At 67.4% G+C, this 203,569-nt stretch carries 186 protein-coding genes, 2 tRNA genes, 1 pseudogene and 1 riboswitch (1 of these 190 running past the window's edge); of the genes and pseudogenes, 84 read left to right on the top strand and 105 right to left on the bottom strand.

Annotated features, from left to right (window positions below; all coding sequences use genetic code 11):
- Positions 1 to 255 precede the first annotated feature (255 nt).
- The 5 genes from cas7c to lysS form a co-directional block, all read right to left on the bottom strand.
- Positions 256 to 1,254 (bottom strand): type I-C CRISPR-associated protein Cas7/Csd2, encoded by a 999-nt coding sequence (gene cas7c / locus DV704_RS05990; protein WP_114798654.1) that lies wholly within the window; start codon positions 1,252 to 1,254, stop codon positions 256 to 258.
- 12 nt (positions 1,255 to 1,266) lie between these two features.
- The gene (gene cas8c, locus DV704_RS05985) at positions 1,267 to 3,111 is read right to left on the bottom strand and encodes a type I-C CRISPR-associated protein Cas8c/Csd1 (protein WP_114798653.1); all 1,845 of its coding nucleotides are present in this window, start codon (positions 3,109 to 3,111) and stop codon (positions 1,267 to 1,269) included.
- On the bottom strand, positions 3,111 to 3,857 hold the full coding sequence (gene cas5c / locus DV704_RS05980; RefSeq protein WP_114798652.1) for a type I-C CRISPR-associated protein Cas5c: 747 nt from the start codon (positions 3,855 to 3,857) through the stop codon (positions 3,111 to 3,113). Before cas5c ends, cas8c begins: the two co-directional genes overlap by 1 nt.
- A 20-nt stretch (positions 3,858 to 3,877) precedes the next feature.
- Positions 3,878 to 6,427: a CRISPR-associated helicase Cas3' gene (gene cas3, locus DV704_RS05975; protein ID WP_114798651.1), complete on the bottom strand. Its 2,550-nt coding sequence runs from the start codon at positions 6,425 to 6,427 to the stop codon at positions 3,878 to 3,880.
- Positions 6,428 to 6,568: 141 nt separating this feature from the next.
- Positions 6,569 to 8,071 carry a lysine--tRNA ligase gene (lysS, locus tag DV704_RS05970; RefSeq protein WP_114798650.1) on the bottom strand — a complete coding sequence of 501 codons (1,503 nt, stop codon included), beginning with the start codon at positions 8,069 to 8,071 and terminating at the stop codon, positions 6,569 to 6,571.
- A 77-nt stretch (positions 8,072 to 8,148) separates the two neighbouring features.
- On the opposite strand from lysS, the gene DV704_RS05965 reads away from it, so the two are divergent.
- Positions 8,149 to 8,574 carry a hypothetical protein gene (locus tag DV704_RS05965; protein ID WP_114798649.1) on the top strand — a complete coding sequence of 142 codons (426 nt, stop codon included), beginning with the start codon at positions 8,149 to 8,151 and terminating at the stop codon, positions 8,572 to 8,574.
- On the opposite strand, the gene DV704_RS05960 is transcribed toward DV704_RS05965, so the two are convergent.
- A complete protein-coding gene (locus DV704_RS05960) occupies positions 8,571 to 9,044 on the bottom strand; it encodes a GreA/GreB family elongation factor (protein WP_114798648.1) in 474 nt (157 codons plus the stop codon). The two genes, DV704_RS05965 and DV704_RS05960, sit on opposite strands and share 4 nt — an antisense overlap.
- Before the next feature lie 126 nt (positions 9,045 to 9,170).
- Entirely contained in the window at positions 9,171 to 9,536 is a 366-nt protein-coding gene (locus DV704_RS05955; RefSeq protein ID WP_114798647.1) for a hypothetical protein, read from the bottom strand.
- 101 nt (positions 9,537 to 9,637) lie between these two features.
- On the opposite strand from DV704_RS05955, the gene DV704_RS05950 reads away from it, so the two are divergent.
- From DV704_RS05950 to DV704_RS05900, 11 genes are read left to right on the top strand one after another with little or no spacing between them, the layout of a single operon-like run.
- Complete coding sequence (locus DV704_RS05950; RefSeq protein WP_233498264.1) at positions 9,638 to 10,084, top strand: MarR family winged helix-turn-helix transcriptional regulator; 447 nt, start codon at positions 9,638 to 9,640, stop codon at positions 10,082 to 10,084.
- Positions 10,081 to 11,382 carry a TolC family protein gene (locus tag DV704_RS12440; RefSeq protein ID WP_114798645.1) on the top strand — a complete coding sequence of 434 codons (1,302 nt, stop codon included), beginning with the start codon at positions 10,081 to 10,083 and terminating at the stop codon, positions 11,380 to 11,382. The genes DV704_RS05950 and DV704_RS12440 overlap by 4 nt, the downstream gene beginning before the upstream one ends.
- A complete protein-coding gene (locus tag DV704_RS05940) occupies positions 11,379 to 12,362 on the top strand; it encodes a TolC family protein (protein ID WP_114798644.1) in 984 nt (327 codons plus the stop codon). The genes DV704_RS12440 and DV704_RS05940 overlap by 4 nt, the downstream gene beginning before the upstream one ends.
- The gene (locus DV704_RS05935) at positions 12,362 to 13,567 is read left to right on the top strand and encodes an efflux RND transporter periplasmic adaptor subunit (protein WP_233498263.1); all 1,206 of its coding nucleotides are present in this window, start codon (positions 12,362 to 12,364) and stop codon (positions 13,565 to 13,567) included. Before DV704_RS05940 ends, DV704_RS05935 begins: the two co-directional genes overlap by 1 nt.
- The gene (locus DV704_RS05930; RefSeq protein ID WP_114798642.1) at positions 13,564 to 16,857 is read left to right on the top strand and encodes an efflux RND transporter permease subunit; all 3,294 of its coding nucleotides are present in this window, start codon (positions 13,564 to 13,566) and stop codon (positions 16,855 to 16,857) included. Before DV704_RS05935 ends, DV704_RS05930 begins: the two co-directional genes overlap by 4 nt.
- Positions 16,858 to 16,871: 14 nt before the next feature.
- Positions 16,872 to 17,618 (top strand): alpha/beta hydrolase, encoded by a 747-nt coding sequence (locus DV704_RS05925; RefSeq protein ID WP_233498262.1) that lies wholly within the window; start codon positions 16,872 to 16,874, stop codon positions 17,616 to 17,618.
- Between the two features lie 6 nt (positions 17,619 to 17,624).
- Complete coding sequence (locus DV704_RS05920; protein ID WP_114798641.1) at positions 17,625 to 18,065, top strand: hypothetical protein; 441 nt, start codon at positions 17,625 to 17,627, stop codon at positions 18,063 to 18,065.
- A gap of 44 nt (positions 18,066 to 18,109) precedes the next feature.
- Entirely contained in the window at positions 18,110 to 19,942 is a 1,833-nt protein-coding gene (locus DV704_RS05915) for an ABC transporter permease (RefSeq protein WP_114798640.1), read from the top strand.
- Between the two features lie 4 nt (positions 19,943 to 19,946).
- Positions 19,947 to 20,858, top strand: a complete 912-nt coding sequence (locus DV704_RS05910; RefSeq protein WP_114798639.1) for an ABC transporter permease — start codon at positions 19,947 to 19,949, stop codon at positions 20,856 to 20,858.
- 40 nt (positions 20,859 to 20,898) lie between these two features.
- Complete coding sequence (locus DV704_RS05905; RefSeq protein WP_114798638.1) at positions 20,899 to 21,189, top strand: hypothetical protein; 291 nt, start codon at positions 20,899 to 20,901, stop codon at positions 21,187 to 21,189.
- Positions 21,189 to 21,611 (top strand): hypothetical protein, encoded by a 423-nt coding sequence (locus tag DV704_RS05900; RefSeq protein ID WP_114798637.1) that lies wholly within the window; start codon positions 21,189 to 21,191, stop codon positions 21,609 to 21,611. Before DV704_RS05905 ends, DV704_RS05900 begins: the two co-directional genes overlap by 1 nt.
- Here the strand turns inward: DV704_RS05900 and DV704_RS05895 are convergent.
- From DV704_RS05895 to miaA, 4 genes are all read right to left on the bottom strand, one after another.
- On the bottom strand, positions 21,608 to 22,708 hold the full coding sequence (locus DV704_RS05895) for a hypothetical protein (protein ID WP_114798636.1): 1,101 nt from the start codon (positions 22,706 to 22,708) through the stop codon (positions 21,608 to 21,610). The genes DV704_RS05900 and DV704_RS05895 overlap by 4 nt on opposite strands.
- Complete coding sequence (locus DV704_RS05890; protein ID WP_114798635.1) at positions 22,705 to 23,475, bottom strand: PolC-type DNA polymerase III; 771 nt, start codon at positions 23,473 to 23,475, stop codon at positions 22,705 to 22,707. The genes DV704_RS05895 and DV704_RS05890 overlap by 4 nt, the downstream gene beginning before the upstream one ends.
- Positions 23,476 to 23,547: 72 nt before the next feature.
- Positions 23,548 to 24,993 carry an Asp-tRNA(Asn)/Glu-tRNA(Gln) amidotransferase subunit GatA gene (gene gatA, locus DV704_RS05885; protein ID WP_114798634.1) on the bottom strand — a complete coding sequence of 482 codons (1,446 nt, stop codon included), beginning with the start codon at positions 24,991 to 24,993 and terminating at the stop codon, positions 23,548 to 23,550.
- Positions 24,994 to 25,000: 7 nt separating this feature from the next.
- Positions 25,001 to 25,918 carry a tRNA (adenosine(37)-N6)-dimethylallyltransferase MiaA gene (miaA, locus tag DV704_RS05880; protein WP_114798633.1) on the bottom strand — a complete coding sequence of 306 codons (918 nt, stop codon included), beginning with the start codon at positions 25,916 to 25,918 and terminating at the stop codon, positions 25,001 to 25,003.
- Positions 25,919 to 25,952: 34 nt separating this feature from the next.
- Here miaA and DV704_RS05875 point away from each other — a divergent pair, with 34 nt between their 5' ends.
- Entirely contained in the window at positions 25,953 to 26,375 is a 423-nt protein-coding gene (locus tag DV704_RS05875) for an Hsp20/alpha crystallin family protein (RefSeq protein WP_114798632.1), read from the top strand.
- Between the two features lie 3 nt (positions 26,376 to 26,378).
- On the opposite strand, the gene DV704_RS05870 is transcribed toward DV704_RS05875, so the two are convergent.
- The 4 genes from DV704_RS05870 to DV704_RS05855 are packed head-to-tail and all read right to left on the bottom strand — an operon-like array spanning position 26,379 to position 29,642.
- On the bottom strand, positions 26,379 to 27,029 hold the full coding sequence (locus DV704_RS05870) for a DUF502 domain-containing protein (RefSeq protein ID WP_114798631.1): 651 nt from the start codon (positions 27,027 to 27,029) through the stop codon (positions 26,379 to 26,381).
- 58 nt (positions 27,030 to 27,087) lie between these two features.
- On the bottom strand, positions 27,088 to 28,002 hold the full coding sequence (locus DV704_RS05865) for an LptA/OstA family protein (protein WP_114798630.1): 915 nt from the start codon (positions 28,000 to 28,002) through the stop codon (positions 27,088 to 27,090).
- The gene (locus tag DV704_RS05860) at positions 27,999 to 28,565 is read right to left on the bottom strand and encodes a hypothetical protein (protein ID WP_114798629.1); all 567 of its coding nucleotides are present in this window, start codon (positions 28,563 to 28,565) and stop codon (positions 27,999 to 28,001) included. Before DV704_RS05860 ends, DV704_RS05865 begins: the two co-directional genes overlap by 4 nt.
- A 54-nt stretch (positions 28,566 to 28,619) precedes the next feature.
- Complete coding sequence (locus DV704_RS05855) at positions 28,620 to 29,642, bottom strand: peptidoglycan bridge formation glycyltransferase FemA/FemB family protein (RefSeq protein WP_114798628.1); 1,023 nt, start codon at positions 29,640 to 29,642, stop codon at positions 28,620 to 28,622.
- Between the two features lie 65 nt (positions 29,643 to 29,707).
- Between DV704_RS05855 and pheA the strand changes: the two genes are divergently transcribed.
- Positions 29,708 to 30,556, top strand: coding sequence for a prephenate dehydratase (gene pheA / locus DV704_RS05850; protein ID WP_199489946.1), 849 nt, complete (start codon positions 29,708 to 29,710; stop codon positions 30,554 to 30,556).
- Positions 30,557 to 30,585: 29 nt separating this feature from the next.
- On the top strand, positions 30,586 to 31,509 hold the full coding sequence (locus DV704_RS05845; RefSeq protein ID WP_114798626.1) for a GTP-binding protein: 924 nt from the start codon (positions 30,586 to 30,588) through the stop codon (positions 31,507 to 31,509).
- On the opposite strand, the gene galE is transcribed toward DV704_RS05845, so the two are convergent.
- Positions 31,500 to 32,504, bottom strand: coding sequence for a UDP-glucose 4-epimerase GalE (galE, locus tag DV704_RS05840; protein ID WP_114798625.1), 1,005 nt, complete (start codon positions 32,502 to 32,504; stop codon positions 31,500 to 31,502). The two genes, DV704_RS05845 and galE, sit on opposite strands and share 10 nt — an antisense overlap.
- Positions 32,505 to 32,536: 32 nt before the next feature.
- Here galE and DV704_RS05835 point away from each other — a divergent pair, with 32 nt between their 5' ends.
- The 6 genes from DV704_RS05835 to DV704_RS05810 all read left to right on the top strand — a co-directional run bounded on the left by DV704_RS05835 (position 32,537) and on the right by DV704_RS05810 (position 40,806).
- Positions 32,537 to 33,748, top strand: coding sequence for a CaiB/BaiF CoA-transferase family protein (locus DV704_RS05835; protein ID WP_114798624.1), 1,212 nt, complete (start codon positions 32,537 to 32,539; stop codon positions 33,746 to 33,748).
- 38 nt (positions 33,749 to 33,786) lie between these two features.
- Positions 33,787 to 36,102, top strand: coding sequence for a penicillin acylase family protein (locus DV704_RS05830; protein ID WP_114798623.1), 2,316 nt, complete (start codon positions 33,787 to 33,789; stop codon positions 36,100 to 36,102).
- The gene (locus DV704_RS05825; protein WP_114798622.1) at positions 36,099 to 37,238 is read left to right on the top strand and encodes an FAD-binding oxidoreductase; all 1,140 of its coding nucleotides are present in this window, start codon (positions 36,099 to 36,101) and stop codon (positions 37,236 to 37,238) included. The genes DV704_RS05830 and DV704_RS05825 overlap by 4 nt, the downstream gene beginning before the upstream one ends.
- A 376-nt stretch (positions 37,239 to 37,614) precedes the next feature.
- Positions 37,615 to 38,355 carry an ABC transporter ATP-binding protein gene (locus DV704_RS05820; protein ID WP_114798621.1) on the top strand — a complete coding sequence of 247 codons (741 nt, stop codon included), beginning with the start codon at positions 37,615 to 37,617 and terminating at the stop codon, positions 38,353 to 38,355.
- Entirely contained in the window at positions 38,352 to 39,527 is a 1,176-nt protein-coding gene (locus DV704_RS05815) for an ABC transporter permease (protein WP_114798620.1), read from the top strand. The genes DV704_RS05820 and DV704_RS05815 overlap by 4 nt, the downstream gene beginning before the upstream one ends.
- Positions 39,528 to 39,630: 103 nt before the next feature.
- A complete protein-coding gene (locus tag DV704_RS05810; RefSeq protein ID WP_114798619.1) occupies positions 39,631 to 40,806 on the top strand; it encodes an ABC transporter permease in 1,176 nt (391 codons plus the stop codon).
- Between the two features lie 82 nt (positions 40,807 to 40,888).
- Here DV704_RS05810 and mqnC read toward each other — a convergent pair whose 3' ends face one another.
- The 10 genes from mqnC to rpsB form a co-directional block, all read right to left on the bottom strand.
- Positions 40,889 to 42,022, bottom strand: a complete 1,134-nt coding sequence (mqnC, locus tag DV704_RS05805) for a cyclic dehypoxanthinyl futalosine synthase (protein WP_114798618.1) — start codon at positions 42,020 to 42,022, stop codon at positions 40,889 to 40,891.
- Positions 42,023 to 42,066: 44 nt separating this feature from the next.
- The gene (locus DV704_RS05800) at positions 42,067 to 42,264 is read right to left on the bottom strand and encodes a hypothetical protein (RefSeq protein WP_114798617.1); all 198 of its coding nucleotides are present in this window, start codon (positions 42,262 to 42,264) and stop codon (positions 42,067 to 42,069) included.
- Positions 42,265 to 42,306: 42 nt separating this feature from the next.
- Positions 42,307 to 42,939, bottom strand: a complete 633-nt coding sequence (locus DV704_RS05795; protein WP_114798616.1) for a glycosyltransferase family 2 protein — start codon at positions 42,937 to 42,939, stop codon at positions 42,307 to 42,309.
- Positions 42,940 to 42,950: 11 nt separating this feature from the next.
- On the bottom strand, positions 42,951 to 43,964 hold the full coding sequence (locus DV704_RS05790; RefSeq protein ID WP_114798615.1) for an RIP metalloprotease: 1,014 nt from the start codon (positions 43,962 to 43,964) through the stop codon (positions 42,951 to 42,953).
- Entirely contained in the window at positions 43,961 to 45,088 is a 1,128-nt protein-coding gene (gene dxr, locus DV704_RS05785) for a 1-deoxy-D-xylulose-5-phosphate reductoisomerase (protein ID WP_114798614.1), read from the bottom strand. Before dxr ends, DV704_RS05790 begins: the two co-directional genes overlap by 4 nt.
- 46 nt (positions 45,089 to 45,134) lie before the next feature.
- Positions 45,135 to 45,995: a phosphatidate cytidylyltransferase gene (locus DV704_RS05780; protein ID WP_199489942.1), complete on the bottom strand. Its 861-nt coding sequence runs from the start codon at positions 45,993 to 45,995 to the stop codon at positions 45,135 to 45,137.
- 11 nt (positions 45,996 to 46,006) lie between these two features.
- A complete protein-coding gene (gene frr, locus DV704_RS05775) occupies positions 46,007 to 46,564 on the bottom strand; it encodes a ribosome recycling factor (protein ID WP_114798613.1) in 558 nt (185 codons plus the stop codon).
- 59 nt (positions 46,565 to 46,623) lie between these two features.
- Positions 46,624 to 47,352, bottom strand: coding sequence for a UMP kinase (gene pyrH / locus DV704_RS05770; RefSeq protein WP_114798612.1), 729 nt, complete (start codon positions 47,350 to 47,352; stop codon positions 46,624 to 46,626).
- A gap of 68 nt (positions 47,353 to 47,420) precedes the next feature.
- Positions 47,421 to 48,011 carry a translation elongation factor Ts gene (gene tsf / locus DV704_RS05765; RefSeq protein WP_114798611.1) on the bottom strand — a complete coding sequence of 197 codons (591 nt, stop codon included), beginning with the start codon at positions 48,009 to 48,011 and terminating at the stop codon, positions 47,421 to 47,423.
- Between the two features lie 17 nt (positions 48,012 to 48,028).
- Positions 48,029 to 48,757 carry a 30S ribosomal protein S2 gene (rpsB, locus tag DV704_RS05760; RefSeq protein WP_114798610.1) on the bottom strand — a complete coding sequence of 243 codons (729 nt, stop codon included), beginning with the start codon at positions 48,755 to 48,757 and terminating at the stop codon, positions 48,029 to 48,031.
- Between the two features lie 165 nt (positions 48,758 to 48,922).
- On the opposite strand from rpsB, the gene DV704_RS05755 reads away from it, so the two are divergent.
- Positions 48,923 to 48,997 (top strand) — tRNA-Ala (locus DV704_RS05755).
- Position 48,998: 1 nt separating this feature from the next.
- Here DV704_RS05755 and DV704_RS05750 read toward each other — a convergent pair.
- On the bottom strand, positions 48,999 to 50,849 hold the full coding sequence (locus DV704_RS05750; RefSeq protein WP_114798609.1) for a S9 family peptidase: 1,851 nt from the start codon (positions 50,847 to 50,849) through the stop codon (positions 48,999 to 49,001).
- A gap of 114 nt (positions 50,850 to 50,963) precedes the next feature.
- Here DV704_RS05750 and DV704_RS05745 point away from each other — a divergent pair, with 114 nt between their 5' ends.
- Positions 50,964 to 52,511: a S8 family serine peptidase gene (locus DV704_RS05745; protein WP_114798608.1), complete on the top strand. Its 1,548-nt coding sequence runs from the start codon at positions 50,964 to 50,966 to the stop codon at positions 52,509 to 52,511.
- Here the strand turns inward: DV704_RS05745 and gcvP are convergent.
- The 13 genes from gcvP to DV704_RS05680 all read right to left on the bottom strand — a co-directional run bounded on the left by gcvP (position 52,508) and on the right by DV704_RS05680 (position 70,273).
- Positions 52,508 to 55,363 carry an aminomethyl-transferring glycine dehydrogenase gene (gcvP, locus tag DV704_RS05740; RefSeq protein WP_114798607.1) on the bottom strand — a complete coding sequence of 952 codons (2,856 nt, stop codon included), beginning with the start codon at positions 55,361 to 55,363 and terminating at the stop codon, positions 52,508 to 52,510. The two genes, DV704_RS05745 and gcvP, sit on opposite strands and share 4 nt — an antisense overlap.
- 77 nt (positions 55,364 to 55,440) lie before the next feature.
- Positions 55,441 to 55,527: riboswitch (glycine riboswitch) on the bottom strand.
- A gap of 34 nt (positions 55,528 to 55,561) precedes the next feature.
- Entirely contained in the window at positions 55,562 to 55,846 is a 285-nt protein-coding gene (locus DV704_RS05735) for a zf-TFIIB domain-containing protein (RefSeq protein ID WP_114798606.1), read from the bottom strand.
- 39 nt (positions 55,847 to 55,885) lie between these two features.
- Complete coding sequence (locus DV704_RS05730) at positions 55,886 to 56,620, bottom strand: PucR family transcriptional regulator (protein WP_233498261.1); 735 nt, start codon at positions 56,618 to 56,620, stop codon at positions 55,886 to 55,888.
- Positions 56,605 to 57,840 (bottom strand): Zn-dependent hydrolase, encoded by a 1,236-nt coding sequence (locus tag DV704_RS05725; protein WP_114798604.1) that lies wholly within the window; start codon positions 57,838 to 57,840, stop codon positions 56,605 to 56,607. The genes DV704_RS05730 and DV704_RS05725 overlap by 16 nt, the downstream gene beginning before the upstream one ends.
- A 63-nt stretch (positions 57,841 to 57,903) precedes the next feature.
- A complete protein-coding gene (locus tag DV704_RS05720; RefSeq protein WP_114798603.1) occupies positions 57,904 to 58,989 on the bottom strand; it encodes an ABC transporter substrate-binding protein in 1,086 nt (361 codons plus the stop codon).
- Positions 58,990 to 59,071: 82 nt separating this feature from the next.
- On the bottom strand, positions 59,072 to 60,022 hold the full coding sequence (locus tag DV704_RS05715; protein ID WP_114798602.1) for an ABC transporter permease: 951 nt from the start codon (positions 60,020 to 60,022) through the stop codon (positions 59,072 to 59,074).
- Entirely contained in the window at positions 60,019 to 60,933 is a 915-nt protein-coding gene (locus tag DV704_RS05710) for an ABC transporter permease (RefSeq protein ID WP_233498260.1), read from the bottom strand. Before DV704_RS05710 ends, DV704_RS05715 begins: the two co-directional genes overlap by 4 nt.
- Positions 60,930 to 61,673 (bottom strand): ABC transporter ATP-binding protein, encoded by a 744-nt coding sequence (locus DV704_RS05705; RefSeq protein ID WP_233498259.1) that lies wholly within the window; start codon positions 61,671 to 61,673, stop codon positions 60,930 to 60,932. Before DV704_RS05705 ends, DV704_RS05710 begins: the two co-directional genes overlap by 4 nt.
- Positions 61,674 to 61,826: 153 nt before the next feature.
- A complete protein-coding gene (hydA, locus tag DV704_RS05700) occupies positions 61,827 to 63,206 on the bottom strand; it encodes a dihydropyrimidinase (protein WP_114798600.1) in 1,380 nt (459 codons plus the stop codon).
- A gap of 47 nt (positions 63,207 to 63,253) precedes the next feature.
- Entirely contained in the window at positions 63,254 to 64,639 is a 1,386-nt protein-coding gene (preA, locus tag DV704_RS05695) for an NAD-dependent dihydropyrimidine dehydrogenase subunit PreA (protein WP_114798599.1), read from the bottom strand.
- Positions 64,640 to 64,653: 14 nt separating this feature from the next.
- Positions 64,654 to 65,982: an NAD(P)-dependent oxidoreductase gene (locus DV704_RS05690; protein ID WP_199489941.1), complete on the bottom strand. Its 1,329-nt coding sequence runs from the start codon at positions 65,980 to 65,982 to the stop codon at positions 64,654 to 64,656.
- Positions 65,983 to 66,185: 203 nt separating this feature from the next.
- Entirely contained in the window at positions 66,186 to 68,618 is a 2,433-nt protein-coding gene (locus DV704_RS05685) for a bifunctional diguanylate cyclase/phosphodiesterase (protein ID WP_233498258.1), read from the bottom strand.
- 158 nt (positions 68,619 to 68,776) lie between these two features.
- Positions 68,777 to 70,273, bottom strand: a complete 1,497-nt coding sequence (locus DV704_RS05680) for a cryptochrome/photolyase family protein (RefSeq protein WP_114798597.1) — start codon at positions 70,271 to 70,273, stop codon at positions 68,777 to 68,779.
- Positions 70,274 to 70,385: 112 nt separating this feature from the next.
- Here DV704_RS05680 and DV704_RS05675 point away from each other — a divergent pair, with 112 nt between their 5' ends.
- The 3 genes and pseudogenes from DV704_RS05675 (at position 70,386) to DV704_RS05665 (ending at position 73,798) form a co-directional block, all read left to right on the top strand.
- Positions 70,386 to 71,408, top strand: a complete 1,023-nt coding sequence (locus DV704_RS05675; protein WP_114798596.1) for a LacI family DNA-binding transcriptional regulator — start codon at positions 70,386 to 70,388, stop codon at positions 71,406 to 71,408.
- A gap of 87 nt (positions 71,409 to 71,495) precedes the next feature.
- Positions 71,496 to 72,833 (top strand): annotated as a pseudogene (locus DV704_RS05670) (phosphoglucomutase/phosphomannomutase family protein).
- Complete coding sequence (locus DV704_RS05665) at positions 72,830 to 73,798, top strand: mannose-1-phosphate guanylyltransferase (protein WP_114798595.1); 969 nt, start codon at positions 72,830 to 72,832, stop codon at positions 73,796 to 73,798. Before DV704_RS05670 ends, DV704_RS05665 begins: the two are co-directional and overlap by 4 nt.
- A gap of 15 nt (positions 73,799 to 73,813) precedes the next feature.
- On the opposite strand, the gene DV704_RS05660 is transcribed toward DV704_RS05665, so the two are convergent.
- The 5 genes from DV704_RS05660 to DV704_RS05640 are packed head-to-tail and all read right to left on the bottom strand — an operon-like array spanning position 73,814 to position 80,489.
- The gene (locus DV704_RS05660; RefSeq protein ID WP_114798594.1) at positions 73,814 to 76,132 is read right to left on the bottom strand and encodes an ATP-dependent helicase; all 2,319 of its coding nucleotides are present in this window, start codon (positions 76,130 to 76,132) and stop codon (positions 73,814 to 73,816) included.
- 36 nt (positions 76,133 to 76,168) lie between these two features.
- On the bottom strand, positions 76,169 to 78,004 hold the full coding sequence (locus DV704_RS05655) for a PQQ-binding-like beta-propeller repeat protein (protein ID WP_114798593.1): 1,836 nt from the start codon (positions 78,002 to 78,004) through the stop codon (positions 76,169 to 76,171).
- A gap of 22 nt (positions 78,005 to 78,026) precedes the next feature.
- The gene (gene fmt / locus DV704_RS05650) at positions 78,027 to 78,947 is read right to left on the bottom strand and encodes a methionyl-tRNA formyltransferase (protein ID WP_114798592.1); all 921 of its coding nucleotides are present in this window, start codon (positions 78,945 to 78,947) and stop codon (positions 78,027 to 78,029) included.
- A gap of 2 nt (positions 78,948 to 78,949) precedes the next feature.
- Positions 78,950 to 79,537, bottom strand: a complete 588-nt coding sequence (gene def, locus DV704_RS05645) for a peptide deformylase (RefSeq protein ID WP_114798591.1) — start codon at positions 79,535 to 79,537, stop codon at positions 78,950 to 78,952.
- Between the two features lie 43 nt (positions 79,538 to 79,580).
- A complete protein-coding gene (locus tag DV704_RS05640; RefSeq protein WP_233498257.1) occupies positions 79,581 to 80,489 on the bottom strand; it encodes a CAP domain-containing protein in 909 nt (302 codons plus the stop codon).
- 65 nt (positions 80,490 to 80,554) lie between these two features.
- Here DV704_RS05640 and DV704_RS05635 point away from each other — a divergent pair, with 65 nt between their 5' ends.
- Positions 80,555 to 81,097: a CAP domain-containing protein gene (locus DV704_RS05635; protein ID WP_114798589.1), complete on the top strand. Its 543-nt coding sequence runs from the start codon at positions 80,555 to 80,557 to the stop codon at positions 81,095 to 81,097.
- A gap of 2 nt (positions 81,098 to 81,099) precedes the next feature.
- On the opposite strand, the gene DV704_RS05630 is transcribed toward DV704_RS05635, so the two are convergent.
- On the bottom strand, positions 81,100 to 82,341 hold the full coding sequence (locus tag DV704_RS05630; protein WP_114798588.1) for a pitrilysin family protein: 1,242 nt from the start codon (positions 82,339 to 82,341) through the stop codon (positions 81,100 to 81,102).
- Positions 82,338 to 83,567, bottom strand: coding sequence for a pitrilysin family protein (locus DV704_RS05625; RefSeq protein WP_114798587.1), 1,230 nt, complete (start codon positions 83,565 to 83,567; stop codon positions 82,338 to 82,340). The genes DV704_RS05630 and DV704_RS05625 overlap by 4 nt, the downstream gene beginning before the upstream one ends.
- A gap of 80 nt (positions 83,568 to 83,647) precedes the next feature.
- Here DV704_RS05625 and recG point away from each other — a divergent pair, with 80 nt between their 5' ends.
- From recG to DV704_RS05565, 12 genes are all read left to right on the top strand, one after another.
- Positions 83,648 to 85,933: an ATP-dependent DNA helicase RecG gene (gene recG, locus DV704_RS05620; protein ID WP_114798586.1), complete on the top strand. Its 2,286-nt coding sequence runs from the start codon at positions 83,648 to 83,650 to the stop codon at positions 85,931 to 85,933.
- 177 nt (positions 85,934 to 86,110) lie between these two features.
- Positions 86,111 to 86,674: a glycerol-3-phosphate acyltransferase gene (locus DV704_RS05615; protein ID WP_114798585.1), complete on the top strand. Its 564-nt coding sequence runs from the start codon at positions 86,111 to 86,113 to the stop codon at positions 86,672 to 86,674.
- Between the two features lie 85 nt (positions 86,675 to 86,759).
- Positions 86,760 to 88,205 (top strand): PLP-dependent aminotransferase family protein, encoded by a 1,446-nt coding sequence (locus tag DV704_RS05610; RefSeq protein ID WP_114798584.1) that lies wholly within the window; start codon positions 86,760 to 86,762, stop codon positions 88,203 to 88,205.
- A 24-nt stretch (positions 88,206 to 88,229) separates the two neighbouring features.
- Complete coding sequence (gene eat, locus DV704_RS05605) at positions 88,230 to 89,687, top strand: ethanolamine permease (RefSeq protein ID WP_114798583.1); 1,458 nt, start codon at positions 88,230 to 88,232, stop codon at positions 89,685 to 89,687.
- A gap of 56 nt (positions 89,688 to 89,743) precedes the next feature.
- The gene (locus DV704_RS05600; protein ID WP_114798582.1) at positions 89,744 to 91,105 is read left to right on the top strand and encodes a glutamine synthetase family protein; all 1,362 of its coding nucleotides are present in this window, start codon (positions 89,744 to 89,746) and stop codon (positions 91,103 to 91,105) included.
- 9 nt (positions 91,106 to 91,114) lie between these two features.
- The gene (locus DV704_RS05595) at positions 91,115 to 91,885 is read left to right on the top strand and encodes a glucose 1-dehydrogenase (protein ID WP_114798581.1); all 771 of its coding nucleotides are present in this window, start codon (positions 91,115 to 91,117) and stop codon (positions 91,883 to 91,885) included.
- Between the two features lie 10 nt (positions 91,886 to 91,895).
- Positions 91,896 to 93,290 (top strand): aldehyde dehydrogenase family protein, encoded by a 1,395-nt coding sequence (locus DV704_RS05590; protein ID WP_233498256.1) that lies wholly within the window; start codon positions 91,896 to 91,898, stop codon positions 93,288 to 93,290.
- Positions 93,287 to 93,973 carry a gamma-glutamyl-gamma-aminobutyrate hydrolase gene (locus DV704_RS05585; protein WP_114798580.1) on the top strand — a complete coding sequence of 229 codons (687 nt, stop codon included), beginning with the start codon at positions 93,287 to 93,289 and terminating at the stop codon, positions 93,971 to 93,973. Before DV704_RS05590 ends, DV704_RS05585 begins: the two co-directional genes overlap by 4 nt.
- Before the next feature lie 65 nt (positions 93,974 to 94,038).
- Positions 94,039 to 95,763 (top strand): DUF294 nucleotidyltransferase-like domain-containing protein, encoded by a 1,725-nt coding sequence (locus DV704_RS05580; RefSeq protein WP_233498255.1) that lies wholly within the window; start codon positions 94,039 to 94,041, stop codon positions 95,761 to 95,763.
- Between the two features lie 42 nt (positions 95,764 to 95,805).
- The gene (locus tag DV704_RS05575; protein WP_114798578.1) at positions 95,806 to 96,021 is read left to right on the top strand and encodes a hypothetical protein; all 216 of its coding nucleotides are present in this window, start codon (positions 95,806 to 95,808) and stop codon (positions 96,019 to 96,021) included.
- Positions 96,002 to 96,532, top strand: coding sequence for a hypothetical protein (locus DV704_RS05570; RefSeq protein WP_147279587.1), 531 nt, complete (start codon positions 96,002 to 96,004; stop codon positions 96,530 to 96,532). The genes DV704_RS05575 and DV704_RS05570 overlap by 20 nt, the downstream gene beginning before the upstream one ends.
- Positions 96,533 to 96,761: 229 nt before the next feature.
- On the top strand, positions 96,762 to 98,000 hold the full coding sequence (locus DV704_RS05565) for an AAA domain-containing protein (protein WP_158539608.1): 1,239 nt from the start codon (positions 96,762 to 96,764) through the stop codon (positions 97,998 to 98,000).
- An 18-nt stretch (positions 98,001 to 98,018) separates the two neighbouring features.
- Here DV704_RS05565 and hemC read toward each other — a convergent pair whose 3' ends face one another.
- The 3 genes from hemC to DV704_RS05550 all read right to left on the bottom strand — a co-directional run bounded on the left by hemC (position 98,019) and on the right by DV704_RS05550 (position 101,709).
- A complete protein-coding gene (gene hemC / locus DV704_RS05560) occupies positions 98,019 to 98,909 on the bottom strand; it encodes a hydroxymethylbilane synthase (protein ID WP_114798575.1) in 891 nt (296 codons plus the stop codon).
- 78 nt (positions 98,910 to 98,987) lie between these two features.
- Positions 98,988 to 99,410: a hypothetical protein gene (locus DV704_RS05555; protein WP_114798574.1), complete on the bottom strand. Its 423-nt coding sequence runs from the start codon at positions 99,408 to 99,410 to the stop codon at positions 98,988 to 98,990.
- Positions 99,411 to 99,447: 37 nt separating this feature from the next.
- Positions 99,448 to 101,709, bottom strand: coding sequence for a xanthine dehydrogenase family protein molybdopterin-binding subunit (locus DV704_RS05550; protein WP_114798573.1), 2,262 nt, complete (start codon positions 101,707 to 101,709; stop codon positions 99,448 to 99,450).
- A 189-nt stretch (positions 101,710 to 101,898) separates the two neighbouring features.
- On the opposite strand from DV704_RS05550, the gene DV704_RS05545 reads away from it, so the two are divergent.
- The gene (locus DV704_RS05545) at positions 101,899 to 103,536 is read left to right on the top strand and encodes a 30S ribosomal protein S1 (RefSeq protein ID WP_114798572.1); all 1,638 of its coding nucleotides are present in this window, start codon (positions 101,899 to 101,901) and stop codon (positions 103,534 to 103,536) included.
- 40 nt (positions 103,537 to 103,576) lie between these two features.
- Here DV704_RS05545 and DV704_RS05540 read toward each other — a convergent pair whose 3' ends face one another.
- The gene (locus tag DV704_RS05540) at positions 103,577 to 104,647 is read right to left on the bottom strand and encodes an aminopeptidase (RefSeq protein WP_114798571.1); all 1,071 of its coding nucleotides are present in this window, start codon (positions 104,645 to 104,647) and stop codon (positions 103,577 to 103,579) included.
- A 76-nt stretch (positions 104,648 to 104,723) separates the two neighbouring features.
- On the opposite strand from DV704_RS05540, the gene DV704_RS05535 reads away from it, so the two are divergent.
- From DV704_RS05535 to DV704_RS05520, 4 genes are all read left to right on the top strand, one after another.
- Positions 104,724 to 105,800 carry an E3 binding domain-containing protein gene (locus DV704_RS05535; protein ID WP_114798570.1) on the top strand — a complete coding sequence of 359 codons (1,077 nt, stop codon included), beginning with the start codon at positions 104,724 to 104,726 and terminating at the stop codon, positions 105,798 to 105,800.
- A gap of 75 nt (positions 105,801 to 105,875) precedes the next feature.
- Complete coding sequence (locus tag DV704_RS05530; RefSeq protein ID WP_114798569.1) at positions 105,876 to 106,373, top strand: hypothetical protein; 498 nt, start codon at positions 105,876 to 105,878, stop codon at positions 106,371 to 106,373.
- Between the two features lie 15 nt (positions 106,374 to 106,388).
- Positions 106,389 to 106,742 (top strand): hypothetical protein, encoded by a 354-nt coding sequence (locus DV704_RS05525; protein WP_114798568.1) that lies wholly within the window; start codon positions 106,389 to 106,391, stop codon positions 106,740 to 106,742.
- An 8-nt stretch (positions 106,743 to 106,750) separates the two neighbouring features.
- Positions 106,751 to 108,004 (top strand): PEGA domain-containing protein, encoded by a 1,254-nt coding sequence (locus DV704_RS05520; RefSeq protein WP_114798567.1) that lies wholly within the window; start codon positions 106,751 to 106,753, stop codon positions 108,002 to 108,004.
- On the opposite strand, the gene DV704_RS05515 is transcribed toward DV704_RS05520, so the two are convergent.
- The 3 genes from DV704_RS05515 to DV704_RS05505 form a co-directional block, all read right to left on the bottom strand.
- Positions 108,001 to 108,936 carry an electron transfer flavoprotein subunit alpha/FixB family protein gene (locus tag DV704_RS05515; RefSeq protein ID WP_114798566.1) on the bottom strand — a complete coding sequence of 312 codons (936 nt, stop codon included), beginning with the start codon at positions 108,934 to 108,936 and terminating at the stop codon, positions 108,001 to 108,003. The genes DV704_RS05520 and DV704_RS05515 overlap by 4 nt on opposite strands.
- Before the next feature lie 10 nt (positions 108,937 to 108,946).
- Complete coding sequence (locus DV704_RS05510; RefSeq protein WP_114798565.1) at positions 108,947 to 109,693, bottom strand: electron transfer flavoprotein subunit beta/FixA family protein; 747 nt, start codon at positions 109,691 to 109,693, stop codon at positions 108,947 to 108,949.
- A 63-nt stretch (positions 109,694 to 109,756) separates the two neighbouring features.
- The gene (locus tag DV704_RS05505; protein WP_114798564.1) at positions 109,757 to 110,899 is read right to left on the bottom strand and encodes an acyl-CoA dehydrogenase family protein; all 1,143 of its coding nucleotides are present in this window, start codon (positions 110,897 to 110,899) and stop codon (positions 109,757 to 109,759) included.
- Positions 110,900 to 111,086: 187 nt separating this feature from the next.
- On the opposite strand from DV704_RS05505, the gene DV704_RS05500 reads away from it, so the two are divergent.
- From DV704_RS05500 to DV704_RS05480, 5 genes are all read left to right on the top strand, one after another.
- Positions 111,087 to 112,133, top strand: a complete 1,047-nt coding sequence (locus tag DV704_RS05500) for an NADH:flavin oxidoreductase/NADH oxidase (RefSeq protein WP_114798563.1) — start codon at positions 111,087 to 111,089, stop codon at positions 112,131 to 112,133.
- A gap of 9 nt (positions 112,134 to 112,142) precedes the next feature.
- The gene (locus DV704_RS05495; RefSeq protein ID WP_114798562.1) at positions 112,143 to 112,547 is read left to right on the top strand and encodes a cupin domain-containing protein; all 405 of its coding nucleotides are present in this window, start codon (positions 112,143 to 112,145) and stop codon (positions 112,545 to 112,547) included.
- A gap of 42 nt (positions 112,548 to 112,589) precedes the next feature.
- Positions 112,590 to 112,895 carry a DNA-directed RNA polymerase subunit omega gene (gene rpoZ, locus DV704_RS05490; protein ID WP_114798561.1) on the top strand — a complete coding sequence of 102 codons (306 nt, stop codon included), beginning with the start codon at positions 112,590 to 112,592 and terminating at the stop codon, positions 112,893 to 112,895.
- Between the two features lie 72 nt (positions 112,896 to 112,967).
- Complete coding sequence (gene argR / locus DV704_RS05485; RefSeq protein WP_114798560.1) at positions 112,968 to 113,432, top strand: arginine repressor; 465 nt, start codon at positions 112,968 to 112,970, stop codon at positions 113,430 to 113,432.
- 2 nt (positions 113,433 to 113,434) lie between these two features.
- Positions 113,435 to 114,055: a MarC family protein gene (locus tag DV704_RS05480; protein WP_114798559.1), complete on the top strand. Its 621-nt coding sequence runs from the start codon at positions 113,435 to 113,437 to the stop codon at positions 114,053 to 114,055.
- Here DV704_RS05480 and DV704_RS05475 read toward each other — a convergent pair.
- Together DV704_RS05475 and DV704_RS05470 are read right to left on the bottom strand one after the other, a co-directional pair.
- Entirely contained in the window at positions 114,041 to 115,354 is a 1,314-nt protein-coding gene (locus tag DV704_RS05475) for a diguanylate cyclase (protein ID WP_114798558.1), read from the bottom strand. The genes DV704_RS05480 and DV704_RS05475 overlap by 15 nt on opposite strands.
- Before the next feature lie 44 nt (positions 115,355 to 115,398).
- The gene (locus tag DV704_RS05470) at positions 115,399 to 116,958 is read right to left on the bottom strand and encodes a DNA repair protein RecN (protein ID WP_114798557.1); all 1,560 of its coding nucleotides are present in this window, start codon (positions 116,956 to 116,958) and stop codon (positions 115,399 to 115,401) included.
- Positions 116,959 to 117,037: 79 nt separating this feature from the next.
- Between DV704_RS05470 and DV704_RS05465 the strand changes: the two genes are divergently transcribed.
- Entirely contained in the window at positions 117,038 to 117,664 is a 627-nt protein-coding gene (locus DV704_RS05465) for a metallophosphoesterase (protein WP_114798556.1), read from the top strand.
- On the opposite strand, the gene DV704_RS05460 is transcribed toward DV704_RS05465, so the two are convergent.
- From DV704_RS05460 to DV704_RS05445, 4 genes are read right to left on the bottom strand one after another with little or no spacing between them, the layout of a single operon-like run.
- Complete coding sequence (locus DV704_RS05460) at positions 117,661 to 118,293, bottom strand: flavin reductase family protein (RefSeq protein ID WP_114798555.1); 633 nt, start codon at positions 118,291 to 118,293, stop codon at positions 117,661 to 117,663. The genes DV704_RS05465 and DV704_RS05460 overlap by 4 nt on opposite strands.
- A 16-nt stretch (positions 118,294 to 118,309) precedes the next feature.
- Positions 118,310 to 118,924, bottom strand: a complete 615-nt coding sequence (locus DV704_RS05455; RefSeq protein ID WP_114798554.1) for an alpha/beta hydrolase — start codon at positions 118,922 to 118,924, stop codon at positions 118,310 to 118,312.
- Positions 118,921 to 119,856, bottom strand: coding sequence for a ring-cleaving dioxygenase (locus DV704_RS05450; protein WP_114798553.1), 936 nt, complete (start codon positions 119,854 to 119,856; stop codon positions 118,921 to 118,923). Before DV704_RS05450 ends, DV704_RS05455 begins: the two co-directional genes overlap by 4 nt.
- Positions 119,853 to 120,386: a YceI family protein gene (locus DV704_RS05445; RefSeq protein ID WP_114798552.1), complete on the bottom strand. Its 534-nt coding sequence runs from the start codon at positions 120,384 to 120,386 to the stop codon at positions 119,853 to 119,855. The genes DV704_RS05450 and DV704_RS05445 overlap by 4 nt, the downstream gene beginning before the upstream one ends.
- Positions 120,387 to 120,506: 120 nt before the next feature.
- On the opposite strand from DV704_RS05445, the gene DV704_RS05440 reads away from it, so the two are divergent.
- Positions 120,507 to 120,851: a helix-turn-helix domain-containing protein gene (locus DV704_RS05440; protein WP_114798551.1), complete on the top strand. Its 345-nt coding sequence runs from the start codon at positions 120,507 to 120,509 to the stop codon at positions 120,849 to 120,851.
- Here DV704_RS05440 and queG read toward each other — a convergent pair.
- Positions 120,831 to 121,931: a tRNA epoxyqueuosine(34) reductase QueG gene (queG, locus tag DV704_RS05435; protein ID WP_114798550.1), complete on the bottom strand. Its 1,101-nt coding sequence runs from the start codon at positions 121,929 to 121,931 to the stop codon at positions 120,831 to 120,833. The two genes, DV704_RS05440 and queG, sit on opposite strands and share 21 nt — an antisense overlap.
- 48 nt (positions 121,932 to 121,979) lie before the next feature.
- Here queG and DV704_RS05430 point away from each other — a divergent pair, with 48 nt between their 5' ends.
- Positions 121,980 to 122,996: a homoserine dehydrogenase gene (locus DV704_RS05430; protein ID WP_114798549.1), complete on the top strand. Its 1,017-nt coding sequence runs from the start codon at positions 121,980 to 121,982 to the stop codon at positions 122,994 to 122,996.
- On the opposite strand, the gene DV704_RS05425 is transcribed toward DV704_RS05430, so the two are convergent.
- From DV704_RS05425 to DV704_RS05415, 3 genes are read right to left on the bottom strand one after another with little or no spacing between them, the layout of a single operon-like run.
- A complete protein-coding gene (locus tag DV704_RS05425; RefSeq protein ID WP_114798548.1) occupies positions 122,993 to 123,307 on the bottom strand; it encodes an FUN14 domain-containing protein in 315 nt (104 codons plus the stop codon). The two genes, DV704_RS05430 and DV704_RS05425, sit on opposite strands and share 4 nt — an antisense overlap.
- Positions 123,308 to 123,325: 18 nt before the next feature.
- Positions 123,326 to 124,189 (bottom strand): SDR family oxidoreductase, encoded by an 864-nt coding sequence (locus DV704_RS05420; protein WP_233498254.1) that lies wholly within the window; start codon positions 124,187 to 124,189, stop codon positions 123,326 to 123,328.
- Positions 124,190 to 124,221: 32 nt separating this feature from the next.
- Positions 124,222 to 124,782, bottom strand: a complete 561-nt coding sequence (locus tag DV704_RS05415) for an HD domain-containing protein (RefSeq protein WP_114798547.1) — start codon at positions 124,780 to 124,782, stop codon at positions 124,222 to 124,224.
- Between the two features lie 40 nt (positions 124,783 to 124,822).
- Between DV704_RS05415 and ispF the strand changes: the two genes are divergently transcribed.
- The 3 genes from ispF to DV704_RS05400 all read left to right on the top strand — a co-directional run bounded on the left by ispF (position 124,823) and on the right by DV704_RS05400 (position 126,909).
- Positions 124,823 to 125,314 (top strand): 2-C-methyl-D-erythritol 2,4-cyclodiphosphate synthase, encoded by a 492-nt coding sequence (gene ispF / locus DV704_RS05410; protein WP_233498253.1) that lies wholly within the window; start codon positions 124,823 to 124,825, stop codon positions 125,312 to 125,314.
- Positions 125,315 to 125,439: 125 nt separating this feature from the next.
- The gene (locus tag DV704_RS05405; RefSeq protein WP_114798546.1) at positions 125,440 to 126,438 is read left to right on the top strand and encodes an aspartate-semialdehyde dehydrogenase; all 999 of its coding nucleotides are present in this window, start codon (positions 125,440 to 125,442) and stop codon (positions 126,436 to 126,438) included.
- Between the two features lie 30 nt (positions 126,439 to 126,468).
- Entirely contained in the window at positions 126,469 to 126,909 is a 441-nt protein-coding gene (locus DV704_RS05400) for a hypothetical protein (RefSeq protein ID WP_114798545.1), read from the top strand.
- Here the strand turns inward: DV704_RS05400 and glpX are convergent.
- The 4 genes from glpX to DV704_RS05380 all read right to left on the bottom strand — a co-directional run bounded on the left by glpX (position 126,906) and on the right by DV704_RS05380 (position 130,612).
- A complete protein-coding gene (gene glpX / locus DV704_RS05395; RefSeq protein WP_114798667.1) occupies positions 126,906 to 127,874 on the bottom strand; it encodes a class II fructose-bisphosphatase in 969 nt (322 codons plus the stop codon). The two genes, DV704_RS05400 and glpX, sit on opposite strands and share 4 nt — an antisense overlap.
- A gap of 73 nt (positions 127,875 to 127,947) precedes the next feature.
- The gene (gene hisIE / locus DV704_RS05390; protein ID WP_114798544.1) at positions 127,948 to 128,568 is read right to left on the bottom strand and encodes a bifunctional phosphoribosyl-AMP cyclohydrolase/phosphoribosyl-ATP diphosphatase HisIE; all 621 of its coding nucleotides are present in this window, start codon (positions 128,566 to 128,568) and stop codon (positions 127,948 to 127,950) included.
- A 5-nt stretch (positions 128,569 to 128,573) separates the two neighbouring features.
- Positions 128,574 to 129,335, bottom strand: coding sequence for an imidazole glycerol phosphate synthase subunit HisF (hisF, locus tag DV704_RS05385; RefSeq protein ID WP_114798543.1), 762 nt, complete (start codon positions 129,333 to 129,335; stop codon positions 128,574 to 128,576).
- A 32-nt stretch (positions 129,336 to 129,367) separates the two neighbouring features.
- Positions 129,368 to 130,612 carry a class I SAM-dependent RNA methyltransferase gene (locus DV704_RS05380; RefSeq protein ID WP_114798542.1) on the bottom strand — a complete coding sequence of 415 codons (1,245 nt, stop codon included), beginning with the start codon at positions 130,610 to 130,612 and terminating at the stop codon, positions 129,368 to 129,370.
- Positions 130,613 to 130,705: 93 nt separating this feature from the next.
- Between DV704_RS05380 and DV704_RS05375 the strand changes: the two genes are divergently transcribed.
- From DV704_RS05375 to DV704_RS05365, 3 genes are all read left to right on the top strand, one after another.
- Positions 130,706 to 131,653 carry a TAXI family TRAP transporter solute-binding subunit gene (locus tag DV704_RS05375; RefSeq protein WP_114798541.1) on the top strand — a complete coding sequence of 316 codons (948 nt, stop codon included), beginning with the start codon at positions 130,706 to 130,708 and terminating at the stop codon, positions 131,651 to 131,653.
- Positions 131,654 to 131,767: 114 nt separating this feature from the next.
- Positions 131,768 to 133,798, top strand: coding sequence for a TRAP transporter permease (locus DV704_RS05370; protein WP_114798540.1), 2,031 nt, complete (start codon positions 131,768 to 131,770; stop codon positions 133,796 to 133,798).
- Positions 133,795 to 134,235, top strand: coding sequence for a hypothetical protein (locus DV704_RS05365; RefSeq protein WP_114798539.1), 441 nt, complete (start codon positions 133,795 to 133,797; stop codon positions 134,233 to 134,235). The genes DV704_RS05370 and DV704_RS05365 overlap by 4 nt, the downstream gene beginning before the upstream one ends.
- Here DV704_RS05365 and DV704_RS05360 read toward each other — a convergent pair.
- Positions 134,146 to 135,027 carry a patatin-like phospholipase family protein gene (locus DV704_RS05360; RefSeq protein WP_114798538.1) on the bottom strand — a complete coding sequence of 294 codons (882 nt, stop codon included), beginning with the start codon at positions 135,025 to 135,027 and terminating at the stop codon, positions 134,146 to 134,148. The genes DV704_RS05365 and DV704_RS05360 overlap by 90 nt on opposite strands.
- A gap of 56 nt (positions 135,028 to 135,083) precedes the next feature.
- Here DV704_RS05360 and trpC point away from each other — a divergent pair, with 56 nt between their 5' ends.
- Entirely contained in the window at positions 135,084 to 135,881 is a 798-nt protein-coding gene (gene trpC / locus DV704_RS05355) for an indole-3-glycerol phosphate synthase TrpC (RefSeq protein ID WP_114798537.1), read from the top strand.
- On the opposite strand, the gene DV704_RS05350 is transcribed toward trpC, so the two are convergent.
- Complete coding sequence (locus DV704_RS05350; protein WP_114798666.1) at positions 135,878 to 136,483, bottom strand: superoxide dismutase; 606 nt, start codon at positions 136,481 to 136,483, stop codon at positions 135,878 to 135,880. The two genes, trpC and DV704_RS05350, sit on opposite strands and share 4 nt — an antisense overlap.
- 109 nt (positions 136,484 to 136,592) lie before the next feature.
- On the opposite strand from DV704_RS05350, the gene DV704_RS05345 reads away from it, so the two are divergent.
- From DV704_RS05345 to DV704_RS05315, 7 genes are all read left to right on the top strand, one after another.
- Positions 136,593 to 136,669: transfer RNA gene (locus DV704_RS05345), tRNA-Pro, on the top strand.
- A gap of 89 nt (positions 136,670 to 136,758) precedes the next feature.
- Complete coding sequence (locus DV704_RS05340; protein ID WP_114798536.1) at positions 136,759 to 137,133, top strand: hypothetical protein; 375 nt, start codon at positions 136,759 to 136,761, stop codon at positions 137,131 to 137,133.
- Between the two features lie 23 nt (positions 137,134 to 137,156).
- Positions 137,157 to 138,065 (top strand): DUF1385 domain-containing protein, encoded by a 909-nt coding sequence (locus DV704_RS05335; protein WP_369910977.1) that lies wholly within the window; start codon positions 137,157 to 137,159, stop codon positions 138,063 to 138,065.
- 116 nt (positions 138,066 to 138,181) lie between these two features.
- A complete protein-coding gene (locus tag DV704_RS05330; RefSeq protein WP_114798534.1) occupies positions 138,182 to 139,333 on the top strand; it encodes an exonuclease SbcCD subunit D in 1,152 nt (383 codons plus the stop codon).
- 2 nt (positions 139,334 to 139,335) lie between these two features.
- On the top strand, positions 139,336 to 142,059 hold the full coding sequence (locus tag DV704_RS05325; protein ID WP_114798533.1) for an AAA family ATPase: 2,724 nt from the start codon (positions 139,336 to 139,338) through the stop codon (positions 142,057 to 142,059).
- A gap of 7 nt (positions 142,060 to 142,066) precedes the next feature.
- Positions 142,067 to 143,593, top strand: coding sequence for a murein biosynthesis integral membrane protein MurJ (murJ, locus tag DV704_RS05320; protein WP_114798532.1), 1,527 nt, complete (start codon positions 142,067 to 142,069; stop codon positions 143,591 to 143,593).
- Positions 143,559 to 143,816, top strand: a complete 258-nt coding sequence (locus DV704_RS05315) for a hypothetical protein (RefSeq protein WP_114798531.1) — start codon at positions 143,559 to 143,561, stop codon at positions 143,814 to 143,816. The genes murJ and DV704_RS05315 overlap by 35 nt, the downstream gene beginning before the upstream one ends.
- Here DV704_RS05315 and aspS read toward each other — a convergent pair.
- Together aspS and DV704_RS05305 are read right to left on the bottom strand one after the other, a co-directional pair.
- On the bottom strand, positions 143,813 to 145,084 hold the full coding sequence (aspS, locus tag DV704_RS05310; protein ID WP_114798530.1) for an aspartate--tRNA(Asn) ligase: 1,272 nt from the start codon (positions 145,082 to 145,084) through the stop codon (positions 143,813 to 143,815). The two genes, DV704_RS05315 and aspS, sit on opposite strands and share 4 nt — an antisense overlap.
- A 121-nt stretch (positions 145,085 to 145,205) precedes the next feature.
- Positions 145,206 to 145,985 (bottom strand): TatD family hydrolase, encoded by a 780-nt coding sequence (locus DV704_RS05305; RefSeq protein ID WP_114798529.1) that lies wholly within the window; start codon positions 145,983 to 145,985, stop codon positions 145,206 to 145,208.
- Positions 145,986 to 146,046: 61 nt separating this feature from the next.
- Between DV704_RS05305 and DV704_RS05300 the strand changes: the two genes are divergently transcribed.
- Positions 146,047 to 147,090 carry a lipocalin-like domain-containing protein gene (locus tag DV704_RS05300; protein ID WP_114798528.1) on the top strand — a complete coding sequence of 348 codons (1,044 nt, stop codon included), beginning with the start codon at positions 146,047 to 146,049 and terminating at the stop codon, positions 147,088 to 147,090.
- Here DV704_RS05300 and DV704_RS05295 read toward each other — a convergent pair.
- The 3 genes from DV704_RS05295 to scpB are packed head-to-tail and all read right to left on the bottom strand — an operon-like array spanning position 147,054 to position 149,102.
- On the bottom strand, positions 147,054 to 147,800 hold the full coding sequence (locus DV704_RS05295; protein WP_114798665.1) for a WecB/TagA/CpsF family glycosyltransferase: 747 nt from the start codon (positions 147,798 to 147,800) through the stop codon (positions 147,054 to 147,056). The genes DV704_RS05300 and DV704_RS05295 overlap by 37 nt on opposite strands.
- Before the next feature lie 2 nt (positions 147,801 to 147,802).
- Positions 147,803 to 148,534: a 2-phosphosulfolactate phosphatase gene (locus DV704_RS05290; protein ID WP_114798527.1), complete on the bottom strand. Its 732-nt coding sequence runs from the start codon at positions 148,532 to 148,534 to the stop codon at positions 147,803 to 147,805.
- Between the two features lie 43 nt (positions 148,535 to 148,577).
- Positions 148,578 to 149,102, bottom strand: a complete 525-nt coding sequence (gene scpB, locus DV704_RS05285; RefSeq protein ID WP_114798526.1) for an SMC-Scp complex subunit ScpB — start codon at positions 149,100 to 149,102, stop codon at positions 148,578 to 148,580.
- A gap of 44 nt (positions 149,103 to 149,146) precedes the next feature.
- Here scpB and DV704_RS05280 point away from each other — a divergent pair, with 44 nt between their 5' ends.
- Positions 149,147 to 150,367: a type II secretion system F family protein gene (locus DV704_RS05280; RefSeq protein ID WP_114798525.1), complete on the top strand. Its 1,221-nt coding sequence runs from the start codon at positions 149,147 to 149,149 to the stop codon at positions 150,365 to 150,367.
- Positions 150,368 to 150,412: 45 nt separating this feature from the next.
- Positions 150,413 to 151,564 carry an LCP family protein gene (locus tag DV704_RS05275; RefSeq protein ID WP_114798524.1) on the top strand — a complete coding sequence of 384 codons (1,152 nt, stop codon included), beginning with the start codon at positions 150,413 to 150,415 and terminating at the stop codon, positions 151,562 to 151,564.
- Positions 151,565 to 151,841: 277 nt separating this feature from the next.
- Here the strand turns inward: DV704_RS05275 and DV704_RS05270 are convergent, their stop codons facing one another.
- Together DV704_RS05270 and DV704_RS05265 are read right to left on the bottom strand one after the other, a co-directional pair.
- Positions 151,842 to 152,123 carry a hypothetical protein gene (locus DV704_RS05270; RefSeq protein ID WP_114798523.1) on the bottom strand — a complete coding sequence of 94 codons (282 nt, stop codon included), beginning with the start codon at positions 152,121 to 152,123 and terminating at the stop codon, positions 151,842 to 151,844.
- Between the two features lie 18 nt (positions 152,124 to 152,141).
- A complete protein-coding gene (locus tag DV704_RS05265) occupies positions 152,142 to 152,414 on the bottom strand; it encodes a hypothetical protein (RefSeq protein WP_114798522.1) in 273 nt (90 codons plus the stop codon).
- Positions 152,415 to 152,497: 83 nt separating this feature from the next.
- Here DV704_RS05265 and DV704_RS05260 point away from each other — a divergent pair, with 83 nt between their 5' ends.
- The 3 genes from DV704_RS05260 to DV704_RS05250 are packed head-to-tail and all read left to right on the top strand — an operon-like array spanning position 152,498 to position 155,990.
- On the top strand, positions 152,498 to 152,938 hold the full coding sequence (locus DV704_RS05260) for a Fur family transcriptional regulator (protein WP_114798521.1): 441 nt from the start codon (positions 152,498 to 152,500) through the stop codon (positions 152,936 to 152,938).
- Between the two features lie 28 nt (positions 152,939 to 152,966).
- Positions 152,967 to 155,312: a glutamine--tRNA ligase/YqeY domain fusion protein gene (locus DV704_RS05255; protein ID WP_114798520.1), complete on the top strand. Its 2,346-nt coding sequence runs from the start codon at positions 152,967 to 152,969 to the stop codon at positions 155,310 to 155,312.
- A gap of 42 nt (positions 155,313 to 155,354) precedes the next feature.
- On the top strand, positions 155,355 to 155,990 hold the full coding sequence (locus DV704_RS05250; RefSeq protein WP_114798519.1) for a hemolysin III family protein: 636 nt from the start codon (positions 155,355 to 155,357) through the stop codon (positions 155,988 to 155,990).
- Here the strand turns inward: DV704_RS05250 and DV704_RS05245 are convergent.
- The 5 genes from DV704_RS05245 to DV704_RS05225 all read right to left on the bottom strand — a co-directional run bounded on the left by DV704_RS05245 (position 155,971) and on the right by DV704_RS05225 (position 165,555).
- On the bottom strand, positions 155,971 to 158,445 hold the full coding sequence (locus DV704_RS05245) for a hypothetical protein (RefSeq protein ID WP_158539607.1): 2,475 nt from the start codon (positions 158,443 to 158,445) through the stop codon (positions 155,971 to 155,973). The genes DV704_RS05250 and DV704_RS05245 overlap by 20 nt on opposite strands.
- Positions 158,446 to 158,456: 11 nt before the next feature.
- Complete coding sequence (locus DV704_RS12150; RefSeq protein WP_158539606.1) at positions 158,457 to 160,937, bottom strand: hypothetical protein; 2,481 nt, start codon at positions 160,935 to 160,937, stop codon at positions 158,457 to 158,459.
- Positions 160,938 to 161,116: 179 nt separating this feature from the next.
- A complete protein-coding gene (locus DV704_RS05235; RefSeq protein ID WP_114798517.1) occupies positions 161,117 to 163,594 on the bottom strand; it encodes a hypothetical protein in 2,478 nt (825 codons plus the stop codon).
- A 196-nt stretch (positions 163,595 to 163,790) separates the two neighbouring features.
- Positions 163,791 to 165,176, bottom strand: a complete 1,386-nt coding sequence (locus tag DV704_RS05230) for a two-component regulator propeller domain-containing protein (protein ID WP_158539605.1) — start codon at positions 165,174 to 165,176, stop codon at positions 163,791 to 163,793.
- Between the two features lie 169 nt (positions 165,177 to 165,345).
- Positions 165,346 to 165,555 carry a hypothetical protein gene (locus DV704_RS05225; protein WP_114798515.1) on the bottom strand — a complete coding sequence of 70 codons (210 nt, stop codon included), beginning with the start codon at positions 165,553 to 165,555 and terminating at the stop codon, positions 165,346 to 165,348.
- A gap of 98 nt (positions 165,556 to 165,653) precedes the next feature.
- Here DV704_RS05225 and DV704_RS05220 point away from each other — a divergent pair, with 98 nt between their 5' ends.
- Genes DV704_RS05220 through DV704_RS05200 form a run of 5 tightly spaced genes read left to right on the top strand, consistent with a single transcriptional unit; the run spans position 165,654 to position 170,277 of the window.
- Complete coding sequence (locus DV704_RS05220; RefSeq protein ID WP_114798514.1) at positions 165,654 to 167,234, top strand: AMP-binding protein; 1,581 nt, start codon at positions 165,654 to 165,656, stop codon at positions 167,232 to 167,234.
- Between the two features lie 10 nt (positions 167,235 to 167,244).
- The gene (locus tag DV704_RS05215) at positions 167,245 to 167,979 is read left to right on the top strand and encodes a metallophosphoesterase (protein WP_114798513.1); all 735 of its coding nucleotides are present in this window, start codon (positions 167,245 to 167,247) and stop codon (positions 167,977 to 167,979) included.
- A 2-nt stretch (positions 167,980 to 167,981) separates the two neighbouring features.
- Entirely contained in the window at positions 167,982 to 168,863 is an 882-nt protein-coding gene (locus tag DV704_RS05210; protein WP_114798512.1) for a DNA polymerase III subunit delta', read from the top strand.
- 41 nt (positions 168,864 to 168,904) lie between these two features.
- Entirely contained in the window at positions 168,905 to 169,684 is a 780-nt protein-coding gene (locus tag DV704_RS05205) for a regulatory iron-sulfur-containing complex subunit RicT (RefSeq protein WP_114798664.1), read from the top strand.
- Positions 169,684 to 170,277 carry a hypothetical protein gene (locus DV704_RS05200; RefSeq protein ID WP_114798511.1) on the top strand — a complete coding sequence of 198 codons (594 nt, stop codon included), beginning with the start codon at positions 169,684 to 169,686 and terminating at the stop codon, positions 170,275 to 170,277. The genes DV704_RS05205 and DV704_RS05200 overlap by 1 nt, the downstream gene beginning before the upstream one ends.
- On the opposite strand, the gene hflX is transcribed toward DV704_RS05200, so the two are convergent.
- Positions 170,262 to 171,932, bottom strand: a complete 1,671-nt coding sequence (gene hflX, locus DV704_RS05195; protein ID WP_114798510.1) for a GTPase HflX — start codon at positions 171,930 to 171,932, stop codon at positions 170,262 to 170,264. The genes DV704_RS05200 and hflX overlap by 16 nt on opposite strands.
- A gap of 151 nt (positions 171,933 to 172,083) precedes the next feature.
- Here hflX and DV704_RS05190 point away from each other — a divergent pair, with 151 nt between their 5' ends.
- Positions 172,084 to 172,608, top strand: coding sequence for a YdcF family protein (locus tag DV704_RS05190; protein ID WP_114798509.1), 525 nt, complete (start codon positions 172,084 to 172,086; stop codon positions 172,606 to 172,608).
- Here DV704_RS05190 and pgm read toward each other — a convergent pair.
- The 3 genes from pgm to DV704_RS05175 are packed head-to-tail and all read right to left on the bottom strand — an operon-like array spanning position 172,605 to position 176,793.
- Positions 172,605 to 174,248: a phosphoglucomutase (alpha-D-glucose-1,6-bisphosphate-dependent) gene (gene pgm, locus DV704_RS05185; RefSeq protein WP_114798508.1), complete on the bottom strand. Its 1,644-nt coding sequence runs from the start codon at positions 174,246 to 174,248 to the stop codon at positions 172,605 to 172,607. The genes DV704_RS05190 and pgm overlap by 4 nt on opposite strands.
- Before the next feature lie 14 nt (positions 174,249 to 174,262).
- Positions 174,263 to 175,483, bottom strand: coding sequence for an L-2-hydroxyglutarate oxidase (lhgO, locus tag DV704_RS05180; RefSeq protein WP_114798507.1), 1,221 nt, complete (start codon positions 175,481 to 175,483; stop codon positions 174,263 to 174,265).
- Positions 175,484 to 175,542: 59 nt separating this feature from the next.
- Entirely contained in the window at positions 175,543 to 176,793 is a 1,251-nt protein-coding gene (locus DV704_RS05175; RefSeq protein WP_114798506.1) for an esterase-like activity of phytase family protein, read from the bottom strand.
- A 90-nt stretch (positions 176,794 to 176,883) separates the two neighbouring features.
- Here DV704_RS05175 and pyrF point away from each other — a divergent pair, with 90 nt between their 5' ends.
- Positions 176,884 to 177,663: an orotidine-5'-phosphate decarboxylase gene (gene pyrF / locus DV704_RS05170; protein ID WP_114798505.1), complete on the top strand. Its 780-nt coding sequence runs from the start codon at positions 176,884 to 176,886 to the stop codon at positions 177,661 to 177,663.
- Here the strand turns inward: pyrF and DV704_RS05165 are convergent.
- From DV704_RS05165 to era, 10 genes are all read right to left on the bottom strand, one after another.
- Positions 177,653 to 180,421: a hypothetical protein gene (locus tag DV704_RS05165; protein ID WP_114798663.1), complete on the bottom strand. Its 2,769-nt coding sequence runs from the start codon at positions 180,419 to 180,421 to the stop codon at positions 177,653 to 177,655. The genes pyrF and DV704_RS05165 overlap by 11 nt on opposite strands.
- A gap of 78 nt (positions 180,422 to 180,499) precedes the next feature.
- On the bottom strand, positions 180,500 to 181,993 hold the full coding sequence (gene pxpB, locus DV704_RS05160; RefSeq protein ID WP_114798504.1) for a 5-oxoprolinase subunit PxpB: 1,494 nt from the start codon (positions 181,991 to 181,993) through the stop codon (positions 180,500 to 180,502).
- The gene (locus tag DV704_RS05155) at positions 181,994 to 182,746 is read right to left on the bottom strand and encodes a LamB/YcsF family protein (protein WP_114798503.1); all 753 of its coding nucleotides are present in this window, start codon (positions 182,744 to 182,746) and stop codon (positions 181,994 to 181,996) included.
- Positions 182,747 to 182,758: 12 nt separating this feature from the next.
- Positions 182,759 to 184,063 (bottom strand): TRAP transporter large permease, encoded by a 1,305-nt coding sequence (locus DV704_RS05150; protein ID WP_114798502.1) that lies wholly within the window; start codon positions 184,061 to 184,063, stop codon positions 182,759 to 182,761.
- Positions 184,064 to 184,066: 3 nt separating this feature from the next.
- Positions 184,067 to 184,573 carry a TRAP transporter small permease gene (locus DV704_RS05145; RefSeq protein ID WP_114798501.1) on the bottom strand — a complete coding sequence of 169 codons (507 nt, stop codon included), beginning with the start codon at positions 184,571 to 184,573 and terminating at the stop codon, positions 184,067 to 184,069.
- A 57-nt stretch (positions 184,574 to 184,630) separates the two neighbouring features.
- Positions 184,631 to 185,596, bottom strand: a complete 966-nt coding sequence (locus tag DV704_RS05140) for a TRAP transporter substrate-binding protein (protein WP_114798500.1) — start codon at positions 185,594 to 185,596, stop codon at positions 184,631 to 184,633.
- 10 nt (positions 185,597 to 185,606) lie between these two features.
- Complete coding sequence (locus DV704_RS05135) at positions 185,607 to 186,422, bottom strand: IclR family transcriptional regulator (RefSeq protein WP_114798499.1); 816 nt, start codon at positions 186,420 to 186,422, stop codon at positions 185,607 to 185,609.
- Between the two features lie 79 nt (positions 186,423 to 186,501).
- Positions 186,502 to 187,479 (bottom strand): deoxyhypusine synthase family protein, encoded by a 978-nt coding sequence (locus tag DV704_RS05130; RefSeq protein WP_114798498.1) that lies wholly within the window; start codon positions 187,477 to 187,479, stop codon positions 186,502 to 186,504.
- 119 nt (positions 187,480 to 187,598) lie between these two features.
- Positions 187,599 to 187,808: a DUF2905 domain-containing protein gene (locus tag DV704_RS05125; protein ID WP_114798497.1), complete on the bottom strand. Its 210-nt coding sequence runs from the start codon at positions 187,806 to 187,808 to the stop codon at positions 187,599 to 187,601.
- Positions 187,808 to 188,704, bottom strand: a complete 897-nt coding sequence (era, locus tag DV704_RS05120) for a GTPase Era (RefSeq protein ID WP_114798496.1) — start codon at positions 188,702 to 188,704, stop codon at positions 187,808 to 187,810. Before era ends, DV704_RS05125 begins: the two co-directional genes overlap by 1 nt.
- Before the next feature lie 23 nt (positions 188,705 to 188,727).
- Between era and dprA the strand changes: the two genes are divergently transcribed.
- A complete protein-coding gene (dprA, locus tag DV704_RS05115; protein ID WP_233498252.1) occupies positions 188,728 to 189,759 on the top strand; it encodes a DNA-processing protein DprA in 1,032 nt (343 codons plus the stop codon).
- On the opposite strand, the gene dusA is transcribed toward dprA, so the two are convergent.
- The 5 genes from dusA to DV704_RS05090 form a co-directional block, all read right to left on the bottom strand.
- Entirely contained in the window at positions 189,713 to 190,729 is a 1,017-nt protein-coding gene (gene dusA / locus DV704_RS05110) for a tRNA dihydrouridine(20/20a) synthase DusA (RefSeq protein WP_114798494.1), read from the bottom strand. The two genes, dprA and dusA, sit on opposite strands and share 47 nt — an antisense overlap.
- Before the next feature lie 2 nt (positions 190,730 to 190,731).
- Positions 190,732 to 191,181 (bottom strand): PD-(D/E)XK nuclease superfamily protein, encoded by a 450-nt coding sequence (locus DV704_RS05105; protein ID WP_114798493.1) that lies wholly within the window; start codon positions 191,179 to 191,181, stop codon positions 190,732 to 190,734.
- A complete protein-coding gene (locus DV704_RS05100; protein WP_369910966.1) occupies positions 191,182 to 191,982 on the bottom strand; it encodes a DNA adenine methylase in 801 nt (266 codons plus the stop codon).
- A gap of 4 nt (positions 191,983 to 191,986) precedes the next feature.
- Complete coding sequence (gene ispH, locus DV704_RS05095; protein WP_114798492.1) at positions 191,987 to 193,003, bottom strand: 4-hydroxy-3-methylbut-2-enyl diphosphate reductase; 1,017 nt, start codon at positions 193,001 to 193,003, stop codon at positions 191,987 to 191,989.
- A gap of 61 nt (positions 193,004 to 193,064) precedes the next feature.
- The gene (locus DV704_RS05090) at positions 193,065 to 194,426 is read right to left on the bottom strand and encodes a tetratricopeptide repeat protein (RefSeq protein ID WP_114798491.1); all 1,362 of its coding nucleotides are present in this window, start codon (positions 194,424 to 194,426) and stop codon (positions 193,065 to 193,067) included.
- Positions 194,427 to 194,591: 165 nt separating this feature from the next.
- Here DV704_RS05090 and ftsH point away from each other — a divergent pair, with 165 nt between their 5' ends.
- On the top strand, positions 194,592 to 196,457 hold the full coding sequence (ftsH, locus tag DV704_RS05085; protein WP_114798661.1) for an ATP-dependent zinc metalloprotease FtsH: 1,866 nt from the start codon (positions 194,592 to 194,594) through the stop codon (positions 196,455 to 196,457).
- Positions 196,458 to 196,674: 217 nt separating this feature from the next.
- Here the strand turns inward: ftsH and rplL are convergent, their stop codons facing one another.
- Together rplL and rplJ are read right to left on the bottom strand one after the other, a co-directional pair.
- Positions 196,675 to 197,055, bottom strand: coding sequence for a 50S ribosomal protein L7/L12 (gene rplL / locus DV704_RS05080; protein WP_114798490.1), 381 nt, complete (start codon positions 197,053 to 197,055; stop codon positions 196,675 to 196,677).
- 19 nt (positions 197,056 to 197,074) lie between these two features.
- Positions 197,075 to 197,602, bottom strand: a complete 528-nt coding sequence (gene rplJ, locus DV704_RS05075) for a 50S ribosomal protein L10 (RefSeq protein WP_114798489.1) — start codon at positions 197,600 to 197,602, stop codon at positions 197,075 to 197,077.
- A 296-nt stretch (positions 197,603 to 197,898) separates the two neighbouring features.
- On the opposite strand from rplJ, the gene rplS reads away from it, so the two are divergent.
- Both rplS and DV704_RS05065 read left to right on the top strand, forming a co-directional pair.
- On the top strand, positions 197,899 to 198,300 hold the full coding sequence (gene rplS / locus DV704_RS05070; RefSeq protein ID WP_114798660.1) for a 50S ribosomal protein L19: 402 nt from the start codon (positions 197,899 to 197,901) through the stop codon (positions 198,298 to 198,300).
- A gap of 83 nt (positions 198,301 to 198,383) precedes the next feature.
- Positions 198,384 to 198,833 (top strand): CZB domain-containing protein, encoded by a 450-nt coding sequence (locus DV704_RS05065; RefSeq protein WP_114798488.1) that lies wholly within the window; start codon positions 198,384 to 198,386, stop codon positions 198,831 to 198,833.
- Here the strand turns inward: DV704_RS05065 and carB are convergent.
- Both carB and DV704_RS05055 read right to left on the bottom strand, forming a co-directional pair.
- Positions 198,805 to 201,897 (bottom strand): carbamoyl-phosphate synthase large subunit, encoded by a 3,093-nt coding sequence (gene carB, locus DV704_RS05060; RefSeq protein WP_114798487.1) that lies wholly within the window; start codon positions 201,895 to 201,897, stop codon positions 198,805 to 198,807. The genes DV704_RS05065 and carB overlap by 29 nt on opposite strands.
- A gap of 101 nt (positions 201,898 to 201,998) precedes the next feature.
- Positions 201,999 to 203,195, bottom strand: coding sequence for a glycosyltransferase family 4 protein (locus DV704_RS05055; RefSeq protein ID WP_114798486.1), 1,197 nt, complete (start codon positions 203,193 to 203,195; stop codon positions 201,999 to 202,001).
- 77 nt (positions 203,196 to 203,272) lie between these two features.
- Between DV704_RS05055 and gabT the strand changes: the two genes are divergently transcribed.
- Positions 203,273 to 203,569: the beginning of a 4-aminobutyrate--2-oxoglutarate transaminase gene (gene gabT, locus DV704_RS05050; protein WP_114798485.1), read on the top strand. Its footprint extends 1,017 nt past the window's final position; the window shows 297 of its 1,314 coding nt (coding positions 1-297); the start codon lies at positions 203,273 to 203,275; its stop codon lies off the right edge, out of view.

Genomic DNA, 203,569 nt, shown 5'->3' with positions numbered 1-203,569 from the left:
TCATCGAGCAGGTCTCCCGGAATACCGGCATCAACCTTTCCCGCACCGCGCCACGCTCTTCAGGTACATGCACATGGTACCGCAAAACGACCGCCCACCATGCTATGGGCTCCTTCGGAGCACGTGGGGGAGTCCATGTATCCCCGGTTTGAAAACCGGGGGATTATAGCTCCCCCACACCCCCTCTTTTCTCTAAGCGACCAGGCCTCCAGGGCGGGCTCCTTCAGCTCCGGGGGGGGGGGAATGGGCACCCTCCTAGGCATGGACACCTCCCATCCAGGCGTCAAACCGCTCCTCGTCCCACTGGTCCAGCTCCAGCATGCGCACCCCCCTGGGTAGCCTATCGGGGTCCGCCTTCACCGCGTAGTCGGCAAAGCGGCGGGGAGGCCTGGTCTCGTCCAGGAGGCGGGCAAAGACCACCTGGCCCAGGTCCAGCAGGCGGTGGGCCGGGGCGCAGCCCAGCATGGCCTGGCGCTGGTTCTCCGGGTTGTTGGGGTTGGTGCCCACGTGCTGGAAGAGGTAGAACCGCCGCGTGGCCATGTGCCCCTTGCTGGCGCTGCGGTCGTGCTCAAACATGTTGAGGAGGGCCTCCACAAGGAGCTTCAGGTCCTCCTGGCTGAAGCCGGTGCCCTGGGCCAGGTGGGCGCTCACGAAGCCCCTGGCCACGTAAAGCCCGTAGGGGACAAGGCTCTTGCGCCCCATAGTGCGGAGCTCGTCCTCGGGCTGTTCCCTCTCCCAGCGCAGGTAGTCCTCCAGGGTCTTGGCGTTCTTCACGTCCTCGGCCACGGCCCCCCGGGTGACGCTCACCTCCGCAGGGAAGATGGGGTGGAGGCTCCGGGCAAAGGTGATCTGCACCGGCCCCCGCACCTGCCCAGCGTTGGGCCCGGTGCTCATCACCGCGCCGAAGGTGCGCACGTCAAAGAAGTTCTCGCACATCCAGCGGCGGGCGGCCTCCACCTTGTCCTTGGTCTTGGTTCCCGTGTACCCCCCCGGGGTCTTCTCGTGGGCCTCAAAGATGAAGCGGTTCAGGTTAGTGCCGTGCTGGACGAAGATGGCAAAACCCGGCACCCCCTGGCGGGCCACCTGGACGTAGTTGCGGACGCGGCGCTTCAGGGCCACATCGCTCACCAGGCCGTGGCCGTCCTCGGGGTCCACCCGGGGGGCGTTGCCCGAATCGGGGTCACCGTTTGGGTTGCCGTCCTGTACGTCAAAAAACAGAAGGAACTCGTAGCGGTTCTGGATGGGCCGGGACATACCTCACCTCCTCTACTCCAAGGGGGTCTGGGAGCCCTCCCCCTTCATCCGGCTTTGGGCCAGCTGGTGGTAGAAGCCCAGGGCAAAGAGGCTCTGCTCCTCCAGGTTCAGGGTGCGGGGCAGGGTGGGGCCCAGGGCGCTCCAGACCTGGGCCAGCTGGGTGTTGAACCAGTAGGCCAGGCCCGGGGCGTCCTTGGCCAGCTTGGCCAGGTGGTGCTGGGAAAGCCGGGTGAGGCGGCCCAGCACCAGGGCAGGGGTGCTGCTGGCGGCGCCGTAGTAGCGCTGCACCACGCCGGCGTTGACCTCCGCGCCTGCAGAGGCCTCCTGGATCTGGGCCAGGAGGCACATGAGGCGGCCGCAGTGGTAGGCCGGGCTGGGGTGGTTGGGGTCTAAGGCCATTCCTATCCTCCTCCCTTTGCGGATGTGGTACGCCTTCAGAAGCCCCATGCGGGCGTAGATGCGCCCCAGGGCCTCGGCGTCCGGCTTGGGGGTCTTGAGGGCCTCGAGGAAAGCCCCGCTCATCACCTCCGCGGTGTGGGACTCCATGATCCGGGCCAGGGCCCCGTAGGGGATGGGCTGGCTGGGGTTCAGGGCCGCCCGCCAGAGGGGGACCTGGAGGGTTTTGATGGGCTTTATGTAGTCGTCCAAGGCCTGGTCGGGGGACCTGGGCCGCTGCAGGCTCAGGAAGAGGCGCTGGAGGCCTGGCAGCCTGGCGGGCCCGTCCCCGCCCCGGCGCACGATGGAGAGGTGCTCAAACCAGGCCTGCACCGCCTGGATGAAGTCCTCGAGGGCCCCCATCTGCCAGTCCCGCACCATCACTCGTCCCGAGGCGGGGCTCAGGGCCAGGGCAAAAAAGCGGCTCTGGCGCACCTCGGGCGGGGCCTCCCCCGTCTTCAGGGCCTTCAGCACCCTGCGGGCCCGCTCCAGGGCCTGGGCCTCCTGGGCCTCGGCGCCCATGGGGGCAAAGAGGTCGCGGAAGAGGTCGTCCTCCTCGGGGATATCCCGGTCGTACCAGACCACCACCTTCATCTCCCCCAGGGTCTCTGCCCGCTGCAGGAGGTGGTCCAGGCCGTCCCGGTAGGCGGTGGCCAGGGGTTCCTCCACCGCAGCGTTCTCCCCCTGGGAGAGGCCATAGGACTCAAAGGCCTCCTTGTCGTAGGTGACCAGGGCGTGGCCGAAGGCGCTGCCTCCCAGCTTGGTGACCTTGGGGTGGGTGTTGGCAGGCTGGACCAGCTCCCCGCTGGCAAAAGAACGCATCTGGCCCCTGCTGCCCGCGGCAGGAAAGGCCCGGGCCCGGAAACCCCGCCACCAGCCGTGCCAGTCGGGGCGGTCCAGCACGCACTCCCCGCCCACCAGGAAGGAGACCTTGTCCGTGGGCCTGAGCCGCTCCTTCCCCTTCTTCTGGGCCTGGGCCTCGAGGGCCCCCAAGACCCGTCCCATTTCCTCCCGGTCAGAGAGCATCTTCTGGATGGGCACCAGCAGGGGCACCCCCTGGGCGGCCAGCCCGAGGAGGAGCCGGAAGGTCTTCTGCTTCTCCAGGTTCTTGGCGTGCTCCTCGGGCTTTTTGGGATTGCCCTGCTCGTCCTTCTCAGTAAGGCCGAACACCACCGCGCAGGTATCGGCCAGGAAGTGGGCGGCCTGCTCCACCTGGTGCCCCTGGGTCCGCAGATAGCCGGGCAGGGCCATCATCTCGGGCTGGGAGAGGTCGGGGGCGGGCTTCGCCTGGCCCAGGGGGACGAGCCCGGTAAACCTCCCCTCGGGGCTCACCCCCACCAGCCAGCGGACCTCCTTGGTGGTGAAGCCGGTCTCACTGGCCAGGCCCTTGCGCCGGGTGTACTCCACCAACTGGGCCAGCATCAGACCTCCCCCTTTCTCACCCGGTGGCTCCCGTAGGGGGGCACCTCGAGGACCCCATTGACCACCTCCGCTTCAAAGAGGCTGATCCTGGGCCGCTCTCCCCTATCCGGACGCAGGGGCCGGCCGGGGCGGGAGAGGTCAAACACATCGTAGAGCATCCAGCCCATCTTTTCGCTGTAGGGCACGGGGGCCGAGGCCTCCCCCGGCTCCACCAGGCGGAAGTAGGCGGCAAACTCCCGGCAGCCCAGGTAGGGTTGGTAGATGCACTGGCCGGCCCGGGCCCGGCGGAGGAAGCTCTCCTCCACCTTGCGGCGCAGGGCGTGGTCCTCTTGGTAAAGCACCGCATGGGCGGTGAGGCGGTAGCGCACGTCCTTTAGGGCCATGGTCTGGCGCTGGGTGCGCCCCCTGGTGTCCTGGCCCGTGTCCTCCCGGGTGGCGTCGGCATAGAGGGGCTCAAAGGAACTGGGGTCTTTCATCCACTCCTGGACCTTCCTCAGGCTGGCCTTTTCCTTCACCTCGTTGCGCATGAGGGCGATGTAGCGCACGGGGTTCAGCACCTCAATGCGCTCCACCTGCCAGTACATGCGAGGGGTCCTTGTGGCGGGGTCAAACTCCAGGTAGATGGCGTCAAAGATGCCCCGGGCGGCGCTGGGGGTGATGATGGGGTAGCTGAAGCGCTCCACCTTGAGCTCGGGCCGGGTGAAGCAGGCCAGGTCCCCCCAGACTTCCAGGGTAAAACTTTGCATTTGTTTACAACCTCCTTAGTTCAAACCACCAGGCCTAGGCCCTCCTCCGGCATGAAGCCCAGGCGGGGATGGTACTGACCTGGGTCGGGACAGAGGAACCAGTCGGGCACCTGGGCACGGCCCCGACGCAGGAAGAGGGTCTCCAAAAAAGGAGGGGGTCCGCTCCTGGGCAGGAAGTAGGGCACCGCGTAGGTCCGGGCCCGGCGGACCCACTGGGCGTTGATGCCGTGATGGCGAGCTTCCTGCATCAGGGCACGGGCCTCTTCGTTGTAGGGCACCACCACGTTCACCGTGGGGCTCTCGATGATGCGGTAGCGCCGGGCCAGCTCGGCGTAGTTCTGGGTCAAGATGAGGTTTTCTATCTCCTCATCGCTCACGTCCTGCAGCCGGTAGAGGCTTTGGTAGTAGCGCCGGAAGGCGGCGGGGCCCAGGTCCAGCCCCCCTTCGGCCTGCAGGACCCGGGTGAGGGCGGCCGCCCGGGCGTAGGCTGGGTCTGGGTACCCCTCGTCCTCGGGCAGGAAGACCACCAGCCGTCCCTCCTTACGCCGCCCGTGGCGGTTGACCCGGCCGGCGGTCTGGGCAATGGCCTCCAGGGGCCCCAAGGCCCGATACCCGATGGGGAAATCCAGGTCCACCCCCGCCTCCACCACCTGGGTGGAAACCAGGCGGCAGGGCTTTCCTGCTTCCAGGGCAGCCTGAATCTCCTCCAACACCTTCAGGCGGTGGGCCGGGCAAAGGGCGGTGGAGAGGTGGAAAAGCCCTTCCAGGCCCCGCTCTTCCGCCAGCCGAAACAGGGCGTGGGCCTGCCGCTTGAGGTTCAGCACCACCAGCACCTGGGGCTCAGCGGCCAGCAGGGCCACCAGGTGGGAGAGGGGGGTAGGGCTTTTGAGCCACCAGTCCACCTCCACCCGCCGGCTCTGCTGGAACAGCACCTCGGGGGCCGGAGCAATCTCCACGGGCCACCACCCCTGGGGCTCGCCCTGCCGCACCTGTTCGTCCAGCATATCGAAAGCGGGCTGGGTGGCGGTAGCAAAGACCACCACCGAGCCATATTTGTCGCTGGCCAGGCGGGAGAGGGTCTTCAGGGTGGGCACCGCTAGATGGGCGGGAAGGGTCTGCACTTCGTCAAACAGGAGCACGCTCCCCGCCAGGTTGTGGAGCTTGCGACAGGCGCCGGGCCGGTTGCTGTGCAGGCTCTCCAGAAGCTGCACGTGGGTGGTGAGGACGATGGGGGCCTCCCAGTTCTCGGTGAGGAGGCGGCGCTCGCGCTCGTTCCAGTCCTGCTCGTCGGAAAATGCCTCGCCCGAGGAGCGGTAGGCCAGGCTGTGGTCCTCCAGGATGTAGTGGGCACCGAAATCCCGGAAAAGCTCGCGGTAAATCTGGGCAGTCTGGTCGAGGATGGAAAGGTAGGGCAGCACCACCACGATACGCCTTATGCGGGGATCGCGCAGGGCTCGGCGCAAGGCAAAGCGCAGCATGGCGAGGGTTTTGCCCAGACCGGTGGGGGCAGTGAGGGTAAAAAGGCGCCCAGCATCCCGGGCCGCTTCCGCTGCCGCATCGGAGAGGGCCTTGCGTAGGGCGCGGATCTTGGGGGGGATGCGCTCGTCTCGACCCAGTTCGTCCAGATAGCTCTCCAGGCGGGCCAGGGCCTGCCCCACCTGCAAGGGCGGGGGGGTAGGACGGTAGCCCTCACCGCGCAGATGGGCTTCGGTATCCACAAAATCGGCGTCCACCAGGGCTGAGAAGAGCATCCGGGTGTCCAGCATGGCTGCCGCGCTGCTGATCTGCTCCACCAGGGCCGTGCTGGGGGGTGGCAGCTTCAGGCCATCCTCCTCCAAACGGCGCTTGAGCAGCTCCAGGTTCACCTCGCTGAGCTTCAAATTCGGGGGAAAACCCCGCCCATCGGAGCGCAAGCGCATACCCTTAAGGGCCTCTCGGGAACCGCTTTGCAGGCCGATGTGGTGCCCCTGGATGGCCAGGGCCACCGCCGGCTGGCGGTACTCGAAGAGGGCCAGGTGGGCCCCAGCCGACCAATGGTCGAGGCCGCCTATCTTCCCCTCCAACCGAAGCTGGAAGCGGTCGCCATACTTGCCCAAGTCGTGCAGGAGCCCGGCCAACCAACCGTTCTCCTCCTCGCCGAAGGGCTGGGCCTTCGAGGCTGCCAACCGGGCTACGGCCTCCAGGTGGGCCCGCAGGGGCTGCCAGCTAGAGGGATCGGGGTGGGAGTGGCCCCAGAACACGAAGGGACTGGGGAAAGAGCTGGTGTTCCCGTAGCGCTCGAGCACCGCCCGCACCTCGGCCAGCCAGCTTTGGCGCAGACTTGGCGGCTCCAGCACCTCCACCCGGCTCCCCCAGCTCAAGACCCAGGAAAGCAGCTCGAGGGGGAATTCATCGGTGTGGCTGCCGGGGTCGAGCTGAATTTCAACGAGAGTGTAGCCACCCTCGAGCTGCCCTAGGATCTGGAGGTTGGGGTACATCCGCTCGCGAAAGCGCCCCCGTACCTCAGGCGCAAAGCGAAGCCGGACGCGCATGGTTCTGGCCTCCTTGGTGCTGGCAGGTTCCTCGCGCATAGGCTGCAAGCACTTTAGCACCGCCGCGTCTACGGGTCATCCAAATTTGCACATCCTCCTCTCATCTATAAACAAACCTTAGTAAAGACCACTAAAAAGAGAAGGCCGGGCCCACCCGCCCGGCCAACCTCTGCTGGGGCCCTATGCCTCCTCGGCCTCCCGCAACGCCGCCTCCCTGCGCGGCTTGAGCAGGGGAAAGAGGATCACATCGCGGAGGCTTTCCTGGTTGGTAAGCAGCATGGCCAGCCGGTCGATGCCCAGGCCCATACCCGCCGCGGGTGGCATCCCGTACTCCAGCGCCAGCAGGAAGTCCTCGTCGATCTCGGGCTCCTCCTCGTCGCCGGCCTCCCGCCGCCGGGCCTGCTCCTCGAAGCGCGCCCGCTGGTCGAGGGCATCGTTGAGCTCGGAATAGATGGGGGCGAGCTCCAAACCTGCCGCGAACAGATCGGCCCGTTCGGTGAGGTTGGGCTTGGCAGGGTCGCGGTGACGCTTGACCAGGGGGCTTATGACCAGCGGAACGTCCAGCACGAAGGTAGGCTGAATCAGGTGGGGCTCCACGTAGTGACCGAAGAGCTTGTCCAGGAGCTTATAGCTGGGCACGGCCCGCAGCTCAGGGTGCCTCTCGTCGGCCCAGGCCCGAAGCCGCTCGAGGTCGGTGGGGTCGAACTCGAGCCCGGCCTTTTCCTTGAGCACGGTCACATAGTCCAGCCGGTGAAAGGGCCTGGCGAAGTCGAGGGTGTGCTCGCGGTAGCGAATCTGGGTGGTGCCAAAGAGGTGCTGCACCAGCCCCGAAAGCAGGTCCTCTACCAGGGCCATCATGTCCTGGTAGTCGGCATAGGCCCAGTAGGCCTCGAGCATGGTGAACTCGGGGTTGTGCTTGGGTGAGATGCCCTCGTTGCGGTAGTTGCGCCCAATCTCAAAAACCTTCTCAAAACCGCCCACCAGCAGGCGCTTGAGGTGAAGCTCCAGGGCAATCCGCAGGTTGAACTCGTGGCCCAGGGCGTGGTGGTAGGTCTTGAAGGGCCGGGCCTCGGTGCCCCCGGCCACCACCTGGAGGGTGGGCCCCTCCACCTCCAAAAAGCCCCGCGCTTCGAAGAAGTCGCGGATATAGCGCACCATCCGGCTTCGGGTGCGGAAGACCTCCCGCACCTCAGGGTTCTGGATGAGGTCAAGGTAGCGCTGGCGGTAGCGGGTCTCCACGTCGCGCAGGCCATGCCACTTGTCGGGCAGGGGGTGGAGGGCCTTGACCAGCGGGGTGTAGCGGCGCACCTTGACGGTAATCTCCCCGGTCTTGGTGGTGAAAACCGTCCCCTCGACCCCGATGATATCGCCGATGTCCAGCTTCTTTATAAGCTCGTAGCGCTCGGTGACGTCCCGGGCCAAGTAAAGCTGGATCCGGCCGCTTTGGTCCTGCAGGTGGGCAAAGCTGGCCTTGCCCATGTGGCGGAAGGTCATCAGGCGGCCGGCCAGCCGCACCTCCTCGTGGGGCCACTCCTCCTGGGGGGCCGCCCCGGCGTGGGCGCTCAGGATTTCGGCGGCCTCGTGGGTCTTGGGGAAGCGGTAGGGGAAGCGCTCAAAACCGGCCTCGACCAGGGCCTCGAGGTTAGCCAGGCGCTGTCGGGTCTGTTCGCTGTGCTCGGGCATAACCAAAACTGCTCGATTATACGACCTTACCAAAGCCTCCTGGCCTGTAGTAAGCTCAATTCAAGCGGAGGTAACCCATGCGGTGGCTTTTCCTGTTGCTCGCAGGCTGCGCACCCGTCTTTCTCGGAGCCGACACCCTCCCAGTCTCCCAGCGCTACGGTCTGGTGCTACCGGAAGCCAAGCTCATAGCCCGGCTGGAAGAGGGCCCTGTGGAGATCACCGAGTTCTACTTCGAGCCCCAAAGCGGCTACCGGCCCCGGAGCGTAGCGGAAATCAGGCGGCTTGGCGAACTCCTGCAGGGGCAGCTCCAGGCCCGGGGCTTCGTCTTTCGCTGTGAAAGATACAACCTCCTTCTAGGGGAAGCGTACTGGGTACTGCGCATGCAGCGGGGTTCGGAGGGGGTGGGGCTGTACCTGCGAGCGCTAGAAAGGCCGGATGCTTACCGGCTCGAGGTGGCCCTCACCGCACCCCAGCCCCCCCTGTTCCAGTGCCCCCCTCGCTAGTGCTGAATGGAGACAATCTTGAACTCCCGCCTGCCCTTGGGGGTATCGAGCATCACCTTAGCCCCCACCCGCTGGCCCAGGAGGGCCCGGCCCAGGGGGCTCTCGTCGGAGATCTTCATGGGGCGCTCCAGCACGCTGGCCTCGGCCGGCGAGACCACCTGCACCTCCATCTCTTCCCCCTCCTTGGAGCGGAGGTGCACGATGGCCCCCAGGCTCACCACGCTCACCTCCTGCCCTTCTTCTTCTATAATCTCGGCCCGGGACAGGGTGTCGGTGAGGGACTCGATGCGGGCTTCTATCCGGGCTTTTTCCCGCTTGGCATCCTCCAGGCCGGAGTCATCGTAGTCGTCGGAAGACTCCATCAGCTCCTGCAATATGCGGGTGGCCTCCTGCAGGCGGGCGCGCTCCTGCTCGAGCTCGGCCACCAATCGCTCGTACCCCGACTTGGTCAGTTTGACTTCCCGTGCCATCCAGCCTCCTGAGGTCTTCTGGCGATAGATATGCGCTCTGCAACTGAGATTTGCGTGAGAGCCCCCGGGCCCCGAAGGAAAGGCCCGGCCTTCTACCCGCCGAGCCTGGCCTAGCCCACGCAACGCTCAGGGTAGTATACCCCTAAGCAAAATCTCCCTCAAACGTCCGGGCCGGGCCACGCCGGAGCAGCTTTCGGTATCCCGGCAGAGGGCCACGTAGCGGAAGTGCCGCCCGCTTTGCCCCACACCGAAGCGAAAAAACTGGGCGCTGGCGCGGGAGATGTGGCGCAGGCAAGCCTCACAGACGATGGGGGTGGTGCCCTGCAGGGCCTCCAGCGGCTCCAGCACCAGATGATGGGGCTCTTCCCGGATGTGCACCCGCCCTTCCTCGTCGCGGTAATAAAGCATCTCCCCCGGAGGCAGCAGCTCCGGGGAAGTGCCGGGAAAAAGCTCCAGGATCAGCTCCCGCTCCTCGAAGGTTTTCTCCCCCATCTTGGCAGTAGCTTACCACGCCCTGACACGCTCGAGTTCTCGTGAAAACTGTAGCGAAGCCTGCTATTGACCCACCTCGTCCCCCATAACATTTCATGGGTATGAAGTTTACATTGGACGAAATTATGGACGAGATGTGGCACCTCTCCTCCCATCTGGTCTGGCAGATGCGCCTCGACCAGCAGCGGGCCTTCGAGGGCCTGGGGCTCTCCCCCATGCAGGCCTTCGCCCTCATGTGCATCGCGGGAGGAATGGACCAGCCCTCGGCCCTGGCCTTTATCATGGACGCCTCGCCCCCGGGCATCTCCCAGCTCCTGGCCGGCCTGGAGGAACGGGGCCTGCTGCGGCGCGAGCTCGACCCCGAGAACAAGCGCAAGGTGCGGATCCTGCTCACCCAGGAGGGGGAGGAACTCCTGGAAAAGATGCGCCAGCGGTGGAAGGAGGTCTCGCGCGAGCGGTTTGGCCGCCTGAGCGCCGAGGAGCTGGCGCTGCTCTTAGCGAGCTACCGCAAACTGATAGAGCCGCGCAGCGAGAAGGGGATGCCATGAAGAGGGGTCTGCTGCTGGCCATCGCACTACTGGGCCCAACCGGGGGGCTGGCCCAGGACCTCTTTGCCCCGCTGGAAAACCACCCCTCCCTCCTGCAGGCCAAGCTGGCCCTGGAAGCGGCTCGAGCCCAGCTCAGGGCCACCCAGAGCCCCCTGAGCTTCCAAGCCCAGGGGGGCTTCTCCTTCTTCGACGTCGCCCCCCCACCCGGCCCCCCGGTCTGCCCCAACCCCCTGAACCCCCAGTGCGCCAACCTGCCCACCGAGGCCCAGCAGGTGAGCCTGGGGCTCACCCTCACCCCTTTTCCCTTTGGGGACGTGGCCGATGCGGTAAACCAGGCCGCCATAGGGGTGGCCCAGGCCGAGCTGGGCTTGCAGCAGGCCCGTGCCCAGCTCCAGGCCCAGGCGGTGGAGGCTGCCTACCGGGTGCGGCTGGCCGAGGGGGGGCTGGAGGTGGCCCGGCTGGCGGTCCGGCTGGCCCAGGCCGGTCTGGAAGCCACCCGGCTGCGGGCCGAGCGGGGGGGTGCCGCCTCCGGCGAGCTGCGCCAGGCCGAGGCCAGCCTGCGGCAGGCCGTTTTGCAGCAGGCCGAGGCCGAGCGCAACCTGGGCCTGGCCCGAAAAAGCCTGGCCGACCTGATAGGCAGCGAACAGGCCGCCCCACCCCCCCTGGACCCACCCCCCGAGGCCACCCCACCCTCGGTGCGCCAGGCCGAGCTGCAGCTCCAAAACGCCCAGATCGCCTACGACCGGGCCTTGCGCAGCGTGCTGCCCGTGCTGCAGGGCAGCTACACCCGCAACACTTCCAGCAACGAGGCCTGGACGCTTTCGCTCAACTCCCGCACCCTGCAACCCAGCCTGGGCTACACCTACCAGTCCCAGGGGCGCACCCCCCCCCAGGACCGCATCAACGGCGTCCTGCAAATCGGCCTTTCGGCCAACCTCTCCTTCGGGGTCCTAGAGGCCCTGGAGGCGGCACAAAAGCAGGTGGAGGCCGCCCAGCAGGCCCTGGAGGCTGCCCGGCGCAACAGCAGGCTCCAGCTCGAGCTGCTCAAAAGCGGGGTGGAAGCAGCCGAACAGAACCTCTCCAACGCCCAATCCGCCCTAAAAGACGCGGAAAAAGCCCTGACCGAGGCCAAGGAGCGCGAGCGCCTGGGGCTTGCCAGCCCCCTGAGCACCCTGCAGGCCGAGCTCAGCCTGGCCCAGGCCCGGCTGGGGGTGGAGCAAGCCCAGTTCACCCGCATCCAGCGCATCCTGGACCTTTACCGTTTTTACGCCCTGCCCATCCGTGAGGTAAAGCCATGAAGCCAGCCGTTCTAGCCCTCCTTGCCCTGCTGACCCCTCTTGCCCTAGGCCAAAACCTGACCCTGGAAGGGGCCCTGGCCAAGGCCACCGATCAAGCCCCGGTGCGGGCTGCCCAGGTAGAGCTGGACGACGCCCGCGCCAACCTTCAGCGCATCCTGGCCGACCCCCTCCTGACCCGGCCAGCCCGGGTGCAGGCTGAGCAGCGGCTGGCCCTGGCCCAGGCCAGCTACGAGCGGGCCCTGGCCCAGGCCCAAAGCAGCATCGTGGGGGCCTACACCCAGGTGCTGGAGGCCCAGCTCCAGGTGCGCCTGGCCCAGAAGGCGGTGGAAATCGCCAGCCGGGGCCTCGAGGTGGCCCAGATCCGCCAGCGCAACGGCTCCGGCACCGCTTTGGACGTGCGCAACGCCCAAAACCGTCTGGACGAGGCTAAAAGCAACCTGAGCCGGGCCGAGAACGGCCTAGCCCTGGCCCAGAGCAGCCTGCGCAGCCTGGTGGGCAACTTCGCCGGCCTGGCCCCTCTGCCCAACCCCCCGGCCCTGCCCGCAGCCAGCCTGAGCCAAACGCTCCTCAGCAAGAACCCCGACATGCTCCAGGCCCGCCAGCGGGTGGAGCTGGCCCGGCTCCAGGTGGAGCTGCTAGACCCGAGCTACGCGGCCCGGGCCGAGATCGAGGCCGCCCAGGCCCGGGCCGAGCAGGCCGCCGCGGGGGCCCGCGAGGTGGAGCGGGGGCTGGGCCTGCAGTACGACTCGCTATACCAAAACCTGGAGGCCGCCGCGCGGGCCCTGAGCGTGCAGCAGGCCGCTTTGGCCAACGCCCGCGAAACCCTGGCCAACGAGAAGAAGCGGCTGGATGCGGGGCTCATCAGCCAGCTCGCCTACCTGCAGGCCGAGCTCAGCTACCTGCAGGCCGAGCTGGCGGCCCAGCAGGCCCTGGGCAGCTACTGGCGGGCCTACTACAGCCTGCTGGCGGGGGAGCGCTGATGCGAGGGATGGCACCTTTGGTGATGGCGCTGGCCCTGCTGGCCTTTCTGGCGGGTTGCGGCCCTCGCCGCCCGGCCCAGGAAACCTCCGCCCCAAGGGAGAACAACGTGCGGGTACGGGTGGTGGAGGCCCAGGTCGGGCGCCTCTCCATAAGCCGCACCACCGGGGCCACCCTGGCCCCCATCCGCGAGAGCCAGGTGGGGGCCACCGCCAGCGGCAAGGTGCTGGCGGTCCTGGTGCGGGAAGGCAGCCGGGTGGGGGCCGGCCAGGTGGTGCTCCGGCTCGACCCGGTCAACGCCCAGACTGCCCTCACCAACGCCGAGCTGGCGCTGGAGCAGGCCCGGATCAACCTGGCCCGGGCTGAACGCTCCACCGCCGCCTCGCTGGCCCCCCTGCAGGCCAGTCTGGAGTCGGCCCTGGCCAACCTGCGGGCCGCCGAGCGGCGCTACCAGGAGGGGCAGCAGCTCTACCAAGCGGGGGCCCTGGCCCAGGTGGAGCTGGTGGGCCTCGAGGCCGCCTACAACCAGGCCAAGGCCGCGGCCGACAACGCCCGTGAAAACCTGGCCCGCGCCCAGCGGGCCTCCCAGGAAGACCTGGCGCTTTTGCGCCTGCAGGTGCGCCAGGCCGAGAACCAGCTTGCCCAGGCCCGCCGGGCCCTCAGCGACACCGAGGTCAGGGCGCCTTTCGCCGGGGTGGTGGCCGAGGTGTTCGTGAACCCCGGGGAGTTCGTGGCCGCCGGGCAGCGGGTCTTCCGCCTGGCCGACACCAGCCGGCTCGAGGCCAGCTTCCGCCTGCCCCCCGAGGAGGCCGCGGCCCTCCCCATCGGCACCACGCTGAGCCTGGGCTACGGCGGGCAGACCTACCCTGCCAGGGTGAGCAGGAGCAGCAAGGTGCCGGGCACCGACCGGCTGGTGGAGCTCACGGCAGAGGTGGAGGGCAGCCTGCCCCCCGGGGCCAGCGCCCAGGTGCGCTACAACCTGAACCTGGCCGAAGGGGTGCTGCTCCCCGCTGGGGCGCTCCGCACCGAGGGGCGCAGCACCTTCGTCTTCGTGGTGCAGGAAGACCGGGCCGTGCGCACCCCGGTGCGGGTCCTGGGCGACAGCGGGGCCCAGGTGGCCGTAGAAGGGGTGGAACGGGGGGCCAGGGTCATCTTTCCGGTGCCCACCAGCCTGAGCGACGGGGATAGGGTGGAGGTGGTGCGGTGAAGGAGGAAAGGCCTGTCAACCCCCTCATCGAGTTCTTCGTGCGGCGGTTCGTCTTCTCCACCGCGGTCTTCCTGGCCATGGTGCTCTTCGGCCTCATCTCGGGCAGCCGGGTGGGGGTGGACCTGCTGCCCCGCTTTGAAATCCCGGTGGTGGCCGTAACCACCGCCTATCCCGGCGCAGGGCCTGAGGAGGTGGAGCAACAGGTGAGCCGGCCCATTGAGGACGCGGTCTCCACCCTCTCGGGCCTCGACCAGATCGCCTCGCTCTCGGCCGAGGGCTTCTCCCAGGTGATCATCTCCTTCGAGTTCGGCCAGGACATCAACCGGGTGGCCACCGACGTGGCCCAGCGGGTGGCCGCGGTGCGGGGCCAGCTTCCCCGCGAGGCCCAGGCCCCGGTGGTGCAGCGCTTCGACCCCGGGGCGGCCCCCATCCTCTTCGTCGCCCTCTCGGCCGACGGACGCGACCTGCGCGAGGTGGCCAAGTACGCCAACGATGTGCTCAAACCCCGGCTCCAGCTGGTCTCGGGGGTGGCCGACGTGCAGGTGCAGGGGGCCCCTGAGCGGCAGATTCAGGTGCTGCTCGACCCCTACCGGGTGGCGGCCTATGGCCTCTCGCCCCAGCAGGTGGTGGGGGCCATCCAGGCCTCGGCCCTGGCGGTTCCGGCGGGCACCCAGGACCTCCAGGGCCAGCGCCTCCTCTTCACCCTGCGCAACACCCCCACCACCCCGGAGGAGGTGGGGCGCATCCTGGTCGACCCTGCGCGGGGCCTCGAGGTGCGCGACCTGGGGGTGGTGCGCGATACCCAGGCCGAGCCCACCCGCCTCACCCGGCTCAACGGCCAGCCGGTCATCCCCCTGGCCGTGCGCAAGACCCCCGACTCCAACGCGGTCGCGGTGGCCCAGGGGGTCAAGCGCACCCTGAGGGAACTGAACCTGCCAGCAGGCTACAAGGCCCAGATCGTGGGGGACACCACCACCTTCATCGAGAACACCGTGCAGGACACCTTCCGCGAGGTCCTGCTGGTGGCCCTCATCGTCTCCTTCATCACCCTCATCTTCCTGGGCAAGCTCAACTCGGTCTTCAGCGTGGTGCTGGCCATCCCCATCACCATGTCGGGGGCCTTGATCGTCTTCGGGCTGCTGGGCTTTACCTTCAACATCATCAGCCTTCTGGCCCTGATTGTGGCCGTGGGCATCGTGGTGGACGACTCCATCGTGCTTTCGGAGAACATCGAGCGCTACCGCCGGATGGGCTACGACAACCTGCAGGCGGTGCTCAAGGGGTCCACCGAGGTGCTCTCCGCGGTCTCGGCGGCCACCCTCTCGCTGCTGGCGGTCTTTCTGCCCATCAGCTTCCTGCCCGGCATCATCGGGGAGTTCTTCCGCCAGTTCGGCATTGTGCTGGCCGCGGCCATCGCGGTGAGCTGGCTCGAGGCCCTCTTCTTCCTCACCGTGCGGCTGGCCTACTTCCCCGACCCCGACCCCCCAAGCTGGCGGCAGCTCGGTCGGCGCCTGCTGGGGCTTGGGGAGGACCTGCGCTGGGGCCTGCGGCTCCACGTCTACCAAGAACCCCACCTCAGCCCAGGCCGGCGCCTGTTCAACCTGCTCATCACCCCCCTAACCCTTGCGCTGGCCCCCCTGCGCTGGGCCGCCTCGGTGGTGCTCGGCCTGGCCGGGGCCATCGCCGGCAGCCTGCACGGCGGCTCGGAGCGGGTCTTCCTCGCCCTGCGGGAGCTCTACGCCCGCTTTCTGGCCGCCTCGCTCAGGCGCAGCGGCCTGGTGATCCTGGTGGGCCTGGGCTTCTTCCTCAGCATCGGCCTGGTGGCCCCCCGCATCCCCTTTAACTTCACCCCCAAAAACGACAGCGGCCAGATCAACATCGACCTGGCCCTGCCCAAGGGCACGGCCCTGTCCGAGACCGACGCCCTGACCCGGCGGCTGGAGGGCTGGCTGGCCACCCGAAGCGAGGTGCGGGCTGCTTTGAGCACCGTGGGCAGCTCGCAGAACCTCCTGGGCACCGGCAACCCCGAGCGGGCCCGCATCGTGGTGGAGCTGGTGCCGCGCGAAGAGCGGCCCAACGTCTACGACCTGGTGCCCCTCTACCGCGAGGGCCTGGCAGCGCTCCTGGCCGACCGGCCCGAGGCCGAACTGCGGGTGACGGTGCCGGAGGGGGGGCCCGGGGGGGCGGCTGACCTGCAGTTCACCCTGACTGCCCCCAACCCCCGCCTGCTGGAGGAGAAGAACCGGCTTGCGCTGCAGGTGCTCCGCCGGCTGCCCTACCTCTCGGATGTGCGCAGCAGCCTCGAGGAGACCGCCATCGAGCGGGTGCTGGTGCCAGACCCCAACCGGCTCCAGGGCACCGGCCTCACCCCCGGCGACCTGGCCCAGACCCTGCGGATTTACAACGCCGGGACCCAGGCCGGAAGCCTGCGGGCAGGGGGGGACGATATTCCCATCGTGGTGCGGGCTGACCCCCGGCTGGTACCCGACCAAAGCAGCCTGCTCTCGCTCCCGGTGGCGGCCCCGGCCTTGCGCAGCACGCTGCCCATAGGTAACCTGGGCCAGTTTGAGACCCGCCAGACCCCTGCCCAGCTCGCCCGCACCAACCAGGCCTTCTCCGCAGGCATCAACGCCAACCGGGCCCCGGGGGTGGAGATGGGCATTTTGCAAATCTCCAACATGGTACGGGCCGAGCTGGAGAAGGCCGGGGTGCTGGAGGACGGGGTCCAGCTCGAAAGCCAGGGCTCAACCGCCTTCGTGGGCGACCTGGCCCGAAGCGCCCCAATTGCCTTTGGGCTGGCGCTTTTGCTCAACTTTTTGGTGATTTCAAGCCAGTTCAACACCTTCCGCTACCCCCTTTACCTGCTGCTGCCGGTGCCGCTTGCCCTGGTGGGGGCCTTCTGGTTCCTCTACTTCTTTAGAAGCGGCCTGGACGTGGTCTCGGTGCTGGGGGTGGTGATCCTGATCGGGCTGGTCACCAAAAACGCCATCCTGCTCTTGGACTTCGCTGTGCGTGAGGCGCGGGAAAAACCCCTCTACGAGGCCCTGGTGGAGGCAGGGCGGCTCCGCTTGCGGCCCATTCTGATGACCACCCTGACGGTGCTCATGATCTCCATTCCCCTCATCGCCGCGGTGGGGGAAGGCTCGGAGTTCCGCCGGCCCCTGGGCATCATTATCCTGGGCGGGGTCTCGGTCTCTATGCTCCTCACCCTCTTTGTAGTACCCGCGGCCTTCTACTACTTCGAGCGGAAGCGCTACGAGACCCGCACCGCCCCAGCCCTGGCCGACTAGGTAGGATAGGCCCCATGAGGTTGAGCAAGCACCACGTCTTCTGGCTGGTCTTCTTTGGGGGGCTTTTGTTCTTCGCCTCCGCCATGGTCTGGTACACCCAGCGCGTCCTCAAGCCCTACCCCCCCTTCCCCGAGGCCCTGCAGGCCCTGGAGTCCACCCCCGCGCTAGAGGTGCGCCCCACCGCTTACGGCTGGGTCTTCGTCCCAGGGAAGGCCAGAGGGGGGCTGGCCTTCTACCCTGGGGGCCTGGTGGAGCCGGAAGCCTATGCCCCGGTCCTCCGCCGCATCGCCCAGGCCGGCTACCGGGTGGCCCTTTTGCGGGTGCGCTTCAACCTCGCCGTCACCGAACAGGGCAAGGCCCGCCTGGCCATTCAGGAGGCACCGGACCTGCCCTGGGCCGTTGGGGGGCACAGCCTGGGGGGCGTGGTGGCCTCCAACTTCGCCGCCAGCGTCCCGGGGGTCCAGGCCCTGGTGATGTGGGCCGCCTACCCCCAAAACGACCTGTCGAGCCAAAGCCTGCCCACCCTGGCCCTTCTGGGAGAGAAAGACGGGCGCATCAGCCCAGAGCAAATCGAGGAACACCGGGCCAAGTTCCCCAAGAACACTCGCTTCGAGGTGATCCCAGGTCTCAACCACGCCGGGTTCGGCGCCTACGGCCCCCAGCGGGGCGACAACCCGGCCACCCTGTCCCAGGAAGCCGGCTGGGACGAGGTGGCCCGGCGCACCCTGCGCTTCCTGGACCAGACCCTCAAGGCCCCCTAGGCCGGTATGGACAGCGGCCTCGAGCTCCTTCTGCTTTTCCACCTGGCCTGCACCTGGGCCCTGGTGGGGCTCATCTGGACCATACAGGTCGTGCACTACCCTCTTTTCGAGCGGGTAGGACCGGAGCACTTCCCCGCCTACGAAGCTGCCCACGCCCGGCGAATTACCTGGGTGGTGGGACCGCTGATGCTCTTTGAGCTCGCCTCTGGACTAGCCCTTCTGGCCCTTTGGCCGCCCGCTCTACCGGCCTGGGCCGGCTGGATGCTGGTTTTGCTGCTGGGCCTCATCTGGCTGCACACGGCCCTGGTCGCCGTGCCCCTGCACGCCCGCCTGGGCCGGGGCTTCGACCCTAGGGCCCACGCCTGGCTGGTCCGGAGCAACTGGTTGCGCACCCTGGCCTGGAGCGCCAGGGGCTTGCTGCTTTTATGGCTCCAGCAAAACCTCTGACCGGTAGCGCCACCGCGCCCGATATGTAAGAATCCGAGGAAGCTATGAGCCGACTGCTGTTCTTATTGGGGAGCGGCCTGGTGCTCCTGATTATGATTTTTTCCCCCTGGGCCGTCCCCATGCGGGAGTTCGACGGAACCGGCTACCTGCTGAACCCCCTGGGCCCCATCAACCCCCAAGGCCTCGCCCTGCCCGAGGGCCTTTCCTTTCCCTGGCTGGGGCCCCTGTTTGGCCTTTGGGTGCTCCTGATTGCAGCAGCAGGAGGGGTGTATTTCCTGCCTGACCCTGAGGCCCGGGCTCGAGGGCTCTACCTCCTGGGGGCCCTGGGCCTGGCGCTCTTCGCGGCGGGGGCCCTGCTCTTCTACCAGGGCGTGGGGGCCGCCAACGAGGCCGCCCTGGCCGCCGGGGCGCGCCGCCCCCCCCTGCGGCGCTTCGCCCTCTCGCTTGGCCTTTACGCGGGGCTCTTCTACGCCCTGGCCCTCCTGCTGCTGGCCCGCATGCAACGCCCAGGGGGGCTGGCCTTCCTGGTGCGCCTGAGGGGGGTGGTGGTCCCGGTGGTCGCCCTTCTGCTGGCCGTGGTGGTGGGGGGGGTGGTGGTGGCCATCCTGCGGCCGGGCCTCGGCACCGAGGGGGACGGGGGGCTGCGCGAGTTCATCGCCGGGAAACTCGACCTGGTGACCTACACCTTCCAGATCCTGTTCAGCCCCCTTTTGAGCCTGCCCGGCCTCTTCAACAGCCTGGCCTTCGCCACCCCCTTGATCTTCACCGGTCTGGCGGTGGCTTTTGGCTTCCGGGCCGGCCTCTTCAACATCGGGGCCCCTGGCCAGCTCACCCTCGGGGCCCTCTGCGCTATGCTGGTCGGGGTTTACCTGCCCCTCCCCGGCTTTTTGCTGCTGCCCGCCGCCATCCTGGCCGCCGCCCTGGGCGGGGCGCTGTGGGGCGGCATTGTGGGCTGGCTCAAGGCCCGCTTCGGGGCCAACGAGGTCATCAACACCATCATGATGAACTACATCGCGGCCTCGCTTTTGCTCTTCATGCTGGCCGCCAACGAGTACCGCTTCTTCGGTTACACCGTGCGGCTGCCCTTCAAGGCCGAGGGCTTCGAGGGGCGCAGCGAGGAGATGCAGGAAGGGGCCCGCATACCCCTCATGATCCACATCCTGGCCCCCCAGAACACCTTTTCCTGGGCCCTGCCGCTGGCGGTGGTGGCCGGTGTGCTGGCCTACTACGGGCTGCGGCGGCTGGACCTGGGGCGGCGTCTGCTTCTCTCGGGCGGGGCAGCGGGGCTGGGATTCGTGCTGGGCGGGTGGCTGCCGGGCTTCCCGGTGGAAATCAGCTCGGCGCTTGCCTCCCAGCTCCTAAACGGCTCCTTCCTGATAGCGGTCCTGGCCCTCCTGTTCTACAACTTCTACCTCTTCCGCACCACCGGGGGCTACGAGCTGCGGGCCACCGGGCTCGCCCCCAGGGCTGCTGAGTACGCCGGGGTCAACCTGAAGCGCAAGATGGTGCTGGCCATGCTCATCTCCGGCGGGCTGGCCGGTCTGGCGGCCACCCACTATGTGCTGGGGGCGGGGATGGACGGCACCTACCGGCTCAAGACCGCCCTTCCGGCCAGCGTGGGCTTCGACGGCATTGCGGTGGCCCTGATGGGACAGAACACCCCGCTGGGCATCTTCCTCTCGGCCACCCTCTTCGGGGTGCTGCTGGCCGGAGGGGTCTCGCTTAACGCCCAGCTTGGCATCAGCAACCAGATCATCCAGGTGCTTCAGGCCCTGATCATCCTTTTCATCGCCGTGGGCGGCCTCCTGCCGCGCTACTTCACCGACCCTCTACGAGCCGCCCAGGTGGAGACCGAGGCCAAGCAGGCCAGGGGGTAGGCGTATGGAAATTGCTATCGCGCTCTTCTTCTCAACCCTGCGTCAGGCCACCCCGCTTCTGCTCACCGCTTTAGGCGGGCTCTTCTCCGAGCGCAGCGGGGTGGTGAACATCGCCCTGGAGGGCATGATCCTCTTCGGCGCGGCTGCAGCGGCAATCACGGTCAACCGCCTCGAGGTGGCCACCGGCGGCCAGGTGGCCTTCTGGATCCCCTGGGTGGGCCTGCTGGCCGGGGCCCTGATGGGGGGGCTGGTGGGGCTGATCCACGCCGTGGCGGCTATCCGGTACCGCGCCGACCAGATCGTCACCGGCACGGCCATCAACATCGCCGCCCTGGGGGCCCCCTCCATCGTCCTACAGGTGCTTTACAACAACACCTCCACCTCGCAGGAGGTGGTCAACCGGCTGCCCAACGTGAGCCTGGGACCGGGCAGCGTCTCTGTTCTAGTCATCTTCGCCTTCCTGCTGGTGCCGCTGGTCTGGTGGGTGCTCTTCAAGACCCCCTGGGGCCTGCGGCTTCGGGCCGTGGGCGAACACCCCGAGGCCGCCGAGACCATGGGGGTGAACGTAATCCGGATGCGCTACACCGCGGTCATCCTCTCGGGCGTCCTGGCCGGAATCGCCGGGGCCTACCTTTCCATCGGCTTCCTCAACCAGTTCATCCGCGCCATGAGCGCTGGGGCCGGCTTCATCGCCCTGGCCGCCCTCATCTTCGGCAAGTGGCACCCTTTGGGGGTGCTCGGGGCCACCCTGCTCTTCGGCTTTGCCCAGGCCCTGGCCATCCAGCTCCAGGGGGGGGATATCCTGCCGGCCACGCTGGTGCAGGCCATACCCTTCATCCTGACCATGCTGGTGTTGGCCGGCTTCATCGGGCGCAGCCGGCCACCAGCGGCGGTGGGCAAACCCTACGACAAGTAGGCGGTATAATCAGCTCAACGTCAGTGCAGGAGGTGGCCGCATGCTCACAATCACCCTGCTGGCGGGCCTTCTCCTCATGTTCTACAACGTCTACCTGGGCCTCCAGCTCAAAGCCCGCGCACCCGGGGGTGTCATCGGCGAGCGCCTGGGGCAGCTCAACCTGCTCATCGGGTTTTTCGCCCTGGGCTACCTGGCGGTAGGCCTGCTCACCTGGGGGCGTCCAGCCGACACACCCCTGCTCTTGCTGGGCCTGATCCTGCTTTTCGGCGCGGTCTTCGTGCTGCTGGTACTGCGTCTGGTCGCAGCGGTGCTGGACGCCCTCGAGAGCTGATGCGGGTTTACCGGCAAAGCCCCAAACCGCTTAAGATTCTGCTGAGCCGGGAGGAGCGGCTCATCTATACCCTCTGCCGTGAGGAGATCAGCGACGTGCTCCTGGCCGAGCGCACCGGTCTGGCCCTGGACGTGGTGCAGGAAATTCTGCTTCGCCTTTGCCAGCAGGGGCTGCTGGAAGTGGTGGTCCAGGGCCCATCCTCCCCCTCGCCCCTGCAAAGCGCCCAGGAGCGCCTTATGCGGGCCCTGGAGGCTGCCTTAGGCCCCAAGGCGCAGGCGTATGCCGCCGAGATACAGAGCAAAGCGAGCCTTGGCGCGCTGGAAGAATACAGCCGCAAACTGGTGCTGCGGCTTCGGCTGACCATAAGCCGCCGGGCAGCCGAGGCGCTCGAGGCCGAGCTCAAAAAAATCTTTCCCCCCTAGGGCCTGAGCGAGACCCCCTGCAGACGGCCGAGCATCACCCGAGCGTACTCGGCCCAGTCGGAGAGGGCCTGCTCCACCGACTGGCGCATCAAGAACTCCCCGGGTGAGAGGCGCTTGAGGAGGAGGAAAGGGGGACTGCAGAGGTTTTCCAGGATGCTCTGGAGCTGATCGGCCTCAAGGCCCATCTCCCGTGCCATGGGCATCAGGTCGGCCAGCAGGAAGACCTGCTGGGGGGGCTGGTCGGCCAGCAGGGTAAGCACCGCCGAGAAGTGGCCCCGCTCGTGCAGTACCCCGAAAACCTCGTCCTCGAGCCGCTGCACTGCCTCCAGGTCTACCCGCCCTTCCCGCAGCAGACGCTCCAGGTCCAAAGGGCCGACGGGAAACCGTCTTCTGAGCCGCACCAGGCGCTGCAGGGCCTCCGGCGAAAGGTAGACCAGACCGGCCTGGGCCAGCCCCGAGGGGCGCAGCGCGGCAATCTCTGCCAGGGCCTCCTGCCGGGCCGACTCTCCCGCCACCAGCCCCGCGTACTCCGCTCGCCCCTGCTGGCGGTAGGCCAGCAGCTCCCGCGCCGGCAGCTCACCCAGCTTGGCCAGGGCCAGGTAAAAGGTGCGGCGGCCCAAAGAGGCCCGGAAGACCCAGGGGGCCCCGGACGATTCACGCACCAGGCCCAGAGCCTCCAGGTCGGCAGAAAAGGCCGGCACCTCCAGCGGCAGGGGCTGGTGGGGAAAGATCACCTCCTTAGGGTAAGGCGTCACCCGAACCCGCTTCTCGGCGGGGGGCTCGGCCTGGGGTTTGGGCCCCTCTGGCGGGCGCACGCGGATGGGCCGGGCCGAGGGCGCCAGGGCTTCCAGGCCAATCGTCTCGCCCTCCAGGTGGAGCACAATTCGGTCGTTCACCCCCAACCGCCGCTTGGCGTAGTAAGGGCCCAGACCCTCCAGCCGGCCTAGCTGCCAGTTCACCTCTACCTGGTAGGTCTCCCCTTCCTCATCGCGCAGCACCACCCGGTCTTTCCCGCGCAAGTAGACCCGCAGCGGCTGGATGAGGCTCATGGTTCCGCTGTGAAGGCAGGCGCTGGTGAGAACGTAGCGTGCAGTCATAGCTTTTCCTGAAGCCGGCTTAGGCCGCTGGGGGTGCCGGCGGTGAGCATGTAATACATCTCGCGGGCCACCCGCAGGGTCAGCTCCGCATCCCCCATAGCGCGGTGGCGCCCAGGGGCAGGACCCAGGTCGAAGACCCAGGCCAGGGCATCCAGCCCCCGCTTGCCCAGGGCGGGTAGTGCTTTGCGCGCCCAGTGTACCGTGTCCACCACCGGGTTATCCAGCCGATAGCCCAGCCGCGCCAGGCGGGGGCCCAGAAAACCGAGGTCGAAGGGGGCGTTTTGGATGATGAGGGTAGCCCCCTCCAGCATCGGCCAGGCCTCCTGCAAAACCGTGTAGACATCCGGCGCATCGCGCACATCGGCCTCGCCAATCCCGGTGAGCCGGCGGATGAAGGGGGGTATGGGGCGCCCGGGGTTGACCAGCCGCTCTAGGCACGTCTGCTGCCCGTTCTCCAGCCGGATCAGGGCCAGCTCGATGACCTCGCCCTCTGTGGGCGAAAGCCCGGTGGTCTCCAGGTCCAGCACCACCACCGCCTCCCCTACAGGGGGAAAGCCGTAGCGCCACTCCCAAAGCCCCACCCCCTCCGCCAACCGCTCGAAGCGCCCATCCAAAAGGTTTTGCAAAATATCCCGCGCCCACCCCCCCCGGGGCAGGGCCACGGCCGCCAGCAGCCACTCGGCCAGGCAGGACTCGGCCAGGGGATAACCCTTGGCGCGCAGATGGTGGGCTATGCGGCTGGCAAGGCGGTAGTGGGTAGGGCTCATGAAAGAATTGGGCCTCGCGGCGAGTATACTGCAGCTTACGGACCGCTGACAGAGGCCGGGTAGATCGGCGCCTTAATTAACGGACCCCAGGGGGGCCCCCTGGGCGAACGCCCGCCCGGTGGCCTCCTCAAAAACCCGGGCCACGGCGAAAAGCTGCTCGTCCTGCAGGGCCCGACCGATGAGCTGGAGCCCCACCGGCAGATGCCCCTCGAACCCCGCAGGCAGGCTCATGGCCGGCAGGCCCACCAGGTTGACCGCCACGGTGTCCACGTCGGCCAGGTACATGGCCAAAGGATCGGCGGTCTTCTCGCCAAAGCGGAAGGCTGGGGTGGGGCTGGTGGGGGTAAGGAGGAGCTCGACCTGCCCAAAGGCCGCGTCCATGTCGGCCTTCAGCCGGGCCCTGGCGCGCAGGGCCTTGCCGTAGTAGGCCTGGTAGTAGCCTGAGGAAAGCACGAAGGTGCCCAACAAAATGCGTCGCCTGGCCTCCGGGCCAAAGCCCTGCTCACGGGTTCGCATCATGGTGTCCAGGCTCTCCTCCCCCGGCACCCGCAGGCCGTAGAGGCTGCCGTCGTAGCGGGCCAGGTTGGAGCTGATTTCGGCGGTGTTGACGATGTAGTAGGCGGCCAGGGCATAGCGCAGCGAGGGGATGCTCACCTCCACGAAGCGCACCCCCTGGGCCTCCATCACCTCCTGAAATCGGGCCAGGGCTGCCAGAACCCCAGGCGAGTTGCCGAGGGCCAGGGCCTCCTTAACCAGCCCGATTCGAAGCCCCCGCACCGGGGCCTCCAGGGCCGCCTGGAAGCGGGGCAGAACCTCCAGGCTGGTGCTGTCCTTGGGGTCGTGGCCGCTCACCGCATCGGTCAGCAAGGCCAGGTCGGCCACCGTGCGGGCCAGGGTGCCCACCTGGTCCAGGCTGCTGGCCGTGGCCACCACCCCGTAGCGGGAGATACGGCCGTAGGTGGGCTTGAAGCCGTAGACCCCGCAGAAGGCCGCAGGCTGGCGCACGCTGCCGCCGGTGTCGGTGCCCAGGGCCACCGGGGCCAGATCGGCGGCCACCGCCGCCGCCGAGCCCCCAGAGGTCCCTCCCGGCACGCGCTCGGGGTCCCAGGGGTTCTTGGTGGGGCCATAGGCCGAGTACTCCGTGGAGGAGCCCATGGCGAACTCGTCCATGTTGGTCTTGCCCAGCACCACCGCCCCGGCCTGGCGCAGCCGCTCGACCACCGTGGCCTCGTAGGGGGGCACAAAGCGCGCCAGCATGCGGGATGCGCAGGTGGTCTCCAGGCCCCGGGTGCAGATGTTATCCTTGATGGCCACCGGCACCCCCGCCAAAGGGAGGTCCTCACCGGCAACCAGGCGCTCCTCCACCCTCCGGGCCTCGGCCTCGGCTTTGGGGTTGAGGCGGATGAAGGCCCGGAGGCGGGGTTCTATCTCCTCGAGGCGTGCCTGGTAGGCCCTGAGCACCTCGAGGGGGGTAATGCGGCCGGTGCGAACGTTTTCCACGATTTCCTGGGCCAGCATACGGCCCCTATGATAAAGGATGCCCCTCGCCCTCCCGCAGCCAGGCCTCCACCTCGGCCAAGGCCTCCTCCCCCGCCCGGGGCAGGAAGACCACCGGCCCCGGTTCCTTGCGAAACCAGGTGTACTGCCGCTTGGCGTAGGCCCGGGTGGCCCGGAGCATGGCCGCCCGGGCCTCCTCCAGGGTGCAGTCGCCCCGCAGGTAGGCAGCGATCTCCTTGTAGCCGATGGCCTGAAGGGCGGTGGGCATGGAGGGATAGGCCCGCAGCAGCCCCCGCACCTCCTCCACCAGACCCCTCTCCAGCATGCCCTCCACCCGAAAAGCCAGCCGGGGCTCGAGCCAGTCCCACGCCGGCCACAGGATGAGTTTGCGGTAGCGAAAGCGAGGGGGCCGCCTGGGCAGCCGCGAGGGCGGTAGGCCGGTGCGGCGGAGCACCTCCAGGGCCCGCACCAGCCGGCGGGGGTTCTTCCCCACCCGAAGGGCGTCCTCCGGGCTGTGGGCCGCCAGCTCGGCCTGCAGGGGCTCGAGCCCCCTCAGCTCCAGCAAGCCCCAGAGCTCGGCCTGGAGCGCCGGGTCGGGCGGGGGCAACGCGTGAAGCCCCTCGGCGAGGGTCCTTATGTAGTAGCCGGTCCCCCCCACCACCAGCGGGATGCGCCCCCGTTCCAGTACCCCCTGGATGGCCGCCTCGGCCCGCGCCACATAGTCAGCCACGCTAAAGGGCTGGTCAGGGCGCACCACATCGACCAGGTGGTGCGGCACCCGGGCCCGCTCCTCCGGGCTTGGTTTGGCGGTCCCGATGTCCATGCCCACATAGACCATGCTGGCGTCGGCCGAGATGACCTCGAGGGGCCACACCTCCCCTAGCCGGAGGGCCAGCGTGGTCTTTCCGGTGGCGGTAGGCCCAGCGAGCACGGGAATCCAGGTCATATCTCCTTAGCGCAACCATGATATTCTCGGCCATATGACCATAGAACGCTACGACGCCCTGGAGCAGCTCAGGCTCATCCGCCAGCAGCTCGAGGAGTTCTCCCGGCGCTTTTCCTCGCTAGAAGCCCTGGGGGAGTGGGTGCCGGCGGTGGACATCCTCGACGAGGGGGACCACTACCGCATCCTGGTGGACGTGCCTGGGGTCAAAAGCGAGGATCTGGAGCTGAAAGAACAGGGCCAGACCCTCACCTTAGCCGGGGTGCGCCACCCGCTGGGGGGCACCTACATACGTCAGGAGCGCCCCACCGGCCTCTTTCGCCGCACCCTGACCCTACCCGAACCCATCGTGCCCAACAGCGCCCAGGCCTCCCTCAAGGGGGGGGTGCTGGAGCTGGTGCTCAAGAAAGCCCGCAAGGGCCGCAAAAAAACGGCTACCCCTCGCAAGGATCCGGAGTGAGCCCTAGGACCGCTGCGGACCGGCATCGGTCAGAAGCTGAGCAGCCCGGCTTTCCGGCAGGATGAACCCCGCCGAGACCACGTACTTCAGGGCGTCCTCCACGCTGATATCCAGCGGGATCACATCAGCGCTGGGCACGATGATGGCCATGCCCGAGGCCGGAACCGGGCTGGTGGGCACCAGCACCACGGTATAGCCCTCCGGCAAGGGGGAAAGCCGCCGGCCCACCTGGGGGCTGGCGATGAAGCAGAGGGTGTAGAGGCCCTTGCGGGGGTACTCGATCAGGGCCGCCCGCTGGAACTGCACCTCGGGCTGGCCCAGCAGGGTGTGGGCAATCTGCTGCACCGCGTTGTAAACCTCCCGCACCAGCGGGATGGTCTTGATGCTGCGGTCCAGCGCGGCAAAGAGCATCCGGCCCACGTAGTTGTTGGCCAGCAGGCCGGCCAGCACCACCAGCCCCAGGGTGGCCACGATCGCCAGAATCGGCAAAAACGGCATTAACCAGCGGGCCGGCTCGGCGTCCACGGCTTTGAGCACCGCCTCGATAAGGCCGTTCGACCAGTTGTACACCCAGACCAGCACATACAAAGTGACCGCAATCGGCAGGGTGGAGAGCAGCCCGGCTATAAAGTAGCGGCGGAGTCGATTGCGCATAGCCCTAACCCAAGTTTAGCGCCCCGGGGCCAGCCCGGGGCGGCAACACTTCGCACCCCTACTCGCCCAGCTTGCGGAAATCCCCCAGCGGCAGCCTGGGGGCCTGGGCCAGCACCCGCACCTGTGAGCGGTTCACGTTGTGCAAAAGGGCGTTGCCCGAGAGGGCCGCCCTCTCTTTGGCGTTCACACTGCGGGCCGGCACATTCTGGTTGCCCACCCGCCCGGCCAGCACCGTGGCCTCCCCGGTGTTGTCGTTGTAGAGCAGGCTGGCCCCGGTGGTGGTGATATCGCCGTCCACCAAGGTCACCCCGCCCGTGGCCAAAAGGCGCTTCTCCTCGGTCAGACTGCGCACCTCTCTGGCCCGAATCACCAGGTCGCCCTTGCCCTCCCGTCGGCGTATCAGCACCACCTCTTTCTCATCGGTGAAGACCGCCAAGCCCCGGTCCTCCTCGTAGTAGACCTGCTGCGAGCGGCCCTCCTGGCGCCCGTTCTTGAGGGCCACCCCTCCTTCGCTGGTGGAGATGTTGGTGTCCACCTCGAAGGTCATCCGGGGTGCGGTCACCTCCACCGGGTCGCTTTCCTTGTCGCGGGGTTCCTGGCGCATCCGGGCTCCCCCCTCCAGCACCCCCCGGCCGTTGCTCTCGCGGTAGACCAGGCGGGGCCCGGTGGCGGTCATGCGGTCGCGCCTGACGGTAACCCCCCCTTCAAACGAGGCCACCCGCTCCCCCTCGGCCTCCTGCATGGTCTTGCCCTGGGGGGCCTCGAGGGTGGCCCGGGTAGCGCTGATCTCCAGGTCCTTGACCCGGCCGATAACCCCCCCCGGCCGGCCCGCCTCGTACACCCAGGGCCCCATGCGCAGGTTGCCCGAGCGCTGCCCCCCCGGGGCCTCGATGGTGATGATGCGCTCCCTGCTCTGGGCCAGCACGGCCAGGGCCAGCAAAAAGAGAAAGAGGATGAAGCCAATGCGTCTCATGAGCTACCTCCTTGAATCGGACAGGGCTGCTCCCTGCCAGAGAAGAACTTTTCGATGGGATCGCGCCAGCTAGGGTTCTCGATGCCAAAGTCGCTCTTGAAGTCCTTGCCGCGCACCTCGAGGCTGGGGGCGGTGATGTAGACGCTTGGGGCGCGGAAGCCCTCGCGCTGGTCGATGATCACCGGCGGCTCCCCCATCTGGCCCAGGTGCACGGTGTAGCAGCCCTTGAGAATCTCCACCCGGGCATAGGGTAGGCGGAGGTTGTCTGCGCGGTCAATGGTCACCTCGGGGGCGTAAAGCCGCAGGTCGAGCTTCCCCTCCACGAAGCGCTGGCCGGAGCGCAGCCCGCTCACCCGGGCCTCCCGGGTTGCGGGGTCCTGCTCGACCCGCTCCGCCTCGAACTCCCAGCGGGCCTTGGGGTCCTGCTCGGGGTAGAGGGTGAGGGCCACGTTTTCCAACCGGACCCCCTGGCTGGGCGCCTGGGGGGTGGGCAGGGGACGGTGGGTCAGGTAAAGCGAGAGGAGAACGATGGCCGCCAGGGCCGCAACCGCAGCACGAACCACGGCTAGAGGGTAGAAGCAGGCGCGCTAAGAAGCGTGAACCCCGGGCTAAGGCGGCTAGAGCACGTCGCGGAAGGTGCCCCGGGTGCGGTAGTTGACCCAGCTCTTGCGCAGCCGCAAGGCCCGGGTAAGGGGCCCGTACAGGGGCGAAAGGGGCAGGTCGTAGGCAGGGAACCGTACCCGCTGACCCCCGAAACCCTCCTTGAAGGCGTCAATCCCGGCGGCGTGGCTGCCCTCCCGCACCCTCGGCACCCCCCACAGGTCGTAGACCCTGTAGCCGTGCTCCAGGCCCCACAGTATGGCCCGCCAGTGCATCCCATTCGGGGCCTTGGCATGGGTGTTCTCGCGCGAGCTGCCGCCGTAGAGGTAGTCCACCCTACCCGCAAAGGCCACGAAAAGCCCTGCGGCCAGGGCCCGCCCCTCCAACCGGGCGACGGAGATGAAGGCCCGGCCTAAGGGCTGGTTCATCTCGCGCAGCACCGCCTGGTAGTAGGCCTTGGCGTGCTGCAGCAGCCTGGCCCGACGGTTGGTCTCCTCGAAAAGCCGCCAGAACTCCTCAAAGGCCTCCTCCCCCTCGATGCTGCACACCACCCGCTTCTCGGCCAGGCGGGTGTTGCGGCGGTGCATGCTCTCCATCTGGGCTAGAATTCCCTCCCGCCCCAGAGAAAGGTCGAGCCAGATGGAGTACTCCGGCTGGATGCTCTCAGCCGGGCGCAGTCCAGAGAAAACAGGGGGGGGCTCGCCGGCCGGCTGCCCGGTCTCGGGCTCCAGCTTCAGGTAGACTGCCCCCCCAACCCGCCTGCGCAGGGCCTCCGCCACCTGTGGCAGCGCCTCGAGGCTGCGCAGGGCCGGACCCCGGGGGGCATAGAGCAGGCCCAAAGGGCCCGCCAAACGGCGGCGAAAAAGCTGGACCGCCGCCAGAAGCCCGCTGCCGTCGTGGAGGGCCAGCCGCAAGGGTTCCCAACCGGAAAGCCGCTTGACCTCGCCCCAGCCCCAAGACTGCAGGGCGCTGGTGATGGGCAAGGAGGCCACCAGCGCGTTCCACTCCTCGGCCCGGTCCACCGGCTCAATCCGCAGCACGCCTGATTATGCCCAGGCCCGGCGGCCCCCGGTCAAGCCCTATACTGACAGGTGTGACCAAGGTCCTGCGCATCGCCTTCCAGGGCACCGAGGGGGCCTACAGCGAGGAGGCCTCGCTCAGGGCTTTCCCCGAGGCCGAGACCATCGGGCTGCCCACCTTCCACCAGGTCTTCGCCGCCGTCACCGAGGGCGAGGTGGACCTGGGGGTGGTCCCGGTGGAAAACACCACCGCCGGCATCATCAACCAGACCTACGACCTGCTGCTGGAGACCGACCTGCACGTGGTGGGGGAGCTGGTGCTCAAGGTGGACCACTGCCTGCTGGCCCCGCCCGGCACCCGGCTGGAGGACGTCCGCAAGGTCATCAGCCACCCCCAGGGCCTGGCCCAGTGCGACGGGTTCATCGCCCGCTACAAGCTCGAGGCCATCCCGGTCTACGACACCGCCGGGGCGGCCCGGGCCCTGGCCGAAAACCCCGAGCCGGGGCTGGCCGCCATCGCCAGCCGCCGCGCTGCTGAGCGCTACGGGCTGGTGGTCCTGGCTAAAAGCATCCAGGACTTCATCGGCAACTACACCCGCTTCTTCGTGCTCTCGCGGGAGGAGTGGCCCCGCCGGGAGGGCCCCTACAAGACCTCGGTGGTCTTCACCACCCGCCACCGCCCGGGCGAGCTGCTGGCCGCGCTCAAGGCCTTTGCCGACCAGGGCATCAACCTGACCAAGCTCGAGTCCCGCCCCCGCCGCAACCCCGACCGGCCTTTCTCCCCCATCTTCTACGCCGACTTCGAGGGCCACGCCGAGGACCCCGGCCCCTCCCAGGCCCTGCTCACCCTGCTGCGCCGGGCCTCGTTCGTGAAGGTGCTGGGCTCCTACCCTGCGGTCACCAGCTGGGGCCTCCTCAAAGACCCGGAGGAATAAAACCCCCAGGCATGTTAGGCTGAGGCGCTATGCAAGGGCGCATCCCGGTAAGCATCGTGGGTGGCTTCCTGGGGGCAGGCAAGACCACCTTGGTCAACCACCTAATCCAAAAGGGCGGGCGGCGCTTCGGGGTCGTCGTCAACGAGTTCGGGGAAACCGGCATCGACGCCTCCCTCATCGAAAACGTGGACACCGACGGCATCGCCGAGCTCACCAACGGCTGCCTCTGCTGCGTGGGGCGGGAAGACCTGGTCTCGGCCCTCTTCAAGCTCCTGGGGCGCAGACCCGAGCACATCCTGATCGAGCTCTCCGGGCTGGCCGACCCGGTGCCGGTGGCCCAGGCCGTGCTCGACCCCTTCGCCCGCCCTCACTTCGAACTGGACGGCATCATCGGGGTGGCCGACGCCCGCAACCTGGCGCGCACCCTGCAAGACAACCCCGAAGGCGCAGTACAGCTCGCCTACGCGAGCGTGGTGGTGCTCAACAAGACCGACCTCGCCCCCCCCGAGGCCCTAACCGAGGCCGAGGCCCTGCTCCGCCAGACCAACCCCCTGGCCCCCCTCTACCCCGCCGTCCGCGGCCAGGTGCCCCCCGAAAGGCTGCTCGGCCTCAGGGCCTTTGCCCTCGACTGGCAGCCCAAGGCCCACCCCCACCACCACACCCCGGGCCTGCAGACCTTCACCCTCCGGGCCGAGGGGCTTCTGGAGCGGCCCAAGGTCAATGCCTTCATCGACCAGTACCTGATCGCCCGGCCCAACGCGGTCTACCGGGCCAAGGGTTACCTGAGCGTCAGGGGCTTTGCGCAGCAGGTTCTCTTCCAGTCGGTGCGAGAGATATTCAGCCTGGAGATGTCCAAACGCCCCGCCGAGGCCCCTTCTGAGCTGGTGGTCATCGGGCGCAACCTGGACCCGGGCGAGTACGAGGCCGCCTTCCAGGCCCTGCGTCAGGCGTAGCCCAGCACCGCCCTGCGCTTCTCCCCCCAGGCGAGCGCGCTGGCGATGCCCTCCTCGATTGAGCGTTCAGCCCTCCAGCCCAACAATTCCCAGGCCCGCTCGGCGCTGGCATAGGCCCCGGCCACATCGCCGGGGCGGGGGGGGGCCTCCCGCTTGGGGATGGGCCGGCCGTAGACCCGCTCAAAAGCCGCCAGGAGCTCCTTGACCGTCACCCCCCGGCCGGTGCCCAGGTTGATGACCCCGTAGGGCCGGCCCAGCCGGGCCAGCACCTCGTCGAAGCGCTCCACCGCCCGCACGTGGGCCAGGGCCAGGTCCCAGACGTGGATGTAGTCGCGAATACCCGAGCCGTCGCGGGTGGGCCAGTCCACCCCGGTGATTACAAAGGCCTCCCGCTTGCCCAGCGCCACATCCACCAACCGTCCCAGAACATGGCTGGGCTCGCGCACGTGAACCCCACTGCGCAGCTTGGGGTCGGCCCCGATGGGGTTGAAGTAGCGCAGGGCAATCGCGCGAAGGCTGGTGGCCCGGCAGAGGTCCTCCAGCACCAGCTCCATCATGTACTTGGTGCGGGCGTAGGGGGAGCTGGGGCCCAGGGGGGAGTCCTCCGTGACCAAAAAGCCCGGTGCTGGGGCGTAGACCGAGGCCGAGGAGCTGAAGATGACCCGGCGGCAACCAAGGGCCTCCAGGTTTTTGAAGAGCTCGAGGCTCTTGCAGACGTTCTCGCGATAGTAGAGGTAGGGCTCCTCCACCGACTCCGGCACCACCACCCGTGCTGCGCAGTGGATGGTGCTGTGAATATCAGGGTGCTCCGCAAAGATGCGCGCCAGCAGCGCTCCGTCGGCGATATCCCCCTGGTAGAAGACCTTGCCCTGGGTGAAGGCTTTATGCCCGGTCACGAGGGAGTCGAGCAGGATGGGGGTGTGGCCATGGTCGAGGAGGGCATTGGCCACGGTGCTGCCGATGTAGCCCGCTCCTCCGGTGACGAGTACCTTCATACCGCACGATTCTACCCCTTAGGATTGGGGCGATGGGCGCGCTGGATGGCGTCAAGGTCCTTGACCTCTCCCGGGTGCTGGCCGGGCCCTACTGCACCCAGATGCTGGCTGACCTGGGGGCCAGGGTCTGGAAGGTGGAGCCCCTGTGGGGCGATGAGACCCGCGGCTGGGGCCCCCCTTTCGTACCCGCGGGCCCGGAGGGCCGGGGCGAGAGCGCCTACTTTTTGTCCTGCAACCGGGGCAAGCAGAGCCTGGCGATAAACCTCAAAGACCCCAGGGGCCAGCAGATTGTGCGGGCGCTGGCCCAGCGGGCCGACGTGCTGGTGGAGAACTTCAAGACCGGCGACCTGGCCCGCTACGGGCTCGACTACCCCAGCCTGGCCCGGCTCAACCCCGGGCTCATCTATCTCTCCATCACCGGCTATGGCCACACCGGCCCCCGCGCGGCCGAGCCCGGCTACGACGTGGCCATCCAGGGGCTTTGTGGCATCATGTCGGTTACCGGTGAACCCGAGGGGCCCCCCATGCGCGTGCCGGTGGCCTGGATCGACCTGATGACCGGGATGCAGGGGGCCGTGGCTGTGCTGGCGGCCCTTTGGGAGCGGGCGCGAAGCGGCCTGGGGCAGCACATCGACCTGGCCCTCTTCGATGTGGGGCTGGCGGCCATGGTCAACCTGGCCCAGAGCTACCTGGTCACCGGTGCGCTGCCCCCCCGGCTGGGCAACGCCCACCCCCAAATCGTGCCCTACGGGGCCTTCCAGGCGGCGGACGGGTGGTTCATGCTGACCATCGGCAACGACGAGCAGTACCGGCGGGCCTGCATGGCGCTGGAGCGGCCCGAGCTTTGGGAGGACCCGCGCTTCCAGACCAACGCCGGCCGCGTCCAGCACCGCGCGGCGCTGCTACCCGAGCTGGAGGCCCTCTTCCGCACCCGGCCCAGGCAGGCATGGCTCGAGCGCCTGCGAAAAGCCGGCGTCCCGGCCACCCCGGTCCACAACCTGGCCGAGGCCCTGGCCGACCCCCAGGCCCAGGCCCGGGGCATGGTGTGGCACCTCGAGCACCCCACATTGGGCCGGCTTCCCCTGCTGGGCTCTCCTCTGGCCCACCTCTCCCGCACACCTGCCGAGCCCCAGGCCCCCCCGCCCCTCCTGGGCCAGCACACCGAGGCGGTGCTCAAAGAGGTGCTGGGCCTGGAAGCGAAGGAGGTGGAAGCGCTCCGGGCGGCGGGGGTCATAGGGGGCTAGCCAGGCCGGCCGAAATTTGAAAGAATCGCCTCCAGAGCATGCGCAGACTGGGGTGGTTGCTCCTCTTGCTCGCCGCCTGCGCACCGGTGCAGGTGCGGAGCGTACCGGGCCTGGCCGCACCGGTAGAGGTCACCTTCGACCAGTGGGGGGTGCCGCACATCCGGGCCCAGACCGACCTGGACGTGTTCTTCGCCCAAGGCTACCTGCACGCCCGCGACCGGCTTTTCCAGATGGAGCTGGGCCGTCGGGCCGCCCAGGGCCGGCTGTCCGAGGTGCTGGGGGCAGCAACCGTAGAGCAGGACCGCTTCTTCCGCACTCTGGGCCTCCACCGCGCAGCCGTGGCCTCGCTGCCCTACCAAAGCGACTTCGCCCGCCGGGTGCTGGAGGCCTACGCGGCCGGGGTCAACCAGTTCATCCGGGAGGGCGACCTACCCCTGCCCTTCCGCCTCCTGGGCTTTACCCCTGAGCCCTGGACCCCCGCCGACAGCCTGGCCTGGGGCAAGCTCCAGGCCTACGACCTGGGCCAGTGCTGGCAGGACGAGGTGGACAACCTGTACCTTCTGGAGCGGCTGGGTCCATCCGGTTTCGAAGAGCTGCGCAGCTACCCTGCCGAGGGGCCCACCGTGCTCCAGGCCCAGGACCTGCCCAGCCGCGCGGCATCCCCCCCGCCGGCAATCTCGCCCGGCTTGCTGGAGGCGATGCAGCAGGTGGTGGCGCTATCGGAGCGGCTCATCCTGGCCCCGCGCCACCCCGAGCAGGGCTCCAACAACTGGGTCCTGAGCGGGGCCCGCACCACCACCGGCCGACCCCTGCTGGCCAACGACCCCCACCTGCGGCTGCAGAACCCCTCGCTTTGGTATCTTGTGGACCTGCAGGGGCCTGGTTACCGGGCCATCGGGGCCAGCATCCCCGGGCTGCCCGGGGTCATCCTGGGGCACAACCACCGGGTGGCCTGGGGGGCCACCAACGTGCGCCCCGACGTAATGGACCTCTTTGTGCTGGAGCTCGAGGGCGAGGCCTACCGCACCCGGCTGGGGCTGGTGCCCCTGCGAAAGCGCCAGGAGGTCATTCGGGTCCGGGGCGCGCCGGACGTGGTCTTCACCGTGCGGGAAAGCGAGTACGGCCCCCTTATCTCCGACCTGGGGGCCTTCCTGCGCTCGGGCCTTACCCCAGGACGCCCCCTGGGGGAAAACCAGGCCGCGGCGCTGCGCTGGACCGGCCTGGACCCCGACGACACCACCTTTGAGGCCTACCTGGGCATGAACCTCGCCCAAAACGCCCAGGCCTTTCGCGAGGCCCTCAGGGCCTACGTGGCCCCCATGCAGAGCTTTGTTTATGCCGATGTGGAAGGGAAAATCGGCTACTTCGCCCCGGGGCGCGTACCCCTGCGCGACTGGGACGGCCGCTTCCCGGCCAGCGGCTTCCGCCACTACTGGCAGGGCTACCTGCCCTTCGAGCGCCTGCCGCAGGTGGTAAACCCTAAGGAGGGCTTTGTCGCCAGCGCCAACAACCGGGTGCTGCCCCATGGGGGGCCTGACATCTCCACCTACACCACCGAGGTCTTCCGCGCCCAGCGCATCCGCGAGCTCATCCTGGCCCAGCCCAGGGCCAGCCTGGCCGATATGGCGCGCTGGCAGCTCGACACCTACTCCCTGATTGCGCGCGAGCTGGTGCCCGGGCTGCTGGCCCTAGAGCCCCAGAGCGAGGCGGCCAGGCGCCTGCAGGAAGCGGTGCGAGGCTGGGACCTGCGGGCCGAGCTGGACTCGGTGGGGGCCACGGCCTTCGCCTTCTACTACCGCGAGATAGCCCGCATGCTCGAGGACGAGCTGGGCCTGCGCTATCCTCCCGTTCCCTACCTATTCGTCAAAACCCTGCGTGAGGAGGGGCGCTGGTGCCAGAACCCCAAGGCAGGCATCCGAAGCTGCGCCGAGTTCAAGGCCCAGGCCCTGGAACGGGCCGGGGCGGAACTCGAGCAGAGGCTGGGCCCCGACCCCACCCAGTGGGCCTGGGGCCGGCTGCACCGGGCCCAGATTACCTCCCCCCTGGCCTCGGCCCCCCTCATCGGCCCCCTCTACCAGCGCACCCTTCCCACCCCCGGGGCGATTCACACCGTAAACGTGGCCAACTACGACCAGAACACCTTCCTGCACACCTCGGGGGCCTCGCTTAGAACCCTTTTCGACCTTTCGGACCTGGACAACAGCCAGGCCATCTACCCCATGGGGCAGTCCGCCGACCCCTTCAGCCCCCACTACGACGACCTTCTCCCTCTGTGGCGGGACGGTCGGTACATCCCCTTGAGCAGCCGCCCAAGCGACTGGGGGCGCACCTGGAGGCTGGAGCTGCGACCATGAGGCCCGTCTACGAGGCGCTGGTGGTGGGGGCGGGCATCATAGGGGCCGCCTGCGCCTACCGCCTGGCCGAGCGGGGGCTCAGGGTAGGCATCCTCGAGCGGGCCCCGGCCCCCGCCATGGGCTCCACCGGCAGAAGCGCCGCCGGGGTGCGGGTGCAGTTCAGCGAGGAGGTCAACGTGCTGCTGTCCTGGTACTCCATCCGGGAATACCAGGCCATGCCCGAGGCCAGCTACCGGCCCATCGGGTACCTGTTCTTGGTGCCGGAAGGCCGATGGGATGCCCATCTGGAGGCAGTGGAGCGGCAGAAAAGCCTGGGGGTCCCGGTGAGGGTGCTGGGGCTGGAGGAGGTCCGCCGGAGGCTTGAATTCCTACCCCAGGCCCCGGGGCTGGAACCCATCGCCGGGGCCACCTTCGGCCCTGCCGACGGCATCGTCGACCCCCATGGCATCTGCCTGGCGTACCTGCGCCGCGCCCGGGCGCTCGGCGCGGAACTGCACACCCAGACCGAGCTGCGCGCAGCCTGGCGGGAGGGGGATGGGTGGCGGGTGAAGACGGAGCAGGGGGAGCTTTGGACCCGGTTCTTGCTGAACGCTGCGGGGGCCTGGGCCGGGGAGGTGGGGCGCAGGGCTGGGCTTTTAATCCCGGTCGAGCCGGCGCGGCGCATGGTCTTCTGCACCGCTCCCCTGGAGGACCTGCCCCCCTACCCCCTGACCATCGACCTTTCAAGCGGCTTCTGGTTCCGCTCCGAGCACAACCGGCTGATATTTGGCCGCAGCAACCCCGCCGATGTGGGCTTCCGGGAGGGCATGGACTGGGGCTGGCTCGAGCCCACCCTGGAAGCCGGCCTGGCCCGCTTCCCCTGGCTCGAGCAGCTCCAGCTCGACCCAAAAGCCAGTTGGTGGGGCTACTACGAGGTCACCCCCGACCACAACCCCATTCTGGGCCGGATGCCCGGGGTGGAGGGCTGGTTCAACGCCTGCGGCTTCTCCGGCCACGGGGTGCAGCAGGCCGCCATGGTGGGCCGGCTGATGGCCGAGGAAATTGCCGATGGAGAGGCGCACAGCCTGGACATCAACCCACTTCGCTACGAGCGTTTTGCCCGGGCCCAAAAGCTGGGGGAGAAAAACATCGTCTGAAGGTTCCTTGCGCTACCGGCCCCTGCCAACTCACCTTGCGCGCACCCTTGGCTTTGCCAGGTGAGCCGCGCATGACCTGGTTCCCTGAGACGCCGACCCGCATTCATAGCATGAATCGCGCTTTTGGGCCTTCGGGTTGCCGATTCGTTCGAAGGAGCGTGCACTCACGCAAACCATAAGCCCTAAAAACCCGACCAACCAGGCCACCCCAAAACCCAACCAAACCCGCCCCGGTGCCGCCGGTTCTGCTCCTGATAGGGGTGGTGTTGGTTCCTTTGGGTCTGTGGGTCCTTCACACCGCCGAAGCCTGGGCCAAGCGCAACGGACAGGGCAATTCGCACCAACCCTGGGCGGCTTCAGGGGTAGTCTTAGGCGGATGATAGAAGCCATAGAGCTGCAGAAAAGCTACAGGAAATTCCAAGCCGTCTGCGGAGTTTCCTTCACGGTGCAGCCCGGCGAGGTCTATGGCCTGCTGGGGCCCAACGGCGCGGGCAAAACCACCACCTTGCGGATGCTGGCGACGCTCTTGCGGCCCACAGGCGGAAGTGCCCGGGTGGCAGGTTTCGACGTGAAGCGGCAATCGCTGGAAGTGCGGCGCAACCTGGGCATCGTGAACGGCGGCATGAGGGTCTACGACAAACTCACCGGCTATGAGGTACTGGAGTTCTTTGGCGGCTTCTACGACCTGTGGGGCCCCAGGCTAAGAGAGCGAATCGGCTGGGCCGCCGAACTCCTGCAGCTCGACGAGGCGGTGCTCAAAAAGCAGGTGCGGCATATGTCCACCGGCATGCAGCAAAAGCTGGTAATCGCCCGGGCCATTCTGCACCAGCCGCAGGTGTTGCTGCTGGATGAAGCAACCGCAGGTCTGGACGTGTTTGCCCGCAGGGCTTTGCTGGATTTTGTCAAGCAGTACGCCGAGCTGGGGAAAACCCTGCTTTACTCCACCCACGTGATGAGCGAGGCCGAAGAGGTCTGCCACCGGGTGGGGTTCATCAACCGAGGGCGGCTGGTCTACGAGGGGCGCCTTTCGGAGGCCCTCGAGCTGGGCGGAGGAAACCTGGAGCGGGCCTTCATAAATCGGCTCAAGGAGACTGGACTGGCCCCGGAGGCAGCATGAACGAGGCCCTGGCCATTGCCCGCAAGGAACTTCTAAGCGTGGTGCGCGAGCGCCGGGTGCTCTTCACCACCCTGGTTCTGCCCATTCTGGTCATGCCCCTTTTGGTGTTTGGCCCTGTTCTGCTGTTTGGCAATGTAGCCCAACAAACCCAGCAGAGCGTGCAGAAAGTGGGGGTAGTGGGGGTTCCGGCGGAAGTGCTGGAAGAACTCCGGAAGGCCAAGGTGGAGCCCGTGGAGGTTGCCAACCCCCAGGAGGCGGTACAGAACCGCGAGGTCGAGGCAGCGCTGGTCTTCCAGAACGGCACCTATACCCTCTACGGCCGGCTTTCTGGCGGGGCGACCCAGAGTGCCTTGGTGGTGGAGAAAGTCCAGGGTGCCCTTAGGGCCTACAAAGACCGACTCGTGGCCGATCGCCTGCGGGCGAGGGGAATCGGGACGGAGCTGCTCGAGCCCTTCCGGCTCGAGACCAAAGACGCCTCCCGGGCGCAGGAGCAGGCCGCGGGGCTTTTTGCGTTTCTCATTCCCTATTTCCTGGTTCTGTTCATCCAGATGGGCGGCATGCCGGTGGCGGTGGATGCCACGGCAGGCGAGAAGGAAAAGGGCACCCTCGAGGCCCTCCTGGCGGCCCCCGTGCCCCTTGGCCAGATTCTTTTGGGCAAAGGGCTGGCGGTGTTCGTGATGTCGCTCCTCTCCACCCTTGCGGCCATTGCCGGGCTTTTGCTGGGTGGGGGTGTGCTGCGCGACCGTTTTCAGGCGGTGCAGAACGGAGAGAGGCTGGCCCAGCTAGGCGGTGGCCTGGCCCTCGACCCGCTGGGCTATCTGTCCATGATGGTCACCGCGGTTTTGTTTGCCCTGCTGATTATCGCCATCATGATCTCGCTGGGCCTGTATGCCCGCAGTTTTAAGGAAGCCCAAAGCTACATGAGCCCCCTGATGCTGGTAATGATTATTCCCATCTTGTTTCTTCAGTTCTCCGATTTCCTCAAGCTGCAAGACTGGTACTTTACCCTGCCTTTCGTCAACGTCGTGCTGGCCCTGGACGCGATTGTCAAGGGTTCGGCCACCGCCGCCCAGCTTGGCCTCACCTGGGTTTCCACCCTGGTTTTTGCCGCACTGGCCCTGTACCTGGCCTACCGCAATTTCCAGCGTGAGGATGTGGTCTTCCGCAACTAGGGCTAGGTGGGTTGCTTCCGCAGCACGGGCTTGGTCAACCAGCACATCAAGAGGGCGTTTGTTCTGGTAGAACTTTGACGCTGCCTGCTGAGGCCCTAAAGCTATGAAGCATGTCCTAAAAATCGCCTGGAAAGAACTGGTCTGCTACCTGCGCGAGGAGCGCATCCTAGGGTTGCTCTTGCTGCCCCTGTTGATTATGCCCCTGCTCATGTACGCCCCGTACTGGGTTCTGGCGCGTTTGCAACAGCAGTCCGCGGCCAGGGTGCATCTGGTAGCTGTGAAAGAGGTTCCGCCGGAGTTGCTGCGCGAGCTCGAGCAGAAGGGCTTGCGAACGATTCCGGTGCCGGACCCCCGCGAGGCCGTGCGACAGCGCAGGGCCGATGTGGGTTTGGAGTTCGCAAAGGGAACCTTTATCGTCTACGATCGGACCAGCCCTGTCAGCACACAAGAATCCGTGGCGAACCTCCGCCTGAAAGAGGTATTGCAGCAGGTTCGACAACGGCAGGTCGAGCAGCAGCTTGCCGCCAAGGGGCTCAGCCAGGCCAGCCTCGAGCCCTTCCGGCTGGTAACCCAAAAAGCCGCCAGCCAGCAAGAGCAGGCCTTGGGTTTGCTGGCGCTGGTCTTGCCCGTCTTCATACTGCTGGCTGTACTGGGGGCGGGGCAACATGTGGCGCTGGATGCCACCGTAGGCGAGAAGCAAATGGGCACCATAGAAGCTTTGTTATCCGCGCCCATAGAGCCTTGGAAGCTTCTGCTGGGCAAGGGGTTGGCAGTGCTGGGGGCGGCGTTCTTCTCGGCCATTTCGGTATTTGTGGGTACGGCCATCGGAAGTTGGGCGTCCAGCAGAGGTTTACTGGCGCAAGATAATCCTTTTGCCGCACCTACCTTGCCCACGGGCTCACTCGCTTTGTCGCTCCCTACCCTTGGGGGCCTATTTCTTACGGGGGTACTGTTCGCGGTTTTTGCGGTGGGACTGGTCTTATCTGTTGGTATTTTTGCGCGCAGCTACCGCGAGGCCAGCGCGTACCTATCACCGCTGGACTTGCTCGTCATGGCGCCCATGCTGGTATTTGCTTTTGGCGAGTACTTTCAGCCGCAAATCTGGCACTATGCTTTGCCCGGGCTGGGCGTGGTGATGGCCCTCGAGGGTCTGGTAAAGGACAGCATCGGTTTGCCAGCGCTCTTGACCACCTGGCTCACCACCCTGGGCTACACCTTCCTCACGGTATACGCGGCTTACTGGAGCTTCAGACGTGAGGACGCGGTATTCAGAAACTGATGGTGCTTTTCGAGAAAAGCCTTCGGAGCCCCTTTGATTTTCACGGGGCCCCTGGCATCCTTCGGGGAAGAAGGTACGTGAGCTAGGCCAAAGGCAAGGGCACGGCAGGCTTCTCGTTCAGAATAGCCTCCACATCGGGGTACTGCTTGATGTTGTAGTAAGGGTCGCGTTCGGCGGGGATAAAGCCTGCATCCACGATATGGCGCACCATCTGCCGCACCGTGGCGTGGGTGCGGTTGTGTCCGGCTGCCACGCTCACCACGTTTTCTTCCAGCATGGTGGAGCCAAAATCGTTGGCCCCGTAGTAAAGCGCCACCTGGGCCACCTTGAAGCCCAGGGTAGGCCAGCTCGCCTGAAGGTTGGGGATGTTGTCCAGAGCTATGCGAGCAATGGCAAGCTGGCGCAGATACTCGTGGGCGGTGGCCCCGGGGGCCTTGCCCCTTAGGCGGGTGTGCTCGGTTTGCAGGGTCCACATGGCAAAGGCGGCAAAGCCCTGGCCGTACTCGCGCAGGGCTTTGTCCTGCTGGGCCCTTATCTGCAAAAGGTGCTCCACCCGCTGCTCATGGGTCTCACCGAAGCCAATCACCATGGTGGCGATGGTGTACAGGCCAAGCCGCTGGGCGGTGTCCAGGATGCGGAACCAATCCCGGCTCCTGATGCGGGCCGGGGCGGCCTTGGCCCGCACCTCGTCCACCAGAATCTCGCCGCCAGCCCCCGGCAAACCGTCCAACCCCGCTGCTTTGAGCTCGGTCAGAAGAGCCTCGCAATCGCGCCCGGTAAGCCGCTCCAGGCCCAGGATTTCCTCGGGGCTGAAGGCGTCGATGCGCACCTCGGGGTAGTGGGCCTTGAGGTAACGCAGCAGCTCCAGATACCACTCGAAGGGCAGGTCGGGGTTCACCCCCCCCTGCATCAGAATCCGGCGCCCCCCGATTTGCATCAGCTCCTCCACCTTGCGGCCAATCTCCTCGAAGGAGAGCACGTAGGCATCGTGCTGGCGCCGGGTACGGTAGAAGGCGCAGAAATTGCAGGCTACGGTGCAGATGTTGGTGTAGTTGATATTCCGATCGATCAGGTAGGTGACCACCCGGGGGGGGGTGCGCCTGAGCCTGAGCTCGTGGGCCACCGCAGCCACTTCGGGCAGGGGAAGGTGGTAAAGCTCTAGCAGTTCGGAGGCGGATAGGCGTTCACCCGCTGCAGCGCGGCTCAGGACGTCCATGGGCCCATTCTACTCCGGCCATGGGAAGGCGATACCGGACCAAGCTATTCTTCCTCGTCCTCCTCCTCATCCTCGACCTCTACCTCGTCAATGTAGTAGTCCTCAATATCGCCGGCGTTGGCCACGGTCTTCCCGTTGCTTAAGAAGCGGAGGCCGCTTTCGTCAATCTCCAGGCTCAGGTCGTCCAGGTCGGTGTCGTCGGGGACGTTCACCTGCATCATCACCGCCACTTCAATCCGCATAAGCACCTCCGCCCCAAGCTAAGGGGAAATTGTCAGGGGGCCTCAAGCCCGGCTCTTACCCCCCAGGCGGTAGCGGAGGAGCTCGAGGTACATCCCAAGCCGCAAAACAAGCCCTCTCCAAAATCCCCGCTTCTGCTCTTTCATCACCTGGCTGGCCCCCTCGAGCGGCACATAGGCCCAGCGAACCTGGGTGCGGGCCAGATGGTCGGTGATGGCTGGCTCGGGCCAGCGCTGCTTGGTCAGGTTGGGCACGCTCCTGAGCCACTCGGTCCGGCAGGCCCGCTGGCCCGAGAGAAAAGGGGTGGCCCGGTTGCCAAAGTCGGTCATCAACCCCCCAGCCCTGAAAACCCCGATGGCCATCTCGAGCTCCCCCCTGCGCACCGGCTCTAACATTAGCCAAAGGTGCTCCGGTCTAAGCCCCACCAAATCGGCGTCGAGCAGCAGCAAATAGGGCGTCTCCACATGGGCCAGACCATGGGCCAGGGCCGCGCTCTTGCCCTGGTTCTCCGCCAGGCGCAGCACACGGGCTCCGGCTCGCTCAGCCGCCTGGGCGGTCTGGTCGGTGGAGCCGTCGTCCACCACCAGCACCGGCAAGCCCGCCGCCCGCGCCACCTGGACCACCGCTCCGATTCGGTCCGCCTCGTTGTAGGCCGGGATCAGCACCGTGGCGTCCATCCAGGGGCATTCTACCCGCCCATGAGATTGCGGATATCGTTGATGGTCACGAGGACGATCAGGAGAATGAGGAAGACGAACCCCCCGTAGACCAGGCGGGCCTCGAGCTCTGGCCCAATACGCCCCCCCGTGATGGCGTTGAGCAGGAGCACCAAAATCCGTCCCCCATCCAGCCCCGGAATGGGCAGCAGGTTGAAGACTGCAAGCGAGAGGTTGATGACCGCGAGCAGGCTCACCAAAGCGACCAACCCCTGCTGCGCCGCCTGGCCGGTGATGTTCACGATGCCTACCGGTCCCGCCACCCCCTGGGCCTGCTGCCCGGAGAGGATGCGGGCCAGACTACCCACCAGTTCCTGCACAAAGCGCGGCACCGCGCTCACCGTCTCGCTCACCGTGCGGGCAAAGGCGGGGAAGAAGCCAATCCGGGTATACCCCACCACCTCGGCGCGGTAGACGATGCCAAGCCGCGCCTCGCTGCCGTCCCAGGTAAAGCGCACCTCCACCTCCTGCCCATCCCGCATCACCCCGAAGACCTTCTCCCCGGGGCTGGCCCGGAAACGGGTGACCTCCTCGTAGGAGGTAAGCCTCTCACCGTTCAGGCTCAAAAGGCGGTCGCCCACCTGAAAACCGGCCCGCTCGGCCAGGCTCCCCGGCATCACCTCGGTGATAACGGCCTGGGTCTGGGGTACCCCCTGCACCGCGGCCAGCCCGGCCAGCACCCCCCAGGCCAGCAACAGGTTCATGAGCACCCCGGCCACCAGGATGAAGAACTTCCCCAGGTAGGAAAGCCGGGCATAGCCGTGGGTGTCCCCGGGCATCATGCCCTCGATCTCGGCGTAACCGCCCAAGGGAATGGCGTTGAGCCGCCAGGTGGTGCCCCAGCGGTCGAACTTGAGAAGGGTGGGGCCGAAACCCACCCCAAAGTTCCTGACCCCCACCCCCTGCAGCCGGGCCGCCAGGTAGTGCCCCAGCTCATGGACGAAGATGCTGATGGATATGATGATCAGAAACCAGACTAGGCTCATCCTCCCTCTCCATTCAAAAACTCCCGCGCCAGCCTGCGGGCCAAGCGATCGGCCTCTTCGATATTCTCCCAGCTTAGCGGGGCCCTCGGCGTCTTCTGCAACACTTTCTCCAACACCCTGGGAATCTCCAGATACCCGATAGCCCCCCCCAAAAAAGCCTCCACCGCCACTTCATCGGCGGCATTCAGAACCACCGGGGCCACCCCTCCCATCCGGCCGGCCTCGTAGGCCAGGGCCAGCGCGGGAAAGCGGCGGGTATCGGGGGGAAAGAACTCGAGCCGCTCTGCAATGGGGGCCTCGCGCAGGGGCGTGGGGGGCCGGGCGGGATAGGCGAGGGCGTACTGGATGGCCAGGCGCATGTCGGTGGGCCCGAGCTGGGCCTTGAGGTTGCCGTCCTGGAAGCGCACCATCGAGTGCACATAGGCCTGGGGATGGATGAGCACCCGCACCTTCTCGATGGGTACCTGGAAAAGCTGCACCGCCTCCAGCACCTCAAGGCCCTTGTTGAAAAGGGTGGAGGAGTCCACCGTCACCTTGGGCCCCATCTTCCAGCGGGGGTGCCTCAGGGCCATCTCGGGGGTCACCGAGGAAAGGTCGGCCGGCTCATGCAGGAAAGGCCCCCCCGAGGCGGTGAGGATGAGCTCCGCCACGTCCTCCCTGGGCTCGCCCACCAGGCTTTGAAAGAGGGCCGAGTGCTCCGAGTCCACCGGGATGATCTCGGCCCCGCTTCTGGCGGCCTCCTGCCAAAGAAGGGGCCCCGCTGCCACCATGCTCTCCTTGTTGGCCAAGGCCAGCCGGCGCCCTGCCCGCACCGCAGCCCGCACCCCCGGCAGGCCGGCCAGCCCCGGCACCGCGCCCACCACCACCTCCGCCGGCCAGGCGGCCACCTCCTCAGCCTCTGCCAGCCTCAGGCTTGGAAAGCGCTCCTTTAGCGCGGGCAGGATGGAGGCGTCCGCCGCCACCACTTCGGGATTGAACTCAGCAATCTGCTGGGACAAGAGCTCCAGGTTTCGACCGGCCAGAAGCCCCACCACCCGGTAGCCCCGCCAGCGGCAGACATCCAGGGTCTGGGTACCGATTGAGCCGGTGGAACCCAGCACCACCACGCGTTTGGCCTCGCTCATCCTGAAGAGTCTACCGCCCGACCGGCCAGCGGCTGTAGCAGGCCTTTCAGATGAATATGGTGAGCAGGTAGTAGGTGAGGGGCGCGGTGAAGAGGTGGGAGTCCAGCCGGTCCAGAAGCCCCCCGTGGCCGGGCAGGAAATGGCCCGAGTCCTTCACCCCGCAGTAGCGTTTGAGCATGGACTCGGTCAGGTCGCCGAGCTGGGCAGCAAAGGAGAGCACCAGGTTCACCAAAAAAAGCTCCACCGGGCGAAAAAGAGCAAAAGGGCTTTCGGGGTAGGCCGAGCGCACGATGGTGGTGAAGAGGAAGAGCGCCGCAAAACTGGTCAGAATGCCCCCCACCGAGCCCTCCACGGTCTTGCCAGGGCTGATGGTGGGGGCCAGCTTGCGCCGCCCCAGGTACCGCCCCACGAAGTACCCCCCTATGTCGTTGGCAAAGCTGCTGATGAGGGGCAAGGCCAGAATCCAAAGCCCGATGTCGTCGTTGGGGGAGTGGCGCAGCAGCAGAAAAAAGCCCAGCGTCCAGGGAAGGTACAAAAAGGCCATCAGGCTGTAGGCGAAGCGCTCGATGTTGCCCCCCACGATCAGCTCAGCGCTGAAGGCCCCTATGAGCACCAGCCCCAGGGCAATCTCGCGCCAGGGCACCCCCGGGTAGGCCTCGTGGAGCTGGGGCAGGCTGAAGAAGAGCATCACCAGCCCCCCACCCACCAAAAAGGCCATGTTGAGCTCGATGCCCCGGTTGCGCAGCATGTAGCGCAGCTCGAGCGAGCCCAGCACCAGGATGAAGACCAGGACCAAAAAGAGCAGGACGCGCCCCTCCCACAGGACCAAGAAGAGCACCCCCACCCCGATGAGCGAGGAGGCTACACGGGTGGGCAGGCTGGGGTCGGGCCGGTTGGGCTCGGGCACGGCGCAGCAGACTAACCGCCTAAAATCTCCTGTTCCTTCTTGTGCAGGACCTGGTCGATTTTTTGGATGAACTCGTCGGTAATTTTCTGAATCTCGACCTCGGCGCGCTTTATCTCGTCCTCGGAGAGGTGGGCCTCCTTCTCGAGCCTCTTGGCCTTGTCCAGGGCTTCCCGCCGTATGTTGCGCACCGCAATGCGGGCTTCCTCGGCGTAGTGCTTGACGGTCTTCACCAGCTCCTTGCGCCGCTCCTCGGTCAGGGGGGGGATGTTGATGTACAAAGCATCCCCCTTGTTGGTGGGGTTCAGCCCCAGGTCGGCGTCGCGGATGGCCTTCTCGATCTCCTTGAGCAGGTTGGGGTCCCAGGACTGCACCACCAGGGTGCGGGGATCTGGGGAGGAGATGGTGCCCACCTGGTTCAGGGGCATCAAGGAGCCGTAGTACTCCACCTTGACCCCTGAGAGGATGGCCGGGTTGGCCCGGCCGGTGCGCAGGGTCGAGAGGTGGTGCTCCAGGGCCTCCAACGATTTCTGCATGTGTTGACGGGTTTCCTGATAGAGCTCCTTGAGCATATGACCTCCTTCGGTGGGGATAGCTTACCCCACCAGGTGGGGCTCAGCGCCGGACCCACCTAGCTGTGGACCAGGGTGCCCACCGGCTCACCCCGGATGATGCGCTCCAGGTTGCCCTCCGTAAACATGTCGAAGACCACAATAGGTAGGTTCTGCTCCTGGCAGAGGGCCATGGCGGTGGCGTCCATCACCTGCAGCCCCTCGACCAGGGCCTGGTGGTAGGTGAGGACATCGTACTTCTTGGCAGTGGGGTTTTTGCGGGGGTCGGCGTTGTACACCCCATCCACCTTGTTCTTGGCCATCAGCACCGCGTCCACGTTCATCTCCAGGCCCCTGAGGGCTGCCGCGGTATCGGTGGTCACATAGGGGTTGCCGGTGCCTCCGCCAAAGATGACGATGCGCCCCTTCTCCAGGTGCCGGATGGCCCGGCGGCGAATATAGGGTTCGGCCACCTGGGGGATGGTGAGCGCGGTCTGGACCCGGGTGGGAATGCCGATGAACTCCAAAGCGTCCTGCAAGGCCAGGGCGTTCATGATGGTGGCCAGCATCCCGATGTAGTCGGCGCTGGCCCGGTCCATCCCCACCCCCTGCCGGGCCCCCCGCCAGAAGTTGCCCCCCCCCACCACGATGGCCACCTGTACCCCGAGCTGGTGGGCCTTGGCCACCTCCTGGGCCAGGGCCTTGGTGGCCTCGGGCTGGATGCCAAAGCCGTTGCCGCTCAAAAACTCGCCGGACAGCTTGAGCAAGACTCGCCTGTACTTTAGCCCCTGGCCTACTCCCGCTTGCATGCGACCTACCCCCACGGCATGGCAAGGGGTCGAAAGCCTTTCGACTTTCGACCCCCTTTCCCCATCGCCTAAGCCCCCACTTCAAACCGGCAGAAGCGTCTGACCTGGATGTTCTCGCCGATCTTGGCGACGGCAGCCTGGATGAGCTCGCCCACCTTGACCTTTTCGTCCTTCACGAAGGGCTGCTCCAGCAACACCACCTCTTCGTAGAACTTCCGCAGTCGCCCTTCGGCGGCCTTCTCGGCGATGTTCTGGGGCTTGCCCTCGTTCAGAAGCTGCTGGATGTAGATCTGCCGCTCCTTCTCCAGCTCCTCTGGGCTCACCTCTTCCTTGCTTACGTAGCGGGGGTTGGCCATGGCGATGTGCATGGCCAGGTCCCTGGCCAGGCGCTGGAACTCCTCGTTGCGGGCCACGAAGTCGGTCTCGGAGTTGAGCTCCACCAGCACCCCCACCCGCTGGTTGTGGTGGATGTAGTAGCCGATCACCCCTTCCCGGGCCTCGCGGTCGGCCTTCTTGGCCGCCTTAAGCGCCCCACGCTCCCGCAACAGGACGGTGGCCTTCTCCATGTCCCAGCCCGCGTCCTCCAGGGCCTTCTTCACATCGCTCATGCCCGCGCCGGTCTGCTCGCGGAGTTTTTTGACTAGCTCGAGTTGGCTCATACGCTTCCTCTTTCGCTTCAGGCCTCAGCCGCCGGGACCTCGAGGGCAGAGGTCTCCCGCCCACCGCCCCGGGCCTCCACGATGAGGTCGGTCATCCGGCTCACGATGAGCTGGATGGAGCGGATGGCATCGTCGTTGCCGGGGATGATGTAGTCGCAAAGGTCGGGGTCGGAATCGGTGTCGGCCAGGGCGATAACCGGGATATCGAGTTTGCGGGCCTCCCTGACCGCGATGGCCTCCTTGGTGGGGTCTACCACGAAGATGGCGTCGGGCAGGCGGCGCAGCTTGCGGAAGCCCCCCAGGTTCTTCCTGAGCCGCTCGAGCTCGTGTTTGAGCCGCACCTGCTCGGTTTTGACCCGCTCCTTAATCTCTTCCGATTCAAAGAGGGCCTCAAGCTCAGCAAGACGGTTGACCTGGGCGGTGATGGTGCGGAAGTTGGTGAGCATGCCCCCCAGCCAACGCTGGTTGACGTAGGGCATCCCGGCCCGCTCGGCCTCCTGCTGGATAATCTCCTGGGCCTGTTTCTTGGTGCCCACGTAGAGGATGGTGGCCCCCCGCATGGCCAGATCCTGCACGTACTTGAAGGTGCGCTCGAGCTCGAGCATGCTCTTCTGCAGGTCGATGATGAAAATGCCGTTGCGCTCGGCGTAGATATAGCGCTTCATCTTGGGGTTCCACCGCTTGGTCTCGTGCCCGAAGTGCACCCCGGCTTCCAAAAGCTCTTTGATGGATACGTTTACGGCCATGGTTTCTCCTAACGGGGCGGTTGGAGTGGGCGTTTTTCGGTGCTATAGCGAACCCCCCGGGCACCGCGCCCTATCCCCCGGGGCCGCCTACGGCACACCCAAAAGGGGAGTATAGCCCATAGCCACCCTTTACGGAAGCCCCAGGGGTTGCTATACTCCACCCGCGGGGGCGTAGCTCAGCGGGAGAGCAGGTCCTTTGCAAGGACAAGGTCGGGGGTTCAAATCCCCCCGCCTCCACCACTTACAAGTGGGTGCGGAACCACTCGAGGTAGGCCTCCAGCCGCGCCACCCGGCGGTCCGGCCGGCCCGAGCGGCTGAGCTCATGCCCCTCCTCGGGCACCCGGAAGAAACGGGTGGGCACCCCCTGCTGCAAAAGCAGGGTGTACCAGGTCTCGCCCTGGTCGATGGGGCAGCGGTGGTCCTGTTCGGCGTGCACCACCAAAGTGGGGGTCCGGACCCGGTGTACAAGCGAGATGGGGCTTTTCTGCCAGAGAAGCTGGGGGTTCTCCCAAAGCCTGGCCCCAAGCTCCAGGTAGGTAAAGCGGGGGCCGATATCCGAGGCCCCGTAGAAGCTGAGCCAGTTGCAGATGCTGCGGTCGGTGACCGCGGCGCGAAAGCGCTCCGGGTAGCGGGCAGTGAGCCAGTTGGTCATGTAGCCCCCGTACGACCCTCCGGCCACCGCCACCCGGCCCCCATCCAGGGGAAACTGGGCCAGCACGTGGTCCAGGAAGCCCATTATGTCGGCCTCATCCGCCTCGCCCCAGCGCCCTCCCAGAAGGGCATAGGCCTGGCCGTAGCCGGTGGAGCCTCGAGGGTTGCAGTAGGCCACCGCGTAACCCTGGGCCCTGAAGAGCTGGAGCTGCAGCATGAGGGCGTTGCCAAAAGCGGTGTGAGGACCCCCGTGGATGTAGAGCACCAGCGGGTGGGGGCCGGCCCCCTCGGGCAAAAGCACCCAGCCTTCCACCGTATGCCCCTCCGGGGCGGCGTAGCGCACGTTTTGGGGCGTGGGCAAAGCCGGCAGAACCTCGGCGTTGGGATCGTAGACCAGCCCCCCCGGGGTCCAAAGCCTGGGGCCGTGGGTAAAGTCCTCCGAAAGGGCGTAAAGCTGCCCTCCGCAGAACGCGAAACCCAGCACGCTCTCCTCGGGCGGGGTCACAAACTCGCATCCCCCGTCCAGGTCCACCGCCAGGAGGCGGGCTGCGGCCTGGTGGGTAACCACCACATAGACCCGACCGTCAGGGCCCAGCCGGGGGGTCTGGGGGCCCGCCCCCAGCCGCACATCCGAGTTGAGGGAGTTGAGGAAAGAGCCCTCGGCCAGGAGGCGGACCTGGCCTTCCGGGGAGCGGTAGTAGAGCCTGGACTCGGTGCCACCCCCGTGCTCCCAGGCGTGGCCCAGGTAAAAAAGGCCCCCCTCAGGGGTGGGCTCGAGGCCCGAAATGGGGCCCACCCCTCCAAAAAGCTCCCGCACCTCCCCCGAAAGCCCCGCGAAGTAAAGCCGCTGCTTCCAGTTCCAGCGCTCCTCAGGGCTGGCGCAGGCGGTGAAATAAAGCCCATGCCCCTCCGGATGCCAGGCCACCTCCTCGATGTCCTGGGGCCAGCGAACCAGCAAGCGCACCTCTCCCCCCTCCCAAAGCCAAAGCTCCCGCGGCACCCCCGGTAGCAACCCCCGGGCATCGAACTTCACCGGCCAGGTCTCGTAGACCCGAGGCTTGTCGGGCTTGGGGGCCTCATACTCTCCCCGTGTTAGGAGGGCAATCCGGCGGCTATCGGGGCTCACGCGGTAGGCCTCCACCCCGCTTTTGAGGGCGGTCAAAGGTTCGGCCTCTCCTCCTGCTAAGGGCAGGCGGAAAAGCTGGGGAACCCCCTCCACCTTGCGGAGGAAGTAGAGGTGCTCCCCCCGCCAGAAGGGGCTCTTGGCCTCGCCCTGGGTGAGGAAGCGCAGGCCTCCGTCCCAGGCAGCCAGCCTAGAGCGGTAGCGGGGCGGCTCCTTTTCGGGCACCTCGATGTCGGCGTAAATGAAAAGGGGCTGCCCCTTGGGGCCTTCGGTTAGTTCGGAAAGGAAACGGAGCTGGTAAAGGAGCTTGGGTTCCACCCCCCTACTCTACTGACCCACGGGTCAGCAGGTAAAGCCCGGCTCAAGCCCCAGGCCAAGGTTTCTTTAGCCGGAGCTCAAACACCCGCCGCCCAGCCTCCCTAGGGTGGGGTTATGCGGCTTGTGCTGCTCTTGCTCCTCCTTCTGTCAGGGTCCTTGGCCCAGGGCCGGATGGTCGAGGTGATCGTGGAGCTGGAAGGCCCTGCCCTGCCCTCCCACCTCAACAAAGCCGAGCTGGTGGGGCTGCTCAAGGCACACCTGGGCAGGATGAAAGGCCGCCTCAAGGTGCAGCCGGTCAAAGGGTACTGGGCCAGCCAGAGCCTGCTGGTGCGCCTACCGGAAGAGCAGGTAGGGGTCTTGCTCAGAACACCCGGGGTGCGGCGGGTCTACCTCAACCGAGGCGTGCGCCTGGCCCAACCGGCGGCGCTTTCCACCCCGGTTCAAAGCGGCAGCCGCTGGGCCCTGGAGCAGATCGGCGCCCCCACCCTCTGGGCCGCAGGGCTGCGGGGACAGGGGGTGCGGATTGGCCACCTGGACACCGGTGTGGACGCCAACCACCCCGAGCTCAGGGGCAAGGTGGCGGCCTTCGCCGTGATTGAGCCCGGCGGCACACCGCGCCCAAGCCAGCCCTACGACTCCGCGCAACACGGCACCCACACCGCGGGGCTGTTGGTGGGCCAGAGCGTGGGGGTGGCCCCCGAGGCCCGCCTGGTCTCGGCCCTGGTTTTGCCCCAGGGCAGCGGCACCCTAGCCCAGGTCCTGGGGGGGCTGGACTGGGTGCTGGAGCAGGGGGTGCAGGTGGTCTCGATGTCGCTCGGCCTCGAGGGCGCCTGGCCGGAATTCATACCGGTGGTGGAGCGAATGCAGCGAATGGGGGTGCTGCCCGTCTTCGCCATCGGCAACACCCCAGATCGCACCACCTCGCCGGGCAACCTGCCCGGGGTGATCGGGGTGGGAGCCACCGACCCAGCCAAGCGGGTGGCCGCTTTCAGTGGAAGGGGCGAGGTGCGCTGGGAAGGGCCTTCCCCCCAGCGGGTGGCAAAACCCGACCTGGTGGCCCCTGGGGTCGGCGTTCTATCCAGCGTTCCCGGAGGGGGTTACATGGCCATGAGCGGCACCTCGGTCAGCACCGCCCTTACCGCCGGGGGTGCAGCCCTGCTGCTCGCCGGGGGCCACAAGCCTGAGGCTGTGCGGGCCGCCCTGCTCCGCTCCGCCGAGCCCATCGCCAGCCCGGCCAGCGGGCGGGGCCTTCTCCGGCTGGACGAGGCACTGGCCGCCCTGCGCCCGCCCCAAAGGGAGCAAAAGGCCCTGGTGGTGGCGGAAATTCCGGGGGTCGAGGCTTTGCGCCCGGTTCTGGAGGGCCTGGGCTTCCGCCTGGAGGTTGTAAAGAGCCGGCCTGGCCCTGAAAAGCTGCAGGACTACCCTCTGGTGGTCTTTCTGCTGCCTGCAGACTGGAGCCAGGACTGGCCCGACCCCCACCGCAGGGCCCTGCGAAGCTATGTGGAGGCGGGGGGGCGGCTTTTGCTGCTGAGCGAAGCCCCAGGGCGTCCCCTGGTCGAAAGCGGCGCCTTCGGCCAAGGCAGGGCCAGCTTTGTAAGCGGCGAGCTGGAAAGCCTTCCCCTTGAGGCGCTGCGGGGGGTGGTGGAGCAATTGCTGCGCTAGTCCTTGGCGTAGGCCTCCACCGGCGGACAGGTACAGACCACATGCCGGTCGCCGTAGACGTTGTCCACCCGGTTCACGGGGCTCCAGTACTTGTCCAGGGCCGACTGCCCACCAGGAAAGCATCCCTCGGCCCGGGTGTACTTGCGGTCCCAGTGCTCATCGGCCAGGTCGAGCACGGTATGAGGGGCGTGGCGCAGGGGGCTTTCCTCGGCCCTGAGCTCGCCCCGCTCAATGCGGGCAATCTCCTCCCGGATGGCGATCATAGCCTCGATGAAACGGTCGAGCTCGTACTTGGACTCCGACTCGGTGGGCTCTACCATCAGGGTCCCGGCCACCGGGAAGCTCATGGTGGGGGCGTGGAAGCCGTAGTCGATCAGACGCTTGGCTATGTCCTCGACGGTGACATCGCAGCTTTGCTTGAAAGGCCGGGTATCCAGGATGCACTCGTGGGCCACCCGGCCCCTGGCATTCTTGTAGAGCACCCTGAAGTGGGGCTCGAGCCGGGCTGCGAGGTAGTTGGCGTTCAGGATGGCCACCTCGGTGGCCCGGCGCAGCCCCTCGCTCCCCATCAGGGCGATGTAGCTGTAGGAGATGGGCAGGATGGAGGCCGAGCCATAGGGCGCCGCCGAGACCGGCCCCACCGGGGCCGTACCCCCATCCAGCACCGGGTGGCCGGGGAGGAAGGGGGCCAGGTGGGCCTTGACCACGATGGGCCCCATCCCCGGGCCGCCCCCTCCGTGGGGGATGGCGAAGGTCTTGTGCAGGTTGATGTGCGAGACATCGGCCCCGTAGTCGCCGGGCCGGGCCAGGCCCACCTGGGCGTTGAGGTTGGCCCCATCCAGGTAGACCTGCCCCCCATAGCGGTGCACGATCTCGCACAGCTCGCGGATCCCCTCCTCAAAGACCCCATGGGTGGAGGGGTAGGTGACCATGGCCGCAGCCAGGTTGGGGGCGTGGGCCCTGGCCTTGGCCTCGAGGTCGGCCAGATCCACATACCCCTGCTCGTCGCAGGCCACCACCACCACCTCCATCCCGGCCATCTGGGCCGAGGCCGGGTTGGTGCCGTGGGCCGAGGAGGGGATGAGGCAGACCCGGCGGTGCCCCTCGCCGCGCGCGCGGTGGTAGGCCCGGATGGCCAGGAGCCCGGCGTACTCGCCCTGGGCCCCCGAGTTGGGCTGGAAGGAGATGGCATCGAAGCCGGTAATCTGGCAGAGCCAGCGCCCCAGGGTCTCCATCAGCTCGTGGTAACCCTGGGCCTGCTCTGGGGGTGCAAAGGGGTGCAGGTGGGCAAACTCGGGCCAGGTGATGGGCATCAAGGCCGCGGTAGGGTTGAGCTTCATGGTGCAGGAGCCCAGGGGGATCATGGCCCTGTCCAGGGCTAAATCCCGGTCGGCCAGCTTGCGCATGTAGCGCATGAGCTCGGTCTCGGAGTGGTAGCGGTTGAAGACCGGGTGGGTGAGGTAGGAAGAGGTGCGGTGGAGGGCAGGGGGCAGGTGGTTGCGCGGGGTGAAGTCGGCGTAACGGAAAGCCCCGCCAAAGGCCCGCCAGACCGCCTCCACAATCTCGGGGGTGGTGGTCTCATCCAAAGCGATGCCGATGCGGGCCTCATCCACCCGGCGCAGGTTGATGCGCTGGGCCCGGGCCCGGGCTAGAATCTCCTCCACCCGACCGGGGGCCTCGATGGTTAGGGTATCGAAGAAGTAGGGGTTCACCCGCCGGAAGCCCAGGCGCTCCAGGCCCTGGGCCAGCACGCTGGTGCGCTGGTGGATGCGCTCGGCAATGGCCCGCAGGCCCTTTGGGCCGTGGTAGACCGCGTACATCGAGGCCACCACCGCCAAAAGGACCTGGGCAGTGCAGATATTGGAGGTGGCCTTCTCGCGCCGAATGTGCTGCTCCCGGGTCTGCAGGGCCAGCCGCAAAGCCCGGTTCCCCCGGGCGTCCACCGAGACCCCCACCAGCCGCCCTGGCAGGCCCCGCTTGAGGGCGTCCCGCGCCGCGATGTAGCCCGCGTGGGGGCCCCCATAGCCCATGGGCACGCCGAAGCGTTGGGCCGAGCCCACCGCGATGTCGGCCCCGAGCTCCCCTGGGGGGGTAAGAAGGGTCAGGGCCAGCAGGTCGGCGGCCACCACCACCAGCCCGCCTGCTTCCTTGACCCGCCCGATGGGGCCCCTAAGGTCGCGCACCTGGCCCAGGGTGTCCGGATACTGGAAGATGGCCCCAAAAAGGCCCTCGGGCTCCAGGTCCCGCTCAGGGTCGCCCACCACCAGCTCGAGGCCCAGGGGCTCGGCCCGGGTCTGGAGCACCGCCAGGGTCTGGGGGTGCAGGTTCTGGTCTGCGAAGAAGCGGCGATGGCCCCCTTTGTGGCTGCGGTGGGCCAGGGCCATCCCCTCAGCGGCGGCAGTGGCCTCGTCCAGAAGCGAGGCGTTGGCGATGTCCAGACCGGTGAGGTCGGCCACCATGGTCTGGAAGTTAAGCAGGGCCTCGAGCCGCCCCTGGCTGATCTCAGGCTGGTAAGGGGTGTAGGCGGTATACCAGGCGGGGTTCTCCAGGATGTTGCGCTGGATCACAGGGGGCAGAAGGGTGCCGTAGTACCCCTGGCCGATAAGGGAGGTGTAGACCTGGTTCTTCCCCGCCAGCTCCCGCAGGTGGGCCAGCAGCTCAGCCTCGCTCATCCCCTCGCCAACAGAAAGGGGCTCCTTCTGGCGAATGGCCGAGGGGACGGTCTGCTCGATGAGTTCGTCCAGGGAGGAGACCCCTATTGCTTCCAGCATGGCCTGGATCTCCTCAGGGCGGGGGCCGATGTGCCGTTTGGGGAATTCAGCGGTCTTGGGTTGGGGCGGGTTCTGGGTCATGGGGCCTCCGAAAGCCCCATCTGTCCTTTTGCCTGAGAGTGTTATCCCTTCGGCGGGCCGGTGGCCTCTCTCCAGATTAGGCCGCTACGGTCCTTTTGCCTGAGAGTTTCCGGGGCGGTTGCTCCTTCGGCGCTGGCAAGCCAGTCTCTCCCGGTAGCGGCGCTGCCCAATTTTTACCCATGATAGGGTATACCCGGCCTAGTCGAAAAGGTCAAAGAGCCGGGAGAGCCTGCTCCTCTTCTTATGGCGGCGGTAGTACTCGTCATCGTCGGTATCGTAGGGATTGCGATGTGCGCGGCGATGGTGGTCCTCCAAGGCCCGCTCGTACTCGGCCTCGTAGGCCCGCACCTGGCCCAAAAGCTTTTCCAGCTCGCCCCCATCGAGCCAAACCCCCCGGCATTTGGGGCAGACGTCGATGTGCACGCCGCTACGCACCACCTCATTCATGCCATTTTGGCAGTTCGGGCACACCAGGAGTGGCATGCTTCCATTTTGAGCCCAGCGGGTGAGAATAAAAAGGGCCTAGCCGCCCCGCTTGCGCAGCTCCAGGGCCAGCCAAAGCCCCAGCCGCCGCTCAGGGCTCTCCAGCTCGCCCAGCATCCCCCGGAGCTGCTCCAGACGGTAGTAGACGCTCTGCCGTCTTACCCCAAGCCGCCGGGCTGCCTCGGCGATGTTGAACTGGCAGGCCAGCAGCGCTTCCAAAGTAGCCAAAAGGGTGCTCTGGGGGCGGGGCGGCAGGCGCAGCAGGGCCCCCAGGTGCCGTTCCACAAAGCGGTTGGCCCGGCCAGTTTCCGCGAGGGCCTCCAAAAGCCCTTCCAGCAGGGGCTCCTCCTCATCCACCTCTGGCCGCAAGATCCGCGCGTGGGCGGCCCGGGTGAGTTCAGCGAAGCGCACCTCCTGGCGGAAGACCAAAAGGGGAAAGTCCAGCAGGCGGGCGGCCTGGAGCATCTCGGGGGGCACCTCCTTCAGCCACTGCACCAGCTCGAGCCCAAGCCCCCCTACCCCGGCCTCGGCCAGCGAGCGCACATAGGCCACCCGGGTCTCCGGTGCGGCCCGGGCAAGCTCCAGGCCAGTGGAAAGCAAAAGCTCTCCCCCCGAGAGCAGCCGGGCCACATCCAGCACCTCGGCCACGTGCACCCAGGTGATGGGGGCCTCGAGCCGCCCCTGCCCTGAGAGCAGCTCAGCTCCAGCGAATGCGGGCAGCTCTAGAACCTGACGCAGGGTGGGCAGGGCCACGGCTATCAGCGCAGTATCCAAGCCATAACCTTGTCGGCCAGCCGGTCAAAGGCCCGCACCGCAAGCTCCAGGTGGGCCTCCTCGGTGTCCTCGATTTTGTTGTGGCTGATACCGTGCAGGCTCTGCACGAACATCATCACCGTGGGAATACCCGCTCGAGCCACCTCTGCAGCGTCGTGTAGGGGCCCTGAAGGCAGGCGATGCGAGACCCCAGCTACCTCGCGAATAGCCTGGTCGCATAGCTCAATCAGCTCGGGGTGAAATAGGATGGGCTCGATGCGCCAGATGGTCCGCCACTCTGGCTCCGGCAGGCCCCCTTCCTGGGCGAAGCGCTGGCTGGCCTCCCAGGCCTCCTGCTTGAGCCGGGCTAGGGCGGCCGCATCCAAATGACGCTGGTCGAGGGTGATGGTGCACTCCTCCACCACGCTGGTCACAATCCCTGGCTTGGTTACGCAGCTTCCAATGGTGCAGACCCCACCGTTACGCTCGGCGATGCGGTAGACCTCAGGGGCCATCTTGGCCGCAGCCAAAAAGGCATCCTTGCGCCGGTGCATGGGCGTGGAGCCAGAGTGGGCCGCCTGGCCCCAAAAGGTGATGGCGTGCCGCTCTACCCCGAAGGTGCCGAGCACCGCCCCCAAGGGCAGGCCCATGTCCAGAAGCACCGGCCCTTGCTCGATATGGAGCTCAATGTAGGCCGCAGCGTTCTTCTGCTCGGCCTGGGCTTCCAGCATCCGGTCCAGCTCCACCCCGCAACGCTGGAGGGCTTCCTCCAGGCGAACCCCATCCTTGTCGGTGCGGTCCTTTTCCAACTCGGGCTGTAGCGTGCCCGAGAAGGCCGAGGAGCCCAGCAGGCTCCGGCCAAACCGGGCCCCCTCCTCATCGGCCCAGTCCACTAATCTAACTGTGACGGGGGGGTTGCCCTCAAACTCTGCGGCTATGCGGCGCAGCACCTCGAGGCCGGCTAACACATTCAGGCAGCCATCCAGCCAGCCTCCGCCCGGCACCGAGTCCAGGTGGCCCCCGATCAAAAGGGCCTTCTCGCTTTGCCCTTTGAGCGTCACCCAGTTGTTCCCGGCTGCGTCGTAGTGCTGCTCGACAGGTAGGTCCTGGAGCTTGCGGTTGAACCATTCCCGCGCCCTAAGCCAAGTATCCGCCCAGGCCACCCGCCAGGCCCCGTTCTCGTCGGCAGTAAGCTCGCGCAGCTCCTTGAGTTCGGCAATGGTCCTTTGAGGGTTGAGCACACCCACCTCCGACCTCCCAGCAAAACCGGGGGCGCCCCAAGCCGCCCCCAGCCTGCTCACAAACTACCTCCAGTCCCTCGCCCGCTTGCCGGTGGCGGCCTCCCAAGGGCCGTAGTCCACCGTGGCCGCCGGCGGCTCGCGGGTCAGGATGCCCTGCTCGCGCAAAATCCGCACCGAGGCCTGGTAGTCGGCCGGCACCAAAAAGCCGGCGAAGCCCCTGGTGGTGGCCCCCGCATTGTAGAGCTTGGCCACCTCGGCCATCTGCCAGGTCTGGTGCTCCTTGGCATCGGCCCGGGTGCCCGAGCCCTTGCAGGTGGTACCGCAGAAGGGCAGCACGTACTTCTCCACCGTCTCAGCCTGGTTGGCCACCGCCCAGTTCCACCCTTGCAGGGTGGCCCGGATGAGCCTGGCGGCCACCTGGCGACCGGTTAGCCCCGAGCGCTTAAAGTTGCGGTCGTTCAGGACCCGTTCGGTGGTAAAGAGCAGGTCCTCCAGGAGGTTGATGCCCAAATCGGCCAGCTTGAAGATATCCACCTTGGTCTCGTCGTACCCCAGCCCGGCAATCTGGTTCACCTCGTTGTAGATCATGGCCGATACAAGCTGCACCTTGTCGGGGAAAACCAAGGCCGGGTCGAAGGGATAGGTCACCGCGGTCACATCGGGGTTGGTGACCCTAGGGTCAAGCGAGCTGGTCAGGCCGCACTTGCGGAACAGGGCCACCGCAGGGTACTCATTGCCCGAGGGCCAGACCCCCACGCTCTTGCCCTTCATATCCCGGCAGATATCCCTGATGCCGGTGGATTTGAGCGCTACCAGGGTAAAACCCGAGCGCTGGAATATTTGGGCGATGTGTACCACCGGAATGCCCCGCTCGCGAGCGGTAAGCAGGTCAGCAATCCAGGTAGTACCGAAGTCGGCAGCCCCGGACTGCACCACCTGGATGGGCGACTGGTCGCCAATGGGCAAAAGGTTCACGTCCAGACCCTGAGCCCGGTAGAAGCCCCGCTCCTTGGCCACGAAAAACCCGGCGAACTGGGCCTGAGGGAACCACTTGAGCTGCAGGTTGACCCGCACAAGGTTTTGCTGGGCGCCTGCCAGCGAAGTCAACAAAAACGCCGCCAGTACAGCAAAAAACAGCCTCTTCCTCATGGACACCTCCTTGCCAGACGCTGAGCCGGTGGCCGAGAACCGATTGCTTTTTGGCTTCCTCCCACCTCCTCTCGCCAAGGGTCTAACCCCCCCTGAACGAAACATGCCAGCCGGTGAGCCGCCGCTCTAGCCAGACCACCAGCCCGTACCAGGCGATTCCCGCTGCCGAGGCCACAATGATAGCCGACCAGACGATGTCGAAGCCAAATCGCCCTGCCTCAATCTGGATGCGGAAACCCAGCCCCTGGCCGTTGGCCCCGAAGAACTCGCCCACAATGGCCCCAATCATGGCCAGGGTGGTGCCGAGCTTGAGGGCAGTGAAGATAAAGGGCAGGGCGTTGGGCAGCCTGAGCCAGCGGTACTGCTGCACCTCAGCAGCCGCGTAAGAGCGCATCAGGTCCAGCGCCATCGGGCTCACCTCGGTGAGGCCGCGGAAGGTGTTCACTACCACCGGAAAGTAAACCGTAATCGCGCAGATGGCCGCCTTGGACGGCCAGTCGATGCCCATCATCTTGACCAGCACCGGGGCCAAAGCCACAATGGGAATGCTGCTAAAAAGGGTCGCATAGGGCAAAAAGCCCCGTTCCAAAAAGATGTACCGGCTCACCAGCAAAGCGGTGAGGAGCCCTAGGGCGCAGCCGATCAGATAGCCCACCAAAGCCTCTTTGACCACGGTCTGGTAGGCGTCCTGCAGCAGCACGTCCCGCACTTCGTGCAAGGTGATGAGCACCTGGGTGGGGGTGGGAATCAGGCCCGGGGGCACCTGGTAGGCCCGCAGAAGGGCCTCTGTCGTAAGCAGAAAGGCCAGCAAGGTCAGGGCTGCTGGGACAAAGCCCAGCACCGGATTGCGGGTGTGAGCAAACCCAGGGGCCACCCGGGCCAGGCCCCCAATCATCAGCAAGGCCCCCAGGCCAATCAAGAGGCGAAGCCCTCCGGGGGCCACCTCGCTTTCTGACCACCAGCGAGCGATAAACCCAAGCTGCAGGACCAGCCCCACCCCCAAAAGACCCCAGCCTAAGCCAGCCGGCCTCATACCCCCACCTCCGGCTGGGCTCGAGGAACCCTAGGCCGCTCGAGGGAGGACCTAGGCTGCCGCCAGGGGGTAAGGAGACGCTCCAACCCCCCCACCAGCGCCACCAGCAAAATCCCCAAGGCTGCCGAGGCCAGCATAATCACCCACATCCCCACCACGTCGGAGGCCCGGGAGTTCTCGGCGAGCATTTTGCCGATACCCTGAAAGCTGATGGTGGATATCTCGGCTACAATCGCCCCGATCAGGGCCGCTGTCGTGGCTACCTTGAAGGCAGTGAACAGGTAGGGCAGCGAGGCGGGAAAGCGCAGCTTGAGGTAGGTCTGCCAGGGGCTGGCGTGATAGGTCTTCATCAGGTCGAGGGCTAGGGGGTCTGGACTCTTTAGCCCCTTGGCCATCCCTATGGTGATGGGGAAAAAGGCTATGTAGGCTGCGATAATTGCCTTGGGCACCCAGCCTTGCACCCCATACTGGCCCAGCACCACCACCAGCATGGGGGCAATCGCAATGATGGGCACGGTCTGCGAGGCCACAATCCAAGGCAATAGCGAACGCTCGAAGGCCGGGGAAGCCACAATCCCGATGGCAAAAAATAAGCCCACCAGCGCGGCCAAAAACAGGCCCACCAGGGTCTCGAGGGCCGTCACCGCGGCGTTTAGGGGAATGGCGTTGGGGGAATTCAAGGGGAACATCAGGTTCAAAAAGCCGTTCCAGAGCTGCTGCGGCGAGGGCAACACCGGGCTGCGTAGCTGCGTGGCGCATTCAAAAGCAGTCTTGCAGGGCAGCGCCGCCCCCGTGTCCAAAGCCCGCTGGGCCGCCGGTATGTTGGCCAGGTACATGATGGGCCAGTACAGGGCCAGCACCGCCAAGGCCACCACCAGCATGGGCACCAGGTTGGGCGAAAGACGGCTCACGCCTCCACCTCATACCCATGCCCCTTGCGCAAAGCCTCGCGCACCTCGGTGGCAATGCGGAAAAACTCCGGCATTTCTCGGGTCTCGAAGGTACGGGGCTGGGGCAAATCCACAGGAATCACCGTCTCGATCTTGCCGGGACGGGGGGTCATGACCACGATGCGGGTCGAGAGGAAGACCGCTTCGGGGATGGAGTGGGTCACGAAGAGGACGGTCTTACCGGTCTCGCGCCAGAGCCGCAAGAGCTCCAGGTTCAGGTTCTCGCGGGTAATCTCGTCCAGGGCACCAAAGGGCTCGTCCATGAAGAGGAGCTGAGGGTCGAAGGCCAAGGCCCGAGCAATGCTCACCCGCTGCTGCATCCCCCCCGAAAGTTGCCAGGGGTAGTGGCGGGCAAACCTCTCCAATCCCACCAAAGCCAGCATCCGCTCGGCCCTGGCCTTGCGCTCGGCCGGGGGAAAACCCATGATTTCCAGAGGCAGCATCACGTTGGCGATAACCGTGCGCCACTCCATCAGGGTAGGCGCTTGGAAAACGTAGCCGTAGGCCCGGCTTTTGCGGGCCTCCTCGGGGCTTTTGCCACCAATCTGTATGCGCCCGGAGGTGGGTTTTATCAGGTCGGCCAGCAGGCGCAGCAGGGTGGTCTTGCCACAACCAGAGGGGCCGATCAGGCTGATGAATTCGCCCGGCCTGACCTCGAGGCAGGCATCCTTGAGGGCCACCGTCCCGTTGGGAAATACCATCGAGACATTTTCTACCGAAACGAGCGGGGCTTCTAAGGTGCGATCGGACTGGTTGGCGGGGGTTTTCGCCGGCATCATAGTTTTTCCTTGGAGACTCATGGTTGGGGGTCTCATCACTGAATGCATAAATATCCGAAAAGAGACTGGGTTTCTTTAGAAGTACACTGGCTCACGCCGCAGAAACCGCCCCCATCCCTTTTCTCCCACAAACTGCCCGTCCCGCACCATCACCTTACCCCGCACCGTTACCGCCACCGGCCGGCCGTCGATCTCAAAGCCTTCAAAGGCGTTGTAATCGTTGTTGACGTGCTGGGTTTTCACCGAAATGACCCCCCGGTAGCTGGGGTCGTAGACCACCAGGTCGGCGTCGCTGCCCACCGCGATGGTGCCTTTGCGAGGGAAAAGACCAAAGAGCTTGGCAGGCTTGGTGCTGGCGGCGTCCACGAAGCGATGAATGTTTAGATTACCCCGGCTCACCCCGTAGGTGTAAAGCAGATTCACCCGGTCTTCAATGGCCGGAATGCCGTTGGGAATGGCGGTAAAGGCATCCTTGCCCAGCATCTTCTGCTCGGTGTCGAAGGGGCAGTGGTCGGTGCCCACGGTGTCGATGAAGCCCTGCGCCAGCGCATCCCACAGGGCTTTTTGGTTATGCTTGTCGCGCAAGGGCGGCGACATGATGTACTTCATGGCCTCTACCCCGCCCCGCTCGGCGTAGGTCTTGTCCAGCAGAAAATGCGGAATGACCGATTCGATGTAAAGGGGCACCCCCCGGGCCTTGGCTGCCATGGCGGCGTCCAGGGCCGGTTTGCAGGAAAGGTGCACCACGTAGCCGGTGGCCCCGGTGTTTTCCAAAAAGGTGGCGAAACGGGCGGTGCCCTCGGCCTCCACCGACTCCGGACGGCTGGGCTCGTGCCACTCGGGGCCGGTCTTGCCCTCAGAGAGGAGTTTTTGTTGCAGGCGCCCCACCAACTCGGCGTTTTCGCAGTGGGCGGTCACAATCACGCCCAGCTCCTTGGCGAGCCTTAGGGTCTGGTACATCTCGCCGTCGTCGACCCCAAAAAAGCCCTTATAGGAGAGGAAGATCTTAAAGGAGCTGATGCCGTCGGCCACAATCTCTCGCAGCTCGCCCTCGGTCTTCTCGTCGAACTTGGAGACCGCCATGTGGAAGGTGTAGTCGCAGTAGCTGTTGCCCTCGGCCTTGCTCTTCCAGAGTTGGTAGCCCTCGAGGGCATCGTCGTTGCGGCTAGGGCAGCACATCTCGATGTAGGTGGTGGTGCCGCCCATCAGCGCCGCTTTGGAGCCCGTTTCGTGGGTGTCCTTGGCAAAGGTGGCCATAAAGGGCAGGTAGATGTGCACGTGGGGGTCAATGAAGCCCGGAAACACATACTTGCCCGTGGCGTCTATCACTTCGGTGCCGGGTAGAACCTCCAGGTCCTGCCCAATGCGGGTAATGGTCTCGCCTTCGGCGTATATATCGGCCTTATAACGACTATCGGCGGTGACGATTTCGCCGTTCTTGACCAACAACCCCATACCCATCCTCCAGCTTTGGCAAACAGCGACGCCGGACCACCTCGGGGCTAGTGAATTTCGATGCCCACCTCCCGGCGGTAGCGCTCCATCGCGGCCCAGTCCTCGGTTACCTCGCGCCTTTGCTCGGTAAGCTCCCGCCAGGTCACCGGGGCCCGGCCCGAGGGCACCTCGACCATCTCGATGCAGCCCTCCACCGGGCAAACGTTGTGGCAAAGGCGGCAACCCACGCAGTCTTCCTCGCGCACCACCGGCTGCGGGCGGTCGCTGAGGGCCTGGTATTTTCCGTTGGAACGAGGATCGTAGCGGTAAGGCGTTACCACCTGTCCTTGGGCGTCCACCAGGTCGATGCACTGATGGGCACTGTCGTGGCAGGCTACATAGCACAGGTTGCACTTGATGCACTTGTCGGGGTTGATTCGCGCCACAGCGCGGAAGGAAAGGTCGAAGTCGTTGAAATCGGAGATGCGGGGCAGGCTCCTGCCCACCACATCCGCGATGGTCTTGAAGCCCTTGGCATCCATCCAGGCGCTCAGACCGTCCACCAGGTCTTCGATAATACGAAAGCCGTAGTGCATCACCGCTGTGCAAACCTGCAGGCTGGTTGCACCCAGCAGCAAGAACTCAGCGGCATCACGCCAGGTAGTAATGCCCCCCATGCCGGAGATGGGCACCCCGCGCCTTCTCACCTCCTCGTCCACCCCTAGCGAGGAAAGGTGGTGTAGGGCGATGGGTTTGACCGCCGGGCCGGCATACCCCCCGTGCCCTCCCTTGCCGCCGATGTTGGGAACGAGTTCCAGGGTATCCAGGTCCACCCCGATGATGGAGTTGATGGTGTTGATGAGGGAAAGCCCATGGGCCCCCGCGGCCAAAGCCGCCCGCGCCGGCGGCACCACCGAGGCCACGTTGGGGGTGAGCTTGACGATTACCGGGATTCGGGCTACCTCGGTGACCCAAGAGGTTATCATCTGGCAGTACGAGGGCACCTGGCCCACCGCGCTGCCCATCCCCCGCTCGCTCATGCCGTGGGGGCAGCCGTAGTTGAGCTCAATGCCGTCGGCTCCGGTATCTTCGATGCGCATGACGATATCCCGCCAGGCTTCGGGCTTGGACTCGACCATGGCCGAGACAATCAGCGCCCGGTCGGGCCAGTGGCGCTTCACGTCGCGGATCTCCTTGAGGTTGACCTCGAGGGGCCGGTCGGAAATGAGCTCCACGTTGTTGATGGCCAGCATCCTCTGGCCCCCGTAGTGCCAGGCCCCATAGCGGTTGGAGACATTGAGCACCGGGGCCCCGATGGTCTTCCAGACCGCTCCACCCCAGCCCGCCTCAAAGGCCCGGTGTACCTGTGCAGCCGAGTTGGTAGGAGGGGCCGAGGCCAACCAGAAGGGGTTGGGGGACCTGATACCGGCAAAGTTAATCGACAAGTCGGCCATACCTACTCCTCTCCCTAGTCCGCAGCCATGCCTATCTGCTGCACCAGCCTGCGGTGGATGGCAAAGGCCGCCAGCTTGCCATCCTGCACAGCCATCACCGTAGAGGCCGACCCTCTAGCACGGATGCAGTCGCCCCCGGCGTACACCCCGGGCAGGCTGGTCTCGTAGTCCTGGTTCACCTTGATGAACCCTCCCTCGGTCGCCAAGCCCAGCATCTGGGCTATGGCGGGTTTCTCCTGGCCAATAGCCTTCACCACCTGATCGCAGGGGATGACGAACGCCGAGTCTGCCACCGGCTCCGGTGCGGGCCGGCCGGAGGCGTCTGGCGCGCCAAGCTGCATCCGCACGCACCGAAGCCCCACCACCCGCTCCGCCTCGAGCAGCACCTCCACCGGCTGGGTTAGAAAGCGAAACTCGATGCCTTCTTTCTTGGCAAACTCGTACTCGTGGGGGTAAGCGGTCATCTCCCGCTCGGTGCGGCGGTAAACGATGGTCACCCGTTCCGCCCCAAAACGCTTGGCAATGGTAGCACAGTCTATAGCGGTGTTCCCCGCGCCCACCACCACCACCTCCCGGCCCACCTGAAGGGCCCGGGGATTCAGCTTGGAGGCCTCAATGTAGCCAAGGCCATCCACCATCCGCTCTTCGCCGGGAATGCCCAGCTTCGGCACCGCACCCAGCCCCACGGCCAGGAAAACCGCGTCGTGGCTGTTTCGCACCTCATCCCAGGCGAGATTCCGCCCCAGCTCCATCTGGGTCTTGATCTCCACCCCCAGCCGCCGCACCATCTCGGCCTCGGCCAGCGCCACCTCCACCGGCTCGCGCAGCCCGATGATGCCGTAGGTGGAAAGGCCGTTGGGCAGCTCGCGTTTTTCGTAAACGGTAACCCGGTGGCCCAGCTTGGCCAGCTCCCCAGCACAGGTAAGACCGGCGGGCCCAGCCCCGATAACCGCCACCCTTTTACCTGTCGGAGGGCCCGGCTTGAAGACATCGATACCCCGCTCGTAGACGTAGTCCGTGGCGTAGCGCTGGAGGCGGCCAATCATGATGGGACGATGCTCCGCCCCCAGCACACAGGCCCCCTCGCAGAGCTCCTCCACCGGGCAGACCCTGGCGCAGGTGGCCCCCATCAGGTTGGCCTCGAGGATGGTGCGGGCCGAACCCAGAAGGTTGCCGGTTGCAATCTTCTTGATGAACTTAGGGATGTCGATGTGGGTAGGGCAGGCCTGGGTGCACGGTGCGTCGTAGCAGTAAAGGCAGCGGTGGGCCTCTACAAGGGCTTCATGGTCGGTGAGGGGCGGATACTGCTCGCGCAAAGCTTCTTCGGACCTGGTGGGTTGCACGTTCCCTCCTTTCGCTAGCCGTAGCTATTCGCAGCAAAGAAAAAACCTTCTTGCTGCCAAGAAGGTTCGCGCCCTCACCGGAGCGGACTTAACCCTGAAGTAAGTTTCTTGGCCCGGAGTCTACAAGGTTTGTTGGCCGGGTGTCAAGCAGCGCATCCGCTGCTTGTTTGAATATTATTACGAAATGCATAAAAATGCAACAGTCACAGAGCCCTACCCCTGCTCAAGGCCTCCTGCAGGGAAAGCGGTGGGCCAATGTAGTGGCCCTGGGCATAGTTGCAGCCGTGGTGGGCCAGCCACTCGAGCTGCTCGCGCCGCTCCACCCCCTCGGCCAGGGTCTTCAAGCCAAAGGCCTGGGCCAGCTGCAGCGTGGCTTTCAGAATGTTCTCGGCCGCCGAATCGCGCCCTACACCCTTCACGAAGCTCTTGTCTATCTTGACAAGGTCTACTGGCAGCTGTCTGAGGTGGGCCAGAGAGGAGTAACCCATCCCAAAATCGTCCAGCGCCACCCGAACCCCCAAACCCCGCAGCGCAACCAGACCCGCCAACCACCTCTGCCGCTCCGGCAGCAAGGCCGATTCGGTGATCTCTATCCACAAAAACTCCGGGGGCAGATTCTCCTCCACCAGCGCCCGCACCACCTCCCGCACCCAGTGGGGATGGGCAAGGGTGGAAGCAGAGAAGTTAACGGCCAGACCCCTATTGAGCCGCTTTTGCTCGCGCACAGCCTGGCGCAGCACAACCAGATCGAGCTCGCCCACCAGCCCTGACTCCTCGGCCAGGGGAACGAACTCCATAGGGCTCAGCAAACCTCGAACAGGATGCTCCCAGCGCACCAGGGCCTCCCACCTGACCACCCTTTGCTCAGGAAGGGCCAGGATAGGCTGGTACCAGATGAGAAACTGGCCTTCCTGGATGCTTCTGCGCAGCTCCTGGATGGTCTTCAACCGCTCGAGGGAGTTCACGTCCAGGGCCGGGTCGTAAACAGCTATGCCTGTGCGGCTCTGCTTGGCCTGGTACATGGCCACGTCGGCAGCCCGGGCCAGCTCATCCAGCGTCTGACCGTGCTCAGGATAGAGGGCCACCCCCAGGCTGGCCTGGGCGTAGACAACCTGTCCCCCCAGCTTGAAGGGCTGCTGGAAGACCCTGCTGATGCGCTGGGCCGCAGCGAGCGCAGCCTCACGGTTGGCCGAGGGGAGAAGTACCGCCAGCTCGTCCCCTCCCATGCGCACCAGCAGGTCATTCTGGCGCAGCACCTCCCGGATCCGCTGGGCAAGCTGGCACAGGAGCTCGTCCCCTGCCGGGTGGCCAAGGGTATCGTTGACCAGCTTGAAGTTGTCCAGGTCCAGGTAAATGAGGGCCGGGGTGTCGCGGCGACGGCGGTCGGGCAGCAGCATCTTCTCGGCCTCCTCCCAGAGCTTGCGCCGGTTAGGCAGACCGGTCAGGGGATCGTGGTAGGCCAAATACTCGATGCGGGCCTGCTGCCGCTTTCGCTCCCCTACATCCCGAATGGAGATCATGACCTGCTTCTGGTCCCGAAGCTGCACCAGAACCCCATGGACCTCGACCTCGAGAACGCGCCCATCCGCAGCCACCAACCGGACCTCCTCGGCCTGGTCGGGCTCACCGGCCAGAATGCGCTGAAGGCGCTCGGCCACCCGCGGCAGGTCCTCTGGGTGAACGAAGTCGGCCAGCGGCCGCCCCACCACCTCCTCTAGCTGCGCATACCCCAGGCCGCGCAGCCCCGCAGGGTTCAAGTAAAGCAGTCTAGAACCGTCCAGCAGCGCCACCCCATCGGGCAGGGTTTCCAAGAGGGTGCGGTAGAGCGTCTCCTGCTCGTGCAGGGCCTCGTAGGCCCGGGAACGGTCTATGGCCAGGCTGAGCTGCGCCGCCACCCCCTCCAAAAAGCGCAAGTCCCGGGGGCTGATCTCGGCTGCCGGACCCACCGCGAGCAGCACTGCCTCCACCCGCCCCTGCACCGGCAGGGGCACCACCACCAGAAGCCGGTCCTCGCCCAGTGGCACCACCCGCTTCCTAGCTGAACGGGCGGCCTGCAGAACGGCCTCGTGGCTGGCATCAAAGCGGTCCGGCAGAACTGGCCTACCCCCTGCCCAGAGCAGACGAAGCCCACCTCCTTCAGGGCTATACGCGGCCACCCCCTCGAAGCGGGGGTGCTGGCACAGGGTATCCACCACCCCCCGTACCAGGCCCAGGGGCTCGAGGTCGCGGGCCAGCTCATCCCCCACCCGCGAGAACAGGGTGAGTTCGGTGTGCCGCTCCTCCATCGCCAACGGCTCCGCCGGCGGCTTGACCTTGCGCACGAAGCGGTAACGGATGAGGCCTGCCAGCCAGGGAAACAACCCTCCGGCCAGGAAGTAAACCGACTCCAGCGGCTCCTTCCCCCAAGCAGGCAGACGCAAACCCAGCCACCAGGCCTGCAACAGGAGGCCAAGCAAGCCCAAAACCAGCGCGACCCTAAGGCCCAGCCGCCAGCCCAACACCGCCGAAGCGAGCGAGGCCAACAGGAAAGGGTGGGGCCCCAGGCGCTCGGGCTCGAGGAAGACCAGAGCGTAGCCCAACAGCACCCCTATACCCGCTGCAAGCCCCACCCGCTCCTCTGCCAACCAGGTGTTCATCGAAGCCAGCAACGCCCACCCCCTACCAAAGGCCACCCTAGCACAATGCCAGGCCCGGCTGGGTTCATTTACGAGAGCTTACCTCCAAGAGCCCACCGCCCCGCCGTTATTCACGCCTAAAGCCCAGGTAATGCTTTTTCAGAAGGGGAAGTAACGCATTATGCCTCCCCCTGCCCAATCCGTTCCCGCCAAAAAGCGGCCTGCTGGCGCAGGGCCGCCTGAAACGCAGGGCCCCACCGGTCCAGCGTCCCGTAAAGCGCCCCCAGGCGGGGGTGGCCCCCCAGGCGAGAGCGGTGCGCTATCAGGAAGTCCCAGTAGAGGCTATTGAAGGGACAGGCTTGCTCGCCCAGGGTCTCCCCTACCTTGTAGAAGCACTGCGCGCAGTGATTGCCCATGCGGGCGATGTAACGCCCGCTGGCCGCGTAGGGCTTGGAGGAGAGCACCGGTGAGGCAAAGAGCCCCATGCCCAAAACGTTGGGCACCATGACCCAGTCGGCCGAGTCCACAAAAGCCCGCATGAACCAGTCGTTCGCCGCCTGGGGGAGAACCCCGTAGATTAGAGCAAAGTTAGCCAACACCATCAGCCGCTCGATGTGGTGGGCATACCCCCGCTCGCGCACCCGCCCCACCACCACCGCCAAGCAGCGCATCCGCGTGGGGGCCCCCCAGTAGAGGGGAGGCAGAGGGCGCTCAGCCTCAAGCTGGTTGGCCTGGGCTAAGGCGGGCATCTCGCGCCGGTAGACATGGTAGACGAACTCGCGCCAGCCGATGATCTGGCGCACGAAGCCCTCGAGGCTGGCCAGGGGCACACCGCCCTCCGCCCAAGCCGCCACGGCCCGCTCCACCACCTCGGCTGGGTGCAGAAGCCCCAGGTTGAGAGCCGGCGAGAGCAGCGAGTGGTGCAGGCTCCAGCTCTGCTCGAGCAGGGCATCCTGGTAGGGGCCAAACTGGGGCAGCCGGTGGCGCACGAAGTCCTCTAAAGCCGCCAGGGCCTCCTTCCGGGTCACCGGCCAGGCAAAGGGCTCGATTTCGCCCCAGTGTCCCCTAAAGCGCGCCCGCACCATTGCCGCAACCGAGCGGGTCAGGGCGTCGGGGGTAAAAAGCAGGGGCTCGGGCGGACGGTAGCCCGAAGGCGGGGTCTTGCGGTTTTCCCTATCAAAGTTCCACACCCCCCCCAGGGGCCGCCCTTGCTGCATCAGGTAGCCGGTGCGCCGGCGCATATAGCGGTAAAAGTGCTCCAGGCGGTAGACATCGCGCCCCTTCGCCCAGCGGTCGAAGGCCTCTGCGGGCAGAAGCCACAAGGGGTTGGGCAAAAGCTGGTAGTGCCCGCCCCTGGCCTCAACCCATGCCCTCACCCGCTCGGCAAAACCATGGTCGGCCGGCTCTACCTGGCTCAAGGTGGCCCCCGGGTGCTCCTCAAAATAGCGGTCCAAAGCCTCCTCCAGCCGCTCGGCCCGCAGGTAAACCACCGGGTAGCCCTCCTTTCTCAGCTCCTGGGCAAAGTGCCGCATGGCCGAGAAGAAGAGCACCAGCTTCTGGGGGTGCATGGGCGGGGTGCGGCCCAGCTCGTAGGCCTCTACCAGCAGGACCTGTCTAGGGGCAAGCTGCCGCACCAGGGCGTGGTTGAGCTGGTCTCCCAGAAGCCAGAGGTTCATTTTTTGAGTATTCGCGAAACAAAAAATGCCAACATGGAAGCAGCCTACGCACCGGACCAAAGTGCGCTCGCGTATGGTAGAATTTTCGAAAACGCTTCCACCGGAAACGCCTGTGGCCAAACGCAAACCCACCATCCACGAAGTCGCCCACCTCGCCCAGGTGGGCATCGGTACCGTCAGCCGGGTGCTCAACAACCACCCTTCGGTGCGCCCGGAAACCCGCAACCGGGTGCTCTCGGCCATGGCCCACCTGGGCTACAGCCCCAACCCCCACGCCCGCCGCGTGGCGGGGGGCCGGAGCTACACCGTCTCGGTGATTCTCCCGGTCATCTCCACCGAGTTCTACAGCCGACTGCTGGAGGGCATTGAGCAGGTCCTGGCGGATGAACGATACGAAATAGCGCTCTTTCCTATCTTCTCCCCCCAGCGGCTTCGGCGCTACCTGGAAAACCGCTCCTTAGCCTACCAGACCGATGGACTGCTGGTGGCCTCGCAGGGCCTGGCCCACCTGCTGCCCCACCAAAAGTTCCCCACCGAGCGCCCGGTGGTGCTGGTGGACGCCCACAGCCCCCACTACGACTCGGCCTACCTGGACAATCGCCTGGGCGGCCGGATGGCCGCCCAGCACCTGGCCCAGTTCCCCGGCAGCTTCTTTGCCATCGAGATGCAGGAGGAGCTGGATAGGGTGATGGGCAACACGGTGGGCAAGGAGCGGGTGGTGGGTTTCCGGGAGGGCCTACAGGCCCTGGGGTACGACCTTCCCCCTACCCACATCTTCCCCACCCGCTTCTCGGCCGAGGGCGGGCGGCTGGCCCTGCAGCACTTCATGCGGCTGGCTCCTCCCCCCTACAACATCTTTGCCGGGGCCGACCTGCTGGCGCTGGGGGTGCTGGAGGAGGCCGAGCGGCAGGGGCTGAGGGTGGGCTGGGAGGTACGCCTGCTGGGGTTTGATGGCCACCCCTGGACCGAGGCCCGGGGGCTTTCCACCCTAGCCCAGCCCATCGAGGATATGGGCGCAGCCGCCGCCCGGCTCTTGATGGAACGCATCCGCGGCTATTGCGAAGGCCCCCGTACCCTCCGCTTCGAGCCTACCCTGGTGGTACGGGCCTCGACCCAACCCCCGGACAACCCATAGCGTAGCGCGAGGGCTGCTAGAATACCCCGGCGGAGGCTTGCCGTGTACTCCCAGATCAAACTCGGTACAGAAGGCTTCCGGGGAGTCATGGCCCGGGAGTTCACCTTCAGCAACCTGCACCGGCTGGCCGAGGGCTATGGACGCTACCTTCAAGAGCGGGAAGGGCGGAGGGTGGTGTTGGGCACGACACCCGCTTCCAAGCCCACGCCTTTGCCCACGCCCTGGCCGCCCACCTGGCCGGGTTAGGCCTCGAGGTCTACCTGTTGCCAGGAGCAGTCCCCACCCCCCTGCTCTCCTTCGCCGTGCAGCACCTCGGGGCCGACGGGGGGGCCATGGTCACCGCCAGCCACAACCCGCCCGAGTACCTTGGGGTAAAGTTCAAGGACGCTGCCGGAGGACCCATTCCCCAAGAAACAGCCCGCGCCATCAAACGCCTGATCCCTGCCGAGGCCCCTGACCGCCAGGGCGGGTACCAAACGGTGGACCTGAAGGCTGCCTACCTAGAGGCTCTAGCCCGGCAGGTAGACTTGAGCGCGCTGGAGGCCTGGCTCCGGGACAACCCTGGGTTCGCCCTATTCCACGACGCTATGGGCGGGGCTGGGGCTGGAATCCTGCAGGACTTCTTCACCCAGGCGGGGCTTCCCTGCCCGGTGGTGCCCCTGCGGGCCGAGGCCCACCCCCTCTTCCACGGGGTGCACCCCGAGCCAATCCCCAGGAACCTGGCCTTCACCCGCTCTGCCCTCGAGGGCCAGGTTCCCCCCAGCTTCGCCGCGGTCACGGATGGAGATGCCGACCGGGTAGGCGTGGTGCTCGCCGGTGGGACCTACTTTAACCCCCACCAGATCCTGGCCGTTCTGGCCCGCTACCGCTTCCTTCGGGGATACCGGGGCCGGGTGGTGAAAAACTTTGCGGTGAGCTGGCTGATAGACCACCTAGGCCAGCGGCTGGGCTTTGCTGTCACCACCACCCCCATCGGCTTTAAGTGGATCAAGGACGAGTTTGGGCGGGGCCTTTCTCGGAGGAGAGGAGTCGGGAGGGGTGGGCCTGCCTGAACACCTGCCCGAGCGCGATGGTCTTCTAGCCGCCCTCCTCCTACTAGAAAGCCTGGCGGTCACGGGGGAGGACCTGGAGGAGCAGTTCAAGCAAGTGGAATCCCTGGTCGGCCTGCCCCACGCCTACGACCGGCTCGACCTCCCTCTGGAAGCCCCTCTGGACCTGGCCTCCCTGCAGGAGCCGCGCGCGCTGGCGGGGCTTCGGCCGGTAGGGGTGGAGGCGTTGGACGGGGTGAAGTGGCTCTACCCCGAGGCCTGGGTGCTCTTCCGCGCTTCGGGCACCGAGCCGGTGCTGCGGCTTTATGTGGAGGCCACCTCGCCTGGGTTGGTGGGGGCGCTCTTGCAGGAGGCTCGAAGGGTGGTGGGGGCATGAGGCGGCTGGCGGTAATCTTGGCCGGAGGGCGAGGAGAACGGTTCTGGCCCCTTTCCACTCCTGAGCAACCCAAGCCTTTCCTGCGCCTTTTCGGCCCCAAAAGCCTGCTGGAGACCACGGGCGAGCGGCTCAGGGGGATCTTCGGTGAGGCCAGTGTGTTCGTGGCAGCCCCACCGCAGCTTGCACCGCTGGTGCGGGAGCACTTGCCCTGGTTGCCTGAGGACAACCTGCTTCTGGAGCCTGAACCCAAGGACACCGCCTTCGCCGTGGCCCTTGCCCTGAAAAGGCTACCGGAAGGGGTGTTGGCCTTCTTCCCCGCCGACCACCACGTAGGCGACGAACAAGCCTTTGCCCGGGACCTCGAGCAGGCCCTATGCGCCGCAGCAGAACTCCCCGGCCTCTTCACCATAGGGGTCCCAGCCGCATACCCTGCCACCGGGTACGGGTACCTGGAAAAGGGCGCTGAGGTGCGGCCCGGGGTCTACCGCGTGGCCCGCTTTCGAGAGAAGCCCAACCCGGAGCTGGCCGAAGAGTTCGTGGCCAGCGGCCGCTACTACTGGAACGCCGGCATCTACCTGGCCCAAAGAAGGGTGTGGCTCGAGGAGTTCCAGCAGCACGCCCCTTGGGTGCTGGAAGGCCGCGGAGAAAAGATTAGCCTGGACTACGCGGTGAGCGAAAAAAGCCAGCGGGCCTACATGGTGCTCGCCACCTTTCCTTGGGACGACTTGGGCGACTGGACCGCCCTGGAGCGGCACTTTCCCAAGGAGGGGCCCAACCTGGCTTTGGGCCGGCACCTGGGCCTGCACACCGAGGGGGCCATCATCTACGCCCCCGAGGACGAGCTGGTGGTGACGATCGGCCTCCAGGACACCGTGGTGGTGCGGCATGGGAAGGTCACCCTGCTGGTGCGCAAGGACCTGGTGGCCGAGCTTAAGAAGGTGGCCAGGCTGCTGAACAGCACCTGAGCCGGTCCATCCCCATTAACCGAGCACCTCGAGCCGGGCATAGCGCAGAGCCAGCCGCCGCATCCCTTCAGCAAAGGCCACCGTGACCACCCCATCCTCCAACGCCACCACCCGGCCCACGCCAAACTGGAGGTGTCGCACCCACTGCCCGGGCAAAGGCCCGCTCTTTGGCTGGGGTGCAAGGGCGGCCAGGTCGGCAAATTCTCCCGGAGGGCCCTCGCCTGGCTCGCTACCAAGGTCCGCCCAGACCTTTTTGGCCTCCGCCGTAAGCCCCAGCGCAGCCGAAAGCCCCATAGCCTCGGCCCTGGCGAAAAGGCGCAGCACCCGGGCCACAAGCCGGGCCGTAGCGGGCCACCAGTGGGAGAGAAAGCGCTCCAGGCCGAACGCGGCTACCTCCCGGGCCAGGGCCACCAGCGCAGCGGTGGAAAGAGCCTCGGGGGGCTGGGCTAGGGCCTTCTCCAGCCGCTCGGCTGCTTCCAACACCTCCGCCTCCTGCAAAAAGGGCGAGAGGGGCAGGGAGGATAGGGCATAGAGGTAGGTGTGGCTCGAGCTGCGGGTGAGGGCCACGTAGAAAAGCCGCCGCTCCTCCTCCAGGTTTCCGCTGCTATAGGGAAACGTGCCCAGGTTGCAGTCTGGGAGGAAGACTATGGGCCACTCGAGGCCCTTCGACCGATGAATGCTCATCAGGCTGAGCCGCTCGGCGCTAGTACCGTCGTGCCACCGAACCAGCTCGCGCAGGTGGGCAAGGAGGTCGCGCACCTGGCCCTTGTCCCGCGCGTACTCGATGAAGACCCGCACCCCCTCCACCCGACCCGCCCCCACCTCGGGCAAGCCGCGAAGAAGGTGGCGGGAATAGTCCAGGCGCCGCTCCAGGGCTTCCAACACGGCATGGGCGGGCGCACCCGCAGCAGAGCGGAGCCAGAAAAAAAGCTCGGCCAGCTCGAGCAGCGGCCTCTGAGCCGAAACTTCCTGGTGCGCCACCTGCACCAAAGCCTCCTCCAGCCCCACCTCCTGCGCCCTCCGCCAAACCACCTCGGCCACAGCCCGGCTCAGGTAGCGCTTGGGCGTGTTGTAAACGGCAAACCAGTCCTGCGCCTCCCCCTCGCCCAAAGCCAGGCGCAGATAGCTCAACAGCACCCTGATCTCCGGCCGCTGGTAGAAGGGAGGGCTGCCCACCACCTGGTAGGGGATGGAGCGCTCGAGGAGAAGCTGCTCCAGATAGGGGGTCTGGGCGTAGAGCCGGAGGAGCACCACCATCTGGTCAAGCCGGTAGCCCTGCGCCTGCAGGGACTCAACCTCGTCCACCAGGGCCAGGGCCTGGGCCGGCGCGTGGGGCGGCAAACACAGGTGCACCCGCCCCTTTCCCAGCCGAACGGGGCTCAGCCGCTTGGGCTCGCGCTGGGGATTCTGGGCGATGACCTGGTTGGCCAGCAAGGCCTGGGGCAGCGGGCAGCGAAAGGTGTCGCGGATCAGGTATTTTTTCGCCCCGTACCGGCGAGCGAATTCCAGGATGAAGCGTGGACTGGCCCCCCGCCACTCGTAGATGGTCTGGTCGTCGTCGCCCACCGCCATGTAGTTGCGGTGCGGCGCGGTAATCAGGTCGAGCAGCTCCGACTGGGCCAGGTTCACATCCTGGAACTCGTCCACCAGCACTGCCTGAAAGGCCCGTTGCACCGCCTGGAGTAAATCGGGGTGCCGCACCAGCACCTCCCAGCCCTGCATCAGCATGTCGTCGAAGGTAAGAATTCCTTCCTCCCGCCGCACCTGCTCGAAAAGCCGGTACAGGTCCAGGTACCACTCGAGCCCCTCGGGGGCCTTCGCCTGCGCAGCCACCCGCAGGGCCGCTGGAGGCAGCCCGGCCCCCTTCAGGTCGGCGTACTGCAGGTTGCCTTTACAGGCCCCCACGTAGTTCAGGAAGTCCTCGGGCTCGAGGCCGTCCAGCTCGGAAACCCAGGAGCACCTGAGCTCGCGGGCCCGCTGCATCGCGCGTTGCAGCAGAATCCGCTCGGCCTCTTCCCTGAGCTCAGCTCCAGGCCAGAGGCCCTCCCGCTCAGCCTTGCGCAAGATGCGGTAGCAGAGCGCATGCAGGGTGGAAACCTGCACCCCCAGGGTGTGGGGCCAGCGCGAGAGCGCCTGCCTGAGGTCGTCCACCGCCATACGGCTGAAGGAAGTGGCCAGGATTTTGCGCGGCTCGAAGACCTCCTCCCGCACCAGGCGCTCGATGCGGTGCACCAGCGCGGTGGTCTTGCCGGCCCCGGCCACGGCGAAAACCAGCGCAGGCCCCTCGTTGTGGGCCACAATGGCCTGCTGCTCGTCGGTCAGGCGCAAAGACACCGAACAGTCTAACCCAGCGCCACCCCAGGGGCCGCCTCATGCAAACCGGTACAGCTTCCCCGCTAGCGTGGCCACATAAAGCGCCCCCCGGTAGGGCAAAGGCGGCACCTGGATGGGGCCCAGGCCGCTGGCCTCGAAGACCAGGCGCCCACTCTGAGCATCCACCCCCAGCACCCGCCCCTCCTCGGTACCCAGGTAGAGCACCCCGTGGGCGATGGAGAGGGCTGCGGTGACCTTGCCGACCTTGAGCTCCCACACCACATCCCCGGTTCTTTGGTTCAGAGCGTAAAGCTTCCCTGCCCAACTGGCGGCGTACAGGTTCCGTTCGTCCAGAGCCGGTGCACCCCAAAGCTCACCCTCCAGGTCGAAGCTCCACTGCACCTCGCGGGTGAGAGGGTCGAAGGCATGAATCTCCCCGGCCCAGGTAGGGATGAACAGAAGCCCCCCCCGAGCAGGTATGGCGGTGTGCACGGGGCCGGTCTCCACCTTGTAGCGCAGGCGGCCCGTTTCGGGGTCCAGGGCAAAAAGCCAGCCGCTCTCCGCGGCCACGAAGAGGAGCCCCCGGTAAAGCGTGGGCGGGGCCGAAAGCTCACTCCCAGCCTGGAAACCCCAGCGCAGGGTGCCACTGGCGTCGAGGGCGTACAAGAACCCATCCCGCCCTGGAAGATAGATGAGCCCAGCCACCAGCGGGGCGGCGGTAATCTCGGCCCGGGTGGGAAAGCTCAGCACCGGCCGCCCAGAAAGGGTGAGGGCGGTCAGGCGGCCGTCCCAGGCCGCCACATAGACCCGCGACCCGTCCACCACTGGAGGAGCCGAGACCTCATCGCCCAGGCGGTAGCGATGCAGGGCGCCATCGGCCAGATCGAGCCGGGCAAGCCCCTGTCCGGCCCCCACCCAGAGGTTTCCCTCCCGCGCCACCAGCTCACCCGGCCAGGCCACCTGCCCGGCAAGGTCGAAGGTACCGGCGAGCTCGAGCCGCTCTGGCCGGGCCGGACCGCTTGGGTAGTGCCCGCTGCGGCTGGCACCGGCCCTGGGGGTGGCCGAAAGGTGCTCGCGGTAGGTGCGCAAAGCCTCCTCCAGGACCGCGTGGGCCGCCCGGGCGCTGGCCGGGCGCTCGGCCGGGTTTTTCTGCAAAAGGGCCAGCACCAGCTCGGCCACCGCCGGCGGCACAGCCGGATTGCGCGCCTGAGGGGGGGCGGGCACCTCGTAAACGTGTTGGTAGAGCACCGACTGGTCGTTCTCCCCCTCGAAGAGGGGCTTTCCCGTCAGGGTGCGGTAGAGCACCGCCCCAAAGCTGTAGAGGTCGGCCTGGGGGGTGAGGGGGAGGCCCTTGGCCTGCTCGGGGGCCATATACTCTGGGGTGCCCACGGTGATGCCGGTGCGGGTAAGGTGGCGGCTTTCCTGCATCAGGTAGGCCAGGCCCAGGTCCATCAGCTTGGGCTGGCCCTCCAGCGTGACCAGGATGTTGCGCGGGGTGAGGTCGCGGTGGATTACCCCCCGGGCGTGCAGATGGGCCAGCGCCTCCAACACCCGGGCCGAAGCCAAAAGCAGGCGCAGGCCTTCCATCCCATCCTCAAAGGGGCCCAGCCGGTCGTAGCTGCCCCCCTCGACCAGCTCCATCACGAAGTAGGTGCGCCCCGCCTCCTCCCCCAAATCGAAGACCTGCACCACCCCAGGGTGGGAGAGGCGGGAGAGGGCCCTCACCTCCTGGAAAAAGCGCTGGCGCTCGCTCGGGTGCAGATAGGCGTGAAGGATCTTCACCGCCACCGGCCGGTCCATGCGCAAATCGAGCGCCTTCCAGACCTCGGCCATTCCCCCCTCACCCAGGGGGGCCAGAAGCTGGTATCGGTCCGCCAGTTTCACCGGCTCCAGGATACCCGCGCCCCAGCCCAGCTCAAACCAGTTCTGCCCCAGGCAGTAGCCGGACCCCTCGAGCCCAGTCGGCGGCGGGCATGGGCCTCCTTCCCTCGGGCTTGACCTCGAGCAGGGCTATGCCCCCCTCGCCCGCGGCCACCATCACCCCTTCCCCGATCCCCACCACCGTCCCCGGCGAGGCCGGAGGCAGGTCTTCCTTGCGCATCCGCAAGACCTGGACCCGCCTCCCCTGGAAGCTGAACCAGCTCCCGGGCCAGGGCTGCACCCCCCGGTGGCGGTTGTAGATGGCCGCGGCGCTATCCGCCCAGCGTATCCGGCCATCCTCCTTTCGCAGCATGGGGGCATGGGTGCCCTGGGGGGGCTGGGGGGAGGGATTCAGGTGCTCTAGATTCTCCAGCAGGCCGAGCAGGAGCTCAATGCCCTTGGCGCGAAGCCGCTCGGAAAGCTCCACCGCAGTCTCGTCAGGGCCTATAGGGGTGCGCCAGCGGGCCAGGATGGGGCCGGTGTCCATGCCCGCATCGGTCTGCATGATGCAGACTGCGGTCTCGGTCTCGCCGTTGATGAGCGTCCACTGCACCGGCGCGGGGCCCCGGTACTTGGGCAGGTCGGAGGGATGCAGGTTGAGGAAGCCGTATTCGGGCACCTCCAACAGCTCGGCGGGGAGGATTTTGCCATAGGCTGCGGTGACGGCAACCTCGAGGCCCAGGCTTTGAAAAAGCGCCAGGAACTCAGGGTTTTTACGAAGCCGCGCGGGCTTCTCCACCCTAAGGCCCCTCGCCTCCGCCCAGGCCGCCACCGGGCAGGGGGTCAGCCTGAGACCGCGGCCTGCGGGCTTGTCGGGCTGGGTGACCACCAGGGCCACCTCGTGGTGCTGGCAGAGGGCCTCCAGCACCGGCAGGGCCCAGGCCGGCGAGCCAAAGAAGGCCAGTCGGCGCCCCATGGCTACCGCTGGCCGGCCTCCCGCAGGAAGGCCCGGGCCCGCCGCTGGAAAAGGGCCAGGTCCTCGCGGTGTTCCTCCAAAAAGCGCTGCCGGAGGGGCAGGGGCATCCGCTGGAAGAAGAGGATTCCGTCCAGGTGGTCAATCTCGTGCTGGAGCACCACCGCAAAGTAGCCCTCGGCCTCCAGAACCCTGGGCTCTCCCCGTTCGTTCTGGTACTCCACCCGCACCCTCAGGTCGCGCTGGGCCCCCTCGGCGTAAAGCCCGGGCAGGGAGAGGCAGCCCTCGAGGATGGACTGGCTCCCCTCGCGGTGGGTGATGACGGGGTTGGCCATCACGTAGACCTCCTTGACCCGCGTCCGCAAGGGGGCCTCCTCCCCTTCCTCCCCGTCCTCATCCTGGTACAAGGCGGCCACGAAGAGCCGCTGGCTCAGACCCACCTGCGGGGCCGCCAGCCCCACCCCCCGGGCCTCGAACATGGTCTCGAGCATATCCTCGGCCAGCCGCGGTAGGCTGCTAAAATCGCGCACCGGCTGGGCTTTCTTCTTCAAAATAGGGTCGCCGTAGAGGCGGATGGGTAGGATCTCGGCCATTGGGGACCATTCTCCACGTTCCCTGCGCGGATGTCCATTGCCCCTACGACAGGGGAATCCGGTGGGTATAGAGGACCCTTCCCCCCTGCCGCTGCCCCACCCAAAGAGCCCCCAGGGTGGAGGGCAGGGTAAGGGTCAGCCGCGCCGGCCCCTCCACGCTCTGCCACAGCCGCGGCTCGGCCCCCAGGGCCAGCACAAAGGCCCCTCGCGGCAGGCGCAGGTCCACGCGCTGCCCGGGCGCGAAGCGGCGCTCCAGGGCTACCTCCAGCGAAAGGCCCTGCTCACCGTTCCGGACCGCCCACCAGCCCTTTCCGTCGTAGAGGGCATAGCGCACCTGGGCCCCGGGCGGCAGCTCCAGGTGGGCCGAGATGGGCGGCTCGAGGCGGGCGAACAGGTGGTCGCCCAGAAAAACCCCCAGCGTTCCCGGGGCGGTGCCGGAAAGCCGCAGGATGGTCCGCTCGGCCTGGACCGGCGCGCGCTCCACCCCCAGCTCAAAGGGCCGGGCGACAAAGTTCTGCACCACCACCACCCGCCGCCCCTCCCGCACCAGCCCCACCCCCAGGTGAGTGAAACGGGGGTTGAGCAGGTTGGCCCGGTGGCCGGGGCTCTCGAGCCAGCCCTCCAGGGCCCGCCGGGGGACCTCGGCCTCAGGGTAGCCGGCAAACTGCGCCAGGTTCTCCCCGACGGCCACCTCCAGCACCCCTGCCCGCTGCAACCGCTCGGCGGGCCCCTGCCCTTCGGGGCTACGATGGGCGAAGTAGTTGCGCTTGAGCATGTCCTGGGCGTGGTGAAGCGCGGCCCTGTGGGCCAGCGCATCCCAGACCAGGGGCCCGAGCCCCTGCGCCTGCCGGGCCTCGTTGGTCCGCCGCAGCACCTCGAGCTCCAAGGGCGACTGGGCCAAGGCCCCGGCCAGCAGCACCAGGCAAAGCCCCACCGCGCGCATCCCCACCATACTAGCGCCCTTTGGTGCAGGTTCAGGTCAGGGCCAGCCCGGGAGCGTGTAGAGTATGGCCTGGTATGCGCGCATGGCTCTGGTCACTGCTCATGCTTGTCGCCTGCAGCACCCCCGGGACCTCCTCCACCCCGGAGCTTCCCGCCTGCAGCCAGGTGGCCTTCAGCGCTCCCGGCTCGGGCCTCGTTCCCGATGCCTTCACCCAGGCCCTGAACCAGGTGCGCGCCACCCCCTGCCGCTGCGCCGGCCAGGACTTTCCCCAGCCTGCACCCCCGGTGCGGTGGAACGCCCAGCTCGCCCAGGCCGCGCTGGCCCACAGCCAGGACATGCAGCAGCACAACTTCTTTTCCCACACCGGCTCCGACGGCTCCAACCCCGGCCAGCGCATTCAAAGAACCGGCTACCGGGCCGCAAGCTGGGGCGAGAACATCGCCGCCGGCCAACCCGATATGCCCTCGGTCATACGGGCCTGGCTCTCCAGCCAGACCGGCCACTGCCAGGCCATCAAGAGCCAGAGCTTCAGCGAGATAGGGGCGGCGGTGGTTGAAGGGAACTCTGTCAACACCTACCGCACCTACTGGACGCTGGTGCTGGCCAGACCCCACTGAGCTCAGGCGGGGACCAGGCTGTAGAGAAAACCGCGGCTGAAGGGCCTCTCTTCCAGCAGGGCCTCTACCTCGTCCCGCGTCACCGCCGTCACCCTTCGGGCGACCTCATCCAAAGGCGTGTAGGTCTGGTTGTATAGGTAGTCCAGGCCTATGCTCATCAGGCGCTGCATGGGGGTCTCACCGGCAAAGGCCAGGGCCGTGGCCAGCTTGTTTTTGGCCTGTTCCAGCTCCTCCTCCCGCACCCCTTCGCGCTCCAGACGCGCAAGCTCCTGGTACAGCACCTCCCGCACCACCCCCTCGTTTTTGGGGTCGGCCTGGACGTGCACGTAGAACAGCCCGGCCCTGTCGGCCTCGTCTATCCCGGCGCCCACCGATTCCACCAGACCCTTGTCGGCCAGGGCCCAGTGTAGGCGGCTGTTGTCCTCCCCCCCCAGGATGCGGGCCAGCAGGTGGGCCGCGTAGCGGCGCGGGTCCTGGGCCGATACCCCCGGGGCAAAGAAGGCCAGGTAGGCCTGGGTGGCCTTGGGGTAGGGCTCGCGCAGCTCGCCACTGGCCGGCTCGAGCGCCGGGTAGGCCCGGGGGGCCTGGCCCCTGGGCCAGTGGGCGGTGAGGGCCTCCACCTGGGCCAAGGTGCGCTCCCAGTCCACCTTGCCGGCCAGGGCCAGCACCAGGTTGGAGGGCACATAGCGGCGGGCCTGGTAGGCCGCCATCTGCTCGCGGGTGAGGGCGGTGATGCTGGCCTTGGTGCCCAGCACGCTGTTGCCCAGAGGATGGCCGCGGAAGTAGCGGGCGCGCCCCCAGTCAAAGAGCATCGCCTGGGGGCGGTCCTCGTAGAGGGCGATTTCCTCCAAAATCACCTGCTTCTCGGTCTCGAAGTCCTCCGGGCGCAAAGCAGGGCGCATCAAATCGGTCCAGAGCTCCAGAAGCGCGGGGGCGAACTCCGGCAGCACCGCCCCGTAGTAGACGGTGTTCTCCTCCGAGGTAAAGGCGTTGTACTGGGCACCCAGTCGGTCGAACTCGAGGTTCACCTCCAAGGCCCCCCGCCGCTCGCTGCCCTTGAAGAGCATGTGCTCCAGGAAGTGGGAGACCCCGGCTACCTCAGGGGTCTCGTCGCGGCTGCCGGTCTTGCAGAAGTAGCCCAGAGCCACGCTCCGGGCCTCCGGGTTAATCTCGGCTATCACCGTCAGGCCGTTTTCCAGCACGGCCTCCTTGAACTCTACTCTAGAAAGCGTCGGGGTTCTCATCGCATCACCAGCTTGCGCGGCCCCAGGGTGGCCACCCAGGGGTTCCGGTAGGGGTTTTCGGCCAGATAGCGGTTGAGGCGGGCTATGTCCACTGCGGCAATCTGGGCCTCGATCTCGTCCAGCGAGCGCACCCGGCCCAGCACGAAGAGGTCGCGGGCCATGCTGGCGGCCCTGGAGCGGGCCGATTCGTCCTGCATCACCAAGGCTGCGCGGAGGCCGATTTTGGTCCGCGCAAGCTCCTCCTCGCTCACCCCTTCGGCCAACCGGGCAATCTCGGCCTCGAGGACCCGCAGCGTCTCGTCGGCCCGCTCAGGGGTGGTGCCGGCGTAGGCCATGAGGTAGCTGTAGCCGCGCACCCCCCCAGAGGTGGCGTAGACCGAGTAGACCAGCCCCCGCTTCTCCCGCACCTCGGTGAAAAGGCGGCTGCTCATACCCCCCGAAAGCACCTGCACCGCCAGGCGGGCGGTGTAGTACTCGGGGTGGTCGAAGCCCACATCGGGGTAGATGAGGCCAATCTGTACCTGGGCAGTTTCCTGTTCCAGGTGCAAAGCACAGGGTGGGTTGAGCACCACCGGTGGGTGGGGCACCCCCTCGCCCTGCCAGCCCCCTAAGGCCTCCAGCACCGCCGAGCGGGCCGCCTCGTAGCTCACCCCGCCCACCAGGGCCAGAATGGCCCCCCGAGGGGCATACCGGCGGGCAAAGTCCTCGCGCAAATCCGCTGCCCGGGCGGCCTCGAGGTGGGCCCTCACCCCCTCCGGGTTGCGCCCATGGGGGCTTTGGAAGACCGCCCGGCGCAGGGCGACGAACATCTTCTTAGGAGGCTGGTCCTCCAACGCGGCCAGCCCCTGCAGGGCCATCTGGCGGACCGCCTCCAGCCCTTCCTCGGGCAGGTGAGGGCGCTGAAGCACCTCGGCGTAAAGCCTGAGCACCGCAGAAAGCTTGTCGGCGAGGAACTGAGCGGTAAAGGTGGTGTGCTCGAGCCCGCTGGAGCTGGCCCGCCGCACCCCCAATCGGTCGAAGGCATCGGCCAGCGCCCGCGCATCGTAAGGACCGGCCCCCTTCCACAGCCAGCCCTCCAGCAGGCTGGCCGCCCCCTCCAGACCCTCGGGGTCGGTAACCGCGCCCACCGGCAAAAGAAGCTGCATAGCCACCCCGGGGCTCCAGGGCCGCTCCTCCACGGCCAGCGTCAGGCCGTTGGGTAGAACCTCTACCTGGGACAAAGCCATACCCACCAAGTATAAAGCCCTCTGCCAAACGACCATGACTTTCTGGACAATTTCCGCCCGTGCCCCGCAGAGCCGATACAATGGGAAGGATGACGCGCGAGGAGCAGCGCCTCCGCCTGCTAAAGCCGCTGGAACGCGAGCTGGCCGACGGCGGGCACGACCGGGTGGTGGCGGGTGGGCTGGAGCGGCTGGTGCAGAACCTGGGCCAGCCCTTCCCCGAGGTGCGGCGGCTCCTCGCGGGCTACCGGACCATGGAACCCGAGACCCGCCTCACCCGGCTCCAGCAGGCCATCCAGCTCCTAGGGGGTCCGCCCCCCCTGAGGCCCAGCTTCGACACCCCGCTCGAGGCCCTGGGGCTGGGGCCTGGGTCTCGGCGGAAGCTGGCCGCGCTGGGCCTGCGCAGCCTGCGCGATCTGCTCCACTACTACCCCCGGCGCTACGAGGACCGGCGCCTTTTGCGGAGCGTGCGGGAAGTGGAGGACGGGGCCAAGGCCACCGTGGTGGGCAGGGTGCTTAGCCGCGAGCTGGTCAAGACCCCCAAAAAGGGGATGCAGCTGGTGCAGGTGCGGTTTGTGGACGCCTGGGGATGGAGGTTCACCGGGGTGTGGTTCAACCAGCCCTGGGTGTTCAAACAGGTGGCGGAAGGGGCCAGCCTGGTGCTCACCGGCCGGGTGCAAAAGCGGGGCGGGGCAATCTCCATGAACGTGGAGTACTTCGAGGACGAAGGGGGGGAGTCGCTCTCCACCGGGCGAATCGTTCCGGTGTACGCCGCCAAGGAGGGGGTGGGCCAGGCCTTCCTGCGCCGGGCGGTCTGGCAGGCCCTGGCCAGCCTCCCCCAGCTCCCCGACCCCCTGGCCGCCTATGCCCCCGCCCAGGGCCTCCCCTCCCTCGACTTCGCCCTGCGCCAGGCCCACTTTCCTGAGTCGGAGGAAGCCCTGCAAAAGGCCCTCCATCGGCTCAAGTTCGACGAGTACCTGCTGCTGGAGCTCAAGGTGATGCTCGAGTCGGGGGGCTCGGCCCTTTTGGGGCGGAGCTTCCGGGTGAGCCCAGGGATGCTGGAGCGCTTCCGCGCAGCGCTGCCCTTCCCCCTCACCCGGGCCCAGGAGCGGGTGCTGGCGGAGGTCCTGGCCGACATGCAGTCCGAGCGGCAGATGGCCCGGCTGGTGCAGGGCGATGTAGGCTCGGGCAAGACCGTGGTGGCGGCCGCTGCTCTGTACGTGGCGGCCGAGAACGGGGTCCAGGGAGCCCTGATGGCCCCCACCGAGATTCTGGCCAAGCAGCACTTCGATAGCCTCACCCGCTACCTCTACCCCCTGGGGGTGCGCCTCGACCTCCTGGTGGGCTCCATGGGCCAGGGGGAGAAAAAAGCCGTTCTGGAAAGGCTCAGAAGCGGCGAGACCCAGGTGGTGGTGGGCACCCACGCCCTCATCCAGGAGGGGGTGGAGTTCTTCGACCTGGGCCTGGCCGTAATCGACGAGGAGCACCGCTTCGGCGTCCTTCAGCGTCGGAGGCTTCTGGGCCAGCGCCCGGATGTGCTGGTGATGTCGGCCACCCCCATCCCCCGCTCGCTGGCCCTTACCCTGTACGGCGACCTGGAGATATCCCAGATAGACGAGCTGCCCCCAGGACGCCAGCCGGTCAGGACCCGCATCCTCGGACAAAAGAGCCGCCTCCAGGCCTACGCCTTCGCCCGCCAGGAGGTCAGGAAGGGCCACCAGGTCTTCGTGGTGACCCCCATGATTGAGGAGGGCGAGGCCGCGCTCGAGCTGGCCGCGGCCACCCGCCTGCGCGAGGAGCTGGAACGGCTGCTGCCCGAGGTACGCATCGACCTCCTGCACGGCAGGATGCGGCCTGAGGAAAAAGACCAGGTTATGGAGCGCTTCCGGCGGGGCGAGTTCGATCTTTTGGTCTCCACCACGGTCATCGAGGTGGGGGTGGACATCCCCCGGGCCACCCTGATGATTGTGGAGAACGCTGAGCGCTTCGGCCTCGCCCAGCTCCACCAGCTCCGCGGCCGGGTGGGGCGGGGGGGGCTCGAGGCCTACTGCATCCTGATTGCCGGCGAAGCCTCCAAACGCACCCTGGAGCGGCTGCGGGTGTTGGAGAGCTCCAACGACGGCTTTTACATCGCCGAGCAGGACCTCAAGCTCAGAGGGCCCGGCGAGCTGCGCGGCCTGCGCCAGTCGGGCATGCCCGACCTGAAGCTAGGCGACCTGGCCAGCGACCAGGCCATCATCGAGCAAAGCCGGGCCCTGGCCCAGGCCATCCTGGCCGCCGACCCCTACCTCTCCGACCCCAAACACGCCCTGCTCAAACGCGAAATCCAAGCCCGGGCCGAGGCCATCGGCTTCCGTGAGGTCATATAGGGCCCGCTGACCCCGGCCTGACCTCCTTGGGGTAGCCTGAAAGCGATGGAAGGGTTGATGGCAGCTCTCTTGCTTTTGGTGGTGGCCTGGCCGGTGGTGGTGCTGCTGCGCCAGGGCATTCGGGAACACACCCCCAGCGATGGGGTTCCCGACTAAACCCCTGGTAGCATTCTGGCAGTGGAGCTGCTCTGGGTCCTGGTAGCCTACCTCTTGGGCTCGCTCTCCTTTGGGCAGATTGCAGGCCGGCTCAGGGGCATTGACCTAGCCGACCGGGACACCCCCGGGGCCAGCGGCACTTTCCGCCAGCTAGGACCTGCCTGGGGGGTGGCGGTGGCCCTGGGCGATATCCTGAAGGGTGGGCTGGCAGCCTACCTGGGCCAGCTCCAGGCACCCTGGGCCATCCCCCTGATGGGGGTGGCGGTGGTGGCGGGGCACAACTGGCCCCTCTTCTTCGGTTTCCGGGGCGGTGGCGGCATCGCCCCCACCCTGGGGTTTTTCGGCTTCCTGTATCCTGCGGCGACCCTGCCGGCCCTGGGGATTGGCCTGGGGGTGGCGGGCTTGTACTGGCTTTTCTACTGGCGCGCCCACCCCAAAAGCTGGTACCCCATCCCGGTAGGGGCCGTAGCAGGCTATTTGTACGCCCTTTGGGCCCTGCTGCCCACCGGCAGCGGCTTCTGGGCGCTGGTCCTGGTCAGCGCGGTGGTCGCGCTGCGGGGCCTGCGGATTGCCCGCCGGCTTTGATTGTCCTAGCACAATCCAGCAAGTTGTACCTTCTCCCCCCTCAGAGCCCGTGCCTATAATGCTCCCCAATCCAAAGGGGAGCGCCATGGGAATCCGGGTCAAGCTGCAGCGGGACAGGCATACCGCTTTATACCGCCACATCGCCGAGGAGTTCCGCACCCGCATCGCCAGGGGCGAGCTGCCCCCGGGCACCCGCTTGCCCACGGTGCGGGCCCTGGCCCGCGAGGTGGGCACCACCCGGCTCACCATCCACAACGCCTACCGCGAGCTGCAGGCCGATGGACTCATCGAGTCGGTGGTGGGCCGGGGCACTTTTGTGAGCCCCCAGGCCCGGCCCGCCGCCCAGCCCAGCCTGGGGGAGCGGCTCGAGCCCGACCTGGTGCTCTCCGACCTGCACCGGTTGCAGCACGCGCGGGCCCTGCACAACCTGGCTTTGGCCACCGCCGACCCTGCTCTGTTCCCCTACGAGGCCTTCTGGGCCTGCCTGGAGGGGTTGAAGCCGCTGGCGCGCGAGGTCTTCGGCTACGGCTCGGTGATGGGCGAGCCCGAGCTTAGGGTGGCCCTCAGCGAGCTTCTGGAGCAACGGGGCATCGAGGCCGACCCCCAGGAGGTGCTGGTGACGGTGGGGGGGCTGCAGGGGCTGGCCCTGGTCTGCCGGGCCCTAGCCGAGCCTGGGGAAGAGGTGCTTCTGGAGGAGCCCACCTACCTGGGCTTGCTGGGGATTCTCAAGCAGTTCCGCCTCAAGCCGCTGCCGGTGCCCCTGGATGCTGAAGGTCCCCGGCTGGAGGTGCTCGAGGCCCTCCTGAAGCGCCACCGCCCGCGCTTTTACTACACCATCCCGAGCTACCACAACCCCACCGGGCTGCGCTTTTGCCAAGAGCGGCTGCGGCGGCTGTTGGCGCTGGCCCAGGCCCATGGCTTCACCCTGGTGGAGGACGACACCCTGGGCTGCTTGAGCTACGAGAAAACCCCTCCCACCCCGCTGTATGCCCTGGCCCAGCGCCTGGGGGCCGGGTCGCAGGTGGTGCACCTGGCCAGCCTTTCCAAGGTGCTGATGCCAGGGCTGCGGATTGGCTACCTGCTGGCCCCCGAGGCCCTGCTCGAGCGCTTCACCGCCTTGCACAACGTCTCCGATATCACCGGGCCGCCGCCTTTGTTGCAGCGGGCGGCAGCGCAGTTCATCCGCCAAGGAAGCCTGAAGCAGCACCTGAAACAGGTACTGCCCATCTACCAGCGTCGGCGTGACGCGCTGTTGCAGGCCCTGAGCCGCCACATGCCCGCCGGGGTGCACTGGAGCCGCCCCGAGGGGGGGTTTTCCTGCTGGGTCAGCCTGCCCCGACTTTTCTCAACCCTGGAGCTACACCGCCAGGCCCTGGCCCGGGGGGTGGCCATCACCCCGGGGGAGGCCTTCCTGGTGCGAAGCGACGAGGCCATGCACTTCCGGCTTTGCTTCGGGGCCGAAGGCGCCGAAGGCCTGGAAGAGGGGGTGAAAGAGCTAGCACGACTGATCCGGGCGCGGCAAAAGGTCTGAAGCGGTCTGGCAAGGGAGGCTTCAATGGAGAATAGACCCAAGGAGGTACGGGGCGCACGCTACATAGACGTGGACAACACCTACCTGGAGAAGCGTCGGCTGCGCAAGAGCGCGGGCTGGGTGCTTTTGTGGGGCCTGGGGGTGGGCGCGGTCATCTCGGGCGACTTTTTCGGCTGGAACTTCGGGCTCGCGGCAGGGGGCTTCGGCGGGCTTCTGCTGGCCACCCTCGTGGTGGCGGTGCTGTATGTGACCATGGTGCTTTCCATCGCCGAGCTCTCCACCGCGTTGCCCCACGCCGGGGGGTTCTACTCCTTCACCCGCAGCGCCTTTGGCCCCAACTGGGCCTTTTTGAACGGGGTCACCGACCTCATCGAGTACGTGATTACCCCGGCGGTGATTGTGGTGGGCATTGCGGGCTATATGAACGCCCTCATCCCTGGGGTACCGGCCTGGATCTGGTGGGCGGTCTTTTACGCCTTCTTTGTGGGCATCAACATCCGCGGTACCGCCCTGACGCTTCGGGTCTCGCTCATCGTGACCCTGCTGGCCTTGGGGGTGCTGGTCTTCTTCTATGTGGCCGCTGCTTTTTCGGGGGCCTTTAGCTGGGACAAGGTCTTCAACATAGAGCCTCAACCGGGAGGCTCGAGCTTCCTCCCCTTTGGCTGGTACGGGGTCTTTGCCGCTTTGCCCTTTGCCATCTGGTTCTATTTGGCCATCGAGCAGCTTCCCCTGGCCGCTGAGGAGTCGCACGATGTGGTGCGGGATATGCCCCGGGCGCTCATCCTGGGCATCATTACCTTGCTGGTGCTCTCGGTGCTGACCCTAATCCTTAACACCGGGGTGGCGGGGGCCAAGGAGGTAGGGGAGTCGGGCGCCCCCCTGGAGCTCGGCTTCAAGGCGGTGTTCGGCGACGCCGCCACCACCACCATACTCACCCTAATTGCCATCACTGGGCTGGTGGCCAGCTTCCACGCCATCATCTACGCCTACGGACGGCTCATCTTTGCCCTCTCGCGGGCCGGCTATTTGCCCACCGGGCTTTCCATCGTGAGCCGCTACCACACCCCGCACTACGCCCTGATTCTGGGCGCGGTGGTGGGCTTCCTGATGTGCGTGCTCATCAGCACCTTCTCCGATAGCGTGGGGGCCGCGCTCCTCAATATGGCGGTGTTTGGCGCGGTGATCTCGTATGCCATGGTGATGTTCGCCTACATCCGCTTAGCCCGCACCCGCCCCGACCTGCCCCGGCCCTACAAGAGCCCGCTGGGCGTGCCGGGGGCCTGGGTGGGGGCCATTCTGGCCCTGGTCTGCCTGGGGGCCACCTTTGCGGTGGAGAGCTACCGCCCTGGCGTGGTGGGCACGGCCGTCTTTGTGGTGCTGATGATGGCCTACTACTGGTTCTACAGCCGCTTCCGCCTGGTGGCCCAGGCCCCCGAGGAGGAGGCCGCGCTGATCGCCGAGGCGCAGCGGGAAATCCGGTAGGCGTGCGTTGCCCGAAGCAACAGACAGGCTGAACCCAAGGGCTTTCAGGAGATGAGATGAGCAAGCTGGACTGGCTGGCCCAGAAGGTAAACGCAGGCGAGATAGAGACCGTGCTGGTGGCTTTCCCCGACCACTACGGGCGGCTCATGGGCAAGCGCTTCGAGGCCGAGTTTTTCGTGGAGCATGTGGCCAGCCACGGCACCCACGGCTGCGACTACCTGCTCACCACCGACATGGAGATGGAGCCGGTGCAGGGCTACCGCTTTGCCAACTGGGAGCTGGGCTATGGCGACTTTCACCTGGTGCCCGACCTCTCCACCCTGCGGCCTGCGAGCTGGCTCGAGAAAAGCGCCATCGTGCTCTGCGACCTGGAAGACGAGCGCACCCACCAGCCGGTGGAGGTGGCCCCCCGCACCATCCTGAAGCGCCAGCTCGAGCGGGCCAAAGCCCTGGGCTACACGGTGATGGCCGCCTCGGAGCTGGAGTACTACCTCTACCGGGTCTCCTACCGCGAGGCCCACCGGCAGGGCTACGCGGGCCTCGAGCCCGCCGGCTACTACCTGGAGGACTACCACCTGCTGCAGGGCACCCGCGAAGAGCCCTTCACCGCTGCGGTGCGGCGGCACCTCAAGGCCTCGGGGATCCCGGTGGAGAACTCCAAGGGGGAGTGGGGCCTGGGGCAGCACGAGGTCAACCTGCGCTACGCCGAGGCCCTGGAGATGGCCGACCGGCACGCCTTGTTCAAACAGTGCCTCAAGGAAATCGCCGACTCTATGGGCCTCTCGGTGACCTTCATGGCCAAGCCCCACCACGGCCAGGCGGGCTCCTCCTGCCACATCCACCTCTCGCTGTGGAAGAACGGCCAGAACGCCTTTGCCGGTGAGGAAAGCTACGGGCCGGTAAAGGGCTCGGCGGTCTTCGGGCAGTTTTTGGCCGGCTGGATGGCCCACGTGCCCGACTTCATGCCCCTGTATGCCCCCACGGTGAACTCTTACAAGCGCTACGAGGACGGCTCCTGGGCCCCCACCCGGCTGGCCTGGAGCTACGACAACCGCACCGCCGGGTTCCGCGTGGTGGGGCAGGGCCCCTCGCTGCGCATCGAGTGCCGCATCGGCGGGGCCGACCTGAACCCCTACCTGGCCCTGGCCGCAGCCCTGGCCTCGGGGCTTGCGGGCATGGAACAGGGCCTCTCCCCACCCCCCATATTCCAGGGCGACATCTACCAGGCCCGCCATCTGCCCCGGGTGCCCTACACCCTGGGCGAGGCGGTGGAGGGGTTTGCCCATAGCGCCTTCGCCAAAGAGGCGCTGGGCGAGGCCGTCCACGAGCACTACACCCACTTCTTCCGCACCGAGTGGCAGGCCTTCAACCGGGCCGTGACCGACTGGGAGCGCAAGCGGTACTTTGAGCGAATTTAGGGAGGTTTCATGCAACTAGCTGACAAGGTGGCCCTGATTACCGGCGCTGCCAGCGGGATTGGCCTCGAGGCTGCCCTGCTCTTTGCCCAAGAAGGGGCAAGGGTGGTAGCGGTGGACATCCTGGAAAAAGGCCAGGAGACCGCCGAGCGCATCCGGGCCGCAGGAGGCCAGGCCCACTTCGTGCAGGCCGACGTCTCCAAGGCCGAGGATGCCCAGCGCATGGTGGAGGAGGCCGAGCGGGTCTTTGGCCGGCTCGACATCCTTTTCAACAACGCCGGCATCTCCCACGCCGAGGACGACGATGCCATCCACACCAGCGAGGCCGTATGGGACCTGACCTTTGCCGTGAACGTGAAGGGGGTCTTTCTGGGCTGCAAGTACGGCATCCCCGCCCTGCGCCGGGCCGGGGGCGGGGTGGTCATCAACACCGCCTCCTTTGTGGCCTTCCTGGGGGCCGCCACCCCCCAACTGGCCTATACCGCGAGCAAGGGGGCGGTGCTCTCCATGACCCGCGAGCTGGCCGTCATTCACGCCCGGGAGAACATAAGGGTCAACGCCCTGTGCCCGGGGCCTTTGCAGACCGAGCTTTTGATGAAGTACCTGGACACCCCGGAAAAGCGCCAGCGCCGCCTGGTGCACATCCCCATGGGCCGCTTCGGCCAGGCCAGCGAGATTGCCCAGGCCGCTTTGTTTCTGGCCAGCCCGGCTTCCTCCTTCATGACCGGGGCAGCCTTGCTGGTGGACGGGGGCATCACCGCGGCCTACGTCACGCCGGAGTAGGGGTGCGGCAGTGACCAGGACCATTCAAAAAACCATCAGCCCGGTGGATGGGCGGGTCTACGCCGAGCGGGAGCTGGCCGGGCCAGAAGAGCTCGAGGCCGCCTTAGCCCGCGCCGCCAGGGCGCAAAAAGCCTGGGCCCAAACCCCGCTGGAGGAGCGGATGGGCATCGTGAGCCGAATGGTAGAGGTGATGCTCGGGGCGGTGGAGGAGGTGGCCCAGGAGCTCACCTGGCAGATGGGCCGCCCCATCCGCTATACCCCCAAGGAGATTACGGGGGGCTTTGCCGAGCGGGCCCGCTACATGACCCGCATTGCGCCCCTGGCCCTGCAGGACGTGCCGGTGGAGGAACTGCCGGGCTTTACCCGCTTCATCCGGCGCGAGCCCTTGGGCGTGGTGCTGGTGCTGGCCCCCTGGAACTACCCCTACCTGACCTCGGTCAACACCATCGTGCCCGCCATTCTGGCGGGGAACGCGGTGGTGCTCAAGCACTCGGCCCAGACCCCCCTGGTGGCCGAGCGCTACGCCTGGGCTTTCCAGGAGGCCGGGCTGCCCGAGGGGGTCTTCCAGTACCTGCACATGGACCACGACCTGGTGGCCCGGGCCATCGCCGACCCGCGGATGGCCTTTGTGGCCTTTACCGGCTCTGTGGCCGGCGGGCGGGCGGTGGAGCGGGCCGCGGCGGGGCACTTCAAGGGGGTGGCCCTGGAACTGGGGGGCAAGGACCCGGCCTACGTGCGCGAGGACGCCGACCTCGAGTTCAGCGTGGTGAACCTGGTGGACGGGGCCATGTTCAACTCGGGCCAGTCCTGCTGCGGGGTGGAGCGCATCTACGTGCACGAGAGCCTCTACGAGCCCTTTGTGGAGGCTTTTGTGGCCGAGACCCTGAAGCTCAAGCTGGGCAACCCCCTAGACCCCGAGACCACCCTGGGCCCCATGGTGCGCACCGAGGCCGCCGAGTTCGTGCGGGGCCAGATTGCCGAGGCGGTGGCCCAGGGGGCCAAAGCCCTCATAGACCCCCGCCACTTCCCCGCCGACGCGCCGGGCACCCCCTACCTGGCCCCGCAGGTGCTGGTGAACGTGCACCACGGGATGCGGGTAATGGTGGAGGAGAGCTTTGGCCCGGTGGTGGGCATCATGCCGGTAAAAAGCGACGCGGAAGCCCTGGCGCTCATGAACGACTCCCCCTACGGCCTCACCGCCTCCATCTGGAGCCGGGATGAAGGGGCCGCGTTGGAGCTCGGAGCGGGCATAGAGACCGGCACGGTCTTCCTCAACCGCTGCGACTACCTGGACCCCGCCCTGGCCTGGACGGGGGTCAAGGAGTCCGGGCGGGGCTGCTCGCTCTCCGTGCTGGGCTACGAGCAGCTCACCCGGCCCAAGTCGTATCATCTGCGTAGGCTATGAGGCTGGCCGTACTGGTCTGCGACGACCCCCCGCCGGGCCTGGGGGGCATTGCGGGCGACTACCCCGCCATGTTCGAGCGGCTTTTGGGCCTGCCCCTCACCCCCTTCGACGTGCGAAGGGGGCAGTATCCGGCCCAGGTCGAGGACTTCGGGGGCTACCTGATTACGGGCTCCCGCGCCTCGGTCTACGACCCTTTGCCCTGGATTCCCCCTTTAGAAGACTTCGTGCGGGCAATTGCGGCCTCCAAGAGCCGGCTGGTGGGGGTCTGCTTCGGGCACCAGATGATCGGCCAGGCCCTGGGGGGTAGGGTGGAGCGCTGGCCCCTGGGCTGGGGGGTGGGGGTGCACCGGTTCGCGGTCTACCGGCAGGCCCCCTGGATGGAGCCCCGGCTAAGGGAAGTCCGGCTCATCCTCTCCTGCCAGGATCAGATTACCGTGCTCCCGCCGGGGGCTTTGGTGCTGGGGGGGAGCGAGTTCAGCCCCCACGCCTTTATTCAGGTGGGGGAGAACGTGCTGGGGATGCAGCCCCACCCCGAGTTTCCCGTCGCGTTTGCCCAGGCCCTTTTGGAACAGCGGCGCGAGCGGGTGGGCGAGGCCCGCTACACCGAGGCCAGGGCCAGCTTTGCCCAGGAGCCCACCGCAAGGGAGGTGGCGGGCTGGATTCGGAATTTTCTCGCTTCCTGAAGCAGTACCCCCCCTTCGATGCCCTGAGCGAGGCCGACTGGGCGGGCCTCGAGGGGGCCCTGCACTTGCTGCACTTCGAGCCGGGTGCGGTGATTCTTTCCCCCGCCCAGCCCGAGGCCGAGGGGCTTTATGTGGTTTTTGGGGGCGCGGTGCGGCTGGAGCAGGACGGGCAGGCCGTGGCCTGGCTCGAGCCCGGCGAGGCTTTTGGCTACCCCTCCCTCCTGGGCCAGCAGCCCCCCCGCCTCACAGTGCGGGCCGAGGGTGAGGCGGCGTGCTTGCTCCTCGCCAAGGAAGCCTTCCGCCGCCTGCTGGAAAAGCCTTCCTTTGCCCTCTTCTTCAGCGCCCGGCTGGCCGAGCGGCTCAGGCTCTTGCAACCTGCGGCCCTGAGCCTGCCCGACCTGGGGCAGCCGGCGGGGGAGGTGGCGGAGGCGGCGGTGTGGCTCGAGGAGGGGGCCAGCGTGGCCCAGGCCGCCCGGCGCATGCGCGAGCGCGGGGTGAGCGCCTTGCTCCTGAAGACCCCGGAGGGCCTGGCCATCCTCACCGACCGCGACCTGCGCAACCGGGTGCTGGCCGAGGAACTCCCCCCCTCCACCCCGGCCCTGCAGGTGGCCAGCGCCCCGGCCAAAACCCTGCCCGCTGTAAGCCCCCTCTACGAGGCTTTGGCCTACCTGGAGCAGCAGGGCATCCACCACCTGCCCCTCACCGAGGGGGGCCAGGTGGTGGGCCTCCTCACCGACCGGCTCTTCTTGCGCCGCTGGCTCCAGACCCCCTTGGGGCTTTTGCGGCGCCTCGAGCAGGGCGACCTGGGCCCCCTGCAGGACTACCGCGAGCGGCTTCAGGCCATTGTGCGGCAGATGCTCGCTGCGGGCTTTGCCGTACCGGCCATCACCCGCCAGGTGAGCCTTCTGAACGACGCCCTTACCCGTAGCCTCTTGCGCCGGGCCGAGGCCCGCCTGGGGCCCCCGCCCTGCCCCTATGCCTGGCTGGCCCTGGGCTCCGAGGGCCGCACCGAGCAGGCCCTGCTCACCGACCAGGACAACGCCCTGGCCTTTCAGGAACCCGCCGCCAAGCCCTACTTCCAGGCCCTGGCCCAGGCCGTGCTCGAGGGGCTTTTGGAGGCCGGGTTCCCCCCCTGCCCGGGGGGTTTCATGGCCGACCGGTGGTGCTACGCCCTACCCGAGTGGGCCACCCGCTTCCAGCAGTGGCTGGAAAACCCCGAAGGCGAGGGCCTCCTGGAGGCCCAGGTCTTCCTCGACTTCCGCTCGATTGCCGGGGGACTTTCGCCGGAGCCCTTGCACGGCTACCTGCGCCAGGCCGGCAAGAGCCGCGCTTTTCTGACCGCCCTGGCCCGCTCGGCCCTGGCCTTCGCCCCGCCCTTGGGCTTTTTGGGCCGCATCCACTGGGAAGGGGGGCAGGTCAACCTGAAGAAGGGGGGCCTGGCGGCCATCGTGGCGCTGGCCCGGGTGTACGGCCTCGAGGCCGGCTCTCTGGCCCGCCCCACCCCAGAGCGCCTGCGGGCCGCTGCCGAAGCCCGGCTGCTTCCCAGGGAAGAGGCCGAAGACCTGAGCGAGGCCTTTTTGTTCCTCGCCCACCTGCGCCTCAAGCACCAGCTCGAGGCCCTGAGCCGGGGCCAGCCCCCCACCAACCGGGTGGCCCAATCCTCCCTCAGCCCCCGCGAGCAGCAGATGCTGCGCCAGGTTTTTTGGCGCATCCGCCAGGCCCAGCAGGCGCTGGCGGAGCGGTTTAGGCTGCCGATGCCCCAGGTGCGCTCGAGGCGCTTTGGGCTTTAATCACCGCCTCCCTGGCGAACGAATCCTACAATGGGCTCGCAAATGAAGACGACCCTCGAGCGCTCCCAGCGGCTGTACCGATTCCTGGAGGAGCTGCAAAAACAGAAGAGCTCCTTTCCCCTTACCCTGAATGCCTACGCCTGGCGCCTTTCTCTGAATTCGCTGCCGGTGCACCCCGCCATCGATTTCGCCGGATACACAGGCCAGGACAGCGAGTACCTCCTCCGGGTAGAAAGACGTGACGACTCCCCGTTCTGAAGAACGGGGAGTCGTCACGGTCGAGTGCGACGAGGTGGGCTTCAACCTCGAGGCCTACCTGCACTCGTCCCTCACCCTCAAATCGAGCAGCAAGGTCCTGAACCTGGTCTCGGCACTGGAGAGACTAGGCGACCTGTTCAAAGCCAAGCGAGCCCAGATAATCCGACGCCTGGGGGAGGAGCAAATCCACCGAGCACTAAGTAGCCTCGACCCCAAGCGCAACCACATCAGCCAGGCGCTGGCCCAGGCCTTGACCCAGCGCTCTGCCTCAGCCTATGCGGAGGTCTACCGGGAGGCCCAGCGCCTTTGGCAGCTCCAACCACACTGGCAACGCCGGCAAAAGCTGTTGGAGCGACTCCGAGAAGCGGCCCCCGACTGGGCCCGCGCCATCGAGAAGCGCAGAGAAAACCACGGCAAGGCCCAAGCCCCTAAAGAACCCGAAAAGGCTTGGCTGTACCGACTGCTAACCCAGACGAACGGGGCCAGCTCTCCATCCAAAACCTGCAGGTGAAATCGCTCAGCTAGAGAAAACGCTCCACCGCGTAACCGCCGAGCTCATAGAGCACAAGGCCTGGAGTGCGCAGATAAAAAAGACCTCTCTCCAACAACAGCAAGCCCTAACCGGCTGGCTGAACACGGTCAAGAGAATCGGCAAGGGCACCGGCAAGCGCGCCCCCAGGCTAAAAGCCCAGGCCAACCGGCTGATGGCTGCGTGCCGCTCAGCGGTGCCAGTTTGGATCATGCCCCTATCCCAGGTGGTTGAGCAATTCAGGCCAGAGCGCGACATCTTCGATGTGGTCATCGTGGATGAAGCCAGTCAGACCGATCTTTCTGGTCTAATCCTGCTCGCCATGGCCAAAAAAGTTATCGTGGTAGGCGACGACAAACAAGTGAGCCCACTGGCCGTAGGCGAGGAGGTAGACAAAGTAGAGCACCTCCAACAGGCCTACCTAAAGGATATCCCCAACTCTGCCCTCTTTGATGGAAGGTACTCCCTGTACGACATCGCTCGCAGTTCCTTTGGGGGGCAGGTCATGCTGCGGGAGCACTTTCGCTGTGTTCCCGAGATTATCCAGTTCAGCAACATGCACTTCTACGAAGGTCGCATCAACCCCTTGCGGGAGTCGAGCAGCTCTAATTTGAAACCAGCGGTCCGGGTCGAGCGGGTCAAGGGGTACCGCAATGGAAAGACCAATCCTGTGGAGGCCCGCCGGATCGTCGAGCTCATCAAAGCGTGTATCGACAACCCGCTTTACACGGGAAAGACCTTCGGTGTTATCTCGATGGTTGGCGACGAACAGGCCCTGCTCATCGAGAACCTCCTGCATCAGGAGCTATCCCCCACCGAGTTGCAGAACCGTCGCCTACTGTGCGGCAACCCAGCCCAGTTTCAAGGCGACGAACGGGATGTGATTTTTATATCGCTGGTAGACACCAGCGAAGGCGCTCCCCTGCCTCTTAGGGATAGCGAATCGTGGCGCCAGCGCTTCAATGTGGCGGCAAGCCGGGCTAAAGACCAGATGTGGGTGGTCTACTCCCTCGACCCAACTGCCGACCTGAAGCCTGGGGACTTGAGGAGGCTGCTTATTGAACACGCCCTAAACCCCGAAAACGCCCTAACGCAAATCAGGGTCGAGGGTGCAAAGGCCGAGTCGCCCTTTGAGAGAGAGGTGCTAAAACATCTCTCAAAGGCCGGCTTCCGTGTCAGGGCTCAGTATCCTGTGGGCAGCTATCGCATTGATCTGGTGGTAGAAAGCAACGGTCGAAAAGTAGCCATTGGATGCGACGGGGACCGCTATCATCCTCCAGAAAAGTGGCCCGAAGACCTCGAGCGCCAGCGCGTTCTGGAACGCCTTGGGTGGCGGTTCATCCGCGTTCGCGGAAGCAGCTTCTACCGCGACCCTGAGTCCACCATGAGGTGGCTCACCGGTGAGATCAAGAAAATGCTGGGGGAACAAGTGCTCCCGAGAACCTGGTAAAAAGCGGCGCAGGCCGGCCTAGCCCGCCCGCACCGCCCCCAGAAGCTCCCTGGCCCCCTCGGCCAGTAGGTCCTGGGCCAGCTCCTCTCCCAGCTCTCTGGCCTCCTCGGGCTCACCCTCAATCTCGGCGCGGATCATCTCGCGGCCGTCGGGCGAGGCCACCATCCCTTCCAAAAGCAGGGTCTCCTCGCTCAGCGTGGCTAGGGCCGCCGCCGGGCAGTGGTCCCCCGCGCCCAGGGCCCGTATAAAGGCCCGCTCTGCCGTCACGCGGGCAAAGGAGGGTCGGTGGTTCAGGCTGTAGGCCAACTCCTCGGCCCAGTCGTCTCCCCAGCGCACCTCGAGGCCCAGCGCCCCCTGGCCCGCGGCCGGGAGCATGACCTCGGGGTCGATGAGCTGGTCGATGCGGTTGGTCAGCTCAAGCCGCAGCAAACTGGCCGCCCCGATGATGACCGCATCGTACTCGCCGCTGCCCAAAGCGCTCAGCCGGTCGTCCACATCGCCCTCCAAATCGCGCAGGTCCAGGTCAGCCCGGTAGGCCAGAAGCTGGGCTTTGCGCCGCAGGCTGTTCACGCCCACCACCGCGCCTTTGGGCAGGTCTTCTAAGCGCTTGGCGCTGCGCCCCACCAGGGCCTCCCGGGGCTCAACCCGCTTGGGCACGGCCACCAGGTGCACCCCGGCCAGCTCCTGGGTGGGCAGGTGCTTGAGGGAGTAGACCGCGATGTCCACCTCACGCCGCGCCAGGGCCTGGCGCAGGGCCTCGGTGGCTGCAGTCTCGGAGGCCTGCTTCGACTGTATGGTGCGGATTTTGAACTCGGTCTCAGGCCAGTGCTCCTTCAAGCGTTCTACCACCCAGCGGGTCTGGGCTTGGGCCAGCAGACTTGCCCTGGACCCAATCACGATGACGCGCATAAGGCCAATATATTAGCGGAAAGAAGGGCACCGGAATACACCAAGAGGCTGGCCGTTCTTCCACCAACAAGGCCCACCCTACCTCGCCCGGCCAAAGGCGAAGACCAGCTCATCCCCCCGGCGCACCACGAAGAGCAAGGCGGCCTGCCCCGCGCCATCCTTTAGGTCGTAGCGGGTGCGAAGCTCACCCAGGACCTGGACCTCTTCCTGCCGCTCCACAAAGTAGCCGGCCGCGGCAAACCCGGTTAGAATCTGCTGCACAAAGCCCGCGTGCAACCGGGCCGCCAGCCCCCGGGCGGCGTAGACCTCGAGCCTGAACCGGCTGGCGTCTGGAATCCGGGCCAGGATGGCCTCGCTGCCCTGGCCGGCCCTGAAGGTGCCCGAGGGAAAGCGCACGCTGGCATCCAGGCTGGAGACCGTAGCCGCTACCGCGGTGACCTCGACCAGGGTCTGGGCCAGGCCGAACCCCCCCAAAAGAAGGAGAAGCCAGAGTACCCGCATGCGCCAAGCTTAGCGCCTTTCCGGCAACCCCAGCGGGTCATTCGACCATCCCCCGCAAAGCCCGCCAGAGCTTCTCCGGCGAAAGCGGCATATCCAGGTGTTCCACCCCCAAAGCATCCAGCACCGCGTTCACCACCGCCGGGGTAGCGGCAATAGCCCCGGCCTCCCCCACCCCCTTCACCCCCAGGGGGTTGGTGGGGGAAGGGGTCTCCAGGCGGTGGGCCTCCAGGGGGGGCATCTGGTCGGCCCGGGGGAGGGCGTACTCCAGCAGGCTCGCGGTGAGGTTCTGCCCTTCCTCGTCGTAAAGAATCCCCTCGTACAAGGCCTGCCCGATGCCCTGGGCCACCCCGCCGTGCTGCTGGCCCTCGAAGAGCAGGGGGTTCACCACCACCCCGCAGTCGTCTACCGCTATGTAGCGAAGGAGCCTCACCTCCCCGGTCTCGGGGTCCACCTCCACCACCGCCAGGTGGGCCCCGAAGGGGTAGTTGGCCTCCTTGAGGGCAAAGCTGGCCTGGACCTCGAGGCCCGGCTCCAGCCCTTCCGGAAGCCTGCGCGGGTTGAAGGCCGCTGCCAAGATCTGCTCCAAGGCCACTTCCTTATCGGTCCCCCGCACTCCAAAGCCCTTCTCGGTCCGCTCGAGGTCCTCCGGGGCTGCCTCCAGCAGGTGGGCTGCAATACGGCGCATCTTCTCCCGCACCCCTTCGGCCGCGCGCAGGACCGCCGACCCCCCCACCGAAAGGGTGCGGCTGCCCGCCGTGCCCATGCCGTAGGGGACCGCCAGGGTATCGCCCTGCACCACCCGGATGCGCTCCGGGGGAATGGGAAGCTGCTCGGCCACTATCTGCACGAAGGCGTTCTGGGTGCCCTGGCCGTGGGGCGAGGTGCCGGTGAACACCACCGCGCTGCCATCGGGGTTCACCCGCACCCCCCCCGTCTCCCAACCGTAGCCGGTAATCTCCACGTAGCAGCAAAGCCCGAGCCCCACAAGGCGGCCCGCCTCGCGCATCTGCTGCTGCCAGGCCCGCAGCTCGCTGTACCGGCTTACCTCCAAAAGCCGCGCCAGCGCCTCTGGGTAGGCCCCTGAGTCGTACTTGGCGCCGGTGCGGGTCCGGTAGGGGAAGGGCCCCCGGATGAAGTTCCGCCGCCGAATCTCCGCCGGGTCGAGGCCCAAAGCGCGGGCGCCCATATCCATCAGGCGCTCCAGGTAGTAGGTGGCCTCGGGCCGCCCAGCCCCCCGGTAGGCCCCGGTGGGGGTGGCGTGGGTGTAGACCGACTGCAGCCTGAGCTCGAGGGCCGGAATCTCGTAAGGACCTTGGAGCATCAGCAGGGTCCCTGGGGCATTGCCCAGGGTGGTCTCCAGCGCGTAAGCGCCCAGATCGGCCACCACCCGCCCGCGCAGGCCCAGAATCCTGCCCTCGCGGTCAAAGGCCATCTCCAGCTCGGCCACCTGGGCCCGGCCGTGAACGGTGGCAGTAAAACTCTCGTTGCGCCCTTCCACCCAGCGCACCCCCTGGTCCAGCCTGCGCGCCAGGTAGGCAGCCAGAATCTCCTCCGGATAGACGTTGATTTTAGCCCCAAAGGCCCCGCCCACCTCGGGCACCACCACCCGCACCTGGTTCTCCCCCAGGCCCAGCCGTTCGGCCACCGCGCTGCGCAGGTCGTGGGGCATCTGGGTGCTCGAGTAAAGGGTAAGGCCCTCCCGCAGGCCATCCCAGAAGGCCAGCACCCCGCGGGGCTCCATAGGGGCCGGGGCCACCCGCTGCTGCTGTAGCCGGGCCCTGACCACCGTGTGGGCCCGGGCAAAGGCGGCCTCCACCTCACCCGCCACCAGGGTACGCTCCAGGGCCAGGTTGGTGCCCAGATGGTCGTGCAAGGGGGGCGCGCTCAGGGCCAGAAGGGGGTCGGCGCAGGCTGGGAGGGGCTCGTAGTCCACCTCTACCCGCATAGCCGCGTCCTCAGCCAAAGCCCTGGAAGTCGCCAGCACCGCCGCCACCGGCTCCCCCACATAGCGCACCCGCTCGCGGGCCAGGAGGGGGTGCAAAGCCAGCCGGCCCTCTCGTGGGCCAGAGGCCGGGGCGAAAAGCTCCGGCAGATCGGCTGCGGTGTAGACCGCCACCACCCCTGGCAGGCGGAGGGCCTCCCGCGCGTCTATCGGCCCCAGGCGGGCGTGGGCGTAGGGGCTGCGCACCAGCACCAGGTGCAGGGCGGGCTCAGGGAGATCGGCCAGGTACCGGCCCTGGCCCTGGACCAGTCTGCCGTCTTCCTGACGCTTGAAGGGTTGGCCAATGTAGCGGGACATACCTGAACCATACTACCCCCAAACCCGTGTTGTAAAACTCCGCCAACCTGTGCTATAAAAAGCAGGTATGTCTCAGCTTAGGGTTTGAAATCCCTGGCAGACAGCCCAAGCGCAAGACGCCCACCCCAACCCAGAGCCTCCTGGGCGGGCATTTTGCGCAAAAAAGGCAAGCGGAGAGGAAGCAGGCGAATGGAAGAGCAGGCGACCAAGACCCCAGTGGAAACTGGAACAGACCCCCAGGACTTTAGCATGGAGCAGGCCCTGCAAGACGCAGAGGCCCGGCTCGAGAAGACCGTCCAGCGCGGCCAGATTGTCACCGGCACGGTGGTCTTTGTGACCAACGATGGCGTAATGGTGGACATCGGCGCGCGCACCGAGGCCATCATCCCCCTCAACCAGCTCACCGAGGAAAACCTGCCGGAAGAGGAGCTCAAGGGGCTGCTCAAGCCGGGCGACACCGTCACCGCCTATGTGGTGCGGGCCGACCTCGAGAACGGCCAGATCGTGCTCTCCAAGAAGCGGGCCGAGGCCGACCAGAGCTGGCTCAGGATTCAGGCCCTCTACGAGCGGGGTGAGCCGGTGGTGGTGCAGATCAAGGAAAAGGTCAAGGGCGGTCTTGTGGCCACTGTGGAGGGCATTCGCGCCTTCCTGCCCGCCAGCCAGGTAGACCTCAAGCGCATCCCGGAGCTGGACGAGTACGTAGGGCAGAGCTTCCCCGTCAAAATCATCGAGCTCAACCGCAAGAAAAGCCGCGTGATCCTCTCGCGCCGGGTGGTGCTGGAAAGCGAGCTCAAAGCCGCCCGCGCCCGGGTGCTCTCAAGCCTCAAGGAAGGCGATGTGGTCGAGGGCCAGGTGGTGGAGGTCACCGAGTTCGGGGTCTTCGTAGCCCTGGGCGGTGTGGACGGCCTGGTGCACCGCAGCGAGATTACCTGGGGCCGCTTCAGCCATCCCCGCGAGGTGGTACAAAAGGGCCAGACGGTCAGGGCCAAGGTGCTCTCGGTGGATACAGAGCGGGAGCGGGTCAACCTCTCCATGAAGGCCCTCATCCCCGACCCCTGGCTTACCGTGGCCGAACGCTACCCCGTTGGCTCCCGGGTGAGCGGCAGGGTGGTGGGCCTGACCCAGTTCGGGGCCTTCGTGGAGGTGGAGCCCGGGCTGGAAGGCCTGATTCACATCTCCGAGCTCTCCTGGACCAAACGGCCCAAACACCCCTCGGAGGTGCTGCAGGAAGGCCAGCAGGTGGAGGCCCAGGTGCTCCGCCTCGACCCTGCCGAGCGCCGACTCTCCCTGGGGCTCAAGCAAACCCAGCCCGACCCCTGGAAGAGCCTGCCCGACCGCTATCCCCCAGGCACGCCGGTCAAGGGGCGGGTGACCGGGCTAACCGAATTCGGTGTCTTCGTAGAAATCGAACCGGGCATCGAGGGGCTCATACACATCTCCGAGCTGGCGCACGAACGAGTAGAAAAGCCCTCGGAGCTCTTCAAGAAGGGCGACGAGGTGGAGGCCGCCATCCTCCAGATTGACCCGGTAGAACAGCGCATCAGCCTGTCGCGCAAGCGCCTCCTGCCCCCGCCGGTGCAGAGCCTAGCCCTAGAGGAGGCAGAGGAACGCAAAGGCCGCCGGGAGGGCAAGGGAACTAAGCGCAAGAAGGGCGGGCGCGAGGGCCGGGTGCGCGAGCGCGAGGCCGACTACAGCCTGGGGGGAGGAGGCTATGGGAGCTATGATCCCAGCGTGGTGGCCCCCTCGACCACCAACGTCAAGCTGGGGGACGTGTTCGGCGACCTGCTGAACCAGCTCAGCCTGGAGGAGAGCAAGGAAAAAGCTTGAACCCCCTTCCCCGCCCCTGGCCCACAGCGGGCCAGGGTTTTTATAGCCCCACAAAACGTCCGTCCTCCTGCAGCACCTCCCCATCGACCCAGATTCGCCCCCCCGGCCGCAAGTCCAGTACCAGGTCCCAGTGAATGGCGGAAACGTTGGTGCCGCCCGTCTCTGGGTAGCTCTGCCCCAAGGCCAGGTGGACTGTACCGCCAATCTTTTCATCGTAGAGGACGAGCCCGGTGGGGCGGCTTAGGCCATAGTTGGTCCCGATACCCAGCTCCCCCAAACAGCGGGCCCCGGCGTCGGTCTCGAGCATGGCCCGCAGGTAGGCCTCCCCCTCCTCTGCCCGCGCCTCCACCACCCGCCCCGCCTGAAAGCGCAGGTGCACCCCCCGCACCCGCTGCCCCAGGGCGGTCGAGGGCAGATTGAAGCGCACCTCCCCTTCTACCGAGGTCTCGATGGGCGCGGTGAAAACCTCGCCCGAGGGCATGTTGCGCCGACCGTCGGAGTTCACCCAGCTACGGCCCTCCACCCGCAAGCGCAGGTCGGTGCCCTCAGCTTCCAGCCGAATCTCCCGCGCCCGTTGCAGGCGCTCGATCAGGGCAGCTTGAAAGCGGGAGAGCTCGAGCCAGGCCAAAACAGGGTCGGGGTGGTCTAGGTACAAAGCCCGCTCCACCAAAGTGCGGAACTCGGCGGTGGGCATCCCGGCCTGCTGCGCGTAGCCTGGGGTGGGGTACAAAGTCAGGCACCAGCGCCGCTTGGAGCGCTCCTGCTGGTAGGGCTGCCAGCCCTTGCGGAAGCGGGACAGTCGTTCGGGGGGGATGTCGCTGAGCTCGAGGGGGTTCTGGGCGCTTTCGATGCGCAGGCTGGCATCCACTGCGCGCATAAGCCCTAGCTGCGCCGGGGGTACGTCCAGCCAGGCCTCCCCATAGAGGAAAAAAGGCCGGGAGCTGGCCGCCGGAAAAAGCTGCACGATGGGGTAGGCCCCCCGTTCCAGGGCCACCGCGTGGAGGGGTTCCAGCAGAGGCAGGGCAGCCGGCTCGGCCTCGACCAGCAGGGTCTGCCCCGGCTTTAGCTCCAGGCAATAATCCGCAAGCAGGGTCGCGAAGCGCTCCTCCATGTTCCCCACACTCTACCCCGCCGCAAGGGGTGGTGCACGTGGACACCTTTCTTCCTTGGGTTATGATGTAATGAGCATGAGTGAAGCCAAAATTACCCCGCTGGCCCGCCGCTTGGCCGAAGAGAACGGCATCGACTGGCGGCAGATTCAGGGTACAGGCCCCGATGGCACCGTGGTCGAGCGAGACATCCTCTCTTTCTTGGCCAAGGTGATGGCCGGTGAGGTCAACCTACCCCCCACCCCGGAGGAGGCCCAGCCTTTACCCGAGCCCCTGACCGAGAAGGCCATGGCCCAGGCCCAGGCAGTGCTGCAAAAAGAGGGCCTTCAAATAGGCGACCTGGTTCCCCCCTCAGTCCAACCCACCGCCCTGGACATCGAATTCGACCTGGACCTCGAGACCCTCCCCCAAGACCACCCAATCTTCGAGGAGGAAACCCCGCCGGCCCCAGACCCCTCTCCAGTCCTCGACCTGGCCGAACCCGAGCCCCTGGTGGCCAGCGAGCCCCTGCCCCAGCTGGAGTGGGAGGAGCCACCCCCCAACCCCGAGCTGGCCGGGCTTCCTCCCCTGCCCCCGGACGAGGAGCCCGCCCCCAACCCGCCCGTGGTGCCTCCTGCGCCCCCACCAGGTCCCAGCCCTGCCCTGGCCCAGCCCTCGAGCCCCGCAGCCCTAGCCGAGACGGGAATCCAAGGGGTGCGGGTCCAGGCCTGGCAGCGTATGGTGGTGCTGGGCCCAGCCCAGGAGGCCGCCCAGACCCTGAGCGAGGCCTGGGGCACCGAGGTGGACCTCTACCCCCTGCTCTTTCGCGCGGTGGAGAGGGCCCTGGCCCAGCTCGAGCTTGGGTGGCAGCCGGTGAAGGGGCTCCTCGAGGGCGAGCAGCTAAAACGCTTCCGGGTGGCCCCCGCCCAAAGCCTCCGCGGCACCCTGGAGGCCCTCCGGCAGGCCTCCGAGCCCGGCGAAGGGCTGGTGGTGCTCTCGCTGCTGGACACCCCCTTCGACCAGGTGGTCTTCCCGAACGTCCCCACCCTCACCCTTGGGCGGGCCCAGGGGGGCCTGGCCCTGCTGGCCCTGAGTGGAGGAATCGAGCCCGCCCTGGCCGGAGAGCTCCTGGAGCAGGTGGCCCGCCACCTCGAGCGGCCCATCCTGCTGGCCTGAGACCCCTCTTTAGAAGCGCTTAACCCAGCGCCTTGCCGCCTGGCCGGGGTGGGGGGATTGTGCTAGGCTCGAGCTATGACGAGAACATACCTAGCCTTGGCCGGCCTGGCCGCGCTGCTCTCGGGCTGCTTGGTGGTGGTGAGCCCACCGGTCTCCAACTTCCGCTTTGACAGCAACTGGCAGCGGGTCTCGGATGGGGCCTACGTTTTCTGCACCAACCGGGATACCTTCATGCGCTACCGCTTCCGCGCTCCCGATTCTTCCCTGATTCAGTCCATCACCGAGACCTACCAGGGCTTTGCCTCTGGGAACACCTACGTAGAAAACCGTTCCCCCAGCCGGCTCACCCGCGACGGCAGCGACCTGGTCTTCGTGGACAAGCTCGCCTTCGGCCAGGGAGCCATACCCCAGGGCCTGGACGAGGGGGTCTCGGCCCAGTCCATCACGGTGACGCCAGTCAACCCGCCCACCTCCCGCAACGGGGCCACCACCGTGACCGTGACGGTGACCACCATCAGCGGAAGACAGTACAGCGGTTCCTACACCTACGACACCTACGCCAACTGCCCTTAGGAAAGGAGTCATGCCATGCTGCGGCTCGTTCTGGTGTTGCTAGGTCTGAGCCTGGCTTCCTGCGTGTTTCTGGTCGAGGAGGACGACAGCCCCCGCCCGGTCCAGCCGGTCACCCCGGTGCAGCCCGCCCCTCCTGTCCCGGGACCCGGCAGCTTCACCTACCGCTGCAGCGGGGGCACCCTGGTGGTGAACTACCTGGACGGCACCACCCTGCGCCTCTTCTACGATGGGGCCTTCCAGGAGCTGCGCCTGGTACGCAGGAGCCCCACCCTGCTCTATAGCGGCGGGGCCTATACATGGGAGTGGACCGGCAGCCGGGGCACCCTCACCGCACGGGGGCAGGTGGTGCTCAGCAATTGCGCCTTTTAGGAGCAAGGATGCATAGACTCTTGAGCCTTCTGGTGCTTTTGCTGGGCCTGGCGGCGGGGCAGGTGCGCCCCCAGGGCATCATCGTGAACCCCACCCCCCCGCCCGGGTTCCAGGTGCGGGTCTGGGTGGACAAGGACCCCAGCAAAACCGGCAACCCGGTCTACCGGTTCGGCGAGCCCATCTTCATCAGCGTCTCGGTCACCCAGCCGGCCTACGTCTATCTCTTCAGCGTGCGGGCCACCGGGGAAATCAACCCCATTCTGCCCAATGCCTTCGAGCAGCAAAACTTCCTCCAGGCCGGGGAGGTGCGCACCTTTCCCGGGCCTGGCGCCCGCTACCGCTTCACGGTGGAGGGGCCGGCCGGGCAGGACCGGGTGCTGGCCGTGGCCAGCCGGCGCCCGCTGGATGTTTCGGAGATTATCGACATCCAAACAGGGCGGGCCCGCCTCCAGGGGGCAGACAACCTGGCCCGCGCGCTCTCCATCGTGGTCACGCCCCTACCCAGCGCCGACTGGGTCACCGATGAGGCCTACTTCATCGCCGGCCAGCTCCCCCCGGCCACAGGCACGCTGGTGGTGCGGAGCAGCCCCAGCGGGGCCCAGGTGCTCATTGATGGCCGCGTGGTGGGCACCACGCCGCTTGTGCTCGAGCTCCAACCTGGCAGCTACCAGCTCGAGCTGCGCCGCAGCGGCTTCGACCCCCTGCGGGCCGGCTTTACCATCCGGCCCGGCCAGACCACCGAGCTTAGCCTGACCCTCACCGCCTCTCCCCCGCCCACCGGCATCCTGGCGGTGGACTCCACCCCGAGGGGGGCCGAGGTCCTGGTGGATGGGCGGGTTCTGGGCACCACCCCCCTAAGCTTGGCCCTGAGCCCCGGCAGCTACACGGTCGAGCTCCGGCGCAGCGGCTACAGCCCCTTCCGCACCCGCGTAAGCATCCAGGCCGGCCGCACCACCCGGCTTAGCATCAGCCTGGCCGCCGTCGCCCCACCCATCCAGCCCACACCGCCGGTACAACCCGTTCAACCGGTCCAACCAGCCCCCTCCGGCAGCCTGACCTACACCTGCCAGGGGGGCACTTTGGTGGTGAACTACCTGGGCTCGCAGGTGCGCATCTTCTACGACGGAGCCTTCCACACCCTGCCGCTGGTGCGCTCGGGCCCCGAACAGGTCTACAGCAACGGCACCTACACCTGGGAGCTGGGCCCGGTGGGCCGCCTGATCGCCCGGGGGCAGGTGGTGCTCTACGACTGCCGCATCTAGTCCTTCAGCTTCTTCGCCGCCTCGATCAAAGCCGGCAGCACCTGGTGCACATCGCCCACGATGCCGTAGTCGGCAATCTTAAAGATGGGAGCCTCGGCGTCCTTGTTGACCGCCACCACGTACCTGCTCTTGTTCATGCCGGCCTGGTGCTGCACCGCGCCGGAGACCGCCAGGGCGATGTAGAGGTTGGGCTGCACGGTCTTGCCGGTCTGGCCCACCTGCTCGCTGTAGGGCCGCCAGCCGGCATCCACCACCGCGCGGGTGGCCCCCACAGCGGCCCCCAGGGTGCGGGCCAGCTCCTCCACCCCGGCGAAGGCCTCCGCGCTGCCCAGGCCGCGCCCCCCGGTGACCACCACCGCGGCCTCGGTGAGCGAGACCCCCTTCCTCTGCTCACCCAGGCGTTCCAGCACCTCCACCCCGGTGGGCAGGCGCACCTCGAGGGGCTCCACCGCCCCGCTGCCCGCCGGCTCGGCCGGTGGGGTGGTGTTGGGCTTGGCGGTGAGCACCACCGGCAAGGAGGCCCGCTGCCGCTCGGTCACGCGGTTCAGGAAGCTGTAGCGCGTGGCCAGAATCTGCTCCCCCTCGGCGCGGCTTTCCAGGGTGTCCTCCAGCAGCCCCGCTTTCATCCTGTAGGCCAGCCGGGCCGTCCAGGTGCGGCTCTGGCGGCTTGCGGTGGCCACCACCACCCTGGCGCCACTCTTCTCCACAGCGGCGTAGGCCGCCTCAGCCCACTTCTCCGCGGTGTAGGGCCCCACCTCGGCGGCATAGACCACCGGTACGTACTGGGCGGCTTCCTGGGCCACAGCCTGGGTGTTCTCCCCTATCACCACCCCTGCAATCGGCCCCATGGCAAGCTGACGGGCCCGGCTAATAGCTTCCAAGGCACCCTTGCGCAAGCGGGCGCCATCGTGCTCTAGAACCACCAGAATCACACTCAACCTCCTATATCACCTTGGCTTCCTCGTGAAGCAGGCGCACGAGCTCGTGCGCGGCCGCCACGGGGTCCTTGCCGTCTATCAGCTTGTTCAGACGGGTACGCTCCTGGATGCTCTGCTCTAGGATCTCGACCCGGCTTTGGGCTGTTACCGGCAGCTTTTTCAGCTCCTTGCGCTTGGCCTTCATGATCCCGGGAAGGGTGGGGTAGCGGGGCTCGTTGAGGCCCTGCTGGCTGGTAAAAACCGCGGGCAAGGCCACCCGCACCACCTCCGCCCCCTCGTCCAGGTCGTGCTTGGCTTTGGCATGGGTCTCGCCTTCCAGCTCAATCTGCGTGGTCCAGCTCACCACCGGCCAGCCCAGGGCCTCAGCCAGGGCCGGGCCCAGGGCCTGGGCGTCCCAATCGGCCTGCTGCCCGCCGGTGAAAACCAGCGCCGGGGCCTCGGCCCGAACCACCTCGGCCAAAAGCTCGGCCTGGGTGATGGGGTCGATGTAGCCCTCGGCCACCAGGTGAACCGCCCGGTCTATGCCCATAGCCAGGGCGGTGCGAAGGGCCTCCTCGGCGCGCTCGGGGCCCAGAGCCACCACCACGCTCTCGCCCCCATGCTTCTCCTGCAGCCGGATGACCTCCTCCACCGCCCACTCGTCCATCTGGTCGAGGATCATGGTGGCCCCGCTGAGGTCCACCCTGCCCCCCTCGATCCTGAGGCGCGACTCGCCGTCGGGCACTTGCCTTACAACCGCTAGAAACTTCATTCTCTTACCTCCGAAAAGCCCTCAGCCCTCCGGCCAAGGGCCAAGAAACCGCTGTGAACCCACTCAGCTCAGAATGTGCCGCGCGATGATGAGGCGCTGAATTTCGTTGGTGCCCTCGTAGATCTGGTTCAGCTTCACATCGCGCAGAAGCTTCTCCACCGGGTACTCGCGCATGTAGCCGTAGCCTCCGTGAATCTGGATGGCCTGGTTGGCCGCCTCGAAGGCCACCTCCGAGGCGTAGGCCTTGGCGATGGCCGCGGCGTGGGCGTGGGGCTGGCCAGTGTCCACCAGCCAGGCCGCGTAGTAGGTGTAGGCGCGGGCGGTCTCAATGCCCATCAGCATCTCGGCCAGCTTGAACTGGATGGCCTGGAACTCAGCAATCGGCCGGCCAAAAGCCTCGCGGGTCTTGGCGTACTGGGTGGCCTCCTCCAGGGCCCGCCGCGCCACCCCCACGCTGCCCGCGGCCACCGGGATGCGGGTCTTGTCCAGGGTGCGCATGGCAATCTTGAAGCCATCCCCTTCCTGGCCCAAGAGGTTCTCGACCGGCACCCGGCAGTCCTCAAAGACCAGCTCGTAGGTGCCGCTGGCCCGTTGGCCCATCTTGCCGTGCAGCTTGTGGGCACGAAAGCCCGGGGTGCCCTTTTCCACCACCAGGGCGATGACCCCCTTGTGCCGCAGCTCAGGGGCCACCGTGGCAAAGACCACCACCCACTCCGCCTCCCCGCCGTTGGAAATCCAGGTCTTGGTGCCGTTTAGCACGTAGTAATCCCCCTGGCGTACTGCCCGGGTGCGCAGGGCAGCGGCATCGGAACCGTTCCCCGGCTCAGAAAGCGCAAAAGCCGCCAGGGCCGGCTTTTCGGTGAGCCTAGGCAAGAAGCGCGCCTTCTGCTCGGGCGTCCCGGCCAGCAAGACCGGGGTGATGCCCAGATCAGAGGCCATGGGAATGGTGTAGATTCCCATGCAACCCCAGGCCAGCTCCTCTCCGATGATGACCTCCTCCAGCATCCCAAGCCCAAGCCCACCGAACTCCTCGGGGATGATGGCGTTTAGAAGACCCACCTGGTGGAGCTTCTCCACCACCTCCCAGGGCACCTCTTCCTTGGCATCGTACTCGGCGGCAATCGGGGCAATCTGCTCCTTGGCGAAACGCCGGGCCAGCTTCTGCAGCTCTTTTTGCTCGTCGGTCAGGGTGAAGTCTATGGGCATGGCCTGGTTGAAAGCCGAAAGCGGCCTGGGCGCTGGACGGACTTTCGGCTCTCTACCTTCCTCACCTCCTCACACCACTTCTTGTACCCAGTATAACTTTTTTCCTTCCCGCGTGTCCATCGTATCACGGACCCGGTGGGCTAAAAGCGTTATGCGCAAAACTGCCCCAGCGCGTAGAATCCTCGCTGTGAGCCTGCTCTTCAGCCCCCTAAAGCTTCGCTCGCTGACCCTCAGGAACCGAATTGTCATGTCGCCGATGTGCCAGTACTCCGCGCAGGATGGTCACGTAACCGACTGGCACCTCCTCCACTACCCCACGCGGGCGGTGGGCGGGGTGGGGCTCATCCTGGTCGAGGCCACCGCGGTGGAGGCCCGCGGGGTCATCAGCCCGGACGACCTGGGCATCTGGTCGGACGAGCACGTAGCGGGCCTGCGCGCACTGGCCCAGCGCATCAAAGCAACCGGGGCAGTGCCGGGCATCCAGCTCGCCCACGCAGGGCGCAAGGCCGGGGTCTCGAGCCCCTGGCAAGGTGGAAAGCCCCTCCACCGCTTTACCCCGGTGGCCCCAAGCCCCCTGCCCTTCAACCAGGGCTGGCCGGTGCCGCAGGCGCTGGATGAGGCCGGGCTGGAGGAAGTGTGCACAGCTTTCTGCCAGGGAGCAAGGCGGGCCCTGGCCGCTGGCTTCGAGGTGCTGGAGCTGCACATGGCCCACGGCTACCTGCTGCACTCCTTCCTATCCCCCCTCACCAACCAGCGCTCCGATGGCTATGGGGGCAGCCGGGAAAACCGCATGCGCTTTCCTCTTTCGGTGGTAGAAGCGGTGCGGACGGTCTGGCCAGCCGAGCTGCCCCTGTGGGTGCGGGTCTCGGCCAGCGACTGGGTGGAAGGGGGATGGGGCCCCGACGATACGGTGGCCTTTGCTGCCGAGCTGCAAAAGCGCGGGGTGGACCTGCTGGACTGCTCCTCGGGCGGGGCCCTGCCAGGGATAAAAATTCCGGTGGCCCCAGGCTACCAGGTACCCTTTGCCGCCCAGGTGCGCGCTGCCACAGGCCTGTCCACCGGCGCGGTGGGCCTCATCAGCGAGCCCTTGCAGGCCGAGGCCATCCTCCAGGCAGGGCAGGCCGACGTGGTTCTGCTGGGGCGGGTGCTGCTGAGGGAGCCCTACTGGCCCTACCGGGCCGCCCAGGCCCTGGGGGAGCGGGCCTGGCCGGTACAGTACGAACGAGCCTTCTAGAATGGGGCTATGGAAAACCCCTGGAAAACCTTCGTGCCCCAAGCTCCTACCCGCCTGGGACCTCCAGAGTGGTTCACCGGTACGGTCTACCTGAGCGAGCTGGTGACCACACCAGCCCCCATGCACCTGCAGGTGCTGCGGGTGATGTTTGCCCCCGGAGCCCGCACCGCCTGGCACACCCACCCCAAAGGGCAAGTGCTGCACGTGGAGGCCGGAATCGGCTGGTTCCAGCGCTGGGGGGAGCCGGTTCGGGAGATGAAGGCCGGCGATACCATCTACTTCCCCCCAGGCGAAAAGCACTGGCACGGGGCCAGCCCCACTCATGCCATGGTGCACCTGGCCATCCAGGAAGTGGTGAACGGGGTGAGCGCGGAGTGGCTCGAGCCGGTCTCAGAGGAGCAATACCGGCTTTAGCGCTTTGGTGTAGAATGCGGTTCTGGTTGTGGAGGTAAAGCCGTGGCCGAACCTGGCATCGACAAGCTTTTGACCCTAACCGATTCCAAGTACCGCCTGACGGTGGTAACCGCCAAGCGGGCCCAGCAGCTTTTGCGCTTCAATTTCAAAAACACCGTGCTGGAAGTCCACGAGCAGCCCAAGATGCACACCCTAGAAGGCGACAAGCCCGACCCCAACCCGGTCACCTGGGCCATGCAGGAGCTGCTTACGGGCCGCCTGCGTGTGGGCGAGAACCTCTTCCCCGAGGACCGCCTAAGCCGGGCCATGGAGCAGCTATACCCGCGTGAGGTGGAGAGCGCCGACTAGAAAAGGCCCTCCTGGCAGGTCGGCTGGGGTCGACCTGCGTTTTTACCTGCGTTTTTACACCCAAAGGCAGCCATGGCGAGCAAGGAGCAGCGACAACGGGCCATTCAGGAAATTATCAGCCGGGAGAGCATTTCCACCCAGGCTGAGCTGGTGGAACGGCTGCGCCAGATGAACTTCAAGGTCACCCAGGCCACCGTGAGCCGGGACATCACCGAGCTGCGGCTGGTCCGCCTACCTTTGGGAGGGGGCAAGCACAGGTACGTGCTTTCTGGGATGGAGGTGGCCGAGCACGCCAAGGAAGAGCTGCGCCGCATCTTCCCCACCTTTGTGCACGACGTGGACCGAGGGGAGAACATCCTGGTGCTCAAGGTCTCGGAGGGGCACGCCTCGGGCATTGCCCTGCTGATAGACCGCCTGCGCCGCGACGACATCGTGGGCACGCTGGCCGGGGAGGACTCCATCTTGGTGGTAGCCCGCAGCAAGAAGCAGGCCCTTGCCCTGCAAGAGGAGTTCGAGGCCTTGCTGACCAAGGAATAGGCATGCTTGAATTTGCCCTCAAGGCCTTTCTGACCCTATTCGTGCTGATTGACCCCATCGGCCTGATCCCCCTTTTCCTGGCCTTGGTGGGCAGCCGCAGCTACGAGGAGCAAAAGCGCATAGCCCTAAGGGCCACCCTAACCGCGGGGCTCTTGGTGCTGAGCTTCGCCTTTCTAGGCAACGCGGTGCTTCACCACCTGGGCATCAGCCTGGAGGCGCTCAAGGTCGCGGGGGGCATCCTCCTTTTCCGAATTGCCCTGGACATGGTCTATGCCCGCCTAGAGCGCGAAACCACCGAGGAGCACGCCGAGTCCCAGGCCCGCGCGGACATCTCGGTCTTTCCCCTGGCGATTCCCCTCATCGCCGGGCCCGGCACCCTGGCCGCGGTGCTCATCCTCACCGGCACCGCTCCCGGCGGCACCTGGGGGTTCGGGCTGGTGCTGCTGATGGCCGGGGTGGTGCTCTTCATCACCTACTGGTCGCTTCGGGCCGCCCTCAAGTTCGCCCACTCCCTGGGGCGCACCGGCATCAACGTCATCACCCGGGTGCTGGGGATTCTGCTGGCGGCCCTGGCGGTGCAGTACGTGGCCGACGGCCTGCGGGTCCTGTTAGATCTCCGCTGAGCGCTGCTTTCGCCGTTTTTCGGCATACATGGCAGCATCGGCCCGGCTGAGGGCCTCAACAAGCTCCAGCAGCGGTCCCACCCCCACCGCCCCCGCGCTCACCTCCACGTTCAGCTCGGCGCGCACCCGCCGGATCACCTCGGGGGCTTCCTCCGGGGAGAGGCCCAGGTGCAGGCTTACGAATTCGTCCCCCCCAATGCGGAAGGCCAGGTCTTCCCGCCGCAAAACGCTGCGCAAAGCGGTGGCCAGAAGTTTCAGGGCCCGGTCCCCCGCCGCATGGCCGTGCTGGTCGTTGATGCGTTTGAGCCCATCCATATCCCAGTAGATGAGGGTCAGGGGGCGCTCGAGGCGGACGGCCTGGGCCTTCATGCGGGCAAAACCCTCCTCCAGGGCCCGCCGGTTGCCGAGCCCTGTAAGGGCATCCTGCAGGGCCAGCTCGGCCAGGCGCTGCCGGGATAGGAGCCCATACAGCACGGTGGCGGCCTGCAGGGCGAAGGTCTGGGCGATGGCCAGGCTTTCTGGGGGGAAGGCCTCGGTAGAGGTGAAGGAGTCGAGGTTGAGGGTGCCCATCACCTGGCCCTGCAACACGATGGGCACGCTGATGGTGGCCTGGAGTTCACCTACCCGGCCCATCTGGCCAAACCAGTTCTCCCCTTCGCCCACCGTCTGGGCTGAACGGCGCTGGATCTCGGGGGCCAAAAGCAGCCTCGGCCGCCCCTCGAGCCAGGCGCGTTCATCAAGGCCATACCAGGCTCGCTCCTGCTCGTAGCTCAGGAGCTGCTGCTTGAGGCTATCGTCGAAGCCAATCTGGGCCACGAAGCGAAACTTGCCGTCCTCGAACAGGGTCAGGCTGCCCGCCTCCGCCCCGGGCACCACCTCCACCGCGGTCTCCAGGATTCGCTTGAACAGATGCTCCAGCCTTTCCTCCTGGGTAAGCAGGCTGGCGAGCACCTCGAGCGAGGAAGCATAGGCCCGGGCCTGGCTGTACTCCTGGGTCACCTCGTACAAAACGCAAAGCCGCCCCTCTTTGTAAGGGGCTGCGCTGCACCTAAACCAGCGCCAGCGTTTTCCCGGAAGGCCCAGCAGGCTCTCCCTCGGCTGGCCCATGGAGGGACCGGCTGCCGGTTGGAACCAGTGCCAAAGCCCCTTGCCCTGCAGGCTGGAATCGGAAACCAGTGCGGCCGCCGCGGGGTTGCACCAGCCCACCCTACCCTCAGCATCCAGCCAGAACACCGGCGCGGGAAGCTGGAGCAGCCAGCTAAGCATCTCGGGCTCAATCGCTACGCGGGGCGCATCCATAGTCCAGGTTACCCTCCAGTGTATGCACCCCCAGGTCTGCAAATCTAGCCCAAAAGCTCGCGGGCATGCTCCAAAGCCGCCTCGGAGTAGCTACCCGAGAGCATCCGGGCCAGCTCCCGCACCCGCTCCTCGTGCTCAATCCGCTCCACCCGCACCGAGTCTCCGGCTTTGACCACCCGGAAGTGGCTTTGGGCCCGGGCCGCAATCTGGGGCAGGTGGGTGACCACCAGCACCTGCCGCCCCTCGGCCAAGCGGGCCAGCCGCTCGGCCACCTGCCAGGCCGCCTCCCCCCCAATGCCCGCATCAATCTCGTCGAAGACCACGGTCTCCGCCTCAACCCCGGTCAGAAGGGCCAAAGCCAGCATCACCCGCGAGAGCTCCCCCCCCGAGGCGGCCCGCTCCAGAGGGGCCTCGGGCAGGCCGGGGTTGGCCGAGAAGAGGAACTGCACCTCCTCCAACCCTTCCGGCCCCGGCTCGGCCCGGGGCAGAAGTTCCACGCGGAATTGGGCCCGGGGCATGCCCAGAGCCTGGATTTCCCGGCTGGCCGTCTCCGAAAGCCACCCGGCAGCCCGGCGGCGGGCCGAGGAGAGCCGCTCACCCCAAAGCAGCAGCTCCTCCCGGGCCCGCTCGCGCTCGGCCCGAAGGCCAGCCAGCCGGTCCTCGGCCCCTTCCAGCAGGGCCAGCTCCTGCCGGGCCGCCTCCGCAAAGGCCAGGATGGCGGGTATGCCCTCCCCGTACTTGCGCGCCAGCCGCTCGATGAGGGCCAGCCGGGCCTCCACCTCCTCCAGCCGCCCCGGGTCGGCCTCCAGCCCCTCCAAATAGTCCTCCAGCTCCCGCCCCACCGCCCTAAGCCCGTCCAGGGCGCCCTCGAGGTCGCGCCCCAGCAGCTCCAGCCTGGGGTCGTAGCGCCCCGCGGCCCGCACCTCCCGGGCGGCCTGGGCCACCAACCCCAGGGCATCGCCCTCGCCCAGGAGGGCTGCAACGGCCGCCGAGACCCGCTCCCGCAGGGCCTCCAGGTGTCTCAGGCGCTGGGCCTCCCCTCGCAGGGCCTCCTCCTCGGCCGGCTCCAGGCGGGCCTGCTCGATCTCCTGAATCTGAAAGCGCAGGATGTCCAGCCGGCGCGCCCGTTCGCGGGCGGCGGCCTCGAGGGCGGCCATCTCCTTATCGAGGGCCTGGTAGCGGGCAAAAGCGGCGCGGTACTGCTCCAGCAACCCAGCCTCGAGCCGCGCGTCCAAAAGGGCCCGCTGGGCCCTGCGGCCCACCAGCCCCAAGGCGGCGTGCTGGGCGTGAAGGGCCAGGTGGCGGGCCGCTTCTTCCGAGAGCTCCTTGAGGCTCACCACCTCCCCCTCAATCCGGGCCACGCTCCGGCCAGGGGAAACCCGGCGCGAAAGGCTGCGGCCGTTGAAAAAGGCGGTGACCAGAAGGGACTCGGCCCCCGGCCGCAGCATTCCCTCTGCACGCTCGCCCAGCAAAAGCGACAACGCGTCCACCAAGAGGCTCTTCCCAGCTCCGGTCTCGCCCGTGAAGACCGTGAGCCCCGGCCCCAGCTCGAGCTCCACCCGCTCCAGCACGGCCAGGTTCTGCACCTCGAGGCGCTCCAGCATAACCCCCCACCAAGGTAGCACAAACTTCGCCAGAAACAGAACGTCCCCGAAAAACTGCAGGGTGTAAAATACTGCACTACTGCGGATTCTTGCTCTTTCTGACCAGGTCCACCCTTTCATCTACCAGGAGCGCTTTCCCTGCAACCTGCCGCCTTTCGAGCTGGTGCTCCTGGCAGGCGACCTACCGGGCAGCTACATCGAGTTCGTGGCCACCAAGGTGCGGGTCCCGGTGGTCTACGTACACGGTAATCACAAGGAAGAGTACGTGCAGGACTACCTGGGCCACCTCACACCCCCCGGGGGGGCCATCCAGGCCCACGGCCGGATCGTGCGGGTGGCCGGCCTCACCATCGCCGGCTGGGGGGGCTGCCCCCGCTACAACGACCGCGAAATGGGGCAGTACCACGAAAGCGAGGCCCAGGGTCGCTTTCTCTCCTGGCTGCCCCTGCTCTTGCCCCGCCGGCTGACCCGGGGCCACGGGGTGGACATCCTGCTAAGCCACGCCCCACCCCCAGGCCCCCACGCCGGGCCCGACTTCGCCCACCGGGGCAGCAGCGCTCTGGGGCTGTTTCACCGCCTTTACCGCCCGCGCCTGCATGTGCACGGCCACGTCCACCTCTACGAGGCCCACCCCAGGCGGGAGTACCGCAGCCCCGAGGGGGTGCGGGTGGTCAACGCCTTTGCCTACACCCTGATTGAGCTCTAGCCCTGCCGGGCTTTCCACTCGGCATAGCTGAGCCGGGGCATCTCGAACACATCGCGGGTGCGCACATACCCTCCCCGCCCCCCCATCCGCCCCACTAAGCCCAGCTCCTGCGTCTTCAGGTAAAGCCTCTCGGGGTCGGCCACGTAGGCCTCCTGCACAAAAGCCCCCAGCACCTCCCCCACTAGGAGGCGGCTATGGCCAATCTGCAACACCGAGTGCAGACGGCACTCAAAGCCGGCCGGGGCTGCGGCCAGCCGCGGCACCGGCCCGTAGAGCGAGGGGACGGTCTCCAAACCGGCCTCCTCCACCTCGCTCACCTCCTCTGGAAACTCAATCGCGGTGATGTTCATGGCCTCGGCCCATGCCTCACTCACCAGGTTCACCACGAAGAAACCCTCGCGCTGGATGTTGCGGGCGGTGTCCTTGGGGCGTCCGGGGCGACGGTCGCCCACCCCCAGGACCAAAAGCGCCGGATCGGAGCCCATAGCGTTGAAAAAGCTGAAGGGGGCCGCGTTGACCTTTCCCGCGGGATTCAGGCTGGTTACCCAGGCAATGGGGCGGGGCACCACCAGCCCTGTGAGGAGCTTGTAGCGCTCCTGAGGGGTGAGCCGGGCAAATTCGAACTCCATGGACCCCCGTACTGTACTACGGAATGCGCCGGGCCAGCCAGGCCCTCGCTGCCATCAGTTCCTCTGGCAGCAGGCCGTGGCCTGCCGGCCACCAGCCGGCCTCCACCTCGGCCCCTGCCCGCCTCAGGCAGTCCAGCAGAGCCTCCACCCGTCCGGGGGGCGACCAGGGATCAAAGCGGCCAGCAGCCACCAAGACCGCCCGGCCACTTAGATTAGGCAAAGGATGCACCTCCAACGGGAGCATGGGGCGGAACAGGACCGCCCCATCCAGCAGCGCCGGCTGAAGGAGGAGCAGGGCTGATGCCATGTTGGCCCCGTTGGAATAGCCCAGCGCATAAAGCGGCAGGCCTTCAAGACCGTAGCGCTGCCGGGCAGCCCGCACGAATTGGGCCAAATCGGCGGCCTGCTGGCGTAAATCTGCTTCGTCGAATACCCCAGGGGCCAAACGGCGGAAAAAGCGGGGGGCCCCGTTTTCCAACACCCGGCCCCGGGGGGAGAGCAAAGCCGCCTGGGGGGCGAGCTGCCGGGCCAGGGGTATTAGGTCGTGCTCGTCTCCTCCTGTGCCGTGGAGCAGGAGCAAAGAAGCCCCCTGGCCCGGCTCAAAGCGGTGTATGAAGGGGGCCTGGGTCATGCCACCGGTTTCAGCTCAGGAAGAACGGCCTCGATTTGGGCCCGCTGGGGCTCGAGCCAGGGCGGCAGCACCAGCCGCTCCCCCAGGTGGGCCGGGTCCTCGTCCACGGCAAAGCCGGGCCCATCGGTGGCCAACTCGAAGACCACACCGCCTGGTTCGGTGAAGTAGACCGAGCGGAACCAGAAGCGGTCGATGGAGGGGGTGGCCGGAATACCTAGGCCGAGCACCCGACCGCGCACCGCCATCTGGTGGTCCAGGTCGTCCACGCGCCAGGCCAGATGGTGGATGCTGCCCACCCCCCACCGGCCCCGGGGCAGGTTGGGCAGCACCTTGATGTCCAGGTGCCGGCCCGACCCTCCGCCGGCCAAAGCGTAGCGGTGCCAGCCCCCCTCCTGCCCCGCAGGTTCAAAGCCCAAGACCGAAAGCAGCCTGGCGCTCTCCTCCAAACTCCTCAGCCAGAGCCGGGCGCCATGGAGGCCCATGATCTGCTGCCCCTCGGGCACCCCGCTCCTCTCCCAGGGGGTGAAGGCCCTGGGAGGGGTCTCCACCAGGGCCACCTCGAGGCCGTCCGGGTCGCGGAAGGGCAGGGCCCTCTGCCCGAAGCGCACCTCGGGCCTCCCCAAAGGTGTCCCGTAGCGCTCCAGCCGGGCCGCCCAGTAGCTCAGACTCCCTTCGGGCACCGCCAGCTCGAGCTCCACCGCCAGCCCGGTGCCCTTGCGGCCCGGGGCCAGGTGCTCCCAGGGAAAGAAGGTCAGGTCGGTGCCCGGACGCCCCTCGGCATCGGCATAAAACAGGTGGTAGGTACCGGGGTCGTCCTGGTTGACGCTCTTCTTGACCAGCCGCAGCCCCAGGACCCCCGCGTAGAAGTCCAGGTTGCGCTGGGCCGGCCCCGCGATGGCGGTGACGTGGTGCAGACCGCTGACCGGTTTCATAACGCAGGCTCCGCAGCCGCCACCGCCTCCACGTCCAGGGTGAAACGCACCTCTTCCCCTACCAAAAGCGCCCCGAACTCGAGCACCTGGTTCCAGGTGAGGCCGAACTCCTTGCGGTTGAGCACCCCGCTGGCGCTGGCCCCGGTGCGCACAAACCCCCAGGGGTCCTTCAGGGACGGGCTGACCTCGGCCTCAAAGCTCACCGGCCGGGTCACCCCGCGGATGGTCAGGTCACCCAAGACGCGGTAGCGCCTCTCCCCCAAAGGCTCTATCTGGCGGCTTGAGAAGCGGATTTCGGGGTAGTTCTCGGCGTCCAGGAAGTCGGGGGAACGCAGATGGGCGTCGCGCTGGGGCTCGCCGGTCTCGATGCTGGCCGCCTCAATGAACGCCTCGATTTGCTGGGGTACTCCGTTGGAATCGGTCTTCACCGTTCCTCGAAGCCGCTTGAACTGGCCCCGCACGGTGAAAACCCCCATGTGCCGAACAGAGAAGGCGACCGTGCTGTGGCTGCTGTCCAGGTTCCAGTGCATGGGATGACCTCCTACAGCCCTGGGCGTGGGCTACACCCAGGCAAGCGAATGATATTTTATAGCAATATTTTTAGTCAAGCATTTGGTTCGCAAAAGCGTTGTGCTAGACTCGAGCCTGGTATGGACAGGGCCACCGAGGCCGACCACAGCTTCTGCCCCGTGTACGAGGCCATCAATGTGCTGCAGGAAAAGTGGACCCTGCACATCATCCGCAGCCTTCTCGGCGGCCCCAAGGGCTTCAACGAGCTCTCCCGAGCGGTAGGCGGCTGCAACCCGGCCACCCTGGCCCAGCGCCTGGAAAAACTGGAGCACCTGGGCATCCTCTCCAAAACCGTCCACTCCACCATGCCCCCCCGCACCAGCTACGCCCTGACCGAGGCCGGGCAAGCCCTCCAGAGCGTGATCGAGGCCATCGACCGGTGGAGCCGGCAGTACCTTAGGCCCTCAGCCAAGGGCCTCGAGTAGGCCGCGCGCAAGCTGGGCCACCTGGGGCTCCGGGTCGCGCAGCAGGGGCTCCAGAGGGGCTTTCAGCCCGTGGCGGGCCAGGGCCTGCGCGGCGGTGGCCCGCACCACAGGGTTGACATCCCCGGCCGCCTGGCGGGCTAGGGGCAAAAGCTCGGGGTGGTCCAGGTTGGAGAGCACGATGAGGGCGTTGCGGGCCATGCGGGTGCGCCCTGGGCGCAAAAAGGCCGTGGCCGCGTACTTGCGCGCAAAGGCGCGGGAGGAGAGGGTGAAAAAATCGCGCAAGTCGGGGTAGGCCAGCTCCGGCTCGGGCGTAAAGCCAGCCCAGAAGGTGCGGGCCCGGCGGTTCCAGGGACAGACCTCCTGGCACACATCGCAGCCGAAGAGCCACTCCCCCATCCCCGACCAGCGCTCCAGGGGCACCAGGCCCCGATGCTCGATTGTCCAGTAACTGATGCAAAGCCTGGCATCCAGGGTCCCATCCCCCAGCAAGGCCCCCGTGGGGCAGCCCGCCAAACAGCGGGTGCAGCGGCCGCAGCGGTGGGGGTGCGGGGTGGGGGCTTCGGGCAGGGGCGCGCTGGTGAGGAGCACCGCCAGGGTAAGGTAGCTCCCCGCCCCCATGCGTATCAGCATGGCGTTGCGCCCCACCCAGCCCAGGCCGCCCAGAACGGCGTAGCTGCGCTCGGACAAGGGCCCGGTGTCCACATACCCCCGGGCCTCCAACCCCAGGCTCTGGGCCAGGCCCTCCAGCGCCTCCAGGTGGGGCCGGAGCAGATGGTGGTAGTCCCGCACCCAGGCGTAGCGGGCCACCCGCCCCACCCTGAGGCCTCCGAAGGGCTTGGGCGGCGGAGGATAGGCGTGGGAGGCGGCCAACACCAGCACGCTCCTGGCCCAGGCGAAGCGGCGGGTGGGCATGAGCCGGGTGGGGGCCTGCTCAGCCAGGTAGGCCATCCCGGCCTGGTGCCCCTGGGCCAGCCAGTCCTGGTAGCGCGCCTGGACCCCAGGGGGAAGCTCCACCGGTGCCCAGGCGGCCAGCAAACCCCGCTCTTCCGCAGCCTGGGTTAGGCGCACCAGCGGGTCCATACCCTTGATTCTGCCCGGCCAGGCCCCCCATCTGCTAGGCTTTAGCCCATGGAGAAGATTCGTATAGCCCTGATGGGGGCCGGCACCGTGGGGGGCGCTTTCGCCCAGCTATTGCCCGCCCACCAGGCCCGGCTGAAGGCCCTGGGGGTGCAGCTCGAGCTGGCCCGGGTGCTGGTGCGCGACCTGAACAAGGCGCGGCCCGGCCTCCCCCCCCACCTGCTCACCAACCAGACCGAGGGGTTCTTGGAGGACGTGGACGTGCTGGTGGAGGTGGCTGGAGGCACCGGAACGGCCCGGGAGGTGGTGCTGGAGGCCCTTGCGCGCGGCATCCCGGTGGTGACCGCCAACAAGGCCCTGCTGGCCGAGCACTGGGGGGAGCTCCGGGGCTACGCCGAGGAGGGCGAGCTTTACTACGAGGCCAGCGTGATGGCCGGCACCCCCGTGCTGGCAGCCCTGCACAGCCTGTGGGGCAACCAGACCCTGGAGCTCCACGGCATCGTCAACGGCACCTGCAGCTACCTCATCCGCCGGATGGAGGAGGGGGCCAGCTACGAGGCGGCTTTTGAGGAAGCAAGGGGGCTCGGCTACCTCGAGGCCGACCCCAGGCTCGACGTAGGGGGTATCGACGCGGCCCACAAGCTCTGCGTGCTGGGACGGCTCACGGTGGACCCGGGGCTGGCCTGGGAGAAAGTGCTGGCCCGCACCCGCGGCATCGAGCACCTGACCCCAAAGCTGCTAGCGGAAGCCCGCCAAGAGGGCCAGGCTATCCGGCTGGTGGCCAGCCTGTACCCTGAGCGGGGGGCCTGGGTGGCGGCGGTGCGGCCGGTGCGGCTGCCGCTGGAGCATCCCCTGGTCCGGCTGGGCAGCGGGCAAAACGCCCTGGTTTACCGGGGCGAGCCCATCGGGACCCTGGTCTTCGCCGGGGCCGGGGCCGGGGGCGCGGTCACCGCGAGCGCTGTTTTGAACGACCTCTACCGGCTGCTTTCGGGAGCGCCCGGCCACCTGCCCATCCCCAAGGCCCTGCCGGTCCCCGCAGACCCGGTGGAACGCTTCGAGGAGGTCTAGCCCCGGCGCAGCCCCAGCACCAGCCCCGCCACAAAGGCCCCCCCGAAGGGCAGGTTGGTGGTGAGGACCCACACCAGGGCGTCCCAAGCGCTCTTAAGCTGCTCCTGCTGAAGAAGGGGCTCCACATCTCGCTGGATGCGGGTCCAGTCCACGGCGATGTAGCCCATGGAGGCCAGCACCTGCACCACCACGAAGATGAGGCCCAAAAAAATCGCCACCCAGCGCCCCACGGTCTTGATGGCGTAGCCCACGGCAAAACCCGCCAGACCGCCAAAGGTGAGCTGCCCGAGGTAGGGTTGGATAACTTCCACGGCCCTATTCTGCCACGGCTAGCGCTTGCGCGCCGCCTCGAGGGCGTCCCACTGCTCCTTCGTGACCGCGTCCAGCACGTTGAACTCCCCTGCGCCCCAGACCGTCTCGCCCCCGTCGATGGTGATAACATCCCCGGTAATGAAGCCCGCATAGTCGGAGATCAGGTAGGCGGCCAGGTTGGCCAGCTCGATGTGCTCCCCCACCCGGCCCAGGGGCACCCGCTTCTCGAAGAGCCGGGCGATCTCCGGGGTGGGCATCAGCCGGCTCCAGGCCCCCTCGGTGGGGAAGGGGCCGGGGGCAATGGCGTTCAGGCGGATGCCGTACTTGCCCCACTCGGCGGCAAGCGACCTGGTCAGGGCCACCACCCCGGCCTTGGCCGTGGCCGAGGGCACCACATAGCCCGAGCCGGTGAGGGCATAGGTGGTGGCGATGTTGAGCATCACCCCCCTCTGCCCCCGGGCAATCCAGCGCTTGCCCACCTCCAGGGTGCAGTAGACCGTCCCGTGGAGCACAATGTTCAGCACCGCATCGAAGGCCCGATGGGACAGGCGCTCGGTGGGCGAGATGAAGTTGCCCGCGGCGTTGTTGACCAGCACGTCTAGGCGGCCAAAGCGGGCTTCCACCGCATCCACCATGGCCCGCACCGCCTCGGGGTCGCGCACGTCCACCGGGGTGGCGAAGACCTCTCCCCCTGTGAGTTCCTGCATCTCCTGCGCCGCCTTCTCGATGACCTCGGCCCGGCGGCTGGCGATGGCCACCCGGGCCCCCAGCTCCAGGAAACGGGTGCTCATCGAACGGCCAAGCCCCGTACCGCCCCCTGTTACCAGGACCACCTTACCCTTGAGCAAGTCTGGCTGGAACATGATTACCTCAAGGAACAATTTACACCAAGTCTACACAAAGGCCCAGGGACTCACCCCAACCCAATCCGCTCGGCGTCGGCCTTCAGGGCCTCCAGCACGAAGGCCAGGTGCTCATCCAGCTCCACCCCCAGCTCCGAGGCCCCCCGCACAATCCCCTCCCGGTCTACCCTGGCGGCGAAGGCCTTGTCCTTGAACTTCTTCTTGAGACTCGGAAGCTCCAGGCTGCGGATGCTCCTATCGGGCCGCACGTACACAGCAGCGGTGATAAGGCCCACCAGCTCGTCCACGGCAAAAAGGGCCCTGGCCATGAGGGTCTTCCGGGGGTACTCGGGCAGGTCGGCGTGGCCCAGAATGGCCTCCAGCACATCCTCGGGGTAGCCCATCTCCCGCAGCATGGCCACCCCCCTCACAGGGTGGTCCTCGGGGTACTTCTCGTAGTCGAAGTCGTGCAGGATACCCGCAATAGCCCACTTCTCCTCGTCCTCGCCAAAGCGGCGGGCATAGGCCCGCATGGCCGCCTCCACCGCCAGCATGTGCTTCTGCAGGCTCTCCGAAGCGGTGAAGCGCTTCATCAAGGCCAGCGCATCCTCGTAGACCATGTAGATCGCCATGGGGCCATTCTAGCCCTGCTCGGGCGCTTAGACTGGAGGCGTGAGCGAGAAGACCCTGCCCCTTCTTATCGGGTATGGCGAGGACGCCCACCGGCTCGGGGAGGGGCTCGAGCTTTGGCTGGGCGGTGTGCGCATCGAAAGCGACCGGGGAGCAGTAGCCCACTCCGACGGCGACGTTCTGCTGCACGCCCTGTCGGACGCCCTGCTCTCGGCCTTTGCCCTGGGGGATATCGGAAGCTACTTCCCCGACCACGACCCCCGCTGGCGGGGGCTGGAGAGCCGGGTCATTTTGGAGCTGGTGCTGAAAAAGGTGCGCGAGAAGGGGTACCGACCGGCCCAGGTGGCCGCGGTGGTGGTGCTGGATAGGCCCAGGCTGGGCCCCCACCGCGCCCAGATTCAGCAGAACCTGGCCCGGCTGGTGGGGCTTCCCGAAGAGCGGGTGGGGCTCACCTTCAAGACCTCCGAAGGGCTGGCCCCCGAGCACGTGCAGTGCCGGGCGGTGGTCCACCTCGAGCCCCTCCCCGGGCATTGACTTTGACCGGCAGGGGGGCTATTGTGGACGGGGATGGTTTGGTATACCACTACCGCCTAGGCGGCAGCCCGGCTGCCGCCTGACCTGCCGGGTGGGCAGGTTTTTTGTTTGAAGGAGGTTCTGCTATGCGAGTCGGAATCGTGGGGGCCACCGGGGCAGTGGGACAGGAGATCCTGAAGGTTCTGGAAAAGCGCCAGTTCCCCGTAACCGAGCTCAGGCTCTACGCCTCGGCCCGCTCGGCGGGGAAGACCCTATGGTTTCGCGGACAGGCGCTTACCGTTGAGCCCCTACCCGAGACCCCCCTGCCGGTGGACCTCGTGCTGGCCAGCGCCGGGGGCAGCATCTCCAAGCAGTACGCCCCCATCTGGGCCCGCCAGTCGGTGGTCATCGACAACTCCTCGGCCTTCCGCTACGAGCCCGGGGTACCCCTGGTGGTGCCGGAGGTCAACGCCCACGCCCTGAAGCAGCACCAGAACATCATCGCCAACCCCAACTGCACCACCGCCATCCTGGTCATGGCCCTCTACCCCCTGCACAAGGCCTTCCGGGCGCGGCGGGTCATCGTGAGCACCTACCAAAGCGCCTCGGGCGCTGGGGCCAGCGGCATCGAAGAGCTGCTGCAGGGCACGCGGCGGTTCCTGGCCGGCGAGGCGGTGGAGCACCGGGTCTTCGCCCATCCCCTGCCCTTCAACGTGATTCCCCACATCGATGCCTTCCAGGAAAACGGCTACACCCGCGAGGAGATGAAGGTGCTGTGGGAGACCCAGAAGATCATCGGCGACCCCTCGATTCGCCTCTCCTGCACCGCGGTGAGGGTGCCCACCCTGCGGGTGCACGCCGAGGCGGTCACGGTGGAGTTCGAGCGACCGGTGAGCCCGGAGGAGGCCCGGGAGGTGCTCCGGCGGGCCCCAGGAGTGGAGGTGGTGGACGACCCAGCCGAGAAGCGCTACCCCCTGCCCATCAGCGCCAGCGGCAAGTTTGAGGTGGAGGTGGGGCGCATCCGCCGAAGCCTGGTTTTTGACAACGGCCTGGACTTCTTCATAGCCGGCGACCAGCTCCTCAAGGGGGCGGCCCTGAACGCGGTACAGATCGCCGAGCTTTTGCTGGAGCCGGTGCCGCGCTAGCTGCGGTTATACTCGTGGCGGAGGTTGAAGATGCGCAGATGGATGGTCCTGCTGGTGCTCCTGGCCCCTGCTTTTGCCCAAAGCCTCCAGGTGAGCGCGGGCAGCCCCTTCGGCCTGGGCGCAGGGGCCCGCTTTGCCCTGGCCCCTCTCCTGGACGGGCGGGTGTACGCCGGGGCCAACTTCTTCACAGGAGGGGCTGCCTCGCTGGGGGGCGGGGTGGACCTGCTGGTCTCGGTACCCCTGACCGACCTCTATGCCGGGGCGGGGCTGTTCTACGCCAGCGGCCCCGCCGTCTCTCTGCTGAGCCAAGGGGCCGCTGGCGGGGGGCTGGGGGCTCGAGGGGTGGTGGGCACCTACCTGAACCTGAGATTACCGCTGGTGGGGGTTTTCGTGGAATTCCACCCCATGTACTTCTTCACCCCGGGCAGCTTCGGCTTCGGGGGGGCGGTGGGCGTTAACTTCGGCTTCTAGACCCGGATATTCACCCGGGCCCCGCTCTCAAAGAGGTGGATGGTGTCGATGAAGCGCACCACCCGGGTCTGGTAGCCCATCACGATGGAGTGGGTGCGGGCCCCGCCGCCGAAGTAGCGCACCCCCTCCAGCAGCTCCCCGTGGGTGATGCCGGTGGCTGAAAAGACAATCTGCCGGCCTGGGGCCAGCTCGTGGGTGCGGTAGATCTTCTTCTCGTCCACCCCCATGGCGTGGAGGCGGGCGAGCTGCTCCTCGTTTTCCGGTAGGAAGCGCCCCTGGATCTCCCCACCCATGCACTTAAGCGCAGCCGCGGCCAAAACCCCTTCGGGGGCCCCACCGCTGCCCATCATGGCGTGCACCCCGGTGCCGCGCACCGCCACCGCCAGCGCAGCCACCACATCCCCGTCGGCAATCAGCTTGACCCGGGCCCCGGCCCGCCGCACCTCCTGGATGAGCCGCTCGTGCCGGGGGCGGTCCAAGATGACCACCACCAGGTCCTCCACCTTGCGCTGCAGCGCATCGGCGATGATGCGCAGGTTGGCCTCCACCGGGTAGTCCAGGCTCACCTTGCCCGCCGCCGGGGGGCCCACCACCAGCTTCTGCATGTACATATCGGGGGCCCCCACCAGCCCCCCCTTCTCGCTGATGGCAATCACGGTGATGGCGTTGGGCAGGCCCTTGGCGGTGATGTTGGTGCCCTCCACCGGGTCCACCGCGATGTCCACCTCAGGTCCGCCCCGCCCCAGCACCTCCCCGATGTAGAGCATGGGGGCCTCGTCCATCTCGCCCTCCCCGATCACCACCCGGCCCCGGATGGGCAGCTCCGAGAGGACCCGGCGCATGGCCTCGGTACCCGCCGCATCCACCGCCTCCTTGTCGCCCATCCCGGCCAGACGGCTCGCCGCCAGGGCGGCCTGCTCGGTGACCCGAGCCACCTCGAGCACCAAGAGCCGTTCGATATCCATGTCCACGCTGACTTCCATGCCTCGAGCTTACCAGGCCGGGGGCAAGCGTAGGGGCAGGAAGGGCTTCCAAAGCCTAGCCCTGGTGGCGCTGCCAGAGCACCCGGGCCAGATCGGCAGGGGCCACACCCCGTTCGGCCAGGACCAGCAGCAGGTGGAAGACCAGGTCAGCGGCCTCGGCGGCGAGGGCCTCCCGGTCGGGGTTCTTGGCCGCGATGATCACCTCCCCTGCCTCCTCCCCAATCTTCTTCAAGGCGCGGTCCAGCCCCGCCTTGTGCAGCCGGGCCACGTACGAGTCCTCGGGCAGGGCGGCAAACCGGGCCAGGATGGTCTGGTAGACCCTCTCCAGCACCTCGCCCAGGGGGGGGTGGGGCTGGGCCGGGCCTAGGGAATGGTGGAAGCAGCTCTCCCGCCCGGTGTGGCAGGCTGGACCCGCCGGCACCACCCGGTACAGAACCGCATCCTGGTCGCAGTCAAGGCGCACCTCGAGCACCTCCTGGGTGTGGCCCGAGGTCTCCCCCTTGACCCAAAGGGCCCCGCGGCTGCGGCTGTAGAAGGTGCTCCGGCGGGTTCTGAGGGTGGCCTCCAGGGCCTCGCGGTTGGCGTAGGCTAGGGTCAGGACCTGGCCGGTGCGGGCGTCCTGCACCACCACCGGCACCAGGCCCCTCTCGTCAAAGCGAACTTCCTCCAGGTCCATGCCCCTCAGGATACACGGCGCACGGGAACCCCCTGCTCGGCTAAGTAGGCCTTGAGGGCCGGGATGGCGATGGCGCCAAAGTGAAAGACGCTGGCCGCCAAGGCGGCGTCGGCCACCCCTTCCTGCAAGACCTCGGCGAAGTGCTCCATCCGGCCAGCCCCCCCCGAGGCGATCACCGGCACCCCCACCACCGCCGAGACAGCCTGGCAGAGCTCCAGGTCGAAGCCATCCTGGGTGCCGTCCTTATCCATGCTGGTAAGGAGAATCTCCCCTGCCCCAAGCCGGGCCCCCTCCTCGGCCCACCTGAGCACGTCGAGGCCGGTGGGCACCCGCCCCCCGGCCACGTAGACCTCCCAGCCCGCGCCCCTGCGGCGGGCATCGATGGCCAGCACCACCGCCTGGCTGCCGAAGTGGTCGGCCAGCTCCCGGATAAGCTCGGGGCGCTTCACCGCCGCCGAGTTCACCGAGACCTTGTCGGCCCCAGCCAGAAGCAGGGCCCGGGCGTCTTCCAGGCTGCGGATGCCCCCCCCTACGGTGAAGGGAATGAAGACCTGCTCGGCTACCCGGGCGGCCACCTCGAGCATCGTCCCCCGCCCCTCGTGGGTGGCGCTGATATCCAGGAAGACCAGCTCGTCGGCCCCCGCCGCATCGTAGGCCTGGGCCGAGGCCACCGGGTCGCCCGCATCGCGCAGGTTGACGAAGTTGACCCCCTTGACCACCCGGCCCTGGTGGACATCCAGGCAGGGAATAATGCGTTTGGCCAGCACGAGGCCGATTCTGAAGAGCAGCGCGCTTCGGGTCAAGAGCCCCAGACCAGCAGGCTCAGCACCTCCACGTGGTGGGTAAAGGGATAGAAGTCGTAGGGCCGGGCAAAGGCCAGCCGGTACCCCCCCTCCACCAGCCGCCCCACATCGCGGGCCCAGGTGACGGGGTCACAGGCTATGTACAGCACGCGCTCGGGCCGCCCCCTGAGGAGCCCCTCCAAAACCTCCCGCGAGAGGCCTGCCCGGGGTGGGTCCAGCACCACCAGCTCGGCGGGAAGGTACTCGGAAAGCACCCGGGCATCCGCCCGGCGGAAGACCAGATTCTCCACCCCAAGCCGCGCCTTGTCGGCCTCGCCCCGCCGGATGGCCTCAGGGCTTATCTCCACCGCCACCACCCGGGCAAAGCTAGGGGCCAGGTGCAGGCTCAGCACCCCGCTCCCGGCGTACAGCTCCACCGCTCGCTCGCCCCGGCCGGCCAGACGGGCTGCCTCCTGGTAGAGCCGCGCCGCGGCCTTGGGGTTGACCTGGGCGAAGCTTTGCACGTTGATGGTGGAGAGCACCCCCCCAAACTCCTCCAAAAGGCCCTCCTGGCCCGCCAGGTGCCTGACCTGGCCGCGAAAGCGCCCCTTGGGGCTAGCCTCGGCCCAGACCACCCCAGCAAGCCCCGCCTCCACCAAGGCCAGCGCCACCCGCCGCAGGGCGCGGGCTTCTCCCCCAATCAGGCCCACCTGCACCTGCTGGGCGTAGATTGAGCCGCGCAAGGCCACCTCCACCGGTCCCTCAAAGGTCCAGCGCCGCAGGAGCTGGAAGGCCTCCTGCAACGGCGGGGCAACGAGCGGGTCCTCCTCCAGCCGCTCTAGGCGGTGGCTGCGGGGGTGGCGGTAGGCCAGCCCTCCTTGGGGGTGAAGGGCGTACTGGGCCGCGGTGCGGTAGAAAAGGCCCGGCTCTGGCGTGTAGGAGGGGCTGGGCTCGAGGGGGGCCAGCCTTGGCTCCAACCGGGCCACCCGCTCCATGGCCTCCTCCACCAAAGCCTGCTTTAGGGACAGCTGGGCGGGGTAGTGAAGGGGGAGGTCGGCCGAGGGGGGAAGAGGACCGGGGTACCGCTCAGGATGGGGCTCCAAAACGCGGAGCACCCGGCCTTCCAGGTGGTGCTTGCGCGGGCGCAGGACCGCCTCGACCACCTCGCCCGGCAGCCCCCCGCGCACCAACGCCACCCCCTCTGGCGTGCGGGCGAGCCCCAGCCCCCCCGGCACCAGCTTTTCAATACGCAGCCGCACCACCCCCTAAACTTACCCCTCCTGCTCCCCTAAGATAGGGTTGACGCCGCTTTGCGGCTTGCGGAATAATCAGCCCGATAGCACAGGAGGTCGTCCATGAAGAAGCCCCTTCTCTTTCTCTCTGCGCTGGCCCTAGCTGGCTCGGCCCTGGCGCAGACCTTCATCACCTTCGGCTCCGGGGGGACCACTGGGGTCTACTTCCCGGTGGCCACCGGCATGGCCAGGCTGGTCAACGAGGCCAATATCGGTGTGCGGGCCAACGCCCGCTCTACCGGCGGCTCGGTCTTCAACATCAACGCCATCGCCTCCGGCGAGCTGCAGATGGCCCTGGCCCAGAACGACATCGCCTACTATGCCTACAACGGCACCGGTATTCCGGCCTTCGACGGCCGGCCGGTGCGCTCCATCCGGGCGGTGGGGGTGCTCTACCCCGAGGTGGTGCACGTGGTGGCCCGCGCTGGCGCCGGCATCAACACCATCGCCGACCTCAGGGGCAAGCGGGTAGTCATCGGCGATGTGGGCTCGGGCACCGAGCAAAACGCCCGGCAAATCCTGGAGGCCTACGGCCTGAGTCTAAGCGACCTGCGCGAGGCCATCCGGGTCAACCCCAACAACGCCCTGGCCCTGATGCAGGACGGCCGGGCCGACGCCTTCTTCTTCACCGGCGGTCTGGGGGCGGCGGTCATCAGCCAGGCCGCCCAGACCCTGCGCATCCAGCTCGTGGAGGTGGAGTACAACCGGGTGCAGGAGCTGGCCAAAAAGTACCCCTTCTACCGGGCCTTCAACATCGAGGGGGGCCTCTACCGCGGCGTGGATGTGACCACCCCCTCAGTGGCGGTCTTCGCCATGTGGATTGCAGCCGAAAGCGTGAGCCCGGACGTGGTCTACAACATGATGAAGGCTACCTTCGACAACCCTGAGTTCCGCTCTATCCACCCCAACCTGCAGCGCTTCTTCAACGTGAACACCGCGGCCCGCAACCTGCCCATCCCCCTGCACCCTGGGGCAGAGCGCTACTACCGGGAAAAGCGCATCATCCGCTAGGACTCCTAGTCGTCGGGGCCGGCTAAAGCCGGCCCTTTTTCTTTGCGCTCGAAAAGGTTTTGTGCAAGAATATACCGGTTTGCTTCTGATGGACGCAAAACTTGGAGGAGGACTATGGAGGGAGCCAAAGAGGCCCGGAGCCTGCAGGAAGAGACTGAGTTGGGCAGCCGCAAGCCCACCGACGCCTCGCGCTGGGTGATTCTGGCCCTGGCGGTAGGGTGGAGCGTCTTCCAGGTCTGGGCCACCTGGGTGGGCTCGCTGGACGCCCTTTTCTTCCGGGCCACCCACCTGGCCTTCGCTTTCGCTTTGGTCTTTCTGGTCTACCCCTTCAACAGAAAAAGCCCCCGCGACCGAATCCCTCTGTTCGACTGGATCCTGGGCCTCACCGCCACCCTCTCCGCCGCCTACGTGATGTGGCAGTACAAGGAGATGATTGAGGTGCGCGGTGGGCTGGCCAACCAGACCGACCTGGTGGTGGGCAGCGTGACCATCCTGATGCTCCTGCTGGCCGGCTGGCGGGCCCTGGGCCCGGCCATGCCCATCATCACCGTGCTCTTCATGCTCTTCGCCCTCACCGGACCGCAGGGGCTGCTGCAGGGCCAGCTCCCGGGGGTGCTGGGGCAGCTCCACGCCGGGGTGCAGTGGCGCTCCTTGGTCAGCCAGCTTTTCATGAACGCCTCGGACAGCATCTGGGGCACGCCCATTGGGGTAGCCGCCCGCACGGTCTTCGTCTTCGTGCTCTTTGGGGCCATCCTGGAGCGGGCCGGGGCGGGTAAGTGGTTCACCGACCTGGCCTTCAGTCTGCTGGGTGGGGTGCGGGGAGGGCCGGCCAAGGCCTCTATTGTCTCCTCGGCGCTGACCGGGGTGGTCTCGGGTTCCTCCATTTCCAACGTGGTCACCAGCGGCACCTTCACCATCCCGGCCATGCGCCGGGCCGGCTACACCCCAGAGAAAGCCGGGGCGGTGGAGGTGGCGGCCAGCTCCAACGGCCAGCTCATGCCCCCGGTGATGGGGGCCGCGGCCTTCATCATGGCCGACTTTCTGGGCGTGCCCTACTCGGCTTTGGTGCTGATGGCGGTGGTGCCCGCGCTCCTGGCCTACGTCACCCTGTTCGTGCTGGCGGACCTGGAGGCAGCCAAGCTGGGCCTCCGGGGCCTGCCCCGCGCGGAGCTGCCCCGCTTCTGGCCCACCTTCAGGGCGGGGGTCCACTATGGGCTGCCGCTGGCCTACCTGCTCTACGCCCTCCTCATCGCCGGGCTCTCGCCCGAACGGGCCGCCCTCAACAGCATCTTCCTGATGGTGGGGATTGTTTTGCTGCAAGAACTCTACCGCGCCTGGCGGGAAGGGCGGGGGGCAGGCTCGGGCCTGGCCTCCTTCGGGCGGATATTGGTCGAGGGCTTCGCCAACGGGGCGCGCAACATGGTGGGCATCGCCATCGCCACCGCCATGGCCGGCATCATCATCGCGGTGGTGCTCATCACCAACATCGGCTTCGGCCTGGCCGACCTGCTGCAGACCATCTCCGGGGGCAACCTCCTCGTCACCCTCTTCCTGGCCCAGATTATCTGCCTGGTGCTGGGTATGGGCCTGCCCACCACCGCCAACTATGTGGTCATGGCCAGCCTGGTGGTGCCGGTGATCGTCCAGATTGCCCAACGAAACGGCCTGGACTATGGCAGCCTCACCTTCTCGGGCATCGAGGTGCCAGTTCTGAAGATTGTGGCCCACATGTTCGCCTTCTACTTCGGCATCATGGCCGACTCCACGCCCCCCGTGGCCCTAGCGGCCTACGCTGCCTCGGCCATCGCCCGGGGCAACCCCTTTCAAACAGGGGTGCAGGGCTTCGTCTACGAGCTGCGCACCGCCCTTCTGGCCTACATGGTCTTCTTCAACCCGGGGCTCTTGCTCATCGGGGTAGACGGGGTACTCGAGGGCGCCCGCATCGTTCTGAGCGCTTTGCTGGGGCTGGTAGCCTTTTCGGGGGCCACCCTGGGCTACCTGTGGGGCCCGGCCAACCCTCTCCAACGCCTGCTCTACCTGGCCTCGGCCTTCCTGCTCATCCCCAACAACCCCCAGATGGAGCTGCAGGGGCTGGGGCTTCTGGCCCTGGGGCTGGTCTGGCAGGGGCTTCGCCGCCGGGCATGAGGCTTCACCTCTGGGCTTTGCTGGACAAAAGCGCCCCCCCTCGCTTGAGGCAGCGGGGTCTGCTGCAGCTCAGCCTGCTGGCGCTTCTTCTCCAGGGCTTCCACCTGCTGCTGGCCCACTGGACCCTGCCCGACCTGCGGGGGGCACCGGCCTGGGCGGCCTGGGGGGTGGGGGTATTCTGGCTTCTCTGCATGGGCCTGGTGCTGCAGGTGCGGCTTCGCTCGAGGTCGCCCCACCGCCTGGTCCATCAGGCCCTTTTGGATGCCCTGTGGCTTGGGGCAGGGGGCCTGGGCGCCCTCCTGCTGGACCGGCTGGGGCAGCCGGCCCTGGCCCTCGGCTTTCTGGGGCTAGGTCTTCTGGGGTATGGGGCCGGGCTTTGGCAGCTTTGGCAGGCGCTGCCACCAGGGGGGGCGCGGGGGCGGGGGCTCGGCCAGTAGCTGCCGAATGCGGGGCAAAGCGGCCTCGGCTCGGACCCGGCCCAGCTCGTAGGCCCGCTCGGCCTGGGCCGCGTCGAAGGTCTCGATGGGCGGGTCGGCGGCCAGGGCAATGACCAGGTCGGCCTGGGCCAGGGCCAGGCCCAGCAGACGGCGGCGCGAAGCCTCCCCTGCCATGAACGCAGCCTCGAGGGCGGTCTTAGGCTCGGTGGGCACCGGCTTGTTGGAGACATCCACCGCCACCACCGGCCCCGCGGCCAGGGCCCGGGCCGCGGTGACCGGCACCTTTTCAGCCACATCGCCGTCCACCAGCAAGCGGCCGTGCCAGCGAACCGGGGGGAAGACGCTGGGCACCGCGCTGCTGGCCATCAGGGCCTCGGCCACCGGTCCGGCCCGCAGCATCACCAGCTCGCCGGTGTGCACATCGCAGGCCTGGATGACCAGGGGAACGGGGCTCTCCTCAATGCGCCGGTCGCCAAACAGGCTGCGGAAGCCCTGGCGGATCCTGTGCCCCTCGGCCAGGTAGGGGCGCCGCACGAAGTCCACCAGCCGGCTTACCTGGTAAAGGGCCCCATTCTTGTGCAGGCGCTCGATCTCGGGATCCTTGAGCCACTCGGCCAGCTCGGCCGGGCGCAGGCTGTGGCCAAAGGCATACATCGCGGCGGCCAGGGCTCCCGCCGAGCTGCCCGCCAGGCCGGCTATGGGTATCCGGGCCTCCCGCAGCACGTCGAGCAGGGCCAGGTGGGCTGCTCCCCGCACCCCACCCCCTCCCAAGGCCAGCACCACGCCTTTCATAGCAGGTATGCTAGCAAATCCGGCCCTGCTGGGAGGAAATAGAGTAGCATGGCAGCATGATTCCGGAGCTTTCCAAGGTGCCCGGGGTGTTGGGGGAGATTGCCCGGCGGCGCCTGGCCGAGGTGCGAGCGCTGGAGGGGGCTTCCTTTACCCCCCCCAAGGAGGCCCCTCCCTCCTTTGCGGAGGCCCTGCGCCAGCCGGGCCTTTCCCTCATTGCCGAGGTCAAACGCAAAAGCCCCTCCCAAGGGGAGATTGCGCTGGAGCTGGACCCGGCCGCCGTGGCCCGGGCCTACCAGGCCGGGGGGGCCCAGGCCATCAGCGTGCTCACCGAGCCCCACTACTTCGCCGGTTCCGACCAGGACCTGAAGGCGGTGCGCGAGGCGGTGGCGCTGCCCGTACTCCGCAAGGACTTCACTGTGCACCCCTTGCAAATCACCCAAAGCCGCGCCCTGGGGGCCTCGGCGGTGCTGCTCATCGTAGCCCTGCTGGGGCCCCTGACCGAGGCCTACCTGAGGCAGGCCCGGGCCGAGGGGCTGGACGCGCTGGTAGAGGTGCACGACGAGGCCGAGCTCGAGCTGGCTTTGGCCGCAGGGGCTTCCATCATTGGGGTCAACAACCGCAACCTGGTCGACCTGCGCGTCGACCGGAAAAACGCCCCCAGGCTGGGGCGGCTGGCCCGCGCCAGGGGGTTCCAGGGGCTTTTAGTGGCCGAGTCGGGCTACAGCAAGCCAGAGGAGCTCGAGGAAATCGTCGAGCTGTTCGATGGGGTGCTGATAGGCACCAGCCTGGCCCGAAGCCAGGACTGGCAAAGGGCCGCCGCCCGGATGCGCCCCGGGGCGCAGGCAGGCCGTTAGAAGCGGCTGGCCACCTTGTCCCAGTTGATCACGTTCCAGATGGCGGCCAGATAGTCCGCGCGACGGTTTTGGTACTTGAGGTAATAGGCGTGCTCCCAGACGTCGATGCCCAGCAGGGGGATGTGCCCTTCCATCAGGGGGGAGTCCTGGTTGGCGGTGCTGTAGACCAAAAGCTTGCCCTCCTTGTCCTTCACCAACCAGCTCCAGCCAGAACCAAAGCGGGCCAGGCCAGCCTGGTTCATCCGGTTCTTGAGCTCCTCGAAGGAACCGAAGGTGGCGTTGATGGCCTCGGCCAGCCGGCCGGTGGGCTCCTTGGCTCCCCCAGGGGTTAGGATGTCCCAGAAGAGGGTGTGGTTGTGGTGGCCGCCGCCGTTGTTGCGCACAGCGGTGCGGATGTCTTCAGGCACCTGGGCGATTTTCTCGAGCAGCTCCTCGATGCTCCAGCCGTGCAGCTCGGGGTGTTTCTCGAGGGCCGCGTTCAGGTTGTTCACATAGGTGGCGTGGTGCTTGCCGTGGTGAATCTCCATGGTCTGGGCATCGATGTGGGGTTCCAGGGCATCCTTGGGATAGGGCAGATCGGGTAGCTTAAACGGATACATAATCTCACCTCCGTGCCGTACTCTACGGCCAGACAAGCGAGAAAAGCTGTGACGGAAGACTCAAAAGGCATAGACAAAAAATCCGTTTCCCTCTATACTCGTGTGCTGGCGGCGAGGAGTAGCGCAGCCTGGTAGCGCACCTGCTTCGGGAGCAGGGGGTCGCTGGTTCAAATCCAGTCTCCTCGACCACCCACCCCACCCCAGGTGGGGTTTTTTGCTCTCACAGCCTTCAAATCGGGCCGGGTCAAACTCAAGTCGGCGGCAGTCCAGCCGACGCTATGAAGCATTTGCTTTTGTCCCTCGGGGTGTTGTTGGCAGCGGGAATAGCCCTGGGCCAGCCCGAGGCCTACCGCCTGCGGGTGCTTGCCTGGAGCTGCAAGGCCTTCCCCAGGGGGGTGCTGGTGCAGGGAATGGTGCTCAACACCGGCTCGAGGCCCATCTCCGACCTGCGGGCCAACGTGCGGGTGGTAGGACCGGGGCTGCGCATAGCCACCCATTCCGCCCCTCTGGCCGACCGCAACCTCATGCCCGGCGAAAGGGCCTTCTTCGAGGTGCGGGTGCCCACCCCCTTCGCTGGCCTGAACCGCTGCGAGCTGTGGTTCCGTAACCCCCGCCTCGTCCGAATCCCCGCCCTGATTCCCACGCCCAGGTAGCCCAAAACCGGGGATGGGCTAGGATGGTGGGGATGAGACGCTCGAGCCTGAACACCGCATCACTAGGCGGCAGCGCCGCGCTGGAAGGGGTGATGATGAAGGCCCCCCAGGCCTGGGCCCTGGCCGTGCGCCTGCCCGATGGGCGCATCCACGTGGAGCGCCACGAGGAGCTGGCCCTGACCCTCAGGTACCCCTGGGCCCGGCTGCCCTTGCTGCGGGGGGTGGTGGCGCTGTGGGACGCCCTCAGCATCTCCTACCGATCGCTCTCGCGCAGCGCCGAGCTCGCGGGGGAAGAGGATGAAAAACTCTCCGGCGCAACCCTCTACGGCACCCTGGCCTTCTCCCTCCTCCTTGCCATCGGTCTTTTCGTCTGGCTGCCGGCCCGGCTCGCGGGGTTTTTGGTGGACGAGGAGCGCTTCCGCTTCCTCTTCTACCTGCTGGCAGCTCTGTTCGAAAGCGCCATTCTGGTGGGCTACCTGGCCTTCCTGGGCCGCACCAAGGAGATGCGGCGCTTCTTCCAGTACCACGGGGCCGAGCACAAGGCCATCGCGGCTTATGAGAAGGGCCTTCCGCTAACAGTCGAAAACGTGCGGGCCCAGCCGGCCTACCACCCCCGCTGCGGCACCAGCTTCATCGCGTTTACCGCGGTGGTGGGGGTTTTCATCTACAGCTTCTTCCCACCTCTTACCGTGGCCTGGTACTGGATCTTTCCCAGGCTCCTGCTCATCCCGGTGGTGGCCGCGGTGGCCTACGAGGTGCTGCGCTTCTCGGCCACCCACCAAGACCCCCTCTCGCGTTTTTTCCGCTGGCTTGGCTTCAAGTTCCAGATGCTCACCGTGCAAGAACCCACCGACGACATGATCGAGGTGGCCATCGCCAGCACCCAGGCGGCCATCGCCGAAAAGCCCAGCGAAGCCCCTGCGGTGGCATGACAGCCAAGTGCGGAGCTGGCGGTCACCCCCGAATGCCTGCCCCCATCCCCAAAGGCCCTTGCTCTCCGCCCCTGCGCCTTCCCAAGGGTTAGCCATCGCCGGGGTAGAATCAGGCCATGCGAATTCTGCACACCGCAGACTGGCACCTGGGCCGGGTCCTCAAGGGCCGGGAGCGGACCGAAGAGGTGCGGGAAGCCCTCCACCGCCTGCTCGAGCTGGTAAGCTCAGAAAGGGTCGAGCTGGTGCTGGTGGCGGGCGATATCTTCGACCGCAGCGTGGTGAGCACCGAGGCCGAGGCTGCGGCCTTCGAGTTCTTCGTGCGGCTCAGGGAGCTGGGGGTACCGGCCCTGGTCATCGCCGGCAACCACGACAACCAGGAGCGCCTGGAAGCGCTGGCTCCCCTGCTGGCCCTGACCGGCGCCACCGCCCGCGGCCGCCTGCGCTTTGCCGAGGAGGGGGGCACGGTGGAGGTCCGGGGGGCCCGGGTGGCCCTGCTGCCCTTTCTCTCCGAGCGCCGGCTGGTCCGGGTCGAGCACCTCCGCCAGGGGCGCGAGGTCTGGAAAGGCGCTTATGGCGAGGGAATGCGCAAAATCATCGCCAACCTGACCCAGGGCTCTGGGGGAGGCCTCTTCTTGCTGATGGCCCACCTGGCCGTGGAGGGGGGCAGGCTGGGCGGGGGGGAGTTCGTCTTCCACACCACCAACAGCTACGTCCTACTGCCCCAGCACCTGCCCCAGCACCTGACCTACGTGGCCCTGGGGCACCTGCACCAGCAGCAGCAGGTCTGCGAGGCCCCGGTGGCCTGGTACCCGGGCTCGCTCATCCAGCTCGATTTCGGAGAGCACGAGGAAAGCCCCCGAGGGGCCCTGATGGTGGAGGTTGAGGCGGGCAAACCCCCCATAGTCCACCCGATAAACGAGCGCTGGGGCAGGCCCCTCAAAACCTTCCGCTTTCCCCTGGAGGAGCTGGACCGGCGCTGGGAGGAGGTGCGGCGCTTTCCCGGCTACAGCAAGGTGGTGATCCGGGGCCGGGGCAGCCCCAGCCTGCGCGAGCGGCTTTTCCGGGAGCAGGAAAGGCTGCTGGAGGTGGAGTTCGAGCTGCCCGAGGCCCCCTCTCTCCCCTCCCAGGAGCCAGCTCCCGGGCTGCCGGACTGGACGGAGATCTACGCGGCCTACCACCAGGAACAAAACGGCCAGGAGGCCCCACCCGAGCTTTTGCGGGCCTTCCGCGAGGTGCTCGAGGAAAGCCTCCAACCCAGCAGAATCTAGCCATGCGCCCTCTCCGACTTGCCCTTGAAGGCTTTGGCGCTTACCTCGAGCGCCAGGAAGTCCCCTTTGACGATGTGGAGCTCTTCGCCATCACCGGCCCCACCGGGGCGGGCAAGAGCACCCTTCTGGACGCCATCACCTTTGCCCTGTACAAAACCACTCCCCGCATCGGGAGCCGCGGCCTGGAGGAGCTCAGGCACCCCCAGGCCAGCCTGGCGCGGGTGGAGCTGGAGTTCAGCCTGGGGACAGGCCTCTGGCGGGTGGTGCGGGTGGTGGGGGAGGAAAACCAGAGCCGGCTGGAGTACCAGGAAGCCGGGCGGTGGCGGACCCACCCCGCCTCCACCAAGGCCCGCGAGCTCGACAGAAAGCTGGCGGAGCTCCTGGGCATGGACTACGAGGCCTTTACCCGGGCCATCCTGCTGCCGCAGGGTCGGTTCGACCTGTTCCTGCGGGGCTCACCCAAGGAGAGGCGGGAGACCCTGATCGGGCTCTATGGCCTTGGCGTCCTGGAACACATGCAGGAAAGGGCAAGGCAAAACCTCAAGGAGCTGAACGAGAAGAAGGCCCATCTGGAAGGCGAACTTCGGGCCCTGGCCGAAGCCAGCGAGGCGCGGCTTGGGGAGCTCAGGGAGAGCATAAGCCAGCTCAGCGGACGAAAAGAGAGCCTAGGCCGCCAGGTGGGCCGGCAAGAAGCCGAGGTGCGCCGGCTGGAAGAGCTGGCGGAAAAGTTTGCCCGTCTGGAAAGCCTGAGGCGGCAGCGGGAAAACTGGGAGCGGGCCCAGGCCGAGATGGAGGGGGTCAGGCAGCGCCTGGAGCGGGCCCAAAGGGCCGAGCAGCTCTGGCCGCAGGTGCGGGCCTACCGGGAGGCGGAGGAGCGGCTGGAGCGAACGCGGCAGGAGCGGGAAAGGGCGGAGGGAAGGCTGGCCGAGCTCGAGCGCAGCCTGGAGGAGCTACGGAAAACCTGCGACCCCACCCGGCTCCAGGCCCTGAAGGAGGAGCGGGCCCGCATGGGGGAGCTCAGGCTCCAGACCCAGCTGCTCGAGCAGTACGGGGCCAGCCTGCACCTGGAGCACCCCGACCCTTTGCCCTTCGAGCCAGCGCGGCTGGAAGCCCTTAAGGCGGCTGAGGAACTCCTGCGCCAAAGGCAGGAGCTGCAAAAGCAGCTCGAGCAGAGCGAACAAAAGGCAAGGGAAGCGGCACGGGAACTGGAAGAGGCCCGGCAGGCGCTGGTTCGTCTGAAGGAGCGGCTTGGGGAGCTGGAAAGCGAGGGGAAGGCGTGCGGCGCTCGGCTGGAGGAGGCGCGCCGACGGCTCGAGGCCCTTCGGCTGCAGGCCGGCCTCGCCCAGTACCACGCCCACCTCAGGCCGGGGGCGCCCTGCCCGCTCTGCCAGCAGCCCGTGCGCACCCTGCCGCCCCCACCCCCCCAGGACCCCCTGCCTCCCCTGGAGGCCGAGGTCAGGGAGCTGGAGGGCAGGCTGGAACAGCTCAGGGGCGAGTACAAGGAGCAGCGGGGTGTGCAAAAAATCCGGCAGGACAGCCTGCCCCGGCTGGAAGAAGCCCTGCAAGCGCGGGAGGATGAGCTGAGAAAGCTGCGGGAGCGGCTGGAAAACATAGGGTCCAGGCTCGAGGCCCACAGCGTGCAAAGCATGGAGGCGGTGAGGGAAGAGCGCCAGCGCAGGCTCGCCGACCTGGCCAAAGCGCTGCGCCAGGCCACCCGGGGCAGGGGCGTGGAGGCCTACCAGAAGGAGCTGGAGCAGGAGCACAAAGCCCTGGAGGAGGCCGCCCAGAAGCTCGCCCAGCTAGAGCAGGAGCGCGACGGGGCCCGGCTCCAGGCTCAGAGCAAGGGCGAGGCGCTGGCAAGCCTCGAGGAAGCGCTAAAGGCCCAGCGGAACACCCTGACGGCCCTGCTGCAGGAGGCGGGCTTCGAGGGCCTGCGGGCAGTCGAAGAGGCCCGGCTAGCGGAGGAGGAGCAGGCCGCCTTGCAAAGGCGGCTGGAGGCCCACCAGAAGGAGGGGGCCGGGCTCGAGGCCCAGCTCGGCCCGCTGGAAAAGGAGCTCCAGGGCCAGACCCCCATCGCCCCTGAAATGCTCAGGGCCGCTAGGGAGGAGCTGCAAGCCCTGAAAACCGCCCTCGAGGAAACCCAGCGGGCCCTGGGGGCCGCCCAGGCCGAGCTGGAGCGGCTGGAGGGCGACCTCAGGCGCAAACGCCAGTGCGAAAAGGAAAAGGCCGAGCTTACCCGAAAGGGCGAGCTGTGGGAAAAGCTCGCCCAGGACCTGCGGGGCGACCGCTTTCCGGACTACTTGCTGGAGCGCTACCAGAGGGGCCTCATCCAGCGGGCTTCGGAGCTGGTCCAGACCCTCTCGCAAAACCGCTACACCCTGCACCTGGAGGACAACGAGTACAAGGTATACGACCGCTGGACCGACGCCATCCGCCCGGTCCGCACCCTCTCGGGCGGGGAGAGCTTCATGGCCAGCCTGGCTTTGGCCCTGGCCCTATCCGAGCACTTCTCGCAGGGCCGGATCGGGGCCCTGTTTCTGGACGAGGGCTTCGGTACCCTGGACGCCGAGAGCCTGGAACAGGTGGCGGGCATGCTGGAGGCCTTGCCTACCCAGGGCCGGCTGGTGGGCATCGTGACCCACGTGGAGGCCCTGGCCGAACGGCTGCCGGCCCGGCTGCAGGTGGAAAAATCGCCCAAGGGCAGCCGGGTGCGCTGGCTGGACTGAGCCCATCATGTCCCGCCTTCTGCGCAACACCCTCTTGGTCATGGGGGGCACCCTGGCGAGCCGTCTTCTGGGCCAGGTGCGCCAGACCCTCCTCGCCAACCTCCCCTTGTCCGACAGCCTGAAGGACGCCTTCTGGGTGGCCTACCGGATTCCCAACCTGCTGCGCGAGCTGCTGGCCGAAGGGGCCATCCAGAACGCCCTGATCCCGGTGCTGGCCCAGCTTTCCCCTGAGGAAGCCCGGCGCTTTGCCCGGCGCTTTGGAGCCTTCCTGCTGGGGGTGAACCTGGTAGTCTTGGGCCTGGGCCTCCTCTTCGCCCGGGAGATTGCCGGCGCGCTGCTCTGGCTCGCCGAGGCCGCCCTCCAGCAAGAGAGCCCCCTGCGGGCCCCCGAGGTCTTCGAACAGCTCGTGCTGCTGGTAAGGCTGGTGCTGCCCTTTTTGCTGGCCATCTCCATGGCCGCGCTCTTCTCCTCCGTGCTGCAGTCGAGCGAGCGCTTCGGCCTCTCCAGCTTCAGCCCCATGGCCTTCAACCTGGGGGCCATCGGCCTGATGCTGCTCTTCCCCAACAGCGTGGTGGCGCTGGGGCTTTCGGTCACCATAGGCGGCCTCCTGCAGGCCCTGGTCCAGCTCCCGGGCCTGCGGGGCTACGGCCTAGAGTTCCGCTGGCACCCCGCCTTCCGCACTGCCCTGGCCCGCATCGGGCCCTTTGCCTTCACCACCTCGGTGCGGCAGTTTTTGAACCTGGTGCTCCTCAGCATCCTGGCCGCCTACCCCACCGCCGCGGTGACCGGCTTCCAAAACGGCGAGCTCCTCTTTACCACCGCCCTGGGCCTTCTGGCGGTCTCCCCGGCCATGGCCGCCTTTCCCCGGCTCTCGGCCCTCGGGGGCAGCCCCGAGGCCCGGGCCCTTTTAGACCGCCTCCTCACCCGGCTGGCAGTTCCCCTGGGCTTCACCTCGGCCATGATGGTGGCCCTGGGGCCCTGGGCGGTAGGGCTTATCTATGCCATCACCCCTAACTTCTCCGAGGCCAACCGGGCCTTCACCACCGAAACGGTGCAGGCCCTGGGGCTGGCCCTCCTGCCCTGGGGCCTCAACCAGCTCCTGCTGCGGGGCTTCTACGCGGCGGGGCAGGTAGGGCAGGCGGTGCGCATCACGGTGGGGGTGGCCCTCCTTAACACCCTGGGCTACTGGCTTTTGCGAGGAGAGGGCCTTTTCGTGCTGAACCTGGCCACCGCCGCCGCCGGGTGGGCTGGGCTTTGGGCCTATGCCTGGCGGCTGGAGCGGCTGGGGCTGCTTCGGGCCCGCGCGCTCGGGGCCACGGTGCTCAAGGCCAGCCTGGCCGCTTTGCCGGCCGGACTCGCGGCCCAGGGGGTGGCCTCCTGGCTAGGCGCCCCGGGCCAGTTCCTCCACAACCTGCTACCCCTTCTGGGCGGTGGGCTGGTAGGATTGGCGGTGTTTGTGGGGCTGGCCTGGAGGATGGGGCTACCCCTTTGGAGAAAACATGGCGAACGAAACGGAGAAACTCGAGTGGTTTGAAATCCAGCTCCGCCTCAAGACCCTGGAGGTGGTGCTGGGCCCCAAGTACCGCGAGGCCCTGGCCCTCACCCTGAGCACCCTCTACAGCGAGCAAAAGCTCAACACCCTAGCCAAGCACCTGGGGGTAAGCCCCGAGCGCCTCTTCGAGCGGCTGGAAAAGATGCGGCTCGAGCTGGGCATCGAGGAGCAGGTTACCCAGGGGGTCCTCAGGCTGCGCCGCTAGGGCGTAAGGCGGTGGCGGTCGCGGGGGAAGGCCCGCGCGTAGCGCACGTTGGGCAGGTTGGCCAGGCGCTGGGTGAGGCGCTCAGCGCCGATGGCGAAGCCGCCGTGGGGGGGCATGCCGTACTTGAAAACCTCCAGATAGCCTGCAAACTGGGCGGGGTCGTGCCCTTTTTTGCGTAGCTGCTCCAGCAGAACCTCGTAGCGGTGGATGCGCTGACCTCCTGAGGTGATCTCCAACCCCCGGAAGAGCAGGTCGAAACCGCGGGTGGTGCCGTCCCCTTCGGGGTAGGCGTAGAAGGGCCGGGCCGACTCGGGGTATCTGGTCACAAAGAGGAAGTCCACCCCCCATCGCTCCTTGGCCCAGGCCCCCAGGGCCCGCTCGGCCTCCTCGTTGAAGTCGGCCCCTACCGGCATCCCCAGCTCCTCCCGCAGGATGCGGCGGGCCTCGTGGTGTTCCAGCCGGGGCATCTCGCGGGTGTTGGGCCACTCCACCCCCAGAATCCGGGCCTCGTGGTCGGCCAGGTGGCGGGCCTCCTCGAGCATGGCCCGCAGCAGCTCCTCCTCCAGGTCCATCACCTCGGCCTCCGACTCGATGAAGCCCATCTCCACGTCCAAGGACAGGTACTCGTTCAGGTGGCGGCTGGTGGCGTGCTGCTCAGCGCGGAACACCGGGGCCACCTCGTAGACCCGCTCGAAAACCCCCACCATAATCTGCTTGTAGAGCTGGGGCGACTGGGCCAGGTAGGCCCGGTGTTCAAAATAGTCGATGCCGAAGAGGTTGCTCCCCCCCTCGGCCCCTGCCGAGACGATCTTGGGGGTGAAGATCTCGGTGAAGCCCTGCCCGTCCAGATAGGCGCGAAAACCCCGCACCAGCGCGGCCTGGAGCTTAAGAGGGGCCCGGGCCTTCTCGCCCCGCAGGCTCACGTAGCGGTACTCCAGCAGGGTATCAGGGTTGGCCCGCCAGGCCTCCTTGGGAATCTCGATGGGGCTGGGCTCGGTGGCCTTGGCGTAGAACTCGATGTGTTCGGCCAGCACCTCGTAGCCACCCGGGGCCTTGGGGTTGGCCACCACCTTGCCCACCACCTTCATGGAGGACTCGGCCAGCGGCAGTTCGAAGCGCCTGTCCACCACCACCTGCACCACCCCGCTCCGGTCGCGCAAAAGCACAAAGCGAATCCCGCCCAGATCGCGCTTCCAGTGCAAAAAGCCCTGCAGAACGATGTTCTGGCCAACATGACGGGAAACTTCGCGGGCTAGGGTTCTACACATGCCGGCTCCTGTGTGGCTGCGGCCGGGCCCCAAGCGAAAACCCCCGATACAGCGCGGTATCGGGGGTCCAAGGTACCCCCAGGTTCAGCAATTGGCCAGCCACAGCATTCCGCCCCGCATCTTACGGGCCTGAGGGCCTTTGGTCAAGCCCGAAGCAGGTCCGCGCGTTCTGGTCGGTGAGGGCCTCCATCTCCTCCAGCCCAAGCCCAAAAAGCTCGGCCAGGCGGGCCAGGGTATAGACCACCCAGGCCGGCTGGTTGCGCCGGCCGCGGTGGGGCTCGGGGGGCAGGAAGGGGGCATCGGTCTCCACCAAAAGCCGGTCGAGGGGCACCCGACGGGCTGCCTCGCGCAAGGCCTGGTTTTTCCTGTAGGTAAGGGGGCCGGCGAAACTGAAGTACCCCCCCAGGCGAAGCCCCGCCTCGAGCAGCTCGGGGTGCCCGCCAAAGGCGTGGAGCACGAAGCGGGGTGGACGGTGCTGCAAAAGCCAGCGGGCCAGCTCGGCCTCGGCCTCGCCCCCCCGGCTCCGCACGTGGAGGACCAGGGGCAGCCCCCGCTCCAGGGCCAGGCGGTGCTGAAACTCCAAGGCCCGGTACTGGGCCGCCCGGGTCTCGGGCCGCCAGTAGAAGTCGAGCCCGCTCTCGCCTATGGCCCGCACCCGGGGGTGGGCAGCCAGATGGGCCAGGTCGGCCTCGAGCTCCGGCGAGAGCAGGTGGGCCTCGGTGGGGTGCAGGCCCACCGAGGCGAAGACCCGGGGATGGGCCTCGGCCCACGAAAGCGCCTGGCGGTTGCGCACCGGGTCGGTCCCTATGGTCAGAAGGGCCCGGAAGTGGCGGGCGGCCTGGAGGGCTGCTTGGGCCTCTTCGGGCTCCATGTGGTCCAGATGGCAGTGGGTATCGGTCACAGGCCCGATTCTACGCGGGGCTACAGCCAGGCCCGAACCCCTCGGCCTACACTCAACCCGTATGCGCCTTGGGCTTCTTCTCCTCATCCTTCTCGCTGGATGCCTGCCCGCCCTGGAGGGCGTGGACCCCAGCCGCCCCCCCCGCCCGGAGGCCTGGGGGCCCCACAACGCACCCTTGGAGTGGTGGTACGTCTCGAGCTACCTTCCCGAGGCCGGCCTGGCCTTCCACTGGGCCTTCTTCAAGGCTTACGCCCCGCAAGACTGGCAGGTGGGCCCCCTCAGACCGGCCCTCTTCTTCCCCGGCCCCTACCACGCCTCCCATATCGCCATCACCGACCTCAGGGCCAACCAGAAGACCTTTGAGGAACGCTTCGACTTCCGCTTCGACCGGCCCTTCGGGGACAGCGTGGTGCGCTACCCCCCCCTGTTTATCCAGCAGGGCGACTGGCAGCTTCGGCAGGAGGGCCGGGAGTTCCAGCTAGCCGCCGGCCCTATCCAAGTACGGCTCACCCCGCTGAAGCCCGCAGTGGTCCACCCCCCGGGCTACTCCGGCACCGCCGAGACCGGGCGGATGTACTACGTCTCTTACACCCGGCTGGCCCTGGAGGGGACCCTGCTGGGGCGAAGGGTGCAGGGCGAAGCCTGGATGGACCACCAGTGGGGCGACCAGCTAGGGGGCGGCGGCAGCCTGGGGGCCATCTGGGACTGGTTCGGCCTCCACCTCTCCAACGGGGTGGACCTGATGCTCTACCGGGTCAAGAACACCCAGGGCCAGGTGGTCCAGCTCGCGGGCTCGGCCACCAACCCCCAAGGACGGGTGGAGGAGGTGGTCGGGCTGCGGATGACCCCGCTGGAGAGCTGGACCTCCCCTTCGGGCCGCACCTACGCCCTGGCCTGGCAGGTGGAGGCTGAAGGGCTTTCGCTCCGGCTGGAGCCCTTGCGCAAGGAACAGGAGCTCCTCTCCGCCTCCACCCGCGTGGCCTACTGGGAGGGCCCGGTGGTGGGGGTAGGGAGCTGGCGGGGCCAGCCCGTGCTGGCCCGGGGCATGGGGGAGTTCGTGGCCGGCCCCTACGACCCCCCTGGGGGGGGCTTCCCCCTGCGCTGAGCCTCGAGCTGCACCAGCCGCACGAACTCCACCAGACGGGGAAAGCGGCGCCAGCGCCTGGGGTCGGTGGCGATGCGCACCAGCCACTCCAGCCCAAGCCGCTGGGCCCAGAGCGGGGCCCGCCGCACCTTCCCGGCCAGCACGTCCAGCATGCCCCCCACCCCGATGGCCACCCTGGCCCCCAGCCGGGCCTTGTGGCGGTAGATGAAGGTGTCCTGCCGCTCCCCCATCCCCACCACCAAAAGGTCGGGCTGGGCCGCGCGAACGGCGGCCAGCACCGGCTCCTCCTCCTGGAAGTAGCCGTCCTGCGCGCCCAGAACCCGGATGCCCCAACGAAGCCGGGCATTCTCGGCCGCCCGCTCGGCCACCCCCGGCGCGGCCCCCAGGAAGAAAACCCCGAGCCTGGGCCCCATCCGGGCGAAAAGGGCCGGCAGGATCTCCGCCCCTGGCACCCGCCCCGCCAGGCGGTGGCCCGTGAGCCGCTGGACGGCCCAGACGATGCCCACCCCATCTGCGGTGACCAGCTCGCTGGCCCACAGTGCCTGCCGCAGCTCGGCGTCGGTCTGGGCCCGCACCACCGCCTCGGGGTTGGTGGTGACCACCTGGGCGGTCTGGGGCAGGGGGTGGGCAATCCGCTCCTCAATCCAGGCCAGCGCCCCCGGCAGGTCCACCAGGTCCACCGGGGTGCCCAGCAGCTCCACCCGTTCCACCCTCATCCTCGGAAGCAGAATCCGTAGCGGTCCTTGCTCAGGCCGTGCTCTGCGGCGCGCAGGTGGCGCACCTCCACCAGGCGGGGCACGCCCTCCTCCACGCTGATCAGGCTGGCCAGGGCCAGCTCCTCGCTGCGCCCAACGCGAAGGAGGGCCTGGCCCAGCTCGGACTGCACCAGCGCCTCCTGGGGGTCGGGAAAGGCCTTGAGCAGGCTGGCGGCCATACGGGCCCCCTCATGCAGGCGGGTCTCCGAACCCAGGGACTGCTGCAGGCGCCGGGCTATGAACCCCGCGGCCACGGTGTGGGCCAGGCTGGGCTCGAGGCCCACCTGGGGTACTGCCACCACGGTGTCAAGGCGCTCCTCCAGCGCGTAGCGCACCGCTGAGCGGGCGTTGCGAAAGTAGGCCAGGGCACTACCCAGCGGGGCATGCTCCAGGACTGCGGCCAGGCTGGGGGCCAGCAGCACGCAGCTTCGCCCTGCCACCTCAAGCCGGCCAAGCGCCGAAAGCGAAAGGCCGTGGTGGAAGCCCTCTGGGGGCAGGGCCTCCTCCTCGCCCAAAAGCAGCCCCTCCTGGCCGGCCAGCACCCGCGCAGCCCGCACGCTTTTGGCCACCCAGACCTCTCGCGCGCCCCGCGCAAGCAGGAGACCCGCTGCGCTTCCGCAGAACACCTCCACCAGGAGCACCGGCCTTGGGTATGGGGGTTTGGGAACCAGGTCTACCCGAATCGTCACCGAGCCTCCGTCTATCCCGCGGCATTATAACGAACCAGGCCCCCTAGCCCCGCAGCAAAAGCACCGGCCCTTCCCCCAAAGGCGGCAGGTCGTCCAGGCTTTCCAGGCCGAAAACCTCCAGGAAGCGCTCCGTGGTCCCGTAGAGCTTGGGCCGTCCCACGGCCTCCTTCTCCCCTACCACCCGCACCAGCCCCCGCTCCAACAGCCCCTCCAAAACCCCCTCCACGCTCTTGCCCCGCAGGGCCTCGAGCTCGGCGCGGGTGAGGGGCTGCTGGTAGGCAAGGATGGCCAGCACCTCCAGGGCTGCCCTGGAGAGGCGGGGTGGGCTTGGGCGCAGCACCCGCTCCACCGCCTCCAGGTGCGCGGGGTGGACCACCAGCCGCCAACCCCCTGCCACCCGCTCGAGCTGCACCCCGGCCTGCCCCCCTTCCAGCTCGCGGCCCAGGGCCTCGATGGCCCGCAGCAGGGCCTCCTCCGGGGCCAAAGGCCCCAGCTCGCGCAGGGAGACCGGCCGCCCTGCGGCAAAGAGCACCGCCAGCAGTTGGGCTTTCAAAGCGCCCTCGCTCATACCTCACCCAAGCCTGGCCCCGACGGGGCTATACTGAGGCCAGTATGCCAACCTACCAGTATAAGGCCCGCGACAAGCAGGGGCGGCTCATCAACGCGGTCATCGAGGCCGATGATGTCCGTTCTGCGGCCCGCATCCTGCGCGAGAAGGGGCTTTTCATCGCTGAAATTAGGGAACCGGGCCGTGGACTGCAGGCCGAGGTCAAGCTGCCGGGCCTGGAGCCCAAGCCGGGCCTCAAGGACCTGGCCATCTTCAGCCGCCAGCTCGCCACGATGCTGGGGGCCGGGCTGCCCATCGTGCAGGCCCTGGCCATCCTGGAACGGCAGACCGAGAAGAAAAAGTTCCGGGAAATCATCAAGGACATCCGGCTCGAGGTGGAGGGGGGAGCCAACCTCAGCGAGGCCCTGAGCCGCCAAAAGCTCTTCAGCCGGCTCTACATCAACCTGGTGCGCGCGGGGGAGACCTCGGGCTCGCTGGATGCCATCCTGGACCGGCTGGCCACCTTCCAGGAAAACGAGCTCGCCCTCATCGGTAAAATTCGCTCAGCCCTGACCTACCCGGCCATCGTCTTCGTCTTCGCCATCGGGGTCACCTACTTCCTGCTCACCGGCATCGTGCCCCAGTTTGCCCAGATCCTGACCGGGCTGGGCTCCGAACTGCCCCTCCTCACCCGGGCCCTGATGGCTGTCTCCGACTTCCTGCGCCAGAGCACCCCCTTCCTCCTGCTTTTGGCCATCGGGCTCTTCTTCGCCTACCGCTCCTACTACCGCACCGAGAGGGGGCGGCGCCAGATTGACCGGGTCAAGCTCCGGATTCCGGTCTTCGGCAACCTGATGAAGAAAAGCGCCCTGGCCCGCTTCTCCCGCACCTTCGGCCTGCTCATCAGCAGCGGGGTGAACATCGTGGAGGCCCTGGACATCACCAAGGGCACTGCGGGCAACGCCATCGTGGAGGACATCCTGGACCAGACCAAGGTGGCCATCCAGGCAGGGGAACAGGTCCACACCACCCTCCAGGCCCACCCCCAGGTCTTCCCCCCCATGGTGAGCTCCATGGTGGCCATCGGGGAGGAGACCGGCGCGCTCGACACCATGCTCACCAAAATCGCCGACTTCTACGAGCGCGAGGTAGACGAGGCGGTCAGCGCCCTCACCGCGGCCATCGAACCCCTTATGATCATCTTCCTGGGCTTCATCGTGGGGCTCATCGTGGCCGGAATGTTCCTGCCGCTCTTCCGAATCATCGGCACCCTCTCGCAGCAGTAGCTTCTTGCCTGCTTCTCACCCAGCCAGGGCTAGACTAGCAGGGGCATGCGCCGCTTTCTCCTCCTCCTTCTGTTACTCCTGCTGGCCGGGGCGGCCTGGTGGGCCTACCCTCTTCTCCAACCCCTTCTGCGCTTCGGTGCCCTCCCCCGGCCCCTGGAAGCCCCCCTTACCGTGCTGGTACTCGGGGTGGCCCCCGAGTACAAAGGCCACCACCAGCGGGCCCCCGAGGATTTCCGCGGGCTTTCCGATGCCAACCTGCTGGTGCGCTTCGACCCAAAGGCCAGGCGCATCAGCGTCCTCTCCATTCCCCGCGACACCTACGTGCGCATTCCCGGCTACGGCTGGTACATCCTCAACCACGCCAACAAGTTCGGGGGGCCCGAGCTGGCCAAGGAGGTGGTGGAGAACCTCACCGGAGTGGCCATAGACGCCTACGTCTCGGTGAGCGTGGAGGCCATCCGCAGCGGCATCGACGCCCTGGGAGGGGTCGAGGTCTGTGTGGAGAAGGCCATGCAGTACAAGGACACCGCGGCCAAACTGGAGATTGACCTAAAGCCAGGCTGCCAGCGCCTTAGCGGCGCGCAGGCCGAGGGCTACCTGCGCTTCCGGCACGACGCTTTGGGCGACATTGGGCGCATCCAGCGGCAGCAGAACTTCTTCAACGCCCTCAAGCGAGAGCTCCTCTCCCCCGCAGGCCTCCTGCGAGTCCCGCAGGCCATCGCCAGCGTAGAGCCCCACATCCGCACCGACCTCACCCGGGAGGAAATCGGCAGCCTGCTGGGCTTCCTGGCCACCCGGCCCGAGCTTGTCTCCCTGCTTACCCCCGGCCAGTTTGGCCGCGGCTGGGAGGTGCACCAGGGTGAACTGAAACGCCTGGTGGACCGCTACTTCAGCGAGGCCCCTCCCCCCACCCTCAGCCTGCAGGACCTGGCGGGGCAACGGGTGGTGGTGCAGTACGCCGCAGCGCAAGCAGCCCAGGCTGGCCAGGTGCGCGACAGGCTCCGTGGGCTGGGGTTCCGGGTGCTTTTGCATGAAATCGAAAGCCCTCCGCCCAGAAGCGAGGTGCTGACCAACGGAGAGGCCGAGGCCGCCCGCCTGCTGGCAGAATCCCTGGGGCTACCCTACCGGGTGTCGGGGGAGGCCGCCTTGTACAGCGAATTTACCGTGCGCGTGGGGCCTGACCTCCAGGGGGAGTAAAAAACTGCCCCCGGGAGGCGCGAGGGCAGCCGCGGCAGGGGAGTGCTTCAGGCCCAGTGCTTCCGGAGCGGCCGGGGGGGACGGAGGGGCTGGGTTCCCGGTCCAGCGGGCGGCAGCAGCCAGTTGCGCAGCGAGGGCCGTTCCCGACGCATGGGCTGGGGCCAGGCCCACCCCACTCGGCCCACCCTGAATGCGTGCAAAGATGCGGACCCCCTGCCCACACCTCCAGGCTATACCCGGCGGTCTCCTAGGCGTGTTAGATTTGCACCAAGCTGCCTTAAGCCTGCATAGGGTGGGCCGCAGGGTCCTCCCCTTCCCAGGCCAGCTCCACCAGCTCAATTAGCTCCTCCACGGGCACCCGGTAGCGCCGGGCTATACGGGCCATCTCGCGCCCCAAGCGGCGCATCTGGGCCACCAGCCGCTCGGAGGCCTCCTCCGAAGCCTCGAGGTCCTCCACCACGCCAATGAGCCAGCCCAAAAGCTCCCCTGCTTCCTCGTCGCTGAGCCCCTCGGTGAGGGCCTCGTCCTCGAGGAACTGTTCGGTCAGCCGCTCGAGCATAGCCCCATACTACACCCACTAGCGCCGGGGCCAGGGGTAGAGCAGCTCGTCCTTGTGCACATAGCCCATCCGGCGCAAAAGCCCCTCGCGGTAGGCGGGGTCGGCGGCCTGCTCCAGCTCCTGCAGCAGGCGCTTTTGCCGCTGCTCGAGCCGCTCGATGCGCGCCAGGGCCAAAGCAGTTTCCTGGCGGAAGTGGGCGAAGCGCTGCAGCTCGAGGCCCAGCAAAACCAAAAGGTGCAGGCTCCCCAAGGCAAAAACCAGGTGCAAGAAGCGGTAGATGGGCTTCGCCACGGTTCCTTTAGTATAGCACCCCGCGCAGGCTGCTTTTTTCTGAAAATCTTTTATAGTAATGAAAGTTATACAGGGGGTTTCCCATGGCCAAAGCCAAGGAACGGGAGATCTATAGGTCGCGCCTGAAAGCGGCGGGCCTGCGTCACACCCTGCCCCGGGAGCGCATCCTGGCCTACTTAGACCGCAAAAACACCCACCCCACCCCAGAGGAGCTGTACCTGGGCCTCAAGAAGAAGGGCTACAACATCGGCCTTTCTACCGTCTACCTGAACCTCCAGGTGCTGCGCGACGCCGGGCTTTTGTGGGAGTTCAAGGACCAGAAGGGCAACACCCGCTACGACGGCTACAACGAGCGCCACCACCATCTGCTGTGCATCCAGTGCGGCAGCGTGGAGGACCTATTGCTCGAGGACTTGGCCGAGTTTGACCCAGAACCCATCCGAACGGCCATCGAGGCGAAAACAGGCTGGTTCGTGGAGGAGGCCCGGCTGGAGCTGAGGGGGGTCTGCCCTAGCTGCCAGTAGGCCTGGGGCGGTATCCTGGGTAGGTGGCATGCGAACCTTGGAAGGCAAACCCCGCTACGTAGCCCCCAACTTCATCACCGAGATCATCGAGGAAGACCTGCGAGCAGGCCGCTACCAGAAAATCGTCACCCGCTTTCCCCCTGAGCCCAACGGCTACGCCCACCTGGGCCACGCCATTGCCAGCTACATCGACTTCGGCATCGCTTTGGACTACGGGGGGGAGTGCCGGCTGCGCATGGACGACACCAACCCCGAGACCGAGCGGGCCGAGTACGCCGAGGCCCTGATTGCCGACATGCGCTGGCTGGGCTGGGACTGGGGCGAGCGGGTGCGCTACGCCTCGGACTACTTCGAAGAGCTCTACCAGATGGCCGAGAAGCTCATCCTGAAGGGCCTGGCCTATGTGGACAGCGTCTCCCCGGAGGAGATGGCCCGCCTTAGGGGCACCGTGGACACCCCCGGCACCCCAAGCCCCTACCGCGAGCGGAGCGTGGAGGAGAACCTGGACCTCTTCCGCCGGATGCGGGCGGGGGAGTTCAAGAACGGCGAGCACGTCCTCAGGGCCAAGATAGACCTCAGCAGCCCCAACATGAAGCTGCGCGACCCGGTGCTCTACCGCATCGTGCACGCCGAGCACTACCGCACCGGCAAACAGTGGTGCATCTACCCCTCCTACGACTTCGCCCAGGCCACCACCGACGCCCTGGACGGCGTAACCCACAGCCTCTGCAGCCTCGAGTTCGTGGACAACCGGGCCATCTACGACTGGCTGATGGACCACCTCTGGGGCGAGCCCCCCCTGCACAACACCCCCCGGCCCCGCCAGTACGAGTTTGGCCGGCGGAGCCTGGAGTACACCGTGGTCTCCAAGCGCAAGCTGCGCAAGCTGGTGGAGGGGGGGTACGTGCGCGGCTGGGACGACCCTCGCCTGCCCACCCTGGCCGGCCAGCGGCGGCGAGGGGTGCGGCCCGAGGCCATCCGCCGCTTCGCTGCCCAAGTAGGTGTCTCCCGCACCAACCGCACGGTGGACATCGCCCTGCTGGAGGCGGCCATCCGCGACGACCTGAACCACATAGCCCCCCGGGTCATGGCGGTGATCCGGCCCCTTAGGGTGGTGCTCACCAACCTCGAGGCCCCCCGCTCGGTAAGCCTGCCCTACTGGCCGCCCGATGTGGTGCAGGCCTCCCCCGACGGCCTGGTGCCCCTGCCCAGCGGGGCTCGAGTCCAGCCCGAAGCGGCCACCCGCACCCTTACCCTGGGGCCGGTGCTGTTCATCGAGCAGGACGATTTCTCCCCCAACCCCCCCAAGGGCTACAAGCGCCTCACCCCTGGGGGTACCGTGCGGCTCAAGCGGGCTGGGGTGATCCGCTGCGAGGCCTACCGCACCAACGAGCAGGGCGAGGTGGTGGAGCTCACCTGCACCTACCTGGGGGAGGAGGGCCAGGCGGCCGGGGTCATCCACTGGCTGAGCCAGGAGGACGCGCTGCCCGCCGAGTTCCGCCTCTACGACCGGCTCTTCACCGTGCCCCACCCCGAGGCCGAGGCCAGGGAACAGGAGGAGGAAGGAGAGGAGGACCTCGAATTTTTGCGCTTCCTGAACCCCCAAAGCCTGGTGGTGGCCCACGGCTACGTGGAAAAAAGCGTGCTGGGCGACCCCCCCGATACCCGCTACCAGTTCGAGCGCAACGGCTACTTCTGGCAAGACCCGGTGGACTCCAGCCCCGGGGCCCTGGTCTTCAACCGCATCGTGTCCCTCAAGGACACCTGGGCCCGTCGGATGGAGGCCGAGAAACCCACCCCCGCCCAATCGCCCCCCCCACCCAGGCCCAGCCCCGGCGCCCCCAGCCTAGACCTGGAGGCGGAGGCTCGCCTCCAGCGCTACCGGACCCTGGGCATCCCCGAGGCCGAAGCCCGGGTGCTGGCCCGCGAGGCCCGTCTGGCCGCCTTCCTGGAAGAGGCCCTGGGCCAGGCCGCCGCGCCCGGCCTGGCCAGCCTCGTGGTCAACGAGCTGGCCCCGGCCATCCGCAGCGGAACCTGCCGGGTCAGCCCCGAGGGGCTGGCTGGGCTGGTGAGGCTTCTGGAGAGCGGCCAGATCAGCAGCCGCATAGCCAAAGACGCCCTGGCCGAGGCCCAGCAGACGGGCGAGGACCCCGCCGCGCTCATAGCCCGCAAGGGGCTGCGGCGCCTGGACGACCCCGCCGCCCTGGAGCCCCTCATCGAGGGGGTTCTGGCCAAACATCCGGACAAGGTCCGGGCCTACCGCGCAGGCAAGACCGGCCTGCTGGGCTTCTTCGTGGGGCAGGTGATGCAGGAAACCCAGGGCCAGGCCGATCCCGAGGTGGCGCAGGCCCTCCTGCGGCAGAAGCTGGGCTAGGCTTTTACAACAGTTTCACACGGGCGTGTTAGGCTGGCAGCAGTGCGCAGCCTCGTCCGCGAACCCTTCAACGCCTATTCCCACGCCGCCGGTGCCCTGCTGGCCCTTTTGGGAACGCTGGTGCTCCTCCTTTTCAGCGGGGGCCACCCGACCAAGCTGGTCGGGGCCCTGGTCTTTGGCCTCAGCATGACCCTGATGTACACGGCCTCAACCCTCTACCACGCCCTGCGGGTCTCCGAGCAGGCCCTGCTCTGGCTGCGCAAGCTCGACCACGCGGCCATCTTCCTATTCATCGCCGGGACCTACACCCCGGTGCTCCTGCAGGCCCTGGAGGCCTCCTGGCGGCCCTGGGCTTTGGGGCTCATCTGGGGGCTGGCCGGGCTGGGGGTGGGGCTCAAGCTGGTCACCCTGAGGGCTCCTCGCTGGCTCTACACCGCGAGCTACCTGGGGCTGGGCTGGCTGGCGGTCTTCCTGCTGCCCAAGCTGGCCCTGGGTTCCTGGACCCTGGGCTTTTTGCTCCTGGGTGGGCTGGCCTACAGCCTGGGGGCGGTGGTCTACGCCGCCCGCTGGCCCAACCCGCTGCCCCGGGTGATGGGCTTCCACGGGCTCTGGCACCTCTTCGTGCTGCTGGGCAGCCTGGGCATGTACCTGGCGGTGCTCAGCCTGTACCGGGCCTAGAGCGCGGTATGTGGAGCAACAGCCCGGTAAAGCCCACCGCCGGCCTTACCCCTCCCACCGGGGGCCCGGGCGGGGGGCCAGAGAGCACCGCCAGGGGGTTCACCACCACCAGGCCCTCCGCCTCACCCGCCAGGTCGGCCGCGGCCAGGACGTAGACCCTGCCCCGCCGGTCGGTGAGCAGGCGGGAAAGGGGGCCCGGGCAGTCGACCTGGGCGGTGGCGGGGTTGCCGCACTGGGCCTGGCGCTGCTCGAGGGTCCCGCTCACAAAGCCCGCGGTGGGGTAGCAGGGGTGGTCGGGGTCGACCTCCACGTTGTTGTTGGCCGCCACCCAGAGATTGCCCCGGCTGTCGAAGGCCAGGTCGGCGGCCTGCTGCAGCCCGCGGTCGGGCGGGGCCTGGCCTGGGGGCACCGGATCGCGGTTGAAGGGCCCCGCGGTCAGGCGCTTGGCCACCTGCACGGGGCGGTAGGTGGCGCTCGGGGTCAGGTTCTCTCCCTGGAGGGGGACTTTGATGATGGTCTCGCGCAGGGTATTGAGGTCAATGCTGCCGTTGGCAATGCAGGATGGGTCTGAGTTGTAGTAGTCGCTCCCTCCCCCGAAGTCGGCCACGAACAGGCTCTGGCCGTCCGGGGCCAGGGCCAGGGCCGAGGGCTGGTAGAAGGCCCCGGCGGGGTGGGTGGGCTGGCTCAAGTCGAGCCGCACATCCGGCGGCAAAGCGGCCGGGCTCCCGCTGTAGAGGGAGGCAGGGCAGGTGGGCTGGGGAAAGCGCACCAAGTAGGCGCGCTGCTGGCCGGGCAGGAAATAACCCCCCGCCACCCAGAGGTGGCCCTGCCGGTCGAAGGCCAGGGCCCGGGGGCTCTCGAGCTCAACCGCCCAGAGCTGGTTGGGCCGGTCCAAAGAGCCGTTCCCGCCCAGGCGCTCGGCCCGGATGCAGGCGATGGTGCCGGCGGCCTGGTTGACCACCCAGAGGTTCCCCTGGGCGTCGAAGGCCAGGTCGGTGGGGTTGTTCAGGGTAGCCCCGCCCACCACCCGCTCCCCGGTGGCCGCACCCAGGATGCGCAAAGCCCCGGCCTCGCCCAGCGCGCCGGCCTCGAGCTGGGCCCGGCTAAAGCGCAGGATGCGGTTCTGGCTCTGCCCGGCCGCGAACTGGTAGAGGGCATACAGGTTGCCCGGCCCGTCCCGCCGCAGGCGGTAGAGCCCCGCCTGGGGCAGGCCCAGGGGCTCCAGCCCCTGCTCGTTGCCCCAGTAGGCCCCGTCGTCCCCCCGGCGGGTGGGCGGCACCGCCTGGCCGTTGGCGGTCCAGCCGGTGTTGTCGCGGGCCCCATTGCCCCCCACGTAGGCCCGCCCGCTGTAGGGGCGCACCACCAGGTCCAGGGTGAGGTTTGCCCGGGGCTGCTCCTGGGTGGTGGTCGCGCTCCGGGGCGTGGAGGCCAGCTCGGCGTCTAGGTACACCCCCTGCCGCACCCCCTCGGCCTGCAGGGTATAGGTGCCAAAGGGAAGGCCCTCGAAGCGCACCGGCTGGGGGGTCTCGGGCCCCACCTCGCGCAGCGCCACCTGGGCCTCCCCCCGGCGCAGGGCCAGCGCCGCGCGGTCGCCCGGGGCCAGGCCCTGGAGCCAGACCGCCAGGGCCGAGTCGGCCGGCCGGTGGCGCACCGTCACGGTATGGGTGGCCCCGTCCTCCAGCTCAAAGGGGCTTCCCAGCACCTCGGGCTGGTAGGTTATCCCTTCCAGCGGCACCGCCTGGGCCTCCACCCGGTACGAGCCCGCCACCTGCTGCAAGGTGGTGCTGCCCAGTTGGCGCACAGGGGTGCTGCCGGCCGGACCCACTACCACCACCTCAGGAACGAGCCCCTCCGGCCCCTCCACCCGCACCACCACGGTCCCGAAGCCCAGGCCGTAGGCCACCTGCAAGCGCTCCTCCCGCCCGGCCTGCACCACCACCGGCTGCTGGGCCCGGCTCACCCGGTAGCGCGGGGGGGCGGGCCCGGCCACCACCGTGTAAACCCCAGGCGGCAGGCCCAGCGCGTGGGCCCGGGTCCCCTCCACCCGGGCCACCCGCGCCCCATCCCTTTGCACCTCCGCCCAGGGGGTAAACCCCTCCAGCGGGGGGCTCACCCCCAGCTCCAGCACCAGCCGGCCGGTGAGCGGCCGGTAAGTCACAGTGGTGGTCAGCCTCGAGCCCGCCTCCAGAAAGACCCGCACGGCCTCGCCCCCGTACCGGTAGCCGTCCGGCCCCTCCTTCTCCAAAGGCTCCAGGATGTAGCCTCCCGGGGCCAGCCCCTCCAGCCGGTGCTCGCCCGGCCCCTCCAGGACCCGCTCAAAGCCCGGCCCCACCACCCTGAGCTCAGGGCTCAGGGCCGCGGGGGCTTCAAGCCGCACCCAAAGCGCGGCCCGGTCCGGTCTCGGTGCGCAGGCCGCCAGCCAGAACAAACCCAGCCAAAAGAACAACCGCAGCACACTTCCACCCCCTAGGGTTGCACGAAGGGCAGGCTTTCGGGGTTGGGCAGGTTGACCGCCACCCCCACCAGGCCCACCCCCTCGGTGGGCACGCTGAAGACCTGGGCTGCGCCCCGCAGGTCCAGGGTGGCGCTGTAGGTGGCCTGGCTGCCCCGGTAGCCCCGCACGTCCAGCCGGTAGAGCCTGCCCCGGCGGTCGGTGAGGGCAGCCGCCGCAGCCCCTGTGTCGCTGGGGAGCACCTCCACGTTGTTGTTGGCCGCCACCCATAAAAACCCCGCCCGGTCGAAGGCCAGCCCAAAGGCCTGCTGCAGCCCCCGGTCGAGCCCCGCCCCCGGGCCCACGGTCAGACGGTGGCTCACCCAGGCCGCGCGCCAGCCGGCCCCTGCCGCCAGGTTGCCCCCCGCCAGCGGCACCCGCAGCAGGGTCTCGGGAATAGCGTTGGCATCGCGATAGGCGTCGCCGCTCCCCCCTGCGTTGCCGCCGAAGTCGCCCACCCACAGAGCCCCCCCGCCCGGCTCCAGGGCCAGCGCCACCGGCTTGGCCACCGGCCCGTAGTCGCTCTCAGGCAGGCTTATGTCGAGGCGCACATCCACCCACTGGGCCAGCTCAGCCTCACCCAGCCCCACATCCCCGCCGTTGCAGTCGCCGTTGGGGGCGTAGCTGAGCCGCGCCGCGTTCAGCCGGTTCAGGAAGGCCCGCTTGACCGGTCCAGACTCCCCCGGCCTGGGCCCCTGGTAGCCCCCCGAGGTGAACCACAGGTTCCCCGCCGGGTCAAAGGCCAGGGCGTGGGGAATCAAAAAGGGCCGGTGGTCGCCGTTCTGACCCGGGGTCGAGAGCACGTAGCGGTAGAGCCCGGTGCCCGGCCCCCATATCCGGCTGCCCGCACCGGTGATGCGCGGCGGAGCCGCCCGCAGCTCGCTGGAGCGCACGCAGGCGATGAGGCCCAGCACATCGTTCACCACCCAGAGGTTGCCCCGGGCGTCGAAGGCCATATCGGCGGGCTCGTTGCCCCAGACCTCCATATGGGGCCCGGGCGCCACCCCACCGGGCCAGCCCCAGACCTCGCCCTCAATCACGGTGTTGCCGCTCGCTGTCTCGCCAAGCCGGCCCGCGCGCAGGTTGGCCTCGCTCACCCGCACGATACGGGCCGGGCTGGAGCCGTTTGCGTACTGGTAGAGGATGTAGAGGTTCCCCTCCCGGTCAAAGGCGATGCGGAAGGGCCCATGGGCCGCCGTGGGGGGAATAAAGGGGGTGAGGCCGGCCGCCCCGTCCTCCAGGTAGTAGGCCGCGTTGAGCTCCCCGGTGCTGCTCGTCCCCCGCCCTCCGTTGCTGAAGCCCCCGTTCCCCGCCACCCAGATGCGCCCGCTCCCGCCGCGCTCCGTCCAGCTCGACAGGCTGGCGGTGGGCATGGGGTTTGAAGGGCTGCTCTGCACAGCCACCGGCCCCCCCACCAGGTAGCGGTCCGCCCACACGCCGGGTCGCACGGCGCTGGCCCTCAGGGTGTAGCTGCCGAAGGCCAGGCCTTCAAAGCGCACCGGGCCGCTGCCGCTGCGGGCGCGGGCCTGGTCGCCGGGCTGCAGGACCACGCTCGCCAGGTCGCCAGCCCCCAGGCCCGAAAGCTCGGCGGTAATGGCTGAGTTGGTGGCGGTGTAGCCCAGGCTGGCCTGCCCCACCCCGTTTGCGGGCACCTCCACCGTCTGGTGCTGGGCGCTGGGCTGCCAGGTCACGCCCGAGGCCGTCACGCTGGCCGCGCTGAGGGCGTAGAGCCCCGCGGGCAGGCTGGGGTAGGTTTTGCTCTCGTCTAAGACCTCCAGCAGGCTGCCATCCGGCCGGCGCACCTCCACCCCCGCGGCGAAGCCCACCACCCCGACCGGCGGGCTAATCTCCACCCGCAGCGCGCCGAAGCCCTGGGCGTAGACCACCGCCACCTCTACCGTCTGGCCGGCCCGCACCTCCACCTGGGAGGCGGACTGCGAGAGGGTGTAGCCCGGGGGAGGCGCCGCTGGAATGAGGGCGTACAGGCCCGGCTCCAGGCCCAGCAAGGCCGGGCCCTCCACCCGCCGCTGGTACCCCCCCGGCCCCCGCACCTCCACCGCCGGCGCGAAGTCCTGGCGCGGCGGGTTCACGCTGAGCCGCAGGCTGAGCCGGCCCGTGGCCGCCCGGTAGACCACCCGCACCCGCTGGGTCTGGCCCGCGGCCACCTGCACCTCCCCCTCCGGCTCCACCCAGGCCCGGTGGGTGTAGCCGTCCGGAGCCTCTACCGCCTCCCCCGCCACCCGGTAGGCCCCCGGGGCCAGGTCCTGAAGCCGCACCACCCCGGCTTCCTCCAGCCTCCGCTCAAACCCGGGCCCAATCACCACCACCTGGGGCCGCGCCCCCGCCGGGGCCGCAATCTCCAGCTCCAGCGTTCCCCTGCTGGGCCCCCTACTGCAGGAGGCGAGGAGCCCCAGGATCAGCACCCATCCCCACAGCACAAAGACCACGCGGCGCACGGGCCGAAGTCTACGGGGGCCGCCGTAAAGCCGGCGTTAAGACCCAAAAGCCCCACCAGAAAGGCACCTCCCCGTCCTCTGTAAACCGCCTGAAACCCTCCTCACCCTCCCCACCGTCTCTGTAACGCCTAAGCATAACGAAACCCCCCGCCCGGGCGGGGGGTCTGGCTTGAAAAAAGCTACTGGGTGGGCCGCACGTACATGGGGGCGTTCACAGGTGGGACGTTGAAGGCCACACCGGTAAAGCCCAGCTGCAAGGTGCCGGAGGAGAAGCTGCGCACCGGGCTCACACCACGAGGAGTGCTGCTCGGCGTTCCCCCAAGGGGCAGCACGTAGAGCCGACCCTGGCGGTCAGTAACCACCCCCGCTGGCGCGCACACGGCCACCTCGCCTGCGCCGAGGCTGAACCCACAGGGTGAGGAGGTGTCGCTGCTGTCGGCAAGCACGTTGTTGTTGGTCGCCACCCAAAGCCGCCCCTGTTTGTCGAAGGCAATGTGGAAGGGCTGCTGCAGGCCCCGGTCGAGACCCGCCCCAGCCTGCACAGTGATGCGGTCGGCGATGGTGGCAGTGACCAGGCCGCTAGTAGGCCCAAGCCCGCTGATATCGATTTGGATTAGGGTCTCGGTCTCCTCGTTGGCGTCCAACACTCTCTCTTGTGCCACGACCAGGGTAGAATCAACCGGGCAGGATGGCCGGGTGTCTCCAGGGCCTGAGGGAGGCACGCACCTGGACAGGGTGGTGCTGCCACCGTAGTCGGCCACCCAAAGCGAGTTGCCGTCCGGCGAAAGGGCCAGCCCGGCGGGCTTGATGATGGGGCTGCCCGGCCCAGCAGCGTTGCTGATGTCAAGCTGGATGTCCGGCACAGGCGCGCTGCGGCCCCCGCTGCAGGTGAGCAGGTTGGCCGACAGGCGCGAGAGGCGGGCCCGGCGGGTCGGGTCAGCTGCTACAAAATCGTTGGAAGTGAACCACAGGTTGCCCTGCCGGTCGAAAGCCAGGCCACGCACGAACTGGTAGACCCCAGGAGGCCCACCTGCACCGCCGAACCGCTGGTCGGCGGTGGTGATGGTGGAGCCCTGACCGGTAAGCTGGGCGCGGGAAATGCAGGCAATGGCGCTGCCGTTGTCGTTGGCGATCCACAGGTTGCCCTGGGCGTCGAAGGCCAAGTCGGTGGGCTCGACCTCCCCGTTGCCGCCCTCGCTCGCGGAAATGGAGAAGGCGCTGCCTGCGATCACCTTGTTGCCCGGTGCGGTATCGCTAAGCTGCCCCGCCCGCAGGTTGGCCTCGCTCACCCGCACGATGCGGGCTCCTCCGGGCGAGTTGGACTGGTAGACCAGGTACGCGTTGCCATCCTGGTCAAAGGCCACCTTGAAGATGCCCTCTGGAGTGGTCCCCGAGGGGGGGATGAAGGGCGCCAGGCTCGAAGCCCCGTCGGCGAGCTTGAGGGCCGCGTTGATCCCCGTGCCTCCCAGCACCCCTTTGCCCGCCACAAAGATGTGGCCGGTCTCGCCCCTGGCGGTCAGGGCTACGCTGGCGCTGCTGCTGGGGGCCGAGGGGGAGAGAACTGCCGAGGCGGGGTTCTCTGTGAAGTAGAAGCTATCCACATCTACCCCGTTCACCAAGGCGGTCGCAGAGATGTCGTAGCTCCCGAAGCGCGGCACCGATACGCTGCCCGTTCGGTCGGTGCCCGTCAGGGTCACGGGCCCGACGCTGCCCGGCCCGCTAAAGGTGACGACGATGTTGGCATCGGCGCTGGCCGCAGGCCCCGTCACGTTGACGGTTATGGTGGGCTTGCTGTAGTTGAGGATAGCGCTGTCAGAGGCCCCCGAGGCGATGGTCAGGGTGGTCTTGGAGAGCGCAAAGGCGTAGTCCTGGGGCCCGTTGTTGGTGATTTCGGTGGCGCTGATGGTGTAGGTGCCCGGGGCCAGGTTGGAGAAGCTCACCGTGCCGTTGTCGGTGAAGGTCTGGCTCACCGGGCTGCTGGGGCCGCCGCCGAGGGTGATGGTCACCGGGTTGGGCAGCGGGCCATCCAAGCCCTGCACGGTGATGGTGGCGCTGCCGGGGTTCAGGGTGTAGGTGGCGTTGACGGTCGCGGTGCCCCCTGCGCTGACCGTTACCGTGGAGCCATTGGCCGCGGTGGCGTAGGTGGAGCCGTTCTGGGTGCGGGGCGGGGCTTCCACGGTGTAGTTCCCGGGGGGCACATCCTCCAGGGTGGTGTTGGCGTTGATGGGGGTGCTGTTCAGGTTGGTGCCGTCCGACCGCTTGATGTTGATCCCAGCCTGCAGGCCGCTGGGCAGCCCGCTGATGGTGACGGTAATCTTACCGGTCACGGCCTGGTAGTTCACGGTGTGGCTGGCGGTGGCCCCGGCCTGCACCTGCACGGTGGCGCCGTTGCCCTCGTAGCCGATGCCGTTCACCAGCCGGCGGGTTACCGCGATGGTGTAGTTGCCGGGGTCCAGGTTGGTGAGGTTGGTTTCGCCGGTGGTGGTGATGGTGCGGCTGAAGTTGCCGGGCCCCGTGACCTGCACCTGGGGGGTGACCCCGCTGGGCGCGTTCACGGTAATCCGCAGGCTGCCCTTCTGGGGTGCCTGCGGGCCGCAGGCCGCCAGCACCAGGGCCAACAGCCCTACCAAGAAAAGCCAAAAGGTGGGTCTTTTCATCTGCCTTTCACCTCCTGCCTACGCAGGGTAGGCGATAGGGCGTAATCCCGGCGTTATAGCCCCACCTGCCGATGCCTACGGAGCGGGTAGCGCGGCCATAACCCACCCGAAGCGCTCCAAACGGCAAGGCTACTTTTCGATAACGGCTAAAGTAACAAAACCCCCGCCGCACGGCGGGGGTGGGGTGGGGGCAGGCCTAGGGCAGCCTGTAGATGCGCCCGGGGCTGGGGGCCGGGGCCCCAGCGGTGCCCACCCAGAGGTTGCCGCCTGCATCCACCGCCAGGCTGGTAATCTGGCCCTGCAGGCCGTTGATGGTGATGGGCACCAGGTTGCTGGGGATGCTGGTGGCATTGGTAGAGAGCCTGAGGATGTTGTTGAGGCTGGCCCCGTCCGACTGGGCCACGTAGAGGTCGCCGCCGTGGATGGCGAGGTCGACGGGGCTGGTCAGAGGGGCGCCCCGCAGCTCCGTCACCCCCGATGCACCCAGGGCCAGCTCTTCGTTGGCCGGGTTCCCGCTGGGGCCAAGGTTGGGGCAGCTTAGGGCACCGGCAGCAATCCGCACCAGCCGGGCCGTGCTTCCGCTGCCCCCGGCCAGCCAGAGGTTGCCCTGGGCGTCGAAGGCCAGGGCGCGGGCGCCCTCTATGGCGCTGCCGTAGTAGATGCGGCCCGGGGTGCCCAGGTTGCCTGGGCTCGGGATGGCCGCTGCCTGGTCGGCGGCCGAGTAGCAGGCCAGCCGGCCAGGGGCGTTGGGGATGCCGTCGGCGCTGGAGCGGGCGGTGCTCTCGGGGTCGAGCACCCAGAGGTTGCCCTGGGCGTCCAGGGCCATATCGGAGGGCTTGTAGAGGTTGTAGTCCTGGACGGGGGGGCTGCCAAAGCTGAAGGCCCCGTTGGGGATGACCAGCTCCACCGGCGAGAAGGCGTTGGCCGTCGCCGTGGCCGGGTCGTAGCGGCGGATGTAGACCGAGGAGGCAGGGGGTAGGTCGTCCCGCTTTAGCTCGTAGAGGGCACCGCTGGCGCTGAAGGCCAGGCGGTAAAGGCCAGCCTCGGTGGCCACCTGGGCCGCCGGCACTGCCCCTCCTGCCCCCCCAAGGTCGGCCGGGGTCAGGTAGAGCCGGCCGCTAGGGTCGGTTTTGCCGGCGGCGTTGCCGCTGGCATAGAGCCGGCCGCCAGGCTGGAAGGCCAGGCTGCCGATGCCCAGGCTGGCGGTGAAGGTCTTGGCGGGGTCCACCCCGCCCGAAGGGGTCTGCTCGGCGTAGGCCACCCCCACCTGGGTGGTCTGGCTGGCCGCCACGCTGACCGTGGTACCGGGGGAGACGGTGGCGGTGTAGGTCCTGCCTGCGGCCACCACATCCCGGGCGGTGATGGTGTACTGGCCCGGGGTTACGCTCAGCGCGGGGCTGGTGCTCTGGGTCAGCGCACGGCTGAACCCGTTGGGGCCGGTAACCTGGACATCGGCATCCACGCCGCTGGGCAGACCGGTGATCGTGATCAGGAGCTGCCCTTGGGCCTGGGTGCCGCCGCCGGAACAAGCTACGAAAAAAAGCGCCCAGAAAGCGAAGAGGAAAAACCAGTACAGCCTCATGCCACTCCCTTCCCAGGCCATTCTAGCCAAGCAGGGCTGGTCCGGCGGTGCACGAGACCGTTAAACCCGGGGGTAAAGCCAGGGTTATCACCCCCGAGGCGAATTCACGCCCAGGCTCCGGACAAACAAAAAGACCCCGGCGCGGTGCCAGGGCTTGGGGCCTAGGGGCCTAGAAACTCAGCGTTACCTGGCCCAGCTTGCCCAGGATGAGGATGGAGGCCACCGTGGCCGCGGTCAGGATGATGAGGACGAGGGCCAGCCCGATGTACTTCAGGTCGGCGAACTCGCTTTCTGCCTCCACGGCCCGCGGGCGCAGGGCCAGGTACAAAAGCCAGGTAACCAGGATGGAGCCGATGGTGAAAAGGATGGCGAACAGCACTTTTTCCTCCTAAGTACCCCCCGCCAGTACCGGCAGGACCACTCTGCTCAAGCATAGCAAAGCCTACTTGTGCAGGGGTAGAGGTAGACTGAGGGTGGATGGAAAACCTGCGCCTAAGCCCAGCCCCAAGGGCGGTGCTGGCCCACCGGTTCCGCTTCGAGGTGCCGACGCTGTTCAACCTGGCCCAGGCCACGGTGGGGCGCTGGGCCCGGCTGCGCCCCCACCGCGCGGCCCTGGTGGAGCCCCAGACCGGGCGCAGCGCCAGCTTCGCCGAGCTCGAGGAGCTCTCCAACCGGCTGGCCCACTGGCTGGTGCACCAGGGGCTAAGGCCGGGCGACCGGGTGGGGCTTTGGATGGGGCCCTCGCTCGAGCTGGCCCTGGCCCACCTGGCGGTCTACAAGGCCGGGGGCATCGCCCTGCCGCTTTCGCTGCTGTTCGGCCAGGACGCCCTCACCTACCGCCTGGAGCACGCCCAGGCCCGCTTCCTGATTGCCGAGCGGGCCGCCCTGGAAGCCCTGGCCCCCCCGCTGCCGGAAGGCCTCGGGGTCTTCTTCCAGGATGGGCTCCTGGAGGCCCTCCGGGCGGGCAGCCCCCACTTCACCCCCCACCCCACCCGGGCCGAGGACCCCGCTCTGCTCATCTACACCTCCGGCACCACCGGCAAGCCCAAGGGGGTCCTCCTGCCCCACCGCACCCTTCTGGGCCACTGGCCGGGCTTCCAGCTTTTCTGCAACTTTCCCGGCGAGGAGGCAATCTTCTGGTCGCCGGCGGACTGGGCCTGGATTGGGGGGCTTATGAACGTGCTCTTCTGCGCCTGGGCCGGCGGCTACACCGTGGTGGCCTACCGGCCCCGGCAGTTCGACCCCGAGGAGGCCCTCCACCTGATGCGCACCCAGGGGGTGAGCCACACCTTCCTCTTTCCCACCGCCCTCAAGCTGCTGCGCCAGCTCGGCGCGGTAAGGAACCCGCCCCGCCTTTCGAGCATCCACTCTGGGGGCGAACCTTTGGGCGCGGAGCTGCTCGAGTGGGTCCGGGCCAACTTCGGCCTCCCGGTCAACGAGTTCTACGGCCAGACCGAGGCCAACCTGCTGGTGGGCAACGCCTGCACCGTAGACCCTATCCGGCCGGGCTCCATGGGCCTGCCCTACCCCGGCCACCGGGTGGAGGTGATCGACGAGACGGGCCGGCCCCTGCCCCCCGGGGAGCTGGGGGAGATTGCCCTTGCCATGCCCGACCCGGTGGCCTTCCTGGGCTACTGGCGCAACCTCGAGGCCACCCAGCAGAAGTTCCTGGGGCCCTACCTGCGCACCGGCGACCTGGGCTACAAGGACGCGGAGGGGTATCTGTGGTTCCAGGCCCGGGCCGACGACCTGATCAAAACCGCCGGCTACCGCCTGAGCCCCTTCGAGGTGGAGGAGGCCCTGCTCCACCACCCGGCGGTGGCCCTGGCGGCGGTGGTGGGGGCCCCCGACCCCGAGCGGGGCCAGCGCGTGGTGGCCTACGTCAAGCTGCGGGCAGGATGGGCGGGCAGCCCCGAGCTCACCGCCGCGCTGCAAGAGGAGGTGCGGCGCCGGGTGGGGCACCACGCCTACCCCCGGGAAGTGCACTACGTGGACGAGCTGCCCCTTACCTCCACCGGCAAAATCCAGCGCTTCAAACTCAGGGACCTGGGCGTATGATTGGGGTGTTGTGCGCTATCTAGTGGTCTCTGACCTGCACGGGAACTGGCCCGCCCTGGAGGCGGTCCTGAGGGAGGCCCGCGACTACGATGCGGTGCTCTTTTTAGGCGACGCGGTGGGCTACTACCCCGACGCCAACCGGGTGCTGGACTGGCTGCGCTCGGTGAACGCCCGGGGGGTGATGGGCAACCACGACCTCTGGCTTTTGGAGATCGGCTCCATGCAGATCGACGGGCCGGTGCTGGAGATTCTGGCCTGGCAGGCCGAGCGCCTTAGCCCCGAGAACCGGGCCTACCTCAAGGGCCTGCCCTGGACGCTGGAGGTGGAAGGGGCCCTGCTGGTGCACGGCAGCCCCCTGGACCCCCTGGCCTACCTGGAGGAGCTCGAGCAGGCCCGCGAGGTCTTCGCCCGCACAAGCCACCGCCTCATCTTCCACGGCCACACCCACCTGGCGGGCAGCTATTTGGCCCTGGAGAAGCCCGGGCAGGAACGGCTGGTGCGCTACCAGAACTACGCCCGTGGGGGCGAGCTCATCGTGGCGCCAAAAGCCCGGGCCATCATCAACCCGGGCTCCATCGGCCAGCCGCGCGATGGGGTGGTGGGGGCGGCCTACGCCATCTGGGATGTGCAGGAGGACACCATCGAGTTTCACCGGACCAGGTACGACCTAGAGCAGGTGCTGGCCCGGCTGCACCACGAGCAGTTCCCCATGTGGCTCTACGAGCGGCTGGTGCTGGGCAAGTAGCCATGCAGGTCCTGGGCCACGCCTCCATCCTGGCCTTCCTGCCCCGGGCCAGGGCCCAGACCCTCCTTTTCACCGGGCCCGAAGGGGTGGGCCGGCGCACGGTGGCCCGCTGGTATGCCCTGGGGCTCAACTGCCCCCAAGGCTTTCCCCCCTGCGGCCAGTGCCCCTCCTGCCGCCTGGAGCCCCACCCCGACTACCTCGAGATAGCCCCCCAGGCCGAGACCAAGGCCGGGCGCAGGGCCCGGCTGCCCCAGATTCGGCTGGAGCAGATTGCCCCCCGCGAGGACGGCGAGGCCCCCAGCCTGCTGGACTGGCTCGCCACCCACCCCCGCTACCGGGCCAAGGTGGCGGTGGTGGACGGCGCCCATCTCCTCAACGAGGCGGCGGCCAACGCCCTTTTGAAGGTGCTGGAGGAGCCTCCGGCCTTTGCCCGCCTCATCCTGATTGCCCCCAGCCGCGAGGACGTGCTGCCCACCCTGGCCAGCCGCAGCCTCGAGGTGGCCTTCGCCCCCCTGCCCGAAGAGCTGATGCGGACCCTGACCCAGGACCCCGAGGTGCTGGCCTTCGCCCAGGGCTCGGTGGGCCGGGCCCGGTGGGCCCTGGAGCACCCCGCTTTGTTCCACCGGCTCGTGGCCCGCACCGAGGCGGTGCTGGAGGCCATGCGCAAGGGCCCAGCCTCCACCTTGGAGGCGCTGGGGCTTCTTTTAGAACACGAGGAGGCCCTTCCCTACCTGGCCCGCCGCCTGCGGGAGCGCCTTGGCCTCGAGGCCTACCGGGAGGCCCTGGAAGCCATCCAGAAGGCCCGGGAGGCCCTCGAGGCCTACGTGAACGAGGAGCTGGTGCAGGCCTGGCTGGCCTTGAGGCTGGCGCGCCGGCTACCGTAGGCTAAGCACAGGCCAGAGGCTGGCCCTATGGAGGAATGCCCATGGAATGCGTTGGCGTGCGGTTCACGCACGGCCCCAAGCTGCACAACTACCGCTTCAGCGGCGAGCCCCCGCCCCGGGATAGCTGGGTGGTGGTAAGGACCCTGAGGGGGCTCGAGCTGGCCAAGGTGCGCACCGAACCCCGCCCGGGCCAGGCCGTGGGCGAGGTGGTGCGGCAGGCCACGCGGGAAGACCTGGAGAAGTACGCCCGGCTCAAGGAGCGGGGGGAGGAGATCTGCTGGTGGCTCAGGGCCCGGCTGCGGCGGGCAGGGGTGCGGGCTAAGGTGCTGGGCTGCGACTTCACCCTGGACGGCAACCACATCACGGTGCACTACGCCGCGGAGGAGCGGATCGACCTCAAGCGCTGGATAGGCGACCTGAGCCGGCTGGCCGGGGCCCGGGTGGAGTTCTTAGCCCAGGGCCCGCGCGACCAGACCGCCTACCTGGGCACCCTGGGGGCCTGCGGGATGGAGTCGTGCTGCTCGAGCTGGCTCCAGGAGTTTGCCCAGGTCTCCATCAAGATGGCCCGCGACCAGCAGCTTCCGCTCTCTCCGGAGAAAATCTCGGGGCCCTGCGGGCGCCTGCTCTGCTGCTTGCAGTACGAACACCCCCACTACCAGGAGCTGCTGGCCGACCTACCGCGCAAGAACGCCCGGGTCTGCAGCGCCCAGGGGGTCTGCGGCAAGGTGAGCAAGCTCAACCCCCTGGCCGGCACGGTGGAAATTCTCACCGAGGAGGGAAGCCTGGTCACGCTGCACAAAAGCGAGCTGCAGAGCGGCTGATGCTGCCCCTTGGCCCGGTGCTCGCCCAAAGCCTGCGCCTCCTATTGCAACGGCCGCTGGGGGTTCTGGCGCTGCTCGGCCAGGCCCTGCTGGTGAGCCTGGCCAGCCTGGGCCTCCTCACCGGACCCATGCAGGTGGGAATCTACCGCGTCCTGCTGGGCTACATTCGGGAGGGGGTGTGGCGGCCCGAGGCGCTGTGGGGGGGCTTCTCTCCCCAGGCCTTGGTGGGCGGGGTGGTGTTCGCGGCCAGCAGCCTGGCGGCCTTCGCGGTGGGTGGGCCCCTGCTCGAGCCCCACCCCCTCCCCGGGCTGCTGGGGCAAGGGGTGCTCCAGCTGCTTTGGTTCTACACCTTCCAGCTCATGGCCGACCGGGCCCTCCCCTGGCCCACCGCCCTGCGGCAGGGCTGGCGCATGCTGGGCCAGGGGGGCCTGGGGCGGCACCTGCTGCTGGCGGGGGCGCTCGAGGCGCTGGCCTTCCTATCCACCCTTCTCCCCTGGCCGCCCCTGCAGCTCGCCGCCTACCTCCTCCTGCTGGGATGGGCCACGGTGGTCAAAGCGGTGGCCTACGCCGCGCTGGGCTACTCCACGGCGTAAGCCGCTGCCGGCGGGCAGGCCCAGGCGGCCGGCCGCACCCCCATGGCCCGCAGGCGCCCGGCTATGGCCTGCTTGAGCTCCTCCAACCCCTGGCCCTTCAGGGCCGAGACCGGCAGGCCCCCCAGGCGTTCTTTGAGGAACTCCAGGTCGAACCCCCCCGCCGCATCGGCCTTGGAGAGGACCAGAATCCGGGGGGCCTCCACCCCCAGCTCGGCCAGCAGGGCCTCCACCACCTGGTAGCGCTCCAAAGCCCCCTCCTGCGAGGCGTCCAGCACGTGCAAAAGCACGTCGGCATCGCGCAGTTCCTCCAGGGTGGAGCGGAAAGCCTCCAGCAGGTCCTCGGGCATACGGCGGATGAAGCCCACCGTATCGGTGTAGAGCACCTCGCCCAGCCCTGGCAGGAAGCCCCGGCGGGTTAGGGGGCGCAGGGTGGCGAAGAGCTTGTTCTCGCCCTGGTCGCCCTTCCTGGCCAGCGCGTGCATCAGGGTGGTCTTGCCGGCGTTGGTGTAGCCCACCACCCCCACGATGGGCACCCCCGCCCTATCGCGCTGGCGGCGGGCCTCCTGCCGGCGCAAAGAGATTTCCTTCAGCTTGCGGGACAGCTCAGCGATGCGGTCCTGCAGGCGGCGCCGGTCCAGCTCGAGCTTGGTCTCCCCCGGCCCCCGGGTGCCGATTCCACCCCCCAGCCGCGACAGGGCCCGCCCCTGCCCCACCAGCCGGGGCAGCAGGTACTTGAGCTGGGCCAGCTCCACCTGCACCTTGGCCTCCGGGGTGCGGGCGTGCTGGGCGAAGATATCCAGGATGAGCTGGGTGCGGTCGAGCACCTTGAGGCCGGTCACCGCCTCCAGCTCGCGGGCCTGGGCAGGGCTCAGCTCGATGCCAAAGATAAGGGTGCCGGCGTTCTGGTGGTAGGCCTGGGAGACCAGCTCGTCCACCTTCCCCCGGCCCACCGCATACCGGGGGTCGAGGCTGGGCCGGTAGACCAGCTCCTTGTGGGCCACCACCGCCCCCGCGGTGCGGGCCAGCTCCACCAGCTCGGCCAGGTCCATCTCGGCCTGCACCCCCTCGCCCCGGTCGATACCCACCAGCACCGCCCGCTCCCCTGCCCCATCACGTAAGTCCAGAATCCGGGCCTGGCGCGAAAGCTCCTCCTCCAAGGCCGCTACCGCCGCCCCCAGGTCCCAGTCCAGGTACTCGTGGTAGGGCCTGGAGGGCAGGATTTGCCAGTCCTCCTCGATGGCCTTGGGCGGCGAGAGCAGGGCCAGGTGCAGCGGGCCCGGCTGGCCCTGGACCACATCCAGCGCAGCGATGACGTCCAGCCGATGCAGGAAGAGCACCGAAAGGTCGGGGCGCGAGAGCCCCCCCGCCCCCAGGTGGGTGTGGAGCAGACGGTAGCCCGAAAGGCGGGTCTCCACCAAGGCCGACTCGGGCACCGGCAGCTCCCGCGCATCCCCCACCGCCACCCGCAGCACCCGCCCCCCCCGGTCCAGGAGCAGGGCGATGGGCTTGCCCAGCTCGGCCGAAAGGGCTGCCAGGGTGCGGGCCAGCTCGGCGGTCAGGAGACGGTTGGGGGGTACGCGGCGGTTGTACAGGTTGACCAGGCGCTTTTTCTCGCTGGGTTTGAGACCGTTGGTGCGTCCGAAGATTCTCTCCACGAATCACCCAAGCTGAAGCGAAAAGCCCGCTCCCCCTCCTGCCAGCATGGGGTAAAGCGGGCCCTTGACGCTCAACCTGAGTCCAGTATAGCACGAACGGGCCCCTATGCGCACGGCGCTGAATATAGGAGAATTGCCGGGGAGGGTCGGGATGCGCTGGGTGTTGCTTGCTGTGACCGTAGGGGTGGTCTTGGGGCTGGCCCCCCAGGCCGCCTCGAGCCCCCAAAAGGCCGACTGGATCGTGGTGCTGGGGGCTGCCCAGTACAACGGGGCGCCTTCGGCCATCCTGCGCAACCGGCTCGAGGCCGCCCTCAGGCTCTACCGCCAGGGCTACGCCCCCCGCATCGCCGTAACCGGGGGAAGCCGCCCCGGCGACCGCTACAGCGAGGGGGAGGTGGGCTGCCGCTACCTGGAGGCCCGGGGGGTGCCCCGCTCGGCCCTCTACTGCGAGCAAAAAAGCCGCCGCACCTGGGAGAACCTGGCCAACATCGCCCCGGTGGTGGGCCAGTCCCGCCTCATCCTGGTCACCGACGAGCCCCACCTACCCCGGGCGCTCATCCTGGCCGAGCACCTGGGCCTCAGGGCCACCGGCTACGCGGTCCAGGGCGAGTTCAAGGCCGCATACCGCCAGCGCGAAGCCTGGCTGGCCCTTTTGGCCCGGCTGGGCATCTACTAGACCCCAGCCGCGCGGAAGACCGCTGCCACCAGCTCCCTAGCCTCCGCCACCACCCGCTCGAGGTGCGCTGGGCCTAGGAAGCTCTCGGCGTAAATCTTGTAGACGTCCTCGGTCCCGGAGGGCCGGGCAGCAAACCAGGCGTTCTCGGTGACCACCTTAAGACCCCCTATGGGCTCGCCGTTGCCCGGGGCGCGGGTAAGCTTGGCCAAAATAGGCTCCCCTGCCAGCTCGGTGGCCGCCACCATCTCGGGCGAAAGCCCGGCCAGCACCCGCTTCTGCGCCGGGGTGGCCTCGGCATCAATGCGGGTGTAGGCCGAAACGCCAAACCGCTCCTCCAGCTCCTTGTAGCGCTGGCTGGGCGACTTCCCGGTTTTGGCCAGCATCTCCGCCGCCAGAAGCCCCAGGATGATGCCGTCCTTATCGGTGCTCCAGGCCGTGCCGTCCATGCGCAAAAAGGAGGCCCCAGCGCTCTCCTCGCCGCCAAAGCCTATCCTCCCGCCCAAAAGCCCCTCCACGAAGTACTTAAAGCCCACCGGCACCTCGAAAAGGGGCCGGCCCAACGCCCTGGCCACCCGGTCGATCAGGCTGCTGCTCACCAGGGTCTTGCCCACCCCCAGTCCCGGCCGCCAGCCCGGGCGGTGCTGGTAGAGGTAGTCCACAGCGACCGCCAGGTAGTGGTTGGGGTTCATCAGCCCTTCGGGGGTCACAATGCCGTGCCGGTCGGCGTCGGGGTCGTTGCCCACCGCCACCTCGAAACCATCCCTCAGGGCCAGAAGCGAGGCCATGGCGTAGGGGGAGGAGCAGTCCATGCGGATCTTGCCATCCTTATCCAGGCTCATGAAGGCGAAGCTGGGGTCGAGGCGCTCGTTCACCACCTTCAGGTCCAGGGCGTAGTGCTCGGCGATGCGCTGCCAGACCTCCAGGGAAGAACCCCCCAAGGGGTCCACCCCCATCCGCACCCCCGAGGCCCGGATGGCCTCCATATCCACCACCTGGCCGAGCTGGGCCACATAGGGGGCCACGAAGTCGAAGGCCTGCACCGCCTGCAGGGCCTTCCTGAGCGGCCAGCGCTTGACCTCGCCCAGCCCCCCGGCCAGGATGCGGTTCGCCCGCTCCTGAATGGCCTGGGTGACCGCGGTCTCGGCCGGCCCCCCGTGGGAGGGGTTGTACTTGAAGCCGCCGTCCTGGGGGGGGTTGTGGCTGGGGGTGATCACGATGCCGTCGGCCAGGCCCTCGGTACGGCCCCGGTTGTACTCCAGGATGGCGTGGGAGACCAGCGGGGTGGGGGTGTAGCCCCGCGCTGGGTGCACCCGCAGCTCCACCCCGTTGGCCGCCAGCACCTCCACCGCGCTTACCCAGGCCGGCTCGGAGAGGGCGTGGGTGTCCATGCCCAAAAAGAGGGGCCCGGTGATGCCCCGGCTTCGACGGTACTCGGCCACCGCCTGGGCGATGGCCAGGATGTGGGCCTCGTTGAAGGTGGCCGAGAACGAGCTCCCCCGGTGCCCGCTGGTGCCAAAGGCCACCTGTTGCAAGGGGTCGGTCGGGTCGGGCTGCAGAACATAGTAGCTGCTTATCAGGCGGGGGATGTTGACGAGCAAACTCTGGGGAGCGGGTTTACCAGCCAGCGGATGCAAGGACATAACGGCTCCTATACCTAAGAAGCGGCCAGCTCCTTGCCGCGGTGCAGCTCCTGAATCCGGTCCACCACATACTCGGCAAAGGGCATGGCCGCGGTCCAGGCCGGGGAGATGGCGTTGAGCACGTGAAGCCCTTCGGCATTGCCCTCCAGGGTGAAGTCCATGACCAGCTTCTTCGCCTGGTGGTCGAAAAGCTGGGCCCGGATGCCCGGGCGGCCCCAGGTGCGGAAGTTTTCGGGCCGCACCCCCTCCAGCAGGGCCGAGGCCTGGGCCACCAGGTAGGCCCGGGAGTATTTCTTTATCTCCTCCAGCGCCAGGCTGCGGAAGTTGAAGTCGTTGCGGAGGAAGAGGATGGCCTCATCCCGCAGGATGGATAGGGCCTCTTTGGGGTCGAAACCCTGGAAACCCTGGTAGTTCTCGCGCCAGAAGGCCGGGATGGCGGTGGGGCCAATCTTGACCTGGCCGTCCACCGTGACCGTGAAGTGCACCCCCAAGAAGGTATTGCGCAGATCGGGCACCGGGTAGATGTTGGTGCGGAGGGAACCTGGGGGCTCGCTGCCGTAGAGGTAGAGCCCCTTGAAGGGCAGGATGCGGTAGCGGAGGCCCAGGCCGAAGTCGTGGGCCACCCTGTCGGCGTGAAGGCCTGCCGCGTTGACCACGAAGCCCGCACTGTAAACCTCCTGCGGGGTGATGATATCGGTGCCCCGCCGCCCCTGGTAGGGGCTGCCCAAACGAATTTCAATCCCCTGGGCCTGGCACTCCGCTGCGACGGCCGCCATGCACTCCTTGGGGTCTACGGTGGCGGTGTTGGGCGACCACAGGGCCAGCCCAGTGGTTTTGACCCTGGGCTCGATTCTCCTGGCCTCCTCGAGGGAAATCAGATAGGTCTCGACCCCGTTCAGATCGCCCCGGCGCTTGAGCTCGCGCAGCCCCTCCACTTCCTGTTCGTTTTTGGCCACCACCAGCTTGCCGCAGCGGTTGATCCTGAGGCCCCGCGCCTCCAAGAACGCTTTCCAGCGGGCGTTGCCCTCGCGGGTAAAGCGGGCCTTGAGCGAGTCGGCGGTGTAGTAAAACCCAGCGTGCAGCACCCCCGAGTTGCGCCCCGAGCCGTGCTGGGCCAGCTCTTTTTCCTTTTCCAGCACCACCACGCGGGCGCTCGGGTCGCGTTTTTTCAGCTCCAGGGCAATCGTAAGGCCCACGATGCCCGCCCCAATCACCAGGTAGTCGCAGGTCTTCATCCGCTCCATTCTACGAAAGCGCCGGGGGTCAGAGCCCCCGGCTAGCACAGCAACACAATCTAGCGGGTCTGGCCCACCCCAGGGGCCAGGCGCAGCGGAGTGGGCAGGCGCAGCCAGATGAACTCGTTGGCGTCCTTCACCTCCGCCCCGCGCCCGCCGGTGGCGGGGTAGTTGTTGTCGTTGGTCACCAGGAGGGTGGTGGGGTCGAGCACCAGCACGGCCTCGATGGTGAGGTAGGGGAAGCGGAAGACCCCGCCCTGGGTGCTGGGGGCCAGGCCCCTGGGGTCGGCGATGTTCAGCAGGTCCACCACCAGCTCCTTGGCGAAGACCCCGTTGGCATCGCGGCGGGTGAGGTCGATTTTGTAGATGCGCTTCACCCGGGCCTCGGCCCCCTGGCGGTTATCCCGCTCGATCACCAGGTACTCGTTCTCGTTGACCACCGCAATCTCCCCGATGGCGTGGGCCGGGTCGTCGAGCAAATAGCGGCCCACCAGGCCCACCCAGCGCTTGGCCTGGGGGTCGAACTCCATCAGGCGCAGGGTGCCCGGCGGGTCGCCCACCACGGTGCCCTCGAGCAGGGCGTAGATCTTGTTGCGGGCTGGGTTGGTGGTCATGCCCTCGAAGCCGCGGGAGGTGGCCAGGTTGGCCGGGCTGGGCTGGCCGGGGGCCACCGGGTTCAAAAGCAGGGCGGGGTTCTGGGGCGCCCGCACGAAGTCCCTGCTGGGGTCCTTGCCCGCGCCGAAGTCCGGGGTGGCGAAGGGGGGGTCCAGCAGCACCCCGTTGGCGTCGAAGTGCAGCAGGTAGGGGCCGAACTCGTCGCCCACCCACAGGGTGCCGTCGGCGGCGAAGACGAACGACTCGGGGTCGAAGTCGTAGCCGGTGAGGAGCCGGTCGGGGGTGTTCTCGTTCAGGATGGGAAAGGGCACCAGCCGGTTGGGGTCGCGGAGCTGGATGAAGCGCTCCACCCGCACCGTGCCCGGCCCACCCTGGGCGGTGCGGGGCTGGGGGGTAACCAGGTAGAGCCTGAGGAGGTAGTCGGGGCTGTTGGCCTTGGAGCCGAAGCCGTTGTCCGAGAGCACCCAGTAGCTCCCCGGCTGGGGGCCAAACTGGATGGCGCTGAAGCCCTGGACCGGCTGGCCGCTGAAGGGGGCCCGAGCCGCGCGGAAGCCCGGCGTCTCGCGGTAGGCCCCGCTGGCCGGCCCCTCGGCAAAGGTGTCGGCAGGAAGCACCGCGTAGCCCACCAGCTCCACCCGGGGAGCCTGGGCCAGGCCCAGCGAAAGCGCCAGAAACGCCCAAAGAGGGTTTCTCATACGCACCTCCAGCGTCATTCTTGGAAGGAACGGTCAGACCGGCTCAATCCCGGCTTTGAACCCCTGCTGACAGAGGGTAGGCTTGGGGGGATGGAGTTCGTGGAGGAAGTGCTGCAACGCCCCCCCCTGGTGCTGGGGGTGGACCCCCGGCCCGAGCTGCACGGCAAGGAGCCGCTGGCCCATATCCGCCGCTACACACTGGAGCTCATGGAGGCCCTGGCCGGCAGGCTCTGCGCGGTCAAGTTTCAGGCCGCCTTCTTCGAGGCCCTGGGTCCAGCCGGCTTCGCCCTGATGCACGAGCTGATCGTCGCGGCCCGGGTGCTCTCCTTGCCGGTGATTGTAGATGCCAAACGGGGTGACATCGGCCCCACCGCCGAGGCCTACGCCAGGGCCTACCTCGAGGCCTACCCCGGCTCGGCCCTGACGGCAAACCCTTATCTGGGAAGCGATGCCCTGGAACCCTTTTTCCAAGCCGCCCAGCGAAGCGGGGGGGCGGTCTTTGTGCTGGTCAAGACCTCCAACCCCGGCTCCGGGCTTTTCCAGGACCTGCCCCTGGCCCGGGGGGGCGCCCTCTACCAGGCCGTGGCGGATTACCTGGCCCAGGAAGCCGAGCAGCAGCGGGTGGGCGACTGGTCGCGCGTGGCGGCGGTGGTGGGGGCCACCTACCCCGAAGGGGTGCACGAGGTGCGCCGGCGGATGCCGCGCAGCCTCCTCCTCCTGCCTGGGCTGGGGGCCCAGGGCGGGTCGGCCCTGCGGGGGCCCGGCCTTCTGAACGCGGCCAGCCGGGCGCTTTACTACCCCGAGGGCCGGCCCCACCTGGAGGGGGCCCTGCGCCAGGCCGAGGCCTACCTCGCGGCCCTCAACCCTTGAGGGCCTGGCGGTAGATCTGCGGAGCGAACTCGGCCAGGGCCCGCAGGAAGCCGGTGACCCCCCGGGCCCGGCCTGGGGTGATGTAGACCGGCACCCCCAGGTTCTCCGCCTCCAGGCGCACCGGCTCAGATAGGTCGTGCCCCACGTAGCTGCTGATGATCATGAGGCCATGGGCCCGCTCCAAGCGGCTGTGGATACGCCGCAAAACCTCCCGCCCGGCGGTATAGCTGTCGGAGTCGAACCAGTCGAGCTCCAGGCCCTGGGCCTTGAGGAAGGGGCTGATGCGGCTTTTGAGCTGGGTGTGCCCCCCCACCACAATCAGGTACTCCCCGTGAAAGCGCGGCAGCCCCTCGCGCAGCAGGCCCTCGGGGGTGGCGCCGGCAAAGGCATCGGGGGTGCCCTCGAGCTGGGCCAGGGCCCGCGAGGTGGCCTTCAGCTCCTCCAGATAAAGCTGGAGCTCGGGGTCGGTGGGGTTCAGGAAAAGCAGGTTGCGCAGAATCTCCCGCGAGAGCTCGAGGTCCTTCTCCCAGTAGTAGGCGATCTCCAGGGCCTTGCGCCAGGTCTCGATGGCCTTCTGGTAGGCCCCGGTGCGCTCGTAATGCTCGGCCAGGTCGTAGAGCACCTCCAGGGCCTCGGGGTTGCGGGCCAGCTCCGCAAGCAGGAGCCCCTCGGCCCCCAGGGCCTGTCCGGCGTTGTAGAGCGCGGCCAGATACCGCCCCCGCACCGTCTCGGCCTCCTGGCTTTGCGAGAAGCTACGCGAGAGGCGGTAGGCCAGCTCGAGGTGCTCCAAAGGAGGCTCGCTGGTCTCCTCCAGGCTCTGGGCCAGCATGCGAAAGGCCTCCCAGGGGCCCTCCAAGGCCTCCACCAGCTTCAGCACCGGCTCGATGTCGCTGAAGTGGCTGAGCCCCGCCTCGCGCACCCGGCCCAGGAACTCCCGGGCCAGCACCGGCTCACCGGCCTCCAGGGCCTCCTGGGCCAGCTCGAAAAGCTGGGGCACCGCGTAGGCCCGGTGGGCGTGGGCCCGCTTATGGTCGCCCAGCACCTCCAGCACCGGGTAGCCCAGGGCCCGCTTGGACTGGGCCAGCAGGTGGTAGGCCAGCCCGGCCGGCTCCCCCCGGGAGGCCCGCGCCGCCCGCTCGAGGTAGCGCACCGCCTCCTCGTGCCGCCCCTCGCGGTGGCGCAGCATGCCCAACGCCAGCAGGGCGGTGGCATCCTCGGCCCGGGCCACCGCGTCGGTCAGGTAGGGCTCGACCTCCTTCAAGTCGTCCAGCGGCACCCGGTCCAAAGCCTCGGGGCCCCGCACCTTGAGGCCTGCCAGGGCCAGCCCCAACGCCCCGTGGGACTCGCCTAGCACATATAGCCGCTGGGCATAGCGGGCCGCCCGGCCCCACAGCCCCTGCTGCAAGGCGGCCTGCAGGCCGATGCGCAAAAGCCCCCGGGTCAGGAGTTCGGGCGAGAGGTCCTCCACGAACTCCACCCGCCGGCTCACCTCGCTCCACTCCCCCTCGCGGCAAAGGCGCAGCACCCGCTCCTCGGTGCGCTCCAGGGCAGCCTTCAAGTAGAGCTGGGCCTCGGGCAGGCCGCACTCGTAGAGCTGGCGGAGGGCATCGGACAGCCGGCCCAGGCCCAGGTACACCTTGCCCAGGGCCAGCTTGTACCGTCCCCCCCGGCTGGCCAGGGCCTCCAGCCGCGGCAGAGCGCGGCGGTAGTCCTCCAGCTCAGCCCAGCACAAAGCCCGCAGATCTTCGGCCTCGGGCCGGCCCGCCCGGGCCAGGGCCGCATCAGCCTCGGCGTAGCGCGAGAGGGCCAGCAGAGCCCGCCCCCGCAGGTAGGCCAGCTCCCCCACCGCCTCAGGGGGCACCCGGGCCAGCACCTCGGCGTAGTCCCCTGCTTCCAGCCAGGCCCAGACCTCCTCCACCCGCAGCGAGGGGCTGGCTGGGGCGGGCTCCAGGACGAGCGGAGCAGGCTCGGCAACCTCGGGCTGAAGCGCCAGGGGCATCCGCGCCACGATAAGCACATAGTCCCCATCGCCCACCTGCTCCACCCCTTCAAAGCCCAGGGCCAGCAGGGCCCGCTGGAAGGCCTGGGGATTTTTACCCAGGAAGGGGCCGTGGCCGTAAAAAAGGAGCCCCCCCGGCTTCAACAACCCTTCCAGGCCCCTAAGCCGCCGCGCGAAGTCGAAGTGGCGCAGGTAGTCGGGCTCGCTCAGGCTGGGCGGTATATCGCCCAAATAGCCCTCGGGCAGGCAGGATAGCAGGAGCACCGCGTCCATGGGAGGCAGCCCCGTCTGGTAGGGGAACCAGCCCTCGTGCCAGCGCACGGCCTCCCCGGTGCGCACCTGGCCCAGGGCCACTGCCTCGCCCACCCCCTCCAGGGCATGCCACTCCAGCTCGGGCCGGGCCTCCTGCAGCAGCTTGACCAGGCCCCCGGTGAAGGCCCCCACCTCCAGCACCCGGCCCTCTTTGGGCAGATGGCCGGGCAGGGCCTCCAGGTAGAACTCCATGAAGGGGAGGTGCATGGCGTAGACCAACCCCTCCAGGCGCTCCCGTGGGTGCTGCAGGAGCTCGGTGTAGAAACTTCGCACCGCCTCCAGGTCGCCCCCCTGGGCCTTCAGGTAGGCCTGCCAGGCGCTCACGATAGGTCTTCGCCTGGCCGGACTGCCAATTCGCCGCGCCAGCTCCTTTTCGAAGTGCCCCGGCGAAAGCGGGCCGTTGATGTGGAACTGGCTGCGCAGGTACCGCCGAACCCCGGTATCCACCAGAACCTCCCCTCGCAAGTTGGTGTGTATTCTGCCAGGTTCGGCACTGGATGTAAACTACACCGAGTTTCCGATTACTTATGTGAAAGCAACGAAGCGCACCTCCTCCCCCGGCCGGAGCTGGCCTAGCCGGAAGAGGTCGGCGGGGTGCACCAGGGCCGGCTTGGCATACCCCCCCATCCGGCCCCGGTCGTGGAGGAGGACCAGGGGCTGGCCCTGGGGCGTGATCTGGATGGCCCCCAGGGGGGTGGCCTCGCTGATAAGCTCCCCGCCGGGCACCCGGGGCCCCTCGAGCCGCAGCCCCATACGGTCGCCCGCGGTTAGGGTATAGGGGGCCGAGGTGAGGGCCTCCAGGGCTTCCGGCGTGTGCTGGGGCCCTGGCAAAAGCCGCACCACCGCCGGGGCTAGCTCGGGCAGAGCGTGGGCAAAGCCGGGCCGCACCGCCCGGGGCGAGGCCACCCCCAGCACGTCCCCCGCCCGCAGGGGACGGCCCACCCGACCCCGCACATCCGCGCTGGCGCTACCGTAAAAGCGCCGGCTCTCGAGCCCCCCAGCCAGGGCCAGGTAGCCCCGGGCCCCCTGGGCCAGGCTCTGGAAGCGAAGCACATCCCCCCTACCAAGGGCAAAGCTCTGGCCTGCGGGCAGGGGCTCACCGTTTCGCAAGGGCCTCATCCCGTAGCCGGCAAAGGCCACCACCGCCGGTGCTAAGGCCCGCAAAACCGGCCCCTTCAGGGTGAACTCCAGCAGCGGAGTCCCGGGTGGGTTGCCCACCAGGGCGTTGGCCAGCCGGGCCGAGCGCGCATCCAGCGGCCCCCCTGCCGCCAGGCCCAGGTGCCCGGCGAGCCGCCGCCCCCCGTCCACCACCAAGTCCAGCAGACCCGGCTCCTCCACCCGCAGCACCGGGTACAGCGGCTCCGGCGGCAGCAGCTCTAAAGGCTCTGGCAAGGGTGGGGTGGGGCCCCAGGCCGGCACGAAACGCACCCGGTCGCCCGCTTGCAGGTAAAAGGGCTCGGACCGGTGGGGGTCGTATACCTGCACCAGCGCCGTCCCCAGAAGATGCCAGCCCCCAGGCGAGGGCAGGGGGTAGATGCCGGTCTGGTCCCCTGCTATGGCTACCGCGTGGGCTGGGACCTGCGGGCGCGGGGTGCTGCGGCGGGGCAGCCGCAGGGCCTCGGGCAGCGGCCCCAAAAAGGGAAACCCGGGGGTGAAGCCGGTGGCGAAGACCCAGTAGAGGGGCCGGCTGTGGAGCCGAACCACCTCCTCCGCAGAAAGCCCAGTGGCCCCGGCCACCCAGGCCAGATCGGGCCCATCGTAGCGCACCGGTATCTCCACACACCGCCCTGAAGCAGCCTCGGGCAACCTCTCCAGGTGCTGCTCCACCCAGCGCCGCACCCGCCCCTCGCTCGTTTGTTCTGCGTCGAACTCCACGTAGAGATTCACATAACCCGGCACCAAATCGGTCACCCCAGGCAGGGGATGGCACAATAGCGCCCGCACCAGAGCCTGCATCCGGGCGCTGGCTTCCGGGTCGAGCCGGCTGGCAAAAGGCAGGTAGAAACCGGTGAGGGTCATCTAGTAGGCCTGGATTTCCACCCCCTCGCGCAAAAGGGCCTCCCGCACCGCCCGCGCGATGGCCACTGCCGCTGGATTGTCGCCGTGGATGCAGAGGGTCTCGGCCTGCACCGCCACCCTCCCCCCGTCCACCGCCTCCACCCAGCCCTCCAGCACCATAGCCACCGCCCGGCGGGCGGCCATCTCCGGGTCGTGAATCCAGGCCCCTGGGGTACCCCGCGGGGCCAGGCGGCCGTCTTTGGTATAGCCCCGCTCGGGAAAGGCCTCGGCCACGGTCCTGAGGCCAATCCGCCGGGCCTCAGCCTCCAGAGGGGTGTTGGGCAGCACCACCAGCGGCAGGGCCGGATCGAAGTCCTTCACCGCCTGGGCGATGGCCAAAGCGGTGGGCGCATCGCGGGTGGCCCGGTTGTAGAGGGCCCCGTGGGGCTTCACGTGGTGCAGGGCCATCCCGGCCGCGCGCAGAAAGCCCGAAAGCGCCCCTATCTGGTAGAGCACATCGGCGTAGACCTCCTCCGGGCTGGCCGAAAGCTCCCGCCGGCCAAACCCCACCCGGTCGGGAAAACCGGGGTGAGCCCCCACCGCAATGCCGGCTTTTCGGGCCAGCTCGAGGGTGCGCCTTATGGTCAGGGGGTCGCCCGCATGAAAGCCGCAGGCCACGTTGACCGAACTCAGCAAGGGGAAGAGCTCCTCATCCTGTCCTAGCCGCCAGGGGCCAAAGGACTCCCCCGCGTCGGCGTTCAGGTCTATCCGCACACCGCCTCCTTTCTAACCTCGGGTCATGGTCCGCGGCAACCAGGTTGCAATCTCGGGGAAGAGGGTTATGAGAAAAGCCGCCAAAAGCAGCAGGAACAAAAAGGGCAGGGCCGAGCGGGCGATGGCGAAGATGTCCCGCCCCGAAAGCCCCTGCAGCACAAAGAGGTTGAAGCCCACCGGGGGGGTAATCTGGGCCAGCTCCACCGCAATTATCAAGAAGATGCCGAACCAGAGTAGGTCAATCCCCATGGCCTTGGCCAGGGGCAGGATGACCGAGGTGGTGAGCACGATAATGGAAATCCCGTCCAAAAAAGCCCCCAGCACCAAAAAAACCACCATAAGCACCGCCAAGAAGGCGTACTTGGAAAGCCCCAGCTCCCCCACCCAGGCCGCCAAGGCCGCCGGAATGCCGGTGAAGCCCATAGCCATGCTCAGCACCGCCGCCCCGGCCAGAATGAAGCCAATCATGCTGCTGGTACGCACCGCTCCGGTGAGGCTCTCCCAGAAGCTGCTCCAGCTCAGGCTGCGGCTCCACCAGGCAATCAGGAGCGCCCCCAAAACCCCCAGGCTGGCCGCCTCGGTAGGGGTGGCCACCCCAGCGTAGATGGAGCCAATCACAGCAGACATCAGCAAAACCAGAGGCAGAATCTTCAGCGTCCTGCGCAGGCGCTCGCCCAGCGGCAAGGGCGGGTCGGGCGGAGGCATCCTGCGCGCATGGAGCAGACCAGAGATGAATATCCAGGCCATGAAGAGGAGCAAAACCAGAAGCCCCGGCAAAAGCCCGGCGATGAAAAGCCGGGCCACCGAAACCTCGGCCGCCACCCCGTAGACGATCATCATCACCGAAGGGGGAATCAGAAGGCCCAGGGTACCCGAGCCGGCCAGCGAGCCCAGCACCAACCGCTCGGGGTAGCCCCGCCTCAGCAGCTCGGGCAGGGCGATCTTGCCCACGGTGGCGGTGGTGGCCGCCGAGGAGCCGATGACCGCGGCAAAGAGGCCCGAGGCCAGCACGTTGACGTGCAGCAAGCGACCAGGAATGCGCCCAAGCCAGGGCGCAAGCCCCTCGAAGAGGTCGGCGGCCAGGCGGGTGCGGTAGAGGATCTCCCCCATCCAGATGAACATGGGCAGCGCGGCCAAGGACCAGCTCGAGACCGCGCTCCACAGGCTGCTGGCCACGCCGGCACCGGGCTCGGTGTTGGCGAAGAACTGGAGCCCCACCCACCCTACCCCCAAGAGCGCGAGGGCAATCCACACCCCACTGCCCAGGAACAGGATGAGGAGGAGCAGCAAGAAAAGCGCAACCTGGGTTAGCTCCATGGCCTACTCCTGCCCCTGGCCCTCGGAGAGGTAGGCAGGCCACTCGCCCCGCAGCAGGGCCGCCAGGGTGTCCGCCAGGGCTATGGTGAAGACGGAAAGCCCCAGGGCCAGGAGGCTTTGGGGCAGCCATAGGGGCAGGGGCAAAAGCCCCGGGGCCAGGTCGCCGAAAACATAGGAGTTCCACACCTGCCGCCAAAGCTGAGCGGCCGCGTAGGCCGAGACCAGGAGCGAGAAGCCCCCCACGGCAAGCTCTACCCACCGCCGGGCTCTGCCCGAAAGCCGCCGGAGGAGCACCGCCACCCGGATATGCCCCCCAGCGCGCAGGGTGGAGGCCAGGGCTAGAAAGACCGCCCCTGCCATGGCAAAACCCGCCAGTTCATTGGCTGAGGGAACCACCAGCCCCAAAAACCGCCCCACAATCTGGGCCAGGGTCACCGCGAATATGAAGACCACCAAAAGCGCCGCTAAAACCCCCGAGAGGCGGTACAGCCCGTCCAGAAAGCCTCGCATACTCCCTCGCAAGGCCCCCCGGTGAGGGCGCCTGCACCCTCCCAGGGGGCCTTCGGCCTACCTGCCTAAGTAGGCCCGGTAGATGTTGACCCCGGTAGCCCCCGCCCGCCGGAGCCACTCGTTGACCATGGTCTCGCCCACCTTCCTGAGGTCGGCCACCAGCTGGGGGCTCGGCTGCAGCACCTGCATGCCCCGCTGGGCCAGGATGGCGGTCTTGCTAGAGGCCTCGCGCTGGCTGGCCTCCCAGCCCCGCTGCTCGGCCCGCCGGGCCGCGGCCAGCAGGGCCTCGCGGTCGGCGGGGCTCAGGCTTTCGAGGGCCCGGCGATTGACCACGACCATGTTCTTGGGAATCCAGGCCCTGAGGTCGTAGAAGAAACGGGCGAAGTCCCAGGCCTGGCTGTCCACCCCGGTGGAGGGGGAGGTGATCATGGCCTCCACGATGCCGGTGGCGAAGGCCTGGGGAATGTCGGCGGCCTCTACCTGGGTGGGAATCATCCCGGTCAGCTCGGCGATGCGGGCGGTGGCCGGGTTGAAGGCGCGGAAGCGGAGGCCCCTAAGGTCGGCTGCGCTGTTGATGGGTTTCTTGGTGTAGAGCCCCTGCCCGGGCCAGGGCACCGAGAACAGGAGCACCATCCCGCGCCGGGCGAGCCAGTTCTCAATCTCGCCCTTGGAGACCCGGTAGAGCCGCTGGGCGTCCTCGTAGCTGGAGACCAGGAAGGGAATCGAGTCCAGGGCGAAGATGGGGTTCTCGTTGGCCAGAAGCGAGATCAGCACCTCACCTAGCTGGATCTGGCCGTTGCGCACCGCGGGCAGGATCTGGGGGTGGGGCAGCAAGGAGGCCCCGCTGTTTACCCGGATCACCACCCGCCCCTGGGTGGCGGCCTCGACCTCCCGGGCGAACTCCCGGATGTTGATGGTGTGGAAGTTGCCGTCGGGGTAGGGGGTGGCCATGGTCCAGGTCTGGCTCTGGGCCACGGCTAGGCTTAGGGCCAGGCTCAGGACAAAAGCTATCCAACTCCGCATACTTCCCTCCTTATGGCTTGGCAGCCATCAGCGACGCCAAAAAACCCTCCGGGTCGGCCGGCCAAGGACCGGTGAACCCGAGGTGGTTGGAGACCTCCTGGGCCGCCTGGTTCAGGGCCTCCAGATAGGCCCGAAGATTGCGCCCCTCCCGGTACGCAGCCTCGGCCCCGGCCAGGCTCAAGGCCGCCAGCACCTCGCCCTCGGGGCCCCGCACAGGGGCGGCCAGCTCAGCGGAGTGGGGCTCGAGCTCGCCAAAGCTGGCGGCGAAGCCCGTCCGCCGGGTCTCCTCGAGCAAAGCCCAAAGCCGGGCCCGCTCCACCGGGGTGGCTGGGGTGTAGCGCCGGCGCTCCCCTTCGAGGACGCGGGCCTGAAGGGCCTCGGGAGCAAAGGCCAGCAACAGCCGGGTGGAGGCCCCCGCATAAAGCGGGGCCCGCCGACCGGGGGCGATGTAGAGGCGCACCCGCGCCTTGGCCTCCACCACCTCCAGGTACACCCCCTCCTCCCCCTCGCGCACCACCCACTGCACCGACTGGCCGGTCTTATCGCGGAGGGCCTGCATCCAGGGCAGCGCCACCCACCGAGCCGGGTAGGCCGTTTTGACCAGGGCACCTAGGTATACGAACCTCGAGCCCAGGCGGTAGCGTCCGTTCTCCCGCACCACCAGGCCGTGCCGCTCCAGCGCCCGCAGGCTGCGCAGGCAGGTGGCCTTGGGCCAGCCCGTCGCCCGCGCAAGCTCGGCCAGGGTCCAGTAGGGCCGCTCCTCGCTGAAAAGGCCAAGGAGGTGGAGGGGGCGCTCAAGGGTGGGGATGGGCGGACTTTGTTCCATTGAACAAACCACCTTTTTTTTGAATGAAACCTACCCAAGAGCACCTTACCGCACGCCCCCAGGCCTGTCAAGGCAGGGCCTACCAGCCCAGCACGATGGCAAAGATCAGGGGCGCCACAATGGAGGCGTCCGACTCAATCATGAACTTGGGCGTATCCACCCCCAGCTTGCCCCAGGTGATCTTCTCCCCCGGCACCGCACCGGAGTAAGAACCGTAGCTGGTGGTGGAGTCAGAGATCTGGCAGAAGTAGCCCCAGACCGGAACATCCGTGCGCCCCATGTCCTGGTGCAGCATGGGCACCACGCAGATGGGAAAGTCGCCCGCAATACCGCCCCCAATCTGGAAGAAACCAATGGAGCGTTCCCGGCTGGTGCGCTCATACCAGCAGGCCAGCTCCATCATGTACTCAATCCCGGTGCGCACGGTGTGCACATTCCTGATGCGGCCGCTCAGGCAATGCCCGGCGTACATGTTGCCGGTGGTGGAGTCCTCCCAACCAGGCACCACAATGGGCAGGTTCTTCTCAGCAGCGGCCACCACCCAGCTATCCTTGGGGTCGATCTGGTAGTAGGGCTCCAATTTCCCCTTCCGAATGATGCGGTATACGAACTCGTGGGGGAAAAAGCGTTCCCCAGCCCGGTCGGCTGCCTCCCACTCCTCCAAAAGCGCGGCCTCCAACCGCCGCATGGCCTCCATCTCGGGGATGCAGGTGTCGGTCACCCGGTTGAGGTGGCGCTTCAGCAGCCGCTCCTCGTCCGCTGCGGTGAGCTCGCGCCAGTTGGGAATGCGCTCGTAGTGGTGGTGGGCCACCAGGTTGAAGAGGTCCTCCTCCAGGTTGGCCCCGGTGGTGCTGATGGCGTGCACCTTGTCCTGCCGAATCATCTCGGCCAGGGAAAGGCCCAGCTCGGCGGTGCTCATGGCCCCGGCCAGCGTGACCATCATCGCCCCGCCCCCATTCAGGTGGGCCCGGTAGGCCTCAGCCGCCTCGACCAGGGTAGCGGCGTTGAAGTGGCGGAAGTTATGCTTGAGAAACTTGGTGACTTCCCCGTTCGCCATAGAATACCTCCACGCTCGCGGGGTGGGCGAGAATGGCTCCCCCCTTGTACGCCAGGAGCAAAACTCCAAGGGTTAGAGTCTAGCCTAAAAGCCCAAAGAAGCAAGGAATGCGCTCTCAATTAGCGGAACCAGCGCAAAAAAAGGCTCAGCAACAGGCTTACCAAAAGCATGGAGGTAAGGGGGAAGTAAAAGCGAAATCCATCCCGCTCAATACGGATGTCCCCCGGCAGACGGCCAAACCAGTTCAGCAGGCCTGGGGCGTAGAGCCAGATGAGCCCCAGCAAAACCAAAAAAAGCCCTATAAAAAGCAGGATTCGCCCCGGCTCCATCACACGTACCCCAGCTCCCGCAGCGCTTCGGGATCCTTGCGCCAGTTGGGGTAGACCCTGACCTCGAGCTCCAGGTAGACCTTGCGGGCCAGGAAGACCTCGAGCTGCTTCCTGGCCGCAGCGCCAATCTCCCGGAGCATCCGCCCTCCTGCGCCGATCAGGATGGGCTTGTGGTTTTCCCGCTCCACGTAGATGATGACCCGGATGTAGAACACCCCGTTCTCACGTGGGCTCATCTCCTCGGTCTTGGTGGCGATGGTGTAGGGCAGCTCCTCCTTGAGGCGCTTCATGGCTTCCTCGCGCACGATTTCCGCCGCCCACTCCTCGGCGCTCTGGTCGCCCTTGGCGTAGTTCTCCGGGTAGAAGAAGGGCCCCTCAGGCAGCAAGGCCAAGAGCTCCTCGCGAATCGCGCGGGCATCCCTCTCCTCCTGGGCCGAGATCATGCGGGTCTCCAGCCCTGGCAGAAGCTCGGCGTAGGCCCGCATCGCGTCCTCGGGGTACCGGGCCGCGTCCACCTTGTTCCCCACCAATAGGATGGGCACCTGCCCCTTGAGGGGGCGCAACGCCCGGGCCACCAACCCGTCCTCCGGGGTGGGAGGGTGGCGCAGGTCCACCAACCAGACCACCGCGTTCACCTCGGCCAGGGCCTCGGTGATCTGGCGCAGCATGTACTCGCTCAGGGCATCGGCGGCTTCGTGCCAGCCGGGGGTATCCACGAACACGATCTGCCGGTTGCCCTCGGTGTACACCCCGCGCACCCGCTTGCGGGTGGTCTGGGGCTTGGGACTGATGGGGGCCACCTTGACCCCCAGCATCACATTGAGCAGGGTGGACTTGCCCACGTTGGGCTTGCCCACCAAAGCCACAAAACCAGAGTAGGTGCGCTCGTCCCTCACCGCCTTAGTATAGAACGGCCCCTATGAGCTATCCTATGGCGATGCCCGACCCCCTGGCCCTGGCTCTGACCCCTGGAATCGGCCCCAAACGTTTCTTGCAGGCCCTCCAAACCGACTTGAGCCCCGAAGCCCTGGCCGAGACCCTGGGGCTCGAGGTGGCCCGGGCCTACCACCAAACCCTGCGGGCAGGCCGGGCCGATCAGGAGCGCGAAAGGGCCCAGCAGATGGGCTTCCGGATTATTGGCCTGTGGGAGGCCGCGTACCCAGAAGAGCTGCGCCATCTGGAAAGCCCGCCTCTGGTGCTCTACCTGAAGGGCGAACTGCCCCCCTCCGGCCCCGTGCTGAGCATCGTGGGCACCCGCCGGGCCAGCCCCTGGGCCCTGGCCTGGACCCAGCGGGTGGCCCGCGAGCTCGCGCAGGCCGGGGTGAGCATCCTCTCAGGGTTGGCCCTGGGAATTGACACCGCCGCCCACCGGGGGGCCCTGGAGGGCGGTGGCTACACCCTGGGGGTGCTGGGCAGCGGCCTGGACCGCCCCTACCCACCGCAAAACCGTCCCTTGGCCGAACAAATCTCCCTGCTCTCGGAGTTCCCCCTGGGCACCCCCCCACAGCCCGGGCTCTTCCCCCGGCGCAACCGGATCGTGGCCGCGCTGGCCCAGGCGGTGCTGGTGGTAGAGGCGCCGGAAAAAAGCGGCAGCCTTATAACCGCCCGGTTCGCCCTCGAGCTGGGGCGCGAGGTGCTGGCCGTGCCGGGCCGGCCCGGGGATGCGGCCTCGGTGGGCACCAACCGGCTGATCCAGGACGGGGCCCACCTGGTGCTCCAGGCCGAGGATGTGCTAAACCTCCTGGGCGTGCGGGTCCCCAAGAAGCAGGAGGGCGGGCTGGAGGGGGCTGAGGCCCAGGTCTACCGGGTCTTGCTTGAGCTCAACGGGGCCCTACCGGAGGAGGTTTCCCAGGCCACCGGCCTCTCCACCAGCGAAACCCTGGCCCTCCTGACCTTGCTGGAGATCAAAGGGCTGGCCCAAAGCAGCGGCGGACGCTACCTGCCCGCGTAAGCACCTGCTCCAAAGCCTCCTCCAGCACCTCCACCCCCGCACCGGGCCGGCAGGCCCGCTCAGACAGGAAGCGCCGCCAGAGCCTGCCCCCCGGCTGGCCCTTGAAGAGGTTCAAGAGGTGGCGGGCGACGGCCCAGAGAGAGACCCCCTGCCCTAGCTGGGCCCGGGCATACGCCATCATCTGCCGCGCCACCCCCACCCGGTCTACCGAGCGCCTGAGCCCAAAAAAGCGCGCATCGGCCTCGGCCAGCACAAAGGGGTCCTCATACACCGCCCGCCCCAGCATTACCCCGTCCACATGCGCCAGGTGGGCCTCCACCTCGTCCAGGGTGCGCACCCCCCCGTTGAGCACCACGGTCAGATGGGGGAAGTCCTGCTTGAGCCGGTAGACCCACTCGTAGCGCAGCGGGGGCACGCTGCGGTTCTCCGCCGGCGATAGCCCTCGCAGATAAGCCTTTCGGGCATGCACGATGAAGACCTGCACCCCCACCTTAGCCAGCCGCTCGACAAAGCGGGCCAGGTAACGGTAGTCCTCCACCTCGTCCACCCCCAACCGGTGCTTGGCCGTGACCGGGATCCGCACCGCCCGGCGCATGGCCGCCATGCACTCGGCCACCCGCTCGGGCTCGAGCATCAAGCAGGCTCCAAACCCACCCCCCTGCACCCGCTCAGAAGGACAGCCCAGGTTCAGGTTCACCTCGTCGTAGCCCCACTGCTCCCCAATTCTGGCCGCCTCGGCCAGCCGCTCCGGCAGCGAGCCCCCTAGCTGGAGGGCCACCGGGTGTTCCTCAGGGTTGTAGTCCAGCAGCCTTTTGCGATTGCCAAGCAGGATGGACTGGTCCACCACCATCTCGGTGTAAAGGCGCGTCTTTTGGGTAATAAGCCGCACCAGGTAGCGAAAATGCCGGTCGGTCCAGTCCATCATGGGGGCCACGGACAGAAGCCATGGGTTGTTCGTTGCTCTAACCATGCTCAAATAGACCTACTGTTGACCATGTTCATAAAATCGTAGAAGTCAAGTATGCGAATGTTGCTGCAGCCGGGTAGGAACTCGTGCAATCCTCCTTTCACGTACCAATCCTTCAGACTCCATCCATTTCCCGCCAGAACGATGTAGGCCTTCTGCGCAGAAAGCGTAATCTGATCCTTCTGACAAAATGCAGTGATGTTTCCGCGACGAATTAGGTCCGATAAGCGAATGACCTCAAAAGGTATTTTCTCCTCCGTCGTACCGCTGGTGCCCTGCCACTTCACGGAAATCAACACCTGCTTCGGCTGGGTGACCACAAAGTCCAGTACGTGCTGCCGACCAGCCAGAGCTCCCGGAACTCGCACCTGGCGGCAGAATCCGTAACCACTTGTTTTCAGCGCGGTCGCCAGGATGTTTTCAAAGGTCTTTCCTGAGCCGGTCTTTGGGGGCATCTACACTCCTTTATACGCAAGCATCTCCTGAGAGGGCCTGCGGTCCCCGTTGCAGCTGATTCGCCTGGGCGCTTGCAAGATTTCGATCTGAAATCCTAGCCCGCTATATAGGTCGAGGATCCTCTCTGAAGCCTGGTTGGAGGCCACCACCGGCACATCCAGGGCAGCCAACCACCTGGCCAGGCGAACCTGGTCCTCCCAGGTGAAGTCCTCAGCGCTGTACTGAGTGAACTCCACGTCGTAAGGCGGGTCGGCGTAGACGAAATCCCCCACCTCGACCCCGACCAAAGCGAAGTCCCCTACCCTGAACTCCCAGTCCTTGAGGAGGAGCCTGAAAGGCCCAAAGTCGGTGAGGTAGGTGATGCTTTTGTACCGCCCGAAGGGCACGTTGAAAAAACCTTTCCGATTGAAACGGCAAAGCCCATTGTAGCAGGTCCGGTTCAGGTAGTAGAAAAGCAAAGCGGCCTCTGCCGTGTCGGCCTGTCCGTTTTTTATGAGAGCGTTGAAGCGGGCCCGGTTGGCCAGGTAAACCTCCCGGCTGTTCTCGAACCTGACACCCCCCACCCTCAGGCCATGCTTCAGGTGACAGTAGAAGTTGATGAGATGGGGGTTTACATCGTTCAAAAGGGCCCTTTCAGGCATCAGCGACAGAGCTACTGCCATGCCCCCCACAAAGGGCTCTACCAGCCGCCTCCGAGCGTGCTTCGACCAGAAGCGCTCCCGAAGAAGAGGGGCCAGCCAGCGCTTGCCGCCCGCCCACTTCAGGGGCGGTGAGCAGGGTGTCTCAATCAAAGGCTGCACTATCTCACCGCTGGCTGGCCCACCACTCCTCTGGCGAGATCCGCCTGGGCTCGCGGAACTCAATATCCTCCCACTCGCCTTCCTCAACCACCTCAAGGGCAGGGTTCTGCTCCCGGAAGTAGGCCACCACCTCCTGCACCAGGTCGTCTGGGGTAGAGGCCGCCGAGGTAACCCCCACCCGGCGCACCCCGTGGAGCCACTCGGGCCGGATGTCCGCTGCGGTGCTGATGCGGTAGGCCCGGCCCACCAGGCCCTGGGCCAGTTCCAAAAGGCGCATGCCGTTGGAAGAGGCCACGCTGGTCAGCACCAAGAAGAGGTCCACATAAGGGGCTATCCGCTTGACCGCGTCCTGGCGGTTCTTGGTGGCGTAGCAGAGGTCGCTGCGGCTAGGCACCACCAGCCTGGGAAAACGAGCCTTCAGAATCTCGATGGTGGCTAGGGTGTCGTCTACCGAAAGGGTGGTCTGGGTCAGCACCACCACCCTTTCCGGGTCGGGCACCTCCACCGTACGGGGGTCGGCCAGGCGGGGGTCGCGCCCCACATGGGTGTGCACCGCCACCAGGATGGTGCGGTCGGGGGCCTCGCCGCGGGTGCCCTTGATCTCCTGGTGGTCGGCAGAGTCGCCTATCAGAAGGATCCAGTAGCCCTCGCGGGCGTAACGCTTGGCCTCGTTGTGCACCTTGGTCACCAGCGGGCAGGTGGCGTCGATCTGGTGCAGACCGCGCTCGGCTGCCTCGCGCCGCAACCAGGGGGGAATGCCGTGGGCCGAGAAAACCACCGTGTTCGCCAGCCGCCTACCAGCCCTACGCAGCGCCTCCACCTCGGCCAGGTCCTCCACAAAGTGCACCCCATACCGCTCTTCCAGGCGCCGGGTCACCACCTCGTTGTGCACGATGGCGTGGTAAACCACCAGCTCCCCCTCCGCCCGCAGCGCCTGGGCAGCCTTTTCCACCGCCTCGATGGCCATCACCACCCCCGCGCAAAAGCCCCGGGGCTTGGCCAGGTATAGCCGCTCGACCATGCCAGGGCCTACCATAACACAGACCCGGGCCCATAGCTGTGGCGCAGCGCCCCCCCGACGCCTAGTTGAGGGTGCGGCTGCCCATCAGACCTCGAGCCCGCTCGGCATAGCTGCGCAGGGTTTGATACCACTCATCGGCGGGGTGAATGTAGGGCAGCACCGCCTGGCTGCGGGAGAGTATCTCGTCGGGGCGGCGAAAGCCTAGCTGGGCCAGGGTGTCCACCACCATCTGCTGCGCGGTGATCCAGTCCCGACTGCCCTCGGGAGAAGCCTCGCAGGCCCGCGTGTAGTGCTCCAGGGCCTCCTCGAAGTGCATCAGGTCGTAGGCGATGTTGCCCAGAATCAGGTGCCCACCCCCCTCATTGCCCCGCTCAATGGCCTGCCGGGCAGCCTGTTCAGCCTCCTCATAGCGCCCCTGGCGGTAGTAAACCTCGGCCAGGTCCCCGCAGGCCTCGCCCATGTACTCGTACTCCGGGTCGCGCAGAACCTCCCGCAAAGCAGCCTCAGCCTCGGCCAGCTCACCCGCTTCCAGATAGGCCACCGCCAGCTCGTGCAGGGCGTAGCTCCGGTCCACGCCCTCGGCCCGCCGCGCCGCCTCGCGAAAGGCCTCGACGGCCTCCTGGGGCTGGCCTAGCTGCATCAGGGCCTGGCCGTGCACCAAAGGGGTGCCATAGGCCGGCTCGGCCCCCTGCCGCTCCTTCTCCAAGGCCTGCTGAATGGCCTCCAGGGCCAGGCTGGGGTTGCCCAGGAGCAGGTGGCTCCTGGCCTCCAGGTAGTGGCGGGTGGCCGCATCCTCGGGGTCTTCTACCTCGAGGACCTCCTGGGCTGCCTCGCGCAGGACCTCCAACGCCTCCTGGCCCAGGCCCGCCTCCACGAACATGGCCGCAGCATCGATCAGATTCCAGTAGCGCTCCATGCCCAGGGCCAGCCGGGCCGCCTCCCGGTAGGCCTGGGCCGCCTCCACCGCCCGGCCCAGGCGCTCGTAGGCCTTGCCCCGCAGGGTGTGGGCCCGCCACTTCAAAAAGGCGGGCAGCTTCAGGGGCCGGCTCAGGATCTCCAGCGCCTCCTCGACCCGCCCCAGGTACATCAGGGCCTGGGCCTGGTGGTACAGGGCCTGTGGGTCATCGGTCTCGGGCAAAAGCCGCCGCACATCCTCCTCCGAGGCCCCCTCCAGCGCCCGCACCTCCCCCAAAAGCGCGCGGTAGCGGGGGTGGGCCTCGAGCCCCGGCAGGCTCCCCAACCCCTCCTCCAAGGCCCGATTGACCCCCTCAACCCCCCCTTCGCCATAAAGGGAGTAGGCCTCGGCCAGGAGCAGGGCCACCTCGGCAGCCTCCTCGCCCTGGGCCAGCGCCAGCGCGCGCACCAGCACCTCAAAGGCCGTATCGTAGTCCCCTTGGTGGAGGGCCTCCAAGACCGCTTGCATCACCCCATCATAAGGGGGAGGAGCGCAAACCTTCAGCCGTGAGCCAAGCCACTTTTAAGCCCTAGGTCGCATTCGTTGCTGGGGAATCGGGTAGCATATACTGCAAGTTTGAACACGGGGCCTCGCCCATCCAGCAGGCCCCGGCCCTACCACGGAGGTCCGATTTTGCCCACACGCATCAATCCCTGGAGCCTGGTCCTTATCGCAATCCTGGCCTACTGGCTTTTCACCCTGTTCGGCAGCAGCAATCCCCGCAGCACCATTACCTACACCGACTTCCTCACCTATGTCGAGCAGGGCAAGGTGGCCCGGGTTATCCTGCAGGAAGGTCGCATCAACGGCTTCTTCAAAGCCCCTGAGCGCGTTCGGGTGGGCAACACCACCGAGACCACCGACCGCTTCAGCGTGGTGGCGCTGCCGGCGGGCTACACCGACCCCCAGTTCACCCAGCTTTTGCGCCAGCACGGGGTGGTCATCGAGAACCGCCCGCCCAGCATCTGGCCCCAGCTTCTTTATACCCTGCTGCCCATCCTCCTGCTCATTGGCTTCTGGTGGTTCTTCTTCATGCGGGCCCAGGGCGGAGCCGGCCAGGTCATGCAGTTCGGGCAGAGCCGGGCCCGGCTTTACGGCAAAGAGAAGCGGGTCAACACCACCTTCAAGGATGTGGCCGGCCACACCGAGGCCAAGCGCGAGCTGATGGAGGTGGTGGACTTCCTCAAAAACCCCCAGAAGTACATCGCCCTCGGGGCCGAGATCCCCAAGGGGGTGCTCCTGGTGGGCCCCCCGGGCACCGGCAAGACCCTCCTCACGCGGGCCGTGGCCGGGGAGGCAGGGGTGCCCTTCTTCTCGGTCTCGGCCTCGGAGTTCATGGAGATGTTTGTGGGGGTGGGGGCCAGCCGGGTGCGCACCCTGTTCGAGGAGGCCCGGCGCAACGCCCCGGCCATCATCTTCATCGACGAGCTGGACTCCATCGGGCGCAAGCGGGGGGCCGGCATCGGCGGGGGCCACGACGAGCGCGAACAAACCCTGAACCAGATCCTCTCTGAGATGGACGGCTTCGAGAAGGACACCAGTGTGATCGTCCTGGCCGCCACCAACCGCCCGGATATCCTCGACCCGGCGCTTTTGCGCCCAGGGCGCTTCGACCGGCAGGTGGTGATTGGGCTGCCTACCCTGGAGGAGCGCAAGGAAATCCTGCAGGTGCACATGCGGGGCAAGAGAATCGCCCCGGACGTGGACCTGGAGGGCCTGGCCCGCCTCACCCCTCAGTTCAGCGGGGCCGACCTCAAGAACCTGGTCAACGAGGCGGCCCTGCAGGCTGCGCGCGAGAATGCCAGCGAGATTACCCAGGCCCACTTTCAAACCGCCCTGGACAAGATCATCCTGGGGCTGGAGCGGGGTACCCTCAAGCTCAGCGAGCAGGAGAAGCGCGCCGTGGCCTACCACGAGGCCGGCCACGCGATTGTAGGGGAGGTGCTGCCCTACGCCGATAAGACCGAAAAGGTCTCCATCGTGCCGCGGGGCATGGCCCTGGGGGCTCGCTGGAGCAAGCCCGAGGAACGCATCCTGATGAGCAAGGAGCACCTCGAGGACACCCTGGCCATGACCCTGGCGGGCCGGGCTGCCGAGGAGCTCTTCGTGGGCACCATCACCACCGGGGCTGCAGGCGATTTCAAGCAGGCCACCGCTTTGGCTAAGCAAATGGTGCTGGACTGGGGGATGGGCGACCACTTCAAAAACGTGGCCTGGGGCTCCAACACCGGTCCCATCTTCCTGGGCGAGGAGATTGCCAAGAAGCAAGACCACTCCGAGGAGACCAGCCGCCTCATCGACGCCGACATCCGGGCCATCCTGGACCGGGCCTACGAGAAGGCCAAGGCGGTGCTAAGCGAGCACGCCGAGGCGGTGCACAAGCTGGCGGAGGAGCTCCTCGAGCGCGAGGTGGTGCAGGGAGAGCGGGTGCGGGAGATCATCGCCCAAACCCGGGCCCCCGAGGCGGTGGCCTCGTCCACCCCCCACCCCGAGGCCTGAGGCCCTGCCAAGAGGAGGCCCCCGGGTTGGCGCCCGGGGGATTCACATGAAGCGTCTGGCAATACAATTGGTATCACATGCTCAAATATCTGTCAACACTTTTCAAAAAGGTGCCGATTATCTTGCACACCGTTACAAATAAAAATGCCAATTGTCAAAAAAAACCTAGACAAGAAGACCCCCTGGGCCCGGGGCCCAGGGGGACCAGCGCCATCCGCTACTTGAGCTCGACCTTGGCGCCCGCGTCCTCGAGCTGCTTCTTGATCTTCTCGGCCTCCTCTTTGGCGATGCCCTCTTTGACCACGCCCCCCTGCTCGGCCAGGTCCTTGGCCTCTTTGAGGCCCAGCCCGGTAATGGCGCGCAGCTCCTTGATGACGTTGAGCTTGTTGGGGCCCGCTTCCTTGAGAACCACGTCGAACTCGGTCTTCTCCTCTGCCGCCGGGGCCGCCGCACCCGCCGCCGCCCCGGGCACGGCCACCGCCACCGGGGCCGCTGCGGTTACCCCCCACTCTTCCTTGAGGGCATCGATGAGCTGCTTGAGTTCCAGAACGGTCGCGTTGGAAAGTTGAGCCTTGATTGCCTCGATATCCAGAGCCATCCTCGTACCTCCAAACCGCCTAGGCGGCTTCCTCTAGCTTTTGCACCCGGGCTTCCAGCACGCCCACCAGTTCTTGCGCCTTGGCCCCCAGCACGCCCACCAGGTTGGAGAGCGTGGCCGAGAGCACCCCCACCAGCTCGGCCTGCAGCTCCTTCTGGCTGGGTAGGTCAGCCAGAACCTCCACCTGCTGGGCCGAAAGGGGCTGCCCCGAAAGCATCCCTCCCTTGAAGGCCGGGATGCCCTTGTCGTTCGTCTTGGCGAACTCCTTGAGGACCTTGGCCACCGCAGCGGGGTCGCTGAAGACCACCAGCGCCGACGGCCCCGAAAGCCCCTCGATGGGGGAGAGCCCCAGGTCGCTCATGGCCCTGCGGACCAGGGTGTTCTTGGCCACGATAAGCTGGCCGCCCTTCTCCCGCAAAAGCCTGCGCAGCTTGCCCGTGGGGCCTGCCTCCAGACCCTGGTAGTTCACCAGGAAGAACGAGCCTTGCGCAGCCCTCAGGGTCTCTGTAAGAAACCCCAGCGTCTCGATGTTGCGCTTACTCGGCAAAGCTCCTCCTATCCGCTGCCACAAGGCAGCTTTCTGGACCTAGGGAAGTCCAAACCGGTCTTCCTCGAGCAACGCTTCCCTACTAGCGCCTCGGCGACATCTTTAAGGCCTATGCCCGTCGCTGTCTTCGGCCACTCCTGAAGAGTGCCAAGGGTGGATTATAAAAGCCCCCTTGCCATTTGACAAGGGGGTTGCTAGAGTATATGGCTGGTCTTGCCCGAGTATCTGCCGTGCGGATACGCCGAGGGCTTTCATCCATGAACCCCAGCCGGGTTCCGCTGGAGCAAGGAGAGCACATGAACCGTGGCGCTTTAATCAAGGTGGTCGAGAAAAAGTACACCCGCTCCGACATCCCCGAGTTCAAGCCGGGCGATACTGTGCGGGTCAACTACAAGGTAACGGAGGGCAACCGCACCCGTATCCAGACCTACGAGGGCGTGGTCATCAAGATCAAGCGCAACGGCTACAACAGCTCCTTTACCGTGCGCAAAATTTCCTTCAACGAAGGGGTGGAGCGCATCTTCCCCTTCAACTCTCCCCTAATCGAAAGCGTGCAGGTGGTGAACCGGGGCAAGGTGCGCCGGGCCAAGCTTTACTACCTGCGCCGGCTGCGGGGTAAGGCGGCCCGCATCAAGGGCGACCGCAAGCGCATCAACGAAGACCTGGCCGCCAAGGAGGCCAAGCCCGCTGCAGAGTAAGCGGGGCCGGGGCTACCCTGGCCCCTTCGGTCATTTGACCCGAGGCCTCCCACCAGGGCTGCTACCCTGAAAAGGGGGTTTCGATGGGACTGCTCGACTGGCTGAGAGGCTGGCGCGGCGGCAACGCTCATCCGTTGCCCGCGCTTTCGCAAGAGGAGCGGGAGTTTCACGGCCTGGATGTCCAGGCTGTCCTCGAGGCCCATCTGGCCTGGCGCAAGCGGCTGGAAGCAGCCCTGGCAGGAGAGCACCCGGTGCCCGAACTTTCGGTGATTGTTCGGGACGACCAGTGCACCCTCGGCCAGTGGATCCACGGCCCCGCGGCCCGCAGCACCCTGGCCCTCCACCCGGAGTTCGCCCAGCTGCGCGAGGCCCACCGCCGCTTTCACCTGTGCGCCGCCCGGGTGGTCCAGGTCTTCCGCCTGCAGGGCTTGGAGGCAGCCCAGAGGCTGCTGGAAGGGGAGTTCAACGAGCGCTCCAAAGAGATCGTGCAAAGCCTGGTGGCCCTTATGGAGCGGGAGAAAGCCCTATACTAGCCGCGTGCCAGGCCTGCAACGAGCGCACCGGCAGGCTGGAGGCCCGGGCCCGGCGGATGGCCTCGAGGCTCCAGCGGGCCCCTTCCGCTGTGGTGATGAAGGGCCTGCCCTGCTCCACCGCCCGGCGCAGCTCGGGGTGGGGGGCGAGGGCGATGAGCAGGTCGTAGTCCTCCTCGGAAACCTCAAACCCTGCCTCCGCCCACTCGGCCTTCAAGGCCTCGGCGCCGATGAAGCGCACCCTGCCTCTAAGCGGCAACCGCTGGCCCACCCCCAGCTCGGCCCGGTAGTAGGCCAGGTAGGGGTCGGCATCCAGACCCATGCTCTCGCCGGTGGAGCGCATCTCTGGCCCCAGCAGCGGAATCACCCCAGGGAACTTGAGCCAGGGGATGAGCACCTCCTTGACCGCGTAGAAGGCCGGGGTGGGATCCTGGGTGAAGCCCAGGTCTTCTAGGGTTTTGCCCACTGCAATCAGGGCGGCGTACTTGGCCAGGGGGTGGCCGATGGCCTTGGAGACGAAGGGCACCGTGCGGGAGGCGCGGGGGTTGGCCTCCAGAATATAAACCAATCCATCCTTTACGGCGTACTGCACGTTGATGAGGCCCCTCACCCCTATGCTCAGCGCCAGCTTGCGGGTGTAGTCCTTGATGGTGGCAATTTGCTCGGGCGCAAGCGAGATGGGGGGCAGGATGGTGGCCGAGTCGCCGGAGTGCACCCCGGCCCGCTCGATGTGCTCCATGATGCCAGCCACAACCACCCGCTCCCCGTCACAGAGGGCGTCCACGTCGAGCTCGAGCGCCCCCTCCAGGTACTGGTCCAGGAGAATCGAGGGCCGCTCGGCCAAAGCTGCGTAGACCTCCTCCAGGTACCTCTTTAGCTCCTCGGGGCTTCCCACCACCTGCATGGCCCGCCCCCCCAGGACATAGCTGGGCCGCACCATCAGGGGATAGCCCAGCTCCTTGGCCAGCCGGAGGGCCTCCTCGGCGGTCCGGGCCACCGCCCCCCTGGGCTGGGGAATGCCCAGCTCGGCGCAGAGCCGGTTGAACTCCGCGCGGTCCTCAGCCTTGTGGATGGCCTCCCAGGGGGTACCCAGCAAGCGCACCCCGGCCTCGGCCAGCGGGCGGGCCAGCTTGAGGGGGGTCTGCCCACCCAGGGTAGCAATCACCCCCAGGGGCTTCTCGTGCTCCACCAGGTTGAGCACGTCCTCCAGGGTAAGGGGCTCGAAGTAGAGGCGGTCGGCGGTGTCGTAGTCGGTGCTCACGGTCTCGGGGTTGGAGTTGACCATGATGGTCTCGAACCCGGCTTCCCGCAGGGCCCAGACCGCGTGCACCGTGGCGTAGTCGAACTCTACCCCCTGGCCGATGCGGATGGGGCCACTACCCAGAATCACCACCTTGGGCTTATCGGTCTGGCGCACCTCATCTTCCAGCTCGTAGGCGCTGTAGTGATAGGGGGTGTAGGCTTCGAACTCGGCCGCGCAGGTGTCCACGGTCTTGTAAACCGGCCGCACCCCCAGGGCCTGCCGGGTGCGCCGCACCTCCGGCTCGGGAAGACCCAGAAGCTCGCCCAGCCGCCGGTCCGAAAGGCCCAGGCCCTTCACATAGCGCCAGTCCTCGGCGTCCTTTGGGGGGGTACTCTTGAGGGCAGCTTCGGTCGCTACCACCTCCTTGAACTGGTGAAGGAACCAGGGCTCAATGCGGGTCCGCTCGTAGATGCGCTCCACCGGCTCGCCCCGCCGCAAAAGCTCCAGCACCGCGTAGATGCGGGTGGGGCTGGGGTAAAGCCGGGCCCAAAGCTCCTCGGTGGTGTAGCCTGAGAACTCCGTCCGCACGTCGGCCTCCAGGCTGCGCAGGGCCTTGCCAAAGGACTCCTTGAAGGTGCGGCCTATGGCCATCACCTCGCCCACGCTCTTCATCTGGGTGCCGAGCCGGTCGGAGAAGCCGCCCGGCAGCGTGTTGGGCAGGGTGCTGAACTTCTCGAAGGCAAAGCGGGGAATCTTGGTGACCACGTAGTCGATGGTGGGCTCGAAGGAGGCCGGGGTCTTCCGAGTGATATCGTTGGGAATCTCGTCCAGGGTGTAGCCCACCGCCAGCAAAGCGGCAATCTTGGCGATGGGGAAGCCGGTGGCCTTGGAGGCCAGGGCGCTGGAGCGCGAGACCCTGGGGTTCATCTCGATCACGATCATCCGCCCGCTTTTAGGGTCAATGGCGAACTGGATGTTCGAGCCGCCGGTCTCCACGCCGATCTCGCGGATGATGGCGATGGCCGCGTCGCGCATCCGCTGGTACTCCACATCGGAGAGGGTCTGGGCGGGGGCCACGGTGATGGAATCGCCGGTGTGGACGCCCATGGGGTCTACGTTCTCGATGGAGGTGATAATCACCACGGTGTCGTTCTTGTCCCGCATCACCTCGAGCTCGTACTCCTTCCAGCCCACGATGGACTCCTCCACCAGCGCCGAGTGGGTGGGGGAGAGCGAGAGGCCCCGGGTGAGGGTCTCGATAAACTCCGCTTCGTTTTCGGCAATCCCCCCGCCGGTGCCCCCCAGGGTAAAGCTGGGCCGCACCACCACCGGGTAGCCCACCTCGCGGGCAAAGGCCAGGCCCTCTTCCAGGCTGTGCACCATCTTGCCGCGGGGCACATCCAGCCCAATCTTGAGCATGGCCTGCTGGAAGGCCTCCCGGTCCTCCCCTTTCTTGATGGCAGCGGCGTTGGCCCCTATGAGCTCCACCCCGTACTTATCGAGGATGCCCTGCTCGTAAAGGGCCATGGCCAGGTTGAGCGCGGTCTGTCCACCCAGGGTCGGGAGCAGGGCGTCCGGGCGCTCCTGGGCGATGATTTTTTCCAGGAACTCCACCGTGAGGGGCTCGAGGTAGGTCCCCTCCGAGAGCTCGGGGTCGGTCATGATGGTGGCGGGGTTGGAGTTGACCAGCACCACCTCGTAGCCCACGCTGCGCAGGGCCTTGACGGCCTGGGTGCCGGAGTAGTCGAATTCGGCGGCCTGGCCGATGGTGATGGGGCCGGAGCCGATAATCAGAATCTTTTTGAGGTCGGTGCGGGCAGGCATACCAAAGGGAGAGCATAGCATCCCCCGGGCCACCTGGCTATCCCACCCTGCATAGATTTGCAGCGCAAACGCATAAACCGCCACCCACGCGCGGCGGGGCCCTACCTAGGGCTAAGACCGCCCTGGGGAAAGCGAGGGAAAGGGAAAATGAGGCGGCGGGGCTCGAATTCCACCAGGCGGGTGGCCTCGTCGTAAACGGCCACAATCTGCTCGGCCACCCGCTTGGCCGTGCGCTGGTCGGCAAAACGGCGGGCCCCCTCGGACATCCGCCGGCGCAGGGCCTCATCCTCCAGGAGCCTTAGGGCCCGCTCGGCCATCGCCCGGTGGTCGCCGGGGGGAACCAGGTAGCCGCTTTTGCCGTCGTCCACGCCCTGCAGGGTCCCTGCGGCCCCCACCGCCACCACCGGCAGGCCCACCGCCTGCGCCTCCCAGAGCACCAGCCCCTGGGTCTCGGTCTCGCTGGCGAAGAGGAACACCTCGGCCAAACGGTAGTAGCCGCCAATCTTCTCGTAGGGCACCGCGCCCACGAAGGTCAGGTGCTCCTCCACCCCAAGCCCCCGGGCCAGCCGGAGGAGCTCCTCCTGCTCGGGCCCCATGCCCACCAGGGCCAGATGAGCGTCCGCCCGCTGGCGTATCTCGGCCAGGGCCCGGATCACCACGTCCACGCTCTTCTCCTTGCCCAGCCGCCCCACGTGCAGCAGGCGGCGCTTGCCCGAAGGCCAGGGGGGGTCTGGGTCGGGGGCTGCTTCCAGGAGGTCGGTGTCGATGCCGGTGGGGATCACCCGGATCTCCCGCTCAATCTCGTAGCTCTCGGCCAGGCGCTTCACCGGTTCGGTGGGGGCGATGACCACATCGGCCCGGTTGTAAAAGGCCTGGCAGACCTTTTGCATGATGCCCACGTAGCGGTTCAGGGTGGCCACCCCGGGGATGTAGTGGGCGTACTTCTCCAGGTGGGTGTGAAAGGTGGAAACGTGGGGCAGGCGGTGTCGGTAGGCCAGCCGGGCCCCCCAGATGCCGATGAAAAGCGGGGTATGGGTGTGGAAAATCTCGAACTCGGTGGGCAGGTAGCGGCTGCTGGGCATGGCCAGGCGCTGGTTTTCAAAGAAGGGGTAGGGCACGCTGGGCACCCGCACCACCCACTCCTCCCGTGGATCGGCCTCGGGCATCTCAGGGGCCAGCACCCAGGCCTCGTGCCCCATGCGCCGCAGCTCGCGCTTGAGCAGGTATACGCTGGTGGCAACCCCGTTTGGCCCCGGCAGATACGCGTCGGTAAACAGGCCGATACGATATAGGCGCACGGCCCTATGTTAGCACAGCCGGGCGATGGGGCCTCGAGGGGTACACAACCCCACTGCGGGGGGGTTAGACTCGAGGCATGACCCAAACCCCGTCCAAGAACCAGGCCCTGATTGAGCGCCGGCACAGAGTGCTTCCCCGCGGGGTCTCGCAGGTACACCCCATCGTGGTCGAGCGGGCCCAAGGGGGAAAAATCTGGGACGTCGATGGGAAGGAGTACCTAGACTGGTACGGCGGAATCGGGGTGCAGAACGTAGGCCACAACCACCCCAGGGTGGTAGCGGCCATCGAGCAGCAGCTCAAGCGCTACATCCACACCTGCTTCCCTGGGGTGGCCTACGAGCCCTACATCGAGCTGGCCGAGCGGCTCGCGGCC

Origin of the sequence: Meiothermus sp. QL-1 (assembly GCF_003351145.1) — a bacterium.
Lineage (GTDB): Bacteria > Deinococcota > Deinococci > Deinococcales > Thermaceae > Meiothermus.
Note: the sequence above shows the minus strand (reverse complement) of the source record. Positions and strands in the feature narration are given on the sequence as shown.

Excerpts from the sequence above, each read along its gene's own strand:
- DV704_RS05455 (WP_114798554.1), bottom strand. The coding sequence starts at position 118,924 with ATGACCCAGGCCCCCTTCATACACCGCTTTGAGCCGGGCCAGGGGGCT.
- DV704_RS05145 (WP_114798501.1), bottom strand. The coding sequence starts at position 184,573 with ATGCGAGGCTTTCTGGACGGGCTGTACCGCCTCTCGGGGGTTTTAGCG.
- DV704_RS05460 (WP_114798555.1), bottom strand. The coding sequence starts at position 118,293 with ATGGAGTTCGAATTTGCCCGGCTCACCCCTCAGGAGCGCTACAAGCTC.
- DV704_RS05260 (WP_114798521.1), top strand. The coding sequence starts at position 152,498 with ATGGCCAAAGCCAAGGAACGGGAGATCTATAGGTCGCGCCTGAAAGCG.
- DV704_RS05535 (WP_114798570.1), top strand. The coding sequence starts at position 104,724 with ATGAGTGAAGCCAAAATTACCCCGCTGGCCCGCCGCTTGGCCGAAGAG.
- DV704_RS05150 (WP_114798502.1), bottom strand. The coding sequence starts at position 184,063 with ATGGAGCTAACCCAGGTTGCGCTTTTCTTGCTGCTCCTCCTCATCCTG.
- trpC (WP_114798537.1), top strand. The coding sequence starts at position 135,084 with ATGATTCCGGAGCTTTCCAAGGTGCCCGGGGTGTTGGGGGAGATTGCC.
- DV704_RS05480 (WP_114798559.1), top strand. The coding sequence starts at position 113,435 with ATGCTTGAATTTGCCCTCAAGGCCTTTCTGACCCTATTCGTGCTGATT.
- hemC (WP_114798575.1), bottom strand. The coding sequence starts at position 98,909 with ATGCGCGTCATCGTGATTGGGTCCAGGGCAAGTCTGCTGGCCCAAGCC.
- lysS (WP_114798650.1), bottom strand. The coding sequence starts at position 8,071 with ATGCCCGAGCACAGCGAACAGACCCGACAGCGCCTGGCTAACCTCGAG.
- DV704_RS05365 (WP_114798539.1), top strand. The coding sequence starts at position 133,795 with ATGAGGCTTCACCTCTGGGCTTTGCTGGACAAAAGCGCCCCCCCTCGC.
- DV704_RS05600 (WP_114798582.1), top strand. The coding sequence starts at position 89,744 with ATGAGCAAGCTGGACTGGCTGGCCCAGAAGGTAAACGCAGGCGAGATA.
- DV704_RS05270 (WP_114798523.1), bottom strand. The coding sequence starts at position 152,123 with ATGCTCGAGCGGCTGACCGAACAGTTCCTCGAGGACGAGGCCCTCACC.
- DV704_RS05340 (WP_114798536.1), top strand. The coding sequence starts at position 136,759 with ATGAAGCATTTGCTTTTGTCCCTCGGGGTGTTGTTGGCAGCGGGAATA.
- DV704_RS05715 (WP_114798602.1), bottom strand. The coding sequence starts at position 60,022 with ATGAGGCCGGCTGGCTTAGGCTGGGGTCTTTTGGGGGTGGGGCTGGTC.
- frr (WP_114798613.1), bottom strand. The coding sequence starts at position 46,564 with ATGCTCAAGGAGCTCTATCAGGAAACCCGTCAACACATGCAGAAATCG.
- DV704_RS05105 (WP_114798493.1), bottom strand. The coding sequence starts at position 191,181 with ATGCCCCCAAAGACCGGCTCAGGAAAGACCTTTGAAAACATCCTGGCG.
- DV704_RS05530 (WP_114798569.1), top strand. The coding sequence starts at position 105,876 with ATGACGAGAACATACCTAGCCTTGGCCGGCCTGGCCGCGCTGCTCTCG.
- DV704_RS05510 (WP_114798565.1), bottom strand. The coding sequence starts at position 109,693 with ATGAAGTTTCTAGCGGTTGTAAGGCAAGTGCCCGACGGCGAGTCGCGC.
- DV704_RS05845 (WP_114798626.1), top strand. The coding sequence starts at position 30,586 with ATGCAAGGGCGCATCCCGGTAAGCATCGTGGGTGGCTTCCTGGGGGCA.
- DV704_RS05705 (WP_233498259.1), bottom strand. The coding sequence starts at position 61,673 with ATGGTATTTCCCAACGGGACGGTGGCCCTCAAGGATGCCTGCCTCGAG.
- DV704_RS05585 (WP_114798580.1), top strand. The coding sequence starts at position 93,287 with ATGAGGCTGGCCGTACTGGTCTGCGACGACCCCCCGCCGGGCCTGGGG.
- argR (WP_114798560.1), top strand. The coding sequence starts at position 112,968 with ATGGCGAGCAAGGAGCAGCGACAACGGGCCATTCAGGAAATTATCAGC.
- mqnC (WP_114798618.1), bottom strand. The coding sequence starts at position 42,022 with ATGGACGTCCTGAGCCGCGCTGCAGCGGGTGAACGCCTATCCGCCTCC.
- cas8c (WP_114798653.1), bottom strand. The coding sequence starts at position 3,111 with ATGCTGGCCCAGTTGGTGGAGTACACCCGGCGCAAGGGCCTGGCCAGT.
- DV704_RS05935 (WP_233498263.1), top strand. The coding sequence starts at position 12,362 with ATGCGAGGGATGGCACCTTTGGTGATGGCGCTGGCCCTGCTGGCCTTT.
- DV704_RS05955 (WP_114798647.1), bottom strand. The coding sequence starts at position 9,536 with ATGGGGGAGAAAACCTTCGAGGAGCGGGAGCTGATCCTGGAGCTTTTT.
- DV704_RS05915 (WP_114798640.1), top strand. The coding sequence starts at position 18,110 with ATGAGCCGACTGCTGTTCTTATTGGGGAGCGGCCTGGTGCTCCTGATT.
- DV704_RS05230 (WP_158539605.1), bottom strand. The coding sequence starts at position 165,176 with ATGAGGCTGTACTGGTTTTTCCTCTTCGCTTTCTGGGCGCTTTTTTTC.
- DV704_RS05505 (WP_114798564.1), bottom strand. The coding sequence starts at position 110,899 with ATGCCCATAGACTTCACCCTGACCGACGAGCAAAAAGAGCTGCAGAAG.
- pgm (WP_114798508.1), bottom strand. The coding sequence starts at position 174,248 with ATGTCCTTGCATCCGCTGGCTGGTAAACCCGCTCCCCAGAGTTTGCTC.
- DV704_RS05555 (WP_114798574.1), bottom strand. The coding sequence starts at position 99,410 with ATGCGGGTACTCTGGCTTCTCCTTCTTTTGGGGGGGTTCGGCCTGGCC.
- DV704_RS05445 (WP_114798552.1), bottom strand. The coding sequence starts at position 120,386 with ATGCACTGGAACCTGGACAGCAGCCACAGCACGGTCGCCTTCTCTGTT.
- DV704_RS05255 (WP_114798520.1), top strand. The coding sequence starts at position 152,967 with ATGCGAACCTTGGAAGGCAAACCCCGCTACGTAGCCCCCAACTTCATC.
- pyrH (WP_114798612.1), bottom strand. The coding sequence starts at position 47,352 with ATGCAAGCGGGAGTAGGCCAGGGGCTAAAGTACAGGCGAGTCTTGCTC.
- DV704_RS05685 (WP_233498258.1), bottom strand. The coding sequence starts at position 68,618 with ATGAACACCTGGTTGGCAGAGGAGCGGGTGGGGCTTGCAGCGGGTATA.
- DV704_RS05680 (WP_114798597.1), bottom strand. The coding sequence starts at position 70,273 with ATGAACCTCTGGCTTCTGGGAGACCAGCTCAACCACGCCCTGGTGCGG.
- DV704_RS05575 (WP_114798578.1), top strand. The coding sequence starts at position 95,806 with ATGAAGACGACCCTCGAGCGCTCCCAGCGGCTGTACCGATTCCTGGAG.
- DV704_RS05825 (WP_114798622.1), top strand. The coding sequence starts at position 36,099 with ATGAGGCCCGTCTACGAGGCGCTGGTGGTGGGGGCGGGCATCATAGGG.
- pxpB (WP_114798504.1), bottom strand. The coding sequence starts at position 181,993 with ATGACCCTCACCGGTTTCTACCTGCCTTTTGCCAGCCGGCTCGACCCG.
- pyrF (WP_114798505.1), top strand. The coding sequence starts at position 176,884 with ATGGAGTTCGTGGAGGAAGTGCTGCAACGCCCCCCCCTGGTGCTGGGG.
- carB (WP_114798487.1), bottom strand. The coding sequence starts at position 201,897 with ATGCCTGCCCGCACCGACCTCAAAAAGATTCTGATTATCGGCTCCGGC.
- DV704_RS05175 (WP_114798506.1), bottom strand. The coding sequence starts at position 176,793 with ATGAGAAACCCTCTTTGGGCGTTTCTGGCGCTTTCGCTGGGCCTGGCC.
- DV704_RS05640 (WP_233498257.1), bottom strand. The coding sequence starts at position 80,489 with ATGGTGGGGATGCGCGCGGTGGGGCTTTGCCTGGTGCTGCTGGCCGGG.
- dxr (WP_114798614.1), bottom strand. The coding sequence starts at position 45,088 with ATGAGCGAGGCCAAACGCGTGGTGGTGCTGGGTTCCACCGGCTCAATC.
- DV704_RS05440 (WP_114798551.1), top strand. The coding sequence starts at position 120,507 with ATGGACAGGGCCACCGAGGCCGACCACAGCTTCTGCCCCGTGTACGAG.
- galE (WP_114798625.1), bottom strand. The coding sequence starts at position 32,504 with ATGAAGGTACTCGTCACCGGAGGAGCGGGCTACATCGGCAGCACCGTG.
- cas3 (WP_114798651.1), bottom strand. The coding sequence starts at position 6,427 with ATGCGCGAGGAACCTGCCAGCACCAAGGAGGCCAGAACCATGCGCGTC.
- murJ (WP_114798532.1), top strand. The coding sequence starts at position 142,067 with ATGTCCCGCCTTCTGCGCAACACCCTCTTGGTCATGGGGGGCACCCTG.
- DV704_RS12440 (WP_114798645.1), top strand. The coding sequence starts at position 10,081 with ATGAAGAGGGGTCTGCTGCTGGCCATCGCACTACTGGGCCCAACCGGG.
- cas5c (WP_114798652.1), bottom strand. The coding sequence starts at position 3,857 with ATGCAAAGTTTTACCCTGGAAGTCTGGGGGGACCTGGCCTGCTTCACC.
- DV704_RS05665 (WP_114798595.1), top strand. The coding sequence starts at position 72,830 with ATGAGGCGGCTGGCGGTAATCTTGGCCGGAGGGCGAGGAGAACGGTTC.
- DV704_RS05810 (WP_114798619.1), top strand. The coding sequence starts at position 39,631 with ATGAAGCATGTCCTAAAAATCGCCTGGAAAGAACTGGTCTGCTACCTG.
- dusA (WP_114798494.1), bottom strand. The coding sequence starts at position 190,729 with ATGGTTAGAGCAACGAACAACCCATGGCTTCTGTCCGTGGCCCCCATG.
- DV704_RS05375 (WP_114798541.1), top strand. The coding sequence starts at position 130,706 with ATGAAGAAGCCCCTTCTCTTTCTCTCTGCGCTGGCCCTAGCTGGCTCG.
- DV704_RS05430 (WP_114798549.1), top strand. The coding sequence starts at position 121,980 with ATGGAGAAGATTCGTATAGCCCTGATGGGGGCCGGCACCGTGGGGGGC.
- gatA (WP_114798634.1), bottom strand. The coding sequence starts at position 24,993 with ATGCTGGCCCAGGAAATCGTGGAAAACGTTCGCACCGGCCGCATTACC.
- DV704_RS05920 (WP_114798641.1), top strand. The coding sequence starts at position 17,625 with ATGGACAGCGGCCTCGAGCTCCTTCTGCTTTTCCACCTGGCCTGCACC.
- hydA (WP_114798600.1), bottom strand. The coding sequence starts at position 63,206 with ATGGGGTTGTTGGTCAAGAACGGCGAAATCGTCACCGCCGATAGTCGT.
- DV704_RS05905 (WP_114798638.1), top strand. The coding sequence starts at position 20,899 with ATGCTCACAATCACCCTGCTGGCGGGCCTTCTCCTCATGTTCTACAAC.
- tsf (WP_114798611.1), bottom strand. The coding sequence starts at position 48,011 with ATGAGCCAACTCGAGCTAGTCAAAAAACTCCGCGAGCAGACCGGCGCG.
- DV704_RS05610 (WP_114798584.1), top strand. The coding sequence starts at position 86,760 with ATGGGAATCCGGGTCAAGCTGCAGCGGGACAGGCATACCGCTTTATAC.
- DV704_RS05630 (WP_114798588.1), bottom strand. The coding sequence starts at position 82,341 with ATGAGAACCCCGACGCTTTCTAGAGTAGAGTTCAAGGAGGCCGTGCTG.
- DV704_RS05870 (WP_114798631.1), bottom strand. The coding sequence starts at position 27,029 with ATGCGCAATCGACTCCGCCGCTACTTTATAGCCGGGCTGCTCTCCACC.
- DV704_RS05190 (WP_114798509.1), top strand. The coding sequence starts at position 172,084 with ATGCGCTGGGTGTTGCTTGCTGTGACCGTAGGGGTGGTCTTGGGGCTG.
- DV704_RS05200 (WP_114798511.1), top strand. The coding sequence starts at position 169,684 with ATGCTGCCCCTTGGCCCGGTGCTCGCCCAAAGCCTGCGCCTCCTATTG.
- DV704_RS05790 (WP_114798615.1), bottom strand. The coding sequence starts at position 43,964 with ATGAGCCTAGTCTGGTTTCTGATCATCATATCCATCAGCATCTTCGTC.
- rplL (WP_114798490.1), bottom strand. The coding sequence starts at position 197,055 with ATGGCTCTGGATATCGAGGCAATCAAGGCTCAACTTTCCAACGCGACC.
- DV704_RS05960 (WP_114798648.1), bottom strand. The coding sequence starts at position 9,044 with ATGGCACGGGAAGTCAAACTGACCAAGTCGGGGTACGAGCGATTGGTG.
- DV704_RS05315 (WP_114798531.1), top strand. The coding sequence starts at position 143,559 with ATGGCGAACGAAACGGAGAAACTCGAGTGGTTTGAAATCCAGCTCCGC.
- rplS (WP_114798660.1), top strand. The coding sequence starts at position 197,899 with ATGAACCGTGGCGCTTTAATCAAGGTGGTCGAGAAAAAGTACACCCGC.
- DV704_RS05540 (WP_114798571.1), bottom strand. The coding sequence starts at position 104,647 with ATGGAGGAGCGCTTCGCGACCCTGCTTGCGGATTATTGCCTGGAGCTA.
- DV704_RS05925 (WP_233498262.1), top strand. The coding sequence starts at position 16,872 with ATGAGGTTGAGCAAGCACCACGTCTTCTGGCTGGTCTTCTTTGGGGGG.
- DV704_RS05550 (WP_114798573.1), bottom strand. The coding sequence starts at position 101,709 with ATGTCCCGCTACATTGGCCAACCCTTCAAGCGTCAGGAAGACGGCAGA.
- eat (WP_114798583.1), top strand. The coding sequence starts at position 88,230 with ATGGAGAATAGACCCAAGGAGGTACGGGGCGCACGCTACATAGACGTG.
- DV704_RS05405 (WP_114798546.1), top strand. The coding sequence starts at position 125,440 with ATGCGAGTCGGAATCGTGGGGGCCACCGGGGCAGTGGGACAGGAGATC.
- DV704_RS05495 (WP_114798562.1), top strand. The coding sequence starts at position 112,143 with ATGGAAAACCCCTGGAAAACCTTCGTGCCCCAAGCTCCTACCCGCCTG.
- DV704_RS05895 (WP_114798636.1), bottom strand. The coding sequence starts at position 22,708 with ATGACTGCACGCTACGTTCTCACCAGCGCCTGCCTTCACAGCGGAACC.
- glpX (WP_114798667.1), bottom strand. The coding sequence starts at position 127,874 with ATGGATATCGAACGGCTCTTGGTGCTCGAGGTGGCTCGGGTCACCGAG.
- DV704_RS05330 (WP_114798534.1), top strand. The coding sequence starts at position 138,182 with ATGCGAATTCTGCACACCGCAGACTGGCACCTGGGCCGGGTCCTCAAG.
- aspS (WP_114798530.1), bottom strand. The coding sequence starts at position 145,084 with ATGTGTAGAACCCTAGCCCGCGAAGTTTCCCGTCATGTTGGCCAGAAC.
- DV704_RS05220 (WP_114798514.1), top strand. The coding sequence starts at position 165,654 with ATGGAAAACCTGCGCCTAAGCCCAGCCCCAAGGGCGGTGCTGGCCCAC.
- DV704_RS05520 (WP_114798567.1), top strand. The coding sequence starts at position 106,751 with ATGCATAGACTCTTGAGCCTTCTGGTGCTTTTGCTGGGCCTGGCGGCG.
- DV704_RS05830 (WP_114798623.1), top strand. The coding sequence starts at position 33,787 with ATGCGCAGACTGGGGTGGTTGCTCCTCTTGCTCGCCGCCTGCGCACCG.
- DV704_RS05965 (WP_114798649.1), top strand. The coding sequence starts at position 8,149 with ATGCGGTGGCTTTTCCTGTTGCTCGCAGGCTGCGCACCCGTCTTTCTC.
- DV704_RS05820 (WP_114798621.1), top strand. The coding sequence starts at position 37,615 with ATGATAGAAGCCATAGAGCTGCAGAAAAGCTACAGGAAATTCCAAGCC.
- DV704_RS05745 (WP_114798608.1), top strand. The coding sequence starts at position 50,964 with ATGCGGCTTGTGCTGCTCTTGCTCCTCCTTCTGTCAGGGTCCTTGGCC.
- DV704_RS05470 (WP_114798557.1), bottom strand. The coding sequence starts at position 116,958 with ATGCTGGAGCGCCTCGAGGTGCAGAACCTGGCCGTGCTGGAGCGGGTG.
- DV704_RS05545 (WP_114798572.1), top strand. The coding sequence starts at position 101,899 with ATGGAAGAGCAGGCGACCAAGACCCCAGTGGAAACTGGAACAGACCCC.
- gcvP (WP_114798607.1), bottom strand. The coding sequence starts at position 55,363 with ATGACCCAGAACCCGCCCCAACCCAAGACCGCTGAATTCCCCAAACGG.
- fmt (WP_114798592.1), bottom strand. The coding sequence starts at position 78,947 with ATGGGGCGCCGACTGGCCTTCTTTGGCTCGCCGGCCTGGGCCCTGCCG.
- DV704_RS05875 (WP_114798632.1), top strand. The coding sequence starts at position 25,953 with ATGACCATAGAACGCTACGACGCCCTGGAGCAGCTCAGGCTCATCCGC.
- DV704_RS05335 (WP_369910977.1), top strand. The coding sequence starts at position 137,157 with ATGGTGGGGATGAGACGCTCGAGCCTGAACACCGCATCACTAGGCGGC.
- DV704_RS05595 (WP_114798581.1), top strand. The coding sequence starts at position 91,115 with ATGCAACTAGCTGACAAGGTGGCCCTGATTACCGGCGCTGCCAGCGGG.
- miaA (WP_114798633.1), bottom strand. The coding sequence starts at position 25,918 with ATGACCTGGATTCCCGTGCTCGCTGGGCCTACCGCCACCGGAAAGACC.
- preA (WP_114798599.1), bottom strand. The coding sequence starts at position 64,639 with ATGGCCGACTTGTCGATTAACTTTGCCGGTATCAGGTCCCCCAACCCC.
- DV704_RS05400 (WP_114798545.1), top strand. The coding sequence starts at position 126,469 with ATGCGCAGATGGATGGTCCTGCTGGTGCTCCTGGCCCCTGCTTTTGCC.
- DV704_RS05910 (WP_114798639.1), top strand. The coding sequence starts at position 19,947 with ATGGAAATTGCTATCGCGCTCTTCTTCTCAACCCTGCGTCAGGCCACC.
- DV704_RS05370 (WP_114798540.1), top strand. The coding sequence starts at position 131,768 with ATGGAGGGAGCCAAAGAGGCCCGGAGCCTGCAGGAAGAGACTGAGTTG.
- DV704_RS05720 (WP_114798603.1), bottom strand. The coding sequence starts at position 58,989 with ATGAGGAAGAGGCTGTTTTTTGCTGTACTGGCGGCGTTTTTGTTGACT.
- DV704_RS05835 (WP_114798624.1), top strand. The coding sequence starts at position 32,537 with ATGGGCGCGCTGGATGGCGTCAAGGTCCTTGACCTCTCCCGGGTGCTG.
- def (WP_114798591.1), bottom strand. The coding sequence starts at position 79,537 with ATGGCCGAGATCCTACCCATCCGCCTCTACGGCGACCCTATTTTGAAG.
- DV704_RS05090 (WP_114798491.1), bottom strand. The coding sequence starts at position 194,426 with ATGCAAGCGGTCTTGGAGGCCCTCCACCAAGGGGACTACGATACGGCC.
- queG (WP_114798550.1), bottom strand. The coding sequence starts at position 121,931 with ATGGACCCGCTGGTGCGCCTAACCCAGGCTGCGGAAGAGCGGGGTTTG.
- hisIE (WP_114798544.1), bottom strand. The coding sequence starts at position 128,568 with ATGGACCTGGAGGAAGTTCGCTTTGACGAGAGGGGCCTGGTGCCGGTG.
- DV704_RS05800 (WP_114798617.1), bottom strand. The coding sequence starts at position 42,264 with ATGCGGATTGAAGTGGCGGTGATGATGCAGGTGAACGTCCCCGACGAC.
- DV704_RS05865 (WP_114798630.1), bottom strand. The coding sequence starts at position 28,002 with ATGAGACGCATTGGCTTCATCCTCTTTCTCTTTTTGCTGGCCCTGGCC.
- DV704_RS05950 (WP_233498264.1), top strand. The coding sequence starts at position 9,638 with ATGAAGTTTACATTGGACGAAATTATGGACGAGATGTGGCACCTCTCC.
- ispH (WP_114798492.1), bottom strand. The coding sequence starts at position 193,003 with ATGGTCGAGCGGCTATACCTGGCCAAGCCCCGGGGCTTTTGCGCGGGG.
- rpsB (WP_114798610.1), bottom strand. The coding sequence starts at position 48,757 with ATGGCCGTAAACGTATCCATCAAAGAGCTTTTGGAAGCCGGGGTGCAC.
- DV704_RS05140 (WP_114798500.1), bottom strand. The coding sequence starts at position 185,596 with ATGCGGAGTTGGATAGCTTTTGTCCTGAGCCTGGCCCTAAGCCTAGCC.
- DV704_RS05235 (WP_114798517.1), bottom strand. The coding sequence starts at position 163,594 with ATGAAAAGACCCACCTTTTGGCTTTTCTTGGTAGGGCTGTTGGCCCTG.
- DV704_RS05795 (WP_114798616.1), bottom strand. The coding sequence starts at position 42,939 with ATGGACGCCACGGTGCTGATCCCGGCCTACAACGAGGCGGACCGAATC.
- DV704_RS05625 (WP_114798587.1), bottom strand. The coding sequence starts at position 83,567 with ATGGCTTTGTCCCAGGTAGAGGTTCTACCCAACGGCCTGACGCTGGCC.
- DV704_RS05205 (WP_114798664.1), top strand. The coding sequence starts at position 168,905 with ATGGAATGCGTTGGCGTGCGGTTCACGCACGGCCCCAAGCTGCACAAC.
- DV704_RS05210 (WP_114798512.1), top strand. The coding sequence starts at position 167,982 with ATGCAGGTCCTGGGCCACGCCTCCATCCTGGCCTTCCTGCCCCGGGCC.
- dprA (WP_233498252.1), top strand. The coding sequence starts at position 188,728 with ATGAGCTATCCTATGGCGATGCCCGACCCCCTGGCCCTGGCTCTGACC.
- DV704_RS05125 (WP_114798497.1), bottom strand. The coding sequence starts at position 187,808 with ATGGAGCCGGGGCGAATCCTGCTTTTTATAGGGCTTTTTTTGGTTTTG.
- DV704_RS05635 (WP_114798589.1), top strand. The coding sequence starts at position 80,555 with ATGCGCGCATGGCTCTGGTCACTGCTCATGCTTGTCGCCTGCAGCACC.
- DV704_RS05565 (WP_158539608.1), top strand. The coding sequence starts at position 96,762 with ATGCCCCTATCCCAGGTGGTTGAGCAATTCAGGCCAGAGCGCGACATC.
- DV704_RS05300 (WP_114798528.1), top strand. The coding sequence starts at position 146,047 with ATGCGCCTTGGGCTTCTTCTCCTCATCCTTCTCGCTGGATGCCTGCCC.
- recG (WP_114798586.1), top strand. The coding sequence starts at position 83,648 with ATGGGAAGGATGACGCGCGAGGAGCAGCGCCTCCGCCTGCTAAAGCCG.
- DV704_RS05525 (WP_114798568.1), top strand. The coding sequence starts at position 106,389 with ATGCTGCGGCTCGTTCTGGTGTTGCTAGGTCTGAGCCTGGCTTCCTGC.
- lhgO (WP_114798507.1), bottom strand. The coding sequence starts at position 175,483 with ATGAAGACCTGCGACTACCTGGTGATTGGGGCGGGCATCGTGGGCCTT.
- DV704_RS05360 (WP_114798538.1), bottom strand. The coding sequence starts at position 135,027 with ATGAAAGGCGTGGTGCTGGCCTTGGGAGGGGGTGGGGTGCGGGGAGCA.
- DV704_RS05135 (WP_114798499.1), bottom strand. The coding sequence starts at position 186,422 with ATGGAACAAAGTCCGCCCATCCCCACCCTTGAGCGCCCCCTCCACCTC.
- DV704_RS05900 (WP_114798637.1), top strand. The coding sequence starts at position 21,189 with ATGCGGGTTTACCGGCAAAGCCCCAAACCGCTTAAGATTCTGCTGAGC.
- DV704_RS05890 (WP_114798635.1), bottom strand. The coding sequence starts at position 23,475 with ATGAGCCCTACCCACTACCGCCTTGCCAGCCGCATAGCCCACCATCTG.
- DV704_RS05065 (WP_114798488.1), top strand. The coding sequence starts at position 198,384 with ATGGGACTGCTCGACTGGCTGAGAGGCTGGCGCGGCGGCAACGCTCAT.
- scpB (WP_114798526.1), bottom strand. The coding sequence starts at position 149,102 with ATGAGCGAGGGCGCTTTGAAAGCCCAACTGCTGGCGGTGCTCTTTGCC.
- DV704_RS05275 (WP_114798524.1), top strand. The coding sequence starts at position 150,413 with ATGCGCCGCTTTCTCCTCCTCCTTCTGTTACTCCTGCTGGCCGGGGCG.
- DV704_RS05415 (WP_114798547.1), bottom strand. The coding sequence starts at position 124,782 with ATGGCGATCTACATGGTCTACGAGGATGCGCTGGCCTTGATGAAGCGC.
- cas7c (WP_114798654.1), bottom strand. The coding sequence starts at position 1,254 with ATGTCCCGGCCCATCCAGAACCGCTACGAGTTCCTTCTGTTTTTTGAC.
- DV704_RS05815 (WP_114798620.1), top strand. The coding sequence starts at position 38,352 with ATGAACGAGGCCCTGGCCATTGCCCGCAAGGAACTTCTAAGCGTGGTG.
- DV704_RS05475 (WP_114798558.1), bottom strand. The coding sequence starts at position 115,354 with ATGGATGCGCCCCGCGTAGCGATTGAGCCCGAGATGCTTAGCTGGCTG.
- DV704_RS05130 (WP_114798498.1), bottom strand. The coding sequence starts at position 187,479 with ATGGCGAACGGGGAAGTCACCAAGTTTCTCAAGCATAACTTCCGCCAC.
- DV704_RS05940 (WP_114798644.1), top strand. The coding sequence starts at position 11,379 with ATGAAGCCAGCCGTTCTAGCCCTCCTTGCCCTGCTGACCCCTCTTGCC.
- DV704_RS05325 (WP_114798533.1), top strand. The coding sequence starts at position 139,336 with ATGCGCCCTCTCCGACTTGCCCTTGAAGGCTTTGGCGCTTACCTCGAG.
- DV704_RS05450 (WP_114798553.1), bottom strand. The coding sequence starts at position 119,856 with ATGAAACCGGTCAGCGGTCTGCACCACGTCACCGCCATCGCGGGGCCG.
- DV704_RS05735 (WP_114798606.1), bottom strand. The coding sequence starts at position 55,846 with ATGCCACTCCTGGTGTGCCCGAACTGCCAAAATGGCATGAATGAGGTG.
- DV704_RS05280 (WP_114798525.1), top strand. The coding sequence starts at position 149,147 with ATGCCAACCTACCAGTATAAGGCCCGCGACAAGCAGGGGCGGCTCATC.